216 protein-coding genes, 1 tRNA gene, 4 pseudogenes, 1 riboswitch and 1 other annotated feature (2 of these 223 only partly in view) are annotated in these 230,686 nt (G+C 49.2%); of the genes and pseudogenes, 122 read left to right on the top strand and 99 right to left on the bottom strand.

Annotation, left to right across the window (positions count from 1 at the left end; translation table 11 throughout):
- The 5 genes from nuoL to A7K98_RS13730 all read left to right on the top strand — a co-directional run.
- On the top strand, window positions 1-1,781 hold the 3' portion of the coding sequence (nuoL, locus tag A7K98_RS13750; protein WP_087489074.1) for an NADH-quinone oxidoreductase subunit L. The gene continues 55 nt to the left of window position 1, outside the view; only the last 1,781 of its 1,836 coding nucleotides appear in the window; the start codon falls outside the window, past its left edge; it ends in the stop codon at window positions 1,779-1,781.
- Window positions 1,782-1,886: 105 nt separating this feature from the next.
- Window positions 1,887-3,407 (top strand): NADH-quinone oxidoreductase subunit M, encoded by a 1,521-nt coding sequence (gene nuoM / locus A7K98_RS13745; protein WP_087489073.1) that lies wholly within the window; start codon window positions 1,887-1,889, stop codon window positions 3,405-3,407.
- A gap of 6 nt (window positions 3,408-3,413) precedes the next feature.
- Window positions 3,414-4,871: an NADH-quinone oxidoreductase subunit NuoN gene (gene nuoN / locus A7K98_RS13740; protein WP_087489072.1), complete on the top strand. Its 1,458-nt coding sequence runs from the start codon at window positions 3,414-3,416 to the stop codon at window positions 4,869-4,871.
- A gap of 100 nt (window positions 4,872-4,971) precedes the next feature.
- Window positions 4,972-5,712 carry an SDR family oxidoreductase gene (locus A7K98_RS13735; RefSeq protein WP_087489071.1) on the top strand — a complete coding sequence of 247 codons (741 nt, stop codon included), beginning with the start codon at window positions 4,972-4,974 and terminating at the stop codon, window positions 5,710-5,712.
- A 55-nt stretch (window positions 5,713-5,767) separates the two neighbouring features.
- A complete protein-coding gene (locus tag A7K98_RS13730; RefSeq protein WP_087490517.1) occupies window positions 5,768-6,226 on the top strand; it encodes a GNAT family N-acetyltransferase in 459 nt (152 codons plus the stop codon).
- A gap of 34 nt (window positions 6,227-6,260) precedes the next feature.
- Here the strand turns inward: A7K98_RS13730 and A7K98_RS13725 are convergent, their stop codons facing one another.
- Complete coding sequence (locus tag A7K98_RS13725; protein ID WP_087490516.1) at window positions 6,261-7,916, bottom strand: glucan biosynthesis protein D; 1,656 nt, start codon at window positions 7,914-7,916, stop codon at window positions 6,261-6,263.
- 400 nt (window positions 7,917-8,316) lie between these two features.
- Here A7K98_RS13725 and A7K98_RS13715 point away from each other — a divergent pair, with 400 nt between their 5' ends.
- Together A7K98_RS13715 and A7K98_RS13710 are read left to right on the top strand one after the other, a co-directional pair.
- On the top strand, window positions 8,317-9,501 hold the full coding sequence (locus A7K98_RS13715) for a nicotinamide mononucleotide deamidase-related protein YfaY (protein ID WP_087490515.1): 1,185 nt from the start codon (window positions 8,317-8,319) through the stop codon (window positions 9,499-9,501).
- Window positions 9,502-9,560: 59 nt separating this feature from the next.
- Window positions 9,561-9,884, top strand: a complete 324-nt coding sequence (locus A7K98_RS13710) for a DHCW motif cupin fold protein (RefSeq protein WP_232461643.1) — start codon at window positions 9,561-9,563, stop codon at window positions 9,882-9,884.
- 37 nt (window positions 9,885-9,921) lie between these two features.
- On the opposite strand, the gene yfaE is transcribed toward A7K98_RS13710, so the two are convergent.
- The 4 genes from yfaE to ubiG form a co-directional block, all read right to left on the bottom strand.
- Window positions 9,922-10,188: a class I ribonucleotide reductase maintenance protein YfaE gene (yfaE, locus tag A7K98_RS13705; protein WP_087489069.1), complete on the bottom strand. Its 267-nt coding sequence runs from the start codon at window positions 10,186-10,188 to the stop codon at window positions 9,922-9,924.
- Window positions 10,189-10,190: 2 nt separating this feature from the next.
- On the bottom strand, window positions 10,191-11,321 hold the full coding sequence (gene nrdB, locus A7K98_RS13700) for a class Ia ribonucleoside-diphosphate reductase subunit beta (RefSeq protein ID WP_087489068.1): 1,131 nt from the start codon (window positions 11,319-11,321) through the stop codon (window positions 10,191-10,193).
- An 84-nt stretch (window positions 11,322-11,405) separates the two neighbouring features.
- On the bottom strand, window positions 11,406-13,685 hold the full coding sequence (nrdA, locus tag A7K98_RS13695) for a class 1a ribonucleoside-diphosphate reductase subunit alpha (RefSeq protein ID WP_087489067.1): 2,280 nt from the start codon (window positions 13,683-13,685) through the stop codon (window positions 11,406-11,408).
- Window positions 13,686-14,120: 435 nt separating this feature from the next.
- A complete protein-coding gene (ubiG, locus tag A7K98_RS13690) occupies window positions 14,121-14,852 on the bottom strand; it encodes a bifunctional 2-polyprenyl-6-hydroxyphenol methylase/3-demethylubiquinol 3-O-methyltransferase UbiG (protein ID WP_087489066.1) in 732 nt (243 codons plus the stop codon).
- Between the two features lie 171 nt (window positions 14,853-15,023).
- On the opposite strand from ubiG, the gene gyrA reads away from it, so the two are divergent.
- Window positions 15,024-17,657, top strand: coding sequence for a DNA topoisomerase (ATP-hydrolyzing) subunit A (gyrA, locus tag A7K98_RS13685; protein WP_087489065.1), 2,634 nt, complete (start codon window positions 15,024-15,026; stop codon window positions 17,655-17,657).
- A gap of 225 nt (window positions 17,658-17,882) precedes the next feature.
- A complete protein-coding gene (rcsC, locus tag A7K98_RS13680) occupies window positions 17,883-20,726 on the top strand; it encodes a two-component system sensor histidine kinase RcsC (protein ID WP_087489064.1) in 2,844 nt (947 codons plus the stop codon).
- Between the two features lie 50 nt (window positions 20,727-20,776).
- On the opposite strand, the gene rcsB is transcribed toward rcsC, so the two are convergent.
- On the bottom strand, window positions 20,777-21,424 hold the full coding sequence (gene rcsB, locus A7K98_RS13675; RefSeq protein WP_087489063.1) for a response regulator transcription factor RcsB: 648 nt from the start codon (window positions 21,422-21,424) through the stop codon (window positions 20,777-20,779).
- 13 nt (window positions 21,425-21,437) lie between these two features.
- The gene (gene rcsD / locus A7K98_RS13670) at window positions 21,438-24,080 is read right to left on the bottom strand and encodes a phosphotransferase RcsD (protein ID WP_087489062.1); all 2,643 of its coding nucleotides are present in this window, start codon (window positions 24,078-24,080) and stop codon (window positions 21,438-21,440) included.
- Between the two features lie 999 nt (window positions 24,081-25,079).
- Here rcsD and ompC point away from each other — a divergent pair.
- The gene (ompC, locus tag A7K98_RS13660; protein WP_087489060.1) at window positions 25,080-26,198 is read left to right on the top strand and encodes a porin OmpC; all 1,119 of its coding nucleotides are present in this window, start codon (window positions 25,080-25,082) and stop codon (window positions 26,196-26,198) included.
- 60 nt (window positions 26,199-26,258) lie between these two features.
- Here the strand turns inward: ompC and A7K98_RS13655 are convergent, their stop codons facing one another.
- Window positions 26,259-26,534 (bottom strand): hypothetical protein, encoded by a 276-nt coding sequence (locus A7K98_RS13655; RefSeq protein WP_087489059.1) that lies wholly within the window; start codon window positions 26,532-26,534, stop codon window positions 26,259-26,261.
- Window positions 26,535-26,618: 84 nt separating this feature from the next.
- On the opposite strand from A7K98_RS13655, the gene apbE reads away from it, so the two are divergent.
- Window positions 26,619-27,662, top strand: a complete 1,044-nt coding sequence (apbE, locus tag A7K98_RS13650) for an FAD:protein FMN transferase ApbE (RefSeq protein ID WP_087489058.1) — start codon at window positions 26,619-26,621, stop codon at window positions 27,660-27,662.
- A 15-nt stretch (window positions 27,663-27,677) separates the two neighbouring features.
- Complete coding sequence (alkB, locus tag A7K98_RS13645; protein WP_087489057.1) at window positions 27,678-28,298, top strand: DNA oxidative demethylase AlkB; 621 nt, start codon at window positions 27,678-27,680, stop codon at window positions 28,296-28,298.
- A 7-nt stretch (window positions 28,299-28,305) separates the two neighbouring features.
- Here alkB and A7K98_RS13640 read toward each other — a convergent pair whose 3' ends face one another.
- Window positions 28,306-29,040: a 4'-phosphopantetheinyl transferase family protein gene (locus tag A7K98_RS13640; RefSeq protein WP_087489056.1), complete on the bottom strand. Its 735-nt coding sequence runs from the start codon at window positions 29,038-29,040 to the stop codon at window positions 28,306-28,308.
- Between the two features lie 65 nt (window positions 29,041-29,105).
- Window positions 29,106-29,825, bottom strand: a complete 720-nt coding sequence (locus tag A7K98_RS13635) for a GNAT family N-acetyltransferase (protein WP_087489055.1) — start codon at window positions 29,823-29,825, stop codon at window positions 29,106-29,108.
- 199 nt (window positions 29,826-30,024) lie between these two features.
- On the opposite strand from A7K98_RS13635, the gene A7K98_RS13630 reads away from it, so the two are divergent.
- From A7K98_RS13630 to A7K98_RS13620, 3 genes are all read left to right on the top strand, one after another.
- The gene (locus A7K98_RS13630; RefSeq protein WP_087489054.1) at window positions 30,025-30,921 is read left to right on the top strand and encodes a LysR family transcriptional regulator; all 897 of its coding nucleotides are present in this window, start codon (window positions 30,025-30,027) and stop codon (window positions 30,919-30,921) included.
- 636 nt (window positions 30,922-31,557) lie between these two features.
- Window positions 31,558-31,971 carry a DoxX family protein gene (locus tag A7K98_RS13625; RefSeq protein WP_087489053.1) on the top strand — a complete coding sequence of 138 codons (414 nt, stop codon included), beginning with the start codon at window positions 31,558-31,560 and terminating at the stop codon, window positions 31,969-31,971.
- Between the two features lie 69 nt (window positions 31,972-32,040).
- Entirely contained in the window at window positions 32,041-32,763 is a 723-nt protein-coding gene (locus A7K98_RS13620) for a YoaK family protein (protein ID WP_087489052.1), read from the top strand.
- A gap of 31 nt (window positions 32,764-32,794) precedes the next feature.
- Here A7K98_RS13620 and A7K98_RS13615 read toward each other — a convergent pair whose 3' ends face one another.
- The 4 genes from A7K98_RS13615 to A7K98_RS13600 form a co-directional block, all read right to left on the bottom strand.
- On the bottom strand, window positions 32,795-33,037 hold the full coding sequence (locus tag A7K98_RS13615) for a DinI-like family protein (RefSeq protein ID WP_087490514.1): 243 nt from the start codon (window positions 33,035-33,037) through the stop codon (window positions 32,795-32,797).
- A gap of 329 nt (window positions 33,038-33,366) precedes the next feature.
- A tRNA-Pro gene (locus A7K98_RS13610) sits at window positions 33,367-33,443 on the bottom strand.
- 72 nt (window positions 33,444-33,515) lie between these two features.
- A complete protein-coding gene (gene yejM / locus A7K98_RS13605) occupies window positions 33,516-35,273 on the bottom strand; it encodes an LPS biosynthesis-modulating metalloenzyme YejM (RefSeq protein ID WP_087489051.1) in 1,758 nt (585 codons plus the stop codon).
- A gap of 21 nt (window positions 35,274-35,294) precedes the next feature.
- Window positions 35,295-35,522, bottom strand: a complete 228-nt coding sequence (locus A7K98_RS13600) for a YejL family protein (RefSeq protein ID WP_038021639.1) — start codon at window positions 35,520-35,522, stop codon at window positions 35,295-35,297.
- Window positions 35,523-35,801: 279 nt separating this feature from the next.
- On the opposite strand from A7K98_RS13600, the gene yejK reads away from it, so the two are divergent.
- Window positions 35,802-36,806, top strand: a complete 1,005-nt coding sequence (yejK, locus tag A7K98_RS13595; protein ID WP_087489050.1) for a nucleoid-associated protein YejK — start codon at window positions 35,802-35,804, stop codon at window positions 36,804-36,806.
- Window positions 36,807-36,872: 66 nt separating this feature from the next.
- Here yejK and rplY read toward each other — a convergent pair whose 3' ends face one another.
- Together rplY and A7K98_RS13585 are read right to left on the bottom strand one after the other, a co-directional pair.
- Window positions 36,873-37,157: a 50S ribosomal protein L25 gene (gene rplY / locus A7K98_RS13590; protein WP_087489049.1), complete on the bottom strand. Its 285-nt coding sequence runs from the start codon at window positions 37,155-37,157 to the stop codon at window positions 36,873-36,875.
- A 138-nt stretch (window positions 37,158-37,295) separates the two neighbouring features.
- Complete coding sequence (locus A7K98_RS13585) at window positions 37,296-39,050, bottom strand: DEAD/DEAH box helicase (protein WP_087490513.1); 1,755 nt, start codon at window positions 39,048-39,050, stop codon at window positions 37,296-37,298.
- Window positions 39,051-39,193: 143 nt separating this feature from the next.
- On the opposite strand from A7K98_RS13585, the gene rsuA reads away from it, so the two are divergent.
- The 3 genes from rsuA (at window position 39,194) to A7K98_RS13570 (ending at window position 41,642) form a co-directional block, all read left to right on the top strand.
- Entirely contained in the window at window positions 39,194-39,925 is a 732-nt protein-coding gene (gene rsuA / locus A7K98_RS13580; RefSeq protein WP_087489048.1) for a 16S rRNA pseudouridine(516) synthase RsuA, read from the top strand.
- A 54-nt stretch (window positions 39,926-39,979) separates the two neighbouring features.
- A complete protein-coding gene (locus A7K98_RS13575) occupies window positions 39,980-41,113 on the top strand; it encodes a Bcr/CflA family multidrug efflux MFS transporter (RefSeq protein WP_232461642.1) in 1,134 nt (377 codons plus the stop codon).
- 205 nt (window positions 41,114-41,318) lie between these two features.
- Entirely contained in the window at window positions 41,319-41,642 is a 324-nt protein-coding gene (locus tag A7K98_RS13570; RefSeq protein ID WP_157665970.1) for a YejG family protein, read from the top strand.
- Between the two features lie 80 nt (window positions 41,643-41,722).
- On the opposite strand, the gene mepS is transcribed toward A7K98_RS13570, so the two are convergent.
- Window positions 41,723-42,298 carry a bifunctional murein DD-endopeptidase/murein LD-carboxypeptidase gene (gene mepS / locus A7K98_RS13565; protein WP_087489045.1) on the bottom strand — a complete coding sequence of 192 codons (576 nt, stop codon included), beginning with the start codon at window positions 42,296-42,298 and terminating at the stop codon, window positions 41,723-41,725.
- A 729-nt stretch (window positions 42,299-43,027) separates the two neighbouring features.
- Between mepS and A7K98_RS13555 the strand changes: the two genes are divergently transcribed.
- Both A7K98_RS13555 and A7K98_RS13550 read left to right on the top strand, forming a co-directional pair.
- On the top strand, window positions 43,028-44,590 hold the full coding sequence (locus A7K98_RS13555; RefSeq protein ID WP_087489043.1) for an APC family permease: 1,563 nt from the start codon (window positions 43,028-43,030) through the stop codon (window positions 44,588-44,590).
- A gap of 137 nt (window positions 44,591-44,727) precedes the next feature.
- Window positions 44,728-46,050, top strand: a complete 1,323-nt coding sequence (locus A7K98_RS13550) for an IS4 family transposase (RefSeq protein WP_087487838.1) — start codon at window positions 44,728-44,730, stop codon at window positions 46,048-46,050.
- A gap of 40 nt (window positions 46,051-46,090) precedes the next feature.
- Here A7K98_RS13550 and A7K98_RS13545 read toward each other — a convergent pair whose 3' ends face one another.
- On the bottom strand, window positions 46,091-46,789 hold the full coding sequence (locus A7K98_RS13545) for a phosphatase PAP2 family protein (protein WP_087489042.1): 699 nt from the start codon (window positions 46,787-46,789) through the stop codon (window positions 46,091-46,093).
- Window positions 46,790-47,212: 423 nt separating this feature from the next.
- Window positions 47,213-47,785: an elongation factor P-like protein YeiP gene (yeiP, locus tag A7K98_RS13540; protein ID WP_038021615.1), complete on the bottom strand. Its 573-nt coding sequence runs from the start codon at window positions 47,783-47,785 to the stop codon at window positions 47,213-47,215.
- Window positions 47,786-47,953: 168 nt separating this feature from the next.
- Between yeiP and A7K98_RS13535 the strand changes: the two genes are divergently transcribed.
- The 4 genes from A7K98_RS13535 to fruA all read left to right on the top strand — a co-directional run bounded on the left by A7K98_RS13535 (window position 47,954) and on the right by fruA (window position 52,273).
- Window positions 47,954-48,208 carry a YkgJ family cysteine cluster protein gene (locus A7K98_RS13535; RefSeq protein ID WP_087489041.1) on the top strand — a complete coding sequence of 85 codons (255 nt, stop codon included), beginning with the start codon at window positions 47,954-47,956 and terminating at the stop codon, window positions 48,206-48,208.
- A gap of 275 nt (window positions 48,209-48,483) precedes the next feature.
- Window positions 48,484-49,617, top strand: coding sequence for a fused PTS fructose transporter subunit IIA/HPr protein (gene fruB / locus A7K98_RS13530; protein WP_087490512.1), 1,134 nt, complete (start codon window positions 48,484-48,486; stop codon window positions 49,615-49,617).
- Window positions 49,614-50,552 (top strand): 1-phosphofructokinase, encoded by a 939-nt coding sequence (gene fruK, locus A7K98_RS13525; protein ID WP_087489040.1) that lies wholly within the window; start codon window positions 49,614-49,616, stop codon window positions 50,550-50,552. The genes fruB and fruK overlap by 4 nt, the downstream gene beginning before the upstream one ends.
- 20 nt (window positions 50,553-50,572) lie before the next feature.
- Window positions 50,573-52,273, top strand: a complete 1,701-nt coding sequence (gene fruA / locus A7K98_RS13520; RefSeq protein ID WP_087489039.1) for a PTS fructose transporter subunit IIBC — start codon at window positions 50,573-50,575, stop codon at window positions 52,271-52,273.
- Window positions 52,274-52,330: 57 nt separating this feature from the next.
- Here fruA and nfo read toward each other — a convergent pair whose 3' ends face one another.
- Window positions 52,331-53,176: a deoxyribonuclease IV gene (gene nfo, locus A7K98_RS13515; RefSeq protein ID WP_087489038.1), complete on the bottom strand. Its 846-nt coding sequence runs from the start codon at window positions 53,174-53,176 to the stop codon at window positions 52,331-52,333.
- Window positions 53,177-53,376: 200 nt separating this feature from the next.
- Window positions 53,377-54,435: a YeiH family protein gene (locus tag A7K98_RS13510; protein WP_087489037.1), complete on the bottom strand. Its 1,059-nt coding sequence runs from the start codon at window positions 54,433-54,435 to the stop codon at window positions 53,377-53,379.
- Between the two features lie 133 nt (window positions 54,436-54,568).
- On the opposite strand from A7K98_RS13510, the gene yieE reads away from it, so the two are divergent.
- On the top strand, window positions 54,569-55,435 hold the full coding sequence (gene yieE / locus A7K98_RS13505) for a DNA-binding transcriptional regulator YeiE (RefSeq protein WP_087489036.1): 867 nt from the start codon (window positions 54,569-54,571) through the stop codon (window positions 55,433-55,435).
- Window positions 55,436-55,606: 171 nt separating this feature from the next.
- Complete coding sequence (locus A7K98_RS13500) at window positions 55,607-57,082, top strand: amino acid permease (RefSeq protein WP_087489035.1); 1,476 nt, start codon at window positions 55,607-55,609, stop codon at window positions 57,080-57,082.
- Between the two features lie 101 nt (window positions 57,083-57,183).
- Here the strand turns inward: A7K98_RS13500 and fghA are convergent, their stop codons facing one another.
- Together fghA and ptrR are read right to left on the bottom strand one after the other, a co-directional pair.
- On the bottom strand, window positions 57,184-58,038 hold the full coding sequence (gene fghA, locus A7K98_RS13495; protein ID WP_087489034.1) for an S-formylglutathione hydrolase: 855 nt from the start codon (window positions 58,036-58,038) through the stop codon (window positions 57,184-57,186).
- A gap of 95 nt (window positions 58,039-58,133) precedes the next feature.
- Window positions 58,134-59,027, bottom strand: a complete 894-nt coding sequence (gene ptrR, locus A7K98_RS13490) for a putrescine utilization regulator PtrR (RefSeq protein ID WP_087489033.1) — start codon at window positions 59,025-59,027, stop codon at window positions 58,134-58,136.
- 242 nt (window positions 59,028-59,269) lie between these two features.
- Here ptrR and folE point away from each other — a divergent pair, with 242 nt between their 5' ends.
- The 5 genes from folE (at window position 59,270) to mglC (ending at window position 65,187) form a co-directional block, all read left to right on the top strand.
- Entirely contained in the window at window positions 59,270-59,935 is a 666-nt protein-coding gene (gene folE / locus A7K98_RS13485) for a GTP cyclohydrolase I FolE (RefSeq protein ID WP_087489032.1), read from the top strand.
- 70 nt (window positions 59,936-60,005) lie between these two features.
- Window positions 60,006-61,136 (top strand): DUF418 domain-containing protein YeiB, encoded by a 1,131-nt coding sequence (gene yeiB / locus A7K98_RS13480; protein WP_087489031.1) that lies wholly within the window; start codon window positions 60,006-60,008, stop codon window positions 61,134-61,136.
- A 438-nt stretch (window positions 61,137-61,574) separates the two neighbouring features.
- Complete coding sequence (gene mglB / locus A7K98_RS13475; RefSeq protein ID WP_087489030.1) at window positions 61,575-62,570, top strand: galactose/glucose ABC transporter substrate-binding protein MglB; 996 nt, start codon at window positions 61,575-61,577, stop codon at window positions 62,568-62,570.
- A gap of 111 nt (window positions 62,571-62,681) precedes the next feature.
- On the top strand, window positions 62,682-64,157 hold the full coding sequence (gene mglA / locus A7K98_RS13470) for a galactose/methyl galactoside ABC transporter ATP-binding protein MglA (RefSeq protein ID WP_087490511.1): 1,476 nt from the start codon (window positions 62,682-62,684) through the stop codon (window positions 64,155-64,157).
- A 19-nt stretch (window positions 64,158-64,176) separates the two neighbouring features.
- Window positions 64,177-65,187 (top strand): galactose/methyl galactoside ABC transporter permease MglC, encoded by a 1,011-nt coding sequence (gene mglC / locus A7K98_RS13465; RefSeq protein ID WP_087489029.1) that lies wholly within the window; start codon window positions 64,177-64,179, stop codon window positions 65,185-65,187.
- A gap of 130 nt (window positions 65,188-65,317) precedes the next feature.
- Here mglC and sanA read toward each other — a convergent pair.
- The 4 genes and pseudogenes from sanA to metG all read right to left on the bottom strand — a co-directional run.
- A pseudogene (gene sanA / locus A7K98_RS13460) lies at window positions 65,318-66,025 on the bottom strand (outer membrane permeability protein SanA); the annotation flags it as partial.
- A 120-nt stretch (window positions 66,026-66,145) separates the two neighbouring features.
- Complete coding sequence (locus tag A7K98_RS13455; protein ID WP_087489027.1) at window positions 66,146-67,843, bottom strand: NAD-dependent malic enzyme; 1,698 nt, start codon at window positions 67,841-67,843, stop codon at window positions 66,146-66,148.
- Between the two features lie 149 nt (window positions 67,844-67,992).
- Window positions 67,993-68,886 (bottom strand): cytidine deaminase, encoded by an 894-nt coding sequence (gene cdd / locus A7K98_RS13450; RefSeq protein WP_087489026.1) that lies wholly within the window; start codon window positions 68,884-68,886, stop codon window positions 67,993-67,995.
- Between the two features lie 211 nt (window positions 68,887-69,097).
- Window positions 69,098-71,164: a methionine--tRNA ligase gene (gene metG / locus A7K98_RS13445; RefSeq protein ID WP_087489025.1), complete on the bottom strand. Its 2,067-nt coding sequence runs from the start codon at window positions 71,162-71,164 to the stop codon at window positions 69,098-69,100.
- A 187-nt stretch (window positions 71,165-71,351) separates the two neighbouring features.
- Between metG and apbC the strand changes: the two genes are divergently transcribed.
- Complete coding sequence (gene apbC / locus A7K98_RS13440) at window positions 71,352-72,464, top strand: iron-sulfur cluster carrier protein ApbC (protein ID WP_087489024.1); 1,113 nt, start codon at window positions 71,352-71,354, stop codon at window positions 72,462-72,464.
- Here the strand turns inward: apbC and A7K98_RS13435 are convergent.
- The gene (locus tag A7K98_RS13435) at window positions 72,445-72,939 is read right to left on the bottom strand and encodes a GNAT family N-acetyltransferase (RefSeq protein ID WP_087489023.1); all 495 of its coding nucleotides are present in this window, start codon (window positions 72,937-72,939) and stop codon (window positions 72,445-72,447) included. The two genes, apbC and A7K98_RS13435, sit on opposite strands and share 20 nt — an antisense overlap.
- A gap of 161 nt (window positions 72,940-73,100) precedes the next feature.
- Here A7K98_RS13435 and ahpC point away from each other — a divergent pair, with 161 nt between their 5' ends.
- From ahpC to A7K98_RS13410, 5 genes are all read left to right on the top strand, one after another.
- Entirely contained in the window at window positions 73,101-73,664 is a 564-nt protein-coding gene (gene ahpC / locus A7K98_RS13430) for an alkyl hydroperoxide reductase subunit C (protein WP_038021575.1), read from the top strand.
- A 69-nt stretch (window positions 73,665-73,733) separates the two neighbouring features.
- On the top strand, window positions 73,734-75,305 hold the full coding sequence (gene ahpF / locus A7K98_RS13425; protein WP_087489022.1) for an alkyl hydroperoxide reductase subunit F: 1,572 nt from the start codon (window positions 73,734-73,736) through the stop codon (window positions 75,303-75,305).
- Between the two features lie 377 nt (window positions 75,306-75,682).
- Window positions 75,683-76,747: a hypothetical protein gene (locus A7K98_RS13420; RefSeq protein ID WP_157665968.1), complete on the top strand. Its 1,065-nt coding sequence runs from the start codon at window positions 75,683-75,685 to the stop codon at window positions 76,745-76,747.
- Window positions 76,747-77,889: a BamA/TamA family outer membrane protein gene (locus tag A7K98_RS13415; RefSeq protein ID WP_087489020.1), complete on the top strand. Its 1,143-nt coding sequence runs from the start codon at window positions 76,747-76,749 to the stop codon at window positions 77,887-77,889. The genes A7K98_RS13420 and A7K98_RS13415 overlap by 1 nt, the downstream gene beginning before the upstream one ends.
- On the top strand, window positions 77,886-79,034 hold the full coding sequence (locus A7K98_RS13410) for a DUF4056 domain-containing protein (protein ID WP_087489019.1): 1,149 nt from the start codon (window positions 77,886-77,888) through the stop codon (window positions 79,032-79,034). The genes A7K98_RS13415 and A7K98_RS13410 overlap by 4 nt, the downstream gene beginning before the upstream one ends.
- Window positions 79,035-79,196: 162 nt before the next feature.
- On the opposite strand, the gene dbpA is transcribed toward A7K98_RS13410, so the two are convergent.
- Both dbpA and A7K98_RS21395 read right to left on the bottom strand, forming a co-directional pair.
- Window positions 79,197-80,576 (bottom strand): ATP-dependent RNA helicase DbpA, encoded by a 1,380-nt coding sequence (gene dbpA, locus A7K98_RS13405; protein WP_087490510.1) that lies wholly within the window; start codon window positions 80,574-80,576, stop codon window positions 79,197-79,199.
- A gap of 509 nt (window positions 80,577-81,085) precedes the next feature.
- Window positions 81,086-81,298 carry a hypothetical protein gene (locus tag A7K98_RS21395; RefSeq protein WP_157665966.1) on the bottom strand — a complete coding sequence of 71 codons (213 nt, stop codon included), beginning with the start codon at window positions 81,296-81,298 and terminating at the stop codon, window positions 81,086-81,088.
- 287 nt (window positions 81,299-81,585) lie between these two features.
- On the opposite strand from A7K98_RS21395, the gene A7K98_RS13400 reads away from it, so the two are divergent.
- From A7K98_RS13400 to thiD, 3 genes are all read left to right on the top strand, one after another.
- On the top strand, window positions 81,586-83,718 hold the full coding sequence (locus A7K98_RS13400) for a TonB-dependent siderophore receptor (RefSeq protein ID WP_087489018.1): 2,133 nt from the start codon (window positions 81,586-81,588) through the stop codon (window positions 83,716-83,718).
- A 360-nt stretch (window positions 83,719-84,078) separates the two neighbouring features.
- A riboswitch (TPP riboswitch) is annotated at window positions 84,079-84,169 on the top strand.
- Between the two features lie 38 nt (window positions 84,170-84,207).
- Complete coding sequence (thiM, locus tag A7K98_RS13395; RefSeq protein WP_087489017.1) at window positions 84,208-85,023, top strand: hydroxyethylthiazole kinase; 816 nt, start codon at window positions 84,208-84,210, stop codon at window positions 85,021-85,023.
- Window positions 85,010-85,810 carry a bifunctional hydroxymethylpyrimidine kinase/phosphomethylpyrimidine kinase gene (gene thiD, locus A7K98_RS13390; protein ID WP_087489016.1) on the top strand — a complete coding sequence of 267 codons (801 nt, stop codon included), beginning with the start codon at window positions 85,010-85,012 and terminating at the stop codon, window positions 85,808-85,810. The genes thiM and thiD overlap by 14 nt, the downstream gene beginning before the upstream one ends.
- Before the next feature lie 4 nt (window positions 85,811-85,814).
- Here thiD and yegS read toward each other — a convergent pair whose 3' ends face one another.
- The 10 genes from yegS to A7K98_RS13340 form a co-directional block, all read right to left on the bottom strand.
- Window positions 85,815-86,732: a lipid kinase YegS gene (gene yegS, locus A7K98_RS13385; protein WP_087489015.1), complete on the bottom strand. Its 918-nt coding sequence runs from the start codon at window positions 86,730-86,732 to the stop codon at window positions 85,815-85,817.
- A 223-nt stretch (window positions 86,733-86,955) separates the two neighbouring features.
- Entirely contained in the window at window positions 86,956-88,332 is a 1,377-nt protein-coding gene (gene trhP / locus A7K98_RS13380; protein WP_087490509.1) for a prephenate-dependent tRNA uridine(34) hydroxylase TrhP, read from the bottom strand.
- A 141-nt stretch (window positions 88,333-88,473) separates the two neighbouring features.
- Entirely contained in the window at window positions 88,474-89,187 is a 714-nt protein-coding gene (gene baeR, locus A7K98_RS13375; RefSeq protein WP_087489014.1) for an envelope stress response regulator BaeR, read from the bottom strand.
- Entirely contained in the window at window positions 89,184-90,578 is a 1,395-nt protein-coding gene (gene baeS / locus A7K98_RS13370) for an envelope stress sensor histidine kinase BaeS (protein WP_087489013.1), read from the bottom strand. Before baeS ends, baeR begins: the two co-directional genes overlap by 4 nt.
- Window positions 90,575-92,008 (bottom strand): multidrug transporter subunit MdtD, encoded by a 1,434-nt coding sequence (mdtD, locus tag A7K98_RS13365; RefSeq protein WP_087489012.1) that lies wholly within the window; start codon window positions 92,006-92,008, stop codon window positions 90,575-90,577. Before mdtD ends, baeS begins: the two co-directional genes overlap by 4 nt.
- A complete protein-coding gene (mdtC, locus tag A7K98_RS13360) occupies window positions 92,005-95,076 on the bottom strand; it encodes a multidrug efflux RND transporter permease subunit MdtC (protein ID WP_087489011.1) in 3,072 nt (1,023 codons plus the stop codon). The genes mdtD and mdtC overlap by 4 nt, the downstream gene beginning before the upstream one ends.
- Window positions 95,073-98,204, bottom strand: a complete 3,132-nt coding sequence (locus A7K98_RS13355; RefSeq protein ID WP_087489010.1) for an MdtB/MuxB family multidrug efflux RND transporter permease subunit — start codon at window positions 98,202-98,204, stop codon at window positions 95,073-95,075. Before A7K98_RS13355 ends, mdtC begins: the two co-directional genes overlap by 4 nt.
- Entirely contained in the window at window positions 98,201-99,403 is a 1,203-nt protein-coding gene (locus A7K98_RS13350) for an MdtA/MuxA family multidrug efflux RND transporter periplasmic adaptor subunit (RefSeq protein WP_087489009.1), read from the bottom strand. The genes A7K98_RS13355 and A7K98_RS13350 overlap by 4 nt, the downstream gene beginning before the upstream one ends.
- 181 nt (window positions 99,404-99,584) lie before the next feature.
- Window positions 99,585-100,937, bottom strand: a complete 1,353-nt coding sequence (gene yegD / locus A7K98_RS13345; protein WP_087489008.1) for a molecular chaperone — start codon at window positions 100,935-100,937, stop codon at window positions 99,585-99,587.
- A 74-nt stretch (window positions 100,938-101,011) separates the two neighbouring features.
- Entirely contained in the window at window positions 101,012-101,638 is a 627-nt protein-coding gene (locus A7K98_RS13340; protein WP_087489007.1) for a phosphatase PAP2 family protein, read from the bottom strand.
- Between the two features lie 255 nt (window positions 101,639-101,893).
- Here A7K98_RS13340 and udk point away from each other — a divergent pair, with 255 nt between their 5' ends.
- The 16 genes and pseudogenes from udk to gndA all read left to right on the top strand — a co-directional run bounded on the left by udk (window position 101,894) and on the right by gndA (window position 124,057).
- Window positions 101,894-102,535 (top strand): uridine kinase, encoded by a 642-nt coding sequence (udk, locus tag A7K98_RS13335; RefSeq protein WP_087489006.1) that lies wholly within the window; start codon window positions 101,894-101,896, stop codon window positions 102,533-102,535.
- 57 nt (window positions 102,536-102,592) lie between these two features.
- Entirely contained in the window at window positions 102,593-103,174 is a 582-nt protein-coding gene (gene dcd, locus A7K98_RS13330) for a dCTP deaminase (protein WP_087489005.1), read from the top strand.
- A gap of 20 nt (window positions 103,175-103,194) precedes the next feature.
- Complete coding sequence (gene asmA / locus A7K98_RS13325) at window positions 103,195-104,991, top strand: outer membrane assembly protein AsmA (protein ID WP_087489004.1); 1,797 nt, start codon at window positions 103,195-103,197, stop codon at window positions 104,989-104,991.
- 345 nt (window positions 104,992-105,336) lie between these two features.
- On the top strand, window positions 105,337-106,233 hold the full coding sequence (gene galF / locus A7K98_RS13320; protein WP_087489003.1) for a UTP--glucose-1-phosphate uridylyltransferase GalF: 897 nt from the start codon (window positions 105,337-105,339) through the stop codon (window positions 106,231-106,233).
- Window positions 106,234-106,277: 44 nt separating this feature from the next.
- Complete coding sequence (gene galE, locus A7K98_RS13315) at window positions 106,278-107,291, top strand: UDP-glucose 4-epimerase GalE (protein ID WP_087489002.1); 1,014 nt, start codon at window positions 106,278-106,280, stop codon at window positions 107,289-107,291.
- Between the two features lie 683 nt (window positions 107,292-107,974).
- Complete coding sequence (locus A7K98_RS13310) at window positions 107,975-108,700, top strand: ABC transporter permease (RefSeq protein WP_232461640.1); 726 nt, start codon at window positions 107,975-107,977, stop codon at window positions 108,698-108,700.
- Window positions 108,700-109,410, top strand: a pseudogene (locus tag A7K98_RS13305) (ABC transporter ATP-binding protein); the annotation flags it as partial. The gene A7K98_RS13310 and the pseudogene A7K98_RS13305, both read left to right, overlap by 1 nt.
- A 1,037-nt stretch (window positions 109,411-110,447) precedes the next feature.
- Complete coding sequence (locus A7K98_RS13300) at window positions 110,448-111,875, top strand: mannose-1-phosphate guanylyltransferase/mannose-6-phosphate isomerase (protein WP_087489000.1); 1,428 nt, start codon at window positions 110,448-110,450, stop codon at window positions 111,873-111,875.
- Entirely contained in the window at window positions 111,875-113,260 is a 1,386-nt protein-coding gene (locus A7K98_RS13295) for a phosphohexomutase domain-containing protein (RefSeq protein ID WP_087488999.1), read from the top strand. Before A7K98_RS13300 ends, A7K98_RS13295 begins: the two co-directional genes overlap by 1 nt.
- A 5-nt stretch (window positions 113,261-113,265) precedes the next feature.
- Complete coding sequence (locus tag A7K98_RS13290) at window positions 113,266-114,051, top strand: ABC transporter permease (RefSeq protein ID WP_087488998.1); 786 nt, start codon at window positions 113,266-113,268, stop codon at window positions 114,049-114,051.
- A gap of 2 nt (window positions 114,052-114,053) precedes the next feature.
- Window positions 114,054-115,340, top strand: a complete 1,287-nt coding sequence (locus A7K98_RS13285) for an ABC transporter ATP-binding protein (protein ID WP_087488997.1) — start codon at window positions 114,054-114,056, stop codon at window positions 115,338-115,340.
- A gap of 20 nt (window positions 115,341-115,360) precedes the next feature.
- Window positions 115,361-117,427 (top strand): methyltransferase domain-containing protein, encoded by a 2,067-nt coding sequence (locus A7K98_RS13280; protein WP_087488996.1) that lies wholly within the window; start codon window positions 115,361-115,363, stop codon window positions 117,425-117,427.
- 10 nt (window positions 117,428-117,437) lie between these two features.
- The gene (locus tag A7K98_RS13275) at window positions 117,438-119,954 is read left to right on the top strand and encodes a glycosyltransferase family 4 protein (protein WP_087490508.1); all 2,517 of its coding nucleotides are present in this window, start codon (window positions 117,438-117,440) and stop codon (window positions 119,952-119,954) included.
- Window positions 119,955-120,008: 54 nt separating this feature from the next.
- Window positions 120,009-121,154, top strand: coding sequence for a glycosyltransferase family 4 protein (locus A7K98_RS13270; protein WP_087488995.1), 1,146 nt, complete (start codon window positions 120,009-120,011; stop codon window positions 121,152-121,154).
- 9 nt (window positions 121,155-121,163) lie between these two features.
- Window positions 121,164-122,291, top strand: coding sequence for a glycosyltransferase family 4 protein (locus A7K98_RS13265; RefSeq protein WP_087488994.1), 1,128 nt, complete (start codon window positions 121,164-121,166; stop codon window positions 122,289-122,291).
- Between the two features lie 359 nt (window positions 122,292-122,650).
- Complete coding sequence (gene gndA / locus A7K98_RS13260; protein ID WP_087488993.1) at window positions 122,651-124,057, top strand: NADP-dependent phosphogluconate dehydrogenase; 1,407 nt, start codon at window positions 122,651-122,653, stop codon at window positions 124,055-124,057.
- Between the two features lie 87 nt (window positions 124,058-124,144).
- Here the strand turns inward: gndA and A7K98_RS13255 are convergent, their stop codons facing one another.
- From A7K98_RS13255 to A7K98_RS13230, 6 genes are all read right to left on the bottom strand, one after another.
- Complete coding sequence (locus tag A7K98_RS13255) at window positions 124,145-125,263, bottom strand: M14 family zinc carboxypeptidase (protein ID WP_087488992.1); 1,119 nt, start codon at window positions 125,261-125,263, stop codon at window positions 124,145-124,147.
- Between the two features lie 105 nt (window positions 125,264-125,368).
- Window positions 125,369-126,154: an ABC transporter substrate-binding protein gene (locus tag A7K98_RS13250; RefSeq protein ID WP_087488991.1), complete on the bottom strand. Its 786-nt coding sequence runs from the start codon at window positions 126,152-126,154 to the stop codon at window positions 125,369-125,371.
- Between the two features lie 177 nt (window positions 126,155-126,331).
- Complete coding sequence (locus A7K98_RS13245; RefSeq protein ID WP_087488990.1) at window positions 126,332-127,789, bottom strand: glycoside hydrolase family 1 protein; 1,458 nt, start codon at window positions 127,787-127,789, stop codon at window positions 126,332-126,334.
- On the bottom strand, window positions 127,782-129,143 hold the full coding sequence (locus A7K98_RS13240; protein ID WP_087490507.1) for a PTS transporter subunit EIIC: 1,362 nt from the start codon (window positions 129,141-129,143) through the stop codon (window positions 127,782-127,784). The genes A7K98_RS13245 and A7K98_RS13240 overlap by 8 nt, the downstream gene beginning before the upstream one ends.
- Before the next feature lie 121 nt (window positions 129,144-129,264).
- The gene (locus A7K98_RS13235) at window positions 129,265-130,026 is read right to left on the bottom strand and encodes a MurR/RpiR family transcriptional regulator (protein ID WP_157665964.1); all 762 of its coding nucleotides are present in this window, start codon (window positions 130,024-130,026) and stop codon (window positions 129,265-129,267) included.
- Between the two features lie 202 nt (window positions 130,027-130,228).
- Window positions 130,229-131,005 carry an NAD(P)H-dependent oxidoreductase gene (locus A7K98_RS13230; RefSeq protein ID WP_087488988.1) on the bottom strand — a complete coding sequence of 259 codons (777 nt, stop codon included), beginning with the start codon at window positions 131,003-131,005 and terminating at the stop codon, window positions 130,229-130,231.
- 93 nt (window positions 131,006-131,098) lie between these two features.
- Between A7K98_RS13230 and A7K98_RS13225 the strand changes: the two genes are divergently transcribed.
- Window positions 131,099-131,995 (top strand): LysR family transcriptional regulator, encoded by an 897-nt coding sequence (locus A7K98_RS13225; RefSeq protein WP_087488987.1) that lies wholly within the window; start codon window positions 131,099-131,101, stop codon window positions 131,993-131,995.
- A gap of 57 nt (window positions 131,996-132,052) precedes the next feature.
- Here the strand turns inward: A7K98_RS13225 and hisIE are convergent, their stop codons facing one another.
- From hisIE to hisL, 9 genes are all read right to left on the bottom strand, one after another.
- Window positions 132,053-132,622 (bottom strand): bifunctional phosphoribosyl-AMP cyclohydrolase/phosphoribosyl-ATP diphosphatase HisIE, encoded by a 570-nt coding sequence (gene hisIE / locus A7K98_RS13220; protein WP_407703117.1) that lies wholly within the window; start codon window positions 132,620-132,622, stop codon window positions 132,053-132,055.
- Window positions 132,623-132,666: 44 nt separating this feature from the next.
- The gene (gene hisF / locus A7K98_RS13215; protein ID WP_087488985.1) at window positions 132,667-133,443 is read right to left on the bottom strand and encodes an imidazole glycerol phosphate synthase subunit HisF; all 777 of its coding nucleotides are present in this window, start codon (window positions 133,441-133,443) and stop codon (window positions 132,667-132,669) included.
- A complete protein-coding gene (gene hisA / locus A7K98_RS13210) occupies window positions 133,425-134,162 on the bottom strand; it encodes a 1-(5-phosphoribosyl)-5-[(5-phosphoribosylamino)methylideneamino]imidazole-4-carboxamide isomerase (RefSeq protein ID WP_087488984.1) in 738 nt (245 codons plus the stop codon). The genes hisF and hisA overlap by 19 nt, the downstream gene beginning before the upstream one ends.
- A complete protein-coding gene (hisH, locus tag A7K98_RS13205; protein ID WP_087488983.1) occupies window positions 134,162-134,752 on the bottom strand; it encodes an imidazole glycerol phosphate synthase subunit HisH in 591 nt (196 codons plus the stop codon). Before hisH ends, hisA begins: the two co-directional genes overlap by 1 nt.
- Window positions 134,752-135,819 carry a bifunctional histidinol-phosphatase/imidazoleglycerol-phosphate dehydratase HisB gene (gene hisB, locus A7K98_RS13200; RefSeq protein ID WP_087488982.1) on the bottom strand — a complete coding sequence of 356 codons (1,068 nt, stop codon included), beginning with the start codon at window positions 135,817-135,819 and terminating at the stop codon, window positions 134,752-134,754. The genes hisH and hisB overlap by 1 nt, the downstream gene beginning before the upstream one ends.
- Entirely contained in the window at window positions 135,816-136,895 is a 1,080-nt protein-coding gene (gene hisC, locus A7K98_RS13195) for a histidinol-phosphate transaminase (protein WP_087488981.1), read from the bottom strand. Before hisC ends, hisB begins: the two co-directional genes overlap by 4 nt.
- Window positions 136,892-138,199 carry a histidinol dehydrogenase gene (hisD, locus tag A7K98_RS13190; protein ID WP_087488980.1) on the bottom strand — a complete coding sequence of 436 codons (1,308 nt, stop codon included), beginning with the start codon at window positions 138,197-138,199 and terminating at the stop codon, window positions 136,892-136,894. Before hisD ends, hisC begins: the two co-directional genes overlap by 4 nt.
- A 3-nt stretch (window positions 138,200-138,202) precedes the next feature.
- Window positions 138,203-139,102 carry an ATP phosphoribosyltransferase gene (gene hisG / locus A7K98_RS13185; RefSeq protein ID WP_087488979.1) on the bottom strand — a complete coding sequence of 300 codons (900 nt, stop codon included), beginning with the start codon at window positions 139,100-139,102 and terminating at the stop codon, window positions 138,203-138,205.
- Between the two features lie 59 nt (window positions 139,103-139,161).
- Window positions 139,162-139,282: a sequence feature (His leader region), on the bottom strand.
- Window positions 139,258-139,305 carry a his operon leader peptide gene (gene hisL, locus A7K98_RS21390; RefSeq protein WP_156994614.1) on the bottom strand — a complete coding sequence of 16 codons (48 nt, stop codon included), beginning with the start codon at window positions 139,303-139,305 and terminating at the stop codon, window positions 139,258-139,260. It overlaps the preceding feature by 25 nt.
- A 196-nt stretch (window positions 139,306-139,501) precedes the next feature.
- On the opposite strand from hisL, the gene A7K98_RS13180 reads away from it, so the two are divergent.
- Window positions 139,502-140,329 (top strand): SDR family oxidoreductase, encoded by an 828-nt coding sequence (locus A7K98_RS13180; RefSeq protein ID WP_087488978.1) that lies wholly within the window; start codon window positions 139,502-139,504, stop codon window positions 140,327-140,329.
- Window positions 140,330-140,717: 388 nt separating this feature from the next.
- Window positions 140,718-142,079 carry an APC family permease gene (locus A7K98_RS13170; protein ID WP_087488977.1) on the top strand — a complete coding sequence of 454 codons (1,362 nt, stop codon included), beginning with the start codon at window positions 140,718-140,720 and terminating at the stop codon, window positions 142,077-142,079.
- A 67-nt stretch (window positions 142,080-142,146) separates the two neighbouring features.
- On the opposite strand, the gene sbcB is transcribed toward A7K98_RS13170, so the two are convergent.
- A complete protein-coding gene (gene sbcB, locus A7K98_RS13165) occupies window positions 142,147-143,577 on the bottom strand; it encodes an exodeoxyribonuclease I (RefSeq protein ID WP_087488976.1) in 1,431 nt (476 codons plus the stop codon).
- A 176-nt stretch (window positions 143,578-143,753) separates the two neighbouring features.
- On the opposite strand from sbcB, the gene A7K98_RS13160 reads away from it, so the two are divergent.
- Window positions 143,754-144,935 (top strand): tyrosine-type recombinase/integrase, encoded by a 1,182-nt coding sequence (locus tag A7K98_RS13160; RefSeq protein ID WP_087488975.1) that lies wholly within the window; start codon window positions 143,754-143,756, stop codon window positions 144,933-144,935.
- Window positions 144,936-145,332: 397 nt separating this feature from the next.
- Window positions 145,333-145,536, top strand: coding sequence for a hypothetical protein (locus tag A7K98_RS13150; protein ID WP_087488973.1), 204 nt, complete (start codon window positions 145,333-145,335; stop codon window positions 145,534-145,536).
- A 25-nt stretch (window positions 145,537-145,561) separates the two neighbouring features.
- Here the strand turns inward: A7K98_RS13150 and A7K98_RS13145 are convergent, their stop codons facing one another.
- A complete protein-coding gene (locus A7K98_RS13145; protein ID WP_087488972.1) occupies window positions 145,562-145,774 on the bottom strand; it encodes a hypothetical protein in 213 nt (70 codons plus the stop codon).
- A 110-nt stretch (window positions 145,775-145,884) separates the two neighbouring features.
- Here A7K98_RS13145 and A7K98_RS13140 point away from each other — a divergent pair, with 110 nt between their 5' ends.
- Window positions 145,885-146,331, top strand: coding sequence for a hypothetical protein (locus tag A7K98_RS13140; protein ID WP_087488971.1), 447 nt, complete (start codon window positions 145,885-145,887; stop codon window positions 146,329-146,331).
- Between the two features lie 9 nt (window positions 146,332-146,340).
- On the opposite strand, the gene A7K98_RS13135 is transcribed toward A7K98_RS13140, so the two are convergent.
- From A7K98_RS13135 to A7K98_RS13050, 17 genes are all read right to left on the bottom strand, one after another.
- Window positions 146,341-146,865 carry a hypothetical protein gene (locus tag A7K98_RS13135; protein ID WP_087488970.1) on the bottom strand — a complete coding sequence of 175 codons (525 nt, stop codon included), beginning with the start codon at window positions 146,863-146,865 and terminating at the stop codon, window positions 146,341-146,343.
- A gap of 6 nt (window positions 146,866-146,871) precedes the next feature.
- A complete protein-coding gene (locus A7K98_RS13130) occupies window positions 146,872-147,135 on the bottom strand; it encodes a hypothetical protein (RefSeq protein ID WP_087488969.1) in 264 nt (87 codons plus the stop codon).
- The gene (locus A7K98_RS13125; protein ID WP_087488968.1) at window positions 147,135-147,452 is read right to left on the bottom strand and encodes a hypothetical protein; all 318 of its coding nucleotides are present in this window, start codon (window positions 147,450-147,452) and stop codon (window positions 147,135-147,137) included. The genes A7K98_RS13130 and A7K98_RS13125 overlap by 1 nt, the downstream gene beginning before the upstream one ends.
- Window positions 147,452-147,952, bottom strand: a complete 501-nt coding sequence (locus tag A7K98_RS13120) for a hypothetical protein (protein WP_087488967.1) — start codon at window positions 147,950-147,952, stop codon at window positions 147,452-147,454. The genes A7K98_RS13125 and A7K98_RS13120 overlap by 1 nt, the downstream gene beginning before the upstream one ends.
- Window positions 147,949-148,146, bottom strand: coding sequence for a hypothetical protein (locus tag A7K98_RS13115; RefSeq protein WP_087488966.1), 198 nt, complete (start codon window positions 148,144-148,146; stop codon window positions 147,949-147,951). The genes A7K98_RS13120 and A7K98_RS13115 overlap by 4 nt, the downstream gene beginning before the upstream one ends.
- Window positions 148,143-148,679, bottom strand: a complete 537-nt coding sequence (locus A7K98_RS13110) for a hypothetical protein (protein WP_087490506.1) — start codon at window positions 148,677-148,679, stop codon at window positions 148,143-148,145. The genes A7K98_RS13115 and A7K98_RS13110 overlap by 4 nt, the downstream gene beginning before the upstream one ends.
- Window positions 148,680-148,769: 90 nt before the next feature.
- Entirely contained in the window at window positions 148,770-149,156 is a 387-nt protein-coding gene (locus A7K98_RS13105) for a hypothetical protein (protein ID WP_087488965.1), read from the bottom strand.
- A 13-nt stretch (window positions 149,157-149,169) separates the two neighbouring features.
- A complete protein-coding gene (ssb, locus tag A7K98_RS13100; protein WP_087488964.1) occupies window positions 149,170-149,691 on the bottom strand; it encodes a single-stranded DNA-binding protein in 522 nt (173 codons plus the stop codon).
- Window positions 149,692-150,411 carry a Rad52/Rad22 family DNA repair protein gene (locus tag A7K98_RS13095; RefSeq protein ID WP_087490505.1) on the bottom strand — a complete coding sequence of 240 codons (720 nt, stop codon included), beginning with the start codon at window positions 150,409-150,411 and terminating at the stop codon, window positions 149,692-149,694.
- Window positions 150,411-150,623, bottom strand: coding sequence for a hypothetical protein (locus A7K98_RS21385; protein ID WP_157665962.1), 213 nt, complete (start codon window positions 150,621-150,623; stop codon window positions 150,411-150,413). Before A7K98_RS21385 ends, A7K98_RS13095 begins: the two co-directional genes overlap by 1 nt.
- A gap of 477 nt (window positions 150,624-151,100) precedes the next feature.
- The gene (locus tag A7K98_RS13085; protein WP_232461541.1) at window positions 151,101-151,868 is read right to left on the bottom strand and encodes a DNA methyltransferase family protein; all 768 of its coding nucleotides are present in this window, start codon (window positions 151,866-151,868) and stop codon (window positions 151,101-151,103) included.
- A 108-nt stretch (window positions 151,869-151,976) separates the two neighbouring features.
- Entirely contained in the window at window positions 151,977-152,120 is a 144-nt protein-coding gene (locus A7K98_RS21750; protein WP_407703116.1) for a DUF551 domain-containing protein, read from the bottom strand.
- A gap of 151 nt (window positions 152,121-152,271) precedes the next feature.
- The gene (locus tag A7K98_RS21375) at window positions 152,272-152,424 is read right to left on the bottom strand and encodes a hypothetical protein (RefSeq protein ID WP_157665958.1); all 153 of its coding nucleotides are present in this window, start codon (window positions 152,422-152,424) and stop codon (window positions 152,272-152,274) included.
- 29 nt (window positions 152,425-152,453) lie between these two features.
- Window positions 152,454-152,699 (bottom strand): transcriptional antitermination N peptide, encoded by a 246-nt coding sequence (locus tag A7K98_RS13075; RefSeq protein ID WP_087488961.1) that lies wholly within the window; start codon window positions 152,697-152,699, stop codon window positions 152,454-152,456.
- 1,131 nt (window positions 152,700-153,830) lie between these two features.
- Window positions 153,831-154,205 carry a protein-export chaperone SecB gene (locus tag A7K98_RS13065; protein ID WP_087488959.1) on the bottom strand — a complete coding sequence of 125 codons (375 nt, stop codon included), beginning with the start codon at window positions 154,203-154,205 and terminating at the stop codon, window positions 153,831-153,833.
- On the bottom strand, window positions 154,195-154,845 hold the full coding sequence (locus tag A7K98_RS13060) for a type II toxin-antitoxin system MqsA family antitoxin (RefSeq protein WP_157665956.1): 651 nt from the start codon (window positions 154,843-154,845) through the stop codon (window positions 154,195-154,197). The genes A7K98_RS13065 and A7K98_RS13060 overlap by 11 nt, the downstream gene beginning before the upstream one ends.
- 491 nt (window positions 154,846-155,336) lie before the next feature.
- On the bottom strand, window positions 155,337-155,978 hold the full coding sequence (locus tag A7K98_RS13050; protein WP_087488957.1) for a LexA family protein: 642 nt from the start codon (window positions 155,976-155,978) through the stop codon (window positions 155,337-155,339).
- A 98-nt stretch (window positions 155,979-156,076) separates the two neighbouring features.
- On the opposite strand from A7K98_RS13050, the gene A7K98_RS13045 reads away from it, so the two are divergent.
- From A7K98_RS13045 to A7K98_RS13025, 5 genes are all read left to right on the top strand, one after another.
- Window positions 156,077-156,292: a helix-turn-helix domain-containing protein gene (locus A7K98_RS13045; protein ID WP_087488956.1), complete on the top strand. Its 216-nt coding sequence runs from the start codon at window positions 156,077-156,079 to the stop codon at window positions 156,290-156,292.
- 103 nt (window positions 156,293-156,395) lie between these two features.
- Entirely contained in the window at window positions 156,396-156,674 is a 279-nt protein-coding gene (locus tag A7K98_RS13040; RefSeq protein WP_087488955.1) for a CII family transcriptional regulator, read from the top strand.
- Between the two features lie 34 nt (window positions 156,675-156,708).
- A complete protein-coding gene (locus A7K98_RS13035) occupies window positions 156,709-157,527 on the top strand; it encodes a ParB/RepB/Spo0J family partition protein (protein WP_087488954.1) in 819 nt (272 codons plus the stop codon).
- The gene (locus tag A7K98_RS13030; protein WP_087488953.1) at window positions 157,527-158,342 is read left to right on the top strand and encodes a replication protein; all 816 of its coding nucleotides are present in this window, start codon (window positions 157,527-157,529) and stop codon (window positions 158,340-158,342) included. The genes A7K98_RS13035 and A7K98_RS13030 overlap by 1 nt, the downstream gene beginning before the upstream one ends.
- Window positions 158,339-159,037: a replication protein P gene (locus A7K98_RS13025; RefSeq protein ID WP_087488952.1), complete on the top strand. Its 699-nt coding sequence runs from the start codon at window positions 158,339-158,341 to the stop codon at window positions 159,035-159,037. The genes A7K98_RS13030 and A7K98_RS13025 overlap by 4 nt, the downstream gene beginning before the upstream one ends.
- A 429-nt stretch (window positions 159,038-159,466) precedes the next feature.
- Here A7K98_RS13025 and A7K98_RS21650 read toward each other — a convergent pair.
- Window positions 159,467-160,163 (bottom strand): annotated as a pseudogene (locus A7K98_RS21650) (IS1 family transposase).
- A gap of 248 nt (window positions 160,164-160,411) precedes the next feature.
- Here A7K98_RS21650 and A7K98_RS13015 point away from each other — a divergent pair.
- A complete protein-coding gene (locus A7K98_RS13015) occupies window positions 160,412-161,044 on the top strand; it encodes a DUF4755 domain-containing protein (RefSeq protein WP_157665954.1) in 633 nt (210 codons plus the stop codon).
- 7 nt (window positions 161,045-161,051) lie between these two features.
- Here A7K98_RS13015 and A7K98_RS21370 read toward each other — a convergent pair.
- A pseudogene (locus A7K98_RS21370) lies at window positions 161,052-161,288 on the bottom strand (IS1 family transposase); the annotation flags it as partial.
- A 461-nt stretch (window positions 161,289-161,749) separates the two neighbouring features.
- Here A7K98_RS21370 and A7K98_RS12995 point away from each other — a divergent pair.
- The 25 genes from A7K98_RS12995 to A7K98_RS12865 all read left to right on the top strand — a co-directional run bounded on the left by A7K98_RS12995 (window position 161,750) and on the right by A7K98_RS12865 (window position 178,390).
- Complete coding sequence (locus A7K98_RS12995) at window positions 161,750-162,199, top strand: DUF1367 family protein (protein WP_087488948.1); 450 nt, start codon at window positions 161,750-161,752, stop codon at window positions 162,197-162,199.
- Between the two features lie 9 nt (window positions 162,200-162,208).
- Window positions 162,209-162,748 (top strand): phage N-6-adenine-methyltransferase, encoded by a 540-nt coding sequence (locus A7K98_RS12990; RefSeq protein WP_087488947.1) that lies wholly within the window; start codon window positions 162,209-162,211, stop codon window positions 162,746-162,748.
- Window positions 162,749-162,946: 198 nt separating this feature from the next.
- A complete protein-coding gene (locus A7K98_RS12980; RefSeq protein ID WP_087488945.1) occupies window positions 162,947-163,126 on the top strand; it encodes a NinE family protein in 180 nt (59 codons plus the stop codon).
- A gap of 104 nt (window positions 163,127-163,230) precedes the next feature.
- A complete protein-coding gene (locus A7K98_RS12975) occupies window positions 163,231-163,806 on the top strand; it encodes a recombination protein NinG (protein WP_087488944.1) in 576 nt (191 codons plus the stop codon).
- A gap of 269 nt (window positions 163,807-164,075) precedes the next feature.
- Window positions 164,076-164,732: an antitermination protein Q gene (locus A7K98_RS12970; protein WP_087488943.1), complete on the top strand. Its 657-nt coding sequence runs from the start codon at window positions 164,076-164,078 to the stop codon at window positions 164,730-164,732.
- A gap of 396 nt (window positions 164,733-165,128) precedes the next feature.
- Entirely contained in the window at window positions 165,129-165,380 is a 252-nt protein-coding gene (locus tag A7K98_RS12965; protein WP_087488942.1) for a phage holin, read from the top strand.
- Between the two features lie 8 nt (window positions 165,381-165,388).
- Window positions 165,389-165,868, top strand: coding sequence for a lysozyme (locus tag A7K98_RS12960; RefSeq protein ID WP_169715437.1), 480 nt, complete (start codon window positions 165,389-165,391; stop codon window positions 165,866-165,868).
- Complete coding sequence (locus tag A7K98_RS12955) at window positions 165,865-166,341, top strand: lysis protein (protein ID WP_087488940.1); 477 nt, start codon at window positions 165,865-165,867, stop codon at window positions 166,339-166,341. The genes A7K98_RS12960 and A7K98_RS12955 overlap by 4 nt, the downstream gene beginning before the upstream one ends.
- Window positions 166,338-166,646: a hypothetical protein gene (locus A7K98_RS12950; protein WP_087488939.1), complete on the top strand. Its 309-nt coding sequence runs from the start codon at window positions 166,338-166,340 to the stop codon at window positions 166,644-166,646. Before A7K98_RS12955 ends, A7K98_RS12950 begins: the two co-directional genes overlap by 4 nt.
- Window positions 166,647-166,790: 144 nt before the next feature.
- On the top strand, window positions 166,791-167,150 hold the full coding sequence (locus A7K98_RS12945; protein WP_087488938.1) for a hypothetical protein: 360 nt from the start codon (window positions 166,791-166,793) through the stop codon (window positions 167,148-167,150).
- A gap of 719 nt (window positions 167,151-167,869) precedes the next feature.
- Window positions 167,870-168,301, top strand: coding sequence for a terminase small subunit (locus A7K98_RS12935; RefSeq protein WP_087488937.1), 432 nt, complete (start codon window positions 167,870-167,872; stop codon window positions 168,299-168,301).
- The gene (locus A7K98_RS12930) at window positions 168,285-169,580 is read left to right on the top strand and encodes a PBSX family phage terminase large subunit (protein WP_087488936.1); all 1,296 of its coding nucleotides are present in this window, start codon (window positions 168,285-168,287) and stop codon (window positions 169,578-169,580) included. The genes A7K98_RS12935 and A7K98_RS12930 overlap by 17 nt, the downstream gene beginning before the upstream one ends.
- A gap of 11 nt (window positions 169,581-169,591) precedes the next feature.
- Window positions 169,592-171,046, top strand: coding sequence for a DUF1073 domain-containing protein (locus tag A7K98_RS12925; RefSeq protein ID WP_407703085.1), 1,455 nt, complete (start codon window positions 169,592-169,594; stop codon window positions 171,044-171,046).
- A complete protein-coding gene (locus A7K98_RS12920; RefSeq protein WP_407703084.1) occupies window positions 170,994-171,989 on the top strand; it encodes a phage minor head protein in 996 nt (331 codons plus the stop codon). The genes A7K98_RS12925 and A7K98_RS12920 overlap by 53 nt, the downstream gene beginning before the upstream one ends.
- A gap of 19 nt (window positions 171,990-172,008) precedes the next feature.
- Window positions 172,009-173,211 (top strand): DUF2213 domain-containing protein, encoded by a 1,203-nt coding sequence (locus tag A7K98_RS12915; protein ID WP_087488933.1) that lies wholly within the window; start codon window positions 172,009-172,011, stop codon window positions 173,209-173,211.
- Window positions 173,212-173,217: 6 nt separating this feature from the next.
- A complete protein-coding gene (locus A7K98_RS12910) occupies window positions 173,218-173,658 on the top strand; it encodes a hypothetical protein (protein ID WP_087488932.1) in 441 nt (146 codons plus the stop codon).
- Window positions 173,659-173,668: 10 nt separating this feature from the next.
- Entirely contained in the window at window positions 173,669-174,745 is a 1,077-nt protein-coding gene (locus tag A7K98_RS12905; RefSeq protein ID WP_087488931.1) for a major capsid protein, read from the top strand.
- A 9-nt stretch (window positions 174,746-174,754) separates the two neighbouring features.
- Window positions 174,755-175,117: a hypothetical protein gene (locus tag A7K98_RS12900; protein WP_087488930.1), complete on the top strand. Its 363-nt coding sequence runs from the start codon at window positions 174,755-174,757 to the stop codon at window positions 175,115-175,117.
- Window positions 175,118-175,119: 2 nt separating this feature from the next.
- Complete coding sequence (locus A7K98_RS12895) at window positions 175,120-175,497, top strand: DUF7370 family protein (RefSeq protein ID WP_087488929.1); 378 nt, start codon at window positions 175,120-175,122, stop codon at window positions 175,495-175,497.
- Window positions 175,497-175,667 carry a 50S ribosomal protein L13 gene (locus A7K98_RS12890; RefSeq protein ID WP_087490500.1) on the top strand — a complete coding sequence of 57 codons (171 nt, stop codon included), beginning with the start codon at window positions 175,497-175,499 and terminating at the stop codon, window positions 175,665-175,667. Before A7K98_RS12895 ends, A7K98_RS12890 begins: the two co-directional genes overlap by 1 nt.
- Window positions 175,664-176,011, top strand: coding sequence for a hypothetical protein (locus A7K98_RS12885; RefSeq protein WP_087488928.1), 348 nt, complete (start codon window positions 175,664-175,666; stop codon window positions 176,009-176,011). Before A7K98_RS12890 ends, A7K98_RS12885 begins: the two co-directional genes overlap by 4 nt.
- 1 nt (window position 176,012) lies before the next feature.
- Complete coding sequence (locus A7K98_RS12880; protein WP_087488927.1) at window positions 176,013-176,456, top strand: hypothetical protein; 444 nt, start codon at window positions 176,013-176,015, stop codon at window positions 176,454-176,456.
- A complete protein-coding gene (locus tag A7K98_RS12875) occupies window positions 176,453-176,842 on the top strand; it encodes a phage tail termination protein (protein WP_087488926.1) in 390 nt (129 codons plus the stop codon). The genes A7K98_RS12880 and A7K98_RS12875 overlap by 4 nt, the downstream gene beginning before the upstream one ends.
- 64 nt (window positions 176,843-176,906) lie before the next feature.
- Window positions 176,907-177,668 (top strand): phage tail tube protein, encoded by a 762-nt coding sequence (locus A7K98_RS12870; protein ID WP_087488925.1) that lies wholly within the window; start codon window positions 176,907-176,909, stop codon window positions 177,666-177,668.
- A gap of 53 nt (window positions 177,669-177,721) precedes the next feature.
- The gene (locus A7K98_RS12865) at window positions 177,722-178,390 is read left to right on the top strand and encodes a DUF6246 family protein (protein ID WP_087488924.1); all 669 of its coding nucleotides are present in this window, start codon (window positions 177,722-177,724) and stop codon (window positions 178,388-178,390) included.
- 18 nt (window positions 178,391-178,408) lie between these two features.
- On the opposite strand, the gene A7K98_RS21365 is transcribed toward A7K98_RS12865, so the two are convergent.
- Window positions 178,409-178,789 (bottom strand): hypothetical protein, encoded by a 381-nt coding sequence (locus tag A7K98_RS21365; protein ID WP_157665952.1) that lies wholly within the window; start codon window positions 178,787-178,789, stop codon window positions 178,409-178,411.
- Window positions 178,790-179,060: 271 nt separating this feature from the next.
- Between A7K98_RS21365 and A7K98_RS12855 the strand changes: the two genes are divergently transcribed.
- Window positions 179,061-179,441 carry a hypothetical protein gene (locus A7K98_RS12855; protein ID WP_087490499.1) on the top strand — a complete coding sequence of 127 codons (381 nt, stop codon included), beginning with the start codon at window positions 179,061-179,063 and terminating at the stop codon, window positions 179,439-179,441.
- 48 nt (window positions 179,442-179,489) lie between these two features.
- Here the strand turns inward: A7K98_RS12855 and A7K98_RS12850 are convergent, their stop codons facing one another.
- A complete protein-coding gene (locus A7K98_RS12850) occupies window positions 179,490-179,888 on the bottom strand; it encodes a hypothetical protein (RefSeq protein ID WP_087488922.1) in 399 nt (132 codons plus the stop codon).
- A complete protein-coding gene (locus A7K98_RS12845) occupies window positions 179,885-180,136 on the bottom strand; it encodes an Arc family DNA-binding protein (RefSeq protein WP_087488921.1) in 252 nt (83 codons plus the stop codon). The genes A7K98_RS12850 and A7K98_RS12845 overlap by 4 nt, the downstream gene beginning before the upstream one ends.
- A 95-nt stretch (window positions 180,137-180,231) precedes the next feature.
- On the opposite strand from A7K98_RS12845, the gene A7K98_RS12840 reads away from it, so the two are divergent.
- The 10 genes from A7K98_RS12840 (at window position 180,232) to A7K98_RS21665 (ending at window position 191,091) form a co-directional block, all read left to right on the top strand.
- Window positions 180,232-180,378 carry an Arc family DNA-binding protein gene (locus A7K98_RS12840; protein ID WP_087488920.1) on the top strand — a complete coding sequence of 49 codons (147 nt, stop codon included), beginning with the start codon at window positions 180,232-180,234 and terminating at the stop codon, window positions 180,376-180,378.
- A 66-nt stretch (window positions 180,379-180,444) separates the two neighbouring features.
- Entirely contained in the window at window positions 180,445-181,290 is an 846-nt protein-coding gene (locus A7K98_RS12835) for a BRO-N domain-containing protein (protein ID WP_087488919.1), read from the top strand.
- Between the two features lie 62 nt (window positions 181,291-181,352).
- Window positions 181,353-184,421, top strand: a complete 3,069-nt coding sequence (locus tag A7K98_RS12830) for a phage tail tape measure family protein (protein WP_087488918.1) — start codon at window positions 181,353-181,355, stop codon at window positions 184,419-184,421.
- The gene (locus A7K98_RS12825; protein WP_087488917.1) at window positions 184,421-184,960 is read left to right on the top strand and encodes an MltR family transcriptional regulator; all 540 of its coding nucleotides are present in this window, start codon (window positions 184,421-184,423) and stop codon (window positions 184,958-184,960) included. The genes A7K98_RS12830 and A7K98_RS12825 overlap by 1 nt, the downstream gene beginning before the upstream one ends.
- A gap of 57 nt (window positions 184,961-185,017) precedes the next feature.
- Window positions 185,018-185,491, top strand: a complete 474-nt coding sequence (locus tag A7K98_RS12820) for a hypothetical protein (RefSeq protein ID WP_087488916.1) — start codon at window positions 185,018-185,020, stop codon at window positions 185,489-185,491.
- The gene (locus tag A7K98_RS12815; protein ID WP_087488915.1) at window positions 185,491-185,961 is read left to right on the top strand and encodes a hypothetical protein; all 471 of its coding nucleotides are present in this window, start codon (window positions 185,491-185,493) and stop codon (window positions 185,959-185,961) included. The genes A7K98_RS12820 and A7K98_RS12815 overlap by 1 nt, the downstream gene beginning before the upstream one ends.
- Window positions 185,958-186,353, top strand: a complete 396-nt coding sequence (locus tag A7K98_RS12810; protein WP_087488914.1) for an NlpC/P60 family protein — start codon at window positions 185,958-185,960, stop codon at window positions 186,351-186,353. The genes A7K98_RS12815 and A7K98_RS12810 overlap by 4 nt, the downstream gene beginning before the upstream one ends.
- The gene (locus A7K98_RS12805; RefSeq protein ID WP_087488913.1) at window positions 186,340-188,817 is read left to right on the top strand and encodes a host specificity factor TipJ family phage tail protein; all 2,478 of its coding nucleotides are present in this window, start codon (window positions 186,340-186,342) and stop codon (window positions 188,815-188,817) included. Before A7K98_RS12810 ends, A7K98_RS12805 begins: the two co-directional genes overlap by 14 nt.
- Before the next feature lie 67 nt (window positions 188,818-188,884).
- Complete coding sequence (locus A7K98_RS12800; protein WP_087488912.1) at window positions 188,885-190,963, top strand: hypothetical protein; 2,079 nt, start codon at window positions 188,885-188,887, stop codon at window positions 190,961-190,963.
- Complete coding sequence (locus tag A7K98_RS21665; protein ID WP_257789950.1) at window positions 190,963-191,091, top strand: hypothetical protein; 129 nt, start codon at window positions 190,963-190,965, stop codon at window positions 191,089-191,091. The genes A7K98_RS12800 and A7K98_RS21665 overlap by 1 nt, the downstream gene beginning before the upstream one ends.
- A gap of 55 nt (window positions 191,092-191,146) precedes the next feature.
- Here A7K98_RS21665 and A7K98_RS12795 read toward each other — a convergent pair whose 3' ends face one another.
- Window positions 191,147-192,094 (bottom strand): acyltransferase family protein, encoded by a 948-nt coding sequence (locus A7K98_RS12795; protein WP_087488911.1) that lies wholly within the window; start codon window positions 192,092-192,094, stop codon window positions 191,147-191,149.
- 176 nt (window positions 192,095-192,270) lie between these two features.
- Between A7K98_RS12795 and A7K98_RS12790 the strand changes: the two genes are divergently transcribed.
- Window positions 192,271-192,576: a hypothetical protein gene (locus tag A7K98_RS12790; protein ID WP_087488910.1), complete on the top strand. Its 306-nt coding sequence runs from the start codon at window positions 192,271-192,273 to the stop codon at window positions 192,574-192,576.
- Between the two features lie 408 nt (window positions 192,577-192,984).
- On the opposite strand, the gene A7K98_RS12785 is transcribed toward A7K98_RS12790, so the two are convergent.
- Window positions 192,985-193,350, bottom strand: a complete 366-nt coding sequence (locus A7K98_RS12785; protein ID WP_087488909.1) for an ArsR/SmtB family transcription factor — start codon at window positions 193,348-193,350, stop codon at window positions 192,985-192,987.
- A 110-nt stretch (window positions 193,351-193,460) separates the two neighbouring features.
- Here A7K98_RS12785 and A7K98_RS12780 point away from each other — a divergent pair, with 110 nt between their 5' ends.
- The 4 genes from A7K98_RS12780 (at window position 193,461) to A7K98_RS12765 (ending at window position 197,126) form a co-directional block, all read left to right on the top strand.
- Complete coding sequence (locus A7K98_RS12780) at window positions 193,461-193,808, top strand: putative quinol monooxygenase (protein ID WP_087488908.1); 348 nt, start codon at window positions 193,461-193,463, stop codon at window positions 193,806-193,808.
- A gap of 322 nt (window positions 193,809-194,130) precedes the next feature.
- The gene (gene dacD, locus A7K98_RS12775) at window positions 194,131-195,297 is read left to right on the top strand and encodes a serine-type D-Ala-D-Ala carboxypeptidase DacD (protein WP_087488907.1); all 1,167 of its coding nucleotides are present in this window, start codon (window positions 194,131-194,133) and stop codon (window positions 195,295-195,297) included.
- 277 nt (window positions 195,298-195,574) lie between these two features.
- On the top strand, window positions 195,575-196,633 hold the full coding sequence (locus tag A7K98_RS12770) for an FUSC family protein (RefSeq protein WP_087488906.1): 1,059 nt from the start codon (window positions 195,575-195,577) through the stop codon (window positions 196,631-196,633).
- A 154-nt stretch (window positions 196,634-196,787) separates the two neighbouring features.
- Window positions 196,788-197,126 carry a DUF496 family protein gene (locus tag A7K98_RS12765; protein ID WP_087488905.1) on the top strand — a complete coding sequence of 113 codons (339 nt, stop codon included), beginning with the start codon at window positions 196,788-196,790 and terminating at the stop codon, window positions 197,124-197,126.
- A gap of 49 nt (window positions 197,127-197,175) precedes the next feature.
- Here A7K98_RS12765 and A7K98_RS12760 read toward each other — a convergent pair whose 3' ends face one another.
- Window positions 197,176-198,102, bottom strand: coding sequence for a ketopantoate reductase family protein (locus A7K98_RS12760; RefSeq protein WP_087488904.1), 927 nt, complete (start codon window positions 198,100-198,102; stop codon window positions 197,176-197,178).
- Between the two features lie 244 nt (window positions 198,103-198,346).
- Between A7K98_RS12760 and fetA the strand changes: the two genes are divergently transcribed.
- Together fetA and fetB are read left to right on the top strand one after the other, a co-directional pair.
- On the top strand, window positions 198,347-199,018 hold the full coding sequence (fetA, locus tag A7K98_RS12755; RefSeq protein ID WP_087488903.1) for an iron efflux ABC transporter ATP-binding subunit FetA: 672 nt from the start codon (window positions 198,347-198,349) through the stop codon (window positions 199,016-199,018).
- Window positions 199,005-199,778 (top strand): iron efflux ABC transporter permease subunit FetB, encoded by a 774-nt coding sequence (gene fetB / locus A7K98_RS12750; protein ID WP_087488902.1) that lies wholly within the window; start codon window positions 199,005-199,007, stop codon window positions 199,776-199,778. Before fetA ends, fetB begins: the two co-directional genes overlap by 14 nt.
- Window positions 199,779-199,832: 54 nt before the next feature.
- On the opposite strand, the gene A7K98_RS12745 is transcribed toward fetB, so the two are convergent.
- Together A7K98_RS12745 and A7K98_RS12740 are read right to left on the bottom strand one after the other, a co-directional pair.
- A complete protein-coding gene (locus A7K98_RS12745; RefSeq protein WP_157665949.1) occupies window positions 199,833-201,113 on the bottom strand; it encodes an OprD family outer membrane porin in 1,281 nt (426 codons plus the stop codon).
- A gap of 175 nt (window positions 201,114-201,288) precedes the next feature.
- A complete protein-coding gene (locus A7K98_RS12740; protein ID WP_087488900.1) occupies window positions 201,289-201,678 on the bottom strand; it encodes a hypothetical protein in 390 nt (129 codons plus the stop codon).
- A 314-nt stretch (window positions 201,679-201,992) separates the two neighbouring features.
- On the opposite strand from A7K98_RS12740, the gene dcm reads away from it, so the two are divergent.
- Window positions 201,993-203,300: a DNA (cytosine-5-)-methyltransferase gene (gene dcm, locus A7K98_RS12735; protein WP_087488899.1), complete on the top strand. Its 1,308-nt coding sequence runs from the start codon at window positions 201,993-201,995 to the stop codon at window positions 203,298-203,300.
- A gap of 36 nt (window positions 203,301-203,336) precedes the next feature.
- On the opposite strand, the gene A7K98_RS12730 is transcribed toward dcm, so the two are convergent.
- From A7K98_RS12730 to A7K98_RS12715, 4 genes are all read right to left on the bottom strand, one after another.
- Window positions 203,337-204,677 carry an MFS transporter gene (locus A7K98_RS12730; protein ID WP_087488898.1) on the bottom strand — a complete coding sequence of 447 codons (1,341 nt, stop codon included), beginning with the start codon at window positions 204,675-204,677 and terminating at the stop codon, window positions 203,337-203,339.
- A gap of 462 nt (window positions 204,678-205,139) precedes the next feature.
- Window positions 205,140-206,087, bottom strand: a complete 948-nt coding sequence (locus tag A7K98_RS12725; protein ID WP_087488897.1) for a glycoside hydrolase family 43 protein — start codon at window positions 206,085-206,087, stop codon at window positions 205,140-205,142.
- A 10-nt stretch (window positions 206,088-206,097) separates the two neighbouring features.
- Window positions 206,098-207,543: a glycoside-pentoside-hexuronide (GPH):cation symporter gene (locus tag A7K98_RS12720; protein ID WP_087488896.1), complete on the bottom strand. Its 1,446-nt coding sequence runs from the start codon at window positions 207,541-207,543 to the stop codon at window positions 206,098-206,100.
- 497 nt (window positions 207,544-208,040) lie between these two features.
- On the bottom strand, window positions 208,041-209,003 hold the full coding sequence (locus A7K98_RS12715; protein WP_087488895.1) for a D-2-hydroxyacid dehydrogenase family protein: 963 nt from the start codon (window positions 209,001-209,003) through the stop codon (window positions 208,041-208,043).
- Between the two features lie 433 nt (window positions 209,004-209,436).
- Here A7K98_RS12715 and A7K98_RS12710 point away from each other — a divergent pair, with 433 nt between their 5' ends.
- The 5 genes from A7K98_RS12710 to A7K98_RS12690 all read left to right on the top strand — a co-directional run bounded on the left by A7K98_RS12710 (window position 209,437) and on the right by A7K98_RS12690 (window position 215,514).
- A complete protein-coding gene (locus A7K98_RS12710) occupies window positions 209,437-210,156 on the top strand; it encodes a gluconate 2-dehydrogenase subunit 3 family protein (RefSeq protein WP_087488894.1) in 720 nt (239 codons plus the stop codon).
- Between the two features lie 2 nt (window positions 210,157-210,158).
- Window positions 210,159-211,934 (top strand): GMC family oxidoreductase, encoded by a 1,776-nt coding sequence (locus A7K98_RS12705; RefSeq protein WP_087488893.1) that lies wholly within the window; start codon window positions 210,159-210,161, stop codon window positions 211,932-211,934.
- 13 nt (window positions 211,935-211,947) lie between these two features.
- Complete coding sequence (locus A7K98_RS12700; RefSeq protein ID WP_087488892.1) at window positions 211,948-213,270, top strand: c-type cytochrome; 1,323 nt, start codon at window positions 211,948-211,950, stop codon at window positions 213,268-213,270.
- Between the two features lie 185 nt (window positions 213,271-213,455).
- Window positions 213,456-214,139: an IclR family transcriptional regulator gene (locus A7K98_RS12695; protein WP_087488891.1), complete on the top strand. Its 684-nt coding sequence runs from the start codon at window positions 213,456-213,458 to the stop codon at window positions 214,137-214,139.
- 259 nt (window positions 214,140-214,398) lie between these two features.
- Window positions 214,399-215,514: a YbfB/YjiJ family MFS transporter gene (locus A7K98_RS12690; RefSeq protein WP_087490498.1), complete on the top strand. Its 1,116-nt coding sequence runs from the start codon at window positions 214,399-214,401 to the stop codon at window positions 215,512-215,514.
- Between the two features lie 17 nt (window positions 215,515-215,531).
- Here A7K98_RS12690 and A7K98_RS12685 read toward each other — a convergent pair whose 3' ends face one another.
- Window positions 215,532-216,413, bottom strand: coding sequence for a LysR family transcriptional regulator (locus A7K98_RS12685; protein WP_087488890.1), 882 nt, complete (start codon window positions 216,411-216,413; stop codon window positions 215,532-215,534).
- An 87-nt stretch (window positions 216,414-216,500) separates the two neighbouring features.
- On the opposite strand from A7K98_RS12685, the gene A7K98_RS12680 reads away from it, so the two are divergent.
- On the top strand, window positions 216,501-217,577 hold the full coding sequence (locus A7K98_RS12680; protein WP_322787359.1) for an NAD(P)H-dependent flavin oxidoreductase: 1,077 nt from the start codon (window positions 216,501-216,503) through the stop codon (window positions 217,575-217,577).
- Window positions 217,578-217,617: 40 nt separating this feature from the next.
- On the opposite strand, the gene A7K98_RS12675 is transcribed toward A7K98_RS12680, so the two are convergent.
- Window positions 217,618-218,367, bottom strand: coding sequence for an IclR family transcriptional regulator (locus A7K98_RS12675; RefSeq protein WP_087488889.1), 750 nt, complete (start codon window positions 218,365-218,367; stop codon window positions 217,618-217,620).
- 141 nt (window positions 218,368-218,508) lie between these two features.
- Between A7K98_RS12675 and A7K98_RS12670 the strand changes: the two genes are divergently transcribed.
- Window positions 218,509-219,648, top strand: a complete 1,140-nt coding sequence (locus tag A7K98_RS12670) for an MFS transporter (RefSeq protein ID WP_087490496.1) — start codon at window positions 218,509-218,511, stop codon at window positions 219,646-219,648.
- A gap of 9 nt (window positions 219,649-219,657) precedes the next feature.
- Here A7K98_RS12670 and A7K98_RS12665 read toward each other — a convergent pair whose 3' ends face one another.
- The 9 genes from A7K98_RS12665 to A7K98_RS12620 form a co-directional block, all read right to left on the bottom strand.
- Entirely contained in the window at window positions 219,658-220,551 is an 894-nt protein-coding gene (locus A7K98_RS12665) for a MurR/RpiR family transcriptional regulator (RefSeq protein ID WP_087488888.1), read from the bottom strand.
- Between the two features lie 13 nt (window positions 220,552-220,564).
- Window positions 220,565-221,512 (bottom strand): ABC transporter substrate-binding protein, encoded by a 948-nt coding sequence (locus A7K98_RS12660; protein ID WP_087488887.1) that lies wholly within the window; start codon window positions 221,510-221,512, stop codon window positions 220,565-220,567.
- 15 nt (window positions 221,513-221,527) lie between these two features.
- Window positions 221,528-222,583, bottom strand: a complete 1,056-nt coding sequence (locus A7K98_RS12655) for a FecCD family ABC transporter permease (protein WP_087488886.1) — start codon at window positions 222,581-222,583, stop codon at window positions 221,528-221,530.
- Window positions 222,580-223,605 carry a FecCD family ABC transporter permease gene (locus A7K98_RS12650; RefSeq protein ID WP_087488885.1) on the bottom strand — a complete coding sequence of 342 codons (1,026 nt, stop codon included), beginning with the start codon at window positions 223,603-223,605 and terminating at the stop codon, window positions 222,580-222,582. The genes A7K98_RS12655 and A7K98_RS12650 overlap by 4 nt, the downstream gene beginning before the upstream one ends.
- The gene (locus A7K98_RS12645; RefSeq protein WP_087488884.1) at window positions 223,602-224,429 is read right to left on the bottom strand and encodes an ABC transporter ATP-binding protein; all 828 of its coding nucleotides are present in this window, start codon (window positions 224,427-224,429) and stop codon (window positions 223,602-223,604) included. The genes A7K98_RS12650 and A7K98_RS12645 overlap by 4 nt, the downstream gene beginning before the upstream one ends.
- A gap of 631 nt (window positions 224,430-225,060) precedes the next feature.
- Window positions 225,061-225,624, bottom strand: coding sequence for an LOG family protein (locus A7K98_RS12635; protein WP_087488883.1), 564 nt, complete (start codon window positions 225,622-225,624; stop codon window positions 225,061-225,063).
- A 113-nt stretch (window positions 225,625-225,737) separates the two neighbouring features.
- The gene (locus A7K98_RS12630; RefSeq protein ID WP_087490495.1) at window positions 225,738-226,163 is read right to left on the bottom strand and encodes a cupin domain-containing protein; all 426 of its coding nucleotides are present in this window, start codon (window positions 226,161-226,163) and stop codon (window positions 225,738-225,740) included.
- Between the two features lie 149 nt (window positions 226,164-226,312).
- Window positions 226,313-227,512: an MFS transporter gene (locus A7K98_RS12625; protein WP_087488882.1), complete on the bottom strand. Its 1,200-nt coding sequence runs from the start codon at window positions 227,510-227,512 to the stop codon at window positions 226,313-226,315.
- A gap of 82 nt (window positions 227,513-227,594) precedes the next feature.
- Window positions 227,595-229,124: an MFS transporter gene (locus A7K98_RS12620; protein ID WP_087488881.1), complete on the bottom strand. Its 1,530-nt coding sequence runs from the start codon at window positions 229,122-229,124 to the stop codon at window positions 227,595-227,597.
- Between the two features lie 147 nt (window positions 229,125-229,271).
- On the opposite strand from A7K98_RS12620, the gene A7K98_RS12615 reads away from it, so the two are divergent.
- Both A7K98_RS12615 and A7K98_RS12610 read left to right on the top strand, forming a co-directional pair.
- A complete protein-coding gene (locus A7K98_RS12615) occupies window positions 229,272-230,168 on the top strand; it encodes a LysR substrate-binding domain-containing protein (RefSeq protein WP_087488880.1) in 897 nt (298 codons plus the stop codon).
- A gap of 133 nt (window positions 230,169-230,301) precedes the next feature.
- Window positions 230,302-230,686 carry the start of a bifunctional helix-turn-helix transcriptional regulator/GNAT family N-acetyltransferase gene (locus A7K98_RS12610; RefSeq protein ID WP_232461539.1) on the top strand. Its footprint extends 536 nt past the window's final position, so the window shows 385 of its 921 coding nt (coding positions 1-385); the start codon lies at window positions 230,302-230,304; its stop codon lies beyond the right edge, outside the window.

Raw genomic sequence — 230,686 nt, 5'->3', positions numbered from 1 at the left:
CATTTTCTCGTGGTCGTTGGTCCGAAAACCTTTCCGCTACGGTCGGAATGGGATCGGTGGGTCTGGCGGCTCTGGTGACCTTGTATGCCGGTATTGATTTTTTTAATCACGGTCGTGCGGTTTACCAGCAGGCGCTCTGGACCTGGATGCAGGTCGGACAATTTAATATTCAGGTTAATCTGACACTGGACGGACTGTCGCTGACGATGCTGTCTGTCGTGACCGGAGTCGGCTTCCTGATTCATATGTTTGCCTCCTGGTATATGCGCGGTGAAGAAGGTTATTCACGGTTTTTCGCTTATACCAACCTGTTCATTGCCAGTATGGTCGTGCTGGTTCTGGCTGATAACCTGATGCTGATGTATCTCGGCTGGGAAGGAGTGGGGCTGTGCTCTTATCTGCTGATTGGTTTTTACTACACCAATCCGGAAAACGGCAAAGCTGCGATGAAGGCTTTTATCATTACCCGTATTGGTGATGTGTTCCTCGCGTTTGCCCTGTTTATCCTCTACAACCAGCTGGGTACGCTGAACTTCCGGGAAATGGCTGAACTTGCTCCGACACAGTTTGCCGGCAATCACCATCTGCTGGAATGGGCAACGCTGATGCTGCTGGGTGGCGCTGTTGGTAAATCTGCACAGTTACCATTGCAAACCTGGCTGGCTGATGCGATGGCCGGTCCGACACCGGTATCGGCACTGATTCACGCCGCTACCATGGTAACGGCCGGGGTTTATCTGATTGCCCGTACCCACGGACTGTTCCTGCTCACCCCGGAAATTCTTCATCTGGTCGGGATTGTGGGAGCCATCACTCTGGTACTCGCTGGTTTTGCTGCACTGGTACAAACAGATATCAAACGTGTACTGGCCTACTCGACAATGAGTCAGATTGGTTACATGTTCCTGGCGCTTGGGGTTCAGGCTTGGGATGCCGCAATTTTCCACCTGATGACCCACGCCTTCTTTAAAGCACTGTTGTTCCTGTCCTCAGGTTCGGTAATTCTGGCCTGTCATCATGAGCAGAACATTTTCAAAATGGGCGGCTTACGTAAAAGCATTCCGCTGGTTTATGTCTGTTTCCTGGTGGGTGGAGCCGCGCTGTCAGCATTGCCGGTGATCACTGCTGGTTTCTACAGTAAAGATGAAATCCTGTACGGTGCGATGACCAGTGGTCACCACACTCTGATGCTGGCCGGGCTGGTCGGGGCGTTTCTGACCTCGATTTATACCTTCCGTATGATCTTCATTGTGTTTCATGGTGAAGAGAAAATTAAGGCACATGCCGGTAAGGGCATCACTCATCATTTACCGCTGCTGATTTTACTGGTGCTCTCTACCTTTATCGGTGCGTTTATTACGCCACCGCTGGCCGGAGTATTACCACAGAGCATCGGGGGAGAAGAAGGTAAGGTCGCCCTGGAAATTACTTCCGGTATCGTCGCCATTGCCGGGATTGTGATTGCCGCTCTGTTGTGGCTGGGTAAACGGCAACTGGTGTCCTCGGTTGCTACCAGTGCGCCAGGCCGGTTCCTGTCCCGTTGGTGGTTTGCTGCCTGGGGCTTCGACTGGCTCTACGATCTGCTGTTCGTGAAAACTTATCGCGCCATTGCCTGGCTGCTGAAATCAGATCCGTTTAATACGCTGATTAATCTGTTGGCAGTGGTTTCCCGTGCGGCCAGTAAAGGGCTGACGGTGAGCGAAAATGGTTATCTGCGCTGGTATGTCGCTTCAATGGGCATTGGTGCAGTTGTTGTGCTGGCGTTAATGCTGGTGGTTTGAGGTGAGCAGGCAGCGACAAGGCTACGGCTTTGCTATCTCTGCCATGCTTAATAAATTTTCGCGGGTGACAGACATCCGCGGATCACTAAAAGGGAACCAAACGCCGTGTTACTACCTTGGCTAATTATAATCCCCTTCGTTGGCGGCTTTCTTTGCTGGCTGGCTGAACGCTTTGGTGTCAGAGCTCCGCGCTGGATAGCACTGCTGACTATGGGGTTAACGCTGGCACTTTCCTTGCTGCTCTGGTCGCAGGGAGGTTATTCATTAACTCAGGCTGCGGGAATCCCGCAGTGGCAATCTGAATTCTCGGTGCCGTGGATCCCGGCATTTGGCATTAACTTCCATCTGGCGATTGACGGCTTGTCATTGTTGATGGTGGTGCTGACCGGTTTACTCGGAACGATGGCAGTACTCTGTTCCTGGAATGAGATAGAGAAATATCAGGGCTTTTTTCATCTGAATCTGATGTGGATTCTCGGTGGTGTGATTGGGGTGTTCCTGTCACTGGATATGTTCCTGTTCTTCTTCTTCTGGGAACTGATGCTGGTGCCGATGTACTTCCTGATTGCGCTATGGGGCCACAAAGCCTCAGACGGGAAGACCCGTATTTCGGCGGCGACTAAGTTTTTCATTTATACCCAGGCTTCGGGTCTGGTGATGCTGATTGCCATTCTTGGTCTGGTGCTGGTGCATTTCCACGCCACCGGCGAATGGACATTCAGTTATGAAAGACTGCTGAACACGCCGATGTCACATACAGTGCAATACCTGTTAATGCTTGGCTTCTTTATCGCGTTTGCGGTGAAAATGCCGGTTGTACCATTGCATGGCTGGTTACCGGATGCACACAGTCAGGCTCCTACCGCCGGTTCGGTCGATTTGGCAGGTATTCTGCTGAAAACCGCCGCTTACGGTCTGCTGCGTTTTAGTCTGCCTCTGTTCCCGCAGGCTTCAGCGGAGTTTGCACCCATTGCGATGGGCCTGGGACTGCTGGGTATTTTCTACGGTGCATGGATGGCGTTCTCTCAGACCGATATCAAACGTCTGATTGCTTACAGCTCTATTTCCCATATGGGCTTTGTATTGATTGCCATCTACACCGGCAGTCAGCTGGCTTTCCAGGGGGCAGTGATCCAGATGATTGCTCATGGTCTGTCTTCAGCTGCATTGTTTATCCTGTGTGGTCAGTTATATGAAAGACTGCATACCCGTGATATGCGACTGATGGGTGGGCTGTGGTCACGGATTAAGTGGTTGCCGGGGCTGTCATTATTCTTTGCAGTAGCGAATCTCGGGATGCCAGGTACCGGTAACTTCGTGGGTGAGTTTATGATCCTCACCGGTAGTTTCCGTGTTGTGCCGGTAGTCATTATCATCGCCACCTTTGGTCTGGTGTTTGCTTCGGTGTACTCGCTCATCATGATGCAGCGGGCGTACTATGGCGCACCAAAATCTGATTCACCGTTGCGTGGAATGAATGCCCGTGAGTTTCTGATGATTCTGGTACTGGTGGTATTACTGGTTCTGCTGGGAGTTTATCCGCAGCCGATTCTGGATACCTCAAATGCTGCAATTAGCAATATTCAGCACTGGTTCGCCGCTTCAACTTCAATAACAAGGCCTTGATTAGCCATGACAATAACTACTGAACAATTGATTGCGCTTCTCCCCCTGTTAATCACCGGATTAACAGTGGTGGTGGTGATGCTGTCTATTGCGTGGCGACGCAACCACTTTGTGAACGCTACACTGACAGTCATTGGTCTTAACCTTGCGTTGTTATCTCTGTGGTTTGTCGGCCATAACGGTGCAACGGACGTCACCTCTTTATTAAGAGTGGACGGTTACTCAGTCTTCTACTCTGCGCTGGTGTTAATGGCAGGCTTAGCCACCTGTACCTTTGCTTTCCCGTGGCTGAAGTCGTTTCATGATAATACCGATGAGTTCTATCTGTTGGTGGCCATTGCGGTGCTTGGCGGGATTGTCCTGTCGAGTGCTGATCATCTGGCGTCGCTGTTTATTGGCGTCGAACTACTGTCACTGCCGCTGTTCGGGTTGGTAGGGTACGCTTTCCGGCATAAACGCTCACTGGAAGCCGCGATTAAATATACCATCCTGTCTGCTGCGGCCTCGTCATTCCTGCTGTTTGGTATTGCACTGGTGTACGCTGGCAGTGGCGATTTAACCTTTGCCGCGTTAGGTCAGAATCTGTCTGGTGCCGGGTTAAGCTCACCGCTGATGTTGGCCGGTTTTGGCATGATTATCATTGGTATCGGCTTTAAACTGTCACTGGTGCCGTTCCATCTGTGGACACCGGATGTGTATCAGGGAGCGCCTGCGCCGGTTTCTGCGTTCCTTGCGACTGGCAGTAAAATTGCTATTTTTGCCGTGATGATGAGGTTATTTATTGATGCGCCGGTCAGTCACAGTGAAGGGATGCGTACCGCGCTGGGAGTGATTGCATTTGCTTCTATCCTGGTCGGTAACCTGATGGCGATTGCTCAGACGAATATCAAACGTCTGCTCGGCTACTCTTCTATTGCCCACCTCGGGTATCTGCTGGTGGCATTGATTGCCTCTGAATCACAGCAGTTATCGCTGGAAACGACCGGAGTTTATCTGGCTGGCTATCTGTTCAGCAGCCTGGGAGCCTTTGGTGTGGTCAGCCTGATGTCTGCTGCCGGACGGGAAAATGATACGGATTCGTTGTACTCTTACCGTGGCCTGTTCTGGCACCGTCCGGTGCTGTCGGCAGTTATGGCGATGATGATGATGTCACTGGCGGGGATTCCTTCGACGCTGGGCTTTATTGGTAAATTCTATGTGTTGGCTTCTGCAGTGAACGGTAAATTATGGTGGCTGGCAGCCGCGGTGATTGCCGGCAGTGCCATTGGTCTTTACTACTACCTGCGTGTGACTGTCAGCCTGTTCCTGAGTGCTCCGGGATTACACCACCGGGATACAACCAACAGCTGGGGCTATACCGCCGGCGGTATTGTCACTCTGATTTCTGCAATTCTGGTGCTTGTACTGGGTATCTTCCCGCAGCCACTGATTACACTGGTGAAACTTGCCCAGCCGTTTATGTAATTTTTCTGCGTAAACCTGTAGTCATCATAAGGCCATGGATTCCATGGCCTTTTTTCTTTGTGTTATTTTTATCTTCCCGTATTTTTTAACAGGAGTAGTTATGGCCCGTTTTACTGATAAAAATGTACTGATCACCGGAGGTACCAGCGGTATGGGGCTGGCCGGTGCTTTGCGAATCTGTCGGGAAGGGGGGGGGGTAGCTGTCACCGGGCAGAATCCACAACGTCTGGCCGACAGTCAGGCACAGTTACCTGAAGGTTCTCTGGTTCTGAAGGATGATGCCGGGCAGGAAACGACCGGAGAGGTTCTTGCAGCCGCTATCTCAGGCTGGCAACGGCTCGACGGTCTGTGGCTGAATGCCGGATTTGCCTCCATCGGGATGCCTGAATCCGTAACTGCCAGCGATTTTGACCGTATGATGCATGTGAATGTTCGTGGGCCAATGCTGCAACTGGCGAGTCTTTCACCGTTACTGAATCCGGGAGCGTCAGTGGTAATCACTTCGTCCTCATCGGTCTATGAAGGGGCAGCGGCAACCAGCCTTTATGCCGCGACTAAAGGTGCTCTGGTGGCAATGGTCCGCAGCTGGTCTGCTGCGATGGCAGAGCGAAATATTCGGGTCAATGTGTTGGTTCCTGGTCCGGTTGAGACTAATTTTCGTGAATTTATGCCTCAGGAAACACGACAAAGTTTTGAGGATTTTGTGGTCAGTCAGGTACCACTGAAACGCGTCGGTACTGCGGAGGAGGCTGCTGCAGTGGGTTTATTTCTGCTGTCTGACGATGCTTCCTATGTAACGGGCAGTCAGTTTGCCGTTGATGGCGGGCTGGTTCGCTACTGAAATCCCCCTTAAATTACCTGAGAATAAAAAGAGAAAGGATAACTTAATGACAGAGATGAAATGGAAAGATCTGCATCATAGTGAATTATCAACCAGTGATCTTTATCAGTTACTGGCATTGCGAAATCAGGTGTTTATCGTGGAACAGCAGTGCGTCTACCAGGATATCGATGGTGCCGATCTGCTGGGAAATAACCGACATCTGCTGGGATTTATTGACGGAGAACTGGCGGCTTATTCACGCCTGTTGGTTCCGGAAGACCAGCAACAACCGCTGAGCATCGGGCGCGTTATTGTGGCGCCTTTTGCCCGTGGACGGCAACTGGGACACCAGTTGCTGAAACAGACTTTACTGGTCTGCTCTTTGCACTATCCGGAAAGATCGCTGTATTTATCAGCTCAGTCGCATTTGCAGGGATTTTATGCGGCTCAGGGTTTTGTGGTGTGTACCGAACCGTACAGTGAGGATGGTATCGAGCATATCGGAATGGAGTTGCAGGTTGCTAAGCAATGAAAGTGGCGAAGCGGGGTGCTTCGCCACAGGGTGATTAACCGGCGGTCATCTGGCGGTCATCAATATATTTGCGCTGATCGGGTGCTGGCGGTACGTACTGATACATCCAGGTTTCACTCAGTGTCTCGCCTTTGGTACGCAGGAACAGTCGCATGTTTACCGGAGCCGTAGAGTCGCTGTCCGGATACCAGTCGAACAGAATCCGGTAGGCTTTGAGTGGTTCAACATACAGAATCTCAACCTGTTTAAAGGTACCCGAAGATAATGTAATGACAGGTTCAATGCCTTTAGGCGCAGCAGCCTGCAGATCGCCGCCAACAAAATCAACCGCGAAACGGCGACACCAGACTTCAGGGAAGTGTTCGCCAGGTGCCCAGCCTTCCGGGAAACCGCCGATACCGGTACGGGTAGCCGCAACCCGGGCCAGTGGACTTTGCACCGGAGGCAGCCCGCTCCAGTAGAGTTTATAGCCAAAACTCAGTTCACTGCCGGCGGTTACCGGAGCTTCCGGTTTCCAGAAACAAACAATGTTATCCAGGGTTTCACCGGTGGTTGGGATTTCCATCAGGTTAATGGCACCTTTCCCCCATTTACCTACCGGCTCAACCCACAGACTTGGCCGCTTGTTATACCAGCCAATCACATCCTGATAATCATTAAAATCGTGGTCCAGCTGGAGCAACCCGAAGCCACGTGGGTTTTCATCACTGAAACTGTTGAAAGTCAGACGCTGCGGGTTATTCAGTGGCCGGGCAATCCACTCTCCTTTACCTGTCCACATCGCCAGCCGGTCGGAATCGTGGATCTGCGGATGATAGGTATTACACATCCGCCTATCATTGGTCCCGCAACTGAACATGCTGGTCATTGGAGCGATACCCAACTGTTCAATGGCTTTTCGGGCATACAGGTTATTTTCGACAGTCATCACCACGCGTTCTTGCTCGCAATCAATGGTGAACTTAAAGGCCCCTGTAATGCTGGCACCATCCAGTAAAGCGTAGACAACGAAAGTGGTGTCTTCCGGCTTCGGTGTTTCAAACCAGAAGGCCGTGAAATCCGGAAACTCTTCGTGATTAGAAAATGTATCAATGGCTACGCCGCGGGCTGAGAGACCGTACTGATAGGTATCATCGACGGCACGGAAATAACTGGCACCCAGGAAAGAAACGATATCTCGGCGTGCCAGCTCTGGCTTTTTAAAAGCTCTGAATCCGGCGAAACCGAGATCCGTTTTTCCCGCCAGTTGTTTTACATCGACATGCGCATTGTTATAGCTGAACAGTTCAGGACGGAAATGAATTTCCCGAGCCTGGCGGTTGGCAGGGTCTACCGAAAACATCCTGATTCGCCGTTTAAATCCCATGCCAACATGGAAAAACTGAACATCCAGCTGACGGTCCGGGATGTTGTTCCACAGGGAATGACCGGCATCATACTGAATTGCGTTGTAATCCTGAGGTGTCAAATTAGCCAGAGTTTCAGGTAACGGACCCGGTGCTCCACCCCAGGGTTGTTTGGCCAGAGCGGCCGCCTGTTGTTTGAGCTGATCAAAATCGAATTGCCGGGCATGTCCATCGGCGATACCGTCAGCCGCCCAGGCCGAGTTAGCCAGCAGGGAGGATAATCCTGTCATTGTCCCGAGGGCGGAAACCGCCAGCGAGCCTTTCATAAACATTCTGCGATTCATACCGGAAACATTTTCCTTGATTGTTCGGGTGTTAGTTGGCTGCGGCGACAAAGTCACTGCATCTTGTGCCGGTGAATGGTGTTCATCCATTACGACAGGGCACCGCTCCTAAAATTCATTGCTAAGAAATTTATCAGAATAATCAGAGAAAAGGTGCATTTTCCACTGGCTGCTCAGGTTATTTTACTCTTCGGGATAACGATGCACACAGGGCTTTTATCTGTGATGCTGCTGAGTTTGCCGTTTTTTTATGACAGCTGATGTCCGGGCTTGTAATCACTTGCGGACAGTATTTAAATGAATCCCTCAGTATATTTTCATCTTCCGAAGCAGCCGCTATCTGTGGCTGATACGAAACAGGCCACGTTAACTGTCCAGGAGCAGTAAGTTGAATATTGAAATGTTATCTACCGGCGATGAAGTGTTGTATGGACAGATCACCGATACCAATGCGGGCTGGCTGGCGGATACCTTTTTTTCTCACGGGCTGGTGATGACTCACCGTTCAACGGTGGGAGACCAGTTAGATGCACTGGTGGAAGAGTTAAAGCAACGAAGCCTGCAGGCCGATGTGCTGATTGTTAATGGCGGGCTGGGGCCTACCAGCGATGATCTCAGTGCTCAGGCCGCAGCCATTGCCTGTGGGGTTAAACTTGAACTGAATGAACAGTGGTTGCAGCGAATAGAAGCTTTTTTCAGTGAACGTGGGCGAACGATGGCTGCCTCTAACCGAAAACAGGCGGAAATTCCGCAGGGCGCTGAAATGATCGATAACCGCGTAGGAACAGCCTGCGGTTTTGCGGTGACACTGAATGACTGTCGGATCTTTTTTACTCCCGGAGTGCCTTCGGAGTTTAAGGTGATGGTTACTGAGCAAATCCTGCCTCGACTGGCTGAACAATTCAGCCTGCCTGAGAAGCCCCTTTGCCTGAGACTGACGACCTTTGGTCGCGGAGAAAGTGATCTGGCGGCACAACTGGACAGTTTAATACTGCCCGCAGGCGTCACTCTGGGGTACCGGGCGGCGATGCCGGTGGTGGAAATTAAACTGACCGGTCCCGGGAGTGAGGCTGTGGCGATGAATAGCTGCTGGCAAAATATTCGTCAGCAACTGGCAGACTGGATTCTGTTTGAAGGCACGGAAGGGCTCCCGGCCGTGCTGGCACGTGAAATCAGACAGCAGGGATTAACTCTGTCGGTCAGTGAGAAATTTACGGCAGGGTATCTTCACTGGTCACTGGCTTCTGCGGATGTACCGTTGCAGGGCAGTGATTTACCGGCAGCTGGTGTTGAAACGCTGTCTGAACTGGCTGAGCGTACGGTGTCGCTGGCTAAACATCATCGGGCATCACTGGCTCTGGCTGTGGGTGAACTGAATGAACAGTCACTGGGGATTTGTCTGGCGACTCCACAGGGCACTGAAGCACATCAGCTGACTTTTAATACTCAACGCCACTCACTGTCGGCCCGTCAGGAACTGATCAGCACGGTTGCAATGAACATGCTGTTACGCTGGCTACAGGGAAGAAACTCTCCGGCAAGCCATAGCTGGTTGGAAGTGACCGGGCATTTGCTGCTTCCTTAATTTTATAATTTTATTCATAACGACCGTTTGTCGGTTTTAACAGGATTGTGACGATGTAGATAAATGATATTCCGTTCGGTATAACAGACTGGCAGACAGTTACCGGTGAGAATCATGCTGGTGAACAAGGGATGGCTGTCTGGAAAACCCGCCAGTTTGGTGATATCCGTGTCAGAGACGTCACCTATTCAGCAGGTTATCTGGCAGAACACTGGTGCAAGAAAGGCCATATTTTGTTTTGCCTGGAAGGCGAGATGGTTACCGAACTTGAGGATGGCAGGACATTCACGTTAAAAGCGGGGATGAGTTATCAGGTGGCTGATCAGGCAGAGGCTCATCGTTCCTCGACTGTCGATGGTGCAAGGTTATTTATTGTCGACTAATCAGTTATCGCCGGTTTATTCCGGCGATAACTGCAGGCTAAAGCTCCAGTTCAATATCACCCACCGGCCGGCAGCAGCAGGGTAAAATTTCACCCTGGCCAACAAATGCCAGCGGCTCACTGCGGTAGCAGACTTTGCCTTTTCGCAGTTTCAGACGACATGATCCGCAATAGCCTTCACGGCACTGGTACTCGACCGGTAACTGATGAGCTTCGAGTGCGCTCAGCAGATTAGGGTAGGCGTTTTCAACACACTCAAGCTCACGCCCTGAGCGACTGAGTGTGATGACACTGGACTTATCCATTATTACAGCTGGAAGTCGTTAAAATCGTCAGCACCGACTTCCGAGTCGATTTGTCCGACCAGATAAGAACTTACCTCTACTTCCTGCGGAGCAACCTGAACATTATCCGATACCAGCCATGAATTGATCCACGGGATCGGGTTAGAACGGGTCTGGAACGGTAGATTGAGTCCGACAGCCTGCATACGGATGTTGGTAATATATTCAATGTACTGGCAGAGAATATCTTTGTTCAGACCAATCATTGAACCGTCACGGAACAGATACTCAGCCCATTCTTTTTCCTGAATGGCCGCTTTCTTAAACAGCTCATAGCATTGCTCCTGGCATTCAGCAGCAATCTCTTTCATTTCCGGATCATCTTCACCGCTGCGCATCAGGTTCAGCATATGCTGAGTACCGGTCAGGTGCAGAGCTTCATCACGGGCAATCAGACGAATAATCTTAGCATTGCCTTCCATCAGTTCACGTTCAGCAAAAGCGAAAGAACAGGCAAAACTGACATAGAAACGGATAGCTTCCAGCGCATTGACACTCATCAGACACAGATAAAGCTGTTTCTTCAGTGCGCGCAGGTTGACCACTATCTCTTTACCGCCCACCTGGTGGGTGCCTTCACCCAGCAAGTGCCAGTAGCTGGTCATTTCAATCAGGTCGTCATAATAGCCGGTGATATCTTCAGCGCGCTTGAGAATCTGCTCATTAGTCACGATATCGTCAAACACCAGCGCCGGGTCGGTCACAATGTTTCGGATAATATGAGTGTAGGAGCGGGAATGGATGGTCTCAGAAAACGCCCAGGTTTCAATCCAGGTTTCCAGCTCAGGAATAGAGACCAGCGGCAGTAACGCAACGTTTGGACTGCGTCCCTGAATAGAATCCAGCAGGGTCTGATATTTCAGATTGCTGATAAAGATATGCTTCTCATGCTCGGGTAAAGACTGGTAGTCAATCCGGTCACGGGCAACATCAACTTCTTCAGGACGCCAGAAAAAAGACAGTTGTTTCTCGATCAGTTTTTCAAAAATATCATATTTTTGCTGGTCGAAACGGGCGACGTTCACCGACTGTCCGAAAAACATCGGTTCTTTTAACTGGTCATTTTTGTTTTGCGAGAATGTGGTATAGGCCATAAGCAAACATCCGATAGATACAGGCTAACGTTTTAGCGGTTAAATAGCTAAAGTCAGGGGCCGGTGATGGCCCCTGGCAGAGGTTTAAATCTTGCAGGCGCCGCCTTCACAACCGTCATCGGCCGGTGCCAGGTCATCCTGAGCATCTTCAGCACCATCACGGGTGTTCTGGTAATACAGCGTCTTAACGCCAAATTTATAGGCGGTCAGCAGGTCTTTCAGCAGCTGTTTCATTGGCACCTTACCGTTAGCAAACCGGGAAGGGTCATAGTTGGTGTTTGCTGAAATCGACTGGTCGACAAATTTCTGCATCACACCCACCAGTTGCAGGTAACCATCGTTCGATGGCATTTCCCACAACAGCTCATAGTTATTTTTCAGCTCTTCATAATCTGGTACCACCTGACGCAGGATACCGTCTTTCGAGGCTTTAATACTGACATGACCGCGTGGTGGCTCAATGCCGTTGGTCGCATTGGAAATCTGGGAAGATGTTTCCGAAGGCATCAGCGCGGACAGAGTCGAGTTACGCAGGCCATGGGTACGGATGGACTCTCTCAGAGATTCCCAGTCCAGATGCAATGGCTCATTACAGATTGCATCGAGGTCTGCTTTATAGGTATCAATCGGCAGCACACCGGCAGCATAAGTGGTTTCATTAAACCACGGGCAAGCACCCTGTTCTTTAGCCAGCTCGTTAGAAGCTTTTAGCAGGTAGTACTGAATAGCTTCAAAGGTCTTGTGAGTCAGGTTATTAGCACTACCATCGGAATAACGCTTACCGTGTTTCGCCAGGTAGTATGCATAGTTAATGACACCAATACCCAGAGTACGACGGCCCATCGCACCGCGTTGTGCGGCAGGAATCGGGTAGTCCTGATAATCCAGCAGCGCATCCAGAGCACGCACCGCAAGTACAGACAAATCTTCCAGTTCGTCCAGGCTGCTGATAGCTCCCAGGTTAAATGCCGACAGAGTACACAGGGCGATTTCGCCATTCTCATCGTTGACATCTTCCAGTGGCCGGGTAGGCAGGGCAATTTCCAGACACAGGTTTGACTGACGTACAGGAGCAATTGCCGGATCAAACGGGCTATGGGTGTTGCAGTGGTCAACGTTCTGAATATAAATACGTCCGGTTGAAGCACGTTCCTGCATCATCAGAGAAAACAGTTCTACTGCTTTAATCCGTTGTTTACGGATGCTGCTGTCCTGCTCATATTTAACATACAGGCGTTCAAATTCATCCTGATCAGCAAAGAAAGCATCATACAGGCCCGGGACATCCGACGGGCTGAACAGGGTAATGTCTTCGCCTTTAAGTAAACGCTGGTACATCAGTTTGTTGAGTTGTACTCCGTAGTCCATATGACGAACACGGTTTCCTTCAACACCACGGTTGTTTTTTAACACCAGCAGGCTTTCTACTTCCAGATGCCAGATAGGGTAGAACAGCGTGGCTGCACCACCACGGACACCGCCCTGAGAACAGGATTTAACCGCTGTCTGGAAGTGCTTATAGAACGGGATACATCCGGTGTGGAATGCTTCACCGCCGCGAATCGGGCTACCGAGCGCACGAATGCGACCCGCGTTAATACCAATACCGGCGCGCTGTGATACATATTTCACAATCGCACTGGAAGTGGCATTAATGGAATCCAGGCTGTCACCACATTCAATTAACACGCAGGAACTGAACTGGCGGGTCGGGGTGCGTACGCCGGCCATAATTGGCGTAGGCAGTGAAATCTTAAATGTGGATACCGCATCGTAAAAACGTTTGATGTAGTCAAGACGGGTTTCACGCGGGTATGCCGAAAACAGACAGGCAGCGACCAGGATATACAGGAACTGCGCACTCTCATAGATCTCACCGCTGACACGGTTCTGAACCAGATATTTGCCTTCCAGCTGTTTTACTGCCGCATAAGAGAATGTCATATCACGCCAGTGGTCGATAAATCCGTCCATCTGTGCAAATTCTTCAGCAGTATAATCTTCCAGCAGGTGGCTATCGTATTTACCGCGCTCAACCATGGATCTGACATGGTCATACAGCGCCGGGGGTTCAAACTGTCCGTAAGCTTTTTTACGCAGATGGAAAATCGCCAGACGTGCTGCAAGATACTGGTAATCAGGTGCATCACGTGAGATCAGGTCTGCCGCTGCTTTGATAATGGTTTCATGAATATCAGATGTTTTAATTCCGTCATAAAACTGAATATGCGAGCGCAGTTCTACCTGTGAGACAGAGACATTGTGAAGACCTTCTGCTGCCCAATCGAGTACCCGGTGTATTTTATCGAGATTGATTCGTTCCTGGCTTCCATCGCGTTTCGTAACGAGCAGACTTTGATTCATGTCGCGTTTACCTATCTATGCATGAGTATCAGTGAGTTATACATTTTGCGTAGTTATGCACAGCATTTTCTTTGTGAATAAGACTGTGGATAACCACTACATGTAGGGGCTGTATAGAAAATATATAACAAGATAGGGTTTATTCTAGTGACTTCCCCGGACTTAACAAGAGGAAAAATTGATGGTGATTTGGCTTGTAATTTACGATTTTTTCCGTAACCCGCATGATTAAAGGCACGCTCTGATGTCAACAATTGAAAGAAAAAAATTCTTTTTGCGATCGGTCGCCGATTTTTCATTCAGTGCTGGCTGGGGAAGGTCTTTTATCTGTCAGAAGTGATAGTTTAAGTGACAGTCACTACATGTTCCTCCGGAGGGCATATTTTATCGTCCATCCGGAGGTTTTTCAGGCATAAATCAGCTATTGCTCAGTCATCAGGCGCTTTCAGGGAAACTGGTGTGAATCATATAATTAACATCCACGCCATGCCCCAGCCGGAACTTGTTGGTCAAAGGATTGTAATGCAATCCGATCATCCCTTCTTCGCGTAACGGAGTTTCGTCAACCCAGTTCAGCAGCTCTGCCGGCCGGATAAACTTTTTAATGTCGTGGGTGCCGCGCGGTACCATACGTAAAACATATTCAGCACCGAATACCGCCATCAGCCAGGCTTTTGGATTACGGTTAATTGTAGAGAAAAATACCTGCCCGCCAGGTTTTACCAGGCTGGCACAGGCATGAACTACCGAACGTGGGTCCGGAACATGCTCCAGCATTTCCATGCAGGTTACGACATCATATTGTCCGGCGAACAGTCCGGCATGTTCTTCAACGGTACGTTGCACGTAATTTACGGTGACTCCGCTTTCCAGTGCATGCAGACGGGCGACTTCCAGGGGTTCTGCACCCATATCCAGTCCGGTAACGTCGGCACCTTCGCGGGCCATGCTTTCTGCCAGAATCCCGCCACCACAACCAACATCCAGAACTTTTTTACCGAATAGCCCCTGACTGTTCTGACTGATATAGCCGAGTCGCAGGGGATTAATACGATGTAGCGGTTTGAACTCGCCTTCCAGGTCCCACCATCGGGAAGCCACTGCTTCAAATTTGGCAATTTCCTGGTGGTCAACATTCTGCTGTTTTTCTGGTGAAGGCATATTCATAAATCTCTACTCCTGACAAAATTTTCCCGAGTATAAACGCTTACAAGGCTTGCGGCACCCTCCGCTTGTTGATCTGTGTAACTTATCTGATGCTGACGTGCACCGCAGGGCGGTAATGTGATATGATTTGCGGTCTGAATAGTCGGCAATATCTAGAGGGATATCGGCTCCATGAGCGACTTAGCAAGAGAAATCACCCCGGTTAATATCGAGGAAGAATTAAAAAATTCTTATCTTGATTATGCCATGTCGGTCATCGTTGGCCGTGCGTTGCCTGATGTGCGTGATGGCCTGAAACCAGTACACCGTCGTGTGCTGTTTGCCATGAGCGAATTAGGTAACGACTGGAACAAAGCCTACAAAAAATCTGCCCGTGTTGTCGGGGATGTCATCGGTAAATATCACCCGCACGGTGATTCTGCTGTCTATGAAACCATTGTTCGTATGGCACAGCCGTTTTCACTGCGTTACATGCTGGTTGACGGCCAGGGTAACTTTGGGTCGATCGACGGTGACTCCGCGGCAGCAATGCGTTATACCGAAATTCGTATGTCCAAAATTGCCCATGAATTACTGGCTGACCTGGACAAAGAGACGGTCGATTTCGTACCTAACTACGACGGTACAGAACAAATTCCTGAAGTTATGCCGACCAGAGTCCCGAACCTGCTGGTAAATGGTTCTTCCGGGATTGCGGTCGGGATGGCGACCAACATACCGCCACATAACCTTACTGAAGTGATTAACGGTTGTCTGGCGTTGATTGAAGACAGTGAAATTACTGTCGAAGGACTGATGGAACACATTCCTGGTCCGGACTTTCCGACCGCCGCTATTATCAATGGCCGCAGAGGCATTGAAGAAGCCTACCGTACAGGTCGTGGTAAGATTTATATTCGCGGTCGTGGTGAAGTTGAGACTGATGCGAAAACCGGCCGTGAAACGATCATCGTGCATGAAATCCCTTATCAGGTGAACAAGGCGCGACTGATTGAAAAAATTGCTGAGCTGGTTAAAGAAAAGCGTATCGAAGGCATCAGCGCACTGCGTGATGAATCAGATAAAGATGGTATGCGCATCGTCATTGAAGTGAAACGCGATGCTGTGGGTGAGGTGGTACTTAATAATCTCTATTCTCTGACCCAGTTACAGACCTCTTTCGGTATTAACATGGTGGCACTGCATCAGGGCCAGCCAAAGATTATGCCGCTGAAAGATATTCTGGAAGCCTTCGTTCGTCATCGCCGTGAAGTGGTTACCCGTCGTACTATCTATGAGCTGCGCAAAGCCCGTGATCGTGCCCATATTCTTGAAGGTCTGGCGATTGCGCTGGCGAATATCGATCCGGTCATTGAGCTTATTCGTCGCGCACCATCTCCGGCGGAAGCTAAAGCTGCATTGATCGCTAAAGCCTGGGAGTTGGGTAACGTTGCTGCGATGCTGGAAAAAGCCGGTGATGATGCAGCTCGTCCGGAGTGGCTGGAACCTGAATACGGCATTCGTGATGGTGCTTACTATCTGACAGAACAACAGGCTCAGGCCATTCTGGATCTGCGTTTGCAGAAACTGACCGGTATGGAGCATGAAAAACTGCTGGATGAGTACAAACAGCTTCTGGATGAGATTGCTGAGCTGATTTTCATTCTGCAGGACGCGAACCGTCTGATGGAAGTTATTCGTGAAGAGTTGGTGGCTATTCGTGAACAGTTTGGTGACGAGCGCCGGACTGAAATCACGGCTAACTCTGCGGATATCAATATTGAAGATCTGATCAACCAGGAAGATGTGGTAGTCACTCTGTCACATCAGGGCTATGTCAAATACCAGCCACTCACCGACTATGAAGCACAACGTCGTGGTGGTAAAGGTAAGTCAGCGGCCAGAATTAAAGAAGAAGACTTTATTGATCGTCTGCTGGTGGCAAACACCCATGATACGATCCTGTGCTTCTCGAGCCGTGGTCGCCTGTACTGGATGAAGGTTTATCAGTTGCCTGAAGCCAGCCGTGGTGCGCGCGGACGACCAATCGTTAACCTGCTGCCACTGGAAGCCAATGAACGTATTACGGCGATTCTGCCGGTGCGTGAATATTCTGAAGGTCTGAATATTTTCATGGCAACAGCCAGTGGTACAGTGAAGAAAACCTCACTGACCGAATTCAGTCGCCCGCGCAGTGCCGGAATTATTGCGGTAAATCTGCGTGATGACGATGAGCTGATTGGTGTAGCGCTGACTGATGGTAATGATGAAGCGATGCTGTTCTCGGCCGCCGGTAAAGTTGTACGCTTCTCTGAGCAAGCCGTCAGGCCGATGGGACGTACTGCCTCTGGTGTGCGCGGAATTAAACTGGCTGAGAGTGACCGCGTTGTATCACTGATTATTCCTCGCGAAGATGGTGCGATTCTGACTGTGACCCAAAACGGCTACGGTAAACGTACCGCAAATCAGGAATACCCGACTAAGTCCCGTGCGACTCAGGGGGTTATTTCGATTAAGGTCACAGAACGTAATGGTCCGGTGATTGGCGCTGTTCAGGTAGTAGACAGTGATCAAATCATGATGATCACCGATGCCGGAACTCTGGTCCGAACCCGTGTTTCTGAGGTCAGCGTCGTAGGCCGTAATACCCAGGGCGTTATTCTGATTCGTACCGCTGAAGATGAGAACGTTGTTGGTCTGCAGCGTGTTGCTGAACCGGTCGAAGAAGAAGAGCTGGATGCTATCGATGGTTCGGTTGCAGAAGGGGATGACGATCTCGGTCAGGAACCGGAGACCGATGATGATGCTGAACCTGAAGACGAGTAATCATCTGCAGGGCAGAAAGTAGTAAAAAAAGGCATCGCTGGCGATGCCTTTTTTATTATCTGCTTTCCTTAACCCGGCGCTTTCGGTGGTCCGGACCATGTTAAATATGGCGGTATGTGTTAGTCTTACTTCCTATCAGAGATTGCTGTCACTTTGTACCGATGATGTGTCGGGGCAGTCCCCGTCATCATTCCGTTTGCGCCGGCCTATTGCAGTGAGTTTCCATTGAAATACCTTGTATCTTTTCGCACCACGCTACGGGTTTCCCGTTATCTTTTTCGAATTCTGGCGCTGTTACTCTGGTTGCTGGGAGGACTTCTGAGTGCCTTCTATCTGCTGAATGTGCTGCACGAAAAAGAGTCGGATATTCGGGAGCAGTTGTCCGGCAACTACAATCAGGCAGGTTGGTATATCGCTCATACCAACGAAGCGATGCGCGAACTGAAATACATCACCGAAGGGCAGCTGAATAAAACGCCGGATGACACCACGTTTACACTGAGTAGTGGTGACAAAAACTTCTCACCTCAGTTTTCACCATTATTCAGCGATGATGACTGCTCAACAATTAATACTGACTGGCGCACGACGCTCAATACTTTAGGTGGTTTTCTGCATTACTGGGAAAGCCAGTATGTTTCGTCTTACGAAATGAGCCGGATTTTTTTGTTGAATAACGGCAGTAACTGCCTGGCGACGTTTTCATTCAGTACCAGCGAAGTTAATCAGGATACCAGCACGAACTCTCTTCAGGAAAATGTGCTGCGCTTTCATAACAGTAGTCCAACCGAACAGCGCAATCCGGTGTACTGGATTGAACCGGGCAATCAGCCAGGGGTTGGGGCTTTTTATATGATGATGCCGGTTTATACCGGTAACCAGCCTGTGGCATTGCTGAGCTTTGAACAAAACCTGCGGCTGGACGAACTGGTAACTCCCGGTGGAGCACCTGTCACCACGTCGATTGTTGATGATGACGATCAGCTGATGCTGTCGACTGACAGAACAGTTACCAGCCATATGTTTGATAATTTGCCGGATGACAAACAATGGTTTGGTTATCTGGATGGTTATCAGCAACTGGTTCTTAAACAATCGCTGTCACCCAGCCCGTTTAGCATCATCTATTCACTGCCTACCGGGCTGCTGTTTAATCAGATGAAGCTGATGATAATCAACGCGATTTTGCTGAATATCTTCAGTGCTTTGATACTGATTGCTCTGGCGATGATCTTTGAACGACGAATGTTATTGCCTGCAGAAGACAATGCGGTTCGGCTGGAAGAACACGAACAGTTTAACCGAAAAATTGTCGCTTCAGCTCCGGTAGGGATCTGTATTCTGCGTACCAGCGACGGCAGCAATATTCTGAGTAATGAGCTGGCACACAATTATCTGACGTTGCTGACAGCAGAGGATAAACAGCGGCTGACAGAAATTATTGGCGGACAGCAGGTCAATTTTGTAGATGTGCTGACCGGTTCAAACACCAACCTGCAGATAAGCTTTGTGCATAGCCGTTACCGTAACGAAAACGTGGCTATCTGTGTTCTGGTCGATGTCAGTGCCAGGATTAAGATGGAACAGTCGCTGCAGGAAATGGCGGACTCAGCAGAACAGGCGAGCCAGTCTAAATCGATGTTCCTGGCCACTGTCAGCCATGAGCTGCGTACCCCGTTATACGGAATTATCGGCAACCTGGATTTGCTGAAAACCCGTGAGATGCCAAAAAGCTCAGAAGCACTGGTCAGCGCAATGACTAACTCTTCCGACCTTTTGCTGAAAATTATTAATGATATTCTCGATTTTTCTAAGATTGAATCTGAGCAGTTAAAAATTGAGCCGGGGGCGTTCTCTCCGCATGAAATGGTCGGGCATATCATCTCCAACTATTTATCGCTGGTAGTTAAAAAACGCCTGACGCTTTACTGCATGATTGAACACGATGTTCCGACTTCACTGTTTGGTGATGCCATGCGGTTACAGCAGGTGGTTTCTAACCTGCTGAGCAATGCGATTAAATTTACCCATACCGGCGGCATTATTCTGCAGATTTATCAGCATCAGGGATATCTGGCGTTCCGGGTGCGTGATACGGGGGTGGGGATACCTACCCGCGATGTTTTGCGTTTGTTCGATCCGTTTTTCCAGGTCGGGACCGGCGTACAACGGAATTTCCAGGGAACAGGACTTGGGCTGGCTATCTGTGAAAAACTGATCAATATGATGGACGGCGATATTGAAGTGGAGTCCGAGCCGGGAATGGGTAGCCAGTTCACCGTGCGTATTCCTGTTTATCAGGGCGTATGGAACGAAACTGACAAAGAACTTGCCGGAAAACGGGTATTGCTGATGCTGAAAAATAGTGCATTCGCGGAATATTTACAGCGTCAGTTACAGGCCTGGTCAATGACTATATTGACAGATCGACAACAGCTGACGGCTGATGACATCATACTCACCGATTGCGGGAACGGAGAGGGTGAAGTTTGCAAAGCCAGGGTCTGTTTTAGCAGCGAATATACTGATTTCCCTGGTGAAATACAGCCAGGTGTCTGGGTTATCCCTACTTCAATGCCACATGAAATTCCTGAACTGTTAAAACGCATCTACCGGCCAGCCAGCGAAGTCAAACTGCTGACTGAACAGTTGCCGGGCAGTACTAAAGATGACAGTAATGAAGATATCCTGATTCTGGTGGTCGATGATCATCCGATTAACCGTATGTTGCTGTCAGGCCAGCTGCATACTTTAGGCTATCAGGTAAAAACCGCTCAGGATGGTGTAGATGCATTGAATGTGCTGAAGCGTATCGAGGCCGATATTGTGCTCAGTGATGTGAATATGCCAAATATGGACGGATATTGCCTGACTCAGACTTTGCGGGAATCGGGTTTCCGCAGGCCGATTATTGGTGTTACCGCCAATGCATTGGCCGATGAGAAACAGCGGTGCTTACAGGCGGGTATGGATGATTGTCTGTCGAAACCGGTGACGCTGCAGGAGTTAAAAGCCATTCTCACCGGGTATGCTGAACACGTCAGAACTGAACGTTCAGTAGAGGTTTAAACGATGAGAATTAGCCCGCCTGCCGCCAGGGCAGGGGGCTTGTTACTTTATCAGTCTTTCGGCAGCGTCGCGCTGACAGAAGAAAGATAGTTCAGTAATGCGATATCGTTATCGACGCCCAGTTTCATCATGGCTGATTTTTTCTGGCTACTGATGGTCTTAATACTGCGGTTAAGCTTGCGGGCAATTTCTGTGACCAGGAATCCTTCGGCAAATAACCGTAATACTTCACTCTCTTTAGGTGACAGACGTTTATCACCGTAGCCACCGGCGCTGATTTTTTCCAGCAACCGTGCGACTGATTCAGGGGTGTATTTTTTACCCTTCTGCAATGCAGCCAGAGCTTTTGGTAAATCAGTTGGAGCTCCCTGTTTCAGTACAATACCTTCAATGTCCAGGTCCAGTACCGAACTCAGAATGGCCGGATTATTGTTCATGGTCAGAACGATAATCGCCAGATCCGGGTAGTGACGTTTAATGTATTTAATTAAGGTGATCCCGTCGCCGTATTTATCGCCAGGCATAGACAGGTCGGTAATCAGTACATTGGCTTCAAGTTTAGATAAGCTATTGATGAGGGTAGTCGAATCTTCAAATTCACCGACCACATTAACCCACTCCAACTGCTCCAGAGATTTACGGATCCCGAACAAAACAATCGGGTGATCATCGGCAATAATTACGTTTAAGTTATCCATTTTTTTGGCTACCTTACTGCAACAGTGTTTGAACGTAGTGCTCAATATCACTGGTAGTATTTTTAATGTTTAAATCATCGCGCTCTTCAAGAAGACGCTCCAACTGTTCACACTGTGTTTTGCCATCATCCAGACCCAGCATGGCAAAAACACCTTTTAGTCGGTGAGCAGTCAGGGCGAGCGCAGCATAATCTTTATTATCGAGCTCAAGATATAATTTATTGACATCATCGGGCACAGTATCCTTAAATATCTGAAAATACTCAGGTTCACTTAGCAAATGTTCCCTGTCGTTTTCAGGAGCATCCTCCATCTCGTCCTTGGTCAGTTGTTTCTCAATCAGTGTCAGCAAAGCTTCCAGCATTGCCTGATTCAGATTGTAATTCACCCGGTATTGCTGTGGGGTGATGGCTGAATAACCCGGCTCTGAACCGGTGATCAGCAGTGCCCATCCTGACAGCCTGGCCGGAACATCGGTGACCAGAAAATCAAAGTCCTGTCCGGGGACCCGATCGTCGGCAATCAGACACTTGGCTCCCCAGAACTCCAGCTGCCGGCTGACAATTTTATAGATATCATCAACGACCACATCAACCAATACTGTTATTCCGTCCAGTATTTTTTCTTCCCTGAGAGTAGCTGGCTGCTCTACAGGGAGAGATATCAATACACTAAAATGGGTACCGATGTCAGGTTTAGAGATAATATCCAGCCGTCCGTTCAGATTCTGGCAAAACTGACGACAAAAAAACAAATCCATACTGTTAGATTTTTCGTCATTCAGCGTGCTGACTTCTCCACTGAAAGGAAAATCAGCATTTGCCAGTTCAGTCTTATTCAGACCCTGTCCAGTATCTACAATATTTATCAATAGTCGATCAGTATGTTCCGGGCTTGCACTGATTCTGACAGAAATTTTGCCCCAACGGGTGGTTCCGAAGGAATACCAGAGCAGTGTCAGCAGAATTTTACGTAAAATTTCCCGATCTCCGACCCGGATTTCGTCCGCAGGGCGCAGATTATTGACAATGATTTCCAGACCACGTTGGTTCATGGCCGGCAGGATCCCGCTGACAATTTCATCCAGCAATTGTTGAAGCTGGAAGGGCTGCAAATCAGGTGACCACTGATGATTTTCCAGCTGATTAAGCAGGATTGTATGATCGGTCAGCCTGGCCAGGTGTTCCCCGGAGTCAATCAGTGACTGCAAGACAGACGGTGCGAGAGAAGTCTGAATCTGCTGAATTTGTTGGGTTAAGTGCTGCAGCGGATCGCGGAACGCATTACCGATGTTTTCCAGTAACTGACGGCGCATCTCATGATTCTTATCCAGAATGCGCTGGGCGTTTTGCAGCTTTTTATTGACCAGAATCTCACGGTCCTGGTTACGAATCATAAAAAAGCAGTATTGCGGTGAGCATTGGCTTTGCTGGTGTCTGACTTCGTAGACTTCATTATTGATGGTCACCTGCAACATGCCCTGAACATTATCAGACAGGGTAACGATTTTTTGCAGATTGAGGTGAGGAATCAACTGCGATGCTGTTTCATTACTTACCACTTCCCGGTGCGCATTAAAATCATAGATCAGGAAGCCCAACGGCAGGCTATCCACCATCTCTTTATTCATTCTGCGCAGTAAATCAACCTCAGGGTCCGCGGATTTTTCTGTCGGCTGAGGCGCGTTACGAAGTAATACGCTGGCAGTGAGTGACAGTATCAGCAATAACAGGCACAGACATAAAGTGAACGAAAAATGGTGAAGTGTGGCACCGAGCAGGGTCATCAGTGACAGGTTATAGGTAATCACCATGGGAGCTGCACTCAGGGGAGCGGCCAGATCGACAGAAGCGGAGGCCAGGTTGACTCGGTCTGAACTGCCCGAATCTGTAGTCCCCGATGAATTTTCAGTGCTGTGGAATACTAACCGGGAAGGATCGAGCTGACCACTCAGCATATCTTTTACCGGTAAATCGAATGCTACAACGGTCGCCAAATGTCCCGGCTGGTTGAACGTAGTCCTGAGCGTAAAATAGTAATCACCACTGTCAGGCATGTGACGTAACCCGGAAAAACTTTCACGTTCATCCAGTGTGTTTGCCTGTTGCAACATCTCGGCTCTGCGGGCCGAAACCAGCCCGGTGATACTTTCACCATTATAACGGCTAATCATATCCTTCAATGGCAGGGTGGAGACCATCGTCAGGCTATTGTCCTGGCCGTTCAGGTAATACATTGACCAGGTGCTTTTCTTTAACGCCCACAGGGTATCCAGAAAATCAGACGCCTTACGTGCTCCGGTAAGCGTATTGCTGTCATGAGAACCAAAAATCAGTGCTTCTGTTTTTTGCTTATCCTTATCCGGAGCATAAACATCCGGGCGTAACCGGGTTTCCTGGAGTGTGGAATTATCGCTATCCTGACTGTCAGTGGCTGAATTCTGTGCACCATAGATTTGCCAGGTAGCAAACCGGTAGTTATCAATCCGCAACTGAGTTTCACGGGCAAAACTTTCCACCAGAACCTGTTGATGATTTAGCTGCACCCCAAAGCTGTCGTAGATAATGCCCAGCATAATAGCGACGACTATCACACTGATAAATATCATTGATTTAAGTAACTGGTTCGGCAGCAGGGGATTTTTTTTTCCGGGCATAAAGATATTGGACCTGAGGTAAGGTGGCATTTTACACAGAAGGCGGGCGCCTGACAGCTGCGGTCAGCAGGACTTCTCAGACAGCAACTTCATTACTTTGCAAATACCAGACCGGAGGCGGTATCTGCAGGCCCGTGACGCTTAGCGTTTGCAACGGCTAAAAATATCCTCAATGACCCCGAAAGTAAAGCTAACTGCCGAAACAGGCACCGATATTTCCTGATCAGTAAGTGAAGGCTAATCAGTCTGCGGGTTGGAACTTTTTCAGGTGATCAAATTTATTCACAACGGAGTTCCGGATATTGTTATCAGAAAATACTGAAAAATAATCATTCATAATTCAGACATCTGGTGACGATACTCTATAAGCATATTCTGATGCTGACAGGTAATATTTAAAATCTGACGGCAGGGTGAGTAATTTCGCCATGTGATATTTTCATTAATGAATAATACCGAAGTCAGAGCCAGCAGGGGGCAGAACGTAACCCCGGAAATCCTGTCGGAGAGCATGCATCTGTCTGTAATCAGACAAAAAAAAACCGGACACGAAGTCCGGTAGGGAATTTTCAAGCAATACTCATTCGGGGTGAATGAAGGTAATAATAAAATAAATGATGATAGCAGGAATAATTATATTCCTGTCGTAGTGATTTCATTTATCATTCAGTGCTGTAAATTTTAACATTCCGGCATTATTACAAACACTTTAGCTTTTTGACAATTAGTGCGTAATTCTTTTCATTAATAAACTTTTGGTTGATTTAACCTTTAGTGCTCATTAAAAGTTAACCTGTGGCATAAAAAAGTTCCGTGATTTTTACATTTTGAAATTAATTTGAAATGAATTGAAGCAGTTTAGCTCTTTTAGTATCATTTCGAGGATAGATTATTTCTCGCCCTGAATTAACATGACGTAGAAAGCTGTATCTTTACTTTTTTATACTTTTTTTCCTGTGTCGATGTCTGACGTTACGGGTCTCATTCGAGGGTAATTACATGAAGCTTAGCGTTCTTTCACTTTTAGTTCCGGCTCTGCTCGTTGCCGGATCTGCCAGCGCTGCTGAAATTTATAACAAAGACGGCAACAAATTAGATCTGTTCGGTAAAGTTGACGGTTTGCACTATTTTTCAAGCGATAATGGTTCGGATGGTGACCAGTCGTACTTACGTTTCGGCTTTAAAGGCGAAACTCAGATCAGTGATCAACTGACCGGCTACGGTGAATGGGAATATCAGGTCGCGCTGAACAATGCAGAATCTGACGGCAGTGCAGATACTTATACCCGTGTTGGTTTTGCTGGTCTGAAATTCGATAATGATGGTTCTTTAGATTACGGCCGTAACTACGGTGTTCTGTATGATATTGCCGGCTGGACTGACGTTCTGCCAGAGTTTGGTGGTGATACTTACGGCGCAGATAACTTTATGTTCCAACGCTCCAGCGGCCTGCTGACCTATCGTAATACTGACTTCTGGGGTCTGATTAATGGCCTGAATATTGCTGTTCAGTATCAGGGTAAAAATGGCAGTTCAAGTGAAAGCGCGAATGGCCGTGATGTGTTAGGACAAAATGGCGACGGCTGGGGAATGAGCGCGACCTACGATCTGGGTCAGGGCTTCTCTCTGGGTGGTGCGATGTTCTCCTCTGATCGTACGGATGAGCAGAATAACTATGTTTCTGATGGTAATCGAATCCTTGGCCGGGGTGATAAAGCTCAGGCGTACACTGGTGGTCTGAAATATGACGCTAATAACGTCTACCTGGCTGCAATGTACACACGTTCATATAATGCAACCCGTTTCGGTAGCAGCGACTCAACTGCTTACGGTTATGCGGATAAAGCGGATAACTGGGAATTAGTAGCTCAGTATCAGTTTGACTTTGGTCTGCGTCCTTCACTGGCATTTGTTTCATCACGCGGTACCAGTGTTCAGGGATATGGTTCTCAGAACCTGAAAAAATATGTTGATGTGGGTGCGACTTACTACTTTAACAAAAACATGTCTACCTATGTTGATTACCAGATCAACCTGCTTAAAGACAACCAGTTCACCAATGATGCTGGTATAAATACTGACAACATCGTGGCTACAGGCCTGGTGTACCAGTTCTGATATAACAACGGGGAATGGATATTATCCATTCCCCGTTTTCTCCGCTGTTAAGTTCCACATTTACATCCTGCGTTTTTCGACTCCGTAACGATTAAAATTCTCCGCTGCATCTGCATACAATTGCTGATGGTTTCCTTCCAGTGCAGATCCTGCCTGGGTAAATACTGCAAAGGATAACCATTGTGTCCACAGTTGTTTTACCTGTTGCCGGACAGAGGAAATATTTTTCATCTTCGTACCTCGCCAGTTGTTAATCTTGCGTAATAATCCGTGCAAAATATATGCCAGCCGATCGCACAGATATTCACGGTACAGTGAGCGACCTTTTGTTAACATAGCGCCTCTTTTTGGTGCGCAGTTGCGCTGTTATGGCCGGTGAACTTACGGCAGGCATTTTTTATTTTTCCGGAAGCAAAACTAATGAACGTTTTTTCCTGCAGGAGCGTATTGCTCACTTTAATCTTCGCCTTAGCCGGATGCGATAATTCAGGATCTTCCTCCGCACAGAATCTGATTATGTCCGGGAAGACCATGGGCACTGTCTGGCGGGTGTCGGTCGCGGATGTACCCGCATCCCGCCGTGACCAGTTGCAGAAGATAATCCAGCAACAACTGGATAATGATGATCAGGAACTGTCCACCTGGAAACCGGACTCGGCATTATCCCGTTTTAACCAGTATCAGGGAGATAAACCGTGGCCGGTCAGCGAAGATATGGCGGATATCGTGACAATGGCACTGCGTATTGGAGCAAAAACTGACAGGGCGATGGATATCACCGTCGGACCGTTAGTAAACCTCTGGGGCTTTGGCCCGACAAAAGCACCACAACATACACCGTCACAGGAACAAATCGATCAGGCTAAGGCGCTGACCGGACTGCAACACCTTAAAGTTATCCAGACTGTACAAGGTCAGGCATTGCAGAAAGATTTGCCCGGACTATATGTAGATCTCTCGACAATGGGAGAGGGGTATGCGACAGATCATCTGGCAAGGTTGATGGAGTCACAGGGGATTACCAATTATCTGGTTTCCGTAGGTGGAGCTTTGTTGTCTCGCGGTCACACTGCGCAGGGAAAATCCTGGCGTGTTGCTATAGAGAAACCGACCGACCTGGAGAATGTGGCTCAGGCTGTGGTTAACCTGCAAGGGCATGGTATCAGTACTTCCGGAAATTATCGTAATTATTACGAACTGGATGGGCACAGGATTTCGCATATTATTGATCCGTCGACAGGCAGGCCGATAGAACACAAACTAGCCTCAGCGACGGTGATTGCCACCACAGCCGGCGAAGCCGATGGCTGGGATACCGGTCTGATGGTTCTGGGAACTGAGAAAGCCAAAGCACTGGCTTTAAAACAGCATCTGGCTGTTTTTCTGATTAGCCGCGATGGCAATAAATTTGAAACCTGGGCTTCGCCATTATTTAAAACCTTTTTGATCTCTGAAGATAAATAATCTGTAGAGGGCGCGATGCTGGATCTGTTTGAAGGTGAAACGCCGTGGCAGGAAACACTGGCAGAAGATGCGGTGATCCTGCGGCGTTACGCAAAAAATGATGATCAATGGTTGTTTAGCCAGATTCAGGCGGTTGCCGGACAACAGCCATTCCAACACCGGATCACTCCTGGCGGGTTTCGTATGTCTGTTGCTATGACCCATTGCGGGACCCACGGATGGGCAGCAGATTCGTCATCCGTCAGGGGGATAGCACCCAGGCCACCGCTTCCGGCAGCATTGCGTGATTATGCTATCCAAATGGCAGCGAGTGCAGGTTTCTCAGGTTTTCATCCTGATTCCTGCCTGATGAATCGCTATGCTGTCGGTAGTAAACTCTCATTGCATCAGGATAAAGATGAGAAAGATTTGCGCCAGCCGATAGTGTCGGTATCACTGGGGCTGCCTGCTGTGTTTCTGTTCGGTGGCTTTGAACGCAGCGACCCTACTATCAAAGTGATGCTGGAACACGGCGATGTTGTTGTCTGGGGCGGGCGATCGCGGCTACGTTTTCACGGAATTCAGCCCCTGAAACCGGGCTGGCATCCTCTGACTGACGAGTTTCGCTATAACATGACTTTTCGCCATGCAGGGTGATGACTGATCATTGATTGATCCAGGTAAACACACATTGGCTGGTCAGAGTAAAACGTGCCTGAAAACGGGCACCCCGTGAATAACCTGCAGACAATGTTTCTTCAAGTTGCAGAGTGGCAGTTTGTTGCTGTTCATCGAGAGCCAGTAAACGTACCTGCAGAAAATCAATATATTGCCGGACCTCCGGCCACAGTGCTTTATACAGGCTCTCTTTCAGAGAAAATAACAAAGTTGTGGCCTGTGCCCGGGGCATAGAAAGAGAATCAATCAGTTGCCTTTCAGTATCATCCATCAGAATACTACTGCTCTCTTCGGCAACCTCCTGGCTCATCCAGTGTTCAACATCAATACCTGCAATTCTTTTATCGGTATCCGCCAGAACAAAAATAAGCCCTGCCGTATGTGAAAGTGACGCAGTAAACGCGGAAGGCCAGCATGGGGCACGATCATCATCATTGGTCAGGATAAACTCAGGCACATCACATAAAGCCGCAATTTCTCTGACCAACCAGCGACTGGCAAGGTATTCCGCCTGACGTTTGCGGGCTGCACGCAGAATAGCTGGCGGGCAGGGGATGCGCAGGGTGGCAAATAAATCCGGGGTGAAAGCCTGTAAATCAAAAGCTGCGCAAGCGATCAACGGAGCGGAGGGTGTCAGAGCGACCCTGGTAATAAATTGTCCCGCAGGCGGAGCTAGCGGCTGGCTTATAAGTGCCGGAAATTCAGCAGGTGATATTGTCATTCCTGGTTGTACTGTCAGCTTCAGGGGAGCGGTAAAGGCCGGAGCTCCCTGCACCGGCACCAGAATTATAGTACAGCAGACTGAAAATGACTTAACGGATAGCGCTGCCGACCCTGAGAATCAAAATTCCCCGAGGCCAGCCAGTGGCTGAATGCTTCAGACAATTTTGGCCATTTACTGTCGATGATCGAAAACCAGGCGGTGTCCCGGCTGCGTCCTTTGTAAACCACGGCCTGGCGGAAAATACCTTCAAAACTGAACCCCAACCGTAAGGCTGCATTACGGGAGGGCGAATTCAGATGGTCGCATTTCCATTCATAGCGGCGATAGCCAAGGATTTCAAAGACATGTTTCATCAGCAAAAACTGTGCTTCAGTTGAGAGTGGCGTCCGTTGTAACAGCGGTGAAAACATGACATGGCCAACTTCCACCACACCATTTTTCGCGTCAATTCTCATCAGCGACAGGGTGCCAATAGCTTTTCCTGTCTGGTTATCAGTGACTGCAAAATGCAGAGGGTCCTGACTGTGAGCTGCAGTAGCAATAAATTGCCGGAATTGTTCGAATGATTCAAATGGCCCCGCGGCCAGGTAAGTCCAGAGACTGTCATTGTCACCGGAACACTGAAATGCCTGATACAACTCTTCCGCGTGACGCTCCACATCCAGCGGCTGTAACCGACAATACTGGCCTGCTAATGTCACCGGGGCAGGAAATGGCCTTGGCTGCCAGCCATCCATCTCTTTTCCGATGGATTGTCCGTACTGATTAATTCTGTCTGTCATCAGGGATTGCTCTGTCTCTGGTGGTCCGGAATATCACCATAACACATCCCTGCCTGATGTTGTGGCGTGAGCAACCCGCGGTGTGTTCATCCGTGAAATATCGGTGAGCTAATCAGTCATCAGCACTCAATGAATGGTAAACTGCGATTTATGGCGGCGGAACACTTCTGGCTGGATCTGTGATTGCAGGGAATAGTTAATGACTCTTGATGATATGCGTATATTTGTCACCATTGTAAATACCGGCAGTTTTACCAGTGCAGCCGAGCGTTTAATGTTGTCAAAACAGTTTGTCAGCCGCCGTGTTGCGGCGCTGGAAACCGGACTGTCAGCTCAGTTGTTAGTGCGAAACACCCGAAGATTATCAGTCACCGATGTCGGGCAGGTTTTTTTTCAACACGCCAGTCGTATTCTTGATGAAGTCAGGCAGGCAGAAGAAGCTATTTCCTTGCGTCAGAGCCAGCTGGTGGGCAGTTTCAGAATTAGCCTGCCACACACCTACGGGTTAAAACATATTGCACCTTTGCTTTCACGCTTTCAGCATCAGAACCCGGCAGTCAGTCTGAATATTGAAATTAATGACCGGTTTGTCGATTTAATCGGAGAAGGGTTTGATATAGCACTCCGAATTGGTGTTCTGGCCGATTCCAGCCTGATCGCCCGTAAACTGTCAGTCTTGCCTATGGTGATTTGTGGGAGCCCTGACTATCTGCAACAGGCGGGTCTTCCTTCTGTCCCTGACGAATTAGCCAGCCATCGTTGTCTGCTATATGGAAAGGAAGGCCTGCACGGCTGGAATTTACCGGTTCAAGGGAAAAATCAGTTGTTTCCGGTTAAAGGCCCGGTATCCAGTAATAATGGTGAGGTACTCAGAGAATCTGCTGAAGCCGGTCTGGGGCTGGCGCTGCTGCCTCGCTTTATTGTTGAGGAAGCAATCCAGGCAGGGCGGCTTATACCGGTCCTGACTGAGTACACTCCTCCGGGACTGACCTTAAATGCTATGTATCCTCAGCATCGTCAGCACAGCCCGGTCATTCGTGCTTTATTGTCATTTATTAGTGAACACATTTCACCTGAACCTGCACGCAAGCGCTAAATAGTACTGTATTGCGACAGGTTGCGACCTGTCGTAGTGCTGATTGCGATTTGAGCCAAAATTTTGTATATCATGTACAAATAAACTGAATAACTTTTTAGCGAAGGCTGTTTCTGTCATTTTTGCGCGAAATACCCTGCTTTTATTGCAAAGGGTATTGGTCTATCTCAATGAATATAATCATATTTTATTGATTTCTGTTTATCGTTTTTCTTCGCCTTAAACCTTTGTCTGTGTACAGGAATCACTGGTTTTTTATGATTATTGTCAACCTGAAGGGGATAATAAGTATTGTTTAAGAATATTGATGTTCAGCATAGTTGATGTAAGATGTACTCATTCCGCAAGCAGTCGGGCGAGATAAAAAGCAACTGCTTCCGGTTAAGTTACGGGTAAGGTTATGATGTCGGCGAAGGGTGGCAAAATGAGGCGAAGCGCAGAGTGCCAGCCAATATTCAATGCCGCACTTTTATGGACCAGTATTTCGGAACAAATTATTGATGGTAGCTAAACAGCCGGATATATGAGTCCGGCGAAAAGTGATAAGTGTCCTGAAGTTAAATTTTTGTGCTTATAAATACACTTTCCAGTCCGGAAAGTCGGGGGATAAGCACTTTTAAAAGGTGAGGTAATAAAATGCAATATCTGTCTTTAGATAAATATCGTGATGGTCTGCTGCTGCTGACTCGTGTGCTGTTAATGATTCTGTTTGTGTTATTTGGCTGGCAGAAACTGACCGGATTTGAAGGAACTATCGGCTATATGGCCTCTGTGGGTGCACCGTTACCATCTGTGGCCGCCGTGATCGCTGTAGTCGTTGAACTTGGATTTGGTATTCTGATTATTCTTGGATTCTATACCCGCCCTCTGGCGATTATCCTGGCGATTTATACCGTTGCCACCGGGTTGATGGGACATCAGTACTGGCATATGACTGGTATGGAACAATACGGTGCCATGATTAACTTCTACAAAAATATTAGTATTGCTGGTGGCTTCCTCGCCCTGGCACTGACCGGCCCTGGTAAATATTCAATTGACCGTAAATAATTGACGGGTCTGAGTTAAAAAAGCCGGGTTATCCCCGGCTTTTTATTACCTAAAATAACGGGAGAGACGATGCAACCGACTAATCTGTTACAGCTGGAAAAACGCTGGCGTCATTATCGTGAACCGGTATTACTGGCCGCTTCCGGAGGGGCTATTGATACCATCAGTTTTATCGCGTTGTTTGGTCTGTTTACCGCTCATGTCACCGGAAACCTGGTAGTTGCCGGGGCTTCTCTGGCCGGTAACAGTGACGGTATTCTGGCAAAATTAGTTGCGATCCCGGTATTTATGCTGGTGGTGGCAGTGACCACCCTGGTGATTCAGTCCAGAAAAACATTCAGTGCCGGTTTGCTGGCCAGCTTATTTGGTGCCGAAATATTGTTACTGGCATTATTTGCACTGGCAGGGTTACTTTATCAGCCGTTTACGGATGCCGGTGATATCCATGTGCTGATTGCCGGTATGCTGGGAGTGATGGCAATGGGTATTCGAAACGCCACCAGTCGTCTGTTACTGGCGTCAACCAGCCCAAGTACGATGATGACCGGAAACGTGACTCAACTGACTATTGATATTATGTCGCTGATTAAAAACCCTGACGCGGAAAATCGCGCGAAGCTGGTAAAGTCATCAACGTCGGTAGCTGGTTTTACTATTGGGGCAGGGGCAGGGGCTGTGGCTTATATAGTGGCTGGCTTTTTAAGTACCCTGGTACCGATTCTGTTGATTGCCGTGGTTACTGTATGGGAAATCCGCTATATGCGCTCGCAGGCAGCAGTGAACCCGACCTGAAAAATTTCCGCCGGACTGCCGGCGGAATCTCTCAAAATTCATTCACCAGCCACATATCCGACTCATCGAACATATCTTCCAGCATGCGGTTGAGTTTTTCACGATCACTTTTACTGGCATCGCTGTTCAACCCGTTATTCTGCATAGGTTTAACCCTGACTTCGGCTTCCGGGAAAATATTGTGCACCCGACGTGTCAGTTCTTCCAGGATGATCTCTCTGGCATTTTCCAGACCAGCGACATTGCGTTTATCGTACACTAATTCTACAAACATAATTGCAGTACTCATTACTGGTTGTATAACCAGTAATTTAGCAGGTAACTCTGCAGGCTGCAGCTTTTTTTGCACTCATTAAACACTTTTTTATTGTTACGGTCGGCCAGGTTATCCGGCCTTAGTTTTCCTGCCTGTTATATCTTAAAACTGAGAGTCGTGTCCCTGCATGAACGGCACTACATTATTTATGATGAGTATTTATGGTGAGCGTCTGAGATGGGGCGTTTTTGAGGGGTAAAACGTCAGAGTTTTACTCTTGTCTTAGCATTTGCAAATTCCAGGCAATAAAAAAGCAGCCGTAACAGGCTGCTTTCTTTTGGGATTTTTGGTCGGCACGAGAGGATTTGAACCTCCGACCCCTGACACCCCATGACAGTGCGCTACCAGGCTGCGCTACGTGCCGACGCTGGACTCACATAGTACGTATAATTTTGCAGATTGCAATATCCGCAGCCGCTAACTGACTCATAAATAATCAGTTTGCGATAAAGCGTTTTTCTTCCGTCAGAACCTGTAACAACAGCCCCAGCTCCGGTTTTTGGTTACGTAACCGCTGACCTTCAGGATTATAAGTGGTGTAATTCCCGTCATTATCCAGCACCAGTGTTGAATGTGGGGTGGTAATAATCAGCCGGTTATTACTATCGCTGGCAGTCACCCAGTGATGCTGCTGTTGCGGGCTAAACAGATCTTCACCCTGAGAGTAACTTTCCGGTGCGGTGGTAACATGCAACAAGCGCTGCATCAGCGTAGTCATAATATCCTGATGGTCGGTCAGATTTTCCACCGACTGTGCAGGGGTCGACGGCCAGTGTACAACCAGCGGAACCTGCAATAGTTGACGGTTTCCGTCACTATTATCGTCTCCGCTCAGTGCCACACCATGACGCGCAGTGATGATAACGACAGTATTATCCAGTTTACCTTGCTGCTGCAGAACAGAAAGAATCTGTCCAATCTGTTGATCGGTATCACCAGCGGTGCGGTGGTAATTTTGCAGACGGGCTGCCGGGGTATTACCGCTGGCATCCACACCATCCAGAGAAACCCAGGAGAACCAGGGGGCAGTTGATCCCTGCTGTTGTTGCAACCAGTCCTGCCACTGCGTTACGGTCTGCTGATCATTCTGTGTTCTGGCTGGCGGCAGAGAATAATCGGCCAGTAATGCCTGACGGTATAGCGGCTGATTAAAGCCTTCCGAAGAGAACAAACCGAACTGATATCCCTGAGTATTAAGAGCGCTCAGCAGTGCTGACGGCGTCCGGCTGGCCAGAATCCCATTCATATAGCTGGATGAAATTCCATAAAACAGGCCAAACAAGCCATTCTCGTTGTTCTGCCCGGAGCTGTAATGATGCATAAAGCGCACATTCTGGCTGGCAAACTGACTTAACTGCGGGAAGTTTTCAGCTACGGTAGATTCATTAATGCCGTTGACCGTAATCAGCAACAGATTGTGGTGGCTGGTGTTTTTATCAAAGCTAATATCACTCAGCGGGTAAGCTACCGACACCGCATCCGGATCACCTTGCTGGATCAACCGGCGCTGATACTCCTGAGGGTCCAGTAAGCCATGTTTTTCCAGGAACCGTCGGGCTGTCATTGGATATGACAGCGGCAGATTCGCCTTCTGCATGGTAATAGGGCGATAGAAATTGGCATCCGCCCAGATATACATCAGATGGCTGGAACAAAAAGCCACAATAAATAACACGGCCAGTGGTTTGCCAAAACTACGGCGGTTCAGACTGCGTAGTTTTTGCCAGCTCCAGGTTGCCAGCAATATCTCCACCAAAAACATCAGCGGGACGGCAATAAACATCAATTGCCAGTCGCGGGTCATCTCACTTTGTTGTGGATTGACGACCAGATCCCAGACCACCGGATTGAGGTGGAGATGAAAGCGGTCAAACACTTCGCTGTCAACCAGCAATAGTGTTAGCCCGGTAGTTGCCAGAATCGCTGACAATGCCCGCAACAAACGCTGTGACATCACAACAAAGGTTAGCGGGAAGATAATCAGCAAATAGACGGCAAAAACAATAAAACTGAAATGACCGATCCAGCTACAGTAAGCATAAATTCTGCCCGCCAGCGAAGCTGGCCAGTCAGTGACCAGCAGATAGCGGCTGCCAAGAATAAGCGCAAAAAAGATATTAAACAGGGCGAACCAGTGGCCCCAGCTTATCATCTGGGAGACTTTTTCCCTGTAGCGCTGCTGGTTGTTTACCATATTGATCAGATCATATCATTATTAATGTGCATGATCTTCGCGGACAGAAGCCTGCAGGGCTTCCGCGAAGGAACGCGCCAGTGTATGGCGTTGTGCGGGAGAAACACTGGAGTTGATCAGGTTAGTGACCATGTTTCCTAACACCATCAGTGAAAGGTCGGTCGGGGCCTGATTTTTTTCCAGCACTTCTGCCAGTTCTGCGAGGATCTGTTCCACGCGTTCGTCACTATATCGGGATGATTGAGGCATATTATCAGTTAACTAAGTCGTAAAAGGCGGACATTCTACTGCAAACGCCGTTTTTTTTCTGCAATTTTATTGTTTGTTTATCTTAAGCACGCAGGCATTTTTGTTAACTACTGTTGTAACGTATTGCCGCCGTTTTTTCACTTTTTTTCACACCTTTACTGCTTTACAGCCAACGTTATCTTTGCCAGAGAGTGCCTGTTGTGCTTTAGCGGCGATTTGCATTGAAAGACGGACAGGGCAATGGTTGAATACGCATCTGATTGAGAAGGAGAGTCTACCATGAGTCTGGATATTGACCAGATTGTCGTACACCAGTTGATTAAACGCGGCGAAGATCAGCTTGAGCTGGTACTGCGTGATTCGCTGTTGAGTGCTACGGAAGCTGTTGCTGAGATGCTGGAAGAATTACACCGTGTCTACAGTGCTAAAAATAAGGCTTACGGTCTGTTTAATGAAGACAGTGAGCTTGCGGAATCTCTGCGTGAGTGCCGTAACGGAAACCAGGACTTTTTGGCATTCAGTCGCGCGGCCACTGGTCGCCTGCGTGATGAGCTGGCGAAGTATCCGTTTGCTGATGGCGGTGTGGTGTTATTTGCCCGTTACCGCTACCTGGCCACTGAATATCTGCTGATCTCTGTGCTGAACAGCCAGAGTAGTATGCGGGTGAATGAGAGCCTGGATATCAGTACGACCCATTATCTTGATATTAATCATGCGGATATCGTAGCCCGCATTGATCTTACCGAGTGGGATACCCGACCGGAATCTTCACGATACCTGACCTTCCTGCGTGGCCGGGTTGGACGTAAAGTGGCTGATTTCTTTATGGATTTTCTGGGGGCAGGAGTAGGGCTGGATACCAAGGCTCAGAACCGCAGTTTGTTGCAGGCTGTTGATGACTACTGTGATGAAGCCAGTCTGGATAAGAAGGAACGTCAGGACTACCGTCAGCAGGTTTATACCTACTGTAATCAGCAATTACAGGCTGGCGAGGAGATTACGGTACAGGAACTCTCGGGAGAACTGCCGTCGCTCGGCGAAAAAAGTTTTGAAGATTTTACCCGTGAGCAGGACTATTCGCTGGAAGAGAGTTTCCCGGCAGATCGCGGTACGCTGCGCCAGTTGACTAAATTTGCCGGTAGCGGTGGGGGACTAACGCTGAATTTCGATGCAATGCTGCTCGGTGAGCGGATTTTTTGGGACCCGACAACGGATACGCTGACGATAAAAGGCACTCCGCCTAATCTGCGCGATCAACTGCAACGCCGGACCTCAGGCAAATAGTGATTGCAGGATTCTGAGATAAAAAAAACGCCGCATTATGCGGCGTTTTTCTGACTTGTTGTGCAATTAAGCGCGAACGAAGTCGATGTGTGTTACTTTTGGCTTGAACGGGTGACGCTGAACAGCCTGAACTTTGACTTTAGCTTCTTTACCGTCAACAACAACAGTCAGAACTTCAGAGTAAAACTCAGGATTAGTCTGCATGTTGATGATTACGTCGTGATCCAGTTCGATAGCTACAGCTGCTTCGTTTCCGCCGTAAATAATGGCTGGAAATTTGTTAGCTGTACGCAGGCGGCGGCTCGCACCCTTACCCTGCTCTTTACGTGCTACTGCGTTAATAGTAAACATCTTAATTTCTCTTTTTAATTCTGCTACAGGCGACCCAGCAACAGAAGGTTATCCAAATGTACTTTTACCGAATGTAAAAGTGCGCGGCATTATAGCCGCTTCCCTGGTTGCGGGCAAATAAATTCCCGGCACGGTGACTTAGCGTAACTGATTGGCTTTACGATAACGCCCCTGGTAATCAAACACTTTATGTCGGATTCGCCAGAAATTGCCTCTTTTACGCGCCACAATAAAGTCCGGGTGCCGGAACAGCTCGCCACAACCGGCCAAATCCATCGCAGTCTGCCAGCGTAACGGGGTACCCGGTGCTTTGTGATGATGGCGGATAAACAGCAGTTCAAAAATATGCCGCTGAGCCGCGGTTTGCAGACGAAACATTTCGCTGACGTCGCTGCCATCTTCATCGTAATAGGTTACTTTTAGCCATTCACCCCGGTTATCCTGACCCGGCGATAATGTCATTCCGGCGCAGCGTAACACCAGTGCATCCTTCAGTTTCAGCGCGGCTCTAAGCATATCATCCGGATCAGCCAGTACACACTGACACTGGTGGCAGACTCTGGCAGCAATATCGTTTTCCGCATTACACTGTGGGCAGGATTTAAAACGAAATCTGAAATCGCATTGTTGCCGGGGCTCGTCGGGGGCCTCAATTATCCCCTGGCAACGGCGGCCGAAATGCTCGCTGATAGTCCCGTCGGCAGTCATCTTTCCCCAGAAGGTGTTAGCAAATCCGCAGGCAGGACAAAAAACCTGTACTGGCTGATTATCGCTGGCTCCTTTAGGGCTGCCAATTTCCGGGCTGTACAGATCGTGGGGGTTCCCGGCGTAGTCTAGAATCAGGCAATCTTTTTTTCCCTCAGACAGACGTAACCCGCGTCCGACAATCTGCTGATATAAACTCACCGATTCGGTCGGGCGTAAAATAGCGATGACATCCACATGTGGCGCATCAAAACCGGTCGTCAGAACGGACACATTCACCAGATATTTAATCTGTTGTTGTTTGAATGCATGCAGGGTTTCATCACGTTCTTTTGTCGGGGTCTCCCCGCTGATCAGTGCGCTTTCCGACGGTAATAATCCCAGAATTTCCCGGGCATGCATAACAGTGGCTGCGAAAATCATTACCCCCAGCCGTTGTTCAGACAGTTCAATAATCTGCCGGATAATCGCCGGGGTCACTCTGCGTTGTTGGCGAAGTTGCTTATCCAGTTCCCGTTCCGAAAACAGCCCCTGCTGGCCATCGTAGAGTGCCGAAAAGTCGTAATGGACCACTGGCATATCCAGGCGTTGAGGTTCCACCAGGAAACCGTGTTTAATCATATAGCGCAGTGGCAGTTCATAAATACATTCATGGAATATTGATTGCTCATCACCACGCACCATGCCGTGATAGTGGAAGTGATAGATCCAGCCTTTTCCCAGACGAAAAGGGGTTGCTGTCAGACCCAGTAACTTCAGGTCAGGACGTCGCTGGCGCAGAAAGCCGAAAATGGTCTGATACTGACTATCGGTATCGTCTGCAATACGGTGGCATTCATCAACGATAACCAGCGAAAATTCGGCATCAAACGCGTCCAGATTTCGGGCAACTGACTGCACGCTGCCGAAAACTACTTTCTCGTGGCTTTGTTTTTGCTGTAATCCGGCAGAAAAAATATCGGCCGGCAGACCCAACGCCCGGTACTTGGCATGGTTCTGGGAAACCAGTTCTTTTACATGTGCCAGTACCAGAACCCTGCCACGAGCTTTCCGTGCCAGTTCAGCAATGACCAGGCTTTTACCCGCTCCGGTCGGCAATACAATCACTGCCGGTTGTGGATGATGACGGAAGTAGCGAATAGCGGCATCCACCGCTTCCTGCTGATAAGGGCGTAAAGTAAACGACATAAACATCACTTTTCTAAGGAGTATTGCACCGGATGACATATCACCACTGACAGCCTGCACAGGTTCACGTTATAATGGCAGAACGAAAATGGCGATAAGCGTCATTGTATTTTCCCTTCGCTGCAACAGGCAAAAAGAAATTCATGCGACTCGATAAATTCATCTCTCAACAACTGGAAATCAGCCGGGCTATCGCCTCACGAGAAATTCGTGCACAAAAAGTCACAGTGGATGGCGAAATTGTGAAGGATAGTGCCTTTAAGTTAGAACCGGAACATCAGGTTGAGTATGACGGCAACAGCCTTCAGCAGCAGACGGGTCCACGCTATTTCATGCTGAACAAACCGGAAGGTTATGTCTGTGCGACGGAAGATGAAGAACATCCGACAATCATCTATTTTCTTGAAGAGCCGATGGCGTGGAAACTGCATGCCGCCGGGCGGCTGGATATTGATACCACCGGGCTGGTATTGCTGACTGATGATGGCCAGTGGTCGCATCGCATTACTTCTCCGCGCCACCATTGTCAGAAAATCTATCATGTTACGCTGGAAAACCCACTGGATGAGCAGGTGGCAGAGCAGTTTGCTAAAGGCATTGAGCTACGTGGAGATAAAGACGCGACTAAGCCTGCTTCTCTGGAAGTGCTCAGTCCGACAGAGGTCTTGCTGACCATCAGTGAAGGCCGTTATCACCAGGTTAAGCGTATGTTCGCTGCTGTAGGTAATCATGTTGTGGCATTGCATCGCCAGCAAATTGGCGAAATTGTGCTGGATGACGCGCTTGAGCCGGGTGAATACCGCGAGCTGACCCGTGAAGAGATCGACAGCGTCGGATTACCGGTTGAATTGCAGAAAAAAGCGGCTGCCCGTTAGTCATTTTTGCGGAGATATATCTTGAGGCTGATTGTTATTCTGGGGTTGCTGGCAATGCTGATGCCACTGTCAATCGACATGTATCTGCCAGCGATGCCTCAGATTGCCAGAGAGCTGATGGCACCTGATGGCAAGGTGCAGATGACGCTGAATGCCTATATTCTGGGCTTTGCCGTCGGACAGCTATTTTATGGCCCGTTATCTGACAGCCTGGGTCGCAAAGCCGTGCTGTTGCCAGGGATACTGATCTTTATTCTGGCTGCCGCAGGATGTGCGCTGGCCGGTACTATCGACCATCTTATCTGGATGCGACTAGTCCATGGACTGGCTGCAGCTTCAGCCGGGGTGGTTATTAACGCGGTGATTCGTGACAGTTATTCCAGTGCAGAATTTTCCCGAATGATGTCTGTGATGATGCTGATTACCACGCTGGCACCATTGGTTGCTCCTATTCTTGGCGGCTGGTTGTTGCTGGCTGGAAACTGGCAGGCTATTTTCTGGGTACTGGCAGCGGCTGCAGTTATCGGGCTATTGCTGGTGGCATTTGCTATCAAAGAGTCGTTACCGGCAGAGAAACGACAGCCTCTGCACCTTCGGACTATTATCAGCAATTTCATTATTTTATTTCGGAATAAAAAAGTTTTTAGTCTGATGATGGCCAGTGGTTTTTCTTTTGCCGGTTTGTTTTCATTTCTGAATTCCGGCCCGTTTGTATATATCAATCTGTATCACGTTTCTCCACAGCATTTCGGCTATTATTTCGCCCTGAATATCGTATTTTTATTTGTAATGACGTTAATAAATAGCCGGATTGTGCGTAAAACCGGACCGTTGTTTCTGTTCAGAATGGCACTCATCATCCAGTTTATTATGGGGCTGTGGCTGCTGCTGGTTTGCGGTTTACACCTCGGTTTTATCCCTCTGGTGCTGGGGGTTGCCGCATTTATCGGTTGCGTATCGATGGTGGCATCGAATGCAATGGCGGTGATTCTTGATGAGTTCCCACATATTGCCGGTACGGTATCTTCGCTGGCCGGAACCTTACGGTTTGGTATCGGGGCTATCACCGGGGCCGTATTGTCACTATTTAGCTTCACTTCAGCCTGGCCAATGGCCGGAATGATTGCCGGTTGTGCATCATTGTCCGTGCTGTTGTTCTGGTATGCCTCCCGCAGCAAAACAGCCTGAGAATCTCTGCAGAATAAAGCCCTGTTCTTTTCAAAGGACAGGGCTTTACTGTCATTTATGTTTCTAATTTGTAATTAAAATGATAAATATATGGTCGATGCCTGTTCCGTTGGCTCTGCCGGTGGGTAAGGCTGTGAACCGTTGTTATATCAGGCCACTTCCGGCAATATCCGGTCTTTCAACAGCTAATTTTGGGGGGATACTTTTGGACAAGCAGCCATTGCCAATTATCCGTCGTTTACCCCATGTTTATCGCTGGTCTTCCGGGACGCTCCGTATTTGTGACGCAACTGATGTTGCATCGGCTTCGGATATGATTATTTTCGAATTGCTGGACAGACAGGGACTACAGTCGCAACAGATGATGTTGTCATTACAGGAGATGCTGGCAGATATTGATACTGACAGTAAGGTAGTGGAATGGCAGGGGGGGAGTTGTCTGCTGGTGTCGAGCGCTGATGAGGCTACCGTTAATTGTTGCCTGAAAAATAACGGGGTCGCAATTACCGAGAATTTTGCTCAACGTTGACGACAGCAATTACGGAAATAAAAAAACGCTGCCCGGGGCAGCGTTTTCGTCTGGCTAAAGACTTTAAAGGCTTGATGACATTAACTGTGAACGTTGTTGCTTAGAACACGTCTTGCTTCGCGATAGCGAGTTTTCCAGTAACTGTCATTAAGACTTGAAATCATTACCCCACTGCTGGTGGAGGCATGGACAAAGTTATTGTTGCCCAGATAAATCCCCACATGGCGGCCGGTAGAACCTGCGCGGAACAAGACCAGATCACCGGGACGCAATTTGTTACGTGCAATCTTAGAACCGGTATCCTGCTGACCTGATGTCGAGCGCGGTAAGTCCAGACCAAACTGTTCACGGAAGGTACGCTGTACAAACGCAGAGCAATCTATACCACGTTTAGTATCACCACCCATCCGGTAACGTACACCTTTCCAGTCAGCGTACTGATCCATAATTTTGGTTTTAACATCCACATTACGGACCATCTGCTCAAATTCATCCTGAGACGCCTGAAGTAAAAAACCGCTATGGTTGTTAACTTCATGCTTCTCTACTCTGGCTGTATTATTGCCGGGAGTACTACAGGCTGAAAGTAACGTTGCTAATGCAATTGCGGGCACAACCCGCCAGATATATCTCAGAGTCGGTTGAGATTTGACCATTATAGGTAGTTTCCTTCAAAGTCCTTACGACAAAATGCCGCTAGCCAGATAACAGAACAGAAAGAGAATAATCAGTGAGGATAATAAACTGTTTAATTCAACTGCAGGCCAGATACACAGCAACCCACGGGATGATTAAGTGTTTATGTAAAAGCAACCCCTGATATAAAAAGCAGATTACCGCATAAAATGACAACTAGCGAGAGCTTTTAAGCAATTTTTTGATATAGATTAATTCGAAAAATTCGCTAAACGTCATTTGCGGTAATTTAAGGGCTAAACCAGTCCTCCCATTAAGCTATTTATGGGCTATTTTTCGCCAAAAAAAATCAATTTGTTACAACCAGATGCAATTAAAATTCATATTAATCATAATCATAGTTATGACTGGTGGCCGCGGGAGTCTTCTGGCTGATTGTTTATCACGAAACTGGCGAATGTCTCAGAATGTAAAATTCAATAATATTTTCTGTCGTGAGCCGCATTCTGGTGCAGTCAGCACTGTTACTGCTCACAGCCATCATTTATCAAAGATCTCTGCTGCAGTTGTTCCGGACAGTTAAAATTGCTGTCTGCAGCCCCTTACTGGCAGTGTATTGTTCGGAAATTAACCGCTTCGCCGATTTAATAATATATCTGGCATATAAAATGCTTTGGTTAAGCTGAAGGAAAATAACAACAGCAATGCTAACCAGACGATATGTCAGGATACAACATTAAGAGGTGTGTATGGCAAAGGGTGCATTTAAACAAAAATTAGGGCTGGTGGACCTTAGCCTGCTAGGGATAGGTTCAATGATAGGGTCCGGATGGCTGTATGCCGCTTTGACCAGCTCCGGTTATGCTGGCGCACAAACCGGATGGGCCTGGATCCTCGGGGCGATTATTGTATTAATGATCGGTCTGGTGTTTGCAGAGCTTTCTGCGGCTATTCCCAGAGCGGGTGGATTTGTCCGCTATCCAAATTTCTCACACGGTAATGTCGTTGGTTTCGTTATCGGGGTCAGCTCACTGCTGGCTTACACCAGTACCGCGGGTGTGGAAGTAGAAGCTGTTCGCCAGTATGCACAATACTGGTGGCCGGCAATCAGTAATGCCGATGGCAGTCCGACCGGACTGGGTTTTCTGGTACAAATTCTGCTGCTGGTAGGCTTCTTCCTGCTGAACTACTGGAGCGTGAGCGTATTTGGCCGGGTAAACACCATTGTTACTACATTTAAATTTATCGTACCGTTACTGACAATTGGTACGTTATTTATGTATTACCACGGTGCAAACCTTGATGTACCACCGCCACCACCAGGCGGAGCTCACGGAATCTTCACCTCGCTGACCGGTGCCGGTATTGTCTTTGCTTACCTGGGCTTCCGTCAGGCAGTGGACTTCGCCAGTGAAGCTAAGAATCCGCAGCGTAACGTTCCGCTGTCAATTATGATCGCTATTGGTGTCAGCTTCGTTATCTATATCGCTTTACAATACGCCTTTATGGGCGCAGTACCTTCTGAAGCATTAACCGCCCATGGTTGGGATGGATTGAAGCAAATATTCCAGTCTCCGTATGCTGATCTGGCCCGCAGTCTGGGAATTACATGGCTTATTAACCTTATCCTTGTCGACGCTGTTATTTCTCCGGCCGGAACAGGAAATATTTATCTGGCAGGTGCAAGCCGTGTGTTATTTGCCTGGGCACGTAACGGACACTTATTTAAAGTCTTTGGCCAGGTCGATGCAAAATCCGGGGTTCCGCGTGGCGCTTTATGGTTGTCGCTGATTCTGTCAATTGCCTGGACATTACCTTCTGAATTTCAGGTATGGGGCGGTCTGATTGGTGCAGTGACTTCGGCCACGGTCTTTACTTATATGCCAGGCCCTGTCACGCTCGGTGCGTTCCGTCGTCATCTGCCAGATATGGCACGTCCGTTTCGTTTACCGATTGCAGCAATCCTGAGCCCACTGGCATTTGTCGCCAGTACACTGCTGATTTACTGGAGTGGCTGGTCGGTGAATGAATTACTGATTCCTATCCTGATCCTTGCCTGGCTGGGTTATGCCATCTTTGGTAAGAAAACAGTGACCTCAGCACGTGACCTGAAATGTTCCTGGTGGTTGCTGGTTTATTATGTACTGGTGTTGCTGGTGTCTTATCTGGGAACTTTTGGCGGTACCAATGCGATCAGCGCGCCGATGGATATGATTCTGGTAGCAGTAATTGCCCTGGCTTGTTACTACTGGGGTGTGGTTGCCAGCCTTCCGGTTCCGGAAATTGTTGACCATGAAGAACTGGCGGACTGATATTTTATAACTGAGTCTGTTTCGGTATCTGTCTGAATAAAGCGCCCGTCAGGGTAATGCCGATCGTTTAAGGATCATTTGACCGATCCGGTGGTTGGTGTAAAAAGGGTTCATGTGCAGACATGGACCCTTTTTAAATGGAACTTTCGCAAGCTCTCGGCATTATTAATCTCACTGCTCCCGAAGAAGTACAAAGCCTCTCTGACCTGCTCTCTCCTGACCTCATCCGACAGGCGTTTTCCCTCACTGATACCGTCACGCTGCGTAAGCGCAAACTTCCCCTTGAGTCGATGGTCTGGCTGGTTATCGGTATGGCCATATTCAACAATAAGCCCATGAGCCATATCGTGAATTTGATGGATATTGTTGACCGGACCGGACGGTCATTTACCGCACCCAGCTCTGTGATTGCCCGCCGAAAAACACTGGGCGAAGATGCCATCCGGGTCCTGTTTGATCTCACTCAACAACACTGGCACGAAGAAGCCAGACATCCCCTCTGGCACGGGTTGACGCTTAATGCTGTTGATGGCGTTGTCTGGCATACCCAGGACACTCCTGAAAATGCAGAGGCCTTCGGCAAAGCATCTAATCAGCATGGTGAACGCGGTTATCCTCAGGTTCGTATGGTGTGTCTGATGGAACTCAGCAGCCATCTGCTGCGTGCAAGTGTGTCAGGTCGCTACGATATCAACGAAATGCGGCTGGCCGCTCAGCTGGCAGAAAATGCACCGGATAACAGTATTACGCTGTTTGATAAGGGCTTTTACTCTTTAGGGTTGTTACATGACTGGCATAATGCAGGTGAAAATCGCCACTGGCTAACGCCGCTGAAAAAGAACACTCAGTATGAAGTGGTACGAAAGCTCGGCAGGCAGGACGAACTGATACGACTGAAAACCACGCCTCAGGCCAGAAAGCAATGGAAAGGCCTGCCGGAAGAACTCATAGTGAGGCTAATCAGGCGGAAAGTGAACGGGACGGAACGGCAGGTAGTCACTTCCATGACAGATGCGATGCGTTATCCGGCGACTGACGTGGCAGAACTTTATAAGCATCGCTGGGAAATCGAGCTGGGATATCGTGAGGCAAAGCAGTTTTTACTGGGAAACCGCTGGACGCTGAGAAGCCGGTTGCCCGATCTGGTGAAGCAGGAGCTATGGGGAATACTGCTGACGTATAACCTGGTGCGTTACCAGATGATTAAAATGGCGTTCAGCCTGAAAGGAAATTACCTGCCTTACCAGTTGAGCTTCAGCGGTGCAGTATCAGAGATATTACGGCTACTGATCGGTCTGCCGTGGGCTTCACCGGGAGCCATCCCGGGTCACCTTAAACACTTTTACAGTAATGCCGGGATGCTGAAACTGCCACCACGACGAGAACGGGAATATGTGAGAGAAGTGAGGGAGAAAAGGTCGAAATATCCCTTTAAAAACAATGCCGGTCACCTTAAGTGACCGGCATTAGCCCGTCAGGGCGCTTTTTTTATTTGCAGATTTACTGGCGACGTCCGGGTAATTTTCTGTCGAGAAAATTCACCAGCCGATCACTGCCTGAAGTTAGCAACCACCAGCTCATACCTACCAACACTACAGAGAGTGATCCTACTGCTATATCGGTAAACCAGTGTGCACCGGCCATAACCCGTGGCATGGCAAATACGAAGAAAATAATGGCAGCTTTAATAAACGCGCGACCACCAAAATACCGCCACATAAAGCAGGCAAAAATCATCAGCATCATGCCGTGATCGCCGGGAAAGCTGTCCGCTGAGGCATCTTTGGTCGGGATCCCCGTCAGCTCACCCACACGATGAACATTTTTAAAGAATAAAGTCGGGCTGGAATGTACCACAGGGATCTGATGCCCCAGTTGGTTCAGAACTACCGCGCTTAATAGCATAGTGACACCAATAGCCAGCATACGATGGCGGCCGGCAATGGTGTTCTTCTGCCAGTATGAGTAATACAACAGCCCCATGGCGATCAGCGAGACCAAATCAAATCCACGGAAATTGGTAATTGCCACAAATTTCGCGAACAGCGGATGTGTCACCATGCGGTTGTTGAAGTCAAAAAAGACTGACTTATCAATGTCAAACCAGAATCCATGGTGAGGTGGCAAATACCACGAAAAGAACAAAACAATACCTAAAGCATTCAGCAACAGGATAGTAATCAGACGAGAAGGGCGCATTTTTTTAACTCAAAGTGAAAAATAACTGAATAGATTATTACAATAAGAATAAACGAATCTTCAATATTCTTAGGTTCTGACCGGCAAACTCAGCCTGTATCGGCATTTCATTGCGGAAAGACAAATTTTGAAGCGCGGATATTATAACGATTAATCAAGAGGGAGACTGATCGAATCAGGTGATCGGTATGTCAAAACTGTAACTATTTAACACTCGACAGCGGATGCAGAGGTTTTCTGACCGTGAAGCGCTTTTCGAAAAGGAACTTAAAAAAACTTAAACATTACAGCGCGCACAGCAGGATCGCGAAGGACAGAGAACGGGTGTTTTCCGGGAGAAAGATTGGATTTCAAAAAAACGTCTTAAACAGGGCTCTTTGGTGCGGACAGGGTTGTCCTGCCCACACCGGATAACATAGCAAATTAATCTGCTCTTCCCATATAGCGACGTTCAGGAATATGAATTCTGATTTTATCGCCATTGCTGAGATATTCAGGAACCTGAATCACCAGTCCGGTGATCATTCCCGCCGGTTTAGTGCGTGCGCTTGCCGAAGCCCCTTTAATACCCGGAGAAGTATCCGTGATTTCCATATCTACTGTCTGTGGCAGTTCCAGCGCCAGTATTTGTCCATCCATTGTCAGTACATGAATGCCGGGGATGCCGCTTTCCGGGATAAACAGCAGTTCTTCTTCGATCTGCTCTTTATTGAAATGGTAAGGGGTATAGTCTTCATCATCCATAAACACATACTCTTCACCATCTATATAAGAGAAGGTGACAGCACGGCGGCTAAGGGAAATGGCATCAAGGATGTCATCACCTTTGAAGCGCTCTTCTACTTTCAGACCGGTACGGATATCAGTAAAACGCATTTTGTACAGCGTTGCTGCGCCGCGTGCACTTGGACTCTGGACATCAATATCTTTTACCAGCAGTAATTTTCCGTTCCAGGTGACTGCCATGCCACGTTTAATCTCATTCGCCTTTGGCATTGGATCTCTCTCTATGTAAGCAATACAGGTTTATGCGCGCAACGTTACCCGTGCAACAGGCGACAGGCAATAGGTTAACAGAGAATTTATTTTTCAGCGGCTATCGGCACAAAGAATTAATGTTATTATGGCGCTTATTATCCTGCCTTGTATAACCCGGAGCCCTGATTGGAATGTCGTTCTCATTGCGGTGCCTGTTGTACAGCTCCGTCTATCTCTTCACCTATTCCGGGGATGCCTTTCGGCAAACCGGCAAATACTCCCTGCATCCAGCTGGATGAATCTTTACGCTGTCGAATCTTTGGCTCGCCATCGCGCCCGAAAGTCTGTGCCAGCCTGCAACCTTCGGCAGAAATGTGTGGTGGTTCAAGGCAACAGGCGATGGTCTGGTTGCTGGATTTAGAACAAGCAACTGCCCCCTGAGTCCGTTTGCTGAAGTGATGCTGACACGCCTTGTCTGATTCACCGCTGTTTGTCATGTTTCAGCTCCAACCGGAATGACCGGTCAAAAAAAGTTATAAATTGTGCGTAGGATCAAAATTTTGCAGGAGAATTCCGCTTAGTAGTTGCGGCTTCTATTTTTGCGGAGCAGTATGACTGATACGTTTCAGCCTGATACCGATCCCTGCTACCGTGCCACGGGATTTTTTTTAGCACAGATAGCTGAAACGATTCAACAAGAGATAGCGAGGAGTCCTATGTTCCAGCTCGATGTTAAGGCGATACACACAGGCGCCAGCGCCAGTGATAAAACCGATGCTATTCGTCAGGTAGCTGCTGCTCTGGCCGCTGCTGGTAACGTTTCTGAAGCGTATGTCAGCGGCATGCTGGCGCGTGAGCAACAAACTTCTACTTTCCTGGGCAACGGAATTGCGATTCCCCACGGAACAACAGACACGCGTGATCTGGTACTGAATACTGGTGTGCAGGTATTTCAGTTTCCACAAGGTATCAGCTGGGGGGACGAACAGCTGGCCTATGTGGTGATTGGTATTGCGGCAAAGTCTGATGAACATCTGACATTGTTGCGCCAGCTGACTCATGTGCTCAGTGATGACAGTGTGGCTGAAACACTGAAAACCGCGTCTGCTGAAGAGCTGCGGGCCATCCTGATGGGTGAGAAACAGGCCGCTGAATTTCGTTTTGATGCTTCGATGATTGTCACAGACGTTAAAGCAGACGAGATCATGACGTTGCAGGCGTTAAATGCCGGCAGACTGAAATCAGCAGGGGCTGTTGATAATTCGTTTGTCAGCCAGGTTATTGCTGAACGCCCGCTGAATCTGGGGCAGGGAATCTGGCTGAATGACAGCGCCAGCGGAAATCTGTTCAGTGCGATTGCCGTCAGCCGACCGACAACTGCATTTACAACATCAGATAATGAGCCGGTAGCGATGCTGATCACCGTGGCAGCTGTTGATGATCAGCCTCTGACTGCGCTGGGATATTTGCATCAGATACTGGTGAAAAATAAGGCCGAACGGCTGTTGACTGAAGATGCTGCCGGTATTCTGACCCTGCTCACCAGTGAGTATTCCGAGGTTAGCGAGGCAGTAACCGCTGAGTTTGTGATTCGCAATGAACACGGTCTGCATGCCCGACCAAGTACCGCTCTGGTTACCGTCATCAAAGGCTTCAACTGCGATGTTACAGTCACTAATCTGGATGGCAGTGGCAAACCCGCTAATGGCCGAAGCCTGATGAAGGTCGTGGCTCTGGGAGTCAAAAAAGGCCACAGATTACGTTTCACGGCCAGTGGTGAAGATGCTGCTGCGGCTATTGAAGCCATCAGGCAGGCTATCGACAGCGGGCTTGGGGAGGGTGCAGCATGAGCCGCCGGGTCGCAACAATTACTCTGAATCCTGCTTATGATTTAGTCGGGTTTACACCCGCTATTGAACGCGGGGAAGTGAATCTGGTGAAAACCGCCGGCCTGCATGCGGCGGGTAAAGGTATTAATGTCGCACGGGTCCTGAAGGATCTGGGGATCGATGTCACGGTGGGCGGGTTTCTCGGCAAAGAAAACCAGGATGGTTTTCAGCAGTTATTCAGCGAGCTGGGTATTGCGAACCGCTTTCAGGTGGTACAGGGCCGTACCCGTATTAACGTCAAGCTGACTGAGCAGGACGGGGAAGTCACTGATCTTAACTTTTCCGGTTTCAATGTTACCGCCCAGGACTGGGAACGTTTTACCACTGATTCCCTGAGCTGGCTGGGCCAGTTTGATATGGTCTGTGTCAGCGGCAGCCTGCCGGAAGGGGTAGACCCTGCGGCATTCACTGAATGGATGAAAGCACTGCGCCTGTTATGCCCGTGCATCATTTTTGACAGCAGTCGTGCGGCTCTTGAAGCAGGGCTGAAGGCTGCACCCTGGCTGGTTAAACCGAACCGCCGTGAACTGGAAATCTGGGCAGGGAAATCTTTGCCAACACTGCAGGACGTTATCGCCAGTGCCCATCAGTTACGTGAGGAAGGCATCGCTCATGTTGTGATTTCCCTTGGTGCTGAAGGGGCTTTATGGGTCAATGCTTCCGGAGAATGGCTGGCAAAACCTCCAGCCTGTGAAGTGGTCAGTACTGTCGGCGCGGGTGATTCAATGGTCGGAGGGCTGATTTACGGATTGCTGATGCGTGAATCAAGTGAACATACCCTGCGACTGGCAACTGCGGTGGCAGCGCTGGCCGTAAGTCAGAGCAATGTAGGTGTTGCTGACAGAACACAACTGGCAGCCATGATGGCACGTGTCGATTTACAACCCGTGCAATAACAGCAGAAGAGGAATAAATGATGAGAATGCTGCTGATAACTGATGCATCACTGGGCAGAGCCAGTGCATTCATCGCCGGCAAAGCGGCACAGAGCGCTGCCGAAAAATGCGGACTGGTACTGACAGCTTCCCTTCAGGACGCTGAACTGGTGATCGTGGCTGGCAAAACTGTGCCCGCAGACCCTGCACTGTCCGGAAAAAAACTGTGGCAGGGCGAATTGCAGTCACTGCTGAACGATGCTGAAGCCTTCCTGACCCGGGCAAAAGAGCAGGCTGAACTGTGGCAGGCCCCGCAGGGGATAACTGCGACAACCAACGATTCAGCTGCTGGCACTACGGCTACCACAAAACGAATTGTAGCCGTGACTGCCTGTCCGACCGGGGTTGCCCATACCTTTATGGCGGCTGAGGCGATTGAGGCTGAAGCGAAAAAACGTGGCTGGTGGTACAAAGTTGAGACCCGTGGATCTGTGGGTGCCGGCAATGCGATTACCCCGGAAGAAGTTGCTGCGGCAGATCTGGTGATTGTTGCTGCTGATATTGAAGTCGATCTGGCGAAATTTGCCGGAAAACCGATGTATCGTACCTCGACCAGCCTGGCTCTGAAAAAAACTGCCCAGGAATTTGATAAAGCGCTGGGCGAAGCCAAAACCTTCACGCCAGCGGGCAATGCCTCTGCGGCATCGAACAGTGAAAGCAATAAAGAGAAATCCGGAGCTTACCGGCATCTGCTGACCGGGGTTTCTTATATGTTACCGATGGTGGTCGCGGGCGGGCTTTGTATTGCCTTATCGTTTGCCTTTGGTATTACCGCTTTTAAAGAGCAGGGAACCCTGGCGGCTGCGCTGATGCAAATCGGGAGCACTACGGCCTTTGCCCTGATGGTACCGGTACTGGCAGGTTATATTGCATTCTCAATTGCTGACCGGCCGGGATTAACACCAGGACTGATTGGCGGGATGCTGGCGAGCAGTACTAACGCCGGTTTTCTTGGGGGGATTATCGCTGGTTTTATTGCCGGTTATGTCGCCAGATTTATCAGTACCCGGCTGAAATTGCCACAAAGTATGGAAGCCCTGAAGCCGATTCTGATCATTCCGTTGTTGGCCAGCCTGGTCACCGGTTTGCTGATGATCTACGTGGTGGGCAAACCGGTTGCGGCTATCATGGAATGGCTGACTCACTGGTTGGGTAACATGGGTACCGTGAATGCTGTCCTGCTGGGTGCAGTATTAGGTGGCATGATGTGCACCGATATGGGTGGACCGGTTAATAAAGTAGCCTATGCTTTCGGGGTCGGTTTGTTAAGCACCAAAACCTACGGGCCGATGGCAGCGATTATGGCTGCCGGTATGGTACCGCCATTGGCGATGGGAGTGGCGACTTTACTGGCTCGCAATAAGTTTACCAAAGGTCAACAGGAAGGGGGTAAAGCGGCACTGGTACTGGGCTTGTGCTTTATTTCCGAAGGTGCAATACCTTTTGCTGCCCGTGACCCGATGCGTGTCATCCCCTGCTGTATGGTAGGCGGAGCGGTGACCGGAGCAATCTCGATGGCTGTCGGTGCACAACTGATGGCTCCGCACGGTGGATTGTTTGTATTACTGATCCCCGGAGCGATTACGCCGGTACTGGGTTACCTGTTAGCGATTATCGTCGGGACAGCACTGGCAGGTATTGCCTATGCCATGCTAAAACGGCCGGAAACAGCTACTGCCTGACAGCAGCTGTACCACTGAGATTAAAAAGGGCGCCTGGCGCCCTTTTTTTGTGATTACTTACGCTGTCTGCTGTGCTTTCAGCCAGGCAATTTCGTCTTTCCAGATTTCCGGATCAACGGTTTCCAGGATTAACGGGATGCCATCAAAACGTGGATCTTTCATTAACCAGCTAAAGACCGTTTCGCCAATATTTCCCTGACCCAGACTGTGGTGACGGTCAACCCGGCTGCCAAATTCACTTTTCGCATCATTCAGGTGCATGCCACGTAAATAGTTAAATCCGACAATTCGCTCGAAATCCCGGAATGTGGCTTCGCAATTTTCGACACTACGTAGATCATACCCTGCAGCAAAGGCATGACAGGTATCAATACAAACACCCACCCGGCTTTTATCTTCGACATGGTGAATAATTTCGGCCAGATGCTCGAAACGAAATCCGAGATTGCTACCCTGACCGGCAGTATTTTCAATAACGGCTGTCACACCTTGTGTCTGGTCGAGGGCAATATTTATCGACTCTGCAATCAGTTTCAGACAGTCGGATTCTGATATCTGTTGCAGATGACTGCCGGGGTGGAAGTTGAGCAATGACAGACCGAGCAGTTCAGCCCGTTGCATTTCATCAATAAATGCCAGCCTGGATTTTTCCAGCGCTTCATTGACCGGATGCCCAAGGTTAATCAGGTAGCTGTCATGGGGTAAAATTTGTGCGGAGCTGAAATTGTATTTCTCGCAGGCCTGGCGAAAAGCACTGATAGTTTCCCGGGTCAGCGCTGCGGCACGCCATTGCCGTTGATTCTTGGTAAACAGAGCAAAAGCGGTTGCTTCCAATTCATGTGCACGGAGGACCGCATTCTCGACCCCGCCAGCAGCGCTGACATGCGCACCAATAAACTTCATAGCCGTTTCTCCTCAGTATCAGGCTTCCTGTCGATTTAACACTATAATACCTGAGGAATTCATTCATAACATGCCATCCCGGCAGAATCCTCTATCCGTAGGGTGGGGAAGTGAGTGCAGCCGGTGCTATTTCCGGAAAATAAGACTGTAACGCCCCGTAACAGTGAACTGTTACAGGGCGCAATAGTGAGAGCAAATCGTTAGTTCATCAACCGCCATAAACTCAGATTGACCAGACCGCCTCCGACAATCAACCAGATAAACACCATAAAACCCAGTAACAGTGGTTTCAGACCGGCTTGTTTCAGTTGCCCGGCTTTGGTGGTTAATCCAAGAGCCGCCATTGCCATCGCCAGCATCAGATTATCTGCCTGATGAATCACTGACAGCAAATGGTCAGGTAACAGATGAAAAGAGTTAAAACAGGCTACCAGAATGAAGATCAGCGCAAACCATGGGAACGTTATATTGCTTTTCTGACCAGCCTGGTGAGGTGAACTTCTTCTCATCCACTGGCCAAGCAGCAACAGGAACGGTGCCAGCATCATAACCCGTAGCATTTTGGCAATAACTGCATTGTTTTCTGCGTCTGCGCTAATAGAGTGCCCGGCGGCAACCACCTGCGCAACTTCATGAATGGTAGAACCAGTGTAGATACCAAACTGAGCGGCACTCAGTCCCGGCAACAGAGGATGAATCACTTCCCAGATTACCGGGTAAATAAAGATGGCTGCAGTGCCGAAAATGACTACTGTTGCAACGGCCACCGCCACATTGCCCGGATGTGCTTTTACTACAGGACCGGTGGCCAGCACAGCGGCGGCACCACAGATGCTGCTACCGGCACCAATCAGCCAGACAGTTTGCCTGTCCAGTTTTAGCCAGTAAATTCCCGCAAGACAGGTCAGTAGAAATGTACTGCTCAGCATAATTATGTCGGTGAGCAAACCCTGATAACCGATATTACTGATTTGCTGAAAGGTCAGGTTAAACCCGTACAGAATAATCCCGCCACGTAACAGATAGTGTTTACTAAACGTGATTCCACTGGAGCAGTGTTCACTAAACATTTCGGGCATCAGATTGCCGATAATAATCCCTGCCAGAATAGCCAGCGTCAGAGCGCCCAACCCTAAATCAGACACCTGATGAAATTGTGATACAAGGATAGTGCCGACAGCGATAGCTGTGGTCAGCAGGATGCCGTTTAGTTGCCGGACACTGGCTCCGGTGAATAATACAGGGTGTTGTGTGCTCATAGCCGCGCTCTCCGTGGGGATACTGACGTCTATGGTGCAGCGATTTTCTTTAAAAGAGAAATCGATTATAATCTTATAACCAACCAGTATAAGTGGTAAATAAGTTCAGGTACGGACAGGGGAGAGCGGTTAGATGCATATTACATTGCGGCAGCTGGATGTGTTCTGCGGGATAGTCAGATGTGGTTCTACTACCCAGGCGGCCAGGCAGCTTGCTCTGTCACAGTCAGCAGTCAGTGCTGCACTGGCGGATCTGGAAAACCAACTGGATGTTCAGCTCTTTGATCGGGCGGGAAAACGGTTGATTGTTAATGAGCATGGCAGGCTGTTATACCCGAAGGCAGTGTCGTTGCTTGAACAGGCAAAAGAAGCGGAACAGTTATTCCGCGATGATGACGGGGCTATTCGTATTGGTGCCAGCAGTACTATCGGTAATTATATGCTGCCGCAAATGATGGCTAATTATCGTCATGATTTCCCACAGGCTCCGCTCGAGCTCACTGTAGGTAACAGTCTGGACGTGATTCAGGCCGTTGCCGATTTCCGGGTAGATGTCGGTCTGATTGAAGGGCCTTGTCATGTTGCCGGGATAGTCAGTGAGAACTGGCTGGAGGATGAGTTGGTGGTGTTTGCCGCACCACAATCAGAAATTTTTAATCATCCGGTGACTCTGCAAAGTCTGGCTATGTCACCGTGGATTTTACGCGAAATAGGTTCGGGTACCCGCGAGATTGTGGACTACCTGCTATTGTCCCATCTGCCAAATTTCAGTGTGGCGATGGAGCTGGGAAATTCCGAAGCGATAAAACATGCAGTTCGCCACGGAATGGGCATCAGTTGTCTGTCACGGCGGGTAATTGCCGATCAGCTGGAAAATGGCGCCCTACGCCAGATCGCGATACCCTTACCGCCACTGACACGGACTCTGTACCGTATCCATCACCAACAGAAGCATTTATCCCGGTCACTGCTGCGGTTTCTGAGTTATTGTCGTGAATAAATATCTGCGGAGAACAAAGACTCCCGGCCATTGAAATCACCGGCTTCGGCAGGTTTGCTAATAATTCCCGCTGAATCATGAAGGTAACTAATAACAGAAGTGGTAATGCTATACAGTGACTGCTTTGCTGGTACAATCGCGCCTCATTTTTATCCAGCATAGTGTTTACTGATGAATAATAATACAAATACCACAGATAAGCCTGCCCTGAAGCGTGTACTGAAAGCCCGCCATCTGACGATGATTGCCATTGGCGGTTCAATCGGTACCGGTCTGTTTGTTGCCTCGGGTGCCAGTATTTCTCAGGCCGGCCCTGGTGGTGCGCTTCTCTCCTACGCGATTATCGGTCTGATGGTCTATTTTCTGATGACCAGTCTGGGTGAACTGGCGGCTTATATGCCAGTCTCCGGTTCTTTCGCTACTTATGGTTCCAAATATGTTGAAGAGGGTTTCGGCTTCGCACTCGGCTGGAACTACTGGTACAACTGGGCGGTGACGATTGCCGTCGATCTGGTGGCTGCTCAACTGGTAATGGGTTACTGGTTGCCGGAAGTGCCCGGCTGGATATGGAGTTGCCTGTTCCTGGCAGTGATTTTTCTGCTGAATGTCATTTCGGTAAAAGGCTTTGGTGAAGCTGAGTATTGGTTTTCCCTGATTAAAGTCGTTACCGTAGTGATCTTTATTATTGTCGGCCTGCTGATGGTGACCGGGATTATGCGCGGTACAGCAAGTGGGGGATGGCATAACTGGACGATTGGTGGAGCACCGTTTGCCGGTGGTTTTTCGGCAATGATAGGCGTAGCAATGATAGTCGGTTTCTCTTTCCAGGGCACTGAACTTATCGGTATTGCGGCGGGTGAATCTGAAAATCCGGGTAAAAACGTCCCACGGGCGGTGCGACAGGTTTTCTGGCGTATCCTGCTGTTTTACGTGCTGGCCATTTTAATTATCAGCCTGTTACTGCCGTATACCGATCCCCGGTTACTGCACAATGATGTCCAGGATATCAGCGTGAGTCCGTTTACTCTGGTGTTCCAGAATGCAGGACTACTGTCTGCGGCGGCGGTAATGAATGCGGTGATCCTGACTGCGGTACTGTCTGCCGGTAACTCAGGGATGTACGCTTCTACCCGAATGCTGTTCACCCTGGCTCAGGAAGGTAAAGCACCGAAGATTTTTGCCCGACTGACGGCCAATGGTGTCCCGCGTAATGCACTGATTGCGACTACTGTTGTAGCTGCGTTGTGTTTCCTTTCATCGAAGTTTGGAAATCAGACTGTTTACTTGTGGTTGCTGAATACTTCAGGAATGACCGGATTCATTGCCTGGCTCGGAATTGCGGTTAGTCACTATCGGTTCCGTCGTGGCTATGTCGCCAAAGGGCTGGACCTGTCTGCATTACCTTATCGCTCAGGTTTATTCCCGTTAGGTCCGGTATTTGCTTTTGTACTGTGTCTGTTAATTACCCTTGGGCAGAATTACCAGGCCTTTATGGCTGACAAAATCGACTGGTATGGCGTGGCAGCCACCTATATTGGTATTCCACTGTTCCTGATCATCTGGCTGGGATATAAGTGGAGCCGGGGAACCCGGTTTGTCAGGTATCAGGATATGGAGTTTCCGGCAGTCGAAAGGAATTATCACTGATTGCTGATACTGCACGCCTGATAATAAAAACCCATGCTTTGGCATGGGTTTTTTTATCGGGTCACTCAGAGATAAGACGGGGTCACTGTTTCGTGAGTCGCTTATTCTTCCGGCAGGCTGACCAGCAGATGACGGGCATGGAAACGTATATGGTCTTCAATCACGCTGGCGATAAAGAAATAACTGTGGTCATACCCCTGTTGCCAGCGAAGTGTAAAATCAAACTGTTGCTGGCGCGCAATATCTTCCAGAACCTGAGGTTGAAGCTGCTCAGGCAGAAAAGTATCCGCACTTCCCTGGTCAATCAGTACCGGTAAACGATGTGTTGCCTGCTGCATTAGCACACTGGCATCATATTGCTGCCAGTCAGTCTTATCATCCCCAAGGTAGGCTGCGAAGGCCTTCTGACCCCAGGGCACAGAGCCAGGGTTTACAATAGGTGCGAATGCCGAAACAGAAGTAAATCGTCCTGCCTCGCGTAGTGCCAGAACCAGCGCACCATGGCCGCCCATTGAATGTCCCATGATGGCCTGACGGTCACTGAATGAGAAATGTTCGTTCAACAGAGCGGGTAATTCGCTATTCAGATAGTCATACATCCGGTAATGCTTATTCCACGGAGCACGGGTAGCATTCAGATAAAATCCTGCGCCCTGGCCCAGATCATATGCCGGATCATTAGCCACATCCTCACCCCGTGGGCTGGTATCAGGCATAATCAGGGCAATTCCTGCTTCGGCCGCCAGGCGCTGGGCGCCGGATTTGACCGAAAAGTTCTCATCAGTACAGGTCAGCCCTGCAAGGCACCAAATCAGGGGAACCGGCTGTTCACCGGACTGAGGCGGCAGAAACACGCTGAATTTCATTGGGCAGCCCAGTACCGCAGAGGTGTGTTGCCAGCGTTGCTGGCGGCCGCCAAACATCAGATGTTCTTCACAGAGTGTCAGTTCAGACATGGTAGCTCCTGTCATAATTGTTGAATGCAGATCTGCCATTCACTGGCCGACAGTGCTGCGTAATTGTAAGTCTGCTGCCAGAGAGCGTTGTGAAGTCAGGTGGCAGAGCTATCGCTTGCTGCTGGCTGAGCAAAAAATGTCAGCATCAGTTGTTTCATCGCATCGACATTCGGTGTAAATGCATCCCGACGCCAAATCAGACAGGTTGACACCTTACCATATTGCGGGGGAAGAGCATGGGTCCGGATACGGGTACGGTCGCTGATTTGTGCCAGTACCGAAGCCGGGGTAATGGCCAGCCCTGCGCCGCCAGCAACACAGGCAATCATTGCATGGTAAGAGTGAATTTCCATAATATTGCCAGGCTGCGCACCGCCATCCCGAAACCAGTCTTCCAGTTTCATCCGGTAAGAGCAGCTGTTCCGGAAGGCAAAAAAAGTTTTTCCCTGCACATCCTGCGGACAGGTCACGGTCTGGTGTTCACTGCTGGTAATCAACACCAGCTCTTCGTCAAACGCGACACAACTGTCCAGTTCATCATAGCCCTCCGGGCTGTCAGCCAGTGCCGCCGCGACAGTACCTTCCCTGACATGGTCGATGATCTCCCCTGAGGTGCCGGTTATCAGAGACAGAGATACAGCCGGATAGCGTTGATGGAACGCCGATAACAAGCCCGGCAGCCGGGTAGCGGCTGTGCTTTCCATAGTACCGAGGGCGAAATTGCCGGCAGGCTCTCCCTGGCGGGTCATATTCAGCGCTTCTTCACTTAATGCGAGGATTCGCCTGGCATAGCTGAGAAAATTATGGCCCATCGGCGACAGACGGACCCGTTGCTTTTCACGGATCAGTAAATCTGTTCCCAGCTCTTCTTCCAGCTGCTTGAGCCGGGTCGTCAGATTGGAAGGAACCCGGTGCAGTAACTCTGCCGCACGGGCGACAGAACCGGTATCGGCCACTGCACAAAACATCCGAAGCTGCACCAAATCCATAATGATTCTCTTTAAGAAATTCACATAATACGGCTTATTTATCTGAGTTTTGGATTGTATGCGCTGCTACAAAGCCAGGCAACCGTGATATTTCTGCAGGAACTGTGAAAAAATTTTTAGCAATGAGCAGCGATGATCACCTGATGAGACTGGATAATCCGTGCCGACTGCTTCACAATATGCACTGTATATGATGCTCCGTCCGTGTAAGGGCAGAGAATTCACCTGCCGGAGAATAATGAATGTCCCTTTTTAGTCAGGAAGCGGCGCTGGTCCATGAAGCACTGGTGGCGCGCGGTCTGGAAACCCCGTTACGCAAACCTGCCCGTGAACTGGATGATCAGGCTCGTAAAACCCTTATCGCCGGTCATATGACCGAAATCATGCAGCTGCTCAACCTGGATTTGCAGGATGATAGTCTGACAGAGACCCCGCATCGTATTGCTAAAATGTATGTTGACGAAATTTTCTCGGGTCTCGACTATGCCAATTTCCCGAAAATCACGGTCATCGAAAATAAGATGAACGTTGATGAAATGGTAACGGTACGTGACATTTCACTGACCAGTACCTGCGAACACCATTTCGTTACTATCGACGGAAAAGCCACCGTAGCTTATATTCCGAAAGATAAAGTGATCGGCTTGTCTAAAATCAACCGTATTGTGCAGTTCTTTGCCCGTCGTCCTCAGGTTCAGGAACGTCTGACCCAACAGGTTCTGGTGGCACTGCAAACCCTGCTTGGTACCAATAATGTGGCTGTGTGTATTGACGCGGTCCATTACTGCGTTAAGGCACGTGGAGTTCAGGACGCAACCAGTGCTACCACCACTACTTCGCTGGGCGGCCTGTTCAAGTCGAGCCAGAATACCCGTCAGGAATTTTTACGCTCAGTCAGACATAACTGATTTTCCTGTCTGTGGAGACTGCCAGAGTCCTGGCAGTCCCGTTTACTGATGACCCCCGCCAGGATACCTCATGCCGCGTTACCCTCAGCTGGATTTTATTCGTGGTGCTGCTATCGCCGGAATACTGCTGCTTAATATTGTCAGTTTTGCCTTGCCGTCAGCCGCGTATCTGAATCCGGCATGGGCTGGCAGTGTCAGCCTGCCGGACACTGTCAGTTGGGTATTCACAGAAATCTTTGCCCGGTTGAAGTTCCTTAACCTGTTTGCCTTATTGTTCGGTGCCGGGCTGGTATTTCAGATGCCTAAAGGAGCAGCGTGGTTACAGTCCCGGCTGGGGTGGCTGATTGCCTTTGGGGTTCTGCATGCCTTGTTCCTGTGGGAAGGGGATATTCTGGTGGCCTGGGGGCTGGCCGGGATGTTGAGCTGGCGGTTGATTCGTGATGCGCGATCCTCTGAGTTGTTGTTACGCACGGGCGTGTTGTTATATGCATTTGGCTGTCTGATGCTACTGGTGTTCGGTCTGATGTCCGGCGGGAAAGGGGGCAGTGACTGGCTGCCAGGCCCGGCAGAAATGGCCTACGAACAGCAGATTAAACTACATGGCGGTATGCTGGCTTTCGATTACCGGCTCGATCATTTAGGGTCAATGCTGGTGTCATTTTTCTGTCAGTATGGCTGGGAGCTTTCAGGGCTGATGCTGGTGGGTGCAGCACTGGTACATAATGGCTGGTTGATTGGCAAACGCAGCCAGGCTGAATATTTCCGGGATGCCCGGCGGCTGCTGATTCCTGGACTGTTACTGGAATGTGCCGGAGCTCTGGCGCAATGGCTGACCGGCTGGTCATTCCGCTGGAGCGGTTTTTATCTGCAACTGCCGGGAGAAATTGCCAGTCCATTGGTCAGCCTTGGTTATGCTGCGCTGGTGTTAGGTGGCTGGAAAACAATATCGGCCAGCAGAATCAATACGCTGTTTTCTGCTATCGGCCGGATGGCTCTGAGTAACTACCTGCTTCAGACAGTGGTATGTACACTGATTTTTTCCGTCGGCGGTTTATTTATGCATTTTAGCCGCTGGCAGCTCTTGCTGATTGTGCCACTGGTATGGCTGATTAACGGGATATTTTCAGTTTGCTGGTTGCACTATTTCCGTCAGGGACCCATGGAAAAACTCTGGCGCTGGCTGACCCAAAAAACCTCCTGATCCTTTCGGGCAAACTTCTGTGTAATCGCTTCCATTCTTCACGGCCGGATTCTGCCTTATGTCGCTTGTTTCACGCTAAGTTCAGCTCTGAATGATGAGAAATTGCCCGCCCGTGGCAAGCTGTACGGCCGTGTATCCTGCTGTAATCCCCATAAAATGTGTAGTGGATCACCCTTCATGATTCTGCCTGATGTAAACGGTTTCAATTTGTGACTAATTTCACATTAAGGCAACATCTCTCCACATAGTATACCGTCATTACCTGCATCAGTTGTGCCGGTGCAGGGCTGTCAGATATTACCTTAGGAAAACGGTACCGATAGTGATGTCGGTTAACAGGTAATAGCCTGACCCCTCGTGCGGAGAAACCGCAATATTTTTTGAGCCTTTAAGCATCCTAATATTAATGATGCTGGCCTGTCGTTAACCGGAGTCGTTATGAAAACAAAGGTACTTGCTCTGACAGTATTAATGGCAGGAATGATGGCATCATTTGCCAGCCATGCTGCCGACGCGCGCATTGGTGTGACGATTTATAAATATGACGATAACTTTATGTCAATGGTCCGCAAGGATATTGAGAAAGAAGCCAAAGCAGTCGGTGGTGTGCAGTTATTAATGAATGACTCGCAGAATGATCAATCTAAACAGAACGATCAGATCGATGTATTAATGGCGAAAGGTGTAAAAGTGCTGGCAGTTAACCTTGTTGACCCGGCAGCTGCACCTACGGTTATTGATAAGGCCCGCAGTAATGATGTTCCGGTAGTGTTCTTTAATAAAGAACCAAGTGCTAAAGCACTGGCCAGTTATGATAAAGCTTATTATGTTGGCACGGATTCAAAAGAGTCCGGGGTTATTCAGGGGCAGCTGATTGAAAAACACTGGAAAGCTAATCCTGGCTGGGATTTAAATAAAGACGGTGTTTTACAGTATGTATTACTGAAAGGTGAACCGGGTCATCCGGATGCTGAAGCCCGTACCCGTTATGTTATCGAAACACTGAATAAAGATGGCGTGAAAACTCAGCAACTGGCCCTGGACACTGCAATGTGGGATACCGCTCAGGCGAAAGATAAGATGGATGCCTGGTTGTCAGGACCTAATGCTGACAAGATTGAAGTGGTTATCGCCAACAATGATGCAATGGCGATGGGCGCTGTCGAAGCTCTGAAGGCGCATAATAAAACCTCGATTCCGGTGTTTGGTGTTGATGCATTGCCTGAAGCCCTGGCGCTGGTTAAATCAGGACAGATGGCCGGAACAGTGCTGAACGATGCAGAAAACCAGGCTAAAGCGGTCGTCGATATGTCGAAAAACCTGGCCGAAGGTAAGCCAGCCACGGAAGGGACAGCATTTACTCTGAAAGATAAAATCGTCCGTGTCCCTTACATAGCAGTTGACCGCGATAACTTATCTAAATTTGTTAAATAATCATCAGCAGGGCGCAGTCAATGACTGCGCCCTTATTTTGTCTGTTGTCTGATAGCCGGAGATGTACTGGTGAGTGAACCCGATAACAACGAAAGTGAATTTTTGCTGCAAATGCAGGATATCAGCAAAAGCTTCCCTGGCGTTAAAGCGCTTGACCATGTGAATTTAAATGTCCGGCCTTATTCCATCCATGCATTAATGGGCGAAAACGGTGCCGGAAAATCGACGTTGCTAAAGTGCCTGTTTGGTATTTATAGCAAAGACAGTGGAAAAATATTATTCCAGGGAAAAGAAGTTAATTTTAAAAGCGCTAAAGAAGCCCTGGAAAATGGTGTTTCGATGGTACACCAGGAGTTAAACCTGGTGACTCAGCGCAGTGTTATGGACAACATGTGGCTCGGCCGGTATCCGTTAAAAGGGATATTTGTCGATCAACATAAGATGTACCAGGACACTAAAAATATATTTGATGAGCTGGATATTAATATCGATCCACGGGATAAGGTTGCAACATTATCTGTTTCTCAAATGCAGATGGTGGAGATTGCTAAAGCAGTCTCTTATGATGCCCGGATTGTTATTATGGATGAGCCGACCTCATCACTGACAGAAAAAGAAGTCAATCACCTGTTTACTATTATCCGTAAACTTAAAGATCGTGGCTGTGGAATTGTCTATATCTCTCACAAAATGGAAGAAATATTCCAGTTGTGCGATGACATTACGGTGTTACGTGATGGACAGTGGATTGCTACTCAACCACTGTCAGGAATGAATATGGAACAGATTATCGCCATGATGGTTGGCCGTTCCCTGACTCAACGTTTTCCCGACAAACAAAATCAGCCTGGCAACGTAATTCTGGAAGTAAGAAATCTGACTTCGCTACGTCAGCCCTCTATCCGTGATATCTCTTTTGATCTGCACGAGGGTGAAATCCTCGGTATTGCCGGTCTGGTAGGCGCTAAGCGCACAGATATCGTCGAGACCCTGTTCGGTCTGAGAGAAAAATCCGGCGGCACTATCCGTTTACACGGGCGGCCGATTAAGAATAACAGTGCCAATGAAGCCATTAATCATGGTTTTGCTTTGGTGACTGAAGAGCGGCGGACTACCGGCATCTACGCTTATCTGGATATCGGTTTCAATTCGCTGATTTCCAATATTAAAAAGTACAAAAACAGCTTCGGATTTCTGGATAACAGCCGGATGAAGAGCGATACACAGTGGGTAATTGATGCGATGCGTGTCAAAACCCCCGGACAACATACCTCGATTGGTTCCCTCTCCGGCGGAAACCAGCAAAAAGTGATTATCGGTCGCTGGCTGCTGACACAACCAGAAATTCTGATGCTGGATGAACCGACCCGGGGCATTGATGTAGGCGCAAAATTTGAGATTTACCAGCTAATTTCTGAGCTGGCAAAAAAAGGCAAGGGCATCATTATCATCTCTTCGGAGATGCCGGAGCTTTTGGGGGTCACTGACCGTATCCTGGTCATGAGCAATGGCAGGGTTGCAGGCAATGTCGATACAAAAACCGCAACGCAGAACGAAATCATCCGACTGGCATCGTTGCATCTTTAATGAAGTAAGGGCTGTGATAATGAAAGCAACCACTAAAAAAAATCTGCTGACATGGGTAAAAGAAGGGGGGATCTATATTGTCCTGCTGCTGTTGCTGGCCATTATAATTTTCCAGGACCCGACGTTTTTGAGCCTGATGAATCTCAGTAATATCCTTACTCAGTCCTCGGTCAGGATCATCATTGCGCTGGGTGTCGCCGGGTTGATTGTCACTCAGGGAACGGATTTGTCTGCCGGACGCCAGGTAGGGTTGGCTGCTGTTGTGGCTGCGACACTGCTTCAGGCAATGGATAATGCTAATAAAGTTTTTCCGCATATGTCGGCATTACCTATCCCTCTGGTTATCCTGATCGTCTGTGCTATTGGTGCAGTGATAGGATTAGTCAACGGGATTATCATCGCTTACCTCAAGGTCACCCCGTTTATTACTACGCTGGGAACCATGATTATCGTCTACGGGATAAACTCTCTCTATTACGATTACGTCGGGGCATCGCCGGTTGCCGGGTTTGAGCATAACTTTTCGCAGTTTGCCCAGGGCTTTATGCGGTTTGGTGATTTTAAGCTCTCTTACATCACCTTCTACGCAGTTGTGGCAATTATTCTGGTATGGATTCTGTGGAATAAAACCCGCTTCGGAAAGAACATTTTTGCCATTGGCGGTAACCCGGAAGCGGCGAGAGTCTCCGGGGTCAATGTGCCGTTAAACCTGATACTGATTTATGCTTTATCCGGGGTATTTTATGCCTTTGGCGGGATGCTGGAAGCAGGGAGGATTGGTAGTGCAACCAACAACCTGGGCTTTATGTATGAACTGGATGCGATTGCCGCCTGTGTGGTGGGCGGAGTCTCCTTTGCCGGCGGAGTTGGTACAGTTGCGGGGGTTGTTACCGGGGTAATTATCTTCACCGTGATCAACTACGGGCTGACATACATCGGGGTTAACCCTTACTGGCAGTATATTATTAAAGGCGCGATCATTATTTTTGCGGTGGCGCTGGATTCTCTGAAGTATTCCCGGAAGAAATAACCGCATCGGCCGGTGTATCAGCCGGATTCTGCTGGTTTTCGGCGGATGGTACCTGACGGGTATCGTCCGCCGTTGTCTTTTCAGCCTCCACAGGCTGGCGGTCTTTATCACCGGCTGTCGCAGATACCGGTTTGCGGCTTAACTCTTCCAACTGCTGAGGTGTGATTGCCGGATAACCGGGACCATTTTCAGGAATCTCAGGCACTGCAGGGATAGGGACCAGTGGGCCCAGGAAACGTGGCTCACTGCGGAAAATATACAAGTCAGCCAGCGCTGCCAGTCGTGCCCCGACTTCACGAATACGGATACCCAGCATATTTTTTGGGGACGGAACTGCATAGCATTGCGCCTGAATTCCCTGGTGCATAGCAATAAACAGTGCCCGCTCGCAGTGAAAACGCTGAGTAATAATAATAAAATCGTTAGTGTCGAAGACTTTACGGGTACGAATGATCGAGTCCAGTGTCCGGAAACCGGCATAGTCCAGTACGATATCGGCCGGGTCGACACCTTCTTTAATCAGGTCTTTTCGCATGGTGCGGGGTTCATTGTAACTTTGCAGCGCATTATCACCGCTTAACAGCAGGTAATTCACTTTACCGCTATTATAGGCATTCAGCGCCCCCTGAATGCGATACAGATAATACTGATTCAGCTCCCCGCCACGGTAATACTTGGATGTTCCGAGTACCACGCCCACTTCACGGTGAGGCAAATCACTAATATTTTCATAAATATAAGGTGCAGTTTTCCAGCTGATCCATCGATCAAGACCTAATGCGGTGATCCCTGCCAACAGGATCAGGCAACAGATAATGGTAAAGATGCGTTTCAGCATGCGACCTTATGACTCATGGTTGATAGTTGAAAGTGACCCAAGGGTACTTGAGCCACTTGCGGCAGGCAAGAATGATGTGTGCCCTGGCGAAACGCAACCGTTATCGCCGGGGCATCGGCATCAGATAGAAGTACGGCGATAATGGCGGTACTGCGGTTTCCAGAAGTTATCTTCTACTGCCTGGGCCAGAATTTCCTCAGAGGTTTCCAGTGCAACACCTGCTGCCTGAGCGGCTTTAGCCACTTCGATAGCAATGTAACGGGATACCTTCTGAATATCTTTAAGCTCTGGTAATACCGGACCTTCTCCTTTGCTGGCCAGTGGTGAGCAATCAGCCAGGGCGCGGCTGGCACTCATCAGCATGGAATCGGTGATCCGGCTGGCTTTAGAGGCAATAACTCCGAGCCCGATGCCCGGGAAAATATAGGCATTATTACACTGGGCGATCGGATAGGTTTTGTCTTTCCAGCTCACCGGAGCGAACGGGCTGCCGGTAGCAACCAGCGCTGCACCTTCGGTCCATGCAATCAAATCTGCCGGTACCGCTTCAACACGGGAAGTCGGGTTAGACAGCGGCATAATGATTGGGCGAGGGCAGTGGCTATGCATTTCGCGGATAATTTCTTCGGTAAAGAGTCCCGGCTGACCAGAAACTCCGATTAATACCGTCGGTTTAGCATTGCGAACGACATCCAGCAGTGAAATCGCGTCATTTTCCACCTGCCAGTCAGCAACATCTTCAGAAGACTGAATAAGGCGGGTCTGGAAAGGCAGCAGATTAGGCAATTTATCGGTCAGTAAACCATAGCGATCGACCATCATCACCCGGCGACGGGCCTCTGCATCACTCAGCCCTTCGGCTTTCATTTCAATAATAATCTGTTCAGCAATCCCGCATCCGGCAGAACCGGCACCCAGGAAAACTACGGTCTGATCAGAAATTTTACCGCCGGCAGCACGGCTGGCTGCGATAAGTGTACCTACAGCTACCGCCGCGGTGCCCTGAATATCATCATTAAAACAGCACAGTTCATCACGGTATTGTTCCAGTAATGGCATTGCGTTTTTCTGAGCAAAATCTTCAAACTGCAGCAGAACATTTGGCCAGCGACGTTTTACTGCCGAGATAAATTCATTAATAAACTCAGCATATTCTTCGCCACCAATTCGCGGATTGCGCCAACCCATATATAACGGGTCGTTAAGCAACTGTTGGTTATTGGTTCCTACATCCAGAGCGACAGGCAGTGTGTATGCCGGGCTGATACCACCACAGGCGGTGTACAGTGATAATTTACCGATAGGGATGCCCATTCCGCCGATTCCCAGATCACCCAGTCCGAGGATCCTTTCACCGTCGGTGACAACAATGACTTTGACGTTCTGTTTGGTCGCATTTTGCAGCATATCTTCGATATGCTCACGGTTGGGATAAGAAATAAATACCCCACGGGCACGACGGTAGATCTCAGAGAAATGTTCACAAGCGGTGCCTACCGTTGGGGTGTAAATGATGGGCATCACTTCTTCGAGGTGGTCATCCAGCAGACGGTAAAACAGGGTTTCGTTAGTGTCCTGAATATTTCGCAGATAAACGTGCTTATCGTTGTTGTTCTTGAATTCCTGAAACTGGTGCCAGGCTCGTTCTGCCTGTTCCTCAATGGTTTCCACGGTTTCCGGCAGCAGACCATTAAGATTAAATTCGTTGCGTTCTTCCCGTGTAAAGGCACTGCCTTTGTTAAGTAACGGAAATTCCAGAAGAATAGGACCCGCATATGGGATGTATAACGGGCGTTTGCTCTCGTAATCGAGTTCCATGTCGTGCATGCTCCTCAGAATAGACCCCGGTGACCGCACAGGTACACCGAAGATGTCAGTGTCAGACAAAAATATAGCGTTAAGCGCCGAATGATAAGTAGAAAAGATCAATAAATTGTTAATGATGCCGCAAAATTGTACAGCAATGCTCAGAACTCTGGCTCCAGGGTGACAACCTGTAGCTGATGACAACCCAATGCCTCCAGCGTGGCACGGGTCGCACTGTGCTGGCTAAGTTTTGCTGCGGATGTTTCGGCCAGTACGGCCTGACGAATTGACTGGCAGTCGCCTCCTCGCAGATTCATTAAAATCAATGCAGATTGCAGCGGTGGTAACGACGGGTTATAGGCGGCATTTTCGGCATAACGTCCCGCGTACACCGTACCATCATCACTTAACAGAGCAACGCCACTGTAAGCGCCGGAATAGGGTGCGTAGCTGGCGGCCGCTGCCTGAATTGCAGCATTGGTCAGTGGCTCATCATGGCTGACAAAAGATTGAGTGTGTTCATCCATCAGCACCTGACTAATTTGCAAATCGGCCGGGCCGAAAGCTTCCGGCAGATATTCGGCCAGAGTTCGTGGTGGCTGGCCGGGCAGGCAGACCTGCAGTAACCCGCCACTGTTCAGTTCATTCATAAATTGCCGGCAATGTCCGCACGGAGTGTAATTGACGGTAATTGCCGCCAGTTTTTTCTCGCCGGACAGCCATGCATGAGTTACCGCACTTTGTTCTGCATGAACGGTTTGTTGTAAAGGGGCACCGGTAAACTCCATATTGGCACCGAAGTACCAGTGGCCACTTGTTCCACGGGCGATGGCTCCGACATTAAAGTTGGATAACGGCGTCAGAGCACAGCTGGCGGCCAGAGGCAGCAGTGCCAGGGCCAGTGCGTTTTCATCTAAACCCGTTCGGGTCACCAGCCGGGAGATAGTTTGCGGATCAAGGATGGCCTTAAATTGTGGACTGTCGATCAGCGGCAATAATTCCTGCCGGATGGTGGCATCAAGATTCGCAAAAGCGGAGCTGTAACGTGGGTGCATACCATGCCTCATTGAGGGAACCAAAGGTCGGTAGTTTTTTATATGTGATCTCTGTCAAATGTACAATGTAACCGCCAGTTTTGATTGCAACTATGCGGGACCTGTCGCAAAGTTGTCCGCAGGACAGCCTGGCGTGTGGTGACAGAAAAAACACGGAGGAAAAAAAAGCCGGCAGAGACCGGCTTTTAATTAACAGACCAGGAGACTTCGGTTAGCGTACCGGCATTCCGGGCTGAGCGCCGCTGTCTGCAGAGAGGATAAACAGGTCTTTGCCGCCATTACCGGCTGACAGCACCATCCCTTCGGAAACACCAAAGCGCATTTTACGCGGTGCCAGATTTGCCACGATAATGGTCAGGCGACCCACCAATACTGACGGGTCTGGATAGGCTGCACGGATCCCTGAGAAAATCTGCCGTTTCTCACCACCTACGTCCAGCATCAGACGCAACAGTTTATCGGAGCCGTCAACCAGTTCAGCCTGCTCAATCAGCGCGACGCGCATATCGACTTTGGCAAAATCATCAATGCTGATAACGCCTTCTTCCTGAACTTCGGCCTTTTTAGCTGGCTTTTCGGCCGCGGCAGATGCTTTTTTCTCTGCTTTAGCAGGGGCAGGAGTCTGTGCGGCGTCTTCTTTAGAAGCATCCACCAGTGCCGCGACTTTCGTCATCTCGATGCGCTGGTAGAGTGCTTTAAACGGCGCAACAGTATGACCGAGCAGTGGCTGTGCCACGCTGTCCCAGGTCAGTTCACTGTTCAGGAAGGCTTCGGTACGCTGAGCCAGCTCCGGTAATACCGGTTTCAGCCAGGTCATCAGAATCCGGAACAGGTGAATACCCATTGAGCAGATGGCCTGCAGGTCAGCATCACGACCTTCCTGTTTAGCAACGACCCACGGAGCCTGCTCATCGACATAACGGTTTGCCAGGTCTGCCAGTGCCATAATTTCACGGATAGCACGGCTGAATTCACGGCTTGCCCAGGCATCGCCAATTTTTTCACTGGCATCGACAAAGGTCTGATACAGCGCAGGGTCAGCCAGATGATCGGACAGTTTTCCGTCAAAGCGTTTGGTAATAAAACCGGCATTACGTGATGCCAGATTAACGACTTTATTGACGATATCTGCGTTAACCCGTTGGACAAAATCTTCCAGATTGAGATCAATATCATCAATACGTGAAGAGAGTTTAGCAGCGTAGTAGTAACGCAGGCTGTCTGCATCCAGGTGCTGTAACCAGGTACTGGCTTTAATAAACGTGCCCCGGGATTTCGACATTTTCGCGCCGTTTACCGTCACGTAGCCATGGACAAACAGATTGTCTGGTTTACGGTACTGGCTGCCTTCCAGCATTGCCGGCCAGAACAGGCTATGGAAATAGACAATGTCTTTACCGATAAAATGATACAGCTCAGTAGTAGAGTCTTTTTTCCAGTATTCATCAAAATCGATATCGCCACGTTTATCGCACAGGTTCTTAAACGAGCCCATATACCCGATAGGCGCATCCAGCCAGACATAAAAGTATTTGCCCGGAGCATCAGGAATTTCGAAGCCAAAATAGGGTGCATCGCGGGAAATATCCCACTGTTGCAGACCGGAATCGAACCATTCCTGCATCTTATTAGCCACCTGCTCCTGCAGAGCCCCTGAACGGGTCCATGTCTGCAGCATGGCGGAGAATGATGGCAGATCAAAGAAGAAGTGCTCTGAATCGCGCATCACCGGAGTTGCACCGGAAACGACTGACTTAGGCTCAATCAGCTCCGTCGGGCTGTAAGTTGCTCCGCAGACTTCGCAGTTATCGCCGTACTGGTCAGGTGATTTACACTTCGGACAGGTCCCTTTGACAAAACGGTCCGGCAAAAACATGCCTTTTTCCGGGTCATAGAGCTGAGAAATGGTACGGTTCTTAATAAAACCGTTTTGTTTCAGACGGCCATAAATTTGTTCAGACAGAACGCGGTTTTCGTCACTGTGAGTAGAGTGATAATTATCATAACTGATATTAAACCCTGCAAAATCGGTCTGATGTTCCTGGCTCATCTCACCAATCATTTGCTCCGGAGTCACTCCGAGTTGCTGTGCTTTCAGCATGATAGGTGTACCGTGAGCGTCATCAGCACAAATAAACCACACGGTATTGCCACGCATTCGCTGGTAACGTACCCAGATATCTGCCTGGATGTGTTCCAGCATATGTCCGAGATGGATTGACCCATTGGCGTACGGCAGAGCGCACGTTACCATTATTTTTTTAGCGACCTGATTCATAGTTTGCGTAGCTTTCTGTTGGTTTGGAAATGAGTTCTGAATGGTAACCGAAGGCACCCTTAACGTAAACAAGCGCTGGCGGATAATGGCAGGATCGCAGGTCAGCGGGGCAATCTGTTACAATAGCCGCTGAACAGCGGTTTTTTGTGCGTTGTGGTTTCAACGTAATCTGTCAGAAGGAGAAGGGATGATGTCAGATTCCCGTCAGCAATATTCACCGGAAGCTCTGTTTCAGCAGGTGAGCGCCGTCTTACAACGCTTTGCACATCCGACCCTGCAACAGGATCTGATCCGGCTGAACGCATTACATCATGTGGCGCTGCTGGACAACGTATTGCATGTCGAACTGGTAATGCCGTTTGCCTGGCAGTCCGGTTTTGAGGCTCTGCAACAGGCCACCAACAGCGAATTGCAACAACTGTCCGGAGCCTCGCACGTCGGGTGGCGTCTGACTCATGATATAGCAACTCTGAAACGGGTGAAGAATCTGCCGTCAGGTCACGGCGTTAAAAATATTATTGCGGTCAGCTCGGGTAAAGGCGGGGTAGGTAAGTCTTCAACCGCCATCAATCTGGCACTGGCATTGATAGCCGAAGGTGCGCGGGTTGGATTACTGGATGCCGATATTTATGGGCCATCAATCCCGCTCATGATTGGTACGGAAAATGAGCGCCCTTCCTCTCCGGATGGCAAACATATGGCTCCTGTCATGGCTCACGGGCTGGCAACTAACTCCATAGGTTATCTGGTGACCGAAGATAATGCGATGGTGTGGCGCGGCCCGATGGCCAGCAAAGCATTACTGCAACTTCTTAACGAAACCCTGTGGCCGGAACTTGATTATCTGATTATTGATATGCCACCAGGCACAGGTGATATCCAGCTGACGCTGGCACAAAATATTCCGGTAACCGCGGCAATGGTGGTGACCACTCCTCAGGATGTTGCACTGCTGGATGCCCGCAAAGGTATCGTCATGTTTAATAAAGTCGATGTACCGGTGCTGGGGGTGGTGGAAAATATGAGTGTGCATATCTGTAGCCAGTGCGGTTTTCACGAGGCGATTTTCGGTACCGGGGGGGCAGAAAAACTCACCGAAGATTATGGTATCGAATTACTGGGGCAGATTCCGTTGCATATTTCGCTCCGTGAAGATCTGGATGCCGGAGAACCCACCGTTATCCGCCAACCGGAGAGTGAATTCACTCAACTCTATCGTCAGATGGCCTCTGCTGTGGCGGCAAAACTCTACTGGCAGGGTGAGATTATTCCCCCCGATATCAGCTTCCGCGCTTTGTAATTACGCCAGCTGCGTCATTGCTGTCTGAATGGTGATGACGCAGATAATGCATCAGAATATAGGGACCCTCTTCGCCCTCTCCGCGGGCAATATCCTGCCAGCCATGCTGCAGATAAAAATGGTGGGCGGTACGATTTTCCAGCATACATTTCAGACTGCCGGTAGCAGTAAATTGCTGTTGAATCTGTTGTAACAAAGCGGATCCAACGCCAGTTCCCTGATGTTGTGGACTGACAAACAGGCTGTGCAGGAAATTATTCACCGGCGACCAGGCAGCAAAACCAGCGCGTTGCTGTTCTGCCATGGCTACCCATACCTGCTCACCAAGAATTAGCGGGTCAAAATCTTCCAGCTTCCAGCCATCACCAGCCAGCCAGTGCCAGTTATTACGGCGACTGGACAGATACAATGTTCTGAGAAACGGCCGATCGGCTTCACAGTACGGCCGTATGATAAGACTCGCAGACTTTTTCATGGGCAAACTCTATACCGGAGAACAGGTTAAGCGAAACAGTTCAGCACATTACTACAGCATCGTTTAATAGATTTTAGTTATTAAATTGATAACGACAGAGTATTGGTTGTCGCGGATTGGACGGGTTACTTTAGAACTCTACTTTTTACGGAGGGCAACGAATGTCTATTATCAATACTAAAATCAAACCGTTTAAAAACAATGCGTTTAAAGATGGTCAGTTCGTCGAACTGACAGAGAAAGACACCGAAGGTAAATGGAGCGTTTTCTTCTTCTACCCGGCTGATTTTACTTTTGTCTGCCCGACTGAATTAGGTGATGTTGCTGACCACTACGATGAATTCCAGAAACTGGGTGTTGATATTTACTCTGTTTCTACAGATACCCATTTCACACACAAAGCATGGCATGGCAGTTCAGAAACCATCGCTAAAATCCGTTATGCAATGATCGGCGACCCGACTGGTGCACTGACCCGTAATTTCGAAATCATGCGTGAAGATCAGGGTCTGGCTGACCGTGGTACCTTTATCGTTGACCCGGAAGGCGTTATCCAGGCTATCGAAATTACCGCTGAAGGTATCGGCCGTGATGCATCTGACCTGCTGCGTAAAGTGAAAGCGGCTCAGTATGTGGCGACTCACCCTGGTGAAGTTTGCCCTGCAAAATGGAAAGAAGGTGAAGCGACTCTGTCTCCTTCACTGGACCTGGTGGGTAAAATCTAACCTTCCTGCCAGCCACTGTTCTGTTTTATACGGGTGCTACGGCACCCGTTTTTCTGCCAGGAGATCACTATGCTCGATACCACATTAAAAAACCAACTCAGTATTTATCTTGAAAAACTGACCCGTCCGGTAGAGTTAATCGCGACTCTGGATGACAGTAAAGCTTCCGGTGAAGTGCGGGAATTACTGAATGAAATTACCGGACTGTCCGACAAGTTAACTCTGACGCTGGATGACAGCCTGGCAGTTCGTAAACCTTCATTTATGATTACTCAGCCAGGCCAGAACCATGGTCCGCGTTTTGCCGGATCACCCCTGGGACATGAGTTTACTTCTCTGGTGCTGGCATTGCTGCAGACTGGCGGTCATCCGTCAAAAGAGAGTCAGGAATTGTTATCTCAGGTTGCCGGACTGGACGGTGAACTGAACTTTGAAACTTATTATTCTCTGTCCTGCCACAACTGCCCGGATGTAGTGCAGGCACTGAACCTGATGGCGATTCTTAACCCTCAGGTAACCCATACTGCCATTGATGGTGGCGTATTTCAGAATGAAATCGAACAACGCGAAATCATGGGCGTTCCTGCGGTGTTCCTGAACGGTGAAAGTTTTGCTCAGGGGCGTCTGACACTGAGTGAAATCGTCACTAAAGTGGATACCGGTGCCGGTAAAAAAGCGGCTGAAGCACTTAACCAGCGTGAGCCTTATGATGTGTTGATTGTCGGCAGTGGCCCTGCCGGTGTTGCGGCGGCTATTTATGCAGCCCGCAAAGGCATTCGCACCGGATTAATGGGTGAACGTTTTGGTGGACAGGTTCTGGATACTGTTGATATCGAAAACTATATTTCGGTACCAAAGACCGAAGGCATCAAACTGGCCGGCGCATTACGCCAGCACGTTTCTGACTATCAGATTGATGTTATCGAGGCCCAGACTGCCAGCCAGTTATTACCTGCTCTGGTCCCTGGTGGATTGCATTCAGTGGCCACTGAATCCGGCGCGACCCTCAAAGCACGCTCGGTCATCCTGGCGACCGGTGCCCGCTGGCGCAATATGAATGTGCCGGGAGAAGAACAATACCGTACCCGTGGTGTGACTTACTGCCCACACTGTGACGGTCCGTTGTTCAAAGGAAAACGTGTGGCAGTGATTGGCGGAGGAAATTCCGGAGCCGAAGCTGCGATTGATTTGGCCGGTATTACCGAACATGTCACATTGCTCGAATTCGCCGGTGAACTGAAAGCCGATAAGGTACTGCAGGATAAACTGCACAGCCTGAAAAATGTTGATGTCATCGTCAATGCTCTGACGCAGGAAGTGACCGGTGATGGTAAACAAGTGACAGGGCTGCGTTATCAGGACCGTCAGACCAGTGAACAGCATGATCTTGCCGTTTCAGGGATCTTCGTACAGATTGGCTTATTGCCTAACACTCAATGGCTGAGTGAGAGCATCACTCTGAATCGCTTCGGTGAAATCGAAGTTGACAGTAAGTGTGAAACCAATCAGAAGGGGATTTTTGCTGCCGGTGACTGTACCACCGTGCCATATAAGCAAATTATTGTTGCCAGCGGTGAAGGAGCTAAAGCTTCACTGAGTGCTTTTGATTACCTGATCAGAACCACGCCTGCTGAAGAATAATCCACGCCCAGCCACAGGTGATTTCGCATAACATCACCTGTGGCTTTTATTTATCAGATTCGTTTGCCTCCCGTTACCGCAAAACTTCATTCCTGCTGATTCTTCCCCGTTTTTAGTCACTGTTGAATAAACTCCTGCCAGGCCTCTGTCAGCCGTGTTACGGAATAAGCGAGCTTCCTGGTTGATATAAAGTGATAAATGATTATTCACATAGCAGAATATAATTATTAAATAATATTTTTGTTCAGATTAATGATCTTATATTTATTTTTTGTTAGCACGTTATGCTGATAATTCCACTATATCGTCCTGCATAATCCCACTCCTTTTGTAAGGGTAAATTTCCCTTATTTCCGGCAATGGCAGAACGTAAAACAATGAAATTCAGATATCAGGCACTCAGTCTGTTAGTTCTTCAGAGCATGTTTTGTAACGCTTACGGCACCACACCTCAGGATATTTCATCTCTGTACCAGCTACCGAAGACGACTGACTCTCAGGCTGCTGTCACCGGTTATTCGACAGCGAAGAGCGCAATACCGGTAAAGCATTATGATCGTTGGTTCCCGCTGCTTGGCGATAAAGCCATTCAGAAAGGTTATGACTTGCCAGAACCTTTCGGTATTGGAATTAACTACATGAATATCAGGCAGAATATTGATGTCAGTTCGATCAATTTCACCGGGCTCGGTTTGGGAAATGTCGCGCTACCTTCTACGATGTTCAAAATTGATGCCAGCAAAACGCGGCAGTACAGTAAAACCCGTACCCTGAGGCTGGATGCCTGGGTGCTGCCGTTCTGGAATATCTATGGAATTGTGGGCAAGACCCGCGGTCATTCGGTTTCAGCGATAGGGGTCGATTCTGATCCGGCTGATTTTAAAGACAATATTCTGGAAAAGCTGATTTCCAATATCGTCCACAGCATGCACAACGCCGGTCAGTTCGATAACCTCAATTTTGAGCTGAAATTTAAGGGCACAACTTACGGTGTGGGGACAGTGCTGGCAGGTGGCGTAGGAAACTGGTACGGACTGGTAGATTTTAACTATACCCAGACCCATTTCGATATTCTCGATGGCAGCATTAATGCAGTTACAGTCTCACCACGAATCGGTTACCGGTTTGATACCCCGGGAATTCGGGCGATTGGTCTGTCACCGGGAAAACTGAATGTCTGGGCAGGAACCATGTATCAGAATGTTCAGCAGGAATTTAAGGGAAGCCTGAATGATCTGACGATGCCGGCGTCGTTAAAGCAGCTGATGGCGATGGCTAATCAAAATGGCGGCGGACGTTTCGACGTAAAACAGCATCTGCAATCGCCGTGGAATATCCTGATTGGTGCTCAGTACAATATCACCCGCCATTTTAACATCTCAACCGAAGTGGGTTTCGCGCAACGTAACAGTATCTTTGTTTCCGGAGAATATCGTTTCTGATGCATTGCCGGGCACTGAAAGGATGGGTGTTGGGCGGAGCATTGTGGTCTTCGTTTGCCACTGCGCAGTATCTGCCGTCCCGTGAGCAGATTGACCACTGGCTGGCACCGTTAGGAGCCAGCCAGACGTTTGATCCCGGGCACGGTATTGACTGGGGAATCATGCCCGGCCCATTTTATACCCCTGAACTGGGTGTCGGGTTGGGTATGGTGGTCGCCGGCCTTTATCGTCCGGATGCGGATGATCATATCAGCCAGAACTCATCGGTCACGCTTAGTGGCTATGCCAGTAGTACCGGAGCTGCCGGTCTGCATCTGAACAATTACAGTTTCTACGACAACGATCGATGGCGGTTATTCACAGAAGCGACGCTGAACTATACCCCAACGTGGTACTGGGGAAAGGGCTTTGCTGCCGGTAGCCATAATGGTAACCGGGTGAAGTACATTTCTCAGGAAATCAGTTTAATACCTCAGCTTTTGCGCCGGATTGCTCCTGACACTTATCTGGGCGCTGGCTGGTCGCTGAATAATATGCAGGCTGGTGGCATTCACAATACCTTTAAACCCGGGCCGGAACAGCAGGCTGACGGGCGGGGCGTAATGAGTAGCGGACCGTTGCTCAGCCTGAGTTATGACAGTCGTGATTTTGTGCCTAATCCACATCGAGGGATTGACGCCAGCCTGCAATATATCAGTTACCGGCGACAGACCGGCAGTGATACGCGGTTTGATGCCTGGACTACTCATTTCAGTGCATACCGTTCGCTGGATGATAAACGAGTGGTTGCCTTTGAAATTAACGGCGCATTTACCGGGGGGCAGGTCCCCTGGAATATGCTGCCGCTGCTGGGAGACAGTAACCATTTTCGGGGATATTACCCGGGCCGTTACCGGGACCGGGATGTGTTAACCACGCAACTGGAATACCGTCAGGCATTGAGCTGGAGACACGGAATTGTTGGCTGGATAGGCAGCGGCACCATGGCTCCGGGTTTTTCAACATTGCTGGCTGAACGCTGGTTACCCACGGTTGGGGCAGGGTACCGGTTTGAATTTAAACCCGGGATGAATATCCGGCTGGACTACGGTGTCGGCAAGGGAAGTAGTGCATTTTATTTTCAGGCAGGAGAAGCATTTTGAAGACAAGGATGAGTGTCATATTAGTGACGCTGTTATTCTGCATTCCACCAACGGAAGCAAGACTACCAATCAGCATCGATTTTGCTCACATCCCACAGCAGCAGGCCGGTGAAGCCTGGCCTGTAGTTAAGCAGTTATCAGCTCCGGAAGGGCTGCGCCCTTGTTGTGCATTTGGCTATCAACTGAAAACCCGTTTGTCGGGAATACCTGTACCTTTTTACCGGATTAATAATGTGATTGATGCCGGAAGTACCGGTCAGCACAGTTTTAATGATAGTCACTGGAATGCACTGCTGGCACTGACCGGACTTAACCAGGAGCACAATGGCATAATTTATACCAGGCGTGGCGGGTTTATCGATACTGCCCATATCCGGGACAGTGCAGATATGACGTTCTGGATATTCAGCCAGCTTTACCCAAAGCTGGGAAAAGCCTTCAGCATTTTGCCCGGTGAAGATGAACTGGCAAAACGTGTCGTGGTATTCAACGCTTTTCGGCCGCCAGACGATCCCGCTACTGCTTATACGCTGGCTGTCTGGATAGCAGCAAGAGTGGCATTTCAGATAGCAGCCTGGCACGAAATCGCGCAGTGGTATGGATTTGAATCGGTTCCCGGATTTTCTGAGGGAATTTCTGCATTTTCCCCTGAAGATCTCTATTCGAATATGGTCGGGGTTCGCCTGGCCGCAACTCTTTTGTTGACCGGGCATGGTTACAGTAAACGTGGTTTTAACACGGCAATGACTACCGTGTTACCGGAAGCACTGTTGCAGCTTGGCGCCGAATCTCCTGAAGGAACTCGTTTTCATTTCGATATGCTCGACGGTGTATGGTGGAACAGCCACAGAGCAGTGCCTGAAAAATTTTTAGTGCTTAAGCGTAATTATCTGACTGGTGAAGATCGTGTCCCGACCCCGGTTCCGGGTGAGCCTGAGGCCAGTTTGCCTCTTACTCTGCCAGTGGTTTGTGCGGGAGAATCGATAGCTGCGCTGGGAGAATTACGTCTGTTTACCGGTCAATCCAGGCAGCAGTTGCCGGCAACACAAAGTTACTATCACTGGCCTGACTTTCAGAATCTGGCTAATGAGGCGCAGCGCAGTGACCAACTGAAGCTACTGCAACTGAAGGCCGAAGCGCATTGAAAGCGGAAGCATGAAAAGCCCGGGCTACGGGTGATAAGCCACAGGGCACTGTATCATGCGATGCTGCATTTAAGCATGATGGTGGCAGGCTGCTGGCATAGCAGATGAGGGTAACCACAGTATTGCCGGGATGGCCCGTTAAACGAGTCATCCCGGTAACGGCTACTTAAGTACTCTGATTTTGCAGTTTTTCCCTTTGACCTTCACCTGCTGTAGCTGGCGAAAGGTTTTGGTGACCGCAGACTTACGAATAGCGACATAGGCATGCATCGGAAACATATCTATTTTACCAATAATATCGGCAGCCAGACCCGCTTCCCCGGTCAGAGCACCGACTACATCGCCTGGCCGGATTTTCGCTTTCCGCCCGCCATCAATACACAAAGTTACCATTATCGCTTCCATCGGGGCGGTGGAGGTGGCGGATAAACTGCTGGCCTGCAACCATTGAGGCTTCAGGCTAATATAATCTTCAAGCGCGTTCGCCCGCTGAATTTCAGACGGGGCAACCAGGCTGACCGCCAGGCCCTTGTGACCGGCACGAGCGGTACGGCCAATACGGTGAACATGGACTTCCGGGTCAAAAGAGAGTTCGTAGTTAACCACCATAGCCAGTTCTTTAATATCCAGTCCACGAGCTGCCACATCAGTAGCAACCAGTACGCGGCAGCTCTGGTTAGCAAAACGAACCAGCACCTGATCCCGGTCACGTTGCTCCAGATCACCATGCAAAGCCAGTACGCTGATGCCGGAGTCGGTAAGTGCATCATATACTTCCTGACAGTCGCGTTTGGTATTACAGAACACGACACAAGAGGCTGGCTGGTGGTGGCTTAGCAGCGTCTGTAGCAGTGGTAGTTTTTCACCGCGGGTAGCTTCATAAAACTGCTGTTCAATATCCGGTAATGCGGAGACTTCACCGGTGGTGATACTCACCGGTTGCTGTTGTACCCGCGCACTAATGCTCTCGATTCCCTGAGGGTAAGTGGCAGAAAACAGTAATGTCTGGCGTTGTACCGGCAGATAGCTGATGACATCGTCGATAGCTTCACTGAATCCCATATCCAGCATCCGGTCAGCTTCATCCAGAACCAGTACTTTCAGTTGTCCGGCATCCAGAGTTTTTCTGCCCAGATGTTCCTGAATACGGCCTGGTGTGCCTACGACAATATGAGGTGCATGAGCCAGTGATGCCAGTTGCTGCCCCATAGGCTGACCGCCGCACAGGGTGAGAATTTTCAGGTTTGGAATATAGCGTGCCAGTCGCCGTAGCTCTTTGGTCACCTGATCTGCCAGCTCACGGGTCGGGCACAATACCATTGCCTGGGGAATGAACTGTGAGACATCAATCTTTAGTAACAGCCCGATACCAAACGCTGCAGTTTTACCGCTGCCGGTTTTGGCCTGTGCACGAACATCACGGCCTTGCAAAATTTCCGGCAGGGCTGCGGCCTGTACTGGCGTCATGGTGGTATAACCAAGTTCAGCAAGGTTTTCTAGCTGCGCGGCAGGCAGCGACAGGGAAGCAAAAGGTTGGGTCACAGGGTTTACTCTCAGACGATTAACAGGGGCAGGCCAGCCAGTATGGCAGTGCAGCAACACTGGTGTTGCCGTAAGCCTGTATACAGATAGCGATATAATAACAGAGATAACACGAGGGCGGCAGAGCTAAAATCAGCCTGGTTACCAGAGGTTTGAGTTCAGGTGGAATCAATCGGTACTGTGAAGTTAAACCCGCAGTGATATAAACCCGTCTGTTTTTAATCTTAGTTTTTAAACAAACACGGTCTGAAGAACAGAAAATAACAGACCAGGTCTGGATTACCTGACAGTCACGGTGCCGGTGTAACAGATATCAACCTGTTGGTTTATTTACTAATTGTATTTTCCCCGGCTTTAAAAGTGATCAGGGTTTAGCCGGGCAAAGAATAATTATTTTACTGACTCCCTTTTATAGGTAAATGGAGGCTTTTACATTTACCGTTACTTTACTACTGAGTTAACAACCTGTAGTAAGAGCGGTTACTTATTAATTAATAACATGTTGATTATTATTTTTGTAATTTCAAACCACGGATGGCAGGAGATAACACATTGATTTTGGTGGGGGCATCCCCGGGGTTATGTCGGCCGTTTAGCGGGCGAGGCAGGATGCTTTTGGCCACTTTCTTCACAGGATTCATTACATTTTTCGGTAGTGAATAAACACCATTAAAAGTAGGTATTTTTGCCTTTATGATCTTTTTTTGAGCTTGTTTTTGCAAGGTGTGTTTTTCAGGTTGTTGATATTTTTGATTTAAAATTTAATTAGCTGTCTATAGATATTGTGGTGTTTCAGCGGCTTAAATGTAATGAATAAGATTTATTTTTTATTTACTACTACATTTTTTCATGTTGAAATGATTATTAATCTCATTTGCAACTGTGTCTTGTTACAAATTAATTATCATTCCTGTCTTCGGGCATTACTGTTCCATTTGAACCGGGTACGGGAATTCATCGCAATTAACCAAGCAACACAACCCGTGTTAAGAATCTGGGAAAGGCAGTAATGAATCAAAATAAAAACTTCAGACACCACAAGTTCCCGTTAAGTAAAATGTGGCTTGTCGTTTCTGGCGGAATATTAATTTCTTCAGTCAATAGCTATGCTGCTGACGACAGTAATACCCTGACGGTAACGGCACATACCGCAAAGCAACAAGCTGATACCGGATATTCCAGCCCGGAATCTTCGATTGCCAGCAAAACACCCACCTCAAAACTTGACGAAGCGCAGTCAATCAGTGTGGTGACCAATAAGCAGCTTGAAGATTACCAGGCCAGCAGCGTGGCTGACGCTATGCGCTTTGTCAGTGGCACCGCTCAGTCAAATACCCTGGGGGGAACCGAGGACGGGATTACCCGTCGTGGTTTTGGCTCCAACTCAGACGGTTCTATTTTCCGTGATGGCATCCGCAGCAGCCAGGGGCTGAATCTGGATGCTACTACTGATCATGTTGAGGTACTGAAAGGTTCCTCGTCCCTGTTATACGGAATTTTAAATCCGGGGGGATTGATCAATGTAGTCAGTAAAAAGCCACAGTACGACTGGCATACCATTGTTGGCGGGCATTATAACAGCACCGGTGGCGGGGCAGGCAGTATTGATGTTACCGGGCCTCTGGGCGCAGGTTTTGCATTCCGTCTGATTGCTGAAAAACAAGATCAAAGTTACTGGCGTAATTTCGGTACTGATAAACATAACTTAATCGCGCCGTCATTACAGTGGTATGGCGATAAAGCCAGCTTTTTTGTCAGTTATGAAAGCTTTGAATATGATATTCCTTACGATCGTGGAACTGCGTTTGTTAATGGCAAACCGATTAATATTGGTTATAAAACCCGTATTGATGATTATTCCAACCACGCATGGGGTCGTAATCAGACATTTAATACCCACTGGGATTATCAGTTTAACGATATCTGGTCTACCCGCGTCACCCTGGGAATGAACCAGCGTCAGTACAGCAGTAATACCGTGACGGCTACTGCCATTAATACTACCACCGGGGTGGTGAGCCGTCGTCCGGATGCCTTCCGTGGCTTTAACCACAAAACGAAATATGTTTCCTGGGATATCATTGGTACCCCGGAAATTCTGGGCATGACGCATAATATGGTGTTTGGTACCGATTATGAAATGGACCAGACCTATCGCGCTCGTGCTTTCAACGGTAAAGTAAATAAAGATTTTACCTTAAGCAATCCGGTGTATGGATTAGAGACCATTACCGACAGCACAACAGAAAAGACCGCTGGCAGGAATTTACTCAACCGTCTCCACAGCCGCTCAGTTTATCTTAAAGATAATGTCGATCTGACTTCCCACTGGACAGTGGTTGCCGGCGCCCGTTATCAACATTATGAGCAGCGTGAATCGACGGGCAGTGCATCGACTTTATCTTACAACGATATTGGTAACCGCTTCCTGCCGCAAACCGGACTGATCTATAAGCTGACACCGAGTGTTTCTTTCTATGGCAGTATGAGTAAGTCCTTTACGCCGTCAACCGACCCGGATGACTACGGAAATGTTGCCGCACCGGAACACGGCACCACGTATGAAGTGGGTAGCAAGTGGCAGATCAATCCGTCGTTGTTAGCCACCGTTGCTCTGTATCGCATTGATGAGCGTAATATTCCGCTGTCACTGAACGGTAATACCTACTCGGTGAATAAAGCCCGCTCCAGTGGGGTTGAGTTTGAGTTAAACGGTGAAATTTATCCGGGCTGGGATTTAAGTGCTAATTACAGCTACGACCAGGCCAAAATTGTTAATGACACAACTAATTCAGATAACGATGGCAATCGCCTGCAGAACGCGCCGCGGAATTCCGGTGGTGTCTATCTGAGCCATACTGTACAGGTTAATCCGTTGCCGGGCAGCTTCAGAATTGGTGGTGGCGCTCAGTATATGGGTACCCGGGCGGGCGACCCGGACAACAGCTTTACTCTGCCGGACTATATAGTGGCTGATGCGTTTATCGGTTGGGATAATCAGCTGATTGGTAAAAAGACCCACTTGCAGTTGAACGTGAATAACATTTTCAATAAACATTATTACACTTCCAGCGGCGGTAATTTACGTGTGCCGGAAGGCGAGCCACTTAATTTTGTTCTGAGTGCAAGTGTTGAGTTCTAAAACTCAGGTTTAACACCGTTAATCCGGGGCACGGTTCAGCGAAAAATCCGTTGTGATTATTTCTGATGAATCGTGCCCTGTTCAGTTTTTCCCTTGCCTTAACAGCGTTCTTAATCAACCTTCAGTGCCATGATGGTTAATCTGGCGTGATCAGTGAATATCTTCCCGCAGTTTGCCATTTATCCACCCGATTCCCCGAAAGCCCGGTGAACCAGTGGGATAAGCGGATTCCTTTACAGCGACTAAGTCTGAGTTTATCGGGAGGGCGGAGACGCGGGCCTTTTATGATTTACAAGACTTTCGGTTGGCATTACTATCCGCAATTAAGGTTAGTCCGCTGTGATAACCGCAAAATTTTAATCAAATGACTCGGGGTGCCATTTATGGCTGAGAAATACCCGTTGAACCTGAACCGGATAATGCCGGCGGAGGGAAGTCTGATGCCGGAACACCGGTATCTGTTTCCTGACGCCCGTCAGGAGCGTTGAAATGTCTGAAATCACCTCTGTTTATTCTGCCCGTCAGTCTGCTGCATCCTGGCAGCAATTTTCTCTGGCGCCGCCGTTAGTACATTGCATGACAAACCTGGTGGTACAGGCCCAGACCGCTAATATTTTACTGGCAGCCGGTGCGTCACCGGCAATGGTGATCGATCCGCAGGAAGTGCAGGTAATGGCCCGCCATGCAGGCGCATTACTGATCAACGTAGGTACATTAACGCAGGAACTTACCGAAGCGATGCAGCTGGCGGTGGACGCTGCCAGAGAGGCGGGAGTTCCCTGGACTCTGGATCCCGTTGCTGTAGGCGTACTGCCATTGCGTACCAGTTTTTGTCGTCGTTTGCTTGATGCTTCACCGGCGGTGATCCGCGGCAACGGTTCAGAAATACTGGCACTGGCCGGGGCAGGTTCCGGAGGACGAGGGGTCGACAGCCTGGAGGATTCATCCCGGGCCGTGGATGCCGCAGTCAGGCTGGCGACTGACTACCGGACCATTGTCGTGGTCTCCGGAGAGACCGATTATGTCACTGATGGTCGTCAGATTATCAGAGTGCAGGGCGGATCGCCGATAATGACAGCGGTTACCGGTACAGGATGTGGCCTATCGGCGCTGGTTGCTGCCTACAGTGCATTGCCGGGGGAAAGGATTAATCATGTAGCTGCGGCCTGTCAACTGATGTCGCTGGCCGGAGAACAGGCTGCCCGCCAGTCTGCCGGGCCCGGCAGTTTTGCCGTTGAGCTGATTGATGCTATCTGGCAATTACGCCACGGCCAGCACCAGGAGGTGACTGATGCTGCGCATTAATGCACTGACGATTGCCGGAACAGATCCCAGCGGTGGTGCCGGAATTCAGGCAGACCTGAAAACGTTTTCTGCGCTGGAAGCTTACGGAACCAGCGTAGTTACCGCGCTGGTGGCGCAAAATACCTGTGGTGTTAGATCGGTTTCCCGTGTGCCGACTGAGTTCGTCCGCGAACAGTTGTTGGCGGTGCTGGACGATGTCAGGATTGATACCCTGAAGCTGGGGATGCTGCATAACGCAGAAATCATTCGTATGCTGGTGGCCGAACTGTCGAATTCGGCAGTGCCATGGCGGGTGCTGGACACCGTGATGCTGGCTAAAAGCGGCGATCCATTGTTGGATCCACAGGCAGTAGCCCTGTTAAGGGATTCACTGTTGCCGGAAGTCTCGCTGATTACGCCAAATCTGCCGGAGGCCGCGGCACTACTGGGATGCCGCGAAGCTACCAGCGAAAAGGAAATGCTAAACCAGGCAAACCAGTTACTGAGTACCGGATGTCAGGCCGTATTGATTAAAGGCGGCCATCTGAGGGGGGAGGAAAGTCCGGACTGGCTGGTGAGTCAGGGGATTGAGCAGCGTTTTACCACCCCGCGTATTGATACCCGAAATACTCATGGCACCGGATGTTCTCTTTCGGCGGCATTGGCAGCTTTACGGCCACGCTATCCTGACTGGCCAGCGACTGTGTCAGCAGCTAAACAGTGGCTCTCCGGGGCAATTGCGGCAGCGGACAGTTTGCAGGTCGGGCAGGGCAACGGCCCGGTGCACCATTTTTATCGTTGGTGGTAATTAGTCAAATCTGCCCGGTGTGACCGCCGAGTAGCGGGCAGTGTTCAGGCAACCGACAGCTAATTGCCTTTGGTAACAGTTCGAACCGAAAATGGTGACCATGTAGCGGTTCTCCGTCCAGGTTAAAAGTCATGCTGTGTCGGGCTTTGATTTCCAGCTGGTGGCAACGGCTGGTGATCACTCCCGGATTACCCGGAGTGCCTGCCAGATTATGTAACAGGGACGGTAGCCACTGTTCGGCAGTGACAATACTAATATCAAGGAGCCCGTCATCAATCAAAGCAGTCGGACACAATTGCTGCCCGCCACCTGCCTGACGTGCGTTGCCAATACCAATCACCAGAGCATCGCCTTGCCAGTGAAACTCATCACTGATCAGTTCGCACTGATCAGGTTGCAGCGTATCCATCCGTAACAGACCATGGACGACGTAAGACAGACCTCCGAGGGCTGCTTTTAACTTGTCCGGTGTTTCGGTGGTTATACGGGGGCCAAATCCACCGGTTGCCATATTGATAAAATAACGTTGCTCATTCACTTTCACCAGGTCGACAGCCGACACGTCGCCCTGTAAAGCCAGCCGCAAAGCGGCTTGTGTGGATTCCGGAATTGCCGCGGAGCGGGCAAAATCGTTGGCGGTGCCAAGAGGCAATATTCCGAGCAGCGGACGAGCCTCCACGGCAAGTTTTGCCAGTGCAGTAACCAGCTCATTCACCGTTCCATCACCACCGGCAGCAATCACAGTATCGGCCTGAATTGAACAGGCTTCTTCCAGAAAACGACTAATATCACCCTGTTCCCAGGTAACACGGACATCAATCTGATGCCCTTCATCCCGCAGCTGATAAACAGCCTGGCGCAGGAATTCATCGGCAGCACTTTTGCCGTTGACTATGAGCATGGCTTTACTGCTGGATTTCATGCGTCTGTTCCTGAAAAGACATGCGAATTAACGGAATTTATACCATAAAACCGTGGGTTGCCGCAGCGGGGAAACTCAGATAAAAGAAAACCCGCCAGGGGGGCCAGGCGGGCGAATGAGGTGGATTCTGAGGTAATCAGAGAATCTTTATCCTTCGTTATAGTGTGATAATTGTAACCACTGTAATGACGGATAACTGTGATCAGATTCTAAATAGCGAAACTTATGCCTGCACGGCTGACGCGTGTGGAGCCTGGGTAGTCGCTCCAACCGGCAGGTTACGTAATAACAGGGCATATTCAAGGTTGATATCCTGAGGTACCCGCATCCAGACTTTATGTCCATCGCCCGGGGCAACGTCTGTTGGCTGATTTTTGCTGTTCAGCATTTCATCCAGCGTGAATGTCAGATTGCCTGCAGGGGTCATGATTTCCAGACTATCATTCAGCAAAAATTTATTTTTTACCGCGACTTCTACATAGTCTTCACGGCGTTGTCCGGTAAATTCTCCGACAAACTGTTGGCGGTCTGAGACCGAGTATCCTTGCTGATAATTCTGGTAGCTGTCATGGGTATGGCGGCGAAGAAATCCCTCGGTATAACCACGATGAGCCAGCCCCTCCAGGGTATCCAGCAACGATGGATCGAAAGGTTTACCGGCCGCAGCGTCATCAATCGCTTTACGATAAACCTGGGCTGTGCGGGCACAGTAATAGAATGATTTAGTGCGTCCTTCAATTTTGAGCGAATGAACTCCCATCTGGCTCAGCCGCTCCACATGGGCAACGGCGCGCAGATCTTTAGAGTTCATAATATAAGTGCCATGTTCGTCTTCGAAAGCACTCATCGGCTCTTCAGGCCGCATTTTCTCGGTGATCAGAAACACTTTGTCGGTGACCGGACCGCTGCCAAGAGTGGGCTCAACCTGCTGTACCGGAATGGGCTGGTATTTTTCCACAATATTGCCGACGTTATCTTCTTTTCCTTCCTGAACCTGATAATCCCAGCGGCAGGCATTGGTGCAGGTGCCCTGATTCGGATCGCGTTTATTCAGATACCCCGAAAGCAGGCAACGTCCGGAATAGGCCATGCATAATGCGCCATGAACGAAAACTTCCAGTTCCATCTCTGGCACCTGGTTGCGGATTTCTTCGATTTCTTCCAGAGAAAGTTCTCGGGACAAAATGACACGGCTCAGTCCCAACTGCTTCCAGAATCTCACGGTCGCCCAGTTGACGGCATTTGCCTGAACCGACAGGTGGATGTCCATTTCAGGAAAAGCCTCGCGAACCAGCATAATCAGCCCGGGATCAGACATGATCAATGCGTCAGGCTGCATATCTACCACTGGTTGCAGGTCACGGATAAAGGTTTTTAGTTTGGCATTATGCGGAGCAATATTCACCACCACATAGAAGCGTTTGCCCAGTGCGTGAGCCTCCTGAATTCCCTGGCGCAGATTCTCATGGCTGAATTCGTTATTGCGAACCCGCAGACTATAACGTGGCTGCCCGGCATAGACGGCGTCGGCCCCATAAGCAAAAGCATAGCGCATGTTTTTCAGGGTACCGGCAGGGGAAAGAAGTTCAGGCTTAAACATGGTCATTCTCGTTTCTGATATCAGGTCAGGACACCCGCACAGGGTGTTGTCAGAGCCGAAAAAATTCGACCCTACAAAATGAAGGGGAATTGTAGAGGGGCAGTGCAGGGATGTAAATCACTTCTGCTGCTAAAACGCTTATCAGTGCAGTCTGCTTTTATGGGTATCCCAGCGATATCCGATGCCATAAACCGCACGGATAAAGGTTTGCTCGCTGTCCATATTTTCCAGTTTGCGGCGCAGGTTCTTAATATGACTGTCGATAGTCCTGTCGGTCACTACGCGGTAATCGTCATATAACAGGTTTAACAATTGCTCACGGGTAAAGACTTTGCCGGGTTCCTGTGACAATGTTTTCAGCAACCTGAATTCTGCCGGAGTCAGTTCTATTGGCTGGTTATCCCAGCTGACCTGAAAACGACCGGTATCAATTTCCAGCCCCGGAATATTTTCAGAAGGCAACTCATCACGACGAGCCAGGCAGCGACGAAGAATGATTTTGACCCGGGCGACGACTTCGCGCGGACTGAAAGGTTTGCAGACGTAATCATCGGCACCGATTTCTAGCCCAAGCAGGCGATCGATTTCTTCACTGCGGGCAGTCAGCATAATCACTGGCAGGTCGGAAAACTGGCGCAACTCACGGCAAATACTTAATCCGTCTTTGCCCGGTAACATTAAATCGAGAATCATCAGATCCGGCGGGAATTCCCGGACCTGAGGGATAACCACATCACCCCGTGAAACGACAGTTACCTGATAGCCCGCGGCTTCCAGGTAATCTACCAGCAACTGCGCCAGTTTCGGTTCATCTTCTACTACCATAATCCTTGCTGAAAGTTTCTCTTCGGTCATGAGTCCGGCCTGTCAGTAGTGAAAGGGAGCTTCAGTCTGATAGTAACACCTCCAACGGCTGAGTGCTGACAGCTAATTTCGCCCTTATGGGCATCGGTGATGGCACGGCAAATGGCCAGACCTAATCCGGAGCCGCCACTGGCACGGTTGCGGGAGTTTTCCGCGCGATAAAATCTGTCAAAGATATGTTGCTGCTGTTCGTCGGTCAGACCGGGGGCGCTGTCAGAGAATTCTAAATACCAGCCGTTCGATTGTGCGGATAGCGTCACGCTCAGTTCCCCCGGAGCATGGGTATAGCGCAGGCTGTTTTCCAGCAGGTTATGGCATAGCTGACTCAGTCGGTTAATATCACCATAAAACGGTGCCTGATGCGGGCAGTCGCAGGTCAGCGTGAGCCCTGCAGCCTCAAAACGTTGCTGAAAAGCGGTAGTTACATGGTTTAGCAGTTCAGTTAAATCGCAGTTCATCATCTGATAACGCAATGCGCCTGCATCTGACAGTGCCAGCTGGTGCAGATCATCGACCATTTTTTTCAGAATCATCACTTCACTTTGCAGTGACTGCAGAGCTTCGGGCGTCATGCGCCTGACTCCGTCCTGTATCGCCTCCAGTTCCCCCTGCAGTATGGCCAGCGGAGTGCGCAGTTCATGGGAAATATCCGCCATAAATGCCCGCCGGTTGGTTTCAGTTTTTTCTAAAGACTCTGCCAGCTGATTAAAATCTCGTGCCAGCTGACCAAGTTCATCCTGACTGGTTACTTCAACCCTGGTGGTCAGTTGTCCGGCTGCCAGCTGATGTGTGCCATTTACCAGTCGTTTCACCGGTGCCAGTAAGCCACGCGCCAGCAGCCAGGTGACAATGGCAGCCAGCAGGGTAGTCAGCCCGACGATGATCCAGCTGGCTCTTTTTTGCTGACGATCAAAATTGATATCTGTACTGCGGGTAAGTTGTTCCGGCGGAGAACCTAATACCCAGCCCACTGTTTTGCCATCGGTAGTGATAATCGGATGCTCGACCCGTTCATAGGGCATACTCTCCCGCGGCCCTATCAGTACCCGGTGTTGAAGATCAACTATCCAGAATGGTGTTCGCCAGCCGGGACGCGGATAGTTACCCTGCTGCTGATTTTGTTCCAGTGAACGTAACAGGGAGTAGATGATCCGGTTGTTATTTCTAAGAAATGTCCAGTTGCCGTGCTGTTGGTACTGTTCGGCCAGCGCTTCACTCAGCAGGTTTAATCGCTGCTCATTGCTTTCACGAATATAGTCAACAAACCCGTGTTCAAAACTGAGTCTGACGGCCCAGTGCATGGTTACCAGTACCAGCAGGCAGGTGCCAAAAATAGTGACAAACAGCTTGCTACCGATATTAAACGTCCAGCGGCTTTTCATCGGCGTTTACCTGTTTTTTTTAACAGACTGTTGCGGCTCAGATCCTGTGGAATATGCCAGAACACCCCAATTGGCAGCCAGAGGAAAATACCGATAGCTACCCAGAGATAACTAAAAGTATGGCTAAGTGTCGTGGTATCCATTAACTGCTGGTGGCTAAAAGCTCCCATCGCCAGCCCGGCCAGGGTCACTCCGGTACTCATCGAGAGCTGCATCACCATGGACAACAGGCTGTTCCCCGAAGAGGCCAGAGTATCCGGCAATTCTTTCAGCGTCAGGGTGTTCATGGTGGTAAACCGGACAGAATTGACACCACCCAGGATAAACAGAACCAACGGCAGGATATAAATAAGGTTAAATTTCATCAGCACCGGTAGCATCAGAACAATCAGACCAAGCAATAACGTCGAGCTGATCAGTGCCATCCGGTAGCCTACCTGGTTCACCAGCCTGACCACAACCCGTTTGATTAACATACTACCGGCAACCATCGGCAGCATCATCAGGCCGGCATGAAACGGACTAAATCCGAGAGCCAGTTGCAGAAACAGTGGCATGGTAAATGGCAACATCCCACTACCGGTCCTGGCCACCATACTGCCAATCAGCCCGATGCGAAAAACGTGGTTCTTAAATAAATCCAGACTGAACAGGGCATTTTCACGGCGCCGGGCGTAACAGGGATACAGTATCAGGCAACCAATACCACTGGTCAGCAGTACCGCCAGTAGTAAATTATGGCTGGCAGTCCACTGGTGGCTTTCCAGTGCCAGGGTCAGTGCAGCCATGGCGATTGCCAGCATCAGAAAGCCCGGAAAATCAAACCGACGGCCGGGCAGACTGTAATTTGGCAATAGTTTCAGGGTAGCAATGGTACCGACAATGCCCACCGGCAGGTTTATCAGAAAGATCCAGTGCCAGCTGGCATATTCGACCAGCAACCCGCCTACGGTCGGGCCTGCCATTGGACCGAGCTGGCCGGGCAGAGTCACAAAAGCCATGGCTGCCATATATTCGGAGCGTGGCACAATTTTCATAACTGTCAGACGGCCAACCGGCACCATCATCGCACCGCCAATCCCCTGTAACACCCGCGATAAAATTAACTGGTCGAGATTACCGGAAATGGCACAGCACAGAGAACCGAGAGTAAACAGCACAATGGCGCTACAAAAAACGTTTCTCACTCCGAAGCGGTCTGCCAGCCAGCCACTTAGCGGCAACATCATGGCCACAGTCAGCACATACGAGACAACAACCATATGCATATTTAGCGGGCTGTTATTCAGGGCTTTGGCCATAGAGGGCAGTGCAGTATTTACAATCGTGGTATCCAGCGACTGCATAAAAAAGCCGAAAGCGACTATCCATAATTGCCAGCGAACCGAAGTCGCTGGTGGTGCGCTGTCTGCGCTGTTTTCATTGCTCATAAAACAAGGTCCTGTGGCCCTGACTTGCGTTTTCTGAGCTTATCCATCATCAGAAAAACGACCGGGGTGGTGTACAGGGTGAGTAACTGGCTGATGATCAGCCCTCCGGCTATCGAAATTCCCAGCGGTTGTCGCAGTTCGGCACCATCCCCGTAACTCACTACCAACGGCAGCGCTCCGAACAGTGCAGCCAGAGTGGTCATCAGTATCGGACGGAACCTGAGCAGACAGGCCTGATAGATGGCTTCACGCGGTGTCAGCCTGGCTTCCCGCTCCGCCACCAGGGCGAAATCTACCAGCATGATGGCGTTTTTTTTCACGATACCAATTAACAGCAGAATCCCCAGCATGGCTATCAGGCTGAAAGGAGTATCAAAAATCCGTAACGCCACCAGAGCACCGACACCGGCCGGTGGCAAGGTCGAGAGGATAGTCACCGGATGGATATAACTCTCATACAGCATTCCTAATACAATATAGACCGCTGCAATGGCCCCGACAATCAGCCACAGCTGGCTTGACTGGGACTGACGGAACAGTTTGGCATCGCCGGCAAATTCTCCGCGAATATCCGACGGTACACCCAGACGAACCATCGTCGTTTCGATGGCGGAAGAAGCCTGTGACAGGGCTACGCCATCCGCCAGATTGAAGGAGAGTGTGGCCGCTGCCGACAGTCCCTGGTGATTGACTGATATCGGGGTATTGGCGGATTCCCAGTGGGCTATCTGCGACAGTGGGATCGATTTTCCTTCATTATTAATCAGATACATCTGCGACAATGCAGTGGCATCCCGTGTATAGCGGGGATCGACTTCCATCACGACCCGATACTGATTCAGTGGCCGGTAGATAGTAGAAATCTGCCGCTGTCCGAACGCATCATTCAGCAGAGCATTGGCCTGAGCCACATTAATTCCCAGTTTTGCCATGGTGGCACGGTCGTAAACCAGTTGCAGCTCACCCCCATTGTCCTCCTGGTCTGAACTGACATCAGTAAGTTCAGGTAACTGGCGAAATGCTTTAAGGATCACTGGCGACCATTGACGCAATGCCGGCAGATCATCGGAAAGCAGGCTGTACTGATAGCTGGCATTCGATTCGCGTCCGCCGGTACGGATATCCTGCACCGGGCTTAAATAAAGCCGCGCTCCCGGTTCTTTTGCCAGTGCCGTACGCAGCCGGTCGATCACCTGCCTGGCGCTGACATCCCGCTCAGCCAGTGGCTTAAGTGAGATATACATCGAGCCACTATTAGTTCGCATGCCTCCGGTAAAACCAGTCACATTATCGACAGCCGGATCGGCACTGACAATTCGCATAAAATCTGCCAGTTTACCGCGCATCGCCTGGAACGAGATGCTCTGATCCGCCGCAATACTCCCGGAGATCCTTCCGGTATCCTGTTCCGGTAAAAAGGTTTTAGGAATAGTAATAAACAGCAGGACGTTAAGTGCAACAGTGGCAAGCAGCACGCACAGGGTCAGTTTCGGGTAGTGCAAAACGCGATTCAGTGAACGGGCATAACCGGCCTGCAAACGGTCAGTCATCCTGCGAAATAAACTACGCCGTTCGGGTGCCAGCTGACCTGTGACCCGCAGGAGGCGGGCACACATCATGGGTGTCAGTGTCAGAGAAATAAACAGTGAAATAAGGATAGCGACCGACAGGGTCATAGCGAATTCGGAAAAGAAACGGCCAATCAGACCCCCAAGCATCATCAGGGGTAAAAATACCGCCACCAGTGACAAGCTCATGGCTATCACGGTAAATCCGACTTCCCGCATACCGGTCACTGCTGCTTTAAACGGTTTCATTCCCGCTTCAACATGCCGGGCAATATTCTCAAGTACCACAATGGCATCATCGACGACAAATCCGGTGGCAATGGTCAGTGCCATCAGCGACAGATTATTCAGACTGAAGCCACACAGGTACATCGCCGCAAAGCTACCTACCAGTGATACTGGCACCACGACTGCCGGAATCAGGGTGGCTCTGGCTGAACCCAGGAAAAAGAAGACCACCAGAATCACCAGTGCCACGGCAATCATCAGTGAGTGTTCGACTTCGCTGAGCGAGGCACGAATTGTCGGAGAGCGATCCTGGGCAATACTTAGCTGAATGGCTGCCGGAATCTCCTGCCGGAGTTCAGGCAGTCGCTCACGTATCCGGTCGACGGTCGAAATCACATTAGCATCAGCGGTTTTTCGCACCATCATAAGTATGGCGGGTTTGCCATTACTCAGCCCGGCATTCCTGCTGTCCTGAACATCATCGGTAATGGTGGCAACATCGCTCAGCCTGACCGCTCCCCCTTGCTTATAATGAATAATCAGTGGCCGGTAGTGGGCTGCATCATCCAGGGCATCATTGGTGGCCAACTGCCAGCGTTGATCTCCGTCATCAATGGCACCCTGCGGCCTCCTCTGATTGGCATTACTGATGGCGGTGCGAACCTGTTCAAGGGAAACACCCTGGTTAAACAGCTGCTGTGGATCCACATCCACCCGGACCGCAGGCAGAGATCCTCCGCCGATAGTGACGTCACCGACCCCCTCGATCTGAGATATCGACTGAGCCAGTCGGGTTGTGGCGTAGTCATACAACTGTCCTCTTGAGTAGGTATCGGAGGTCAGGGTCAGAATCATGACCGGTGCATCTGAAGGGTTGGCTTTCCGGTAAGTAGGTCGCGAAGGCATGCCGGTAGGAAGCAGGCTTTGGGCAGCATTGAGTGCTGCCTGAACATCACGGGCCGCACCATTAATGTCGCGGTCTAAATCAAATATCAAAATAACCCGGGTATTACTCAGCGAACTGATCGAGGTCATTTCACTGATACCGGCAATCCTGCCAAGTGAGCGTTCGAGTGGGGTGGCGATTGATGCAGCCATCGTTTCAGCAGAAGCCCCGGGCATGCTGGCGGAAATCACTATCGCCGGAAAATCGACCTGCGGCAAAGCGGCGACCGGTAACAGGCGAAAACCCAAAATTCCCGCCAGTAATATGGCCGCTGCAACCAGCAAGGTAGCAACAGGGCGATAGATGAATAACGCCAGAAATCTCACGGTAACGACTCCGGCGCCGACTGAGAATCGTTGCTCTTTTTCAGGCGATGACTTAGCCGGTCAAACAGCAGATAGATAACCGGGGTGGTAAACAGGGTCAGCACCTGGCTGACAATCAGACCACCGGCCATGGCGATACCCAACGGTCGGCGTAACTCAGCACCAACTCCAAAGCTCAGCATCAGAGGCAGAGCGCCCAGCAGCGCAGCCATAGTAGTCATCAGTATTGGTCTGAAACGTAGCAGGCAGGCCTGATAAATCGCTTCCTGCGGGGCAATGCCCTGATTGCGTTCTGCAGAGAGCGCAAAATCGATCATCATGATGGCGTTTTTCTTGACGATACCAATCAGCAGAATAATGCCGATAATTGCGATGATATCCAGTTCATGACCGGAGATCAGCAGTGCCAGTAATGCACCAACCCCTGCGGTGGGCAGGGTAGAGAGAATCGTGACCGGATGAATAAAACTTTCATAAAGAATACCCAGTACGATATACATCGCAACGATTGAGGCAATAACTAACCAGACTGTACCGGAAAGAGCTGCTTTAAAGGCGAGGGTACTTCCCTGGAAATGGGTCAGCATGTCTGAGGGTAGATTCAGCTGATTTTCGATATCAGTAATGGCATTAACCGCTTCGCCAAGTGAATAGCCACTGGCAACATCAAAAGATACTGTCGCCGCAGGAAACTGATCCAGATGGTTAATTGCCAGCAGAGCATGGCGCTGTTCTACCCGGGCAATAGACGTCAGTGGGATCGTACCGCCATCACTGTTAGTCAGGCGGATATTCTGTAGTGCCTGTAATCCCGGAGCCATTCCTGTCTGTTGAGACAATACCACCCGGTACTGACTGGACTGGGTATAGATGGTGGAAATCAGTCTCTGGCCGAAAGCATCGTAGAGGGCATTATCAATATCAGCCATAGTAATGCCCAGCCTGCTGGCGGTATCGCGGTCTACACGGATAAAGGCTTCATTGCCCTGATCCTGCCAGTTGCTGCTAACCTCGCGTAATTGCGGTGCTTTTTGCAGTTCGCTAAGAAGTTTAGGTATCCATTCGGCAAGAGACTCCTGCGAAGGGGATTGCAGGGTAAACTGGTAAGGAGTACGGCTGGCTTCAGTATCAATCGTCAGATCCTGTACTGCCTGCATCCATAAACTGATACCAGGCAGGCGGCTAACTGATTGTTGTAATCGTTGTTCAATTTGTGGAATGCGGTCATGTCGGTCAGAGAGCGGTTTCAGGGTAATCTGCAACCGCGCATTATTCAGCGACGGGTTAGTTCCGTCGATACCGACAAAGGCACTGACGTTGGCTACATCCGGATCTTTCTCCAAAATGTCCGTAACCTCACGGGTGCGCTGTGTCATGCTGGTCCACGAGACATTTTGCGGGCCCTGGACACTGGCCAGGATCAGCCCGTTATCCTGTTGCGGAAAGAAACCTTTTGGAATTAAAACCCAGAGAACTATCGTCAGCACCAGAGTGCCGATAGCAACTCCTAATGTCAGCCAGGGGTGATTAAGTACCCGGCTGAGCAGGCGACCATAGCCAGCAATCATCCGCTCAAACATTCGTTCGCAGGCCAGAGAGAACCGGTTCTGCTGATGCAAAGTGCCATTTTTTAGCATTCGTGCGCACATCATCGGAGTCAGAGTTAGCGACACGACTGCTGAGATCAGAATAGAAACCGCCAGAGTGACGGCGAACTCCCGGAATAAGCGGCCAACAACATCGCCCATAAACAGTAGCGGGATGAGCACGGCAATCAGGGAGATAGTCAGAGAAATAATAGTAAAGCCAATTTCACCGGCACCCCGCAGTGCCGCCTGCAATGGTGGGACGCCTTTTTCGATGTGCCGTGAGATGTTTTCAATGACGACAATGGCATCATCTACCACAAATCCGGTAGCGATAGTCAGAGCCATTAACGTCAGATTATTCACAGAGAATCCCAGCAGATACATCGCAGCAAAGGTACCAATCAGTGACAATGGCACTGCGACTGCCGGAATAATAGTGGCCGGAATATTGCGTAGAAACAGATAAATAATCATCACCACCAGCGCAATCGCCAGCAGTAATTCAAACCGGGTGTCACTGACGGATGCACGGATATTCATGGTCCGGTCGCTGATCAGTTCCAGCTTCACAGACGCCGGCAGATTACTCTTCAGGGTGGGCAGCAGGGCGCGAATATTATCTGCGGTATCAATAATATTTGCCCCTGGCTGACGCAGAACATTCAGGATAATGGCAGCATGCCCGTTACTCCAGGCTCCCAGCCACTGGTTCTCGGCCCCCTGAGTGACGGTGGCCACATCCCCCAGCCTGACGGGGCCATTATTCCGATAGCTGATAATTAACTGCCGGTAGTCTTCGGCACTTTGTAACTGGTCGTTTGCCGATAAAGTTATTGCCCGTTCGGGACCGTCCAGGCTTCCTTTAGCTGTGTTAACGTTGCCGTTATCGATAGCGGTACGCACATCCTCACTGGTCAGCCCTAATGCGGCCAGCGCCTGTGCATTAAGGGCAACCCGGACTGACGGGCGCTGGCCCCCGGCGAGAGTTACCAGCCCGACACCGCTGACCTGGGAAATTTTCTGAGCAATACGAGTTTCCACCAAATCCTGCACCCGGGTCAGTGGCAGGCTGGAGGTGGTCACAGCCAGTGTCATAATTGGCGGGTCGGCCGGATTGACTTTGTTGTAGACGGGAGGATTGGGTAAATCATCCGGCAGGTAGCTCATAGCGGCATTGATAGCAGCCTGAACTTCCTGTTCTGCAATATCCAGCGGCAGAGATAGCTGAAACTGTAGCGTGACGACAGACGCGCCGCCGGAACTGCCGGAGGACATCTGTTTCAGACCTGACATCTGCCCAAACTGACGTTCCAGTGGCGCGGTTACCGCCGAGGTCATCACTTCCGGACTGGCCCCGGGATACTGAGTCACTACCTGAATAGTCGGGTAATCCACTTCGGGTAATGCCGATACCGGCAGAAAATGGTAGCCGAGAATACCGGCCAGCACGATAGCAACCATCAGTAAAGTGGTGGCTACCGGCCTCAGAATAAACTGGCGGGAGGGTCCGCCGGAAGAGCTGTCCGGCAGCAGGTTCATTGGCCGGTACCTCCGGCATCGCTGTCGGCCTCTGCCGATGAGCCCTGAACAATATTTACCGCAGAACCTTCAGTTAAACGGTCAATACCATCGGTGATTACACTGTCTCCGGCGCTCAGCCCGGCGGTAATCACTACTTGCTGATCCTGTTGCAGACCAACAGTTACCTGTTTTCTGCTGACGGTGTTTTGTTGACTGACAATCCAGACAAAGTGGCCTTCAGTATTCATCTGCAATGCGGAAACCGGCATCAACAGGGCATCGGCCAGGGTGCTGACCCGCAGATGGATGTTGACGAACTGATTAGGGAACAACTGGTCATCCTGATTGGCAAACCGGGCTTTAATTTTAAGCGTGCCGGTAGTGCTGTCTATCTGGTTATCCAGACTCAGCAGGCTACCCTCGGCCAGTTTATGGCTGTCACTGCGATCCCAGGCTTCAGCCAGAACCGGTTGTCCCTGTTTCATCGCGCTGACAACCTGCCCGATGGCGGCTTCAGGGACGGTAAAAACTACATCAATCGGATGAGTTTGGGTGATAACCACGATTCCGGTTGTATCGCTGGCGGTGATGTAGTTGCCTGCATCTACCTGTTTCAGGCCGACGCGGCCACTGATTGGCGCAGTAATCCGGCTGTAAGTCAGATTAAGCTGTGCATTATCCACTGAGGCCTGATCACTCTTTATCGTACCTTCACTTTCACGAACCAGTGCCTGCTGGCTGTCCAGATCCTGCTGTGAAACCAGTTTGGAAGGGGCAAGTTTTTGATAGCGACGCAGATCATTGAGAGCATTGTTCAGAGTTGCCTGATCCTTGGCCAACTGCCCCTGGGCCTGCAACAGAGCAACATTGTAGGGACGCGGGTCAATTTCTGCCAGTAACTGACCGGCAGTCACGGTATCGCCTTCGTGAAAATGCAACGCCATAAGTTGTCCGTCAACACGGCTACGAACGGTGACAATGGCTGAGGCCGTTACTGTGCCCAGTGCAGAGATAAATTGCGGTACTGTTTCACGATGAACCGTGGCAATTTGCACCGGCACCGCCAGGTTGTGCCCGGGAGAACTTTGTCCGGAGGCAGTGCTGGCAGAGGTGGAAGGCGCATTTTTGGCATGCCAGAAATAGATGCCGGCTAACGACAGCACAATGAGTATCAGTAAAAAAAGCACCACCGTGGTCACCCGAAATTTTGCTCTCATGCTTTACTATGCTCTCCTGCATCCGAACTGACGTATCTCCACACTCTGACCCAACAGTATAACCCTAAGTTCCGGTAGAAAATTGGAGGAAATATGGATATCAGCAGAAGAGGGGATCGCCAGGGGCTGTTCAGGCTGCCAGTAGCAGGCAGAAATTACGCCCCGTTGCGGGGCGTAAAGTTTAGCGGAACAATGTGGCTGCCCAACGGGCCAGACCGAGGGTAACGGAGCCAAAGTCATCACCGCTGGCCACCGGAGTCCCGGGCAATACTTTGGCAATAGCATCACGAAGTAACGGTGAACGGGCACTGCCCCCGGTCAGATAAATCACATCCGGCTCGCACTCAGAGGAAGCCATCACCTCAGTAATTTGCTGGATCATTTTATCCAGTGGCTGACTGATGGCCTCATTCAGTTGCCTGACATCCAGTTTTGTTTCCAACCCCTGGTCGAGATAATGCAGTGGAATGGTTGTCAGTTCGCTGTCTGACAGGCGAATTTTACTTTCTTCAGCACTGCGAACCAGTTGATAGCTTTGTTTGTGCCGCCATACGTTAAACAACCGACGCACCAAATCACTCTGCTGTGCGTCCTTAACCATCTGTTGTAACAATTTGCCGCATTCCGCAGAGTAAAACTGGCTTTGAGCATTGACGTCATTAATCGCCACGGCATTCCACCAGGGCAGGGTAGGTAAACCGGTACCTTTGTGTGTGCTGCCACCCTGGCCCAGCAATGGCATTAGCGTTTTAAATGCCAGCATAATATCCAGATCATTTCCGCCGACCCGGCAACCACTGTGGCCCAGCAGACTGGCTACTCTGTCTGCTTTATCGCGCCACTGAGGTCCCATCAACAGCAGTGAACAGTCCGTGGTTCCCCCGCCGATATCCACCACCAGTACCCGGGTTTCCTCGCTGAGCGTTGCTTCGAATTCCAGCCCTGCGGCAACGGGTTCGTACTGAAATTCAACTTCACGAAATCCGGCACGCTGTGCCGCGCGTAGCAGGATATTTTGAGCCTGGCGGTTTGCTTCTTCACCGCCGGTACCCTGAAAGTTGACCGGGCGACCAATGACGGTGTGGGTGACCGGCGCATTTGTCTGCTGCTCAGCCTGCTGACGGATACGCAGCATCATTGCGCACACCAGATCCTCAAAAAACGCAATTTGCTGTGATTTCAGGCCAGAGGCACCAAGAAAAGATTTAGGGGATTTTACAAACCAGGTATCTTCCGGATCAGCAATATAGTTCTCCAGAGCCTGAAGACCAAAACTGACGCTATCAGCAGTGACCCGGATATCCTCTTCACGATTCAGGCGTAAAGCATACTGTAACAATGCTGTATTTTCCGGGGTTGGAAACCCAACCTCATGACAGCGATATAGCCATTCGCTGGGTACAGTACGCAGCGGGGCTGAGATCATTGAGGGGAGCAGCGGCGAGTCCTTTTCCAGCAATAACTGGCGGAAAATGCCATCCTGTTCTGTCGCCACAGAACAGTTCGCGGTACCGTAATCAAAACCAATAAACATGGCTGTCGCCCCCTGAACACAGAAAAAAGGGGGCGACTTTACCTTGTTAAACGCCAGGCGTAAATGGTCAGCGGTTAATTTGCTGAATGCAGTTTCAGCAACTCGGTGCGGGTAAAGGGTTTTTCAATTCCTGCCAGTTTGGCAGAGAGCTTAGCCAGAAATTGCTGAGTGGTCGCCGGTTGCCCGTGAAGCATAATCCAGGCCGGAATAATCACGAACAGTGCCAGTTGCATCACGGAAATTGCTTTCAGCACTGTATCACGCTGAATAAACAGGTAGATTGAACTCAGGCTTAAACCAAGGATGGCACCGCTGACGACTTCACTCGGTGAATGAGCGTGCAGTTCGAGGCGCGAAAAACCGATGGCCAGCGGTAACAGATAACCGGCGAGAATCATAATCCGCCGCCAGAGAGTCGGCCATTGTGCTGAAATCATCCACATCAATACCGGCCAGAATGTGGAGGACATCGTCGTATGGCCGCTGAAACCAGTGAAATTGTAGGTTCTGCTGCCAATAAAAAATCCGAGAAACATAATTTTTGAAATACTGACAATCATGCCGGCTGCCCCAAAAGTGACTAACCAGCCCAAAGCGGTTTGCCAGCGCCCGCTTTTCCAGAAAACAAACACAGCAATCAACACAGCTGTAGGCAGCAGCAACATGCTGTCGCCCAGATAGGTCAGGTTTTTCCAGTACATGTTTTTCCTGGTGTGATCTGTCCGGATGGCAGGACAGGTCAAATGATTAATCAGTAATCAGGTTTAAGAATGGGCGCAGAGTATATAGCGTAATATTAAAACCGGCTATGGGGTGAGTCTGAAGATTAGTGATGCATTTTTCTGGCATCAGTGCCGTGAAGTCCCTATAATCGCCGGCGTAAACCCTCTCAATTTGCCTGTACTCTCTGTTAATTTTCAGAAACTACCGGCTTCAGTTTCAGGTCTCAAAAAAGTATGACTGACACGTTCCATCAGTGCGTAATCGTGGGCATTGCCGGAGCTTCGGCCTCCGGTAAAAGTTTGATTGCCAGCACTCTCTACCGTGAAATTCGTGACCAGGTGGGTGACGAGCATATCGGTGTGATTCCCGAAGATTGTTATTACCGGGATCAAAGCCACCTCACTATGGAAGAGAGGATTAAAACTAATTATGACCATCCAAATGCGATGGACCATGATTTGTTACTGACGCATTTGCAGGCAATTAAAGCCGGGAATGCGATAGACCTTCCGGTTTACAGCTATTCTGAACATACACGGATGAAAGAAACGATTAAGCTGCTGCCGAAAAAAGTCATTATCCTCGAAGGGATCCTGTTACTGACAGATGCCAGGTTGCGTAATGAAATGAATTTTTCCATTTTTGTGGATACGCCTCTGGATATTTGTCTGATGCGCAGGATGAAGCGTGATGTCAATGAACGCGGCAGGTCAATGGATTCAGTAATGACTCAGTACCAGAAAACCGTCCGGCCAATGTTTCTGCAGTTTATTGAACCCTCAAAACAGTATGCCGATATCATTGTTCCGCGTGGCGGGAAAAATCGTATTGCTATCGATATACTTAAAGCAAAAATAAATCAGTTTTTTGAATAATGATGGCAGGGGGAGGAAGCAACTCTTCCCTCTGACTAGTGTTAGGGAGAGATCTGCATGAGATTGTGCGACCGCGATATAGAAATCTGGCTGGACACTGGCCGGCTTGAAATTTCACCTCGTCCGCCTGTTGAACGTATCAGTGGTGCTACAGTTGACGTGCGACTGGGTAATAAATTTCGGACCTTCCGTGGTCATACTGCTGCATTCATTGACCTCAGCGGCCCGAAAGATGAAGTGAGTGCTGCGCTTGATCGTGTAATGAGTGACGAGATTGTTCTGCCGGAAGGGGATGCCTTTTTCCTTCACCCGGGAGAGCTGGCGCTGGCAGTAACTCTGGAGTCAGTGACTTTGCCGGATGATTTGGTGGGCTGGCTGGATGGCCGTTCATCGCTGGCGCGGCTTGGGCTGATGGTACACGTTACCGCGCATCGCATCGATCCTGGCTGGAAAGGCCGGATTGTGCTGGAGTTTTATAATTCAGGTAAATTGCCATTAGCGCTCCGACCGGGTATGTTGATAGGAGCATTAAGTTTCGAACCTTTGTCAGGCCCGGCTCTGCGTCCCTATAACCGCAGAGAAGATGCAAAATATCGTGATCAACAGGGTGCAGTAGCCAGCAGGATCGACAAAGACTAAAGAATCACACCGGGGATGGTATGAGAAGATTGATAACCACATTGGCGATATTACTGGTGGTCGTTGTCGCGGGAATGACGGCACTGGTCATGCTGGTGAATCCGAATGAATTTCGCGGATATATGGCTCAGGAAGTCGCCAAACGCAGTGGTTATCAGTTAAAACTCTCCGGTGAATTACGCTGGCATGTCTGGCCACGGTTGAGCATCCTTAGTGATCAGATCTCCCTGACCGCCCCGGGGGCAACTGAACCCGCGGTCACCGCTGAAAACATGCGGCTGGATGTTGAATTATTGCCGCTACTTTCCCATCAGCTTAAAGTCAGTCAGGTATTACTGAAAAATGCCGTCATTCGTGATCTTCCTTCTACCACCCGTGAACATCAGCATGGTGAGCCTGTAGCTCCATCAGAAAGCCCGGCTTTCGGGTCCTTTGGGCGCGGCTGGAGTTTTAATATTGCCCGGCTAAACATTGCTGATAGCCTGTTTATCTGGCAGGACGCCCATGGTAATCAGATCAACTTTCGTGATGTTAATCTGACTATCCATCAGCAACAGGATAAACAAGGAAAGTTTGAGTTCAGCAGCCGGGCATCACGTAATCAGCAAAACCTGGTGCTGGATGTGACCGGGCACCTGGACGCGACTCAGTATCCTCAGCAACTGGGATTGCAGATATCCCAGGCCAGTTATCAGATTTCCGGTGTCGATCTGCCTGCCGAAGGAATCAATGGCCATGCATCGTTTAATGCTGTCTGGCGTCCCGCCGGCAGTCAGTTTGATGTGACAGGGTTGTCATTACAGGCCAATAACAGTGATTTTTCCGGCGATATTCATGGCCATTTACTCCCTGCACCAGCGTTACAGCTGAATCTGACCTCGAAAACCGCCGATTTCGACCAGTTACTGACCTCCGCCAGAGAGTCAGGAAGTCAGGCTGCCAGACAGGCAGTGAGAGCACCGGTTATTTCAGACACCGATAGTCAGCCGTTACAGGAAGCCTGGCTTCGTACTGCGATGATGGATATCAGTATTCATGCTGACAGTGCAGTCTGGCGGGGCTTACAACTTAAAGCGTTGCAACTGGCCGCAACCAATAATCGCGGATTAATGACCATCGATACACTGTCCGGCCAGTTGGGTGATGGTCATTTCTCTTTACCAGGTCAGATTGATCTGCGTTCTGACGTGGCGCAGGTGACTTTCGAACCGGATTTACAGAATATTCAGATTCAGCCTGCACTGGCCTTCCTGCAACTACCACAGGCATTACGGGGCGAGCTGACGATGAAAGGGCAGTTTAGTGGTCAGGGATTAAGTAATTCGGACATCCTCAACCAGTGGCAGGGGCAGGCAGATCTGACAGTATCTCAACTGGATACAGCTCCGTTTAATTTGCGACAGATGGTGAGTGATGCTGTGGCAAGAACCAGTGATCGTGTTCATTCCGACAGTGTGACACGCGCTCAGGTCCCGCCACTGAACGGCAATATCAGCCTGACTCCGGGAAATCTGACGATTTCTCAGTTACAGGGCGAAAACAGTGATATGAATCTGACTGGCCAGGGCAATATTGATTTCGCTCACCGGACAATGGATGTGGCATTCGGGTTGATGATGAAAGACTGGAAAGGTGACAGTAAGCTGGTGAAATTACTGTCTGAGCAGGCCGTGCCGGTACGTTTTTATGGCCCCTGGGACAAGCTGCAATACTCGTTACCCGTCAGTCAGTTAATGAATGGAGACCTGCGTAACGAGATGAAAAACCGGATTAATCAGTGGGTTGACCGCAACAATAAATCCAACGGAAAAAAATAGCCTGATAACCTGTTTGTCGTCAGTGTGCTCAGGAACCTGTCTTTTCTGCCCCGCAGAACGTTTACGGGGGGGATAGCGTCAACCCTCAGGCGAGCGAGTCGTGATAATTCCCGTAAAACCGGGAATTGCTGAGGTTGAAGGCTGGCATTGCCCGGTTATTAAGAGAATAATCATTACTGACAGCAGACAATGCGAAACGTTAGCGGTCTCGCAGACCGCCAGCGCAGTGACATTTCTGTTGGCCTGAATGTAGTTACGACGGGATTTCAGAAGATACTGATGCAGATTAACGTGTTTTATCGCACATAATCGGGGCATTATTTTTCACTCAAAAATGGAATGTTTATGACCAAATTAAAAGCTGTCATACCGGTTGCCGGATTAGGTATGCAAATGTTACCGGCGACTAAAGCGATTCCGAAAGAGATGTTGCCGATTGTTGATAAGCCAATGATTCAGTATATCGTTGACGAATGTGCTACCGCCGGAATTAAAGAAATTGTACTGGTCACCCATGCCTCGAAAAATGCAGTAGAGAACCATTTCGATACCACCTATGAGCTGGAAGCGTTACTTGAACAGCGTGTTAAGCGTCAGTTGCTCAAAGAGGTGCAGTCTATTTGCCCGCCTGGCGTGACTATCATGAACGTACGTCAGCCCCAGCCTCTGGGACTGGGCCATGCCATACTTTGTGCCCGCCCAATGATTGGTGACAACCCGTTTGTGGTAGTGCTGCCGGACATTATTCTGGATGGCAATACAGCGGACCATTTGCGTTATAACCTGGCAGCTATGATTTCCCGTTTCGAATCGACCGGTAACAGCCAGGTATTATGCCAGCATATGCCGGATGAAGATCTGTCCGAATACTCGATTATCACGACCCGTGAACCGCTGAATAACCCTGGTGACGTCAGCGAAATTGAATTGTTTGTCGAAAAACCGGAAGAAGTGCCACAGGTCGAATCTGATCTGGCCGCAGCTGGGCGCTATGTATTGTCTGCGGGAATCTGGCAGGAGCTGGAGAAAACTCAGCCAGGTGCATGGGGACGAATTCAGCTAACGGATGCTATTGCCAGCCTGAATCAGAAAGAGACTGTCGAAGCGACTCTGCTCAGTGGTGTTGATTATAACTGCGGGCGCAAGCTCGGGTATATGCAGGCATTCGTCAGCTATGGCCTGCGTAATCCTTCTCAGGGGCAGGAATTCCGCGAAAGTATCCGGAAAATTATTTCTAAATAACTGACTGTCAGTTATTTTAAATCATAACAAACACGGAGTCAGATATGTCAGTTTTAGTCACAGGTGGCGCGGGTTATATCGGTTCTCATACGGTGCTGGCCCTGCTGGAGCGTGGTGACGACGTCGTTGTACTGGATAATCTCTGTAATGCTTCTGAAGAATCTCTGCGCCGTGTCGCTCAACTGGCCGGTAAATCAGCCAGTTTTGTTAAGGGTGATGTCCGTGATCGCCAATGCCTGCAGAAATTGTTCGCGGAGCATTCGGTCACTGAAGTCATTCATTTTGCTGCTCTGAAAGCGGTCGGCGAATCCACCCGTATGCCACTGGAATATTATGATAATAATGTCTCAGGGACAGTGGTATTGCTGGAAGAGATGCGTAATGCCGGCATCATGAACTTTATTTTCAGCTCGTCGGCCACGGTTTATGGTGAAAATGCGCCGGTTCCTTATGTTGAAACTACTCCGATTGGTGGTACTACCAGCCCTTACGGTACCTCTAAAGTGATGATAGAGCAGGTCCTGCAGGATTTCTCTAAGGCAGACCCTCATTTTAATACTATCGCGTTGCGGTATTTCAACCCTGTTGGAGCTCATCCGTCAGGACAAATTGGCGAAGATCCGGCAGGAATTCCTAATAATCTGCTGCCTTATATTGCTCAGGTTGCTATTGGCAAGCTGGAGCAGTTAGGGGTTTTTGGCGACGATTATGATACGCCGGATGGAACCTGCCAGCGTGATTACATTCATGTGGTTGACCTCGCAGAAGGCCACCTAAAAGCGCTGGATCATCTGAAAAACGCGAAGGGATATCGTGCTTATAACCTGGGAGCGGGCAAGGGTTATTCGGTGCTGGAAATGATTAAGGCATTTGAAAAGGCCTGTGGTAAGCCGGTACCGTATGTTATTAAACCACGTCGTAGTGGCGATTTACCTGCTTTCTGGGCCGATCCTTCTCTGGCAGAACGTGAGCTGGGCTGGAAGGTGTCACGCGGGCTTGATGAAATGATGCGCGATACCTGGAACTGGCAAAGCCAGAACCCGGAAGGGTACCGTTAACTGCTAAAGTTAGCTTCACTGCCGGCAACTATTCACTGCCGGCAGTGATTCATTCTGAGTGTTCTTCTCTCTTTAGTCCTCCTGCCTGAGTAATTTTAATCCCGGTAGCCTGTCATTACGGACGATACTTATCATTTTCCCCGATACTAATAATCTGGATTCACTATTTCTGAACAAAATCTGTCGGTGCCAGAGAAAGATCTGAGACCTGCCACAGTTAATTTGCTGAGCCTTACCTGAGAGTTTAACTGAGCGTCGGGCAGCACGTTATAATCTGCCCGGCGGGTTTGCGGAAAAACAATCAGGGCAGGATGGTTTCTGAGTGATAATATTAAATCAGTCAGAAGGTGTAATATATTTCTGAACTAAATAGTTAATGGATTCTTTTTTTAATAAAATTGTCGATTGACCTGGCACTCATTAGTAATATTCGATGGATGTTTGTTTGTAATCATGTTTTCATTTCCGGGTGTTGTAAGACTAATAATAGCCTTCGTGGTTAATTTTCAGTAGCGTCATTTTTACTGTGTCTGGAGTAAACAGTCATATGACATAACAGGGAGTTGTTTAGTTATTATCAGGTTGAGGAAATTAAATAACAGGTAATCTATGAGAAATGGAATTCGGTCGGAATTAAAAAGATGAGATATTAAGTGGGTTATTTATTTGAGTTGTTGTTTGTTATGACGGGCAAGGATCTGAAAGTTCGTTATAAAAGCAGTATCTTAGGATATCTCTGGTCAATAGCAAATCCGTTACTATTTTCTATGATTTATTTCTTTATTTTTAAGCTCATTATGCGGGTCCCGATAGCTGATTATACCTTATTTATTATCACCGGGCTTTTCCCCTGGCAGTGGTTTTCATCCTGCATTAATCATTCTTTGTTTGCGTTTCTCGCTAATTCACAGATCATAAAAAAAACAGTTTTCCCTCGTTCTGTCATACTGTTGAGTAATGTGATAATGGAGGGCATTCACTTTGTATGTACCTTACCAGTTATTGTGATTTTTATGTGGCTATATCACAGGCACCCTTCAGCGATATGGTGGTATGGCGTACCCGCTTTGATGCTGGCACAAATTCTGTTTTCTTTTGGTTGTGCACTGGTTTTTTCTTCGGTAAATCTGTTTTTTCGGGATGCCGAACGATTTGTCGTACCCGGAATCATGCTGATGTTCTATTGTACACCGGTGCTTTACACAGCTGACATGATCCCATCCCGATATCGATGGTTAATAACCTTTAATCCTCTGGCCGATATGATTATTTGCTGGCGTGACTTATTAATGAATAATCAGATAAGTTATATTCTGTTGGCTAATGTTTATCTCATTTCTGCAGGGGTATTAGTGGAAGGTATGACGGTGTTTAATAAACTTAAATACCGTTTTGCAGAGATTCTGTAATGGAAGTTGTGATTGAGTTTGCCCGGGTCACTAAATCCTATCCTCTTTATCATCATATCGGGTCGGGAATCAAAGATCTGTTGTTGCATCCGCGTCGTGCGTTATCATTATTGCGAGGCAGGCAATATTTGGCGATTGAAAATATTTCTTTCCGGATTTACAGAGGTGAGGCTGTCGCTTTAACTGGCTGTAATGGTGCCGGTAAAAGTACTTCTCTTAGCCTGCTGGCCGGGGTTATTAAACCCACAGAGGGTACTATCCCGGTCCGTGGGCGTATTGCTTCAATGCTGGAATTAGGCGGAGGATTTCATCCTGAACTGACCGGCCGGGAAAATATTATATTGAATGCTACGCTGACAGGGATTCGTCGAAAAGAAATCATAGAAAAAATGCCGGCTATTATTGCGTTCTCAGAGTTGGGAGATTTTATTGATGAACCAGTCAGAGTATACTCCAGTGGAATGTTGGCCAGACTCGGATTTTCGGTAATCAGCCAGGCTGATCCCGATATTCTTATCATTGATGAAGTATTAGCAGTAGGGGATGCTGCATTTCAGCGAAAGTGTCTGGACACTATTAATGACTTTAAACATAAGGGAGTGACTATTCTGTTCGTGAGCCACAATATGCATGATGTGTGTGCTGTGTGCGATAAAGTCATCTGGATTGAAAATCACCATTTGCAGGATATAGGTCTGCCGGAAGATATTACCAAAAATATCATCAGTTCATGTCAGAAAAGCAGCTTAAGAGTCCGGATTAATGCAAGAGGCTTTTCCATAGATGCTTTGCAAATAATAAGCAGGGTAATTTTTTTTCCCCTGGTACAGACAGATAAATAAGAATGAAAATCATCTCCATCTTATCTGTTGAGAATATTTGTGCATCAATTGAACAATTGATGCTCCCCCGGAGGAAAACAGATAAACCGAATTTATGTTTCTTTTCACCGGCCGATTATTTTTCCTGCTGATAAAGGTGAAAATTTCACCCGTTATTAATTATCTTATCTGATTAATCCTCTTTATCTGCCTGGTTTTGTATTGAAAATCATGATCTTTCTTACCCGATATCGGGTCAGGAACGTAAGAAAATGTTGTTTAAATATTTTAATAAAAAATAACAAGTTAGTTGTTTTGTAATGGTATTTTCATCAGGTTTGTCTTCATTTAGACCGTTTTGGGAAAGATTAAATAAACCTTAATCCAATAAAATATTCTATCTACATGAAATTAAAGTGTTTATTATTCTTTATGTGATACTCTCCCGCTCCGGATCAGCCTTTATTCTGAAGGAGAGTGAGGGTTTTAGTCAGTTTCAGAATTACAGAACTTTGACAAAAATACATATCTCATCTGTTTTTTAACTGCCACCTGTCAAAAAAACACAAACATTACTCGTCTCCTCATGCTACAGATTATGTGATGCTGCTTAACTAAATGATTAATCATTGTTGTTTAAGGAATATTGAGTTTTTAGCTTGTTTTCAAAATTCAGAGTTTTCTTTGCAATAATTTTGACATCTATCAACTGCTGAACTAAAAATTAAGAATCTTTCTATGTCAGAACTCAGAGATCAAATTTATAATTTACTTACAAATTTATCAGTCTGATATCTTAAATAAACCTTAATGGTATTGAAAACCAAAGATACAGAATCAGATTGAGTACATTCAAGGCGGTAGCGTGCCTGAATCATTGTTGTTTAATGTGGCTTATTGCCTAAAATAATAAAGAGGTTTTACAAATGTTGCTTCCCGTTATAATGGCCGGGGGTACCGGAAGCCGCTTATGGCCCCTTTCGCGTGAGTTATATCCCAAACAATTTTTAAGTTTGCATGGTGACTCTTCGATGTTGCAGGAAACCCTGCAACGACTGTCAGGTACCGACACTCTTGACCCTCTGGTCATCTGTAACGAAGAACATCGTTTTCTGGTAGCAGAGCAGCTACGTCAGATTAAAAAACTATCGCATAACATTATCCTGGAGCCTGCAGGCCGAAATACTGCACCGGCAATTGCTCTGGCTGCCCTTAATGCCACGAGCCGCAATGACGATCCCGTTTTACTGGTGCTTGCCGCTGATCACGTCATCGAAAATACCGAAGTGTTTCATCGGGCGATAGCCTCAGCTACCTCCTATGCGGAAAAGGGGCAACTGGTCACTTTCGGTATCGTACCTACGGGTCCTGAAACCGGCTATGGTTATATCCACCGTGGCCTGAAGATTTCTGATAATCATGATGCCCCCTTCACGGTACAACGATTTGTAGAAAAACCTGATCTCGCCACGGCGCAGCAATACCTAAGTTCCGGCGATTATTACTGGAACAGTGGCATGTTTATGTTCAGGGCCAGCCGTTATCTCCAGGAGCTGGAAAAGTTCAGACCCGATATCCTGGAAGCCTGCCGCAAAGCGATGGTGGGTAGTTCAGTCAGTGATAATTTTATCAGCATTGATGAGCATGAGTTTACTGCATGTCCCGATGAATCAGTTGATTATGCCGTAATGGAAAAAACAGATTCGGCAGTGGTTGTTCCTTTGGATGCTGGCTGGAGTGATGTCGGATCATGGTCAGCGTTATGGGAAGTTAATGCTAAAGATGCCTCCGGAAATGCCCTGAAAGGGGACACTTTTCTGTATAACACCCACAATTGTTATATCAACAGTGAAGATCAATTAGTGGCTGCCATTGGTGTCGATAACCTGGTGATTGTAAATACCAAAGATGCGGTGCTGGTCGCGCATAAAGATCAGGTTCAGGACGTTAAACGGGTGGTTGAGTACCTTAAACAAGAATGCCGTAGTGAGTATCGCCGGCATCGCGAAACTTACTGGCCCTGGGGACGTTGTGATCTGGTGGTCAATACTCCGCGGTTTAATGTTAACCGGATCACTATTAAACCGGGCGAACGCTTCGACTTACAAATGCATTTTCATCGCACGGAGCACTGGGTCATTTTATCAGGCACGGCGAAAGTCACGATACAAGACCGTACTCTGCTTCTGACTGAAAACCAGTCTACTTTTATTCCCATTGGGCACGAACATACCTTAGAAAATCCGGGCAAAATTCCTGTCGAATTGCTGGAGATTCAGTCAGGATCTTACCTCGGTGATGATGATTTTATTAAGATAAAACAGCAATTTGCTTCGGAAAAAGGACGTCCCTGATGACTAATCCATTATCGTGTTTCAAGAGCTACGATATTCGTGGTGTTCTGGGTGAGCAGCTCAATGATGATGTTGCGTACAGAATCGGTAGGGCTTACGCAGAGTTTCTGCATCCTGAGTCAGTGGTCGTTGGAGGGGATAACCGGCTGAGTAGCGAAGGGCTTAAACAAGCCCTGGTGCGCGGTTTGAGGGATGGCGGAACCGATGTCTTCGATATTGGTTTAAGTGGAACAGAAGAAGTCTATTTTGCCACTTTCCATCTCGGGGTAGACGGTGGAATTCAAATCACTGCCAGCCATAATCCGATAAATTACAACGGAATGAAGCTGGTGAGTAAAGGCTCTCGTCCTATAAGCGGTGAGAACGGACTCAATGAAATCCGTAGACTGGCAGAGCTTAACCAGTTTTTACCGGCCGATGAACAGCGGCGCGGGAGTTACCAGAAAATATCAGTTTCGGATGCCTATACCGATCATTTGCTGGGTTATGTTGATCTTAAAAACTTTACCCGGCCACTGAAGCTGGTCATTAATTCGGGCAATGGTTCTGCAGGGCACGTTATTGATGATATCGAAAAACGATTTCTCGAAGCCCGGCTACCGGTTAGTATTATTAAGGTACACCATGAGCCTGACGGAACCTTTCCACATGGTATCCCTAATCCGCTGCTACCCGATTGCCGGAAGGATACCGCAGATGCCGTGAGACATCACCAGGCAGATTTGGGGATTGCTTTTGACGGAGACTTCGATCGCTGCTTTATTTTTGATGAACAGGGTGAGTTCATTGAAGGCTACTACATCGTTGGATTGCTGGCAGCTTCATTCCTCAAAAAGTCACCCGGAGCAAAAATCATTCATGACCCGCGTCTGACATGGAATACGCTGGATATTGTTCGTGAGGGTGGTGGTACACCGGTAATGTCTAAGACCGGACATGCTTTTATTAAACAAGCTATGCGAAATGAAGATGCCATTTATGGTGGTGAAATGAGCGCTCATCACTATTTCCGCGATTTTGCCTATTGCGACAGTGGCATGATTCCGTGGTTGTTGGTGGCTGAGTTACTGAATATTGAGAATAAATCGATTCATGACTTAGTCGGTGCGCGTCAGCAGGCTTTTCCTTCTTCAGGTGAGATAAACAGTACGCTGGCCGATGCACAGGCGGCAATCAGCCGGGTGCTGGAGCGGTATGCTCCCGATGCCACCCTGGTAGACTATACCGATGGGATTAGTGTTGAATATCCACAGTGGCGGTTTAATTTACGTAGTTCGAATACCGAACCGGTGGTCAGATTAAATGTCGAATCCAAATCGGATCCGGAGTTAATGAAAACAAAAACAGCGGAGTTACTGAAGTTGTTGAGAGAGGAGCACCCTTGAATACAATGCTGGCTGCCATATATCGCTATCGCGGCTTTATTACTGACAGCGTGAAACGGGATTTCCAGTCCCGTTATCAGACCAGCTTCCTCGGCGCAGCCTGGCTGATTCTTCAGCCGGTCGCCATGATAGCGGTTTATACTCTGATTTTTTCAGAGTTGATGCGGGCCCGGTTATCAGGAATGGATACTCCGTTTGCTTACAGTATCTATCTCTGTTCGGGAGTACTGACCTGGGGGCTGTTTACAGAAACACTGAATAACCTGGTCAATCTGTTCCTGACAAATGCCAATATCCTGAAAAAACTCAGCTTTCCGAGAATCTGTCTGCCAATTATTATTACCATTTCAGCATTTATCAATTTTTTGATTATTTTCGGGTTGTTTACTTTATTCCTGATTGTGACCAAAAACTTTCCGGGATGGGTGTTCTTCGCCATTATCCCTGTGCTGTTAATTCAGACGATTTTTACGGTGGGGCTAGGGATTATTCTCGGGGTGCTGAACGTATTTGTCCGTGATGTCGGGCAATTCGTGAACATCCTGCTGCAATTCTGGTTCTGGTTTACCCCTATCGTCTATATTGCTAAAACTCTCCCTGAATGGGTTACCCATTTACTGGTGTGGAATCCGATGGCAACCATCATCGGTGCATATCAGAAAATCATGCTTTATCACCAGTCACCTGACTGGGTTTCCTTACTGCCCGTTACACTGATTGCACTGGTACTGTTTTTCTTTGCATGGCGCCTGTTTAAAAAGCATTCTGCCGATATTGTAGACGAGATTTGATTATGACTATCAGAGTTCAGAATGTCGGCAAGGCATACAAATACTATTCGTCAAAATGGAACCGTGTACTGGAAAAGTTATTACCTGGTAGCAAAGCCCGGCATGAAAAAAAATGGGTGTTGAATGACATCAGTTTTACCATTCAGCCGGGGGAAGCGGTAGGTGTGGTTGGGGTTAACGGAGCCGGTAAAAGCACCTTACTGAAATTGCTCACGGGTACTACCCAACCGACCCGTGGTTCGATAGAAACCGATGGCCGTGTGGCAGCACTTCTCGAACTTGGGATGGGGTTCCATCCGGATTTCACCGGACGGCAGAACGTTCATATGTCCGGTTTGATGATGGGCCTGAGCCGTGAAGAGATCGATCGGCTGATGCCAGAGATCGAAGCTTTTGCGGATATTGGTGATTACATTGAACAACCGGTACGCATCTATTCAAGCGGGATGCAAATGCGGCTGGCCTTTGCTGTGGCTACCGCTTCGCGCCCTGACATTCTGATTGTTGATGAGGCTTTGTCGGTTGGTGATTCCCGTTTTCAGGCAAAATGCTATGCCAGAATTGCGCAGTTTAAACAGCAGGGCACCACGCTGTTACTGGTCTCACACAGTGCCGGCGATATTGTAAAGCACTGCGATCGCGCTATTTTTCTGAAAAATGGCAATATTCATCTGGACGGAACAGCCCGGGATGTCACCAACCATTATCTGGATGAATTATTTGGTAAAAATGAGACATCACAGTTGCCGGTTGAGCAGCCATCCGGAAAGACAGACAGTGTTCTGTCGTTGTCCGATGCCCGGGATATCTACCATACCCGGCCTGGCTACCGGCCGGAAGAGTATCGCTGGGGGCAGGGTGGCGCCAAAATTATTGACTATAATATTGTCAGTCAGCAGCAAAATTACCCCTCCTCCCTGACAGGTAATGAGAAGGTCGATTTTCAGATAAAAGTCTTGTTTGAATATGACTTCGATTCTGTGGTTCCCGGCATTCTGCTGAAGACTCTGGAAGGCTTGTTCCTTTATGGAACCAACTCCTTTCTGGCGTCAGAAGGCCGGGAAAATATTGTGGTATCCCGTGGGGATATCAGAGTTTTTCAGTTTAGCTTCCCGATGAATTTAAACAGTGGTGACTATCTGCTGTCGTTTGGCATTTCTGCTGGCAGGCCCGAGACTGAACTCACGCCTCTTGATCGTCGCTATGACTCCGTGATTTTACATGTTGCAAAAAACATGGATTTTTGGGGTGTGGTCGATCTTAAATCCGGCTTTAAAAGTTACCAATGAACCTGAGATGACCCAGCGCTATGAATAAAAATATTGAACAATTGGTATCTGAGCTTCCCGAAATTTATCAGACAATTTTTGGGCATTCGCAATGGAATTCTGATGCCGCCCGTGACTGCAATGAACGTCTGGGGCTTATTAAGCAGCACTACGATCAATTATCCGCAGCATTAGGCAGACCATTGCGGGTACTGGACTTAGGATGTGCCCAGGGCTTTTTCAGCTTAAGTCTGGCAGGGTTCGGTGCAACGGTAAAAGGGATTGATTTTCAACAGCAAAATATCGATTTATGTCAGGCGCTGGCCGCGGAAAATCCGGAATTTGATATCAGTTTCGAGACCGGCAGGGTTGAAGATATTGTCAGTGGCCTGGAAAAAGATCAGTTCGATCTGGTGATTGGTTTAAGTGTGTTCCACCACATTGTTCATCTTCACGGCATTCAGCAGGTCAAAGCATGGTTATCTCATCTGGCAGACTGCACGCAGATTGTGATTCTCGAACTGGCACTGCAAGAGGAACCGCTTTACTGGGGTGTTTCCCAGCCAGCCGATCCCCGGGAACTCATCGATAGCTGTGCTTTCTTTTATCGGACAGGCAGTTTTAACACTCACTTATCTGATATTTACCGTCCAATGTACCTGGTCAGCAATCACTGGATCATGTTGCCTGATTTCTGCCGGCAATTCAGTGACTGGTCTGATCAACCCTATCGTGGGGCGGGCCTGGCTCATAAAAAGAGCCGTCGTTATTATTCCGGTGACGATTTTATTTGCAAGCTGTTTGCTCATGGTTCGGCAGAAAATGAATTAACTATTGATGAGCGTGAGCGCAACAGTAAAGAGATTGCCGATGAAGCGGCTTTCCTTTCACAGCCTCCTGCAGGATTCCCGGTTCCTGAGTTGCTGGCTCATGGCCATGATGACGACACCAGCTGGTTGGTGATGGAGAAATTACCAGGCCGCCTGCTCAGTGACCTGCTGGCTGACGGACAGCCGGTGGATGCTGAAAAACTACTTTCAGATGTATTAGAACAGTTGGCTAATCTGGAAAAAGAGCACCTGTATCATGATGATATCAGGACCTGGAATATTCTGATGGACGAGCACGGTCAGGCCAGATTAATTGATTTTGGCTCAATAAGTTCTGTCCGTAAGGATTGCAGTTGGCCGGACAATTTGTTCCAGTCATTTTTTATATTTGTGAATGAAATTTTCGGTCTGGACGGTAATTTTCAGGGCTTCTGGCGTTCAGCGCCGGCACATCCATTCCGGTTAAGTTCCCCCTGGTCTGGCTGGTTGTACGCCTTCTGGCAACATCCGGTGGATCAATGGTCTTATCAACTGCTGAAGCAGCTGTTTGACCGCAAACACACTCTGCCTGCTCCTGACAACAGCCTGACAGCCACGGATTTATGGGTCACTGCTCAGGAAACAGTACTGCTGGAAATGCAGACCAAAATCAGGCATTTGACGGAACAGAATACAGAACAGCAGCAACTGCGTTTAACCCGGCTCGAAGCGGCATTTGATGATTTAACTTTGCAGCATAATCAGCTGGCGGAGCAAACCCTGGCAATGCAGCACGCTGCAGAAGCGACCGTTGAACCGGTAGTTGTTGAGGTCCCCGAAGATGTCGCGGATTTATTACAGCAACTTGAGCAAACCCGACGAGAACTGAGCCGTTACCAGCAGGAAAATCAGCAGTTGCAGCAGGAGATTGAGAAAATTCATCGCAGTCGCTCCTGGAAACTGACGCGTCCTTATCGTTATGCAGGACTGCAGGTGATTTTGTTAAAACAATACGGTGTGAAACAGCGTTGCAGACATCTGGCAAAAAGAGTGCTCAGGCTGGCGATTCGTTTTTTCAGGCGCCATCCGGCTCTCAAACAACAGGTAGTCAAACTGCTGTATAAAACCGGCTTGTATCACAAAGCCTTTAAGCTTTATCAGCGCATGAATCCGTTGCATCAGGCCAATATCCAGTCTGAATCGCAAAGCCTGTCAGAAACAGAAAAGCAGATTGCAAACCCCGATTTGTTGCCATCGGAAGTTAATGATCTTTTTCTCAGGTTAACAAAAAGAAAATAAGGGGATGGCCTTGCATATTTTGATCGACGTACAGGGATATCAGTCGGAAAGTAAATTCCGCGGAATTGGCCGCAGTACCCTGGCAATGAGTCGTGCCATTATTAAAAATGCCGGTGATCACCGCGTCAGCATTCTGATCAATGGTATGTATCCGGTGGACAGTATTAATAGCGTCAGACAGGCGTATCTGGATATCCTGCCAGAAGAAGAGATGTTTGTTTTTTCTGCAGCAACACCTACGGCCTACTGTAATATTGATAATCATCCCCGTGGGAAGGCTGCTGAAGCAGCAAGAGATATCGCGATAGCCAATATCTCGCCTGACATTGTCTATGTGATCAGTTTCTTTGAAGGGCACGGTGATAACTATACCGTGTCGGTTCCTGACGATGCGGTACCCTGGAAAACAGTCTGCGTCTGCCATGATCTGATCCCGCTGCTGAATAAAGAGCGTTATCTTGGCGATCCCAATTTCCGGGAATTCTATATGGGCAAGCTGGAGGCCTATCAGCGCTCTGATGCTATTTTTGCCATTTCAGAATCTGCAGCTAACGAAATTGTTGAATATACTGCGATTCCGCGGGAAAAAATCGTCAATATATCTTCAGCAGTTGGGGAAGAATTCTCCGTCAATCATTATTCAGAGGCCGATATTGCCGAACTGAAAAATAAATTCGGCCTGCCGGACAAATACATTCTTACCCTGGCTATGATTGAGCCGCGTAAGAATGTTGAAGCTTTGATCCACGCCTACAGTCAGTTGCCTAAAGATCTGCAGCAACAGTATCCTCTGGTTCTGGCGTATAAAGTCAGCCCTGAAGATCTTGAACGAATTCTGGTGTTGGCAGAGAGTTATGGTTTATCGCGATCACAGATGATCTTTACCGGCTTCCTTAGCGATAAAGACCTGATTGCTCTTTATAACCTGTGCACCCTGTTTGTTTTTCCCTCATTACATGAAGGTTTTGGCCTCCCGCCACTGGAAGCGATGCGTTGCGGTGCCGCAACTCTGTGCTCGAACGCTACCAGTCTGCCTGAAGTGGTCGGCTGGAATGAAGCCATGTTCGATCCACGTAATACGGAAGAAATTTGTCGTGTAATGCAACGGGCTCTGACCGATAAAACATTTTTCGCTGAGCTGAAACAACATGCAGTGACTCAGGCAGCAAAATTTTCCTGGGACAATACTGCCAGACGAGCGCTGGAAGGTTTTTCACGACTGACGGATGTTTCACATCCACAGCCTCTGACTTACGAAGCTGTTGCTGATAACCGCTTTCACACCTTGCAACAAACCGCAGGGCTTTCAGAAGCAGATTATCTGGTTCTGGCCTGGGCAGTGGCAGGCAATAATTTCAAAAACCATCAACGTAAACTGCTGGTTGATATCTCTGTACTGGCGAAACACGATGCTAAAACAGGAATCCAGCGGGTGTCCCGTAGCATTCTGAATGAGTTACTCAGGGCCGGAGTGGAAGGTTATAACGTAAGCGCGGTCTATTACACGCCCGGAGAATGCTATCGCTACGCCAACCATTACCTGGACACACATTTTGGCGGCAGCCGCGGCGAGGATACCCCGGTACTTTTCACCAAAGGCGATATCCTGCTGGCGACCGATTTAACCGCACATCTGTTCCCTGAAATTAACGCACAGATTGACAAAATACGTAAAGCCGGAGCCTCGGCCTGTTTTGTGGTGCATGACATTCTGCCACTCAGACGACCTGAATGGAGTATTGAAGGCGTTCAACGGGAGTTTCCGGTCTGGTTATCTTCGCTGGTTGCCCATGCTGACCGGTTGATTTGCGTATCGGCCAGTGTGGCAGATGATGTCCGGTTGTGGGTCACCGAGAATGCGGAATGGCTGAAGCCGAATCTGTTACTCAGAATCAGCAATTTCCACCTTGGCGCAGATATTGAATCCAGCGTACCCAGCCTTGGAATGCCCGCAGATTCCGGGGAGTTGCTTGGCAAAATGGCGGAGCAGCCCTCATTTATGATGGTCGGAACTCTTGAACCACGTAAAGGTCATGCCCAGGTACTGGCCGCCTTTGAATCTCTGTGGTCTGAGGGAAAAAATTATAATTTGTTTATCGTAGGTAAGCAGGGCTGGAATGTTGAGGAGTTGAGTGAACGGATGCGTCGTCACCCCCGTCTGGGTAAACAACTTTTCTGGTTGCATGATATCAGTGATGAGTTTCTCTCAGAACTCTATCATCACTCCAGTGCATTGATCTTCGCATCACTGGGGGAAGGTTTTGGTTTGCCATTGATTGAAGCGGCACAACAGAAACTCCCTGTCATTATCCGCGACATTCCGGTTTTCCGCGAGATAGCCGGGGAACATGCCTGTTATTTTTCAGGAGAGTCGGCTGCTGAGTTAAAGCAGGCACTGGAAATGTGGCTGATTGCGTTTGAGAAAGGGGAACACCCCAAATCAGAGAATATGCACTGGCTGACATGGAAGCAAAGTGCCGAATTTTTGCTCGAAAATCTGCCGCTTGTCCGCCAGGAAAGCTCCTGATAACGCCAGAGGGACCGCCTTATTGCCCGGTGGGCAATAAGGCTTATCATATTTATGAAAATAATATTCTCTACAGAATCGATAAAATACCCGCTGACAGGCATCGGTCGTTATGCCTGGGAGCTGGCAACACGTTTGCGACGCTCGCCCAGGATTGAGAGCATACGCTATTTTCATGGCACTCGTTTTATCAGTGATTTGCCTGAAATCTCCCCAAGGCAGGACAATAAATCGTCTCGTCACCGGCCGCTGGTGGCATGGGCACGTAGTAATCCGCTGGCCATTGAAGCCTACCGGTACCTGCATCCAAGGAGACAGGCGAGGGCGCTGCGCAATACTGAAGATGACGTCTATCATGGCCCCAACTTTTATCTGCCGCATAACATCGGGCGAAGCGTTGCGACTTTCCATGACATTTCTATTTTCACCTGTCCGGAGTTTCATCCTAAAGACCGGGTGAGATTTATGGAGAAGTCTCTGAATGACAGCCTGAAGTCTGCCAGCTTATTACTGACAGTCTCGGATTTCTCTCGTGATGAAATTATCAAAACCTGTGGCTATCCGGGTGACAGAATCATTGTGACACCTCTGGCCTGCAATCAGGACTATTACCCCCGTTCCGAAGCGGAGTGTCAGCCGGTATTAACTAAATATCAGTTACGCTGGCGGCGCTATGGTTTGTATATCGGGACGATGGAACCACGAAAGAATATCAAAGGGATTTTACAGGCCTACGAGCGTTTACCGGCAGAACTCCGTAAACAGTATCCGATGATTTTCAGTGGTTACCGGGGCTGGGAAGATACTGATGTCTGGCAACTGGTAGATAAAGGAACCCGCGAAGGATGGATTCATTATTTAGGCTATGTTCCGGAACAGGATTTACCGTTTCTTTATTCAGCCGCAGCAACGTTTATTTATCCCTCTTTCTATGAAGGTTTTGGCTTGCCGGTGTTGGAGGCGATGTCTTGTGGTACTCCGGTCGTAACTTCCTCGACGACTTCACTACCAGAAGTGGTCGGTAACGCTGCGCTGATGGCCGACCCACAGGATGTGGTGATGTTAAGTCAGCTTATCCAACGTAGTTTTATGGATACAGAATGGCGGGAAGAGGCTATCAGTGCCGGTTTGGCCCGCGCCAGGACTTTTTCCTGGCAACGCTGTACTGAACAGACTATCGATGCTTATCAGTTGCTCTGAGGGGGGAAGTTGAGAATTTTACATGTTTATAAAACCTACTACCCGGACTCATATGGTGGCATTGAACAGGTGATTTATCAGCTTTGTCACGGATGCGTGCAAAGAGGTATTGAATCAGAGGTGTTCACCTTTAGCCAACTGACTTCTGCTGGTCGGAGAATGTGGGATGATCATCCGGTTATTTATAATAAAACCGGATTAGAAATTGCTTCGACGCCGTTTTCTTTGCAGGCGCTTGCTGAATTTAACAAAATCAAAAATGATTACGATATTATAAATTATCATTTTCCTTTTCCGTTTATGGATGTCATGCATCTGACTGGCCGGCCCGATGCAAAAACGGTTGTTACCTATCACTCTGATATCATTAAACAAAAGAATTTACTGCGGCTTTATCTGCCGGTTCAGAACCAGTTTTTGAAAAGCGTGGATAGTATTATTGCTTCATCTCCCAATTATCTGGCAACCAGTGCAATATTGCAGCGGTTCAAAGATAAAACCAGCGTTATTCCCTTTGGCTTAAAACCGGCGCGAATTTCTGCAAACAGGGAGCGTCGGGAATACTGGCGTCAGAAAATTGGCGGCCCGTTTTTTCTGTTTGTCGGGGCATTCCGCTACTATAAAGGCCTGAATATTCTACTGGAAGCCGCCGCCAGAAGGGGGTTGCCAGTGGTAATTGCAGGAGGTGGTCCCATGAAAGAGGGCCTGGAACAACAGGCCAGCGCGTTAAATGCCAGCAGTATTTTCTTTGCCGGGATGGTTAACGATGAAGATAAAAACATTCTTTATGAGTTGTGTTACGGCGTTGTATTCCCGTCACATCTGCGATCTGAAGCCTTTGGTGTCAGCCTGCTGGAAGGCGCTCAGTTCGGTCGTCCGTTGATTTCCTGTGAAATAGGAACAGGAACGTCCTTTATTAACATCCATCAGGAAACCGGACTGGTTATTGCACCGGAAGACAGTAAAGTGCTGGCAGAAGCGATGCAGACCTTATGGGATAATCCTGAACTGGCCAGGCAATATGGCGAAAATGCCGGCAAACGGTTTGCAGAGAATTTTACTTCGACAAAGATGATTGATCATTATATCGACCACTATCAGCGGTTACTCGGCAATCCATCAGACAATGTTGTTTAGGTGGGATATCATCATTTTTTGCGATGTTTCGTAAATGTTGCGTAAGTGTGAATTGTCGTTGTGTGCGCTTCCATAACTATGCATTACACCCTGCTTAGCGTCTTTCGCTATACTGGAGCGGGTAGGGGTATCAGAGAGCTTTGCATGGCTGAAACCAGAGAGAATCAGCTATGCCGGTTCTCTCCATGGTAATTTATCGGGCAGTCAGGCCGGATTCAGACCGGCTAATTTTCCTGCCGCAGTAAAAGCGTTGCATTTATGCCTCCTCTTTACTCATAGTAAGAGTTACTATAGATTCATTGTTAATGATTATAATTATGATTAACTTGCGTAGTGTAGGTCCCTGACAGGAGTAGATAATGTCCAAGCAACAGATCGGCGTAGTAGGTATGGCAGTTATGGGTCGTAACCTGGCTCTGAATATCGAAAGCCGCGGTTATACTGTGTCTATTTTTAACCGTTCACGTGAAAAAACTGATGAAGTGATTGCTGAAAATCCGGGCAAAAAACTCGCACCTTACTACAGTGTCGAAGAGTTTGTTGAGTCCCTGGAAAAGCCACGCCGTATCCTGTTAATGGTACAGGCCGGTGAAGCAACTGATAAGACTATCGCTTCTCTGACTCCTCATCTGGATAAAGGCGATATTCTTATTGATGGCGGTAACACCTTCTATAAAGATACCATTCGTCGTAATAAAGAACTTTCTGATCAGGGCTTTAACTTCATTGGTACCGGTGTTTCCGGCGGTGAAGAAGGTGCTCTGAAAGGTCCTTCAATCATGCCAGGTGGCCAGAAAGAAGCTTATGAGCTGGTAGCACCAATTCTTGATAAAATTGCTGCACGTGCCGAAGGTGAGCCTTGTGTGGCTTATATCGGTCCAAACGGTGCCGGTCACTATGTTAAAATGGTGCACAACGGTATCGAATATGGCGATATGCAGCTGATTGCTGAAGCTTATTCTCTGCTGAAAGGCGCTTTAAACCTGAGCAACGAACAGTTGGCTGAAACTTTCAGTGAGTGGAACACTGGCGAGCTGAACAGCTATCTGATCGACATCACCAAAGATATCTTCACTAAGAAAGACGAAGAGGGTAACTACCTGGTTGATGTGATTCTTGATGAAGCAGCAAACAAAGGTACCGGTAAATGGACCAGCCAGAGTTCTCTGGACCTGGGTGAACCATTATCACTGATCACCGAGTCTGTATTTGCCCGTTACCTGTCCTCACTGAAAACTCAGCGTGTTGCAGCCTCTAAAGTGCTGTCTGGTCCGGCTGCGAAAACTGTTGCTGGTGACAAAGCTGATTTCGTTGAAAAAGTACGTCGTGCACTGTACCTGGGTAAAATCGTTTCTTACGCGCAGGGCTTCTCTCAGTTGCGTGCTGCTTCAGAACAGTATGAGTGGGATCTGCATTATGGTGAGATTGCGAAAATCTTCCGTGCGGGTTGTATTATCCGTGCTCAGTTCCTGCAGAAAATTACCGATGCTTATGCAGAAGATGCAAACATCGCTAACCTGCTGTTAGCACCGTACTTCAAGAATATCGCTGATGAATACCAGCAGGCACTGCGTGACGTGGTTGCCTATGCTGTACAGAATGGTATTCCTACTCCGACATTCTCAGCTGCGATTGCTTACTATGACAGCTACCGTTCAGCCGTGCTGCCTGCCAACCTGATCCAGGCTCAGCGTGACTACTTTGGTGCGCATACTTATAAGCGTATCGATAAAGACGGTGTGTTCCACACTGAGTGGTTAGATTAATTTTTTAAACCATACCGGCAACTCTCAGGGTTGCCATCAAAAAAGCCTGAAGATTCCTTCAGGCTTTTTTTTTGCTGCCCACATTGCTCAGGGCACCAGTAACGGGCCTTCGCGCAGTGCTTCTCCTCCGGCCAGTCTCACCACCAGTAGCCCGGGAGTGGCAAATCGAACCCAGTGGCGCGCATACAGTAACCCGTCCTGCTGAGCGAGCAGAGGCGTCAGTTGATCACTGACCGGGTCGAGGATTTCGGCAACCACTTCACCGGCACGGATCCACTCCCCTGGTTCACGGGTATAGATAATAACTCCGGCATGCGGAGCAGTCAGATACTCACAACCTGCCAGCGGTGCTGCCTGCGGTTCCGGCACTGGCGGAAGGGCAGGAACATCACCTGCAATATACTCCCAGGCGATCAGGCTGTTGATAATGGCCTGCGCATCATCACGAGCCTGAGCATGGCTGACATCCCGTGCACCACGTAACTCCAGAGTCACCGGCCTGAGCGGTTCCGGCAGTGGAAAGCGCTCAGCAAACTGGCGATGGAGGGTGTACCAGGGTTCGGCACAGGCTTCATCAAACGGTTCTCCGCCGGAAATATCGGCAATCAGCGCCGTCCGACAACCGAGATAGTGCCCCAGTATGGAAATCTGTGGCCATGCCTGTGGAGTGGTATACAGATGTGATACCGCTTCCCAGTCGCAATGCATATCGATCATGACGTCGGCTTTACAGGCCATACGCATTAGGATAGCGCGCTGTGACTGTAACTCACCTTCAGGAATATACTGGTCAAAATAACTGTCGATAGCACGGCGAATGACCCGTTTGTTTTCTGCTACATCGGTTCCAAGATTTGGGCCTGCCAGATCAGCTAACTGCTGGCCAATCGCCGGAAACTGGCGGTTGAAATCCTGGCCGCTGTTACTCTCAAACCGACCCAGTGGCTGGCCTTGTAACTGCTGGGAAAAACCGATCGGATTCGCGATGGGGACCAGAGTTATCTTTGCGCGCAACCGTCCACTGCTCTCCAGTGCACTAAGCATGTGTTTCAGATACCAGGCAACAGCAACGCCCGGCAACTCATCGCTATGCAATGCGGCCTGAATGTAGATTTGCTGAGCGTGATCATCGCCATATTCGTAACTGTCAATCTGTCGCTGAGTACCAAAGGCAGATCCCAGGATCGGGTAACTTTTGTGTTGCATGGGGTGTGGTCCTGCAGGCACAACCTGCCAGTAAACAGCTAAGTTGTGGATTAGTAAGTCCGGAGGATATGCCGGAAAGAGAGACTCTTTCCGGCAGGGAGCTGATTACTTCACTGAAATATCGGTAGTGAAATATTTTTTCTGCAGTTTATCGAAAGTACCGTCTGCTTTAATTTTAGCGTAAGCACTGTTCAGAGCGTTAAGCAGCTCGGTATCCCCTTTACGCAGGCCGATGGCGGTTCCCGGGCCTATGATAGGGTCCTGTACAGCAGGTCCGGTCAGAGCAAAGTCTTTACCGGCAGGCTGTTTCAGGAAGCCGATCCCGGCCTGAGCGCCGTCGGTGAATTCTGCATCCAGTCGGCCGGCAACCAGGTCATTTTCTACCTGAGATTGATCGCTATAAGCGACAATATTTACGCCATACGGCTGCCATTTAGCGCGGGCATAACGTTCCTGAATGGTTCCCTGCTCAACACCGACTGATTTTCCTTTCAGAGACTCAGCGGTAGGTAGCAGACCTGAGCCTTTACGCGCGACCAACATCACCGGCGTGTTGTAAACAGGAACGGTAAAGTCGATTTGTTTCAGACGTTCTGCGGTTACGCCCATATCTGACAGAATCGCATCAAATTTACGAGCTTTGAGGGCAGGGATCATGCCGTCAAATTCGTTTGTCACCCAGACGCATTTGACGTTCATTGCCTGGCATAATGCATTGCCCAGGTCGATATCGAAGCCAACCAGCTTACCGTCGTCAGTCTTGGACTCAAACGGCGGATACGTCGGGTCAACAGCAAAGCGAACCTGGGTCAAAGCAGCCTGGCTGAGCAACGGCGCACCGGCCAGCAGTGCGGTTAAAACAGTCAAACGAAGCTTTCTGGTAAACGTCATAATAAGTGAAATCCTGATAGTTTTGATGATGTAATTGCTAATCACTCCCTGTTGCCGGGAGCTTGTCAGACATTGCGCGAAGAGCCTGCTAACTTATGCTCCCCGGCAGCTTTTAGCTTGCCAGTCATTAATCTATCATATTTCCGCGGTACTGACAGGACAGCACGGCGACATTGTTTATCCAGTCATGTCCGGTAGCTGTGACAGTGTGGCGCCATTACTGATAATCACTTGCCGGTACCAGTCATAGCTCTGCTTACAAATACGTTGCCCGCTGCCGTTACCATAGTCGTCAAGATCGACATAAATCAGCCCGTAACGTTTTTCCATCTGCGAAGATGAACAGCTGACAATATCAATCGGTGACCATAAATAATAACCCAGCACAGGGACACCGTCTGCGATGGCCTGCTGTAATGCCTGTAAATGAGCTCTCAGATAGTCTATCCGGTAATCATCCCTGATGCTGCCATCAATCAGCCTGTCAAAACAACCAATCCCATTTTCGGTAATCATGATGGGTTTTTGCCAGCGGCCCCAGTATTCATTTAACACCGTCCGTAAGCCGACGGGGTCAATCGCCCAGCCCCAGGGGTTTTCATTTAGCAACGGGTTGGCTCGACTATTTTTACCTTCTGAACCAGCAAGATGCCGATCGGTGATGGTGGTGTAGTAATATGAAAACGACATAAAGTCTGCAGTATGTTGCAAATCTTCACGGTCCTGTCCGGTAATGGTCAGTCTGATATCGTGGTCAGAAAAATAACGCATGGCATAGCCAGGATAGCAGCCCCTTAGCAAGACATCGGCAAAGTAATATTCCATCTGATTACGTTGTTGTGCTGCCAGCACATCCCGTGGGTCGGTGGTCGCCGGATAGGCATAATCACAATACAGCATCATACCAATCTGTAAATCCGGATTCAGATGCAGGGCAAACTGCTTAATCTTCGCCGAAGCTACCATTTCATGGTGTACTGCCTGATATTTTGCCTGTCGAAGATTGGCAACACGGTCTGCGGGAATGCCTAAATGGTTAAATGATTCATAGCGGATCAGATTTATTTGATTGACCGGAATCCAATATCGAACCTGATGGTTATACCTTTCCAGGCAGACTCTGGCAAAACGGCAAAAAAGATCGACTAACCGCCGGTCAGACCAGCCGTTATATTCAAGCGCCAGCGTGAGTGGCATTTCGTAATGAGACAGGGTGATCATTGGCTGCATTCCGCAATCACAGATGGCGTTGATCAGCCGGTCATACCATGCCAGAGCTTCTGCATTGGGTTCTTCTTCATCGCCACGTGGGAAGACTCTGGACCAGCTGATCGAGGTTCTGAACGTTTTCATACCCAGTTTTGCCATCAACTTCAGATCCTGCTGATAGTGATGATAAAAATCAATAGCATTCCTTTTAGGAAACAGACTGTCGGAATCTGCCATCAGTTGAAGGATAGTGGTGCTGTCCATTTCCTTGTTTGACAGAGCACGGATGTCTCCTTCAGGAGAGAAACGGTTAATATCCGCCACGCTCCAGCCTTTTTTGCCTTCCTGCCATGCTCCTTCAGCCTGGTTGGCTGCAATAGCGCCTCCCCATAAAAAGTTGTCCGGAAATAGCGGTAGATTAGTCATGAAATTGTTCTCCCTGAACGGTATTTTTGGCCGGTTGCCGGTAGCCGAAGATCATCACTAATATGGCTGCAGTGGCCAGTGTCGCCAGTACTGAAACCAGATAGAGTCCCATTGGTGTAAAGGCCGGAATGCCAGGCAGGCTGGCAAAGGTATAAGCCACCATTTGTACGCGGAAGTAACCATTAATGGCGCCGCCCACCGCCGCAGCGATGGCAACATAAAGAAACAGGCGACGAAAAGGCAGCATCACACCATAGAGTATGGGTTCGGTGACACCACTGATCATGGCAGGCAGTAGCGCACTGCTGATTAATACCCGTAATTCTTTCGGAGGTCGGGTGAGTAAAACGCCTAAAGCCACCCCCATTTGGGCAAATGCAGCCATGCCGCCAATGGCATACACAGGGTCTCCTCCCCGGGCAAGATTGGCGAGTATCACGGGCACCAGTCCCCAGTGCAGCCCCATCAAAACAATAAATGTATAGCCAGCCCCTAAAATCAATCCGCACAGCAGACCGCTGCTGTTTTGTAGCAAGCTGACAGCCATTGCCAGCCACTCACCCAGAGCGATACCGAATGGCCCGAACAGCAGTAAGGTAGCCGGAATAATCACCACCAGTGAAAACATGGGTACCAGCACCAGTTGCAGATACAGGGGAATTATCCGTAACAGCAGCTTTTCCAGCCAGTAACACGCGGTAACGGCAATAAATACCGGAAATACGCTACCAGCATAATTTGCGGATACCAGCGGGAGGGTGGCAAATGAACTGCCCGGCAGAGCAACAATGCTGCAAAGTGACGGGTCCAGTAAGGCCGCGCCAATAATCAGACCGCTGAACGGATTGGCTCCCAGTCTTTTGGCTACTGAACATCCCAGCAGCGCTGGCAGAAAGTAAAACGGACAGTTGGCAATGGCGGCAAGTACCTGACAGCTGTGACCGGCAGCCAGAGTGGGGCTTATTCGTTCTGTCACCGTCAGGATAACCTTCAGCATTCCTCCGGCAGCCATCAGCCCAAGAAGTGGCAGAAAGCTGCCGGAAATAATATCAAACACAGACGTCCTGTCCGGTGACGGAGTTTCCGGTTGCTGGTTTGTCGGGGATACCGCCTGACATTGTTGCTGCAATGCCCGGTAAACCGCTGCGACCTGATGGCCGATAATAATCTGATACTGGCCACTGATAGTCACAGTCCCCAGAACACCTTGCGTATTTTTTAACGCATGATCATTACATTTATCCTGACAAGCCAGACGTAGCCTCAGCCTTGTGGCACAGTGGGTAAGGTTGAGAATATTACCAGCACCTCCCACGCCGGTGAGTATATGCTTTGCCAGTGAATTAGCAGACATCTGACATTCCTTTGTTAAGCGTAGCGGGTAGCGTCACGCTAAAACATCGTCAACACACTGGCAAAAGAATTCATTTTCAGATTTTGGAAAATGAATTCTTTGCTGGCAAAAAACGCGAACTTCAGAACCCCGGGGGGCGGGTGAAACGAAGGATATGGAACACGGTGCTGGTGATCGCCAGGCAGGAAAAATAGTTCGAGCTGAAAAAATCAGGGGGTTTGGTTAAATCGATAACAAAGTCAAACAAATTTTCCGTTCCGGACTGCGGTTGTCCGGCAGAGAAACAGACAGCGGTTTTTACTGACAACGCAGGCAGGAGCTCAGGGTGCTTTCTGAGCCAGTCGCCGGTTAAATCTATCAGTACCACGGTATCACTGAGCCTAATAAATTTGGCTAACAGGTGATTGTCACTTTGACGGTGCAACTGGAAAACCAGTCGTTGCTCATTGGCCAGAGCCTCCCGCAGCAAATTTGAAGGCATAAAACTGTAATCATTGGATAAAATCAGTAGGTTTCGGCTTTTTTCCAGCGCGCAAGCTATCTGTCGGCATAATGCCAAAGGTAAATGCTGGTGGATTTTCTTTAACATCGCGGCTTCTGACCACCGCGGATCTTCAGTCTGCCGGGTCATGGGCGGAGTGAAAAAGGGTTTCAGGTCTTGTTTGAGTGTCTGAAATGTCGGGTATCCCAGCACTTTACAGAATCTGGTGACGCTGGCAGGGGTGGTATTCGCCAGTAAGGCGATTTCCTCAATATAGATGGTCGGGAATTCGCGAATTTTTTTCAACATCACCAGCGCAATGTTGACGTATACCGAGGCTTTTCGGCAACAGAACAGATATTCAGATAATTTGATGTACAAAGGGCTGTGATAATAGTTCATCGTTCGCTCCAGGCAGAAGAACCAATGACTCATGGTAATCCTTTCAGAGGAATAAGCGGTGGCAGGTGGCGAAAAACGGGATCTGCGACGGAAGAAATGGAAGACAATTCTGTCCGTCGTTTCTGGTGTTGATAAACAGAGACAACCTCAGACAGTCTGGATTTTCCCTGCGGGTAACCTGGCGCTGTCTCTGTTGAACCGCTCAGTGCTCACGGCTGCCCGGAATGGTATGTACCGTCAGGCCACGTTGATTCGTCAATATATTTTCGGAAAGAACGTGCCTGTCCGGATAATCCCCGTCATTTTGTCGTCGGAACGGGACAGGAGCATCGGTAAACAAGCCTGCCAGTCGTTCGCGCCATGCACCTGCTCCGGCCGCCATAGCTTCACTGTCATAAGCTCCGGTCGAGTAAAGTGCAAACTCCGGTAATACGTCCATACCGGCAAAGAACAAAGTCCCGTGGGTTATCGGGAATAACAACTGGTCGAGCGGGCCATTAATACCGCGCGGACCATAATCGACAGCAGGTCCACCGACACTCACTGCCAGCAATGCGCGTTTGCCGGCGAGACCGCCTTCACCATAACGGTAACGGTTACCTGCATCTTTGTAACCATAGGCCAGCCCATAAGCCCAGACTCTGTCTATCCATCCCTTCATAATTGCCGGCATGCTGAACCACCACAGTGGGAAATGCAGGATAACCGCATCGGCTTCCGCCAGCTTACGTTGTTCTTCTGTAACGTCGGCAGTCTGATATCCATTGCTATAGGCGTGTGCGGATTCCTGAATAAACGATAAACGTTCATTACTCACCCGATCCGGAAAATCGCTGGCATCATATATCGCCTTCCAGTTCATTGCGTACAGGTCAGATTCCATCACCTGGTGGCCCTGTTTTACCAGGGTGCTGACAGAGATATCGGCCAGTTGCCGGGTAACCGAGGTCGCTTCAGGATGGGCAGAAACCACAAGAATTTACATAACTGTCTCACTTGTCAGATAAAGACAAGCACGGTAAAACGAACAGAGATATAGTGAAAATTAATTAATAAAATATCAGGTATTATTATGAACAATACCTTTAAGCAGTTAGACCTTAATTTATTGTTAACTCTCGATATATTGCTGAGTGAGTTAAACGTTACCCGGGCGGCAAACCGCCTGCATTTGTCTCAGCCAACAGTGAGCATTCAACTGGCCCGCTTAAGGGAGTTTTTTGGTGATCCGCTATTGCTGCCAGGACCGCGAGGCATGCTCCCGACAGCACGGGCCAGTCAGCTGCGCGAACCTCTGCACCTTGCGTTGCGTGGGCTGGAACTGGCTGTCGCACCGGCACAGCCGTTTGATCCTGCCACGGCCAGCCAGACCTGGAAAATTGCCGCCTTCGACTATGGTGAATACACCATTCTGCTGCCGGCGCTGTCAGCGCTGCGCAAAGCCGCTCCGGGGGTGAGGCTGGCGATTGAACAGTGCGTACCTTCCGGAATTTCCACCAAAGCACAACGTGGAGATATTGATCTGGCTCTGGTCACTGCCAGCGAAGCCCCACCGGAAATGCACAGTCGCAGGATATTCAGTGAGCGTTATGTACTGGCAGGGCGCGCAGGCCATCCGGGATTACAGGTAGCGCCGGATTTGTTCAGGTTTACTGCTTTTGAGTATGCCATCGTGTCCCCGGAAGGGGGTGGTTTTCGGGGGATGACCGATATAAGCCTGGCAGAGCAGGGATTAGCGCGGCAGGTCGTTTTATCGGTGCCACATTTTCTGGCACTGAATGCTGTGCTGGCAACGACCGATCTGGTCGCTATTGTGCCGTTGCGAATGGTGCAGGGAAACCCGGCATTGCAGTTTACCGAACCGCCACTGGCGATAGCAGGTTTTGAGATGCTGATGGTCTGGCCGGAACGGCTGCATCGTGATCCCGGACATCATTGGCTGAGGGAGCAACTGGCTGGGACCCTCTGACAGTTGGTACTGTCAGAACTGCACCCGGTGAACGGGTGCAGTGTTCAGGAATCAGAGTCAGGCTTTCTTCTGATGCCGCTCACGCAGGTTATTGATGACGGTACTGAAATCAAGTTCCTGGTCCTGCAGCAATACCAGCAGGTGATAGACCAGATCTGAGGCTTCATTTTTCAGTTCAAAACGGTCATTGACGGTGGCAGCCAGTGCCGTTTCGACGCCTTCCTCACCCACTTTTTGCGCAATACGCTTAGTACCCCGGGCATACAGGCTGGCGGTATAAGAGCTGTCAGGATCGGCAGATTTACGCGAAGCCAGCAGTTGCTCCAGCTGATACAGGAAAGTCCAGTCACTGGCAGCCGGAGAAAAACAGCTGGAAGTGCCGGTATGGCAGGTTGGGCCCTCAGGAATGGCCAGTACCAGCAGACTGTCATTGTCACAGTCAGCCGTAATACTTTCTACCTGCAGAAAATGGCCGGAGGTTTCTCCTTTGGTCCACAGGCGGTTTTTGGTGCGTGACCAGAAGGTCACATGACCGGTCTGTTGGGTGACTTCCAGAGCTTCAGCATTCATATATCCCAGCATCAGTACTTCACCGGAGATTTTATGCTGGATGATCGCCGGGATCATGCCGTCGGTTTTTTCCCAGTCCAGCCGGGCAAGTTGTTCAGCGCTTAACACGAACGGATCTCCACATTATTGGTACGCAAAAACTCTTTCAGCTCTGCGATATTAATCAGTTGTTTATGGAATACCGAGGCCGCCAGTGCACCATCAATATTGGTTTCACGGAAGGCATCCAGGAAGTGCTGCATGGTTCCGGCACCGCCTGATGCAATCAGTGGCACATGGCAACGTTCACGGATCAGCTTCAGTTGCTGTAAATCATAGCCGTTACGAACGCCATCCTGGTTCATCATATTCAGGACGATTTCACCGGCTCCACGTTTCTGAACTTCGGTTACCCAGTCGGCGGTTTGCCATTGAGTAACGCGGGTCCGTGATTCGTCGCCAGTGTATTGGTTAACGTGGTACAGACCGGTCTGTTCGTCGAACCAGGTATCAATCCCTACCACAATACACTGTACACCAAAACGGTCGGCCAGGCGGGTGATCAGATCCGGGTCGGCTAACGCCGGTGAGTTAATGGAGATTTTATCCGCCCCGAACGTCAGAATGCGTGCCGCGTCTTCCGGTGTTTTAATGCCACCGGCTACACAGAACGGAATATCAATGACTTCGGCAACCCGTGACACCCAGCTCTTATCAACCACACGACCGTCAGAGGAGGCGGTGATATCGTAGAAAACCAGCTCATCGGCACCTTCCTCGGCATAGCGTTTTGCCAGCGGGACGATATCACCGATAATTTCGTGGTTGCGGAATTGCACGCCTTTAACTACCTGTCCGTCACGAACATCCAGGCAGGGTATTATCCGTTTTGCCAGCATGAAATAGCCTCCGTCACTGTAAATTTACCTTCCAGTAAAGCTCGCCCGACAATAACGCCCTGAACACCGGTGTTGCGCAGTGCGGCGATATCGGCCAGCGAACCAATGCCTCCGGAAGACTGGAAGGCAATCTGTGGGTAACGGGCAGTAATTTCCTGATACAGAGCCACATTAGACCCGGCCAGGGTGCCGTCACGTGAGATGTCGGTACAAAGCACATGTTTCAGTCCGACAGACTGATAATCTTCAATGACCTGTTCCAGGGTCACTCCACCGGCTTCCTGCCAGCCACTGATGGCGACTTCTTTACGCTGATTTTCGTCAATACGAACATCCAGCGCCAGGACAATAGCATCAGCGCCAAAGTCACGAAACCACTGTTTTACTTCTTCCGGCTCGCGAATAGCGGTAGAACCCACCACCACTCGTGTGGCTCCGGCTTCCAGCAATGAGGCGACATCTGCACGGCTGCGAATGCCACCACCTACCTGGACCGGCACACTGACACCTGCCAGTAACTTTTTCAGCAGTGGAATCTGCCGGGCTGCAGGATCTTTAGCCCCGGTTAAATCAACCAGATGCAATACCCCGGCTCCTTCCTGCTGATAAGCCTGTAAACGTGGCAAAGGGTCGCTACCATAATCGCGCTGTTGCGCATAATCGCCCTGGTGAAGACGGACTACCTTACCTTCAATTAAATCAAGTGCGGGGATAATCATTACATCTCCAGGAAGTTTTTAATCAGCTGAGCACCGGCTTTGCCGGAGCGTTCCGGGTGAAACTGGACACCGTAAAAGTTGTCCTGCTGGACTGCGGCAGAGAACGGTTGTCCGTAATCACACTGGGCGATAGTGCCGCTAAATACCGGCATCGCGTAGCTGTGAACAAAGTAAAAATAGCTGTCCGCTGAGATGTTGCGAAATAACGGATGCCCGGCATGGGCGGTCAGTTGGTTCCAGCCCATATGCGGTAATGGCAGATCGCCTGTTTCCATCAGGGAAACTTCTTCATCCATCAGTCCGAGAGTATCAATTCCGTTATTTTCCTGGCTGTGACGTGCCAGTAATTGCATACCCAGACAGATCCCCAGCACGGGCTGGGTGCAGTTTTTAATCAGCTCAACCAGTTCCCGCTCCTGTAACTGGTCCATGGCGGCCCGTGCTGTGCCTACTCCGGGCAAAAACAGTTTGTCGGCATTTAGCACTATGGCTTTATCACGGCTGACAACCGGCTGATAACCCAGGCGTTCTACCGCCCACTTTACCGAAGACAGGTTGGCACAACCGGTGTCCAGGATGACGATACTCATTACAGTACCCCTTTTGAACTCGGTAAAGTGTTGCCGTTAACCTGAATCGCCTGGCGCAGAGTACGGCCAAAAGCTTTAAACAGGCTTTCTACGCGGTGGTGATCATTATTCCCCTTGGTTTTCAGATGCAGGGTACAAGCCATGCTGTAGGAGAGTGAGCGGAAGAAATGCTCGACCATTTCGGTACTCAGATCACCGACTCGTTGGAAAGTAAACGCTGCTTTATACACCAGGTAAGGGCGACCGGAGATGTCCAGGGCACAACGGGCCTGGCATTCATCCATTGGCAGTACGAAACCGAAACGACCGATACCGCGTTTGTCACCCAATGCTTTAAGCAGTGCTTCACCCAGCGCCAGCCCGGTATCCTCTACGGTGTGGTGATCATCGATATACAGATCACCTTTCACATCAATGTTCATCCGGAAACCACCATGGGTAGCAATCTGATCCAGCATGTGGTCAAAGAAACCCACACCGGTACTGATTTTGCTGCCACCTTCACGGTCCAGCCACACTTCGGCCATTACCTGAGTTTCTTTGGTATTACGCTGTACCAGCGCATGGCGATCACGGCGAGTCAGGCGGTCGGCAATTTGAGGCCACAGGTTTTCACCTTCGCCATAGCGGATACCCTGAATACCCATATTTTCTGCCAGGGTGATATCCGTCTGGCGATCACCAATCACATAACTGTTTTGCTTATCCAGCACACCTTCGGCCAGCCACGGTTCTACCATCTTTGTATGAGGTTTACGGCAGTCGCAGTTATCTTCTGGTTTGTGTGGGCAAATCAGAACTTCACTAAAGTTGACGCCCTGAGAGCTGAATACCTGCATCATCAGGTTGTGTGGGCCATCAAAGTCCGCCTGTGGAAAGCTGTCAGTGCCCAGTCCGTCCTGATTGGTAATCATCACCAACTGATAGCCGGCTTCCTGCAGGCGCAGCATTGCCGGGATAACGCCAGGTTCAAAAGCGAGTTTGTCCATCCGGTCAACCTGGAAATCGACAGGAGGTTCGGAGATCAGTGTTCCGTCACGGTCAATAAAAAGAGTTTTCTGGCTCATGCTTGCTCCGCAGAATCGCTTAAAGAGTGCAGGGCACTTATCAGGGTTTCACACTCCTGACGCGTGCCGATAGAAATTCGTAAACAGCCGTTCAGGCCCGGGTTTTTGCTCTGGTCACGTAAAATAATGCCCTGATCCCATAAGGCACGGAACACCGTAGTCCGGGTAAAACGAACCAGCAGATAGTTGGCTGAGCTCGGATAGACCTGCTCAACCAGCGAGCACTGCTCCAGTTGCTGCTGTAACCAGCTGCGGGTCTGATTGAGCGTTTTAACATTTTCACGCATCAGTGCCAGTCCCTGTTCACTCAGAGCCTGAGCTGCAATATCTGCCACCGGTGCAGACAACGGGTAAGGAGCAATCACTTTCAACAGCAGATTGATCACCTCAGGGTTTGCCAGGGTGAAGCCACAACGCAAACCGGCCAGAGCAAAGGCTTTGGACAGAGTGCGCAGAATCACCAGGTGCGGATAATCAAGCAACCAACTGGTCAGTGAGGCTTCGGGGCAAAAATCGATATAGGCTTCGTCTGCCACTACCAGTGCTTTACCAGCGGTCAGGTCTAACAGCTCACGAATCGACTGCGGATCAATAAGATTACCCGTCGGATTATTCGGGCTGCACAGATAAACCAGTTTCACGCCATCCAGTTGTGCGGCAATGGCCGGGACATCCGGTTGCCAGTTCTCCAGAGCGGGTACGGTCAGATATTCGACACCGATAGTTTCGGCACTGACACTGTACATGCCGTAAGTTGGCGGACAGAACAGAATCATATCTTTACCCGGTTCACAGAAAGCACGAATTAACAGCTCAATGCCTTCGTCAGCACCACGGCTGACCAGCACCTGATCACTGTTCAGGCCACAGTAAGCCGCGTAGCGTTCGATAACCTGAGCTGGCTGACATTCCGGATAACGGTTCAGCGTCTGACGGGTCAGTTCAAATGGCACAGCTACCGGATACTCGTTAGCATTCAGCCACACATCTCCTTTACCTCCTAATCGTCTGGCAGACTGATAAGGGGTAAGGGCTCTGACGTTCTCGCGAGCCAGTTGTTCAACAGACCTGGTCATACATTATCCTCCAGAGCTTTCACACGTAGCGTGACGGCATTTTTGTGAGCATCAAGCCGTTCTGCGGCAGCCAGAATTTCGATCGCCGGGGCCAGTGCAGCAAAGCCTGACGGAGACAGCTCCTGGATTGTCATGCGTTTTTGAAAATCAGCCAGTCCGAGACTGGAATAAGTTGAAGTATATCCGTAAGTCGGCAACACATGGTTAGTGCCTGACGCGTAATCACCGGCAGATTCCGGTGACCAGTCACCAAGGAATACGGAACCGGCGCTGGTGATTTGCTCTACCCATTTTCTCGGTTCGCGGGTCTGGATAATCAGGTGTTCAGGCCCGTAGCGGTTGGAAATGGCAATACACTCCGCTAAATCCTGTGCCACAATCAGCCGGCTGGCAGACAGCGCCTGGCGGGCTGTTTCTGCGCGTGGCAGTTCAGCCAGTTGACGGTGGATCTCTTCCGCCACTTTTTCCGCCATCGTACGTGAAGGCGTTAGCAGGATAACCTGAGAATCCGGACCGTGTTCTGCCTGAGAGAGCAAATCAGACGCGACGAATGACGGAGTCGCACCTTCGTCGGCAATCACCAGAACTTCTGAAGGGCCTGCCGGCATATCGATAGCGGCACCATCCAGCCGTTGGCTGACCTGGCGTTTAGCCTCAGTGACCCAGGCGTTGCCAGGCCCAAAAATTTTATCTACTTTTGGCACGGAGTCAGTGCCGAAGGCCATGGCGGCGATGGCCTGCGCGCCACCTACCTGGAATACTTTACTGATGCCGCACAGTCTGGCAGCAAACAGGATTTCATCAGCAATCGGTGGCGGTGAGCAAAGCACTACTTTACCGCAGCCGGCAATGCGTGCCGGGGTTGCCAGCATCAGTACCGTAGAGAACAGCGGGGCAGAGCCACCCGGAATATAAAGACCGACAGACTGAACCGGACGAGTCACCTGCTGGCAGCGTACCCCGGGCTGGGTTTCGATATCCACCCCCGGGAACACCTGCGCCTGGTGAAAGGCTTCTATATTACTGGCTGCCGTCTGCATGGCAGCTTTCAGTGAATCACTCACCCGTGCCACTGCTGCCGTGATTTCCTGCTCACTGACTGCAAAGTTTTCAGGGCTGACTTTGTCGAATTTAGCACTGAAGTTACGCAGTGCTGTATCTCCCTGCTCACGCACCTGTGCCAGCACATCCTGAACCGTCTGAGCGATGGTGTCTGAGGAGGCCAGAGCAGGGCGTTTTAGCAACGCCTGCTGCTGTTCTGCACTGCACTGTTGCCAGTCGATAATAGTGTCAAAGCTGCTCATCGCTTACTCCATCATTTTTTCGATTGGCAGAACGAGAATTGAACTGGCACCCAGTGATTTCAGTTTTTCCATGGTTTCCCAGAACAGTGTTTCACTGCTGACCATGTGCATGGCAACCCGGGCCTGATCTCCTGCCAGAGGCAACAGGGTAGGACGTTCGGCACCCGGTAACAGGCTGATAACTTCTTCCAGCCGATCGGTTGGCGCGTGCAGCATGATGTATTTTGATTCACGCGCTTTAATTACGCCCTGAATACGGGTCAGCAGTTTATCAATCAGATACTGCTTCTCGGCTGGCATCTCTCCGTCGCGCTGAATAAGTACTGCTTTGGAACGATAAATAACATCAACTTCACGCAGTCCGTTGGCTTCCAGAGTTGCGCCGGTAGAAACCAGGTCACAGATACCGTCAGCCAGCCCGGCACGCGGGGCTACTTCGACTGAACCATTCAGCAGGCAGGATTTAAAAGCGATATTTTTACTGTCGAAGTAGCGTTTCAGAAGGTGAGGATAGGAAGTGGCAACACGTTTGTTATTCAGACATTCAGGGCCGGTGTACTCAGCATCCACCGGCATGGCCAGTGATAACCGACAACCACCGAAATCGAGGCGACGCAGGGTGGTATAACGCGGGTCTTCGCCCTGGGCACGACGAGACAGTAACTCTTCTTCCAGCACATTTTCACCAATAATGCCCAGGTCAACCACACCATCCATGACCAGGCCAGGGATATCGTCATCACGTACCCGCAGGATATCAATCGGCATATTCTCGGCGAATGCAATCAGGCGCTGCTGTTGCAGATTAATTTTAATACCACAACGGGTCAGCAGTTCGCGGGAGTCATCACTCAGGCGACCTGATTTTTGCATGGCAATGCGGATACGTTTGTTATCTAACATCTGTCCAGTCCTCTGTTTACTGTTCCTGTGCGGAATTTATAATTGTTAAATTTCTGCCCATAAAAAAACCCCCGGAAGATCTCTTCCGGGGGTTTAATATTGCGCTCAAACCACTGGAAGATCTTTTCGTCTCCCAGCACACATCGCCTGAAAGACTAGTCAGGATGATGGTGATGATGGTGGTTAGATTGAACGCGAATCATAAATTTTTCCGACGATTTAAAGGGTCATTTGTCTGGCATTTAAGCTAACCAAAATAACGCATACTGGCAACACTTTTTTATAATGATAAGCAGAAATGATGGCAAAAATTTGTACTGGCCTGAAAACCGCCGGAGGAATACCATCGTTAAGCAGAGACTTTGGCGTTGGACAGGATACTATTAAGGCGAAATCTGTATGAAAAAAGTAGCAATCGTGGGGCTGGGCTGGCTGGGAATGCCGCTGGCACGACAGCTGGCAGGCAGAGGCTGGCAGGTTACTGGCAGTAAAACCACTGCAGATGGTGTGCAGGCGGCCCGGGCGGTCGGTATTAATGCCTGCCTGCTGAAACTGACTCCTGAACCGGAGTGTGATGCTGATGATTTAGCCGATTTGCTGGACGCCGATGCACTGGTGGTTACGTTGCCGGCCAGCCGGAGTGCTGAAAGCAGCGAGCAGTACGTCTATGCAGTGCAGAATATTGTCGACAGTGCGCTGGCACACAAAGTGAAACATATCATCTTTACCAGTTCGACATCCGTTTATGGCGATGTCAGTGGCGAGGTTGATGAAAACAGCCCGCTGCATCCGGTAACTGCTGCCGCTCATTCTCTGGTGCGACTGGAGCAGTGGCTGCACGATTTACCGGGAACTCAGGTGGATATTTTACGACTGGCAGGGCTGGTGGGCCCTGATCGCCATCCCGGACGTTTCCTGGCGGGTAAACGTGGCCTGACTAACGGACAGCACGGAGTTAACCTGGTGCATCTGGATGATGTGATTGCGGCGATAGTATTATTGCTGGAACAACCAGGTCGGAGCGGTATTTACAATCTGTGTGCGGCCGGACATCCGCCGCGCGACCAGTTTTATCCACAACTGGCCCGGCAGGCAGGGTGGGATGCCCCGGAGTTTGATCAGCAGTTCTCTTCGAACGGGGGCAAAGTGGTACTGGCAGAGAATATTTGCCGGCAACGGGGCTTTGCTTACCGCTGGTCAGATCCTTTCCAGATGCCCCTGGAATAGGCTTTACCCGCAAAACACCCCCGAAATTACGATAATCTCTTGTATTGATGGTCGGTTTTGGGCAAAATGTGCATCTGCAAATTTGAAAAATAACCGACGCCTTTCCTGGCATCGGTTATTTTTTTTGCATGAATGTTTTATGACTTTCTCCTGATGGGGCCGGATTTATTCCGGAGAGATATACACAAAAAAACACTCACTGAAGGTGAGTCTGAGGAAATATTGATGGGGTTGTTATCCACTTTACCAGTTGTCTCTGGTAACCGCTTTCGTGACGACTACGGCGCGACATGCTTTGGCAAATCTGCTATTCACTTCACTTTTCGCCCTGCGCGGAAATTCCCTGTGGAGCAATCCGCACAGATTGTTACTGTAGGGGGGCACCATCATGCAAAATAATACTTCTCCAGCACCACAGCGTGCCAATCTTAAAAAAACTCTAACGCTGCTTCCGGTGGTTATGATTGGTCTGGCTTATATGCAGCCAATGACCCTGTTTGATACATTCGGGATTGTCTCGGGACTGACCGGTGGTCATGTTGCGACGGCTTATGTCTTTGCATTAATCGCGATTCTTTTTACCGCTCTGAGCTATGGCAAGCTGGTTCGCCGCTTCCCGTCAGCCGGTTCGGCATATACTTACGCACAGAAATCTATTAGCCCTCACGTCGGGTTTATGGTCGGCTGGTCATCATTGCTGGACTACCTGTTCATGCCAATGATTAACATCCTGCTGGCAAAAAGCTATTTTGAATCACTGGTGCCAGGGATTCCGTCATGGATCTTCGTGGTATTACTGGTGGTATTTATGACGGTAACTAACCTGAAAGGGATTAAAACCGTCGCTAACTTTAACAGCATCATTGTGGTCTTGCAGATTGCGGTGATGGTATTTATTGTTGGCCTGGTTATCTATGGTGTCAGCCATGGGGTGGGTGCCGGAACTCTGGTAAGCAGCAAACCGTTCTGGTCTTCAGATGCGCAGGTTGTGCCGATGATTACCGGGGCGACGATATTGTGCTTCTCATTCCTTGGTTTCGATGGCATCAGTTCTCTGTCTGAAGAAACCAAAGATGCTGAACGTACTATTCCGAAAGCGATCTTCCTGACAGCGCTGATTGGTGGGTTACTGTTTATTGCAGTGTCTTATTTCCTGCAACTGTACTTCCCGGACATTTCACGCTTCAAAGATCCTGACTCATCGCAGCCAGAAATTATGCTGTATGTTGCCGGGAAAACGTTCCAGTTTGGTATCCTGATCTTCTCCTGTGTCACCGTACTGGCTTCAGGTATGGCTGCGCATGCAGGCGTATCACGTCTGATGTACGTGATGGGACGTGACGGTGTATTCCCGCAGCGTTTCTTCGGTTATATTTCGCCAAAATGGTCTACCCCGACACTGAACGTGTTGCTGGTAGGGGCAATTGCGCTGCTGGCAATTAACTTTGACCTGGTCACCGCGACAGCTCTGATTAACTTTGGTGCGCTGGTAGCGTTTACCTTTGTTAACCTGTCCGTGATTTCGCAGTTCTGGATTCGTGAAAAACGTAATAAAACACTGAAAGATCACTTCAGCTTCCTGATTCTGCCTTTGCTGGGGGCGATTACTGTCGGTGCTTTATGGGTTAACCTGGAAGAGAGTTCAATGGTTCTGGGACTGATCTGGGCGGCGATTGGGATTGTTTACCTGGCCGTGGTAACGCGCAGCTTCCGCCTGCCGGTACCGCAGTACAGTGAAGACGGATTATAATCCACTCACTGCTTTGAGATAAAAACCCTGCCGGTGACCACCGGTGGGGTTTTTTTTCGACTGCGTATCAGCTCAGTAACGTTTCTGCATAGCGATACAGTGATTTCAGCAGTGATTGCCTGCGTTCGTCTTCCGGATAAAGTGCTGCCAGCTGTTGCAGCTCCTCAATATATTGCTCAACACGAGGTGCAGAGAGCATTTCACGGCGATGTTCCAGCCAGCGTTGCTGTTCACTGTCATCAAGGGTGCCCGGGAAGTTACGGGCGCGGTAACGAAACAACAGGATATTAATTCGTGGATCGTGATAGGTCAGATCAAGAGCCGGCAGATTGCGTGGCTCGGTTGTCCGGATAATATTCATGGCATGCTTATCCGCTTCACCGAAGAAACCGTTATACAGTTGTGCATCCACATCACTATTGGCGGGAAATTCACGGCTGGTCGCAAAAACGGAAACCACTTTTTCCCGGATTTCGCTGTGACGGCGCAGTAATGCGAGGTTTTCCAGGCAATGCTGACGATCAATGGCCAGCCGCTCTGCATCTTCCGGGCGCAATGTGCTGGCGGGCGCCAGTACCGGGCACTTGTTGATATGTACCAGTTTTAACGGCACTGCCGGCAATGAACCACGCTGTTCACGACTACTGTACAGACGCTCGCGCAGTGTATCGGCGGTTTCCTCCAGCAATGGCCGGATATCACCAGCCAAATCTATGGTAATCAGCGCATTTTTGTTATCCGGATGCCAGGCGAGCGGTACTATCCAGCTGGTATTTCCTCTGGCGGCCCCAAACATTCCGGACACATGAACCAGCGGTTTCATCTGTGGAATATCAATCAGTGTCTGGAGTTTATTTTTATTACGATGCCGGAACAGGAAATCGAACAGTTTCGGCTGTTTTTCCCTGACCAGCCTGGCCATTGCAATGGTGGCATACACATCTGACATCGCATCATGGGCTTGCTCATGGCTGACATTGTTGGCGGCCGTCAGGTGTTCCAGCCGGAAGGAGGGAAAACCTTCTTCATTTTCCGGCCAGTTAATCCCTTCAGGGCGCAGGGCATAACAGGCCCGCATCACGTCCAGCAAATCCCACCGGGAGTTACCAGCCTGCCAGCTCCAGCCATAAGGATCATAAAAGTTACGGTAAAAAATATTGCGGCTGACTTCATCATCGAAGCGAACGTTATTGTAACCCACCACACAGGTCGCAGGTTCAGAGAACAAAGTATGAATACGTCGTGCAAATTCGGCTTCACTGACCCCCTGTGCCAACGCATGCTGAGGGGTAATTCCGGTAATCATTACCGCTTCCGGCTGAGGAAGATAATCGTCGGCCGGCTGGCAGTAAAAAACTTCCGGTTCACCAATAATATTAAATTCGGCGTCAGTACGAATACCGGCAAACTGAGCCGGACGGTCCAGTGCCGGATGTTTTCCAAAAGTCTCGTAGTCATGGAAGAGGAAGGTAGGCGTTACTGATTCATTATTTTTCATCCAATACCTTCCTTTTCTTTCCTGTTAATTTATTAAATATCAATTTCTTACCGGTTTTATTGAGCAATTATCGACCTTTTCTATCCTAAACTTTCCTTTGTTATCCTCTTTACTCCACGCAACATTTTGTACCATTCTTGTACCAACTTCCATTTTTCTGGTGTACCAAATTTAGAATGGCTCTTTCAGACACGAAGCTAAGAACAATTTCAGGCAAAGCCTATACTGGACCCACGGAGGTTACAGACTCTAACGGCCTGAGCGCAAGGATATCACCTAAAGGGGTTATCAACTTCCAGTTCCGCTTTAAATGGCAGGGAAAATTTCAGCGCATGAGTATTGGCCGGTATCCGTCAGTGTCGCTAAAGGATGCCAGGAACATTACTGATGAACTCAGGCTACTGGTTGCTTCCGGCACCGACCCGCGCTCTAAGTTCGATAGAGGCCAGAGCTCAAAAGCTACCTTGGCCGACTGTCTGGATTACTGGTACCAAAACTATGTAATTATGCAACTCAGGCCTAAGACCCGGGACCTCTATTGTTCAACAGTGATGAAGGTCATGGACGGTGCATTTCGGTATGTACCCATTGAGGACATTACTGCTAAGCAGTGGGTCGATTTCTTTACTGTGCAGGAGCGGGAGAATCCGCGCCGGGCTCGACAGGTTCTTAGCCAACTGAGAACGGCAACGCACTGGTGCATCCGCCGGCAGTATATTGAGTCGTCTTCTCTGATGAACATTCTACCCCGGGACTTTGGTGCGTCATCGCAGGTAGGTGACAGGGTCCTGACCTATCAGGAACTGGCGAAAATATGGCTGAAAATAGATCGCACCCGGGCATCCACAGCCAACAAGCTTCTTCACCAGATGCTGATGCTGTGGGGCGCAAGAAACTCAGAGTTGAGGCAGGCCACAACGCAGCACTTTGACCTGGATAGCATGATCTGGACCACGCCCGCGGAGTTAAGCAAGATGGGTAACATAATTCGCCGGCCAATCTTCCCGGCGATTGAGCCACTTCTTGAAAAGGCACTGACCACTTATAAGGGTGTTTTGTTTCCGGGAGCTGAGCTGGACAAGCCAATAACGATATCTGCGGCCAACAGATATATCGGTAGGGTTCGTGATGACATGGATATCGGGTACTGGAGAGCGCACGATTTTCGCCGGACGCTGGTTACCCGATTGTCTGAGCAGGGAGTAGCGCCCCATGTCACCGAGAAGATGCTGGGGCATGATTTGGGTGGGATTATGGCCGTATACAACAAGCATGACTGGATTGAAGATCAGAAGCAGGGTTATGAGCTTCACGCGGAGAAAATATTCTGGCACGTTAAGAAGCTATCCTCTGCTTAGAGCCGCCATTGTTAATCCAGTTCTGCACCTCGGATGGCCGGTATTGATTCGGATGTGATCGTACCGGCTCCGGAAAGCAACATTCTTTTCTGTAGCGCCACATCGTGTTTGGTGACCGGATATTCAGGCAGGCCATAACTTCTTTTTCGGTAACGAGCTGTTCAATTTGCATAGCATTCTCCTTTACCCAACCTGCAGGCGCGACGAATCCGCCAGTGACCGGTTGAGAGATTGTTTTCATATGTTAATTTGTAAGGGAAAGGTTAGTTTTTAGTGTGTATTGCGCTCAACATTCAATCAAACATAAATTTATTTGAATCTTTTAACTTTAGGTCATTTACATATAAATTCCGTTGTGATTACATATCTAGGAATAATCCTACCCTGGACTAATGCAATGATCTTTTTTGAAGATGCACGCGGAAATACAGTGCTTGTTAAATCCTCATCCATCAAGCAGGTGGAGAAGTTTGGTTGTCATTCAAAGGTTTACGTTGATGGTTCAGCTTCACCTATAATAGTTAAAAGAGATATAAATTCTATTATGATGGAATTGGAAGAGAAGCTTAATAATAAGGAATATAAAGTTACCTCCGAGTGAATTTTATTAAAATTAATAATTTAATTTATTTGTTTTTTAAATTAAAAGCATTTGCACGTTCGTGCTTTTCTGAATCTTCGCGACAGTAAATATCGCAATAGTGTCCTTTATTGATCTTGGCATCACAGTTATAGCACTTGCCGATGAATGGTTTCGGCAATGGCCGGTTAGCCATCGCTATCTGTAACTGCTGATGCTCAAGCTCCGATGCCTGGTCGAGTGGGTCGGCGTGGGTCATAGTGGTTTCCTTTAGGCAATAAAAAACCGCCTCGGTGGGCGGTTGTTCGAATATTCGGTTTTCTTTTTCGAAACAGCGTATATTAGTGGTTTACCTTCCAAGGCTGATACATGACCATCAAGCAAGATCCACGAATAGCTTTAATCGATTTTTTGCGCGCCATACCTATAAGCATTCGCATGGAGGAGTACGTTTTCATTACTCTTTACTGCCTACAGCTAAATCCAGAGGATGATTTTCGTAATTTAGAGAGCAACGTGCATGATTATCTGTCAATTTCTGGTTTGAGAGGAATCGGCGCGGTCATATGTGCACGAACAGTAATAACCAGAAGAATGTCCAAAGCAGTGCAAAAGTTAAATAAAGCTGAACTTGATTTAAAAGGTATAGAAGAGTTTCAACCAGAATTCAGTCAGCGGATTCTCTTGGGCATCCCCCTGAAAAAGAAACACTATTCTCAGGTTGTGGGAAGGTGGGATAAGCTTTTAAAGAATGCATTATCTGACGACAATATTGACTATTACGAGAGAAACCCCAGGAAGCTATGTGAGATATAACCCAGGCCATCACTCCCCCAGCCCGTTGAGGCGTTTAATGAAGTTAATCCCTTTCACGAACCCGTCAAATTCATTCATGAACTTCTGACCATCCCAATTACTAAATGAATGGCTACAGTAGCTATTGCCGCATCTTGATGTCTGTGTCGGGATTCGGTTTCCTTCCTCAAAAGCATCCTGCAAGTCTCCAGGTAACTTAATCACCGGCACTGGCGGTGCGGTGTATTTAACTGCTTCCTCAAGCAATAGCCGCTCCTGTTCCTCCTGGTGTTCCCACATACCACGGCGATCGCCATCAAATTCAGAAGCATCTTCGCGAACATTTCTCACTTTAGCCGCAAGTTCTGCAAGTTTTGATGTGTCAGCCGTCAGGGATGCGAGGGCGATTTCCTGTCGCTGTAATTGGCTTTCATATTGCGACAAGTCAAAGTCAACATGATGTTTAGACAGTCGTAAAATATGCTCTTTAAGATGGCGTATTTCTTCTTGGCAATCAGCAATCAGCTCCTGCTGCCGTTCATTTGTCAGTGTCATCAATAATCACCCCGCTGTACTTTCAACTGAAGACGGAAAGTCTATTTTTTCATTAAATCCCGCGCCGATATTCTGGACAGCAGTGCACCAATCACTGGAATTTCTGCTATTAAGTGCGCTCATTACTTCATCAGCTCGGCGTAAGTCATACAAGCAAATAACTGGGTCACCAATTGTGTAAAACCCGATTTTTTTCGGGGATGGGCATCGGTCAATAACGCACTGCAATTCGCTTATCCACGCCTGTTCTTTTTTGTTTAATTTAGCCATCACTTCGCCTCCCACTTGATGTCAGCGTTATCCAGCGCTGCGTTAACTTCTGCTTCTGAATATGCGTATATCGCTCGGTGAGCATCAATGAAATCCCTGCGATGCAAAACGCTAAGAGGTTTAGGCAGCTTTACAGTACGGGCTTCCAGATCTGCTATGCGCTGATTGGCCAATTTAAGTCCCTCGCCAATGATTGGTAAAATCCGCCCCATCAACTGACATTGAATTTCTTCCGGCGCTTCCGGCCATCCTGGAGAGCTAAGACCGGCGCAGAAGTCGACTATTTCGCTTGCTACCAGTTCTGTGATATCAGTCATTAGTAATCTCCCCAGCTATATGTATCAGCAATTGGCCCAGGTTCGTCAGCGGCAAGGAATGTTTCACTGTCTGGCGCTCCGGCGATAACCCTTTTTGTGTATCCGTTTTCATCTTTTGGATACGTGATATAGCCAGCCTCTCTAAGGCCTTTAAGGCAAAGCTCTACTGTCTCCGCAGTTAGCCTGATTCGGCTTAGCTGAAAAGTTTTCCGATAAATAAACGCTGAAAGAGCTTCTGTTTTTGTATAGTGATAACGAGATCTGGCACCGCCTTTGGAGCACCGTTTAATGTGTTTTTTCTGGCGTTCCTTATTCCCACCAGTCCAATATTTGACAAGCTGTTCAAAACTCATCATTGGCATATCGCTGACGTGCCAGAATGTCTTTTCTGTCTCCCTGATAATTACACGCTTCCATAGCATAACGACTGGCCTTCCTTCGCTATCGTTACCGTCAACGTATCGATAGCAGTATTTCCTGTCTTCTGGGATATCAGTCATGCTGCACCGCCTTCGCTTGTCACGTTGTTAATAGCCGTTTCTACCTGCTGAAAGACGCGCTGAGATTCTTCGCCGGTTAGTTCACGACCCATTTCGAATTCGAGAGAATCAACGACAAGAAATGCAAATCCTTCGATTGATGAGAGCATCGCGCTGTTGATGTCGCTCTGCACCAGTTCTGTGATATCAGTCATGATGCGCGCTCCATTTCAGACAGGCCGACACGGACAGCATTCACGATGCGGTCAAGGTACTGATATTTATGATTCGGTACAGAGGGCCACTTTGCGTACCATGGGTCATCACCCAGCAGGTCAGGAAGCTTGTCACCTATTCGACAGTCACAACAGCTAACCTTAACGTCCTCAGCATTTTCTGCCTCGAACCACATTTCTCGGGCTTCACTGGCTTCAATATCTTTACCTTTGCGTAATTTAATTATTTCTGACTTAACAAACATCAGATTGGCATCATTGTCGTCATCGACTGTTCTTCTCAGGTCAGGGTCGAAATATCCGATTAAGTATTCATTGCTTACTCGCTTGATGAACTCCTGTACTGAATCACCGCCCATTGCGAACCAGGCCCCAGTCCACGCCTTCCCATAGCATGTAATAGTGATGCGGCCTTTCCCTGGCTCATAGTTTTCAATCATCACTCGGATAGGGTCCAATCGCTCCGCGCCGGAAATAGTGAATGCGAGTAAATCTATTTTTTCGACAGCAATGCCTGTTGATAGTGTTTCCACTTTGTTCCTCTCCAACAGATAACCCTCCCGGCGGCCAGGTGGCAGAGGAGAGGGTGAATAGGGGGTTAATTAGTCGCCGAAGCCACCGCGTCCTGATGTGTTTGCTGTCGGGAATGTTGCCTGCTGCTGCCCTTGCTCATGCCAGTAGCGCCGCCAGTCCTCGGCGTTCTGCTGCTGCTTCCTTTCGGTTATCCATTCCGGCTCCGGCGGCCTGACAGACATTTCCATATGCTTAATGCGCTGCTCCGTCCGTTTCATCATCTGATTCAGTCGTGGGTGTGACTCTCCGTTTTTAGCCGCGGTGAGTGCTTCCATGCATTCCATAACAATCCTTTGGTTACGCAACCATTCTCCGCGCTCACGCCCTGTCATCCGGATGATTCGGTTAGCTTCATAATTACGCTCCCATCCCTTCAGATGTGACAAAGCCGCCGACTCTTCCGGTGACAGTTTCATGATGTGGCCTTATTTAGATGGAATAGATGAAATGGGCAGGGTGCTGCAGGCCAATAGGAGCAAAAGGAATATCGTCATCAAAGTCCATTGGCGGTTCACTCATTGGCGGTGGAGTAGATGGACCAGCCTGGCGCTGCGGTTGCTGTCGTTGCTGCTGAGGTGGTTTGTTTCCCTGACCACCTTCCTGTTTACCGCCCAGCATTTGCATAGTTCCGTTTATGCCGACACGAATCTCAGTGGTATACCGGTCACTCCCTGACTGGTCCTGCCATTTTCGAGTTTGTAGCTTACCTTCCAGATAAACTTCCGAACCTTTGCGCAGGTACTCGCCAGCTATCTCTGCCAGCTTCCCGCTGATGACCACACGGTGCCATTCCGTCAGCTCCTTCTGTTCACCTGTCTGTTTATCACGCCATTGCTCAGATGTTGCTACTGACAGGTTAGCGAAGCAGGAACCTGACGGGGAGTAGCGCACCTCCGGGTCCTGACCTAACCGGCCAGCGATGATTACCTTGTTTACGCCTCTGCTTGCCATTTATGCTGCCCTTTCTAATTCGTGAAGCCTGATGCCGGTATCCTTTTTGCACTTGGCTTGATAATCAGGGAAACCGTCCAGTTTCCTCCATGTTTCCTCATAAAGCTTTTTCACTTTGTCAGGCATAGGCTCATTCATAATTTCTTCGGTAAACTTTCTGAGTATTTGCTCCTGCTCATGAACTGGCACCTGATCGTTGCTCGGCGATTCTTCTTTTGTCTGTATATTTGCTGGCAATGCCCAGCCTGGCAGAGTAGGTGTTTCCCACCACAGAGAGTGGAATTTGTTTGTCTGCTTATCCTTGTAAGAAGCTTTGTTCCACTTGTTATTGCGCTCTACAGTGCAGATAGCGAACCGCTCCTCTAACTGGTAAAGGTATCGTCCGATCCCCCACTGGACAGCAGCCCGCTTCATTGCACCTGATCGACCGCCTTTCACTGCTTCGACCTGAGTATTTTCAGCAGCGTCCCATTTGGTTATCCATTCACCGTGCACATTAATTGAAATCCCGCACTCAACACCGCCATTATTCGGTATATCCCGGAACTCATTACGCCATCCGCCTTTACCACAGACATCATCAAGACGCTTCATAATCGCCCTGTTTGTGACATAGCAAAGCACCATTGCCCACGGCCCATTGCTTGCCATGCCACACTGCTGTACGCGCCACTCGATATCTTCCGCTGCGAATGGCTCATCAAGTAATCCCAAATCCATCATGAATAATCCCCCACAAATTCTTCCCAACTGATTTCCGGATTCTGGCGTTCCGTTGCCAGATCGATGTTTTCCCGCTGAATGGCGGCCATATCCTCTTTGAGTGCTTCCCGGAGCTCTGCAATAAAGTCCGTGTCATTGTCACGCCACATTGTCCAGCCTCCGCATTGAGTCCACGTATTCAGCCAGTACTGCAAAATCCATTTGGCCACACAGTTCCGTTTGCTGCTCAGTGGTCAGGCTGTCAATAGCGCAATCTTCCATTGATACGCTTACCTTCCCTGGCCGAATGGCTCTGCGAGTCTGTACATCCGAGCATTCGATTTTCAGATTCAGTTTCATTTCGACCCCCAGAAGTCTCTGACCATTTCAACGAAACCAGCTGATGTATTTGGATAGAAGTGAACCGAACCGCTGAATGCAATTACCAACTCAGCACCCTGAATGATGTATTTCATGCGAAAGCCTCCCGACCCGGCCTAACCGGATTAATTGACCAGCGCCCGCGCCGGCGCATACGTTTACGTGCGTTATCGACAATTAAGTCGAGAAGTGATTTAGCAGCGCCAATGACGCCGCCGATGACGTGGGTCATTAGCGTTACCTCGTTTGGTTTATGGGTCATATAACCGCCCACTCAGTGAATGGACGCTGATATGAGGGCGTAAAAAAAGCAGCTCAGTGGCTGCTTAGTTGGGTATAACGACAATTACCGTATTAACCATTGTTCCTGATGATTTAAATGAACCATCAGGCAGTTCTTCAATGTGTCCGCCGCGGTTATCAATTAGCTCTCGAAAATCTGAAGTTAGTTTGTTGCTGCGGAACGTTACGGACGAAGACATGACCGATACGAGCAATCCTCCAGGTTTTAAAAACTTTAAAGCGTGGGTGACATGCTTAATATCAGCCTGTCGGCCAAATGGAGGATTCATAACAACCCGGTCATAAATAGGAGTTGGAGCAACAGTTAGGAAATCGACTGGTTCACCAATTCCTGATAATCGCAAGTTCATAGCGTGTAGCGCATCGTTATTGGCTGGCATCAGCTCGTACATATCAACCATCACATCTGCTGCCGCATCGTGAGCCGCCTTAGCAATTGCACCTTTACCAGCGCTAGGCTCAAGAACCATCATTCCATCCCGAATGTCTGCCAGGTGAATTACGTGCATGACAACACCAGGAGGGGTGGGAAAGTATTCAAAATCATCTTTCGGTACAGCAACATCTCCAGTCAGGATTATCTGTTCAATGCGCTCCGCTGCTTCGATATCGAAAACGTGCGCCTTGGCCTTACGGTTCCATTTGCCGCCTGCGGCTTCAATAACCTTGTTAGTGCGAGTGTACAAATTCCGGTCCAGTTGCCCTGTAAGAACTAAATTATTCCCGCTGCACTGACATGCGCTCAGCACATTTAGCACTTCGTTATCAACTCTCACTTTCCTATCTCCCATAAAAAAGCCCCTGCATAAGCAGAGGCGAAATTTAATCAGAACAAGTCTTCCACTCCTGTTCAGGGCAGTATTACCCACATAGCCCACTCTGAAATGAGCTATAGGGGGTTACTGGATAGGTGGGGGAGGTAATGGCATCCAGTGGGTTACCTTTGTGTCGCCAAATGAATTTATAATCCAGTTGCCGCAAATGATGGTGCACACGTCAATATTTCCTGACTTGAAACACAAATATGTTCCATCTTCAGGCATCCGATCACTACACTTAATCCACTCACTCATAATCACCTCCCCATCATCCAGAGAACCACTGACACTGCCAGCCAGAACGCCAGCAGCAGGACATAAGTAATCAGCCACACCTTTGTGCTGTATGTCATATTTCACCCGTAAAAAAGGCCGCTTATGCGACCTGTTGTAACTTGATTCTGCCCTCTCGCTGACTGGCTCGATTTTTCCATGCAAGGCCAACATAGCATTCACGCAGGCTACCTAAATCACGATGAGTCACCGCTTTCTCTCGGTATTCGTTTTTGGCTTCGCGGAATGTATTCATCCACCTTTGATAAAATTCCATACTTCACCTCACACTAAAGGAATAGACCGACCGCGCGACTTCTGGCGGCCGGTGCATGTAATCCGGTCACCTTTGGTGCGGTGTCCGGCTGAGTAAATTGCGACATCCGGCATACACTGGGATACCTGCTCCGGACGGTTACGCCAGTTGGGTGCTCTCAGTGCCTGCTCAACTCGATCTACCGGCTTCAACTGCATAGCCTCTGCTGATTTACGGGCGTTAAACTCTGCCATACGGCGTCTGTTTCTGTTCATTGAAGTGTCCTCTGTAAGTTCTTTGGTGGGGGAGTCATCGCGACATTGTGGCCCAGTCTCAGCTTGTGCCGACTGCCGTCCCGATACAGCGACAGACTGAGATCTGCCATTGCTGATTAATTTTGTGCTCGGTGACTCACCCCCGAAGAACTCACTTCGGCCTGTGTATTCACAGGAACCTTGTTTTTAAATAGCAGCCTGACTTCATGTCCGGCGCGGTAAGTAGTCCGTTTACCGCATCGATGTTTCGTTTCGATGGGTAAAATTACAAGAAAGTTTGTTATCTGTAAACAATAAATCTTGTATCAATTCTTGTAAAATACTCATTTGCTTGTTTTTTAAGGTTATTTATTTTTGTGGGCGAAAAAATCCCGCCCTGTGAGTGGCGGGATGATGTCGGAGATTCGGTTTTTTTTATGATTTCGGATGGTGCAGTCATCAGGCAGGGAGGAGGTAGGAATAAAAAAGCCCACAGCCGTGAGGCTGAGGGCTAAGCCGGGCAGTGATGTTATTTATAAGCTCGGGTAAGTTATCGCAAACAGGCTCGTCATTTTATGACGTATATCAAAATCCGGACGAAAAAAAACCCACGGTTAAGTGGGGTGTATTCAGGACAATACTAATGGGAACTATTGAGAGAGTTAAACTTCAATCGCCATATGTAGTATTAACGCCTTTCTTCAGCTTGTCAAACTCCAAGGAATCAGCAGCTTACTTGATTGTTCAGGATTTGGTTAAAAAAAAGCCCACGTGAAGTGGGTGGATGAATCGAAACAGGTGATGTTGTTGTTATTGTCGTTGCCCTGCTGGTGATGCCTTACCAGTTGTTGTCAGGCTAAAGTCTCACCTGGTGAGAGGAATAAAAAAAACCCAAGAGACTTGGGCATCAATGGCACACAACGATTTTATTATCTGACGGGCTATAGCCTCGCCTAATTTAGATAATCTATAAATTGTCAGTTATTGTCAACGAAAAAAACCATAACCCTATGATAGCTATGAACTTATTAGCGTCCTAAGCTTCTTGTTTCGGGGTTGTACTGTGTAAGAGTAGTGGCGTGCGGGAATGATAGTTGGGGAGGGTGCTGCGGATTGCGGGCACAAAAAACCCGGCGCGGTGGCCGGGGTGTATTATTTTGCAGCATCTAGTAGGGCCACAGGGACGATTACATCGTTGTAGCCTGCTGTTTTAAGCGTCGAAAGTGTAAATGCTCTAAGGTATGGATAAAGTATGCTCCTGACAGGAATATCCTTGGCTGCTGCATCGACATCCTCAACAGAAACTTTATCCCCCCTCACAATTGCCATTTGGGTTGCTTTAAATAAAAACTCACCGCCTTTGTGCAATTTTAAGGTCATTTTTATTCTAAAATCCGTACCGTTATCAGCATTAAAATCCATGGAAGAACTAACATCCATATCAAAATCTTTACCTGATTTTGTTGTGTCTTTAGTAGGCGATAGACTGAAATCGATCACCAAAAACTTTATAACTTCAAAAGGCATGACGGACCTCGCAATAACTCAACTCAATGACTTTTTCACCCATGACATTCACTAAGGATGAATCAGATTCGCGGCGAGGAGTTATGTCATTTTTAGTGTTCCAACTGTCAATGATGTGGCGAGGATTGGATACGGGAATTTCGTTTCCAATTTGAGCGATGGTAGATTTACGCCTTGGGCGGTATGCTCTGTAAAATGCCACTGTGCGGAAGTTTGCCGGGCTTACAGAAACACCTGCTTTTTTAGCCAACAGAATGAAAGCCCCAGGGATTTCCCTTGCGACAATAAGTAAATTGTCCATAGATTCAGATTGTGAGACGTCATCATTTTCATATTTGCTAAATGCTACTTCTCCACCGCCGAAAATCTTTGCAGCTTCAAACTGATTGATTTTAAATTGGTTTCTTATGGCTTTGATTTCAGCCCCTGAAAGCAATCCGTCAACCTTTTTCCTGAATGCAATAGTTAACCTTTTCGATTCTTTCGAGTGATCATCGGTTTCTGTTTCACTTCCGCAATCATTGCAGCAGATAAAGCTATGAGGGATGAGAGTGGTTTCCCCTTTGTATTCAAATGGAGTTGATTCACTCTGAATTTCAACATTAGATGACCCGCAAGCCAAACATGCACAATTTTTCATAATACTTACCTCTGTCATAAATGACATGAGACTATCAACAGAACCGTTCCAGTATCAGAAATACCGAACTTAACATAGTATTCACACCTATAGTCTCTTTCGTTCTCATGGTCATGCTCAATCCTGACCAAGCTATAAGCATCGCAGGCAGCCCATGGGCCACCTGGCTTTGACTGACACCACTCTGAATTTCTATATCTCCCATCACGAGCAGCAGCTAAAACCAGGTTGAAAAGGTCATCATTATCATAAGATAGATTATCTCTATCATGCCTAGCTTTTCTCGTCCATGCTGTAGCTGATGAGCAATTAGCTTCAATGTCACTAAAAGTATATAGCGGGGTGTTTCTTTTTATCTTTAGGTCTGCGATTTCACCAGGGAAACCCGACTTATGCTTACTAACAATTTTTACCATTATGGTAAGTAAACCCCGCAACTGTCAACGTGGAGACTGTAAATCATAAAAACAAGTCTTAAAACTTTGATCCCATCACCCAAACCGCATCTTCGCTTCTACTGCTACACCGATTATCTTGCAATTTCCGTTGATAGGGATCATCGGCCATGCCGGATTCAGACCTTTCAGGAACTTACCGCCATCAATAATCAGCTTCTTAAACGTGGCTTCATTGGAGTCGACCAGCTTTGCGATCACTAAGCTACCGTTGATTGCATCTTTTCCGGTATCAAACAGCACATACATACCCTCAGGGACGCTCAGGCCGGTTGGCGCAGTCATAGAGTCACCTTCGACCTTCAGCCAGAACGCATCACCCTGAATATGGGCATCTGATTCGAGCCACTCGCTGATCTCACTGATGGAGTAAGCTTCTATGGCCTCGGCCCAACAACCTGCCTGAACGGAACTGAGGACGGGGTAGCGTTTGCCAGGCGTGTAGGTTCCAGCGAACTGAAAGTTATCGCCTTTTACTTCATCATCACTGCCTTCCAATAACCATTTTGCACTGACACCCAAAACAGATGACAGTTCAGGTAAGTATCTGGGTCTTTTAGTTTTTCCGCCTTCAAGTTGCTCAATCGACTGCTGCGATGTGCCAACCTTTTCAGCTAATTGTGTCTGAGTTAATCCAAGAGAATCCCTTTTGATTTTAACTCTATCGCCAATGTTCATTTTTGTTACCTCTACTTCCATGTTCACAAGAAAGCCTGTAATTGACAAACAAAGTAACTTGTTAGACAATACAAGAAAGTTTGTTAACGGAGGATGATATGGAAGGATTATCACACCGACTCAAACAGCGCCGAGAAGAAATGAAATTCACTCAGGCTAAGTTAGGTGAACTTGCTGGAATGTCCCAGCAATCAATTCAGCTGATCGAAGCCGGTGAGACCCAAAGACCTCGAAAACTGATTGAGTTAGCCACTGCACTAAAATGTGATGCGGCCTGGCTGATTTATGGAAATACCGGCCCACGCGCCGCTTAGCGCCACCCGCTCTTTAACAGTCAGCCACCCTCGGAATACCAGGGACCAACCCAAGTGACAGCCTTTGCTGATCACTCAACTAAACACACAAGGATTAAATCAAATGGAACTAACAACCACACGCAACAAGGCCCGCGCAATTGAAAGCAAATTGCTGAATAAAATCGCATTAGTCGGCCTGACCAATGTTGCTAAAGCAGTTGGCGTTGATAAGTCTCAGGTATCGCGCTGGAAGGCCAGCTTCATTCCGAAGATGTCACTGCTTCTCGCAGTTCTGGAGTGGGGAGTGGATGACGAACAGATTAACGAGTTGGCCCAGAGGTTACGGGTATTGCTCACAAATGAAAAGACCCCAAAGAACGGCGAATTCTTTGAGGCCTGATAGCGAATTACTGGATCAATTCACAGGAGTAATTATGTCGTCACTTTATCAGCTTTACAAGCACAAAGAGAAAAACGGTACCGGCACGTCAGTAAACAAGACTTACGTGGTTCCGCTGTCTGAACTTTACGTCGAGCCGGGCTTTAACGTCCGTGAAATCGATCAGGAGCATGTTGCCGAATTCCGGGATGCGTTCATTGCCGGTGAATACCTGCCACCGCTGGCCGTTCAGGTCACAGAGAAGGGCATCAAGATTCTGGATGGTCACCACCGCTACTACGGGGCGCTGGCCGCTAAGGAAGCAGGGCACCCGATCCTCCGCATTGAGTGTAAGGACTTCGTCGGTTCTGATGCTGACCGTATCGCGTTTATGGTCACTTCATCCCAGGGTAAGCCGCTGACACCGATTGAGCGTGGTTCTGCGTATCTGCGGATGATTAACCAGGGCTGGGAACCGGCAGAAATTGCCAGAAAGGTTAAACGGTCAGTATCGGACGTTAACCTGCATCTGGATCTGGTCCGTTGTGGCACTGAGCTGCTCGACATGGTTCGTTCTGGCGAGGTCGCGGCAACAACTGCTGTCGCTTTATCCCGTGAGCACGGTCCGCATGCGACATCTGTTGCAGTCGGACAACTGGATAAGGCTAAGGCCGCGGGTAAGAAGAAAATAACCCGTGCTGACGCTATGCCGCTGTTCAGTGCATCGAAAGCCAGGCGAGTGTTGGAGCTTTTGGTCGATGCATCAGAGGGAACTGCAGGGCCTGAATTTATTCATGTCCCGCTGGGTGTTAAAGACGAGATCTTTCGCATCCTGGAAGATTACAGAGCCGGTATCCGGCAAGGGGAGGTTTAATGAACCTCGCATATGAAAACGTTTCACCAATCAGGCCCGATCTCCGGGCCGTGGAGCGCCGTGTGGTCGATACCGATAATGGTTATACCAAAATCGCTAACGAGCTACTGGAGGCTATTGCAAGCGCCGATTTAACAGCGCGTCAGTTGAAGGTCATGATGGCTTATATTCGTAAAACATACGGCTTCAACAAGAAAACAGATCGCATTGCTGACGAGCAGATATCTCAGGTCACTGGGATATCGAGACAGAACGTCAACAAGGCAAAAAAAGAACTGCTTTCAATGAATTGCCTGTTGATGGAAGGGAATCAGATCGGAGTTAACAAAGAGGTTGCGGCGTGGCAATTCAGCAAGTGTCTCCAAGTTAGTAACTTTGTCTCTAAGTCAGAGACAAAAAGTGTCTCTAAGTTGGAGACTTTACCTGTCTCTAATCCAGAGACACACAAAAGACATTATCCAAAAGAAAAGAAAGAAAGTAATAAACCCCCTAAATCCCCCAAGGGGGAATCGTCGAAATTTGACCCCCTGAGCATTCCCGTTCCGGACTTCCTGAACAGCCAGTCTTGGAGAGAGTGGGTTGAGTACCGTCGCCAGTCTGGTAAGCCAATCAAAACCGAGTTCACCGTGACCAAGGCGTTCAAGCTACTGCGCGAATGCTACGACGAAGGGCACGACCCGGCGGCAGTGATTGATTCCAGCATCGCTAACGGTTACCAAGGCCTGTTCAAGCCAAAGGGCAGACCTACACCGCCAGCCAACCAACAGCCTGAACCACACTGGAACAGCGCTGAATCGTGGGAGGATTTTATATGAGCCGATTACTCCAGGCAGTCGCCAACCGTGATGCCAGCGCGTTATCGCAGATCGCCGGTAGCTATCCTGAGAAGCCATCACAAAGCGTGGTCAACAGCGAGGCAGAGCACCTGGTTGATGCATTGTTCCGGCAGTTCAGGCAGGTATTCCCGGCGGCGGCCGCAACGAATTTGCGCACTCCGGCAGACGAATCAGCCGCAAAAAAACAGTGGATTGCTGCTTTTGCCGAAAACGGGATCACCACCCGCGAACAACTGACTGCCGGCATGCGGTGGGCGAGGGCGAAAGATACTCCGTTCATGCCGTCACCGGGTCAGTTCATCGAGCAGTGCAAAGCCGGAGCCTGCCATGCCGCAGGGTTGCCGGATGCCGACGAACTGTACCGCCGGGTGATGAAATACTGCGGAGAACGGGGATTCTACGAGTGCCCTGAGAACTATCCCTGGGAGAACAAAGCGGATTACTGGATGATCACCGCTCTCTACAGCCAGATGCAGGCCGGTAACCTGACTGAATCAGAACTCCGTCAACGGTGCAGTAAGCAGCTCAAATCAATGGCTGACCGGATCACTTCCGGAGAGGATATCCCAGAGCCCCGGAAGCAGATCCCGCAGCTGCATATACCGTCAAAACCCGATGTGGCGAAATCACATATCGCGGATATTCGGGCTCGGTTCGGGCTGCGCAAATCCTGACCTTACTGTCGTTGAAGGCGATTTTAGTACCTTAATCTCCACCGGATAAATTATTTCCCACGGGGATTGTCAACGTGAGTACTACAGGGGGATGTGTTCAAGGATTCTATTATTTTTTGTACCATCTCTTGGCCGAAATCACCAAAGCTCGTGTTCATTAACCTGAGAAACATTATTGTATTTTGGGCTGGGCCTTCCAGTTTCCATGTGCAATTTTTGAAGTCACACCCACTAAGCGAAATAGGACTTCTGCCCGAGTAGACAACTAGGCAATCTGAGAATTTGCAGCTGTCATAGGCGACGTTATCCAAATCGACTCTGCTATTTGTGAAGGTACTATTTCTGACCTTGTTCATTTCTTACACATCCCAATTGTTATCAACTTCAACTTTACTGTCCTGACTAGAATTACCTGGTAATGCCTCCAACTTATTGATGGTGCTTTATGTTCAGATAATGCCCGATGACTTTGTCATGTAGCTCCACCGATTTTGAGAACGACAGCGACTTCCGTCCTATCCTTGCCAGATACTGCCTCAGATTCAGGTTATGCTGCTCAATTCGCTGCGTATATCGCTTGCTGATAACGTGCAACTTTCCCTTCAGCCGAGATTCATACAGCTGCCAGCCATCCGTCATCCATATCACCACATCAAAGGCCGGCAGCAGGCACAGAAGACGCTCCAGCGTGGCCATAGTACGCTCACCAAAGACGTGCGCCACGACCGTCCTCCTATCCTGGCATACGCGTAAAACAACTAGCGCTGGCGTGATTTAGCCCCTACGTAGCCCGATTGTTCGTCCATTTCCGCGCAGACAATGACGTCACTGCCCGGTTGTATACGTGAGGTTACCGACTGCGGCCTGAGTTTTTTAAGTGTCGTAAAATCGTGTTGAGGCCAACGCCCATAATGCGGGCGGTAGCCCTGCATCCGACGCCATTCATGGCCATATCAATGATATTCTGGTGTGTTCCGGGTTGTGATGCAGTGTAAGTGAAGCTGATTTGCCATGTTTTACGACAGTGAGAGCAAAGATAGCGCTGATGTCCGGCAGTACTTTTACCGTTACGTACGACGTTTTCAGTAGCTGAACAGGAGGGACAGCTGATGGAAAGGGGAGCCACGGGAGCACCTCAAAAACACCATCATACACTAAACCAGTAAGTTGGCAGCATCACCTCAAAGCTATTAGGTTCGATTTGAATATAAACAACTTTCATTAAACTGATGTTTATTACTAAATTCCGAGCAAAAATATCACACCATATTTAAATGCAACCTTAAATTACTTAGTGTATAATTCAATTGCACAATAATAATTAATAGTGTATTTTTAGTCCGGAACTATGATTTCTAAAACGGAGATTGAAAAGTGAAAATATATTACGCATTAAAAAGAATAGCGTATATTGCAGGTGCTTTATCTATTGGTTGCGGCTCGCTTCCAATGATTTTCAGCAAAACACCCGCACTTCAATACTGGGTGCTTGGGGCTTTTCTTATTTTAATTGGATATTTCATATCAAAGCTTGAATTCGATAAATCTAAATACATCAAGTACCTAAACGAAAAGAACGACGGGCTTTATATTTACTATGCTAAATTTGGTGGGGAAGAGCACGAAATAAAAATAAACACAAAAAACAAAACAATTGAACTAAAGTCAGGAAGAAACTCCTCTACACTAAACTTTGATAACATAAAATCATGGAAATATAACGTTTCTGGAATTAGCAAGGTTAATGTTGTTGGTTCCACTAACAGCGTAATTGGTAATTTCACCGCTTTATCTCAAGCCAACGCCATCAACCACCAAGCAGGGTACAGCGCGTGGGATAATAATGGATTCTTTATTCACACAGATGCATTGGCAAATCCTGTCTGGCATATAAAGATAATACCAAAAGATGTCGCAATAGACCTTAAATCTGACAAGTTTTGGAAAAGTGTCGCTGGCGAATGCGAAGTCTGGATGAACGTAATGAACCGAGCCATTAATAAATAGAAGTCTTACTATTGAGGCCAGCGCCCGTGATACGGGTACTGGCACAGCCCACAATACCATTCATGGCCATATCAATGATTTTCTGGTGCGTACCGGGCTGAGATTCGTTGTAAGTGAACCGTAGCTGCTATGTTTTACGGCAGTGATCGCAGAGATAGCGATGATGTCCGGCAGTACTTTTACCGTTACGCACCACCCCATCAGTAGCTGAACAGGAGGGGTAGCTGATGGAAATAGAAGCCACTGGATCACATCAAAAACACCATCACACACTAAACCAGTAAGTTGGCAGCATCACCGAATTACCTTTGATATTTGCGTCCATAAAACCCTTATCCGATTGGTAATCGGATGGTGAATAGAGGACCTTATTGTTGAAATTTAATGTAATAAAAAAAAGCATCACAAGGAGTGATGGGAATGAAATCAAGAACCATAGAAATCTTGATTGAAGGTGTTCGATATGTATGAACGGTAAAACAGTGGTGGCACTGACCTCAACTGATCCAGCAAATACTGCGATGATTGTTAGAGGATTTTTTATATGGCTAATCGTAGACATATTTTCCATAACCCAATGTTTCTAAAAGTATCCTTGGCGATTGACCACAACTTCTACAGTGGTTCTTTATTGATGCCAATGTGCTTACAGTATCAAGTTTAGTTTCAGAATAAACCACAAATCTAAAATGGATAGGAGGTTATTTGCAATTCGACCTGGTGAAACACCCAGGCGGCGTATTCTCTCCAGCAAATGACACTGACCTCGAACGACTCCAGCGCTTCAAAACCGGCGAAACCTACACAGCCGAAATCAAACTAACCCGTAATCCGTCCTTCCACCGCAAGGTAATGGCCTTCTTTGGCTTTTGCTTCGATCACTGGTGCGCTAATCGTGCCGGTCTGGAGCATATGGACGAGCACAGTCAGTTTGAGCGGTTCCGGAAAGACCTGACGATACTGGCCGGTTTCTATGTCCAGACAGTCAGGCTGAACGGTGAAATACGGACAGAGGCGGAAAGTCTGGCGTTCGCCAGCATGGACCAGGAGAAGTTCGAGAGGGTGTACAGCGCACTGATTAACGCCGCCATCAAACACGTATTTTCGGGAACCAAAGACCCGAACATCTTAAACAGGCTGTATGCCTTTTTCTGAGGAAGTCTTATGACAGACAAATCCAACACACCGGCAGAGCACAAAGATACTTGGCAGACGCCGCCGGAGATCTTCCGCGCTCTCAATGCTGAATTTCAGTTCCAGCTCGATGCCGCCGCCAGCCCGCATAACGCGCTTTGCCGGAAGTACATCACTTCTGAACAGGATACGCTCCGGACTGATTGGAGTGACTATGTCGACAACGGCTATGCCTGGCTAAACCCGCCGTACAGTGCGCCGCTACCGTTTGTCGAAAAGGCCGCAGAGGAAAAAGAACTGAATCATGTCGGCTGCGTGATGCTGTTGCCAGCCGATACATCGGTGGGATGGTTCAAAGAGGCAGTCAGAACTGCGAGTGAAATCCGGCTGATCACCGGCGGCCGCTTGGCGTTTATCTCCTCGCAGACTGGTAAGCCGGTCGGCGGTAATAACAAAGGGTCATTGCTAATCATCTGGCACCCGTGGCCAACAGGCGCATGCCAGTTCAAAACAGTGGACCGCGATCAGTTGATCAGCTTTGGAAAACGGCTGATAGAGAGGGCGGCTTAATGCGGACAGGAAAGCACTACGTTGAGAGTGAACTCGAATACCTTCGTCGCGTGGCAGGCAAGGTGCCGATACCGGTTATCAGTAAGTCACTCAAGCGCACCGAAAACTCTGTTGTGCATAAAGCCCAGCAAATGAAATTAAGCCTCACAGTGCCGAAAAGCGTATTGCTCAAGCACTGGCCTGAATACTTGCGAGGTGATGATGTTTAGCCCAACCCAACGCGCATTAGACAACCTGATATTCCGGCCAACCAAACTTACCCAGAACAAGCGAAAGCGAATCCCAGCCGCCAGTGAGGTTAAGTCTTACGACCATGCCTCTGTACTGCTCCGAGCTAAGTGGGACAGAACCAGAATGCGGAGGGTGCATGGTAACTGACTGCACAGCCTGCGGCTTTCCTGCTAGTGATAACCAGCTCTGTGATACCTGTGAGGAACTGTACAGCGCAAAGAGTCCGAACTTTTACGACCTGGGAGGTGATGATGGTCAGGCAGAAAAAGCCGAAACCTAAAACATGCCGCCACTGTAAATCGAAATACTCTCCTCGGTCCACCACCCAAACAGTCTGTTCACCATCCTGCGCAATCCAATACAGCAAGCACCAGTCAGCGAAACAGGCTGAGCGGCAGGCTATTGCCGATCGGAAAGCACACCGGGAACGCAAAGCAGACCTGAAGCCATTAAGCCACTGGATAAACATGACCCAGCGGGCGTTTAACGACTTCATCAGAGCGCGGGACGGGGAAGTATGCATCAGTTGCGGCAGCCGGTCGGCAGTCAGTTATCACGCCGGGCACTACCGGACCACGGCCAAGGCAAGTCAGCTTCGGTTCAACGAGGACAACGTTTCATCACAATGCAGTTCCTGTAATACCCACCACTCCGGAAACATTGGTCCGTACCGCCTCAACCTGATAGCCAAAATCGGAACTGAGCGGGTCGAGGCACTCGAAAACAACAACGAGCCACACCGATACACCAGAGAAGAACTGGAAGCCATCAGGGCGCGTTACAGGAAGAAAACCAGAGAGCTGATCAAACAGCGGGAGGGATTATGATGCTGAATATAGCGTTCGCAATAACTGTATGGGCAATATTTATTTTTATCTGGCTTCCCGTCATGTTCGCCCGGCATCGAAAGCAGATGCGCTCACTCAGGGCAATAAACAAAGGTTATCGATTCAGTAAGAAATACTTGGGAATCAGAAGACTAACCAGGAGTGATTCATGACCTGGCTAACCCGATTACTCAACCACTTCACCCCGATAGTTCCCGATGTAAAACCCGCTCACTGGCAATCATGGGATGCCATCCCCCGGAGGAAGAATGAATCTCGAAAACGCCGTTAAGTTTCACAGCCCGAAATCCCCTCAATTCACCGACTCCCCACGGGCAACCGCATCAGAGGCTTTGACCGGTACTGATGTTATGGGTGCATTTGGGATGGTGCAGAGTCGCTCTCAACTCGGATTCACAGCTTTCAGCGGCAAAATGGATCTGAGTGAGAGCGACAAGAGAAAGGCGATTCAGTTACTGACACAGCATGGAATGAAGCATTGCGACAAGGTGGCAGCCTTACGCAAGCTTGAAACCAAGGATAAGGGAAGGGTGGTGCAAACACTCGCAACTTTCGCCTTTGCGTCATGGTCCCGTTCGGCGGCAACGCCCGGGGCCAGGTGTAAAGACTGCCACGGTACTGGTCGGGCATGCGATCGGGAGAAAACGGAGGCGAGTGGGAAGTTCACGGAGAAGGAGTGTAACCGGTGTTCGGGAGATGGCTATACCCGCCTGCCGGCCGCATCAGCTTTCAAGGCGGTAAAGTCCAATATCACTGATAAACAATGGCGCTATGAGGTGAAGCGTTTTTATGAGTCACTTATATCGGAGCTGGATAAATCAGAGAGTCACGCCAACAGCATGCTGCGGCTGGTTACAACCTCTTTTGACGAAGTTGATAAATCCCAAACGATTGCTGTTGACTAAATGGCGGGAATTGGGTAAATTTGACACCAATGGTGGGATTTTATGCTTTCCATCCAGTCAAATTCAAAGGGCTCGCAGATTGCGGGCCTTTTTTCATTTCTGCGGTATCAAAATTTCATCCAGGCTCTGCTACATCAGGACTTTCTTATGGAGTTTCTTTTACTCTGAGAAATATAAGCTACTCTTAACATTGTAAACATCATCTACAACCCTTCATTCGAATATCCCTATTGTTTGTTTGATTTTGACCTCGCTTCGGCGGGGTTTTTTTTATGCCCAAATTTCACCCTCTGCCAATCGACGACCCGTTAAACATCCTCTCTGACTGTAGCGTTAACGGCACAGGGTGAATCCCTACACACAGCACCGAGCTTTTCTCAAGCAAAGGTGGAACCCATGAAGATAAATATCATGCCCGACAAAATTGCATCGGCAGCAAGCTATTGCGTGTCCGGCACACTTGTCTGCGGAGGTAGCGTGGCCCAATGGATCAATGACCTCGACTGGAACAAGATAGCCGTTATCAGCGGGATCATCGTAGGTGTCGCAACACTACTGGTGAATGCCTGGTACAAAAGCCAGACGCTGAAAGCCTATAAAGACTCGATTGCCCGGGGAATCCCCAGCGCACCACCTGAAGGTGACTGACCATGGCCATATCACCTTCACTCAGAAAGAAGCTGATTGCAGCCGTTGGTGGAGGTGTTATCGCCATTGCCTCAGTTCTGGTTAGCAGTCAGGAGGGAATGGAGCACACCCCGTACCGCGATGGCGGTGGAGTATGGACTGTCTGCAAAGGACACACCGGCCCCGACGTCATTCCCGGACGCACGTACACGGATGCTCAGTGCAATGCTTTCCTGTCTGCGGACATTGCTACCGCCAACCGGTCGGTTACCCGCCTGGCAAAAGTCCCGATGAACGAAATGCAGGAAGCGGCCCTGACCAGTTTCGTGTTTAACGTGGGTGCCGGTAACTTCTCCCGGTCATCTTTACTGCGTGAACTCAACGCCGGTCATTACACCGAGGCCTGCAACTCGCTCACCCGCTGGGTGTACATCGGTCGGACTAAATCCACTGGCCTGATGAATCGCCGGCAGGTTGAGCGTGAAGTCTGTCTGTGGGGTGCTCAATGATTTGGTTACTCGCAAACTGGCGTTATGTGGTGATCACCCTGCTGGCCGGAATCCTGCTCAGCGTTGCAAGCCTGATGAATCACTACCGGCATGCTGCTGATGAATGGAAAGAGAAATCACAGCAGCAAACCGCTCTGGCCGAGTCCAGGCTGAAAACCATTACTGACATGCAGGCACAGCAGAAAGCAGTCTCTGACATCGACACCCAGTACCAGACAACAATTAAGGCGAAAGACGATGAAATCAGTTCTCTGCGCAACAGCGTTGATTCTGGTGCTGTCCGGCTGCGCATCAAAGCAGTATGTCCCGCAGGAGTGCCCAAAGCCGGCACCGCCGCCAGCGGCACTAATGCAACCAGCGCCGAACTCGATACAGACGCTCGACAAAATTATTACACCCTCCGCAGCCAACTGAACCAGGCCACTGCACAGATTAACGGCCTGCAGGCTTACATCAGGGAAATCACCAAATGAAATTCATCCAGTGGCTGAAAAGCCTTTTCACGAAAAAAGAGAGCGAAGAGATGTCAGATCAATCCGTAACCGATACCGCAGTAGCAGACGCAACCACTGTCGCAGCAACCGACACTACTGCAACCACTTCGACAGCCGATACCACCACTGTTGAAACAGCTACTACCGACACCGGAATTGTGGCAACTGTAGAGCGTGACCTCAGCCAGTTCTATGACGTGGTTAAAGAACTAACCGAACGATTCGGCGCTGAATACAAAGAGCTGGCTATCGACTTCGCTAAAGCTGTCAGCGTGAAGAAGTGATCAGAACAGAGGCCATTGCGGTGGCCTCGATTGTGGTTATTATTCAAGTGGTAGGGTGCCTGATAGGAAGATTCCGAAAAAGAAGTTTGCTATAGCTGTAAAAAAAAATTGATAATGTTTTTTTAACTATAGCGGGGTAAGAATATGAAGGTTAACTCTGTAAATCAAACTTTGACGTCTCACAGCGAATTTATGGCAGATCGTTATCTCACTCTTGATGGTGAGTGGTCAGAATCTTGGTGGCAATTCTTCCAGAGGGCAGAAAACGCTCATTTTTGGATGATGAAGCGTAACATCTCAACAGACGGTACTCACATCATCGTAAATTGCCCTCTTGACGAATTACAAACCCAGATAACGCATATTAATTCATACTGCGCTACTGCAGATAAAGACTTGTTAGCATGGGAACATGAAAATTCTAGAATGCAGGAATATGAATTAAAGAAAGCTGCTGAACGGCAGGCCAAGGCCAATGAAGTCTTCAGTAATCTCAAGTTCTAATGCCATCTAATTTATCAAACCGCCTCCGGGCGGTTTTTTTATGTCTGCATCACAGAACATCCCATCCGGGTGCTGTTTAATGCAAGCAACAAGGAACAGAAATGGTAAAGCTGATAGATAATCGCCTTTCTCAAGGCGATAGCATTTGAAGAAGCTATGTGCGTTTCTGAGACGCAACACACTTGTCTTGAAGGCTCTTCATTGCATCAGGTGACATGGGGGCGGTCATCATATGCTGGTATGCCATACACTCCGGAGTTGCTTCCTCGTGATTTTTCTCATGAGCACATGCAGTAAGAGACGCGGATACTAAAAGTAAAATAGTGAATTTAATCAAATCTACCTCCTCAGTTTATAGGGAGTATAACTTTCGCACTATCGTGTAACCAGTTTGATTGGCCTCACCCTATGAATGCTAAATGTCATCTCCTGAAGGTGTTGCGATATCTCTTTTTATCCCGGAAGGCAGAAATCCCGAAGTAAACTGCAATGATGGTCAAAATTACAGCTGATATAAATAGCATTAAGTTATTCATTTTATTCTTGAAATTATAATTTGGTGCACAGTGTATACAGCGGGCTAAAGTATAGTTCAATAGCACTGATTATTTAGGTAGCACGCTTTTGATAAAGATCAACTTTTGGTGCGATTTTTTTTACGTAAGCACCACAGAGAGCTTCACTATGGTGATGTTTAATACAATAAATAAGGGATAAAAATGGCAGGTCTGACAATTAAGCAAGAGGCTTTCTGTCAGGCATACATCGAGAAAGGTAATGCTTCTGAGGCTTATCGGACGGCGTATGCTGCTGACAAGATGAAGTCGGAAGCTATCCACGTTCAAGCGAGTAAATTACTTGATAACCCTAAGGTTACCCTAAGGATTTCAGAACTGAAGGGAGAGCATCGAAAGAGACACAATATTACCGTCGATGATCTTCTTGATGAGTTAGAAGAAGCAAGGCAGTCGGCCCTCAAAGCAGAAACGCCACAGTCTTCAGCAGCAGTCGGTGCCACGATGGGGAAAGCGAAGTTGCTTGGCCTGGATAAAGTGGTAGTCGATAACATTTCCTCTGACGGCAGCATGACGCCTAAGCCGACAACCATTCGCCTGGTAGGAGTATCCCCAGCCAATGGAAAACCAGATTGATCTCCGCATCCCTGAAAAGTTAGTTCCCGTATTCGCAACGCCTGATGTCCGTTACCGTGGAGCACATGGTGGCCGCGGCTCTGCCAAAACAAGAACCTTTGCCCTGATGACTGCCGTTAAGGCATATCAGGCAGCCGAAGCCGGCATAAGTGGCGTAATACTCTGCGCACGTGAGTATATGAACTCACTGGAAGAATCATCCATGGAGGAAGTGAAACAGGCTATTCGCGCTGTACCATGGCTGGATGACTATTTCGATATTGGCGAGAAGTACATCAGGACAAAGAATCGAAACGTCAGTTATGTATTTTGCGGTCTGAGGCATAATCTCGACAGTATCAAATCCAAAGCGCGCATTCTCGTTGCCTGGGTTGATGAGGCTGAATCAGTATCATCGACAGCATGGAAAAAGCTTCGCCCTACCGTTCGTGAGTCAGGTTCAGAAATTTGGGTAACCTGGAACCCAGAGAAAGACGGTAGTGCTACAGATAAACTATTCAGAAAGAACCCTCCGAAAAGCTCACTTGTCGTCGAGATGAATTATGCGGATAACCCATGGTTCCCTGCGGTGCTTGAAGATGAGCGGCAGGATGATTTAGCCAACCTGGATTACGCCGATTATGCGTGGATTTGGGAGGGTGCCTATCTCGAAAACTCCGATAAACAGGTGCTGGCGAATAAGTACGTTGTTCAGACATTTGCAGACGACCTGTGGCAAAAAGCGGAGAGGCTTCTGTTCGGTGCTGACTTCGGATTCGCGAAAGACCCCAGCACTCTCATCCGTATGTTTATTCTGGATAGCAACCTCTACATCGAACACGAGGCCTATGGCAATGGTGTAGAGCTCAATGATATGTGGAAATTCTACGCTGGCAAAGAGGGTGCAACAGAGCGCCAGCTTACAGACTGGATGGTCACCGATGATGCTAAATTCCCGGGGATTCCGGAAGCCAGAAGGTGGCCGATCAAGGCTGACAATTCACGCCCAGAAACAATAAGTCATATTAAAACTGAAGGTTTCAATATATCTGCAGCGCAGAAATGGCAGGGCAGTGTTGAAGACGGCATTACCTGTCTGCGTGGATTCAAGAAAATCATCATTCACCCTCGTTGCAAAGAAACAGCGAAAGAGGCCCGGCTTTATTCGTACAAAACTGACCGGATCACCGGTGAGGTTCTGCCAGTGATCGAAGACAAGAATAACCACTGCTGGGATGGCATCAGGTACGGCCTGGACGGATATATCAAGCGGAAAACCAAAGGTGCCATCTTCTTCTAAGGATTAACTCAGTGAACGAACCAAACAAAGGCGAGGTGGCATTCCTCGTCAACGCCCTTGCTGAGTCAATCGGGCGGCAACGAATGCTGTACGCCAGCCAGTTCCACGGCAACACGAAGCGCACGAAGTTATGGGATGAATTCGGTTATCCCGATAGTGTCCCGTTCGACCTGCTTTACCGCGCATACCGGCGAAACTCTGCGGCATACTCCGGCGTTCATAAAACGCTGGATTCGTGCTGGATAGATTTACCAACCATAATCGAGGGTCCGGAGTCAGGCGAAGCGGCACAAAACACGCCGTGGGAAGTCATGATTACACGGGTAATGAAGCGCTTCTGGGCGAAAATCAAAGATGCTGACCGGCGTAACCTCGTTGGCCGGTATTCTGCGTTACTACTGCAGATTAAAGACGGCAATACATGGGATAAGCCCGTTGATGTGAACGCTGTCCGTCGCCTGGGTGATAAAGCGATTGTCCGGATGATTCCCGCATGGGAGTCGCAGATTAAGCCGGTCAGTTATGACATCGACACACTGTCTGACACTTACGGCCAGCCGACTGAGTACCAGTTTAACGAACAGCCAATTGATGATAATGGCTCATACGGTCCGACACGCAGCGTCACGGTGCATCCGGATCGGGTAATCATCCTCGCCGAAGGTGCGGAAGACGAAAATATCCTGTCCGGTATCCCGCTGAATGAAGCCGGTTATAACGACCTGCTGGATATTGAAAAAACCAAAGGCGGCAGCGCTGAAGGTTTTCTGAAGAACGCCAGTCGGCAGTTGGGTATAAGCTTTGACTCCAACACTGATATGCAGGCTATCGCTCAGATGGCAAAAGAGGCGGGCTATAAAGACCTCGGCGAGGCCATGAACGACAAAATGATGAAGCTGAATCGGGGTACTGATTCGGCGCTGGTTACTCAGTCCGGTACCACATCAGTCCTGTCAGTGGCTGCCTCCGACCCTACGCCGTCATGGACTGTATCAGCAAACAGCTATGCATCAACGATTCAGTGTCCGTTCAACATTTTGTTCGGCAAGCAGACCGGCAATCTGGCATCCACTGAAGACAAATCAGCGTGGGCTGTCCGCTGTAATTCCCGGCGTCATGGCTTCCAGTCTGACGTTGTGACAATAGTGATCACCAGGCTTTGGACTCTCGGGGCTATCGATGCACCGGCCAACGGTGAAGTGACAATTACCTGGTCTGATTTACTGGCGCCAGGCGATACCGAGAAGCTGGCGAATATGTCTACCATCGCGGATGTCGCTCAGAAATCACAGGCAGCGCTCGGTCGATCATCCATCACTGAGAATGAAATACGTGCTGCCGGAGGACTTGAGCCGGTACCGGAAGTGCCACTGCCGGACCCGAACGTTAAACAAACCGGTAAGGACCCGCTGAATGATGACCAGAGCAATACTCAGGACGCCGGTAATACCACGCAACAAAGCTGACCCTACACAATCATCACGCCAGGTCAGCCGGATGTTTAACGACATCGAAACGCGCTACCTCGGCATCAAGACTGACCTCAAATCGCTGTTTGACCTGCAACTTACCGGCACAGAAGTGCAGACCAACGCCCGGCAGAGTTATCTGGCCTGCAACAATGAAGACGGACCCGCCACGCTGTTCCAGGTGAATATCGGAAAGTACCTCTACGACATGACAGCCGCAAAGCTGGCAAGCCTGCTACAGAGTGCTCAGGCGATTCTGGATAAGTGGCTGCTGCAGGGTGGTGAGCAGAACGTATGGGCGATGGGTTACGTGCAGGAAGAATATCAGCGCGGCACGCAAATGGCTGTCAGTAATCTTTCGGTGCAGTCAGCAATTTACGAGCAGCAGGTAACGCTTGCCGACCGGTTGTCGTCACCAGGTGTGCTGAACCAGATAGCCAGTGCGCAGGTCGCAACATACAGCGACTGGAAAGGAATCAGCGATAAAGCCCGCGCTGATTTGTCCGGCGTCATAACTGATGCTGTGGCGCGTGGTATCAATCCGCGTGAAACCGCTCAGATAGTCAGCAAGCGGCTCGACGTTTCAATGAGCAGTGCAAAGAACATCGCTCAGACGGAGCAGGTTGGGGCATTGCGTAATGCTCAGCGAACAGAAACAGTCTGGTCCCGCGACACACTCGGCCTGAATACCAAAATGCTGCACCTGTCAGCACTCAAGCCAACGTCCCGCGCATGGCATGTTGCCCGCCACGGTCACACGTACACGCCGGAGGAAATCGAAGAGTGGTATTCGCAGAACGGTAACCGCTACAACTGCTACTGCAGCCAGATACCGGTAATCCTGGATGATGACGGGGAGATAGTTAACCCCGGCATGGTCGAGCGTCTGGCGAAAGAGCGGGAGCAGTGGCAGTCAGTTTCCCATAAACCTAAGAAGTAACCATCCGTGAGGACTCAGCATGTCACGCAACTGCGTAAACGTGCTGTCGGTCATTAACTCCGCTTCAAATATCTCCACTGAAACCATCAACGGACGCGATCACATCATCGTGCGCGGCATCACGCCTGTTGTTGATGACATTGTGATGAACCGGAAGTTGTACCCGGCAGCAGAAATCAGCAAGGGCTATAAAACGCTCGAACGGAACCCGATGCCGCTCGGTCATCCCAAAATCGACGGAAAGCATATCTCAGCTAGGGATGTTCAGGCGGTTAACCAGTTTCATGTTGGTGCCTGGCTGCAGAACGTGAACCACTCAGGCGGCAAGGTTACCGGTGATATGTACGTTGACCGCCGCTATGCCGAAGGTTCTGAACACGGCAGGCGTCTGCTTGAACGCCTGGACGATATGGCTGCCGGTAAGAACACCGAGCCGGTCCATATCTCAACCGGGCTGATGTACTCAGGAATCGCTGCCAACGGCGAATCCAAGGGCAAAAAGTACAACGAGATTGCGACAAACATGGACTTTGACCATGTGGCCGTGCTTCTCGATGAACCAGGCGCCGGCACTCCTGCCGAAGGTGTCGGAATTTTCGTTAACTCAGACGGCACTGAGCAGGAAATCGAAGTTGTGAACCTGTCAGATGCCGACATCCCCGATCCGAATGACCCCTTTAAATCATTTATCAACCAGCTAAAGGCGTTTTTCAGCGCCAACAGCAAACAATCCGATGAAGGAAACGACCCGATGAAAGAACTCATCACCAACGCGCTGAAAGCAAAAGGCATCGAAACCGAAGGTAAATCGGATGCTGAACTGATGGACGCGTACAACAAAGCCATGGCCGATGACGCTGCCAAAAAGGATGAAACGCCGGAAGAAAAGGCGGCCCGTCTGAAGAAAGAAGCTGACGACAAAGCGGCTGCTGATAAAGCCACGGGTACTGCGACCAATACCGAAGAAGTTCCCGCCTGGGCTAAGTCGCTGACCGAAAAAGTGGAATCTCTGACCCTTCAGGTTAATGCCGGCCAGGAATCAGAAAAAACCACCATGCGCACAGCGGTTAAGGCCAAATTCGGCATGACTGACATTGCAGTCAATGCACTGGATGGCGAGCCGCTGAAAGAGCTGTACGCACAATGCGCCACTTCACACGGCCTGAGTGGTGCTTTCAACCACTCAACCGATACCAAATCAATCTCAGAAATGCCGGAGTAATGACAAATGGCTAAAGACGGTAAACACGTAATTCACGCTGGCGGCATTTTCGCTAATCCGCTGCTTCACCGTGAAGGTGCGGCAGCCGCCGCAACACAACCCGGCACTGTTGGTTATTTCGATGCAGGTAAATTCACTGCGTCAGTGGCGGGTGAAGAATCGGCAATCCTGTACGTTGCCGACTTCGATTACCTGCGCTGCAAAACGGTCGATGACACCATTGCTGCAGGTGACCTGGTTGTCGCTATTCAGCCGCAATCGGGCATGTTCCTGAATATCCCTGCAGCGGCCGGCACGTACACCAAAGGTCAGGCTGTATCGGTGGTAAATGGTCAAATCGCCGCCGCAACGACCGGAGAAACCCCTTCCACCGTATTCGCTTATGTCGAAGAAGATACCGCGCTGACTGCAGTAGCGGGTGATCTGGTTCGCGTAGTATTCAAATAAGGATAACTGAATGTTTGTATTCTCGAAGTCTATTGGCGAAAAGACCAATAACCTGGCTGTTAACAGCTATCAGTTCGCGCAACTGAACCAGGAGCGCCAGGCAGCCATGAACCATCAGGGCGTTAATGTGATGGAAGAAATTGCCAATCGCGTGAATATCGCCTCTGAGCTGAATGGTATCAATGCCGTACGCTCTCCTGCTGACCTGTATAAAACGTTCGATCAGACCGTGCTGGCACAGTTCACCAATCAGGACGAGTTCACACTCCTGAATGACCTGACGCCGCTATCCCGTTCCGTTCGTATCAATGCCACCGTGTACGAATATGCGAAGTCTGGCGGTAAAATGTGGGGTCACACCTCAATGTCCGGTCAGATTGGTGCTGCGCTGGATGCCACTGCCTACACATACGATGGCACCATGGTACCGGTGCATGATACCGGCTTTAAGTTCGACTGGCGTGATGGCCACCTGAATAATCCTGATGCGTTCGACGTGATTTCAGATGCTCAGGCAGAGTCCACGAAACAGATTCGCCGGACTTTTGTGGACTACATCTTCAATGGCTTCCGTGACAGTGAAGGCAACTTTGTTCAGTTCGACGGTAAAACGTGGAAGGGGCTGAAAGCCGATGAACGTGTTGCCCAGGTCACTCTGACCACCGACCTGGCAATCTCGAACGACCCGAAAGCCATTCGCGCCCAGTTTATCGCGCTGCGCGATGTGGTGCGCGTCACCAACCTGCAGTATGGCGTGCAGACCTTTTATGTGTCTCAGGACATCATGTCCAACCTGGAGCAGTATTTCAGTGACAATTATGCAGCGCCAACGCTGTATGAAGAGCTGCTGAAGCTGTCCGGTATTGCTGCGATTAAGGTTGACGCACAACTTACCGGCAACCAGTTGCTGATTGTCCCGTTACAGTCCGGTGTTATCGCGCCGATTGTCGGCCAGGCATTCGGTACCGTTGCCGACCCGCGTCCGTTCTATAACAGTGACTATGTATGGCGCACCTGGGGTGCTGCTGGCCTGATGGTGAAAACCGATATCCAGGGTCACTTCTCTGTCGTCTACGCTCACAGCTAAGGATAAATCATGGCACTCGTAAAGATTCTGGCTTCAAATCTCTTTGCCGGTGCCAGCCTCCGTAAACTGGAAGCTGGCAAAACCTATGATGTTGATGACTCACTGGCCGATAAGTGGATTGCGGCAGGCAAGGCTGAGAAATCGACGGAGAAGAAAGGCGACAAGCTGGTGACCACTGTTTCACCGGCGAACTCAACCGTAACAGACTCTTCAGCCATTCAGGCCAAACTCGATGCTGCGCTGGCTCAGGTTAGTGAACTGACCGATACCGCTGCAGCAAAAGAGACTGAGCATGCCGCTGCACTTGAAGCCGAAAAGACCCGCGCTGACACCGCAGAAGCAGCGCTGGCCGAAGCAACCAAAGGTAAATAATTATGGCAGCCCAAATCACGCTTGATGACGTAAAACCGATGATGGCTGAATTGGGCTTCACGGTGCCGGATGCAGTTCTGACTCTGTTACTTGAACAGGTCAGCGCATCATCTGCCTGTATGGACGGGGCCGGATATTCAGACAGTCTGCAAAAACTGCTGCGTATCTACGCCGTGTTGCGTCTCGCGGCCCTGTCTGGTGCCCGTAAAATATCATCACAATCTGCACCTTCCGGTGCTTCACGGTCTTTCACTTATGATGCTGCCGGCACTGATTACCTGTTGAAACAAATCAGGGCGTGGGATACCAATGGCTGTTTATCTGGCCTGCCACTCAGCAGCAACCAGGTGGGATTCTTTGATGTTGTCGGGGGATGCTGATGATTTGGAATGATATCGCTGACCGGTTACCAAAACCGCTTGAGCGTGTATGGGTGGAAACCGACACCGGCAGGAAAACCACGGCCTATCTGAAATCAGACGGCGAATGGTTCCTGTTCTGCCGGAAAATTGCCGAAACCGGTGCAAAGGTGGTGAGGTGGCGGGAATGAGCGAGGCGTCAAACTGGTCATACACGGCCCCGTGTACCATCTGGCGTAATCTCGGGCTTGATGAATATGGTGATTCTCTGGGGTTCTCCGCCCCTGAAATCATCATGGCCGACTATCAGGGCGGGTTGTCCGCGAAGATTGGCGACATTGGTACAGAGCAGGTTGTTAAAAACACGTTCTGGACTGAATATGCCACTGCATCAAAAGGCGATTACATCCTGATAGGCCAGTCTGCTGATTCCGATCCGGTGGCCGCAGGTGCTGATGAGGTGATGCAGGTCATCCGGTACGCGGATACTTTCGACCGGCTTGCTGATGATTATGCCATTCTGACGGGAGTCTGATATGGGGATTAAGGTAAGAGGCATACAGGCATCAAAACAGGGCCTTGATGCGCTGGTGAATGATATTCAGGGCAGAAGGGCACCAAGGGCTGTACAGTCCGCATCCATTATTATCGGATCAGAGGCAGCAGTACTGACGCCGATTGATACCTCAACGCTCATTAACTCTCAGTTCCGGGAGTTGATGGTTAACGGAACAATGGTGACCGGTCGTGTTGGCTACTCTGCCGATTATGCCGTGTATGTCCATAACGCTCCGGGCAAGCTGAAGGGCAAGCCGAGATCCGGTGTTCAATCGTTTAATACCAGCTCCGGCAAGGTGGCATTTGCTTCTGACAAAGGAAACTTCTGGGACCCGCACGCTGAGCCGCACTTCCTTACCAAGGGTGCAGCAAATGCCAAAGATGCCGTGATTGCCGTTGTGCATAAGGAAATGTCCCGATGAATCCCCCGATGCATAAACGTGTCCGCAACCTGTTGGTCGATGCCGGACTCACTACCGGATACACCATCCAGTCGCTGGTATGGGCTGATTCCGGAAAACTCACCGACCGGTTCATTGTGGTCCGGCCAAACGGTGGCAGCAATATCGACCGCGATTTTGGTGCTGAATATTACGTCATGGTTGATGTAATTACCGGTAAGAACACCGGCGATTATGCCAAATCAGAAACCGATGTTCAGGCCATCATCGACTACATCCAGCAAAACCCGCTATCTGATCCCTGTGTGGGCCAGATAACAAACATGGGTGGCATTCCTTCACCGGTACAGACAACAGAGGGTCGCCTTGTGTGGCGATTGCAGTTTGTCTGCACCTACGGGGAATAACCCGAACAAAACCGAACAGGTCGCCATTTGGCGGCCTTTTTTTATGCTCAAAAGAGGCTAAGAAATGGCTCAATGTACCACTGATAATACTAAGCTGTTTGGCCGTGCCGTCATTCTTGAAGTGGCTGATGGCTGCGCTGACACAATCCCTGCTGAATCGGAGTTTATGCTCCTGGCGGCCGGCACATCAAAAACTTTCGACATGAACCCGAATACCACCAACTCATCTGCGGATGACACCAAAGGCTGGGTAGAGAACGTGGTCACCTCTAATGATCTGACTCTGTCATTTGAAGGTGAAGTGCGGGTTAACGATAAATCCGATCAGTACGGCGTGTACAAATTCATTAAGTATTACGTCAATGAAGTGAATGCCGCCCGCCAGCCGACACTGTGGGTCCGGATGTACTTCGGTCAGATCATGATTCAGGCCTACATGGTCATTACTGCACTGAGTAATGATGGCGGTACCGATGACATTGTGACGTTCTCGACGGAATTTAAAGTTGCTGATGGCTCTACGGTGTCAATTGATGATATTGACGACACTGTAGCTGTTACTGGTGTCACTGTGGCGCCAACATCGAGCACCATTGCGGCTGGTTCAAGCACTACATTCTCAGTAACTATTGCTCCGCAGAATGCAACTAATCAGGCGTTCACTGTCACATCATCTCTTCCGGCAAGAGCGACAGCAACTATTAGCGGAAATACGGTAACTGTTTCGGCTCCATCCGGGGCGACCGCTGGTACGGCAACAATCACGGTCACCACTGATGATGGCAGCTTTACAACCACTCATACCGCAACGGTTACTGCAGCGTAACCAATCCAAATGGCAGTTTCGACTGCCATTGATATTGATTATGAGGCTGACCAATGACACCAATTAAGGAAATCGGGGAGTGCGTTATATCTGTGGGTGATACGGATTATTTTTTCCGACCGTCATTCGCTAACATGACCAAAATTGGCACCCCGGAGGAAATAGTTTCGACGTTCTACGCGCTACACAATGACAACCTGAGTAACCTGATTGTCAGAGCATTGTCAGTGTTCGGCAGGCTGCCGGAATGGTTTATTCGTTACCTGAATAACTCAGCAGAAGGAAAAGCGGCATTTGTGGCCGCTGTGGCTGTCATGGATGCATGTTGTGATGTGGATGTCACGGTACTGACCGGCGAAATTGTCCCGTCACGAACAGGTAAGCGTTCATTCGTCTGGCGAAAAGGGCGGCTCGATGCCAATGACCTGATAGTGATTGCATCTGAACTGATTGTTCACGGCATTATCGGCAGGGCGAAGGTCAGGCAGTTACAGCGGCATGAGTCGAAATCAACGGTTAAAGAGTTCCGGGCGATTGACTACATCAATGCTGCCAGGAATCATTTTGGCATATCCCGTAGCGAAGCCGAAAACCTGACCATGACTGATTTTATCCTGCTACTGAACACCAAATATCCGGAACAGAAAGGCTTTACCCGCGAAGAATATGACAAGGTGGTTGATGATTACTTTGCTATGAAAGAGAGGCGGCTGAAGGGGTAGGCCGCTCTATTTAGGTTGTTATTTCTCTGGATTATCCGTCTCTGTGACCGTCAGCGATTTTGCGTCCTGCATAAACCTTGATATTTCATCGCTACTCATTCCTGAGGCTTTGAATTTTATTTTATCTGTTTCGATGTATACCGATTTGTGGCTGTGGCGTTTGGTAAAAGCCCATACAGCTGACCCTACAAATGTCCAAAATGGCTTTGATTCTGCTAATGAAATTATAATTTCTTTCAAATCAGCACTATTAACAATGAAACCTGGACCGCTTCTTACTTCATGAGCATTAGCGCCAGTGAAAGAGGGTCTAAACGTTATGTCATTCTCACGAAGTGTTGCACAAAAAGCTGCTGCAATATCAGATGGTAAAAATACCTTCAAAGGAGGATTGTTCATTACCATATCCTATTATGACTGGTTGGCGAGGTTAAAAAGCTTCTGGATATTCCTTTCCGCAGCAATCGCAGCGCTGACCTGTAAAAGCACGACTATCTGCTTTTACGATGTTGACGCTGAGGAGGCTCTTAAAAGAATGAGCAAACAACCTAACAGCAAAGATGACGAAGGGTAATCCTGACATTTGATCAGTATTCACTCGCTCTCTTGCTTCCCATTGCATAAGTTTGGCTTTAGGATTGGTCTTAACTTTACCAATGGGGATAGGGATGTGAAGAAGATTATAACTGCTTTTATTGTTGCATTGACGTTATCTGGCTGCGCGACTAGTGGTAATAAATCAATACAAAATGAAACACAAGTAAGTATTCAGCAGAAGTTAGTAAAAGGCGTTACGACAAAAGGCGAAGTTAGGTCTTACTTTGGTGATCCTACCGGAGTTACCTTTACTAGCGATGGGTCAGAGCAATGGCAGTATATGCTTGCGGACATGAAAATTTCCGGCAAGGCGTTTATTCCGTTCTATGGGTTGTTTGATAATGGTGCCACTACGGATATGAAACAGCTAATAATTCTCTTCAAGGGTGATGTGGTTAGCAATTACACCCTAGTTAACTCCAAAACAGAAACGAAGTCTGGACTGTTAAATTAAACATAATTTATCGAACGAACCTCGCTCCGGCGGGGTTTTGCTGGTCTGTCATATATCTTCGTACCGACAGCTTCCCCAGCCCTCTGATTCTATTTTCTTGGTTATAACCGCGCCCCTATCCGCGTCACCTGACCTGCGCAAAATGATGGATAACTGGCTATACCCATGATGGCTGGGATAAAAAAATTTAGTGTTTGAAGGCTTCATCCCTACGACATCTTCGTATTCTTTGAGCCTTGCGCGATGTTTTTCCTTCATGGCCTCAATGACGATATCTGATATAGAAATTGATTCTTCACATAGCTCAATAGCTAAAGAAAGTTGTTTAGGGTCTTTCCTGAGTCGGTAGGCGGTTTTTATCGCTTCTTGAATCTCGAAATGCAGATCGACAATATCGAAGCAGTCCAATGTTTTGATATGGGCTAGTCGATGACTGAAAGTCGTCATTTGACAATCTTCCCGTACATTGCTTTGAGAGTTTCGACCTCTGATTCAAGAGCGATAAGCCTCTCAGCGACTGAGGCTAAGTCTAGTGCCCTAATGTGCTGATTCTTCATCGTCCATGCCTCTAAGGCAGCTACCATTTCAGCATTAAGTGAGCGCCCATTTGTATCTGCTAGCTCTGCAAGTTGCTCTTTTATTTCAATTGGCAGTCTCAGGTTTACCTGAGGGTGTTTATAGGCACGTTCAGACATATCTACCTCTTATTTTTTTTAAGAATAAGTAGGTATCTATTGACTATCAATACGTACCTACATACTATGTATGCATATGTATTACGGAGGCGCAGATGAAAAAGGTTAAAACAATACGAATGCCTGATTGGATGGAGCTGGCACTTGAAGAATTGGCTAAAAAGGATGACAGGACGTTTAGTTATGAGGTTTTACGCAGGCTGAAGGATTCACTAAAGAAAGATGGCGTATCTTGCCAATAAAAATGCCCCGGAAGTGGTAGGACACAACCGAGGCTTTATCGACTAATTCACGCAGGAATAATCGACATGAAAATTGTAGCAAAAGAGAATCCAGAGTTCACCATCTTCCGCTTTGGTGATAGCGAAATTCGAGTGCTTAATAAGCATGGTGAGCCGTGGTTTGTTGCTCAGGACGTTTGCGCTACTCTGAAGATCCAAAACGTCACCCAAGCCTTAGAGAGGCTGGACGATGATGAACGGTCTATGTTTAACATAGGTCGTCAAGGTGAGGCCAATATCGTCAGCGAATCAGGTATGTACACTCTGGTACTCCGTTGCCGTGATGCTGTTAACAAAGGCTCTGTTCCCCATAAGTTCCGCAAATGGGTTACGGCCGAAGTTCTGCCATCAATTCGCAAAAATGGCAGTTATGAAAAACCACTGACGCGGAAAAGCACTACAGAAGAAAGAACTCCACTTCGTGACGCTGTGAATATGCTGGTAAGCAAAAGGCATATGATGTACCCGGAGGCATACGCGCTAATTCATCAACGTTTCCAGATCACAAGCTTTGAGCAGTTGACCCCGGAGCAGATTGAACCGGCTATCGAATATGTTCACTCTATCATTTTGGAAGGCGAGTTGCTTTCACGGCACGATAAGCAAATGGCTCTCCCGCTGTCTTATCCGATGGCATATTTTGAGAACTACCGGCATGTGGTTAAACCAGATGAGTTACGGAGTCCCTGGCATTATCCTGCAGGGCACTTGATCCCAAATGGTGATAATCCCAACCCTCTTGGTCGACTGCTAATCCAACTCAAGGAATTGGGCTACGAAATTGATGCAGCTCAGTTTCAAATGCTTTCGTTGCAGCACCATCTTGAAATGGTGAGGCATAAGCTGGCGAGTATAGAACGCGCTATTCGCTGAAAGGTTATTTCAAATAATTCTAACCCGCTCCGGCGGGTTTTTTTATGCCCGAGGAAACGTAAATGGCAGACAGTCAGAACGCAGGTTCAATCTATTTTGATGTTGATATCGACACAGCAAAACTTCTGACCAGCGCCAGGCAGGTCGATTCGACGCTGGATAACATGGCGTCATCGGCACAATCAACCGGTAAAAGCATGGATAGTATGGGGAAAAATACCAAGTCTGCTTCCTCATCACTAAACCAGATTGCCGCATCCACAAAATCAGTTGATGGCTCAATGCAGACGCTGAATACGACCGTCAGCGCGATGGCTATTGCAATCCAGCAGGCCAATCAATCATCGGCTGCTGCAAGCATGACTCTGGCCCAGATGCAGGGTGCCATGAATTCCCTGATTGGTGCGGCCAACTCGATAGCTGAAGCAATGCGCGGGGCTGGAACCAGCACCAGCACAGCCAGTAACGAATTCAGCCGGGCAGAGTCAATCATCGAAGGCTTGGGTAATCAGCTTGCCATTCTCGATGAGGCTCAGGAGAACGGTGCGAGGAGCGCAGCTATTCTGGCTGCACAACTCCGGGCCGGTGCCGGGGCGACTGATACTGAAAAAGAAAAAATTGGCGAACTTACCGGCCAACTGTATGACATGAAAAACGGCACAGATGCCGGAGTCAAAAGCCATGTTAACTGGAAAAACAGCATGCAGCAGGCCGGTTATCAGGTGCAGGACTTCATTGTACAGGTGCAGGGCGGCCAGTCGGCTATCGTGGCATTCAGTCAGCAAGGATCACAGTTAGCTGGCGCATTCGGTCCGCAAGGTGCCGTTGTGGGGGCGTTGATTGCGCTGGGTTCTGTCATTGTTGGTACGCTTGTCAAAAGCATGGGGAATGCTACAGATACCATAAAGACCTTGGGTGATGCTGCAAGTGCTCTGGACGGTATTATCACTGTTTCTCAGAGTGGGGTGGCTGCACTTTCAGATAAATATGCCTTACTTGCCAGTTCAAACGCTAAGTTTGGTCAGATTCTAAAAACTCAGGCGATCATTGAATACAACCAGGCGCTGAGTAAAATCCCTGACTCTATTCAGAGTATATCGAGTGATGCTCTGTCAATCGGCGATCAACTGAGTGGTGTATTTACAGGGGCAATCCCATCCGTAAGCGGATTAGGTAAGGTTCTGTCAGACCTAAATATAACCACATCTAATTACAATGATGCTGTTAAGCAGATACCTCAAACGCTAGGGGGCGTTAGCCCTGCGCTGAGTTTATTGGCGAATACAGTGGATACCGTGGCAAGCAAGTTTGGACTGTCAACCCAGCAGGCGTTTGAACTGACTAAGCGTCTTAACGATGTGGCAGAAAGTAAATCCCCAGAACAATTACAAAGCCTGGCGCTATGGTTGCAGCAGATGAATAGCTCAACACCTGGAGTTACCAGTGCTTTCGGTGATTTGACGGTAAATGTATCGAAGCTTGGTGTGGCAGCCGCGCAGGCAGAAATAAATTTGGAAAAAGCCAAGGCCGCTAACGATGCACTAACTAAGTCCCAAGAGCGGGCGGTAGTGGCTTCAGAAAGAGAGTTGGCCCTGGCTAAGGCTACCGGAGCTGAAAGAGCTAAGTTACAGGCTTCGTATAAAGTTCAGGACTTGCAATTAAACCCTAATAGCGACAAGGCCAAAGAAATTGAATCAAATGCTGTAGCCACTTATAACGTTCAGCAGGCACAGAAATCACTTTCAGCAGAGCGAAAAAAAGGGGCGACAACAGCCAATCAACAGGCGAAAGCGGAAGAGTCAGTAACTCAGAAACTTGAGCAACTCCGTCAGCAGTCTGATCTGAACGCTGTGTCATCCCAAAACCTGACCCTTGAGCAAGCCAAGCTCCGCGCTGAAATGTCTCTCGGGAAGAATGCCACAGCAGCACAAAGGGAGGAGGCTGCTAAATACGCTGAAGCCATCTGGCAGCAGGCGGCAGCACTCAAGGCCAGAAACCTGATACCTGAAGTTGCTGAGAATGATGATTATCAGAACAAGTCAGCCCAGCTTGAACTGCTTAAAGGGCAGAAAGACTCCCAGGGAAATCTGATTATCAGTCAGCAGCAGTATCAGCAGGCATCTGAAAAGCTGGCCGCAGAGCATATGGCTAACCTGGATAAAATTAACAGCCAGAACGTTGTAACCCCTCAACAGACCATGGCCGCTCAGGTTGACCCTGTTCAGCAACTTGCCAATGAAAACGCACAGAAGCTTGCCCTGATACAGCAATTCACGCAGCAGAAGGTGTTAACTGAGCAGCAGGGCCTTGCGCTGATGAATGCTGCAAATACCCAGTATGAGCAGCAACGCACAGCCGCGCAGTGGCAATTGTTCACACAGCAATCACAGGGTTATGCAGCGCTTGGTGCGGCTGTGGATGGTTTCGGTCAATCAGCAAGTAGCGCGATAACAGGTGTGGTTACCGGCTCTGAAAGCCTCTCATCGGCACTTCAGAATATCGGCAATACGGTAATTAACGATGTAATCCAGACGTTTGTTGATATGGGTATGCAATGGGTTAAGTCGGCGATTATGGGCGCAACAGCTCAGCAGTCAGCGATAGCGGCCACTACGACAGCTCAAGTCGCTGGGATTGCAACTCAGACCACAGCAAGCACCGCCGCAGCAGTCGCCACAACTACAGCATGGGAACCTGCCGCCATTATGTCATCAATTGCATCATGGGGCGGTGCAGTAGCTATAGGGCTGGGTGCCATGGCGGGAATTCTGGCATTGACTGGAAAGCGTAAGAATGGCGGTCCGGTTTCTGCCGGAGGGATGTATCAGGTTGGTGAGTCCGGCCTGCCTGAAATTTATAAGGCAAGCAATGGCAGCCAGTACATGATACCCGGAGATAACGGTAGTGTCCTGAGTAACAAGGATATCACCGGAAGCAATAGCGGTCTAAATGTTCAGGTGGTCATCAACAATCAGGCATCGAATGCTTCACCTCAGTATGTTGGGGCGACTCAGGATAATGGTAGTTATATACTGGAATTCCTTATATCAGATGCTGAAAGGGGTGGGTCATACATCAATACAGTTCAGACAGTGTTTGGTTTATCAAGAAAGGCAACGGGAGACTACTGATGGTAGATAATATTTTTTCAGGAAAGGAATTTGCAGAAGAAGTGAAAAGATGTATCAGTGTTTTCGATACAGAAAGTGACAGAGGGGTCGTGCTGGTAGCATCAAGTATGATTGAAGAGGCCTTGAAAAATTTAATTGCAAGCTATCTACTTCCGCCACTGAATAAAGGCGATGAACTTTTAGAAAGGGGCCCGCTCCAGAATCTAAACAGTAGAATACAGGCCGCTTACCGACTAGGTTTGATCAGAAAATCGGTTTCAGACGGGCTTCATGCTTTTCGCGATATGAGGAATGAATTCGCTCATAACATCGAAACGTGTAATTTCTCAGATCCCAAAATAATTATAAAGCTGGATGCAATTTATAAACACAGTGCGGATATTTCATTGCTATTAGATGGCTATTGGCCGCATGACAAAGAAGGGGGGGCTATTCCTACTCGCCTGAAGTTCACTCTTTTTATCTCAGTGTTAATTTCAGCATTAAACTTTGCTCAAAGAGAAGTTATTGCCATTCAGCCATTAGACTTAATAAATTAACGCATCAAAAAAGCCTCATAATTCTGATTCATGAGGCTTTTTGCCTGGAGATTATTAATGGCAACCGTTCAATACCCCGACAGGCTGCCGTTACCCCAACGTGCCAGCCAGAACATGACGCAGGATACTGGATTCAGAACAACCCAGCCTGCAATTGGTCCTGCAATTTTCACCCCGATAACTACAGACCTGAAAGCCACCTGGTCACTGACATGGATATTTACCCTGCAGCAGGCACAGGTATTTAAGTCGTGGCTGCGTTCACCAACATACTGTGACAGTGGCCGAAACTGGTTTGAAATGGCAATAGACCTTGGAGATAACCAGGGGCCTCAGGTTCAGACCCTGCACTTTACCGGAATGCCGGTTCAGACCAGCAAGGACGGTATCACTGTCACCTGGACTGCCAGGGTTATCTGTAATGGCCTGAATGACGATACCAGTGCTTATGACGACTGGATTGTTGAGGCACCGCCTGGTTATGAGAACTGGCTTGATCCGCTGGTGACAGTGATTTTACCGGAGGCATAATGACGACACTGAAAGAATGGAAGGAGCGGCGGCCAGCATCGGATTTAAAAGAGACTGTCACTTTTTATCACCCGTCATTTGGTTACTACCGGACAGTGAATAACCTGTTTTCACCTGCAGAGTTTGCTGGCGATAGTTACGAACCGGCAAGGTTCAGCGTTACCGAGCCTGCACAGGATGGTACAGCGACAATATCCATGACTATCACCTTTGTTGCCGGCGCCGAAAATGTCAGGAACACACTTAAATCATGGCGGGGCGCACAGCGAATGACGGCGATTTCCTGCAACTACAGCCTGTGGGATAACATTGGTGATTCAGTGGCGCTAAACAGCTATTCGCTTTACGTGAAAGATGTGTCACTCGATGCCAATAACGTGACCATTACTGCAAGCCTGACTAATCCTCTTTCACTTGCTAATCCAATCATCTACACCACCAAAGACTACCCCGGACTTCTGAACCTATGACAAATGATGAATTTATACGGCGTGTCATTGGCAGGCCGTGGGCTAACCGCGCCTGTAGTTTCAGTCAGATGGATTGCTGGGGCCTTGTTGTTCTCTATTACCGGCATGTGCTGAATAAAGAATTGCATCACATTCCGGGCTACGAGTCTGAGTCTGATTTCGTTACCTGCTATATGCAGGAGCGGGCGCACTGGCAGAAGGTGATTTACCTAGTTAAAGGCTGTCTGGCTGTGTTCTATCGCGGCGAATACCCGTCCCATGTCGGAGTGATGATTTCACCGGGTAAGTGCCTTCACTCCCGGGGTGAGCAGGGCTTTGTCAGGATAGACAGTCCGCTAACATTAACGAAGGTGTATCAAAGGGTGGAGTATCTGAAATATGGCGAGATATGAACTGCAGCGGCTACCGGGGTCGCCATTTGAGCGCGGAGAAATAAGTAATAACGCCCGCCTGGTTGACTGGCTTAACCAGCAGAACCTGCACAGCAATGTTGTCATAAGGATGAATGGCCGGACGCTTGAAGATGATTTCGACCTTAATTATGTGCCTGTAAGCGGGGATGTAATCAGCGTATTTGACCAGCCTGAAGGTGGCGTTGGCAAAGTAATCACCAGCGTGCTCCGGCCTGTAACTAAAGTCCTGTCCGGTGTAATGAAACTGTTTGGCCTTTCGGCTAAAACTGGTATTCCTTCGGTATCAACAGGTGAATCATCCAACAATGACCTGACGCAACAGACCAACCGGGCGAGGTTATACAAAGGAAGGCCCAACATTTACGGGCAGGTGAGGGCATATCCTGACCTGATTCAGGAGTCGATATTTGAATATATCGACAACAAAAAGTACGTCACTGAGTGGATGGAGGTGGGTTACGGGTATTACGATATATCTTCTGTGCGATATTCTGAATCATCTCTGACAGCTCTGGCCGGTGCCAGCTACCAGATTTATAACCCTGGTGACGTAATCGGTGACATGGCTCAGGGTTATTCATTCGATGATGTGGACGGGCAGGAGTTGCCAGGTCTGAATGAAGATGATTCGGAGATTAAGCAGCAGGGCACTACTGATACTCTGCTTGAGGGTACATTCAGCGGTGGTCAGTTCTACGCCAGAATCAACAAAGAAACCGGATTCGATTCGTTGTATGACTCGGCCAAGCCGGTATATGTCACTGTCATTGTTAATGTCACCTATAACACGGCGAGCGGCTCGGTAACGAAAGATGTGAGCGTACAGGGAACATTATTCCAGTCCACCATTACAGATGACGGGGCGCTGATTAATCCTGACCAGTATTACAACTTCTGGTTCAGTAATCTATCCGGCTCTGACTACCTCTCTTTGCCGTCCGATACAACAGTGAATCTGACAAAGCTGGTAGTTACCGAGTATGTCGGCACGACGATAGGGCCGTTCTTCGCGGCTCTTGAGTCCCAGCAGTTATGGATTCACCTCTATGCCAACCTGGGCGGCGGTTACGATGCACCGGCTAAAATTACCTGGTGGCAGGTGGATGATGACAATAACCAGATTGCCGGAACGCAGGAAAGTATGGATGTTCCTGTACACAACTCAGGAAGTGATCAGGACTATATCTATGTCACTGAGAAGATAACGCCTACCGCAGGTGTGGGACGCTATGCATTCAGCCTCTACCGTACCAATAACTCGCAGTCAGATTCTGTGCTGTATATCTCTGCGGCTCATGCCGTCACTATGCGCACTAATGTTGTCTATCCTGATGATACGCTGGTGAAAGTCACCGTACAGCAGACTGAGACACCGACCACGACACAGGACAGGAAATATAACTGCCTGGCAGAGCGCATGGTTATCAGCTGGACGACATCCGGAGGAATTGACTACACGCTCAGGCCATCCCGGTCATTCGCAGATGCTGTTCTGCATGAATGGGTTGTGACGGGTAATCAGGATGCGAGCAGGCTTGATATTGCGACACTGTACGAAATATTTAACAGCCTGTCAGACCCTCAACTTGGCTATTTCGATTACACATTCTCAGATGCAGCTCAGCCGCTGGGTGAAAGACTTCAGACAATCTGTGATGTAGCCAGGGTATCGATGAACTGGATCGGCGATACGCTGACGTTCTGGCGGGATGAGGCTGTTGCTTATCCTGAAACTGTATTCTCGCGTTCAAATATGTTCTGGGATGATTACAAAGTGGCTTACACAATGTCTCTGCCTGGCGGATTTGATGGGGTGACGCTGGACTACACGGACCCGACCAGCAATAAAAAGACATACATCTACCTTCAGATTGATGACAGTGGAATCACTGAGGTGGGTGATGCAACGAATAATGCCAACCAAATCAGTCTGGCGGGCAGTCGGAACAAAACTCAGGCATATGACAGGGCGTATCTCGAAGCCAGGAAGATACTATATTCCAGGCTCACGATGACAGTTAAGGTGCTGGAACAGACTCAAGTTGTCAGGGGAAAAGTGGTTCAGTGTCCTGATATGTATGATAACGCACAGCAGACCGGCTACCTGAAGGGCAGGAATGGTGACACTTTCTATACCTCTGAGAGGATAGATTTCTCTGCTGATCAGTTGTTTGTTGTTATGACCGACAGTGACGGGGCATTTCGTGGCAGGTGGCAGTGCCTGCCAGTTGAAGAAAACCCAAAGGCATTCAGTGCAAGCGCAGATCAGTTCGTACTCAATATTTACGATGGCAGATATATCCAGTCACCATCCAGATATTTTATTGCTTCTGATTCCGATCTGAACGCAACGCTGTGGCGTGTAGATAGCGCTAAGCCTAATGGTGATGATACTCAGACGCTGACCCTTACCGAATACTCCCCCGATATCTATCCGAATTAATTAATTATTTCTGCGGCCACCGATCAGATTAACTTCTGAGGATTTGCCGTGTTTAAAAGGCGACAAAATGGCAGATTACAAAATCCCAACCCCGACACATAAACCTGTTCCGAGTGCTGATATTCGCGATGTGGTGTTTGCCGGTGCGAAAGTTGATGAGTGGGTTACCTCTCCCGGATACACATATACAGACCGGTTTGGTAAACAGCATTTGACAGCAGAGGGTATCAATAATCAGTTCCAGCAATTCCTGCTCAACTCTGGTTATGAGTTTCTCGCTGATTATGCCGATGGCCCCATCACTTTCACCAGCCGCAACCAGATAACCGCATACAACGGTGAGTATTATCGCCCGAAAGCTTCTGTATCCCTCCCATACACCACCACCGGTAATACTGTGGCCACATGGTCAACAGACAAAGATAACTTTGTCGTGGTGGGTGATGCGGCGCTGCGGCAGGAGCTGGCAGCGGATGATGGTGAGATTGTTATCGGGAGAATTGGTTATTGCTCTGGTCTTGTTGCAACTGACCCGAAAGCTGAGGGTAAGAAAGTCACAGTTATCGAGTTTGAGAAAGGGAGTTATACTGGTGGTGGAGAGTTTATTTCAAAACTATCAACTCAATTTACTGCTGATTCGGGAAAGGTTTTTGCATCAGCAAATTCTGCTTACGTATGGGTTCGGATTGAATATTTAGCAGGTCAGCCAATTCAGCCTGAATGGTATGGATGCCGTGGCTTGGGGAGTGCATATCCTGATACAGCTAGTTTCATGAAAATGATATCTGGCCTTGAAGATAATGACACCGTCCTACTTGGTATGGGGAGAGAGTATTACAACGATGACCCATATAACACCAGATGGGCTATAACAAAAAACAACATCAGCATTGTTGGTCAGGGATCGACTTTATCCAGAAGGACTATGCTTTCATCTGATGGCTTTGGGATTATCCTAGATGTTCAGTCAGTTACAAAGTTTTATCTTGGCGGGAGATTACATCTGGCAGGAAATGACCCACTCTCCGAAATATACAATACTTCCGGAGTGTCATTAAATAGCGGGGTCAGTTATTCCAATTCACCTGTGCAAACCTTCTGTATTCGTATTGAAAACAGCTCAGATGTTGTAATAGGGGATGGAGTAACCGGGGAAAGAGCGACATATATAGGCTATATAAATGGGTGTACAAGAGTAAGCATTAAAGGATCATATCGTTACTCTGGCCAGGTGTATCCGCTGACAGGTTCTGATTTGTCATTAGGCTCTGCTTTTAAATTTAATAACTCGACGGAGATTAACACAGACATAACAGCAGATAACTGTGCATATTCAGGTGTTGAGCTTGAAGGTTACAATTATAACGGGACCATAAAAGTAAGGTCTAAAAATAACTATCATGCGGCTGCTCATTTATTTACAAGGAATGCGAATTTTACTGTGGATGTATCGGCTGAGGATTGTGTTGTATCAGGGATATTTATTGGTAACCTTTCCCGTGTTATAACTGGCAAGGTTTCTTTCAGAAGTATTAATACTTCCGCTCCAGCTGTATTCATTCAGTGCACTGATACCACTATGCCCGTCACTGATGTTTCCCTTGATATAGTGAGTTATGGGCAAGGAACGGCCCTTACAACTTACGCAACTACAATCGGGAAATATATCTACAATAATAAATTCAATGTCATATCAGAAAGAACGGCAACAACAGGGTCGCATGTTGCTCTTACTTCTGCGTATTACAATGAAATTTCTATACGCGCTATTGGCGGCGCTAGGTGCCTTACATTATCATCAGGAAATTTTAATGATTTCATTCTGAAGCCAACTTACGGGGTGGGAACGGTTTATCAGTCGCCTGGCTGGTATAATAATTTTGATATAACATCAATGACTTCTGAGGGAGCATCTACGGCGACAAGATATGTGTTACGTTATGAGCAAGCCATTGTTGAAGGTTCTCCTTCTGTGACATCCAATAGCCCGGAGTCTATGCTTGCATATAACAGCAAGAAAGATTATGCGACATACCCATCATACCCAAACATTGCTCACGCGACTGCAATACCGACTGCAGTCCCGGTAGGCGGACTGTGGGTAGATACTGACGATGATAATACTGTTAAGTGGAGAGCTTCGTGATGAGTGATGATTTATATGATGAGCTGTTCAGCGGGCGTAAAGCAATTGAGGATGCTTTAGCTGCAACTGCAAAGCAGGCAGCTGAACTGGAAACCGAAGCAGAAGATTATGAAAGAGATCAAAAATAGAAATATAACATTCACTATGCCACTTCATTATAAAATGAAAGTGGCATAAGATATTCTAATTGTAGGGTGGTGCGATAGCAGTAGTTCGTTTTTTTAATATCATTGGCTTTAAAGTTATATATATGAAGCAAAGTGATAAAGTTATTGCAAGCTCACTATAGGTGTTTCTATTTATTCTCTGTGCGATATTAAAGTGAATAAACTGATGGATAAACATTACTGTTAGTGAGCTTTCACCAAATAACAGCACTATCTTGTTGCTTATTGACTTTGATGTTTTCATTATAAATAAAGTGACACTTAGGGCTACAAATAAAGAAATTACAGGAAAACCATACTCGGTGGCCTTTAAATCTATTTTTAAAAATCCTGGTAATAACACCATTGCGATACATGAAATTATGAAGCAGGGGAACACTAACCGCCATGTAAATAATGATTCATTTCTTTTCACCAGGTGACCTGTCAGCATTAATGGTATTGAATACAGGCATACGTCTAAGTCATAGATTATATCTGTTTTTACATAATATGACTCAACATATGATAGTGAGAGCATTATTACAATTGTTGTTATTATGTTTACCGTACTCATTTTAGAAGCGAGGTTTAGCACAATGCTTGATAAAATGAAAACAGGTATAAACCAAAAAACACCAAGTGATCCGGTTAGCCATGCTCCCCCCATTGAGAAGTTGAATGCATATGTTTCAATTTGGGATAATGTCAGGCCACCTCTTGCATAACTGACCAGCGCATCAAAGCATGTAAAAGCTATCCAGTATAAAATATATTGAGAAATTAACTTTGTGTGTTTCTTTAGTTTCAGCCGCCCGTTTGGATTCTGTAGGTAGCCTGATAATATAAAAAAGAAAGGCATGTGGAATGTGAATATTAAATACTTTAAATTTCCAGTTAATATATGACCCGCAACAACTAATATAATAGCTATCCCTTTGGATATATCAATCCATTCAACTCTTTTTTTTATTTCAGATGACATTTTTAGTGTTTTATATTATGGATAAAAAAACCAACATACAGTAATGTAAAGGTTTAGTAAATATTTTGAAATGAAAATATCTATAGTTTGAATGGTAATTGTACAGATTTGATTGTTAATATAATGTTGCAAATAGAATGTGGGTATTCAATTTAACTTAGACGAAGGATTACACCATGGCCTTCCCATCCCCCGCTGCAGACTACACAGAAACACGCCTGACACCGAATCTGGTCATGGGTATCACCGAATCCTCAATCATCGTTCCGACAGATGAGGGCTACGCTGTAGTCGAGCCTGGCATACCGGCAAAAGCGGGGAGGGTGGTTCTGCTCGATCTGGCCGGTCAGCAAAAACTGTTTGCGACAGTCGGCGCTGGCCGGTTTATCACTGACGGCGGAATTATCGAAGGTGAAGCGCTGGACGATGCGCGGGTGATTGGCGTGGTGACGTTTATGGTGAAGAGTTTTGACAGGGCCTAAAATCTGAGGTTGTACCAAATTTTGTACCAACCTGATTTTGGTTGGTTATTATTGTTTTTTAAATCATGCATTTATGATTGACTTCTCATAATCATGGAACAGGAAGGTTGGGGTGACTGCATCATTATTTTTCATCCTAAACCTTCCTGTGCTTTTCTGTTCTGTTATTTAAAATCAGTTTGTTAAGGTATTTTATGCTCAATGAATAACCTTTTTTGTCCCTGGTTTTTCTTAATGATACCTGTTGCAACACACAATACTCTGTACCAAAAGCAGGCCCCCGGATGTACCAACCCCGGGATGATTTCTTAAGTACTTAACTCCGGACAATCTGAGGCCAGTCAGACACCAGCCCGTGCGAGGTTACAGATTCAAATGGGTTTAGTGCAAGGATATCATCTAAAAGGGTTATGGGTTTTTGGTTTCGTTGCAGATATCAGGGGCAGTCTCAGTGAATAAGGCTGAGGCTTCACTCGCCAGCAGAGCAAGTAATCCCGGGAAGCGTTGTTCAATGTCAGAACGTCTTAATTGCGCCGCGCGACTGTTTCCCCGATCCACCTGACGTATCAGGCCACTGTGTCGCAGAATTTTAAAATGGTGGGTGAGAGTCGCTTTACTTACCGGCAGATTAAAAGAGGCGCAGGTACGCTCACTCCCTTCCGGCAGGAGGACTAATTCTCTGATCACTTGTCTGCGTAACGGGTCCGCCAGCGCCTGAAGTAACTCACCTAACTCAATATCTTCCGCTTCTGGATGGCCGTGCTGATCTTTCATGGTGTTTTCCGGGATAAAGGTATGGATATCATCGTACCTATATTGTAAGGTACAGCAAATATCATACCTTTAAGCCACAACACCGACAATCTCCGGGGAGAATAAGCACAATGTCTGATAACCAATTGATCCTGCCGGCAGTGGATGCCGGGGAAACCGGCCCTTATGCTGTGACGGGAAGTGCCATTGCCAGACCAGGGCTTGAAGATGCACTGGAGCAACAGTTGCTGTCACTGGTGGCACCCACCCGCGCTGAACCCGGAGTACTGGCTTATCATGTTCACCGCTCCCGCAGCCAGCGTGAGAAATTTGTGTTTTATGAAGTCTGGGAATCGGCAGAGGCGCTGCAACAACATTTGCAGCAACCCTATATTCAGGCTTTTTTAGCCTCGCGGTTTGAGTGGCTGGACGGGGATATGCAGGTGACATTTTTGAAGATGTCTAGTGACTATCAGTAATTGTCGGGCAGGGCAGCGGTATCTGTACGGTTGTCCTGCGTACGGACGACTGTGAGAAAATGATTCATTTCAACGAATAACATGACAAATCTCCGGGCCATAAAATCATCCCTGCGCTGAGCTTTTCGCAGAAAACCCCCTCCCAGCCATCGGCTACAATACCCCGACAACAGTATATTGTTTTATAACCGGAAGTTTTACAGCAGATCCCGCCATTTGACCTGTTACATTTACTCACAATTGAGAGATGCCAGCTGGGTGAAAATGCCGTAAAAAAGCGGCTAAAACCTGACGATCCACCCTATTTACTGAGGAATTTAGTTTGAAAAGGCGTCTGCTTATTACTTTACCGGGTATGATTTTACTGACATCAACGGCTTTTGCCGATGACACCCTGCCTTTTTCCACGACGCCACCAACACTTGATGCCGCATCCTGGGTGTTAATGGACGCGACTACCGGACAGGTTTTAACATCAAACAACCCTGATGAACGCCGTAACCCTGCCAGTCTGACCAAACTGGTCACCGGCTATGTGGTGGATCGTGCAATTAACCAGAAACGCATTACCCCGGACGATATCGTCACTGTCGGGGAAGATGCGTGGGGTGCAGGTAATCCGGTATTTAAAGGGTCATCTCTGATGTTCCTCAAGCCCGGAGATAAAATCTCAGTACGCGATTTAAGCCGTGGGGTTATTGTTGATTCAGGTAATGATGCCTGTGTGGCTTTGGCCGATTACGTCGCCGGTGGACAACAGAACTTTGTTAAACTGATGAATCAGGTGGTCGCTGATCTGCATCTGCAAAATACCCATTTTGAGACAGTTCACGGGTTAGACGCACCGGGCCAGTACAGTACAGCAAGAGACCTGGGGATTGTTGCGATGGCAATTATCCACGGGGAGCCAGAGTTCTATCACATGTACAGTCAGAAGACGATGACATGGAACGGCATCACTCAGAATAACCGTGTTGGCCTGCTGTGGGATAACAGCCTGCATGTGGATGGTATGAAAACCGGCCACACCGAAACCGCCGGGTTTAATATTATTGCCACCAATGTTATTGGTCAGCATCGCCTGATCGCGGTGGTTATGGGGGCAAAAAGCCCGAAAGACCGTGAAGACTGTGCCCGAAAACTGCTGATCTGGGGCCAGAATAATTTTGATACCGTCCAGCTGTTCCATGCCGGTAAAGCGATCGGTACTGAGAATGTCTGGTACGGCAATCCGCATTCGGTGAATGTCGGTTCAGCCAAAGATGTCTATCTGTCGCTGCCACGTGGTGAGATTAACCAGGTGAAAGCGAAATATGTTATCGATAAAAAAGAGCTGGATGCACCGTTAGCTGCCGATGAACAAGTCGGGGAAATTCAGGTAATGGACAAAGATAAGCAGATTGCCAGCTATCCTCTGGTTGCGCTGCAGGAAGTGAAACAGGGTGGCATCATCACCCGGATCACCGACTACGTTAAGAAAAAACTGTAACCGTTATCTATTACACCGGTCAAACTGGCCGGTGTAATTCAACACCAAAACAGTGTGAAACCTCCAATGTCTGCTATTAAGCTTGGTGCAGAGAATCTTTCAGTCCGTCCGGTAACTGTCAGCTATTTCACTTCATTACTGATTGTCATTGTGGTTCTGCATAGCCATCAACAAAGAAAATCCCTGTCAAAATCCCCGATGACTGTGACGAATTGCCACAGATTTTTTGCCACGAATATGTAAAAATACACCTTCAGATAATGACCGGAAACTCAGAGTGCGTCCCGACAAGCCGATATCCAAACCCGAATTTTGGTTATACCGCCATTACAAGACCGTTCATGGTCTGCGTATTGCCATCTCCTTTGTTTTAACTTTTCTGCTGGTCAGGTTATTTCAGATTCCGGAAGGGAGCTGGCCATTAATCACCCTGGTGGTGGTGATGGGACCGGTTTCTTCCTGGGGGACGGTATTTCCACGTGCGGTGCAGCGTATCATCGGCACGATCGCGGGTTCTGTTTCGGGATTAATTGCCCTGAAAATAGAGCTGATTTCTCTGCCGGCGATGCTGGTGTGGTGTGCCATTGTCATGTTTGTCTGTGGCTATCTGACCCTGGGTAAACGGCCGTATATGGCATTGTTGATTGGCATTACTCTGGGGGTGGTCGTGGGGGCCCCTGCGGGCGATTTCCTGACGGCATTATGGCGCGGCGGCGATGTGATTTTTGGCTCTATCCTGGCTGTGATCTTTACCGGAATCTGGGCCCAACGTGCTTATACATTCTGGCGAATCAGAATGTCAGATGCTCTGATAGCCTCACTAAAGATTTACCACACCGGATTGTCACCTAATTTGCTGGAAAAGCCACGGCTGAATAAACCGATTCAGAAATTACTGACTGAGGTGGTCAAAATGCGCTCGCTGCTGGAACCGGCAAATAAAGAGACCCGTATCCCTAAATCAGTGTATGAAGCCATTCAGACCATTCAACGTAATATGGTCTACACCCTGGAGATGCAGATCAATGCGTGGTGGGCCTCTCGCGAAAGTCATCTGTTACTGCTGAATGCCCCGACGATACGACGGACTCAGGCGCTGACCGAAAACCTGTTTCGCACACTGGCTGAGATGCTGGTCAGCGGCATTCCGGATAATGTTGCTGCCACTGCGGCTGAACTGGAAGAGGTTAACCGTGAGCTAAAATCGCTGCTTTCCAAAGCGGAACATGCGAATGCTGAAGCCGCTCAGGTGTACGGTTATGTATGGTTAAGCCTTGAACTGCACGGCCAGTTGGTCAGAATGAATGATCTGATCCGGATGGTGCTGAGAAAGTAATCGGTGGTCTGAATGTGAATTGCATTTGCTTTGCGCTAAGATAAGGTACTGAAAAGTTTTAGAAGTCACAATAAAGCAGCAGAGACTTCATCTGATTCGATAGATTCTGAAACTCACACGCCTGCCAGAACAGGCGTCAAACTAAGGTGTTATCATGGAAAATGCCAAACAGTCATTCCAGGACGTACTCGAATTTGTACGCATGTTTCGCCGTAAAAATAAGTTACAACGTGAGATCACGGATAATGAGAAGAAAGTCCGTGACAACCAGAAGCGTGTTCTGTTGCTGGATAACCTGAGTGAATATATCAAGCCTGGCATGAGCATTGAGGCAATTCAGGAAATTATTGCCAGCATGCGCAGCGACTATGAAGATCGTGTCGACGAATACATCATCAAAAACGCCGATCTGTCTAAAGAACGTCGTGAAATCTCGAAAAAACTGAAACTGCTGGGTGAACAGAAAGCACCGTCAGTCGACGAAAAGAAATAAACCGACAGTTCAGAATCAGCCCGGCACAATGACCGGGCTTTTTATATCATCAGACAGACGACTGGCGCTGAATCTGATAAACCTGCAAATTCACCCATACTGCATTCAGCAGTGGTACAGGTACTGAATGTGCACGTGCTCTTTCTACCAGATCGCCAATGATTTGGTCTGCTTCAATCTGGAAACCCTGATGCAAATCGCGATACATTGAGGATGTCATCGGAGTGGCCGGATTACTGAGGGTTTGCAGAGTGGTGGCGATGACCGCAGGGCGCTGCTGATAGCCGCAGGCAGTGACTACCGCCAGAACTTCACTGAAAATAGTGTTCAGCAGTGTGTCACCTCCGGCAGACTGCAACACCTGCTGGGTATTACCACGCGACAGACAGGTAACTGCGCCCAGGGTGCTCAGCAACAGCCATTTTTCCCACAGATCACTTTGTACTGACAGTGATAATTTGTTATCAAATCCGCAATCGGTAAATACCTGATTAATCTTCTGAATCCTGACTGAATCACCGCCATCTAACTCACCAAAGATTAACTGGCTGAGTGCAGACATCTGGAGAACTTCGCCCTCATCATTTAGCGTAGAGTGAATCTTACACAGGCCACCAATCACCTTGTCTTCACCAAATGTCTCACGCAGCGTGGTGATGTGCTTCATACCGTTGAGAATCGGCAGTATGACAGTGTCTTTGCCCACAGCCGGAGTAATATCCCGGATAGCGCCAGCCAGACCAAAACTTTTTACGGTCAGAATAATCAGGTCATAAGGGGCGGTAATTTCATCTGCGACTACAATCTGTGGCCGGAGAGAGAAGGTGCCGGAGTGTGCATGAACGACCAGCCCGTTTTCTCTGAGTTTTTCTGCTCGCTTCTCACGTACCAGAAATGTGACATCACGGCCATGACGCGCCAGACTTGCGCCATAAAACCCGCCGGTAGAGCCAGCGCCAACAACCAGAATCCGCATTACTCGTCTCCCATCCATTCAGAATTAAGACTTCTACCTTAAAAGGCTGCAGCCGGAAACACCAGTCACTATAGTTAAAAAATTATGTCAAATTCAGCCTGTTGGCCCGGGGTGGCATGAATGAGTGACAAAAAAGCCACCCGCCAGCAGAATGTTGCTGCTGCAGGCCTAAAAAAGCCATTTATCCCTGACAGGAAACCCCGTTAATATAGGGGGAATAGTAGAGAATACAGGAATAAAGATCATGGAGAAGTCGCCACCACTGCTCGAATTAAGCAATATCTGCTTTCGGGCGGGTAATACACCGATACTTAATGACATTTCACTCTCTCTCCGGCCCGGGGAGTTTACTCTGATTACCGGTCCCTCCGGATGCGGCAAAAGTACCTTATTGAAAATTGCCTCCTCGCTGATCTCTGCCGACAGCGGAAATATTCGTTTTGACGGTAAATCTATCGACAGTTATTCCCCGGAGGAGTACCGGCGCCAGGTTTCCTATTGTGCTCAGACACCTGCGTTGTTTGGTGAGACGGTGGAGGATAATCTGAGTTTTCCGTGGCAGTTGCGACAAAAGAAAGCCGATGCACAGCAACTTAAGCAGGATCTGCAACGGCTGGCACTGCCGGAAAACTTGCTTTCTAAACCGGTGACCGAACTTTCTGGCGGTGAAAAACAACGGGTTTCACTGCTGCGTAACCTGCAGTTTTTACCCAGGGTTCTGCTGCTGGATGAAATTACCAGCGCACTGGATGACAGTAATAAACGCCGGGTGAACGATTTGATTCATCAGTATGTCAGAGAGAAAAATCTTGGCGTGCTCTGGGTAACCCACGATCGCAACGAAATCAATCATGCGGATAATGTGATTACTCTGACCGCCAACCAGCCCCGGGAAACCACTAATGAACCAGCATAATATTACCAACAGCTCGCTGTTAATGTCCCTTGGTCTGGTATTGCTGGCCATTATCATCAGTCACCGGGAAAAGCTTTCACTGGAAAAAGATATCATCTGGAGCATCGGTCGGGCTGTCGTGCAGTTAGTGATTGTCGGTTATGTTCTCAAATATATCTTCGATGTGAATAATGCTTTACTGACGATACTGATGGTGTTGTTTATCTGTGTAAACGCGGCGCTGAATGCCAAAAAGCGTAGTAAATATATCGACAGGGCATTTGTAATGTCATTTATCGCTATCACCAGCGGGGCAGTACTGACACTGATCGTGCTGGTGGGTACCGGATCTATTGAGTTTTTACCGATGCAGGTGATCCCAATTTCCGGCATGATCGCCGGCAACGGTATGATTGCGGTGGGACTTTGTTATAACAACCTCGGTCAGCGTTTCAGTTCTCATCAGCAACAGATCCAGGAGATGCTGAGTCTGGGAGCGACACCTAAACAGGCCTCGGCGCAATTGCTGCGGGAAAGCATTCGTTCATCGTTGATTCCAACCGTAGATTCAGCAAAAACTGTTGGTCTGGTTAGCTTACCGGGAATGATGTCAGGATTGATTTTCGCGGGGATCGATCCGGTCAAAGCGATAAAATATCAGATTATGGTCACCTTTATGACACTCTCCACCGCCAGTATTTCGACAATTATTGCCGGGTATCTGGCCTGTCGCCGTTTTTATAACGACCGGCATCAACTGGTGATTAAGAACGCAAAATAACCCTTCTGCCGGCAGAACACTGAGCTCTGCCGGCAGCGGAATAATCAGCCCGGGTTAGAGAATCGAATAATGCCAGGTGAGCAGTAAAATATTCTGGTCCTGACTATGGGTGCCACTGATATTGCTGCGATACGTCACATTCTTCCAGCTGACCGTCATATCCTTACTGACAGATTCCGGTAACCGGTAACTTAAGCCCAACGTTCGTACCCACTCATTCTGATAGCCGGTTTTGCTGCTGACCATGGCGTGATAGCCATAAACATAGCTGCTGTTAAAACTTAATCCCCGGGCTCCAAGCCGGCTCAAATCCAGGTTATAACGCACTATCCATGCACGTTCATGTGCTGTTTTAAATTTTGACAGAGGGGATTCGCTAAGAAGCCCTGTGCTGCCCCCCGTGGTATCTGTGGATACACCATCAATGCTCTGACCAGGATCGAGGTAAGGAAAACCTCCGGTTCCGGTGAGTTGCTGGTAGCCGGCACCCAGACTGTTACCGGCAATCCGGTAGGTCAGCATGCCACCCAGTGCATTGTTATCGGCATTTCCACCGTAGCGTTCACCATCATTACGGCTGAGAAAATAGCGGGTATCTGCAGTTAACACCCCGCGACCTAACGGGGAAGAGGCCACTGCGCCAAAGAAGTGCTGCTGATAAAAATTGTTCAGCCGCGCATAGTAATAACTCAGTGCCAGCGCATTTATCGGCGTGTACCGGCCTCCGGCATAAGAAAAACCGGAGGAACTGCCGGTCGCTTTGCCTGTGGATTTGAGTGGCTGATAGTGGGTCTGGTTTCTGCCCTGAACCCTGTCGATAAAACCGGCATCGAGTGTCAGGTGACTGATATCTTCTGAATGCAGCGTGTAGCCGCGATAAAATGCCGGAAACAAACGTCCTGCATTGGTGTGAATCACCGGCAGATTGAGTTGCTGATATCCTGCTCTCGCCACGGTGCGGTGAATTTTGGCTTTGGCTGCAAAACGAGCGCTGCCAAAAGTTGCAGGAGCACTGTTATCACTGTGTTGTGGAAACAGACCGGTATTGATGTTGTTACCGGTCGGGCCATACAGTTTAGTCCCCAGCATACCAACGGCATCAACACCGAATCCCAGCGTTCCGGGGGTATAACCGGACTTCCCGGTCAGGATTAGCCCTTCGCCCAGTTGTTTGCCCACCGGCTGGCTGGTGTGTGAAGTACCACTGTCATTATTGTAATACATTGTTCGGCTATCGAGCGTCAGATGACTGTCGCTTAATAAGTCGGCCATTGCTGATAACGGTAATGTGCTGAGGATAAATGTCAGGAACGGAGAGAGTTTTGGTTTAGTCATAACAATAAAACCTGCTAACAGACAGCGTTGAGGCATATCTGGTGCAGAACGGTTTAAATCCGTGCTGGTTTAGCAGGTGAAGCCTTTAACGGATAACGGTAATGATAATTATTGTCATTTTTATTAAACGTAAGCTCAATAGCCGTCCGTTATTACTCTTTTTGATTACGATTGTTTACAAATCAGGCAGCGGAGGAATGGAACCTTTCTCAATATCTCTGATCATTGAGCGAATTCTAAACGCTGAAGGCCTGGCATCACTGCTCATAAATTCTGTCACATTAAGCCAGATAATCTGCTGAGGATTGAATCCCTGGTGATAAAACTGCCAGCGTAGTCCGGGAGCGCAAATCAGAAAATCCACATTCTGTGCCAGCAGAAGTTCAATATCTGACTCTGAATTATCTACAGTCAGCTGCACATCGGGGCTGTGTGGTTGTAGTGCAAGGCTCAATGCAGACATAAACTTTTCTGTCAGGGAAAATGGGAAATAGCCACGTTGCAGGGGGGAGCGGCCGGGGAGTGGCGAGGGGGAATGAATGAAAACCACGCGGTATTGTGACATAGCTTAATTCCTGTAAAAGATGGAAGGGCCGGCAACGGCGGAAACGGGTAACTCACAGCCGCAGTACCCTGTCAGGTCTTTGATTCATTTTACTTATTTCCCGGGCGCGCAATTTTCCACAGATGCTTTTTTAAACCAGTATTCAGATACACACAGAACATTGCGAAATCATGTCCGGGAACAACCAGAAACATAGCCTGTAGCGGCAACAGATGTATTACCCGGTGTTGTTAAACAACCGCAGAATATCTCATTGCCTGGTCACCAGGCCGGTGGTAGTCTTCCAGGACTAAAACCGGATAAGTCACCCTACTATGCCCCTTATATCAAACCCGTCGCCGCAAGAGATCAAAAGGATCAGAGAAAGTCTTGGTCTGGGACGTAGTGAATTTGCCAATGTACTCGGTATGTCTGCCAGCGGCGAACGCACGGTCCGTGGCTGGGAATCGGGTGAACACATCCCGTCGGCCGGAAAATGGAAGGCGATACAAAGCCTTGAAGCCAGGCTGAAAAAGCATCACCTGGAAGCACCCTTTCGTCAGGGACCCAAACAACAGAGCCGGTTCACATTTATTGATTTGTTTGCCGGAGTAGGCGGTATTCGTCTGCCATTCCAGCGATTGGGTGGACACTGCGTATTCACCTCTGAATGGGATAAATTTGCTCAGAAAACCTACCTGGCAAATTATGGTGAAATGCCGGTGGGTGATATCACCCGGGTCAATGCACAGGATATTGCTGATCATGATGTATTGCTGGGAGGATTTCCCTGCCAGGCATTTTCACTGGCAGGGCTCAGGCAAGGGTTCAGTGATACCCGTGGAACCATGTTTTTTGAAATACAGCGTATTCTGGCCGAAAAACGTCCCAAAGCCTTTTTGCTGGAAAATGTAAAACAGCTGCAGGGGCACGATAAAGGCCGCACTCTGAAAACCATTATCGGAATTTTGCAAGGTACGCATGGCGGGGCTATCCCCGACGATGTCCCGATGAGCGATGAAGCGCGCAGAGCGCTGTCCGGTAAGCTTAACTACTGGGTCGATTTTAAAGTGTTAAGGGCAGGAGATTTTGGGGCACCTCAAAACAGGGAACGGGTTTACATCGTTGGTTTTGATAAAGATTATTTCTCCGGAGTGAATTTCGATCAGGTTTTCAGCTGGCCGGAAGCTCCCTGTACGCCGACCCGGGTCGGGGATATCTTGTTGACGCCAGAAGAACTGTCACAGCAAATTGCGGCCAGGGGAAAAGATGCATACACACTGTCAGACAAATTGTGGGTCGGTCATCAGAAACGGCTGGCTTCTCATAAACAACGAGGCAATGGCTTCGGTTATTCGTTATTTAATGCCGACAGTGAGTACACCAATACCCTCAGTGCCCGTTACTATAAAGATGGTTCGGAAATTCTGATTGACCAGAGTGATGCAGGGAAAAATCCTCGCAAGCTCACTCCGGTAGAATGTGCACGGTTACAGGGTTTTCCTGATAATTTTATCGTTGATGCGGTATCACACGGACAGATCTACAAGCAATTTGGCAATTCAGTCTGTATGAAGGTAATTGACGCACTGGCCGGGCAACTGACCGAAGCATTGCAAAATGCGGAACAACTGCGCCGCTAGTAATTGCGGGCGGCAGACTGCCGCCCGACAGGTGGATTAGTCTGTGACTGGCAAAGTTTCTCCATTACGCGGAGAACGCGTTAACGTAGCAGAAGATGTCAGACGCTTTTCCGGTTGCAGCATCAGCATGGCTACCATACTGAACAGCGCCACTCCTGCGGTCACGCTGAACATCGAGTTGTATCCATAATTTTGTGCCATCCATCCGGATAAGATCGGTGAAATAATTGACGCAATATTTGCTATAGCCAGCGTCATTCCGCTGTAGGTACCTACTGTCGCTTTCGGTGTGACATCAATCACCACTGACCAGTAGACATTATTCACCATGGCATTAAGTGCGTTACCGGCGGTCATCAGGGCAATCACACTGGCGGGAGAGTCTACCCAGGGAATGGCCATAAAACAGCCTGCGGTAAGTAACAGAGCGATGGCAGCAAACAGGTTGCGCGCCAGGCGGAGGTTGCCAAAACGGCGTAACAGGGTATCAGAGATACGTCCTCCTAACAGCACGGTAAAGCAGGCGCCACTCCACGGAATCATCGCAACGTACCAAAGAGAGTGCAGGTCGTAATGGAAGTTGTCCTGTAAATACTTCGGCAACCAGCTGGCCAGCGTAAAGGTGATATACAGGAAGCTGAAGTATCCCAGCGCGTTACAGACCAGAGTTCGGTGGGTGAAAAACTTCCACCATGGCAGCGGTTTTTCTCCGCTGGCCTCAGCCTTTTGCCCGTTGGTGATTAGCGCCAGTTCCTGTGGATTTACCCGGGGGTGCAACTGAGGAGTATCGGTAAAGGTGCGGGCAAACAGCAGCATCGCCAGCAATGAAAAAATTCCCAGTACGATAAACATAATTCGCCAGTCATGGGTCAGAAGCAGCAAACCCACCGCGACCGGAGCGGTGAGCAATGCCCCAACCTGAGTACTGACCAGCCCGATGCTTAAGGCAAATCCCCGCTCGTTATCGGGTGCCCAACCGGCAATAGTTTTATTCATCAGTGCATAAGCCGGGCCTTCAGAGAAACCAAACAGAATACGTAATGCCGCGAAGCCAAGAATGGCTGACCCGCCAAACAGGGCGACCCCCAGCTCTCCGGCCCAGGCGGTGCCAATTTCCAGTATCGACCAGGCAATTCCTGCCCATAACCAAATTTTTCGGGTGCCGAAACGGTCGGCAAAATAACCGCCACACAATGAACCAAACAAATACCCAAAACCGAAATATCCCAGAACCGCACCCAATTGTACTTTGTCCAGATGATATTCCTGTGCGATGGCATTGGCCGAGAAGGAGAGTGCGCCACGGTCGATGTAATTGATCAGCGCTATCAGGAACAGCAGAGAAAAAACGTAGTAACGCACAGATGTCGCTTTCATAAGTTGGCTCCGTAGCTTTATCACCAGTTGGATCAAGCAAATTTGGTGCCACTCATAATTATGAGGGTAATAATTACTCACTAAACTATTCGTCAGAAAGATCGGAAGAAAGCGAGGACGGATAGATATAACTATGATATTTCACCATTTTTAATGATGTGACAGCGTCACAAATGGCGGTTTGCATAGGGGGGTGAAAATAGCTGCGAATCCCTCTTCACAATAACTTCGCAGTATCATACCAGCACTTGTGTTGAAGATTTGGCGGGCTGATGCTCAGACCGGAGCAATAATTTACCAACCATTGATGATATTTTTCTCTTAAAATCATAAGGATGGTTTTTCAGGCACCAGACGGCTTAACTCTGCCCCTTCAGGGTGCGTCCGGGCTACAGGGATAATATTGCCCGCGGAGCAGGGAAATATTTTGCCGGGAAAAATCTTCCCGGCAGTCAGACGTTGTTAGTGATTATCTGGCGGAGGAGTGCCGAACACCGGCATTCCCTGGTTATCCCACTCCAGTGTTTTCAGCCTGGTGTGGCGGTTAGGGTCATATAACGGGTCACCCTCAATTTCCGTATAATTTCTGGCGTGATAAACCAGTACCGTTTCTCCGGATTCGGTTTCGGTAAAACTGTTATGTCCCGGGCCAAACTGTTTATTTTGCAGGCTGGTGGTGAACACCGGCTGCGGCAATTTATGCCAGTTACTGATCTGTAACGGATCCGCATCAATAGCAATCCACAGCAGACCCAGACAGTAATTCTGGTCTGTGGCGCTGGCGGAATAACTGACAAACAGTCGTCCGCCCTGTTTAATCACCGCCGGCCCTTCGTTAACCAGGAAACCCCTGCATTCCCAGTCATATTCTGGGCGTGACAGCATTAAAGGGATGCCGCGCAGCGTCCAGGGGTTTTCCATTTCCGACAAATAAAGGTTCGAATTTCCGGCGATCTCCGGAGCTTTTTGCGCCCACAAATACCATTGTTTACCCTGATGATGAAAGGTCGTGGCATCGAGTGCGAAGGTGTCATACGGAGTAGATACCTGGCCTTTTTCGATCCACTGACCGGTCAGTGGATCGTCGCCCTGACATTCCAGGACAAACATACGGTGCTGGAACATATTATCCCGTAACTGACGGGTCGGCGCAGCAGCAAAATAGAGATACCATTTGCCGTTGACCAGGTGCAGCTCAGGTGCCCAGATGAGTTCACTCATTGGCCCGTTATCAGGTTTGCGCCAAACCACCACTGCTGGAGCAGAAGGTAAATCTTCCAGCCGGTCAGCTTTGCGTATTTCCAGCCGGTCATATTCCGGTACCGAGGCTACAAAGTAGTAGTGCTGCTGGTGGCGGATAATAAACGGATCTGCGCGTTGTTCTATAAACGGATTTGGCCAGTTCTGCATGACAGCTCCTTTAATTTCCTGGCAGTATTTGCGGACGTACGTTAGTTATCGTCTGACGCTCACGATGTTCCGCTTTTACCTGACGATAAAGATCAGCAATACCGGAATAATTCCTTCTGCGTTTTTCCAGATCCGACTGGATCTGCTTCATCAGGCTGCGGTCAACTTTCAACAGTCTGACGACACCGGCGGTCAGCAGGTAACCGAATGCGGGGATCAGTGTAAATAGCAGCACAATACCGGCTAACGCCTGAGGTGACTGAGTTGTGGCACTGGCGTTATAGCCGTAATGTGACAGCAGGAAGGCGACCAGTGCTCCGGCAATAGCCAGACCGCATTTCAGGAAGAAAATATTGCCGGAAAAACTGATTCCAGTCAGACGCTTACCGGTCTTCCATTCGCCGTAATCATCCACATCGGCCATCAGCGACCAGTGCAGCGGAGAAGGGATCTGGTGCAGAATATTCAGTAAAAAATAGAGGCAGGTCACCAGGACTACCGCCTGCGGGTTAACAAACCAGAATCCGGCTGAAAACAAGGCAAGTACGATATTGGTCCAGAAAAATACTTTCAGTTTGCACCAGCGATCGGTCAGTGGTCCTGCCAGCATACTGCCAATCATCATTCCGACCACCCCGAGGCTGATAAAGAAGGTGGCGAATCCGGCACTTTGTTGCATAACCCTTGTCACGTAATACATCACCGCGGCCATACGGATAAAGCCCGGACAGACATTACATAGCGTCAGCAGCAACATTCTGATCCACTGGTCGTTCTTCCAGACATTACGCAGATCTTTACGCCAGGCATCGTGTGAAGGTACCGCTGCATGGATACGTTCTTTAACGTTAAAAAAGCAAAAGAAAAACAGGCACATGCCGATTACCGATAACACCACCATGGCTGACTGGTAGCCTCTGGCTTTATTTCCACCACCAAACCACTCTGTCATGGGTAGCAGTGACAAGGTTAGTAACAGGGTGGCTACGCCGACCATCACAAACCGCCAGGACTGACAAGCCACCCGTTCAACCGGATCATTGGTGATAACTCCTCCCAGTGAACAGTAAGGAATATTCACCATGGTGTAGGTCATCGACATCAGGGCATAGGTGGCGAAGGCATAAATAACTTTAGCCTGATAACTCCAGTCCGGAGTGGTGAACATCAGAATACTGGCGATGGCAAAAGGAACCGCGCCCCACAGCAACCACGGTCTGAAACGGCCCCAACGGGTTACTGTCCGGTCAGCAATGACTCCCATGATAGGATCTGCCACTGCATCGAGGATCCGCACTGACAACAGTAATATCCCGACCATCGCAGGGGATAACCCGAACACGTCGGTGTAGAAGAAACTGACAAACAGCATGATGGTGCCAAAAATAATGTTACATCCCGCGTCGCCGGAGGCATAACCTATTTTTTCCCGCAGAGAGAGTGCTGAGGTTGACATGGGGTTTATCCTTTTCCTGACCATCCCCGACAAAAGTTCGTGACTGCAGGCTGTCTGCCTGTCAGGGAAAACGGCAGCTAAGCATCAGGTCTACCGGTCACCGGCACTACGGCCTGGCGTGACCATCGAACCGATGATTAACCATACCCTCAGCCGCAGGCAGCTAATCTGGAAGTTATCGCTTAGTCTATGGATAAAACAGCTACGGCAGTCAGGGATGTGAAGAGGATCAACTTTCCAGGCAGCCGCCATTCACGGGACTGACCTTCCGGGCGGGGTAACAGAGGCAGATTTTGAAACGCAGTAATATGGAAAAAATCTCAGCAATGCAGGGTGGTCAGTGCACTCCGGTGTGGCTTTTCGCTGCTGCCAGGCAAGACGTGTCAGGTAAGCGCAGCACCGGACTGCGCATGTCACATATGAATAAAGTCCCCGGGCCGGACAATTGCCAGTCGTGGTTACGAATCCGTCGAAAAATCACTCCCGCCAGACAAAATTTAACCGAGAACTCTGAGAGGTTCTCCGTTAAGCCAGGCCTGGATATCTTCAATCGCCTGCCCAAAAAAGGTGTGATAATTAGTATCGCTGACATAGCCAAGATGCGGGGTGGCCAGCAGATTCCGGGTAGTACGGTAAACCGATCCGGCAGCCAGAGGTTCCTGCTCAAAAACATCAATAGCCGCAGCGGCGATATCGCCGTTTTCCAGTGCCCTCACCAGTGCACCTTCAGCGATTAATTCAGCGCGCGAGGTATTAATCAACAGCGCGGTTTTTTTCATCTGCTGCAAATCAGAATAACTAATAATGCCGTGGCTACGTGGTGAGCTGACCAGATGCAGAGTGATAACATCGGCCAGTTGCAAAATTTCCCTTTTAGATGCCACAAATGTAACACCCTGCTGTTGGGCCTGAGCTTCGGTCAGATTACTGCTCCAGGCGTACACTTCCATGCCGAAAGCCTGCGCATAGCGGGCAATAAGCTTACCGGTTTTCCCCAGACCAATAATCCCTAACTTTTTGCCCTGCAGAGTCATCCCCACAGTGCTTTGCCAGGGACCATTCGCCGCTAATGCCGATGATTCACTGCAAATCTGCCGTGACAGCGCCAGTAATAATCCCCATGCCAGTTCGGCAGGCGGCACGCTGCTGCTTTCGGTACCACACACGGTTATTCCCAACTCTGTAGCCGCGGCGATATCGATTGCCGCATTTCGCATCCCACTGGTCACTATCAGTTTTAGTGACGGGAGCTGGCTGAGCAGTTGCCGGGCGATAGCGGTGCGTTCGCGCATCACTACCAGGATGGTCGCATCTTTCAGCACTTCGATTTGTTGATCAAGGCTGCTGAGTGGTGAGTGAAGAGTATGGATGCTGATACTTTGCGGCAGTTTTGACCAGTCGGCCATTTTTTCAGCAACAGACTGATAATCATCAAGGATAAAACATTTATACGGTTGCATAGCCTGTCCTTCCTGTTGATGTAAACACCGCCGGATGCTCGTCAGGTAACGAAACTATTGCTCCGGCTATTTTGCATCATGATCGTAACAGATTCTCAGGATCATCCATTAAATCAATGTAATAACCCAGAATATATCCTCTATTAACTACAAATTACGCTTCCAGGTAAGACATATGTTTTTAAAGTGTTAAAGGAATGGTAACAAAGTATGTTGTTGCACTATGTGAACCTATGTTGTACTTGGTACACTCCTGCACTGAGCTATGACCGTGAACCGCGACTTTTGTTCTGCAGCAAGTGAATGCCTTGCTGCAGAGCAAATCCTGAAAGCCTGCCTTTCTGCAAATAACCTCCGGTATTGGTTGCTCAGATATTCCCCGACGCTATCCGGCAGCAGATCGCTACTGTGAGCCGGTTTTAAGGAACTGATAATGAAAGAAAATTCTCAACCGCCGGCAGCATCGCGGCGAAAATTTTTACAGACAGCCCTGGCCATTATTCCTTCTACCGCTCTGGCCACCAGTGTCGTGCCTGCTGCTCTGGCGGCCGAACAGACCAAAAATCCCACCCGTGATTATGTGCCGGTCTTTTTTAAAGACGATGAGTGGCGGTTTATTATCGCGGCCACCGATGTGCTGATCCCGGGGGATGAATATGGCCCTGGCGCCGTGAGTGAAGGAGTTCCGGTGTTTATCGACCGGCAGATGGAAATGCCTTATGGCTACGGTCAGTTGTGGTACATGAAACCGCCTTTTCAGGAAGGATCTCCACTGCTGGGTTACCAGAAAAACCTGACTCCACGGGATATCTATCGACGGGGGATCGCCGCCCTGAATAAAGCCTGCCAGACCACTTATCAGCATCCGTTCGCCTCACTGGCGACAGCAGATAAAGTTCAGGTAATGGAAGATTTGGAATCCGGAAAGCTGGTGACCGAAGACGTTGACGGCAAACTGTTTTTTGCACAGTTACTGGAAAATACCAAAGAAGGATACCTTGCCGATCCGATTCACGGGGGCAATCAGACAATGGCCTCCTGGAAAATGATTGGTTTCCCTGGCGCCCGCGCCGATTACGTTCAGGTCATGGATAATCCCGGAAAACCTTATCTTCCGGGCCCGGTCAGTATTTCCGGTAAATATGGTGCTTAATAATGACAATTAAAAAAGATCCGGTAGATGTAGTTATTGTTGGTTTTGGCTGGACAGGCTCTGTGATGGCAATGGAACTGGCCGAAACCGGCCTGAAAATTGTTGCACTGGAACGTGGTGAACAGCGGGATACCTATCCTGATTTTGCCTATCCACGAATTGTGGATGAGCTGACTTACGGTGTCCGGTTAAAACTATTCCAGAACCTGTCTAACGAAACGGTGACGGTGCGTCATGCACCGGGCGATCTGGCTCTGCCTTATCGGAAAATGGGGTCTTTCCTGCCAGGTGACGGGGTAGGCGGCGCAGGTGTTCACTGGAATGGCCTGCTGTGGCGCCCTCTGGAAACCGATCTGCGACTGAAATCAACGATCACCGAAAAGTACGGAGCCGCGTTTATTCCACAGGACATGACGTTACAGGATTATCCGTTTACCTATGCTGAAATGGAGCCGTTCTTTACCCGTTTTGAAAAAATCTGTGGTGCTTCCGGCCAGGCCGGCAATATTAACGGTGAAATTCAGCAGGGGGGTAACCCGTTTGAAGCCCCGCGCAGTGGTGCCTATCCGACCAGCGCCCTGAAAAGCCAGTATTCCGGAGAACTGTTTGGCAAAGTCGCCAAAGAGCATGGTTATAGTCCGTTCCCGGGGCCTGCGGCAATCTGTACCGAATCGTATCAGAATCCGTACGGGGTCCAGTTAGGGGTGTGTAACTACTGCGGTTTCTGTGAGCGTTTTGGTTGTTTCAACTACTCGAAAGCTTCTCCGCAAACCTGTGTTATCCCTGCGTTGCGCCAGCATACTAATTTTGAATTGCGCACTCATTCTCATGTAATTCGTGTTAACAAAGACAGCACAGGGAAAAAAGCGACCGGAGTTACCTATATTGATGCCAATGGCCAGGAAGTGGAGCAACCGGCGGCCCTGGTGGTCCTCGGAGCGTTCCAGCTGCACAATGTTCGTCTGCTGTTGCTGTCAGGGATAGGTCAGCCGTATGACCCTCGTACCGGCGAAGGTGTGGTCGGCCGAAATTATGCCTACCAGGTCAATGGTGGTGTGAAATTGTTTTATGACAAAGACCAGTATTTTAATAATTTTGCCGCGACCGGGTGCTCAGGAACCTATATCGATAACTTTAACGGTGAGAATTTCGACCACTCCTCACTCGGGTTTATTGGTGGAGGCACTATTTCCGCACATGCCACCGGCGGCCGTCCTATTCAGCAGACAGAACTGCCTTCCGGCAGCCCTAAATGGGGTACCGGCTGGAAAAAAGCGATGAAAGATAATTATCTGCACAGTATGAGTGTTGGTTCAGCTTCCTCAGTGATGCCTTATAAGCAGTGTTATCTGGATCTGGATCCTACCTATACCGACGGCTACGGTTTGCCTTTGCTGAGAATGACGTTTGACTGGCAGGAGAATGATCTGCGTGTGACACAGTTTGTTGCCGGTAAAACCGAGGAACTGGTCAAAGCGCTAAAACCTCGCAGTTATGATATGGGATTCAAGAAGCTCAATACTCACTATGATGTCCGTCCTTATCAGTCCACGCATACCACCGGCGGTGCGGTGATGGGGGATAACCCTCGTACCAGTGTAGTGAATAAATATCTGCAAAGCTGGGATGTGCCAAATGTGTTTGTCCTTGGTGCCTGCTGCTTCCCGCAGAATATTGCCTACAACCCCACCGGCATCGTAGGGGCAACCACACTGTTTGCCGCGCATGCGATTAAAACTCAGTATCTCCGTAACCCGGGACCACTGGTACAGGCCTGAAGGAACTGACAATATGAAAAAAATAACATTATTGTACTCAGCCGTGCTGGCGGGTCTGCTGGGCTGTACCGTGGCACAGGCTGATGACAGTGGCGGACAACTGGTCGCCCGGGGAGAATATCTGGCGACTGCGGGAGATTGTGTGGCCTGCCATACCGCCAGCGGTCCGGCTTTTACCGGAGGGTTGAAAATGACCACTCCGGTCGGCGCTATCTATTCGACCAATATTACCCCGGATAAACAGACCGGAATTGGTGATTACACCTATGATGACTTTGCCCGCGCATTACGCCAGGGTATTGCCCGCGATGGCCGTCATCTGTATCCGGCAATGCCTTATACGGAATATGCGAAGGTCAATGATGACGATATGCATGCCCTGTATGCATACTTTATGCATGGTGTTACCGCGGTACATCAGCCAAATAAACCGTCAGATATTCCCTGGCCGTTAAATATGCGCTGGCCACTGGCGGTCTGGAATAAGTTGTTCCTCGACAATACTCCGTTCAAAAACGACCCGGCACAAAGTGCTGAGTGGAACCGTGGGGCTTACCTGGTCCAGGGGCTTGAGCACTGTGGTGCCTGTCATACACCGCGTGGTATTGCATTTCAGGAAAAGGCTTCAGATGAGAAGGGAGCTGACTTCTTAACCGGTGGAACACTGGAAGGCTGGCATGCGCCGGATCTGACCGGAAATGTAAAATCCGGATTAGGGCGCTGGAGCACCGGGGATTTGCAGACGTTCCTGAAAACCGGGCGCAATGACCAGAGCGCGGCATTTGGTTCGATGAGTGAAGCCATCGGGCACAGTACCCAGCACCTGACCGATGCGGATTTACATGCTATGGCGGTCTATATTAAATCGCTAAAATCTTCTGATCCAGAGGCACAGCCTCCGGCGACCACCGACAGCACTACGGCGGCGTTAATCAGAGGAGATCTGAGCCAGACCGGTGCGGAAGAATATATGGATAACTGTGCAGCCTGCCACCGTCTGGATGGCAAAGGGTATGCCAAAACCTTCCCGACACTGGCCGGTAACCCGGTATTACTGAGTGATGATCCTTCCTCACTGATTAGCATTGTCCTGACAGGCGGAAAGATGCCGGTGACTCAGCAATCGGTGACCGGACTGACCATGCCTGATTTCGGCTGGCGGCTCAGTGACCAGCAGGTCGCTGATGTGGTCAGCTTTATCCGCAGCAGTTGGGGTAATAATGCCGGTAAAGTAGAGGCTAAGCAGGTAGCAGACATTCGCAAGCTAATGCCGGTACCGAATCAGGCAGATAATCCGCAGGTAAAGGCCGAAAAGCCGGATCCCGCTAAGAAATAGACCTTCCCGGGCTGCGGTCTGCAGCCCTTTTTTCCTGTTTTGCAACACGATTTCAGCCTCCGCCCGGCAAGCCACAACACATCACTGTCCAGTCTTGCTGATTCAGAAAGTGTTACTTAAATTAGATGCTGCTCATTGTTTTACACGGTAAACTTGTGCAGTTAAATAATTTGAGATCGTAACATATGGGAAACGAAGGTGTTATCGCGGTAGAAAAAGCGCTGGCATTACTGGATTGCTTCAGACCGGGCGAAGAACTGCTGTCACTGAGCGTATTAGCCAGACTGAGCGGTTACCATAAAACCACGGTCTACCGTTTAATGAATTCTCTGGAGAGAATGAACTACGTTATCCGCAGGGATGACGGGCTTTATTCACTGGGTCCAAGATTGCTTTATCTTGGCCGTTTATACGAAAACTCCTTCCAGTTACGGGCGCTGGTTCAGCCGGCATTGCAGCAACTGGCTACAGAGGCCGGCGAAAGTGCTTCCTGGTATGTTCTGGATAACCAGCAAAGGCTTTGTCTGTTCCGTGCAGAACCGACCGTGGGTCTGAGAGAAACGCGTTTGCCAGGCAGTTACCTGCCACTGGATGATACTTCTATCGGTAAAACGCTACGTTACTGGGGTCTGAATGAACCCCTGTTCGAGCAGCCACCCGAACTGCCGCTGTTTAGCTCCGGGATGCGCGATCCTCATACTGCCGCCTGCTGTGTGCCGATTTTTGGTGCAGATCATCAGTTTCTGGCAGCACTGACCGTCACCGGGCCTGCTTCACGGTTAACTGAACAACAGGTACATGATGTCGTCGGGCCAGTGTTACAGAGGGTTGCTGCTGAGCTGACCCGGCAACTGGGCGGCTCCCGCTAATCTGCCACCTGCAGGAGATCCTCCTGCAGGCCATACTTCTCTGATACCTTCCGGTTTTATCCCGCATTTTCAGCCCTGCTGCTCCTGAATAACATCCTGGCCTGACCTGGTAGTGTCGTTATTTCGCTTGTTATATCTCATATTGAGATATATATTTATTTTACGTTCTCTTTGTGAGAACAAAATTTAAATCATTTATACAATCTGTGGAGGCCGTGTGGGTCCGGTAAACGCTTATCACTCAGATGCAAAAGCCAGAATGATGTCGCTGGCAGGCGCGGTGGTACTGGTCATTGGTATGGGGTACGGGCGTTTCGCCTTTACGGGAATATTGCCACTAATGATTCAGGAGCATTTGCTGACGCTGAGTCAGGGAAATCTGGCGGCAGCAGCGAATTATGCCGGGTATCTGGCCGGGGCATTGTTACTGGCGAAAGCCCGGCCTGGAGATGCACGACTGCTGTGTTATTTCGCGGTGATCACTACATTGTTATGTGTGTTTGCCCTTGCGATCAGCCACAGTGGAATGCAGGTGATTATAGTGAGGGGAATCGCCGGACTGGTCAGCGCAGTCAGCCTGATTGCGGCCTCATTATGGCTGTTGCAGCATCATAAACACAGCGGCGGGGCACCATTGTTGTATGCCGGCGTCGGTGTCGGGATTTTTCTGTCGGCGGAAGTGATTGCGGTGGCTAAATATCTGCAACTGGCATCACCTACTATCTGGATAATCTGTGGTTTCAGCGCGGCTATTCTGTTTTTACTGGTATTACGCTGGCTGAATCTTCCGGCAGATACCCTGCGGTTTGCCGCGGGACCTTCGACCAGCCAAGCAGATTCACGCCCGCAAACCCGGAGTGCAGCATACCGGTTATTACTGATTTATGGTTTGTCCGGGTTTGGTTACATCATCACTGCCACCTACCTGCCGTTGTTTCTTTCCGGTTCGACGGTCGACCCGATACAGGTCTGGGCATTATTTGGACTGGCGGCGATACCTTCCTGCTTTATCTGGCATAAATGGCTGGCAGTAAAAGGGAGTCGCCATGCACTGATTGCTAATCTGCTGGTGCAGGCGGCAGGTGTGGTGTTGCCGGCGTTTAGTCACTCGCTGCTGGTGTGCCTGATCAGTGCATTACTGACCGGATTTACCTTTATGGGAACGGTGACTATTGCTCTGCCTGAGGCAAGGCGGCTGGCACACCTGGTGAGTTTTAATATGATTGCGGCAATGACTGCCCTTTATGGAGTGGGACAGATTGCCGGCCCGCTGGTGGCCGGTCACCTGTACCAGATAACCGGATCATTTAGCCCGTCGCTGTTTAGTGCGGCCGCCGCGTTGCTGGTTGCTGCGCTGCTGGCGGTCATCAGATAGTTCCCGGGGTAGGGAAGTTAAACGATGTTATGTCCTTGCGCCTCTGCGGCCAGCAGATCTCCAAGATTCTGTACAGCCAGAGAGGCGGATTCCTCCCGCCAGATAAACTGAGTGACTGCAGTACCGGCAGGAACAATGGTGAGTTGGTGGGGTGACTGCAGTAATCCGAAGACGCTTTTCGGCAGCAGGCAGCAATAGCCACCACCGGCTACACTGGAAAGCATACTGTGATAAGAGCTGACTTCACTGATATCTGACAGCTGCTCACCGGTAACCGAAGACTGCAAAGTCTGAACCGCAATCCGGCGATAACTACAACCGTCGGCAAATGCCGCCAGTGGCAGCGGGCCCTGAGAATCCGGCTGATAGCCTGCCGGGTTAATCAGTAACAACTCCTCACTGTACAGTGAACGGAAACTCAGACCAGCGGGGCATTCAGTGTGCTGCTGAGCGTTTACCGGCAATGACACCAGGGCACAGTCCAGTTCTCTGGTTAACACTGCCTCGGTAAGCTGGCGGCTGGGTTGTGTCACCAGTTGCAGATGCACATCGGGAAAGGCGTGGCTAAAGTCTGATAATGGCTGATTAAGACGGCTGGCCACTGTCGATTCCATGCTGCCAAGGCGTAAAATTCCTGACGGTTGCTGCGGGTGCAGAGCTTGTCGGGCTTCATCTGCCAGGGTAAGCAACTGTCGGCAGTAACTGAGAAATGTCTCACCTGCGGGGGAAAGTTGCAGCTTTTTGTTATCACGAAGAAACAACTGTACATCCAGCTCCTGCTCAAGTTGCTGGATACGGGTGGTGATATTGGACTGAACCCTGCCGAGACGTTTCGCGGCTTTAATGATGCTTAACTCTTCGGCCACCACCATAAAGATTTTTAGTGACGTATGATTCATTTTTGATTCCCGAAACAGAAACAGAATTGCTTTTTACAGCTCATAAAGAGATTTTATGGTCAGGTGTAATCGAAAGACAAGCGGGTGATGATGAAAAGTTTATTAGCTGACAGACTGGGACTGCGCTTCCCTTTGATTCAGGCGCCGATGGCAGGCGTTTCCACACCAAACCTGGCCGCGGCAGTCAGTAATGCCGGAGCTCTGGGCTCGATCAGTATCGGGGCTGCCGGACCTGAGCAGGCGGAGAAGATGATCAGCGCAACTCTGGCGCAAACCCGCCATGCCATAAACGTCAATTTGTTTTGCCATGCACCAGCAGTTCGTAATCAGTCCCTTGAAGCAGAGTGGCTGCAGCGTTTTCAGCCGTTGTTCAGTGAGTATGGTGTTTCACTGCCTGCGGAATTAACCGAAATTTATACCAGTTTTCTGCAACAGGAACAGATGGTGGATATTTTGCTGGCTCAGAACCCGGCGGCCGTAAGTTTCCACTTCGGGTTGCCGGAAGGCGCTGTGATTGCACAGTTTAAACAGCAAGGTATTGCAACGCTGGCAACGGTGACCAGTGTTGAAGAGGCTCTGGCCGCTCAGAATGCAGGTATTGAGTTCCTGATTGCTCAGGGAATTGAGGCGGGCGGTCACCGGGGAATATTTGATATGAATGCCAGCGACCAGATGCTTACTACCCGCCAGTTAACGCAGCAACTGCTACAGGCTGTCCGGCTGCCGGTGATTGCTGCCGGCGGAATTATGCACGGTGCCGAAATTCAGGAGATGCTGAGTTCGGGTGCCGATGCGGTGCAGATGGGAACTGCGTTTGTACTTTGTCCGGAATCATCCGCAGATATCGCCTATCGTCAGGCTCTGAAACAGGAAACTGCAGGCAACACGGTGCTGACACGAACGGTATCCGGCCGGCCGGCTCGCTCGGTCAATACGTTGTTTTGCCTGTTTACAGCGGATATTGAACCGCATCAAATCCCGGACTATCCGCTGACCTATTCGCTGAACAAAGCGCTGGCTGCGGCAGCTGCCAGTCAGGGTAAATCCGGATTTGCAGCTCAATGGGCAGGGGAAGGAGCATGGCAGGCCAGAGAAATGCCTGCCGCAGAGCTGGTGACTACGCTTATCAGCGAAGCAGAGCAGGCAGGTTTTTCAGCCACCTGAATACCTAAGTCCTGAGCTATTGCCGCGAATGGTTTATGGCTCAGGATATCAGCACTGATTCTATTTCTGCTTTACATTGCTTCATGGCCGACAACAGTTCCGGAAGATTCGGCATAAACCGGCCGACCGGCACAGCCAGGGAAAGCGCATATTGTTCGTTCAGCCCAGTGTTCAGCACCATGCCCAGACCACATACTCCTTCTGCATGTTCTTCATTATCCAGCGCATATTGTCTGTCGCGACACAGGCGAATGTCCTGCAGTACGGCTTCTGACGTTTTCAGGGTCTGCCCGGTTCTCCGTTCCGGCGGATTGCCGGTCAGCATCAGTATCCTTTCATCAGACAGCGAAGATAACAGGGCTTTGCCGTGGGCTGTACAGTGAGACGGGAAAGCGGTGCCGACAGGAGAAACTACCCGCAACTCGCGATCTGAGACTATCTGGCTTACCGATATTGCATGGGTCCCGCGAAAAATGCTCAGGTCGACGGTTTCCCTGGTCCGCCGGTTAAGTGTCTCCATCGCAGGACGGGCCAGAGGAACAATATCGGTATGAGCGGCAGCAGCCAGCCGGGCCAGCGCCGGGCCCAGTCGGACCTCTCCCTGGCGAAAAGTCAGTAATTGCTGTGATTCCAGAGAACTGACCAGCCTGTGCACGGTAGTACGCGGAAGTCCGGTCTGTTTTGCCAGCAGCGCAATCGTCATACCACCCGGTTCTGTTTCCAGCACATTAAAAATAGTGGCCGCCCGGGCGATGACCTGTGAACCGTTATTGTCAGGGATGTCTGGCATAGACGGGAATTCCTCGCTGAAATTTTTCTGACTATAGCATAGTTTGCCCGCCCTCCGGGTCGACGGTATCTCTTGACTTCACGCCTGCAGAACATGATGATGTCCATATATTGGTCATTTAATTTCACTATGTGGACAATTATGAAAACTTCTACGATCTCTGCAGCTGGCGGGTTTACCCTGATGGCGGTTGCCGGGCTAACCATTATGGTTGGTTGTATTCTGGTGCCGGGGCTGCCTGAAATTGCTGCCGCAATGGGTGTATCCCATGCGGCTGGCTGGCTGATAACCCTGCCTTCACTGGGGGTAGTGCTGGCCGGGCCGCTGGCCGGGAAAATTATCGACCGCTGTGGTGCACGTACTGCGTTGCAGTCTGGATTGTTTATTTACGGATTGTTCGGGATTGCCGGAATGTTCTGCCACGGTCTGCCATTAGTGGTTATCGACAGACTGATCCTGGGGGGAGCCACGGCGGTTGTGATGTCATCCGGTACTGCATTGTTGGCGGCGTTCTATCACGGCCAGACCCGGCTAACCATGATTGCCCGTCAGGGAATGGCAATTGAATTTGGCGGGGTCATTTTCCTGTTTATCAGCGGATTGCTGGCTGTTCAGGACTGGCGTTGGCCGTTTATTTTATATCTGCTGAGTTGGATCATGTTGGTGATGGTCAGATATCTGGTCCCGGTCCCTGTGGAGCAGGTTTCCGCTGAGTCCCCGGAAGAGACTACCCACGGAACCAGAGCGCCGTCGCTTCGTGGGGTTCTGTTTGCTGCGCTGATGTCGATGATTTGCTTTTTTACAGCAGTAATTATGATTCCAAAGCAGTTTTATCAGGCAGGAATTAGTGCCAGCGACACCGGATATTTTCTGTCGATGGTCTCTCTGGTGGCAGTCGGGGCGGCGGCCCTGATGCCCGCTGTGGTTAAAAAAATAACTGAGCCAGCGACACTCTGGCTGGCATTTCTCTGTTATGCAGCCGCATTTGCACTGTTTGCGCTGACAGTGAGTCTGAGCGGGGTAATTTTGGCCGGGGTGCTGCTGGGTGGCGGATTTGGTCTCTCGGTACCGCTGGTTAATCACATGACCGTCAGCCGCAGTAACCAGAGCAACCGTGGCCGGAGACTGGCCAGCCTGTCAATGGCACTCTTCAGCGGCCAGTTTCTGGCTTCATTTATGGCTATGCTGCCGGGAGACAGCAGCATTACCTTCGCGGTGACCAGTGGTTTCAGTATTCTGGTGATGGTCGTGCTGATACTGATGAGAAAAACGCTGGCGTAATGCGTTGGCTCAACGCTTGTGGCTGCCTGGTTTTATTCCCCGGTGTAGCTCATCCATCCGCTTCATTGATTTAATCGTCCGTTGAGATGCTGAGGAAGCTACCGCAAGTACCAGCATCTCAAGACAGACCAGCACCGTACCGTGCAGAGGGACTTTGCCGTTTTCCCCGCCCCGGGGCACCTGGATGACCACATCCGCTTGTTCCGCAAAGCGTGAATCCATCGCATTAGTCAGCAGAATCACAGGAATACCCAGTCGGCGGGCTTCGCGAAGCGTGGTCATCCCTTCGCGGTGCGCTGATTTCTGAGCCATCATCAACAGCACATCACCACGCTGCAGTGTCAGCAGCTGTTCTGCCAGCCCGATACCGGCCCGGTTCAGTGGAGAGCAGGGCAGACCAATCCGGTTAAACAGTCGTGCCGCATACTCCGCAAGAATACCGGAGGCATTGATACCGAAAATAGCCAGTTGTCGGGCGTTGAGCAGCAGGGTGACGGCCTGAGACAATGCGGCACGATTTTCCTGACCTGACAATACATCACAGGTGCGGCGGTGACCTTCAAGCACAAAATCGATACTCGAATTAATATCGCTGGTGAATTCATTCACCGTACTGCTCATTTTATCGGAAGAGTTAAGGACCGGCTCAAACCACAGTTGCAGGGTCTTTTTCAGATCACGAAGTCCGGCAAATCCAAGAGCCTGTACCGCGCGGACGACCGTAGCATCTGAGGTGTCATTAGCAGCAGCAATTTCCAGGGCGGTGGATTCCAGTACCGTCGCCCGGTTCTCATTAATGTAATACAACACCGACTGCAACCCGGCAGACAGCTGCGGGGCACGGTTACGCAGACGTTCACCAAACACATCGACCCGGGTTTTACTTTTTTTTGTTTCAGTCATTTTTTCTTTTCGCTTATCTGGCTACCGGCACCAGCAGCCCAGCAACCTGTGACTGCACCATCGCCGTCATCAGACCCATCGCCGCAAATGAATTCGAAATAGACTCTTCACGAGAGACCATCACATAATGTCCTTTGCGACAGGCCGACAGGAAATTGCACCACCCAGGCATCACCCCGTTCATTGCGGTAAGTTCGTCCTGTGGTGTGCCACCATTATCACCACGCCAGGTATCAAACACCAGATCAGCATCCAGATCCGGAAGCTGTTCTGCGCTGACGGTAACCCGCCCGTCTTCCGGAATATTGTTAATCAACGGAGGAAAAGTCAGCCCTGCATCGCGCAGCACTTTACCCAGTGAGTGGTAACTGTGCATGACAGTAATTTTTCCGTTATTCGCCTGAATCACCGATACGGTGATTTTACGTTGACCGATGGTTTGTTTCAGTTGCCCTATCTGCTCCTGATAACGGGCTTCCAGCCGGGAGAACTGAACCTGAGTTCCTGTCAGTTGGGCCAGTTTGCTGTATATCCGCGGTGCTCCGCCCTTCAGATGATCAATACTGACGGTCGGGGCAATTTTCTGCAACTGGTCCACCGGGGCACTGCGGTTAGGTTCGGTGATGATCAGGTCGGGTTTCAGTGCAGCAATAGCTTCGATATCAATATCAGCACTGCCAATAAATTTGATATCTGAGTTATCGAAGTCAATACCGGTGAGCAGCTTTGCCGAGCGCAGATTATGACTACCATCAGGATTGGTCCGACCGTGACTGCCAACCGGGAAAACGCCCAGTTCAATCAGCGGAATGGTGATGTCCAGGTCATGCAGTGAAACAATCCGCTTTGGATGTAAAGGAACTGTCACCGTCCGGCCCAGGTCATCGGTAAATTGCTGAGTTTCCGGAGCGGCAAAACTACAGAAACTGCACAGTAACAGCAGTACAGAAAAAATACGCATAACACTCCTTAACACTCAGAATTTGTCCCTGCGTTGCCAGAGCAACAACAGGAAAAACGGACCACCAAACAGCGAGATGATAATCCCGGCAGGTAACTGCAACGGGGCAAAAGCCAGGCGACCAATATTATCGGCCAACAGCACCAACACAGCACCGCAGACGGCACTGCCACTCAGGAGTGCCGTCTGTCCACCACGAAACAACATGCGTGACAGATGAGGTGCCATGAGCCCGACAAAGCCAATGCTGCCGACACAGGATATACAGGTCGCGGTCAGGATGACCGGGGCAATAAACCGCAGCAGAGTGAGTTGTGACAACTTCACTCCTAATCCGGTTGCGCTGGTATTACCCAGCATTGCAATATCGGCAGCCCTGGCAGTGATATACAGCAATACCACGGCCGGAACTGCCCAGCAGACAGCCAGCAACATTAACGGCCAACTGACGGTATTCAGGCTGCCGGCCATCCACAACATCACGGTCTGTACCTGACGTACATCTGCAGTGGTCATAAAGAAACCGATGGCGGCGGCAAAAATCCAGGAAACACCAATACCTGCCAGAATAAATCCTGGTCGGGAAAAATCACGGGCCAATAGCACCACCAGCGCTGCCACCAGCATTCCGCCAGCCATTCCGGTGACCGGTTGCCAGAGAATACTGACCGCAGGGAAAAACAGAATCTGTGCCAGAACCACGATACTGGCGCCTTCTTTTACCCCCAACAGACCGGGATCAGCCAGACCATTGCGGGTAACCGACTGCATAGCGGCTCCAGCCATCCCCAACATACCGCCAACGGCTGCTGCCATCAGCAATCTGGGTAACCGGACATCACGGATGATATAGGTGGTATTGCCGCCTGCAGAATGGTCCGGATAGAACAGTGCTTTTCCTACCGATGAGACCGGTATCGGCAAACTGCCATGGCTGATGCCAAAAATAAGCAATATCAGCAGCAGCAACAGGAACAGTGCAAGACGGCACAGAATTTCCGGGCGTAACAGCAGTGAAAAACGACCAGCACGCCAGACAACTCCCGGAGTAGGTGGTAACTGACGACTCATTTAAACAGCCTCGATGCAATAAAGATAAATACCGGGGCACCGGCCAGTGCAGTCATTACCCCGGTCGCCAGTTCCTGCGGAGCTACCAGGGTACGGGCAGCGATATCTGCGACCAGTACAATCAGTGCCCCTGCCATTGCACAGCACGGGATCGACTTCTGTAAATCGTTTGTCACCAGCCGTCGGATAATATTTGGCACAATCAGGCCGACAAAACCAATCGGACCGGCCAGTGATACAGCCACTCCGCTCAGCAGGGCAATCGTCAGCACCGCCAGTCCCCGGGTGCGGGAAATATTAACTCCCAGCCCACGGGCCTGATGGTCGCCTAAGGCCATGGCGTTAAGCGCGGGTGCCAGCCAGAGGGCCAGTATTCCCGCCAGCAGCAGCGGAAGGGCCGCTGCACTGACCACAGGCCAGCGAAGACCAGCCAGATCACCGGCCAGCCAGGTGCGCATATCCAGTAATGTCTGCTCATCGAGAATCAGTATTGTGGCGGTCAGAGATGCAGTAAATGCAGAGAGAGCGACGCCGCACAGTGTCACTTTAATCACCGTCAGCCCACTACGACCTGCTGAGGAAAAGGCAATCACCAGGCTAAATACTAAAGCAGCTCCCCCGGCCGCTGCCAGCGGGCGCAGTAACGGTGTTGTGACCCAGTTGACACCGAAGGCTGTACAGGCAACAACCGCAAATGCCGCCCCGGCATTCAGTCCCAAAATATGCGGTTCTCCGAGAGGGTTACGGATCACCGCCTGCAGCAGTAACCCTGCAACACCCAATGCGGCACCGACCATAAGCGCCGCAACCAGCCGCAGTAGCCGTAGTTCGACCACCACATGGTGGTCGAAATTGGTCGGGTCATAATGCACCAGCGCCTGAATTACCGTCGAAGGAGCGATAAATCGCGCTCCGATAGCCAGTTCAAAAACTGAACCGCAGAGGACGAATAGCAACAACAGCAGCAGCCATAACAGATAGCGCGAGCGACGCTGTGCGGTGTGGGCGAGCAGGGTTGTCACAGAGTTGTACCCGTATCAGCCGGGAAGGGCATAAAAAAGGGTTTTCCGGTCAGCGGATTCACAGACATATGGACATCCAGATCGAAGACGGATCGGATTAATTCCGGGGTACATTGCTGTGGGTTGTCAGTGACTGAACACAAGCGGCCTTGCTTCAGAAATACCAGACAATCTGCATAGTTCACCGCAAAATTCAGATCGTGTAACACCATAATCACGGTGCGTTGGTGATGCAGTGTCAGATTCCGCAACAGTTCAAGGATATCGACCTGATAACGTAAATCGAGAAAGGTTGTTGGCTCATCGAGCAAAATCACCGGCGTCTGTTGTGCCAGTGTCATCGCAATCCAGCAGCGTTGTCGTTGCCCACCGGAAAGGCTGTCTACCGGCAAACCGGCCAGTGCTTCAGTACCGGTCAGCCTGAGTGCCTCCTGAACCGCCAGTTCATCAGATTCAGACCATTGGCGTAAGAATCCCTGCCAGGGGAAACGTCCGCGTGACACCAGTTCAGCAACGGTCAGGCCTTCGGGAAGCAACGGGGTTTGTGGCAGGATACCGAGCTGGCGGGCAAGTTGTCGGGTGGGCTGTTGGTGGACATCCTTACCGTTAATAATAATCTGCCCGTGCATAGGGTTTATCATGCGGGCAATGGTATTCAGTAATGTAGATTTTCCTGAACCGTTCGGGCCTGCCAGAATGGTCATTTTACCTGCTGGCAGTTGCAGATTGATATCATCAATAATGATGTTTTTTTGATAACCGGCGCGCAGGTTTCTGATGATTAAATCCGGATGATTCTTTTCAGTATCAGTCTGTTGTGACATTTAGTTTCCCGCACCGTGCACTGTTGTCTGGCGCATAATAAATGTGGCTAAACAATAATAAGTATCATTCTCTGACGTGATTTTGCGGGCGAGGTATGTAGTAGTCAAGCTGAAATTGGCAACTTTCACTGTGGTTTTTATCGTCAATGTTGCCAACGCTCTGTGCATTTTTCAGCAAAATTAGCCAGTGCCAGACCGTAATAATGGGATTTTTTTCTGGATTATCAATAACGGGTACTGATTTGAGGGATGTAGTAAAAATAATTGTATTTAAATTTACTACTACATTTTTGACGAAATCCGGTTTTCTGTTGGTAACGCGAATGCTGCCTGACGCTGAAAGATCTGCCGGTGACGACCAGTTGAAAACACCGCGTCATTTACCCGCTACTTTTTCACTGTCAGATTTTCTGAGTACCGGTTCGTGAGGATGTTGGCAGGCAAGGATAAACTTCACCAGCTCAGCTGGTTATAGCTAACTTATTTGTGAGCTTACTCAGGGTTTAAATCACAGTGAATGTTTACGCAATAAACCGACGTCAGGAGATCTCTGAGGGTTTGCTAAGTGATCAAAACCACTTGCGAGGAAATTACGCCCAACCGGCCACCCGGGGGGGCCGGAATCATTGGGTTAACGTGACCATTTGGCCGGAGGCGGGGTGTAGCTGCCAATTTTTTCGACCAGTACTAAAGGATCGTCTGAAACAATCAGCATATCGGCATAGGTTTGTTTCATAAAACCGTCAGTAATCGTCCGCTCAAAAAAGGTCAGTAGCGGGTCAAAAAAACCATTGATATTGAAAAAAGCACAAGGCTTATGGTGCAGTCCTAACTGGGCCCAGGTCCAGGCCTCAATAATCTCTTCAAGAGTACCGGCCCCGCCAGGCAGCGCAATAAAACAATCGGCACTGGCAGCCATCTGAGATTTTCTCTCGTGCATATCGCGAACAACTTTGAGTTCACTCAGGCCAGGATGGGCCAGTTCATGGCTGACCAATGCCTCAGGCATCACCCCGAGGATATCCATCCCGCATTCAATCGCCGTGTCAGCCACACAGCCCATTAAACCAACTTTTCCGCCGCCGTAGACCAGGCTGAATTGTTGTTCGGCCATTTGCCGTATCAGACGCCGGGTTTCACTGACAAAAACGGGATCATTTCCGCAGGCGGAACCGCAAAATAGTGCTGCACGCATATAACGATTACCTTTAAAAATCGGTGTTAACAGATGACTTTTACAGCAGGCAGTCCTGCCACTATTGTGGCAGCGAAATATTCTTCGCCGCCAGCCGTCGATCGAGCAGAAGATTACTGCTGTGCTGCAATAACATCCACCAGCACTAACGGTTGTTTACCGTTATTTGTCAGTCCGTGAGATTCGCCTTTACGCACGATAGTGATATCTCCGGCACTGACCGGATAATCCTTGCCATCGGCGTCTTTAAATAACCCGCTGCCGGATACAATAATGTAAGCGTCTTCGTTATCAATATGTTTGTGGTAACCGATAGAAGTGCCTGGTTTCAGTGTCAGCCAGCTGATCTCTTTAATTGCCTGACCTGCACTGGCTTTATCCCGGGTAAAAGCGAAAGCTGCATCGACGGTGCCTTTACCGCCGCCTAAACCCTGTTTTTCCATTTTTTGTTGTTGAGCACGGGTAATAATCTGTGCATTTGCCATCGATACCGGCAGTAACACAGCGGCACATACTAAAGCAGCGGTCAGTTTACGCATTATTTTCACCTGTAGGTGGTCTGTCACAAAGGCTGGCCAGAGATTGGCCAGTCCGAACGGGTTATCAGAGTGTACTCTGTTGAACAGAAAACCCAAGACAGAACCGGATATCTGCCTGAGTTTTCGGATCGTTTGCGCAAAATTTGACTTCAGGCCAACGCCTGGCTTTTTGGTGCTGACCGCAGAAAGCGTTGTGCATAAACGCCACCGCTCAGTGCAAATAATGTCAGTAGCAGGGCAAACAGCACTGCACTGACAGGCAAGCCCTGTTTATCGGTCAGGTAACCAGCAACCACCGGCAGAATACCCGCAGGCAGATAACCCCCGATATTCAGCAAGGCATTAGCCTGTGCCCGCCGTTGATCTTCCACCTGTAAAGCCAACAATGTCAGCCCGCCAAACTGGCCTAACCCCTGGCCGGCTCCTGCCAGAAGCACGGCAAAAACCAGCCACTGATATTCATGGCAGGTGATGGCGACGATCACCATCACCATTGACAGAACCGTAGCCAGGGTACTCACTGAGAATACCCTGGGTAATTGCCAGCGGCGTGCCAGGACCTGAGACATAGTTGCGCTGATAAACATGCCACAGGTCATCATCCCCGCCAATAGCGGATTGTAGTTGTGGGTGAGTAAGGTCAGCAGCGACGGACCGAGAGCCAGTACAAATGACGTTGCGGTAATCCCTGGCGCAAAAGCACCTATTCCGCAAAACAGTGCACTGAGATTTTTAGCCGGAAGTGAAGGCAACGTCAGACGAAAGCTGTTCTGAGCGGAGGCTACAGGTGGTGGAAAAGGCAGGCGGGACGCTATGACTGTAGCGACAAGCAGGGCGCTGAACAGCAGTAAAAACAACGGAGCTACCGGATGGTTCAGCGTTTGTATCAGGGTACCGGAAATTAAAGGCCCCAGTCCTGCACCAGTAACCATTGCCGCTGAAGCCAGTAATGCCGCCTGCCGTCGGGATTGCGGACCGGAAAGATCAGCCACTCCCGCCATTCCGGCGGACACCATAACCCCGACAGCAATGCCGGTCAGCAACCGGGCTACGGCCAGTGCTGTCACAGATTCAGCAGTTGCAAATAGCAGACTGGCAATCATCGCAGCAGCCAGACCAGGCAATAATAACGGTTTACGGCCGTAGTGATCGGATAGCTGTCCGGCGAACAGCAATGTACCCAGCAGACCCGCGATATACAGTGCGAAAATCACCGTCAGCGTTCCGGAGGTATATCCGAACTGATGTTGCCAGTAGCTGTATAAAGGTGTGGGGGAGTTCGACAGCATAAATACCGCAGTGATCAGCCATGAAGCCCCGGTGGCCGCCGTTTTAGAAGAAGATTGCATGCTCTGGCTCCTGTGCCGGAATGATGCTGCGGCACAGAATGCTCTGCGCCGCTAAGAAAAGAGAGTCAGGGAATGACGCGGATTAGTGGCCTGGTGAAGCAGGAGGCCGGTTATTGCGCTGACCAAGCAGCAGGAAAATGATGACCGCTGTCAGCACTGATCCGGCAGATAAAACGTACATCACCGTGCTGAGTCTGGTCAGGTACAGGGAAGCCAGCAGAGTGCTGTTAGCAGGCAACAGACTGGTGGCAGATGTCAGTTCTCCCAGAGCCAGATGGTTAGCTGCTGTTTGTACGATTTGTGGGTCGACAGTGGGCAGGGAAGCATCCAGTGAATGGTTTAGTAATGAGGCCAAAAGAACGCCGACGATGGCGATCGCTATACCATCTGCGGAGACTCTGACGCAGTTAAAAATACCGGTGGCCATACCTGCTCTCTCCGGAGAAACGACACTGACTGCCAGAGCGTCCATCAGTCCCCAGGGCAGGCCAATTCCTGTCCCGATGGTCAGCATTGCTAACGCCAGACCACTGTCAGTACCCGATGCCAGGATGCTGCCGGCATAACTCAGGCCACCGGCAGTGATTAGCAATCCTGCGGCAGACAGAACCGCAGGTGACAGCCAGCGGGTCAGTGATGCTGCAATAAAAGGTACCACCAGCAAGGGCGCCGCCAGTGCGATCATCTGGCGCCCGGCGACATCCGGAGCCAGATGAATCACCCCAATCAGATATCCTGGTAGTAATACAATCAAAGTGACAAAGAAAAATGCCGGCGAAGCTGCCAGTAACTGGACTCCGCAAAACCGTGCCTGTCGGAACAATGACAAATCAAGCATCGGGTGGCGAGCCCGTCGTTCTCTGAACACAAACAGGATAAACAACAGTAACGCGGCCACAGAGGTGATTATTACCACCGGGCTATGTGGTGCTGAAACAGGGGCCTGCAGAATGGCGATAGTCAGTAGCGCCAGTGCCCCGGTAAAACTGGCCGCGCCAGGCCAGTCCGGTTTTACTGTTGTCGGTTGGCGTGATTCTTCGGCAAACATTATCACTAACAACAGACCTGCCAGGCTGATTCCCGCGGTGGCAATAAACACCGGCCGCCAGCCGGTGAGAGCGGTTAACCAGCCGGCCACCAACGGGCCGAAGGCCAGTCCTATCCCGAAAGTGGTTCCGAGTAAACTGAATACACGGGTGCGCTGTGCGCCACTGAAGGTTTGTGTCAGTGAAGACATTGCCCCGGCAAATGCAGCAGCACCCCCGGTTCCCTGTAACAGTCGCAGAACATCTATCCAGCCAACGGAAGGAGCTATCGCGATCAGGCTGGTAAACAAAGTAAACAGTATCAGCCCGCAGAGCCATAACCTCTTCCGCCCGTAAATATCAGCCAGGCTACCAGCAGCCATCATGCTACTGCCATAGGTCAGAATATAGCCATTGACGACCCAGTTAAGCTGAACTGTGCTGCCGCCAATGGTATGGCTGATGGCGGGTAATACCATTGCCGGACCGGTAAAACTAAGAGGGATCAATATCCCTGTCAGACAGGCCGCAATCAGTTGCAGCAGCTGTCTTGCAGAGGCCGGGGTATTTACAGACAGGGTGGTCATGGCGTCTTTTCTCACTGAAATCTACAGATGTCCTGAAAACTGACAATCTGCCCGGCGGGCAGACCAGGGCACAATACAAGGCGACAGACCAGAGAAAAATAGTCTATTGTTCCAGACATACCGGACTAAAATTCACAGGTGAACGCGATGGAAGCCTTTACCGGCATCACTTTTTTTGTTCAGGCGGCAGAATGGCGCAGCTTCTCTGAAGCGGGGCGGGTACTGGGTGTCTCTGCTTCAGCAGTGGGCAAAAGTATTGCCAGACTTGAAGAAAAACTGGGTGTCAGCTTATTTAACCGTAGTACCCGTAGTATCACTCTGACTTCTGAAGGCGCACTTTTTCTTGAGCGATGTCGGAGGATTTTAAGTGAACTGGAAGCAGCAGAGACAGAACTGACTGAGGCCCGCAGTGAGGCAAAGGGGAAGCTTCGCGTCAGTCTGCCACTGGTCAGTGGACTGGTGATGCCAGTGATCAATGGTTTTATGCACCAGTATCCGCAGATTGAACTGGATCTCGATTTTACTGACCGGCTGGTGGATGTGATTGAAGAGGGTTTTGATGCGGTAATTCGCAGTGGTGAGAATGCCGATTCGCGTCTGAGATCACGGACTCTCGGACATTTTTCCCTGCAACTGGTGGCTTCACCGGGCTATGCAGAGCGGAATGGATTACCGGAACGCCCCGAACAGCTGACAGCTCACGCCTGTTTGCAGCATAAGTTTCCGGAAACCGGAAAGTTTGAATCCTGGCCGCTGATAGTGCCGGAAGGTAACCCATTGCCGACTCTTCCGGCCACGATGATTTGTAATACTACGGAAGTTTTACTGAGTGTGGTCCGCGAGGGGATCGGGATTGCGTGTCTGCCGGACTTTATGGTGAAACAGGACATTGCTCAGGGAGAGTTGCTACAGGTTTTACCAGAGGCTACCCGTCATCAGGGCGTTTTTCGTATTCTCTGGCCTTCTCACCGTTATCCTGCGACCAAATTACGGGTTTTCATCGATTATATGGCACAGCATCTGTTACCGGAGAAGGGGCTCTGATCTCAGTACGCCGGAATTTCAGACATCATCCGCAGAGGCAGATAAATAGTTACATATCAGCCTTTAAATTTAGTTAACACTGTTAACTAAATTGGCTATGCTGTGTCGCAATTATTCCACGCGGATCATTTCTATGGACAATCAACAGGTTCGTCAGTACCGCGCCCTATTGCGCGACATGGTCAGAGAATTAGGCATGCTGAGCCGTAAAACCAGCGGAACAGAATTATCCCCGTTGCAAAGTCATATCCTGATTGAACTGAACCGACATCCCGCTGGCGGGACTGAGCTGGCGGCACGGTTATGTGTTGATAAGGCGAGCATGAGCCGGACGCTGCGCACGCTGAGCGAATCGGGATATCTGCTGAAAGAGTCCAGCGATCAGGATGGCAGAGCTTCGACTTTCAGCCTGACAGAAGCAGGGCGAGAGCGGTTAATGACGCTGGAAGCGAATGCGGATCGTTTTACAGAGGAAGCGCTGGCTTCTTCATCTTCACAGGAAATTGAAGATTTTTTTT

This window comes from Tatumella citrea, assembly GCF_002163585.1.
GTDB classification, from domain to species: Bacteria; Pseudomonadota; Gammaproteobacteria; order Enterobacterales; family Enterobacteriaceae; genus Tatumella; species Tatumella citrea.
Note: the sequence above shows the minus strand (reverse complement) of the source record. Positions and strands in the feature narration are given on the sequence as shown.

What these genes read in the sequence shown, in the direction of transcription:
- nuoN (WP_087489072.1), top strand. Translation starts at nt 3,414, where the DNA reads ATGACAATAACTACTGAACAATTGATTGCGCTTCTCCCCCTGTTAATC.
- A7K98_RS13735 (WP_087489071.1), top strand. Translation starts at nt 4,972, where the DNA reads ATGGCCCGTTTTACTGATAAAAATGTACTGATCACCGGAGGTACCAGC.
- A7K98_RS13730 (WP_087490517.1), top strand. Translation starts at nt 5,768, where the DNA reads ATGAAATGGAAAGATCTGCATCATAGTGAATTATCAACCAGTGATCTT.
- A7K98_RS13725 (WP_087490516.1), bottom strand. Translation starts at nt 7,916, where the DNA reads ATGAATCGCAGAATGTTTATGAAAGGCTCGCTGGCGGTTTCCGCCCTC.
- A7K98_RS13715 (WP_087490515.1), top strand. Translation starts at nt 8,317, where the DNA reads ATGTTATCTACCGGCGATGAAGTGTTGTATGGACAGATCACCGATACC.
- yfaE (WP_087489069.1), bottom strand. Translation starts at nt 10,188, where the DNA reads ATGGATAAGTCCAGTGTCATCACACTCAGTCGCTCAGGGCGTGAGCTT.
- nrdB (WP_087489068.1), bottom strand. Translation starts at nt 11,321, where the DNA reads ATGGCCTATACCACATTCTCGCAAAACAAAAATGACCAGTTAAAAGAA.
- nrdA (WP_087489067.1), bottom strand. Translation starts at nt 13,685, where the DNA reads ATGAATCAAAGTCTGCTCGTTACGAAACGCGATGGAAGCCAGGAACGA.
- ubiG (WP_087489066.1), bottom strand. Translation starts at nt 14,852, where the DNA reads ATGAATATGCCTTCACCAGAAAAACAGCAGAATGTTGACCACCAGGAA.
- gyrA (WP_087489065.1), top strand. Translation starts at nt 15,024, where the DNA reads ATGAGCGACTTAGCAAGAGAAATCACCCCGGTTAATATCGAGGAAGAA.
- rcsB (WP_087489063.1), bottom strand. Translation starts at nt 21,424, where the DNA reads ATGGATAACTTAAACGTAATTATTGCCGATGATCACCCGATTGTTTTG.
- rcsD (WP_087489062.1), bottom strand. Translation starts at nt 24,080, where the DNA reads ATGCCCGGAAAAAAAAATCCCCTGCTGCCGAACCAGTTACTTAAATCA.
- ompC (WP_087489060.1), top strand. Translation starts at nt 25,080, where the DNA reads ATGAAGCTTAGCGTTCTTTCACTTTTAGTTCCGGCTCTGCTCGTTGCC.
- A7K98_RS13655 (WP_087489059.1), bottom strand. Translation starts at nt 26,534, where the DNA reads ATGTTAACAAAAGGTCGCTCACTGTACCGTGAATATCTGTGCGATCGG.
- apbE (WP_087489058.1), top strand. Translation starts at nt 26,619, where the DNA reads ATGAACGTTTTTTCCTGCAGGAGCGTATTGCTCACTTTAATCTTCGCC.
- alkB (WP_087489057.1), top strand. Translation starts at nt 27,678, where the DNA reads ATGCTGGATCTGTTTGAAGGTGAAACGCCGTGGCAGGAAACACTGGCA.
- A7K98_RS13640 (WP_087489056.1), bottom strand. Translation starts at nt 29,040, where the DNA reads ATGACAATATCACCTGCTGAATTTCCGGCACTTATAAGCCAGCCGCTA.
- A7K98_RS13635 (WP_087489055.1), bottom strand. Translation starts at nt 29,825, where the DNA reads ATGACAGACAGAATTAATCAGTACGGACAATCCATCGGAAAAGAGATG.
- A7K98_RS13630 (WP_087489054.1), top strand. Translation starts at nt 30,025, where the DNA reads ATGACTCTTGATGATATGCGTATATTTGTCACCATTGTAAATACCGGC.
- A7K98_RS13625 (WP_087489053.1), top strand. Translation starts at nt 31,558, where the DNA reads ATGCAATATCTGTCTTTAGATAAATATCGTGATGGTCTGCTGCTGCTG.
- A7K98_RS13620 (WP_087489052.1), top strand. Translation starts at nt 32,041, where the DNA reads ATGCAACCGACTAATCTGTTACAGCTGGAAAAACGCTGGCGTCATTAT.
- A7K98_RS13615 (WP_087490514.1), bottom strand. Translation starts at nt 33,037, where the DNA reads ATGTTTGTAGAATTAGTGTACGATAAACGCAATGTCGCTGGTCTGGAA.
- yejM (WP_087489051.1), bottom strand. Translation starts at nt 35,273, where the DNA reads ATGGTAAACAACCAGCAGCGCTACAGGGAAAAAGTCTCCCAGATGATA.
- A7K98_RS13600 (WP_038021639.1), bottom strand. Translation starts at nt 35,522, where the DNA reads ATGCCTCAATCATCCCGATATAGTGACGAACGCGTGGAACAGATCCTC.
- yejK (WP_087489050.1), top strand. Translation starts at nt 35,802, where the DNA reads ATGAGTCTGGATATTGACCAGATTGTCGTACACCAGTTGATTAAACGC.
- rplY (WP_087489049.1), bottom strand. Translation starts at nt 37,157, where the DNA reads ATGTTTACTATTAACGCAGTAGCACGTAAAGAGCAGGGTAAGGGTGCG.
- A7K98_RS13585 (WP_087490513.1), bottom strand. Translation starts at nt 39,050, where the DNA reads ATGTCGTTTACTTTACGCCCTTATCAGCAGGAAGCGGTGGATGCCGCT.
- rsuA (WP_087489048.1), top strand. Translation starts at nt 39,194, where the DNA reads ATGCGACTCGATAAATTCATCTCTCAACAACTGGAAATCAGCCGGGCT.
- A7K98_RS13575 (WP_232461642.1), top strand. Translation starts at nt 39,980, where the DNA reads ATGCTGATGCCACTGTCAATCGACATGTATCTGCCAGCGATGCCTCAG.
- mepS (WP_087489045.1), bottom strand. Translation starts at nt 42,298, where the DNA reads ATGGTCAAATCTCAACCGACTCTGAGATATATCTGGCGGGTTGTGCCC.
- A7K98_RS13555 (WP_087489043.1), top strand. Translation starts at nt 43,028, where the DNA reads ATGGCAAAGGGTGCATTTAAACAAAAATTAGGGCTGGTGGACCTTAGC.
- A7K98_RS13550 (WP_087487838.1), top strand. Translation starts at nt 44,728, where the DNA reads ATGGAACTTTCGCAAGCTCTCGGCATTATTAATCTCACTGCTCCCGAA.
- A7K98_RS13545 (WP_087489042.1), bottom strand. Translation starts at nt 46,789, where the DNA reads ATGCGCCCTTCTCGTCTGATTACTATCCTGTTGCTGAATGCTTTAGGT.
- yeiP (WP_038021615.1), bottom strand. Translation starts at nt 47,785, where the DNA reads ATGCCAAAGGCGAATGAGATTAAACGTGGCATGGCAGTCACCTGGAAC.
- fruB (WP_087490512.1), top strand. Translation starts at nt 48,484, where the DNA reads ATGTTCCAGCTCGATGTTAAGGCGATACACACAGGCGCCAGCGCCAGT.
- fruK (WP_087489040.1), top strand. Translation starts at nt 49,614, where the DNA reads ATGAGCCGCCGGGTCGCAACAATTACTCTGAATCCTGCTTATGATTTA.
- fruA (WP_087489039.1), top strand. Translation starts at nt 50,573, where the DNA reads ATGAGAATGCTGCTGATAACTGATGCATCACTGGGCAGAGCCAGTGCA.
- nfo (WP_087489038.1), bottom strand. Translation starts at nt 53,176, where the DNA reads ATGAAGTTTATTGGTGCGCATGTCAGCGCTGCTGGCGGGGTCGAGAAT.
- A7K98_RS13510 (WP_087489037.1), bottom strand. Translation starts at nt 54,435, where the DNA reads ATGAGCACACAACACCCTGTATTATTCACCGGAGCCAGTGTCCGGCAA.
- yieE (WP_087489036.1), top strand. Translation starts at nt 54,569, where the DNA reads ATGCATATTACATTGCGGCAGCTGGATGTGTTCTGCGGGATAGTCAGA.
- A7K98_RS13500 (WP_087489035.1), top strand. Translation starts at nt 55,607, where the DNA reads ATGAATAATAATACAAATACCACAGATAAGCCTGCCCTGAAGCGTGTA.
- fghA (WP_087489034.1), bottom strand. Translation starts at nt 58,038, where the DNA reads ATGTCTGAACTGACACTCTGTGAAGAACATCTGATGTTTGGCGGCCGC.
- ptrR (WP_087489033.1), bottom strand. Translation starts at nt 59,027, where the DNA reads ATGGATTTGGTGCAGCTTCGGATGTTTTGTGCAGTGGCCGATACCGGT.
- folE (WP_087489032.1), top strand. Translation starts at nt 59,270, where the DNA reads ATGTCCCTTTTTAGTCAGGAAGCGGCGCTGGTCCATGAAGCACTGGTG.
- yeiB (WP_087489031.1), top strand. Translation starts at nt 60,006, where the DNA reads ATGCCGCGTTACCCTCAGCTGGATTTTATTCGTGGTGCTGCTATCGCC.
- mglB (WP_087489030.1), top strand. Translation starts at nt 61,575, where the DNA reads ATGAAAACAAAGGTACTTGCTCTGACAGTATTAATGGCAGGAATGATG.
- mglA (WP_087490511.1), top strand. Translation starts at nt 62,682, where the DNA reads ATGCAGGATATCAGCAAAAGCTTCCCTGGCGTTAAAGCGCTTGACCAT.
- mglC (WP_087489029.1), top strand. Translation starts at nt 64,177, where the DNA reads ATGAAAGCAACCACTAAAAAAAATCTGCTGACATGGGTAAAAGAAGGG.
- A7K98_RS13455 (WP_087489027.1), bottom strand. Translation starts at nt 67,843, where the DNA reads ATGGAACTCGATTACGAGAGCAAACGCCCGTTATACATCCCATATGCG.
- cdd (WP_087489026.1), bottom strand. Translation starts at nt 68,886, where the DNA reads ATGCACCCACGTTACAGCTCCGCTTTTGCGAATCTTGATGCCACCATC.
- metG (WP_087489025.1), bottom strand. Translation starts at nt 71,164, where the DNA reads ATGAATCAGGTCGCTAAAAAAATAATGGTAACGTGCGCTCTGCCGTAC.
- apbC (WP_087489024.1), top strand. Translation starts at nt 71,352, where the DNA reads ATGATGTCAGATTCCCGTCAGCAATATTCACCGGAAGCTCTGTTTCAG.
- A7K98_RS13435 (WP_087489023.1), bottom strand. Translation starts at nt 72,939, where the DNA reads ATGAAAAAGTCTGCGAGTCTTATCATACGGCCGTACTGTGAAGCCGAT.
- ahpC (WP_038021575.1), top strand. Translation starts at nt 73,101, where the DNA reads ATGTCTATTATCAATACTAAAATCAAACCGTTTAAAAACAATGCGTTT.
- ahpF (WP_087489022.1), top strand. Translation starts at nt 73,734, where the DNA reads ATGCTCGATACCACATTAAAAAACCAACTCAGTATTTATCTTGAAAAA.
- A7K98_RS13420 (WP_157665968.1), top strand. Translation starts at nt 75,683, where the DNA reads ATGAAATTCAGATATCAGGCACTCAGTCTGTTAGTTCTTCAGAGCATG.
- A7K98_RS13415 (WP_087489020.1), top strand. Translation starts at nt 76,747, where the DNA reads ATGCATTGCCGGGCACTGAAAGGATGGGTGTTGGGCGGAGCATTGTGG.
- A7K98_RS13400 (WP_087489018.1), top strand. Translation starts at nt 81,586, where the DNA reads ATGAATCAAAATAAAAACTTCAGACACCACAAGTTCCCGTTAAGTAAA.
- thiM (WP_087489017.1), top strand. Translation starts at nt 84,208, where the DNA reads ATGTCTGAAATCACCTCTGTTTATTCTGCCCGTCAGTCTGCTGCATCC.
- thiD (WP_087489016.1), top strand. Translation starts at nt 85,010, where the DNA reads ATGCTGCGCATTAATGCACTGACGATTGCCGGAACAGATCCCAGCGGT.
- yegS (WP_087489015.1), bottom strand. Translation starts at nt 86,732, where the DNA reads ATGAAATCCAGCAGTAAAGCCATGCTCATAGTCAACGGCAAAAGTGCT.
- trhP (WP_087490509.1), bottom strand. Translation starts at nt 88,332, where the DNA reads ATGTTTAAGCCTGAACTTCTTTCCCCTGCCGGTACCCTGAAAAACATG.
- baeR (WP_087489014.1), bottom strand. Translation starts at nt 89,187, where the DNA reads ATGACCGAAGAGAAACTTTCAGCAAGGATTATGGTAGTAGAAGATGAA.
- baeS (WP_087489013.1), bottom strand. Translation starts at nt 90,578, where the DNA reads ATGAAAAGCCGCTGGACGTTTAATATCGGTAGCAAGCTGTTTGTCACT.
- mdtD (WP_087489012.1), bottom strand. Translation starts at nt 92,008, where the DNA reads ATGAGCAATGAAAACAGCGCAGACAGCGCACCACCAGCGACTTCGGTT.
- A7K98_RS13355 (WP_087489010.1), bottom strand. Translation starts at nt 98,204, where the DNA reads ATGAACCTGCTGCCGGACAGCTCTTCCGGCGGACCCTCCCGCCAGTTT.
- A7K98_RS13350 (WP_087489009.1), bottom strand. Translation starts at nt 99,403, where the DNA reads ATGAGAGCAAAATTTCGGGTGACCACGGTGGTGCTTTTTTTACTGATA.
- yegD (WP_087489008.1), bottom strand. Translation starts at nt 100,937, where the DNA reads ATGTTTATTGGTTTTGATTACGGTACCGCGAACTGTTCTGTGGCGACA.
- A7K98_RS13340 (WP_087489007.1), bottom strand. Translation starts at nt 101,638, where the DNA reads ATGTACTGGAAAAACCTGACCTATCTGGGCGACAGCATGTTGCTGCTG.
- udk (WP_087489006.1), top strand. Translation starts at nt 101,894, where the DNA reads ATGACTGACACGTTCCATCAGTGCGTAATCGTGGGCATTGCCGGAGCT.
- dcd (WP_087489005.1), top strand. Translation starts at nt 102,593, where the DNA reads ATGAGATTGTGCGACCGCGATATAGAAATCTGGCTGGACACTGGCCGG.
- asmA (WP_087489004.1), top strand. Translation starts at nt 103,195, where the DNA reads ATGAGAAGATTGATAACCACATTGGCGATATTACTGGTGGTCGTTGTC.
- galF (WP_087489003.1), top strand. Translation starts at nt 105,337, where the DNA reads ATGACCAAATTAAAAGCTGTCATACCGGTTGCCGGATTAGGTATGCAA.
- galE (WP_087489002.1), top strand. Translation starts at nt 106,278, where the DNA reads ATGTCAGTTTTAGTCACAGGTGGCGCGGGTTATATCGGTTCTCATACG.
- A7K98_RS13310 (WP_232461640.1), top strand. Translation starts at nt 107,975, where the DNA reads ATGACGGGCAAGGATCTGAAAGTTCGTTATAAAAGCAGTATCTTAGGA.
- A7K98_RS13300 (WP_087489000.1), top strand. Translation starts at nt 110,448, where the DNA reads ATGTTGCTTCCCGTTATAATGGCCGGGGGTACCGGAAGCCGCTTATGG.
- A7K98_RS13295 (WP_087488999.1), top strand. Translation starts at nt 111,875, where the DNA reads ATGACTAATCCATTATCGTGTTTCAAGAGCTACGATATTCGTGGTGTT.
- A7K98_RS13290 (WP_087488998.1), top strand. Translation starts at nt 113,266, where the DNA reads ATGCTGGCTGCCATATATCGCTATCGCGGCTTTATTACTGACAGCGTG.
- A7K98_RS13285 (WP_087488997.1), top strand. Translation starts at nt 114,054, where the DNA reads ATGACTATCAGAGTTCAGAATGTCGGCAAGGCATACAAATACTATTCG.
- A7K98_RS13280 (WP_087488996.1), top strand. Translation starts at nt 115,361, where the DNA reads ATGAATAAAAATATTGAACAATTGGTATCTGAGCTTCCCGAAATTTAT.
- A7K98_RS13270 (WP_087488995.1), top strand. Translation starts at nt 120,009, where the DNA reads ATGAAAATAATATTCTCTACAGAATCGATAAAATACCCGCTGACAGGC.
- gndA (WP_087488993.1), top strand. Translation starts at nt 122,651, where the DNA reads ATGTCCAAGCAACAGATCGGCGTAGTAGGTATGGCAGTTATGGGTCGT.
- A7K98_RS13255 (WP_087488992.1), bottom strand. Translation starts at nt 125,263, where the DNA reads ATGCAACACAAAAGTTACCCGATCCTGGGATCTGCCTTTGGTACTCAG.
- A7K98_RS13250 (WP_087488991.1), bottom strand. Translation starts at nt 126,154, where the DNA reads ATGACGTTTACCAGAAAGCTTCGTTTGACTGTTTTAACCGCACTGCTG.
- A7K98_RS13245 (WP_087488990.1), bottom strand. Translation starts at nt 127,789, where the DNA reads ATGACTAATCTACCGCTATTTCCGGACAACTTTTTATGGGGAGGCGCT.
- A7K98_RS13240 (WP_087490507.1), bottom strand. Translation starts at nt 129,143, where the DNA reads ATGTCTGCTAATTCACTGGCAAAGCATATACTCACCGGCGTGGGAGGT.
- A7K98_RS13235 (WP_157665964.1), bottom strand. Translation starts at nt 130,026, where the DNA reads ATGAACTATTATCACAGCCCTTTGTACATCAAATTATCTGAATATCTG.
- A7K98_RS13225 (WP_087488987.1), top strand. Translation starts at nt 131,099, where the DNA reads ATGAACAATACCTTTAAGCAGTTAGACCTTAATTTATTGTTAACTCTC.
- hisIE (WP_407703117.1), bottom strand. Translation starts at nt 132,622, where the DNA reads ATGATCCCGGCGATCATCCAGCATAAAATCTCCGGTGAAGTACTGATG.
- hisF (WP_087488985.1), bottom strand. Translation starts at nt 133,443, where the DNA reads ATGCTGGCAAAACGGATAATACCCTGCCTGGATGTTCGTGACGGACAG.
- hisA (WP_087488984.1), bottom strand. Translation starts at nt 134,162, where the DNA reads ATGATTATCCCCGCACTTGATTTAATTGAAGGTAAGGTAGTCCGTCTT.
- hisH (WP_087488983.1), bottom strand. Translation starts at nt 134,752, where the DNA reads ATGAGTATCGTCATCCTGGACACCGGTTGTGCCAACCTGTCTTCGGTA.
- hisB (WP_087488982.1), bottom strand. Translation starts at nt 135,819, where the DNA reads ATGAGCCAGAAAACTCTTTTTATTGACCGTGACGGAACACTGATCTCC.
- hisC (WP_087488981.1), bottom strand. Translation starts at nt 136,895, where the DNA reads ATGACCAGGTCTGTTGAACAACTGGCTCGCGAGAACGTCAGAGCCCTT.
- hisD (WP_087488980.1), bottom strand. Translation starts at nt 138,199, where the DNA reads ATGAGCAGCTTTGACACTATTATCGACTGGCAACAGTGCAGTGCAGAA.
- hisG (WP_087488979.1), bottom strand. Translation starts at nt 139,102, where the DNA reads ATGTTAGATAACAAACGTATCCGCATTGCCATGCAAAAATCAGGTCGC.
- A7K98_RS13180 (WP_087488978.1), top strand. Translation starts at nt 139,502, where the DNA reads ATGAAAAAAGTAGCAATCGTGGGGCTGGGCTGGCTGGGAATGCCGCTG.
- A7K98_RS13170 (WP_087488977.1), top strand. Translation starts at nt 140,718, where the DNA reads ATGCAAAATAATACTTCTCCAGCACCACAGCGTGCCAATCTTAAAAAA.
- sbcB (WP_087488976.1), bottom strand. Translation starts at nt 143,577, where the DNA reads ATGAAAAATAATGAATCAGTAACGCCTACCTTCCTCTTCCATGACTAC.
- A7K98_RS13160 (WP_087488975.1), top strand. Translation starts at nt 143,754, where the DNA reads ATGGCTCTTTCAGACACGAAGCTAAGAACAATTTCAGGCAAAGCCTAT.
- A7K98_RS13150 (WP_087488973.1), top strand. Translation starts at nt 145,333, where the DNA reads ATGATCTTTTTTGAAGATGCACGCGGAAATACAGTGCTTGTTAAATCC.
- A7K98_RS13145 (WP_087488972.1), bottom strand. Translation starts at nt 145,774, where the DNA reads ATGACCCACGCCGACCCACTCGACCAGGCATCGGAGCTTGAGCATCAG.
- A7K98_RS13140 (WP_087488971.1), top strand. Translation starts at nt 145,885, where the DNA reads ATGACCATCAAGCAAGATCCACGAATAGCTTTAATCGATTTTTTGCGC.
- A7K98_RS13135 (WP_087488970.1), bottom strand. Translation starts at nt 146,865, where the DNA reads ATGACACTGACAAATGAACGGCAGCAGGAGCTGATTGCTGATTGCCAA.
- A7K98_RS13130 (WP_087488969.1), bottom strand. Translation starts at nt 147,135, where the DNA reads ATGGCTAAATTAAACAAAAAAGAACAGGCGTGGATAAGCGAATTGCAG.
- A7K98_RS13125 (WP_087488968.1), bottom strand. Translation starts at nt 147,452, where the DNA reads ATGACTGATATCACAGAACTGGTAGCAAGCGAAATAGTCGACTTCTGC.
- A7K98_RS13120 (WP_087488967.1), bottom strand. Translation starts at nt 147,952, where the DNA reads ATGACTGATATCCCAGAAGACAGGAAATACTGCTATCGATACGTTGAC.
- A7K98_RS13115 (WP_087488966.1), bottom strand. Translation starts at nt 148,146, where the DNA reads ATGACTGATATCACAGAACTGGTGCAGAGCGACATCAACAGCGCGATG.
- A7K98_RS13105 (WP_087488965.1), bottom strand. Translation starts at nt 149,156, where the DNA reads ATGAAACTGTCACCGGAAGAGTCGGCGGCTTTGTCACATCTGAAGGGA.
- ssb (WP_087488964.1), bottom strand. Translation starts at nt 149,691, where the DNA reads ATGGCAAGCAGAGGCGTAAACAAGGTAATCATCGCTGGCCGGTTAGGT.
- A7K98_RS13095 (WP_087490505.1), bottom strand. Translation starts at nt 150,411, where the DNA reads ATGGATTTGGGATTACTTGATGAGCCATTCGCAGCGGAAGATATCGAG.
- A7K98_RS13085 (WP_232461541.1), bottom strand. Translation starts at nt 151,868, where the DNA reads ATGGGAGATAGGAAAGTGAGAGTTGATAACGAAGTGCTAAATGTGCTG.
- A7K98_RS21750 (WP_407703116.1), bottom strand. Translation starts at nt 152,120, where the DNA reads ATGCCTGAAGATGGAACATATTTGTGTTTCAAGTCAGGAAATATTGAC.
- A7K98_RS21375 (WP_157665958.1), bottom strand. Translation starts at nt 152,424, where the DNA reads ATGAATACATTCCGCGAAGCCAAAAACGAATACCGAGAGAAAGCGGTG.
- A7K98_RS13075 (WP_087488961.1), bottom strand. Translation starts at nt 152,699, where the DNA reads ATGAACAGAAACAGACGCCGTATGGCAGAGTTTAACGCCCGTAAATCA.
- A7K98_RS13065 (WP_087488959.1), bottom strand. Translation starts at nt 154,205, where the DNA reads ATGCCTTTTGAAGTTATAAAGTTTTTGGTGATCGATTTCAGTCTATCG.
- A7K98_RS13060 (WP_157665956.1), bottom strand. Translation starts at nt 154,845, where the DNA reads ATGAAAAATTGTGCATGTTTGGCTTGCGGGTCATCTAATGTTGAAATT.
- A7K98_RS13050 (WP_087488957.1), bottom strand. Translation starts at nt 155,978, where the DNA reads ATGAACATTGGCGATAGAGTTAAAATCAAAAGGGATTCTCTTGGATTA.
- A7K98_RS13045 (WP_087488956.1), top strand. Translation starts at nt 156,077, where the DNA reads ATGGAAGGATTATCACACCGACTCAAACAGCGCCGAGAAGAAATGAAA.
- A7K98_RS13040 (WP_087488955.1), top strand. Translation starts at nt 156,396, where the DNA reads ATGGAACTAACAACCACACGCAACAAGGCCCGCGCAATTGAAAGCAAA.
- A7K98_RS13035 (WP_087488954.1), top strand. Translation starts at nt 156,709, where the DNA reads ATGTCGTCACTTTATCAGCTTTACAAGCACAAAGAGAAAAACGGTACC.
- A7K98_RS13030 (WP_087488953.1), top strand. Translation starts at nt 157,527, where the DNA reads ATGAACCTCGCATATGAAAACGTTTCACCAATCAGGCCCGATCTCCGG.
- A7K98_RS13025 (WP_087488952.1), top strand. Translation starts at nt 158,339, where the DNA reads ATGAGCCGATTACTCCAGGCAGTCGCCAACCGTGATGCCAGCGCGTTA.
- A7K98_RS12990 (WP_087488947.1), top strand. Translation starts at nt 162,209, where the DNA reads ATGACAGACAAATCCAACACACCGGCAGAGCACAAAGATACTTGGCAG.
- A7K98_RS12980 (WP_087488945.1), top strand. Translation starts at nt 162,947, where the DNA reads ATGATGTTTAGCCCAACCCAACGCGCATTAGACAACCTGATATTCCGG.
- A7K98_RS12975 (WP_087488944.1), top strand. Translation starts at nt 163,231, where the DNA reads ATGGTCAGGCAGAAAAAGCCGAAACCTAAAACATGCCGCCACTGTAAA.
- A7K98_RS12970 (WP_087488943.1), top strand. Translation starts at nt 164,076, where the DNA reads ATGAATCTCGAAAACGCCGTTAAGTTTCACAGCCCGAAATCCCCTCAA.
- A7K98_RS12965 (WP_087488942.1), top strand. Translation starts at nt 165,129, where the DNA reads ATGAAGATAAATATCATGCCCGACAAAATTGCATCGGCAGCAAGCTAT.
- A7K98_RS12955 (WP_087488940.1), top strand. Translation starts at nt 165,865, where the DNA reads ATGATTTGGTTACTCGCAAACTGGCGTTATGTGGTGATCACCCTGCTG.
- A7K98_RS12950 (WP_087488939.1), top strand. Translation starts at nt 166,338, where the DNA reads ATGAAATTCATCCAGTGGCTGAAAAGCCTTTTCACGAAAAAAGAGAGC.
- A7K98_RS12945 (WP_087488938.1), top strand. Translation starts at nt 166,791, where the DNA reads ATGAAGGTTAACTCTGTAAATCAAACTTTGACGTCTCACAGCGAATTT.
- A7K98_RS12935 (WP_087488937.1), top strand. Translation starts at nt 167,870, where the DNA reads ATGGCAGGTCTGACAATTAAGCAAGAGGCTTTCTGTCAGGCATACATC.
- A7K98_RS12930 (WP_087488936.1), top strand. Translation starts at nt 168,285, where the DNA reads ATGGAAAACCAGATTGATCTCCGCATCCCTGAAAAGTTAGTTCCCGTA.
- A7K98_RS12920 (WP_407703084.1), top strand. Translation starts at nt 170,994, where the DNA reads ATGATGACCAGAGCAATACTCAGGACGCCGGTAATACCACGCAACAAA.
- A7K98_RS12915 (WP_087488933.1), top strand. Translation starts at nt 172,009, where the DNA reads ATGTCACGCAACTGCGTAAACGTGCTGTCGGTCATTAACTCCGCTTCA.
- A7K98_RS12910 (WP_087488932.1), top strand. Translation starts at nt 173,218, where the DNA reads ATGGCTAAAGACGGTAAACACGTAATTCACGCTGGCGGCATTTTCGCT.
- A7K98_RS12905 (WP_087488931.1), top strand. Translation starts at nt 173,669, where the DNA reads ATGTTTGTATTCTCGAAGTCTATTGGCGAAAAGACCAATAACCTGGCT.
- A7K98_RS12900 (WP_087488930.1), top strand. Translation starts at nt 174,755, where the DNA reads ATGGCACTCGTAAAGATTCTGGCTTCAAATCTCTTTGCCGGTGCCAGC.
- A7K98_RS12895 (WP_087488929.1), top strand. Translation starts at nt 175,120, where the DNA reads ATGGCAGCCCAAATCACGCTTGATGACGTAAAACCGATGATGGCTGAA.
- A7K98_RS12890 (WP_087490500.1), top strand. Translation starts at nt 175,497, where the DNA reads ATGATTTGGAATGATATCGCTGACCGGTTACCAAAACCGCTTGAGCGT.
- A7K98_RS12885 (WP_087488928.1), top strand. Translation starts at nt 175,664, where the DNA reads ATGAGCGAGGCGTCAAACTGGTCATACACGGCCCCGTGTACCATCTGG.
- A7K98_RS12880 (WP_087488927.1), top strand. Translation starts at nt 176,013, where the DNA reads ATGGGGATTAAGGTAAGAGGCATACAGGCATCAAAACAGGGCCTTGAT.
- A7K98_RS12875 (WP_087488926.1), top strand. Translation starts at nt 176,453, where the DNA reads ATGAATCCCCCGATGCATAAACGTGTCCGCAACCTGTTGGTCGATGCC.
- A7K98_RS12870 (WP_087488925.1), top strand. Translation starts at nt 176,907, where the DNA reads ATGGCTCAATGTACCACTGATAATACTAAGCTGTTTGGCCGTGCCGTC.
- A7K98_RS12865 (WP_087488924.1), top strand. Translation starts at nt 177,722, where the DNA reads ATGACACCAATTAAGGAAATCGGGGAGTGCGTTATATCTGTGGGTGAT.
- A7K98_RS21365 (WP_157665952.1), bottom strand. Translation starts at nt 178,789, where the DNA reads ATGAACAATCCTCCTTTGAAGGTATTTTTACCATCTGATATTGCAGCA.
- A7K98_RS12850 (WP_087488922.1), bottom strand. Translation starts at nt 179,888, where the DNA reads ATGACGACTTTCAGTCATCGACTAGCCCATATCAAAACATTGGACTGC.
- A7K98_RS12845 (WP_087488921.1), bottom strand. Translation starts at nt 180,136, where the DNA reads ATGTCTGAACGTGCCTATAAACACCCTCAGGTAAACCTGAGACTGCCA.
- A7K98_RS12840 (WP_087488920.1), top strand. Translation starts at nt 180,232, where the DNA reads ATGAAAAAGGTTAAAACAATACGAATGCCTGATTGGATGGAGCTGGCA.
- A7K98_RS12835 (WP_087488919.1), top strand. Translation starts at nt 180,445, where the DNA reads ATGAAAATTGTAGCAAAAGAGAATCCAGAGTTCACCATCTTCCGCTTT.
- A7K98_RS12830 (WP_087488918.1), top strand. Translation starts at nt 181,353, where the DNA reads ATGGCAGACAGTCAGAACGCAGGTTCAATCTATTTTGATGTTGATATC.
- A7K98_RS12825 (WP_087488917.1), top strand. Translation starts at nt 184,421, where the DNA reads ATGGTAGATAATATTTTTTCAGGAAAGGAATTTGCAGAAGAAGTGAAA.
- A7K98_RS12820 (WP_087488916.1), top strand. Translation starts at nt 185,018, where the DNA reads ATGGCAACCGTTCAATACCCCGACAGGCTGCCGTTACCCCAACGTGCC.
- A7K98_RS12815 (WP_087488915.1), top strand. Translation starts at nt 185,491, where the DNA reads ATGACGACACTGAAAGAATGGAAGGAGCGGCGGCCAGCATCGGATTTA.
- A7K98_RS12810 (WP_087488914.1), top strand. Translation starts at nt 185,958, where the DNA reads ATGACAAATGATGAATTTATACGGCGTGTCATTGGCAGGCCGTGGGCT.
- A7K98_RS12805 (WP_087488913.1), top strand. Translation starts at nt 186,340, where the DNA reads ATGGCGAGATATGAACTGCAGCGGCTACCGGGGTCGCCATTTGAGCGC.
- A7K98_RS12800 (WP_087488912.1), top strand. Translation starts at nt 188,885, where the DNA reads ATGGCAGATTACAAAATCCCAACCCCGACACATAAACCTGTTCCGAGT.
- A7K98_RS21665 (WP_257789950.1), top strand. Translation starts at nt 190,963, where the DNA reads ATGAGTGATGATTTATATGATGAGCTGTTCAGCGGGCGTAAAGCAATT.
- A7K98_RS12795 (WP_087488911.1), bottom strand. Translation starts at nt 192,094, where the DNA reads ATGTCATCTGAAATAAAAAAAAGAGTTGAATGGATTGATATATCCAAA.
- A7K98_RS12790 (WP_087488910.1), top strand. Translation starts at nt 192,271, where the DNA reads ATGGCCTTCCCATCCCCCGCTGCAGACTACACAGAAACACGCCTGACA.
- A7K98_RS12785 (WP_087488909.1), bottom strand. Translation starts at nt 193,350, where the DNA reads ATGAAAGATCAGCACGGCCATCCAGAAGCGGAAGATATTGAGTTAGGT.
- A7K98_RS12780 (WP_087488908.1), top strand. Translation starts at nt 193,461, where the DNA reads ATGTCTGATAACCAATTGATCCTGCCGGCAGTGGATGCCGGGGAAACC.
- A7K98_RS12765 (WP_087488905.1), top strand. Translation starts at nt 196,788, where the DNA reads ATGGAAAATGCCAAACAGTCATTCCAGGACGTACTCGAATTTGTACGC.
- A7K98_RS12760 (WP_087488904.1), bottom strand. Translation starts at nt 198,102, where the DNA reads ATGCGGATTCTGGTTGTTGGCGCTGGCTCTACCGGCGGGTTTTATGGC.
- fetA (WP_087488903.1), top strand. Translation starts at nt 198,347, where the DNA reads ATGGAGAAGTCGCCACCACTGCTCGAATTAAGCAATATCTGCTTTCGG.
- fetB (WP_087488902.1), top strand. Translation starts at nt 199,005, where the DNA reads ATGAACCAGCATAATATTACCAACAGCTCGCTGTTAATGTCCCTTGGT.
- A7K98_RS12745 (WP_157665949.1), bottom strand. Translation starts at nt 201,113, where the DNA reads ATGACTAAACCAAAACTCTCTCCGTTCCTGACATTTATCCTCAGCACA.
- A7K98_RS12740 (WP_087488900.1), bottom strand. Translation starts at nt 201,678, where the DNA reads ATGTCACAATACCGCGTGGTTTTCATTCATTCCCCCTCGCCACTCCCC.
- dcm (WP_087488899.1), top strand. Translation starts at nt 201,993, where the DNA reads ATGCCCCTTATATCAAACCCGTCGCCGCAAGAGATCAAAAGGATCAGA.
- A7K98_RS12730 (WP_087488898.1), bottom strand. Translation starts at nt 204,677, where the DNA reads ATGAAAGCGACATCTGTGCGTTACTACGTTTTTTCTCTGCTGTTCCTG.
- A7K98_RS12725 (WP_087488897.1), bottom strand. Translation starts at nt 206,087, where the DNA reads ATGCAGAACTGGCCAAATCCGTTTATAGAACAACGCGCAGATCCGTTT.
- A7K98_RS12720 (WP_087488896.1), bottom strand. Translation starts at nt 207,543, where the DNA reads ATGTCAACCTCAGCACTCTCTCTGCGGGAAAAAATAGGTTATGCCTCC.
- A7K98_RS12715 (WP_087488895.1), bottom strand. Translation starts at nt 209,003, where the DNA reads ATGCAACCGTATAAATGTTTTATCCTTGATGATTATCAGTCTGTTGCT.
- A7K98_RS12710 (WP_087488894.1), top strand. Translation starts at nt 209,437, where the DNA reads ATGAAAGAAAATTCTCAACCGCCGGCAGCATCGCGGCGAAAATTTTTA.
- A7K98_RS12705 (WP_087488893.1), top strand. Translation starts at nt 210,159, where the DNA reads ATGACAATTAAAAAAGATCCGGTAGATGTAGTTATTGTTGGTTTTGGC.
- A7K98_RS12700 (WP_087488892.1), top strand. Translation starts at nt 211,948, where the DNA reads ATGAAAAAAATAACATTATTGTACTCAGCCGTGCTGGCGGGTCTGCTG.
- A7K98_RS12695 (WP_087488891.1), top strand. Translation starts at nt 213,456, where the DNA reads ATGGGAAACGAAGGTGTTATCGCGGTAGAAAAAGCGCTGGCATTACTG.
- A7K98_RS12690 (WP_087490498.1), top strand. Translation starts at nt 214,399, where the DNA reads ATGATGTCGCTGGCAGGCGCGGTGGTACTGGTCATTGGTATGGGGTAC.
- A7K98_RS12685 (WP_087488890.1), bottom strand. Translation starts at nt 216,413, where the DNA reads ATGAATCATACGTCACTAAAAATCTTTATGGTGGTGGCCGAAGAGTTA.
- A7K98_RS12680 (WP_322787359.1), top strand. Translation starts at nt 216,501, where the DNA reads ATGATGAAAAGTTTATTAGCTGACAGACTGGGACTGCGCTTCCCTTTG.
- A7K98_RS12675 (WP_087488889.1), bottom strand. Translation starts at nt 218,367, where the DNA reads ATGCCAGACATCCCTGACAATAACGGTTCACAGGTCATCGCCCGGGCG.
- A7K98_RS12670 (WP_087490496.1), top strand. Translation starts at nt 218,509, where the DNA reads ATGAAAACTTCTACGATCTCTGCAGCTGGCGGGTTTACCCTGATGGCG.
- A7K98_RS12665 (WP_087488888.1), bottom strand. Translation starts at nt 220,551, where the DNA reads ATGACTGAAACAAAAAAAAGTAAAACCCGGGTCGATGTGTTTGGTGAA.
- A7K98_RS12660 (WP_087488887.1), bottom strand. Translation starts at nt 221,512, where the DNA reads ATGCGTATTTTTTCTGTACTGCTGTTACTGTGCAGTTTCTGTAGTTTT.
- A7K98_RS12655 (WP_087488886.1), bottom strand. Translation starts at nt 222,583, where the DNA reads ATGAGTCGTCAGTTACCACCTACTCCGGGAGTTGTCTGGCGTGCTGGT.
- A7K98_RS12645 (WP_087488884.1), bottom strand. Translation starts at nt 224,429, where the DNA reads ATGTCACAACAGACTGATACTGAAAAGAATCATCCGGATTTAATCATC.
- A7K98_RS12635 (WP_087488883.1), bottom strand. Translation starts at nt 225,624, where the DNA reads ATGCGTGCAGCACTATTTTGCGGTTCCGCCTGCGGAAATGATCCCGTT.
- A7K98_RS12630 (WP_087490495.1), bottom strand. Translation starts at nt 226,163, where the DNA reads ATGCGTAAACTGACCGCTGCTTTAGTATGTGCCGCTGTGTTACTGCCG.
- A7K98_RS12625 (WP_087488882.1), bottom strand. Translation starts at nt 227,512, where the DNA reads ATGCAATCTTCTTCTAAAACGGCGGCCACCGGGGCTTCATGGCTGATC.
- A7K98_RS12620 (WP_087488881.1), bottom strand. Translation starts at nt 229,124, where the DNA reads ATGACCACCCTGTCTGTAAATACCCCGGCCTCTGCAAGACAGCTGCTG.
- A7K98_RS12615 (WP_087488880.1), top strand. Translation starts at nt 229,272, where the DNA reads ATGGAAGCCTTTACCGGCATCACTTTTTTTGTTCAGGCGGCAGAATGG.